The sequence below is a fragment of the Duganella flavida genome, assembly GCF_009857445.1.
Classification (GTDB): Bacteria; Pseudomonadota; Gammaproteobacteria; order Burkholderiales; family Burkholderiaceae_D; genus Rugamonas; species Rugamonas flavida.
Window position 1 is genome coordinate 55,196 of the sequence record NZ_WWCN01000006.1, and the last position, 227,466, is coordinate 282,661.

General features: G+C 57.6%; 215 protein-coding genes, 3 tRNA genes and 1 pseudogene (2 of these 219 only partly in view). 100 read left to right on the plus strand and 119 right to left on the minus strand.

The genetic code is table 11. The features are described from left to right. Positions 1-1,124 carry the 5' portion of an O-antigen ligase family protein gene (locus tag GTP46_RS10885; RefSeq protein ID WP_161006654.1) on the minus strand. It extends 106 nt beyond the left edge of the window, so only the first 1,124 of its 1,230 coding nucleotides appear in the window; the start codon lies at positions 1,122-1,124; its stop codon lies beyond the left edge, outside the window. 45 nt (positions 1,125-1,169) lie between these two features. On the opposite strand from GTP46_RS10885, the gene GTP46_RS10890 reads away from it, so the two are divergent. Both GTP46_RS10890 and GTP46_RS10895 read left to right on the plus strand, forming a co-directional pair. Further along, positions 1,170-1,982 carry a glycosyltransferase family 2 protein gene (locus tag GTP46_RS10890; RefSeq protein ID WP_161006655.1) on the plus strand — a complete coding sequence of 271 codons (813 nt, stop codon included), beginning with the start codon at positions 1,170-1,172 and terminating at the stop codon, positions 1,980-1,982. Continuing rightward, entirely contained in the window at positions 1,979-3,055 is a 1,077-nt protein-coding gene (locus tag GTP46_RS10895) for a glycosyltransferase family 2 protein (RefSeq protein WP_161006656.1), read from the plus strand. The genes GTP46_RS10890 and GTP46_RS10895 overlap by 4 nt, the downstream gene beginning before the upstream one ends. Before the next feature lie 93 nt (positions 3,056-3,148). On the opposite strand, the gene GTP46_RS10900 is transcribed toward GTP46_RS10895, so the two are convergent. Continuing rightward, the gene (locus GTP46_RS10900) at positions 3,149-3,757 is read right to left on the minus strand and encodes a response regulator transcription factor (protein WP_161006901.1); all 609 of its coding nucleotides are present in this window, start codon (positions 3,755-3,757) and stop codon (positions 3,149-3,151) included. Then, positions 3,747-5,375, minus strand: a complete 1,629-nt coding sequence (locus GTP46_RS10905) for a sensor histidine kinase (RefSeq protein WP_161006657.1) — start codon at positions 5,373-5,375, stop codon at positions 3,747-3,749. The genes GTP46_RS10900 and GTP46_RS10905 overlap by 11 nt, the downstream gene beginning before the upstream one ends. 233 nt (positions 5,376-5,608) lie before the next feature. Here GTP46_RS10905 and GTP46_RS10910 point away from each other — a divergent pair, with 233 nt between their 5' ends. Beyond that, positions 5,609-6,574, plus strand: a complete 966-nt coding sequence (locus GTP46_RS10910) for a VirK/YbjX family protein (protein WP_161006658.1) — start codon at positions 5,609-5,611, stop codon at positions 6,572-6,574. Positions 6,575-6,616: 42 nt separating this feature from the next. Then, the gene (locus tag GTP46_RS10915; protein ID WP_161006659.1) at positions 6,617-6,850 is read left to right on the plus strand and encodes a DUF6139 family protein; all 234 of its coding nucleotides are present in this window, start codon (positions 6,617-6,619) and stop codon (positions 6,848-6,850) included. A gap of 3 nt (positions 6,851-6,853) precedes the next feature. Here the strand turns inward: GTP46_RS10915 and dnaE are convergent, their stop codons facing one another. From dnaE to GTP46_RS10930, 3 genes are all read right to left on the minus strand, one after another. After that, positions 6,854-10,396, minus strand: a complete 3,543-nt coding sequence (gene dnaE, locus GTP46_RS10920; protein ID WP_161006660.1) for a DNA polymerase III subunit alpha — start codon at positions 10,394-10,396, stop codon at positions 6,854-6,856. A gap of 69 nt (positions 10,397-10,465) precedes the next feature. Continuing rightward, complete coding sequence (locus tag GTP46_RS10925) at positions 10,466-10,747, minus strand: type II toxin-antitoxin system RelE/ParE family toxin (protein ID WP_202414230.1); 282 nt, start codon at positions 10,745-10,747, stop codon at positions 10,466-10,468. Further along, complete coding sequence (locus GTP46_RS10930) at positions 10,747-10,983, minus strand: ParD-like family protein (RefSeq protein ID WP_161006661.1); 237 nt, start codon at positions 10,981-10,983, stop codon at positions 10,747-10,749. Before GTP46_RS10930 ends, GTP46_RS10925 begins: the two co-directional genes overlap by 1 nt. 90 nt (positions 10,984-11,073) lie before the next feature. Here GTP46_RS10930 and GTP46_RS10935 point away from each other — a divergent pair, with 90 nt between their 5' ends. Then, positions 11,074-11,955: a sulfurtransferase gene (locus tag GTP46_RS10935; protein ID WP_161006662.1), complete on the plus strand. Its 882-nt coding sequence runs from the start codon at positions 11,074-11,076 to the stop codon at positions 11,953-11,955. On the opposite strand, the gene GTP46_RS10940 is transcribed toward GTP46_RS10935, so the two are convergent. The 6 genes from GTP46_RS10940 to GTP46_RS10965 form a co-directional block, all read right to left on the minus strand. After that, entirely contained in the window at positions 11,952-13,040 is a 1,089-nt protein-coding gene (locus tag GTP46_RS10940) for an acyltransferase family protein (RefSeq protein WP_161006663.1), read from the minus strand. The genes GTP46_RS10935 and GTP46_RS10940 overlap by 4 nt on opposite strands. 72 nt (positions 13,041-13,112) lie before the next feature. Beyond that, positions 13,113-14,441 carry a TolC family outer membrane protein gene (locus GTP46_RS10945; protein ID WP_371869627.1) on the minus strand — a complete coding sequence of 443 codons (1,329 nt, stop codon included), beginning with the start codon at positions 14,439-14,441 and terminating at the stop codon, positions 13,113-13,115. After that, a complete protein-coding gene (locus GTP46_RS10950; RefSeq protein ID WP_161006664.1) occupies positions 14,442-15,809 on the minus strand; it encodes an HlyD family type I secretion periplasmic adaptor subunit in 1,368 nt (455 codons plus the stop codon). It lies immediately after the preceding gene. A gap of 3 nt (positions 15,810-15,812) precedes the next feature. Next, positions 15,813-17,624, minus strand: coding sequence for a type I secretion system permease/ATPase (locus tag GTP46_RS10955; RefSeq protein ID WP_161006665.1), 1,812 nt, complete (start codon positions 17,622-17,624; stop codon positions 15,813-15,815). 266 nt (positions 17,625-17,890) lie between these two features. Next, positions 17,891-21,436: a beta strand repeat-containing protein gene (locus GTP46_RS10960; protein ID WP_161006666.1), complete on the minus strand. Its 3,546-nt coding sequence runs from the start codon at positions 21,434-21,436 to the stop codon at positions 17,891-17,893. 332 nt (positions 21,437-21,768) lie between these two features. Next, positions 21,769-23,121 (minus strand): FecR family protein, encoded by a 1,353-nt coding sequence (locus GTP46_RS10965; protein WP_161006667.1) that lies wholly within the window; start codon positions 23,119-23,121, stop codon positions 21,769-21,771. A 197-nt stretch (positions 23,122-23,318) separates the two neighbouring features. Between GTP46_RS10965 and GTP46_RS10970 the strand changes: the two genes are divergently transcribed. From GTP46_RS10970 to GTP46_RS11010, 9 genes are all read left to right on the plus strand, one after another. Further along, a complete protein-coding gene (locus GTP46_RS10970; RefSeq protein WP_161006668.1) occupies positions 23,319-25,157 on the plus strand; it encodes a CHASE2 domain-containing protein in 1,839 nt (612 codons plus the stop codon). Next, positions 25,154-26,422 carry a tetratricopeptide repeat protein gene (locus GTP46_RS10975; protein ID WP_161006669.1) on the plus strand — a complete coding sequence of 423 codons (1,269 nt, stop codon included), beginning with the start codon at positions 25,154-25,156 and terminating at the stop codon, positions 26,420-26,422. The genes GTP46_RS10970 and GTP46_RS10975 overlap by 4 nt, the downstream gene beginning before the upstream one ends. A gap of 22 nt (positions 26,423-26,444) precedes the next feature. After that, positions 26,445-27,227 (plus strand): Crp/Fnr family transcriptional regulator, encoded by a 783-nt coding sequence (locus GTP46_RS10980; protein ID WP_161006670.1) that lies wholly within the window; start codon positions 26,445-26,447, stop codon positions 27,225-27,227. Between the two features lie 208 nt (positions 27,228-27,435). Further along, positions 27,436-28,236: an ABC transporter permease gene (locus GTP46_RS10985; protein WP_371869628.1), complete on the plus strand. Its 801-nt coding sequence runs from the start codon at positions 27,436-27,438 to the stop codon at positions 28,234-28,236. Beyond that, a complete protein-coding gene (locus GTP46_RS10990) occupies positions 28,236-29,456 on the plus strand; it encodes an ABC transporter ATP-binding protein (RefSeq protein ID WP_161006671.1) in 1,221 nt (406 codons plus the stop codon). The genes GTP46_RS10985 and GTP46_RS10990 overlap by 1 nt, the downstream gene beginning before the upstream one ends. Further along, on the plus strand, positions 29,453-30,769 hold the full coding sequence (locus GTP46_RS10995) for a class I SAM-dependent methyltransferase (RefSeq protein ID WP_161006672.1): 1,317 nt from the start codon (positions 29,453-29,455) through the stop codon (positions 30,767-30,769). The genes GTP46_RS10990 and GTP46_RS10995 overlap by 4 nt, the downstream gene beginning before the upstream one ends. Before the next feature lie 3 nt (positions 30,770-30,772). After that, positions 30,773-34,549 (plus strand): glycosyltransferase, encoded by a 3,777-nt coding sequence (locus GTP46_RS11000; RefSeq protein ID WP_161006673.1) that lies wholly within the window; start codon positions 30,773-30,775, stop codon positions 34,547-34,549. Then, complete coding sequence (locus GTP46_RS11005; protein ID WP_161006674.1) at positions 34,546-35,796, plus strand: alginate O-acetyltransferase AlgX-related protein; 1,251 nt, start codon at positions 34,546-34,548, stop codon at positions 35,794-35,796. Before GTP46_RS11000 ends, GTP46_RS11005 begins: the two co-directional genes overlap by 4 nt. Before the next feature lie 16 nt (positions 35,797-35,812). Further along, positions 35,813-37,225 carry an MBOAT family O-acyltransferase gene (locus GTP46_RS11010; RefSeq protein WP_161006675.1) on the plus strand — a complete coding sequence of 471 codons (1,413 nt, stop codon included), beginning with the start codon at positions 35,813-35,815 and terminating at the stop codon, positions 37,223-37,225. On the opposite strand, the gene GTP46_RS11015 is transcribed toward GTP46_RS11010, so the two are convergent. The 4 genes from GTP46_RS11015 to GTP46_RS11030 all read right to left on the minus strand — a co-directional run bounded on the left by GTP46_RS11015 (position 37,206) and on the right by GTP46_RS11030 (position 41,823). Further along, a complete protein-coding gene (locus GTP46_RS11015) occupies positions 37,206-38,864 on the minus strand; it encodes a glycosyltransferase 87 family protein (RefSeq protein ID WP_161006676.1) in 1,659 nt (552 codons plus the stop codon). The genes GTP46_RS11010 and GTP46_RS11015 overlap by 20 nt on opposite strands. A 7-nt stretch (positions 38,865-38,871) precedes the next feature. After that, the gene (locus GTP46_RS11020) at positions 38,872-39,270 is read right to left on the minus strand and encodes a GtrA family protein (protein ID WP_371869629.1); all 399 of its coding nucleotides are present in this window, start codon (positions 39,268-39,270) and stop codon (positions 38,872-38,874) included. Continuing rightward, a complete protein-coding gene (locus GTP46_RS11025) occupies positions 39,263-40,207 on the minus strand; it encodes a glycosyltransferase family 2 protein (RefSeq protein ID WP_371869630.1) in 945 nt (314 codons plus the stop codon). The genes GTP46_RS11020 and GTP46_RS11025 overlap by 8 nt, the downstream gene beginning before the upstream one ends. Positions 40,208-40,335: 128 nt before the next feature. Continuing rightward, entirely contained in the window at positions 40,336-41,823 is a 1,488-nt protein-coding gene (locus tag GTP46_RS11030; RefSeq protein ID WP_161006677.1) for a DEAD/DEAH box helicase, read from the minus strand. Positions 41,824-41,961: 138 nt separating this feature from the next. Between GTP46_RS11030 and GTP46_RS11035 the strand changes: the two genes are divergently transcribed. After that, positions 41,962-45,024 carry a ligand-binding sensor domain-containing diguanylate cyclase gene (locus tag GTP46_RS11035; protein WP_161006678.1) on the plus strand — a complete coding sequence of 1,021 codons (3,063 nt, stop codon included), beginning with the start codon at positions 41,962-41,964 and terminating at the stop codon, positions 45,022-45,024. A gap of 7 nt (positions 45,025-45,031) precedes the next feature. Then, entirely contained in the window at positions 45,032-45,190 is a 159-nt protein-coding gene (locus tag GTP46_RS11040) for an oxidoreductase-like domain-containing protein (protein ID WP_161006679.1), read from the plus strand. 73 nt (positions 45,191-45,263) lie between these two features. Here the strand turns inward: GTP46_RS11040 and GTP46_RS11045 are convergent, their stop codons facing one another. Both GTP46_RS11045 and GTP46_RS11050 read right to left on the minus strand, forming a co-directional pair. Then, positions 45,264-46,964, minus strand: coding sequence for a methyl-accepting chemotaxis protein (locus GTP46_RS11045; RefSeq protein WP_161006680.1), 1,701 nt, complete (start codon positions 46,962-46,964; stop codon positions 45,264-45,266). Positions 46,965-47,075: 111 nt separating this feature from the next. Next, positions 47,076-49,322 carry a TonB-dependent receptor gene (locus GTP46_RS11050; protein ID WP_161006681.1) on the minus strand — a complete coding sequence of 749 codons (2,247 nt, stop codon included), beginning with the start codon at positions 49,320-49,322 and terminating at the stop codon, positions 47,076-47,078. 194 nt (positions 49,323-49,516) lie between these two features. Between GTP46_RS11050 and GTP46_RS11055 the strand changes: the two genes are divergently transcribed. Both GTP46_RS11055 and GTP46_RS11060 read left to right on the plus strand, forming a co-directional pair. Continuing rightward, positions 49,517-50,764 (plus strand): NRAMP family divalent metal transporter, encoded by a 1,248-nt coding sequence (locus GTP46_RS11055; RefSeq protein WP_229258900.1) that lies wholly within the window; start codon positions 49,517-49,519, stop codon positions 50,762-50,764. 25 nt (positions 50,765-50,789) lie between these two features. Beyond that, entirely contained in the window at positions 50,790-51,107 is a 318-nt protein-coding gene (locus GTP46_RS11060) for a hypothetical protein (protein WP_161006683.1), read from the plus strand. Here the strand turns inward: GTP46_RS11060 and GTP46_RS11065 are convergent. Next, on the minus strand, positions 51,100-53,010 hold the full coding sequence (locus GTP46_RS11065) for a putative bifunctional diguanylate cyclase/phosphodiesterase (protein ID WP_229258901.1): 1,911 nt from the start codon (positions 53,008-53,010) through the stop codon (positions 51,100-51,102). The genes GTP46_RS11060 and GTP46_RS11065 overlap by 8 nt on opposite strands. A gap of 513 nt (positions 53,011-53,523) precedes the next feature. Beyond that, positions 53,524-54,129: a LysE/ArgO family amino acid transporter gene (locus GTP46_RS11070; RefSeq protein ID WP_161006684.1), complete on the minus strand. Its 606-nt coding sequence runs from the start codon at positions 54,127-54,129 to the stop codon at positions 53,524-53,526. Between the two features lie 87 nt (positions 54,130-54,216). Here GTP46_RS11070 and GTP46_RS11075 point away from each other — a divergent pair, with 87 nt between their 5' ends. Continuing rightward, a complete protein-coding gene (locus GTP46_RS11075) occupies positions 54,217-55,107 on the plus strand; it encodes a LysR family transcriptional regulator ArgP (protein WP_161006685.1) in 891 nt (296 codons plus the stop codon). On the opposite strand, the gene GTP46_RS11080 is transcribed toward GTP46_RS11075, so the two are convergent. From GTP46_RS11080 to GTP46_RS11090, 3 genes are read right to left on the minus strand one after another with little or no spacing between them, the layout of a single operon-like run. Beyond that, positions 55,076-55,732 (minus strand): lysoplasmalogenase, encoded by a 657-nt coding sequence (locus GTP46_RS11080; protein WP_161006686.1) that lies wholly within the window; start codon positions 55,730-55,732, stop codon positions 55,076-55,078. The genes GTP46_RS11075 and GTP46_RS11080 overlap by 32 nt on opposite strands. After that, the gene (locus GTP46_RS11085; RefSeq protein WP_161006687.1) at positions 55,729-56,823 is read right to left on the minus strand and encodes a class I SAM-dependent methyltransferase; all 1,095 of its coding nucleotides are present in this window, start codon (positions 56,821-56,823) and stop codon (positions 55,729-55,731) included. Before GTP46_RS11085 ends, GTP46_RS11080 begins: the two co-directional genes overlap by 4 nt. 21 nt (positions 56,824-56,844) lie before the next feature. Continuing rightward, complete coding sequence (locus GTP46_RS11090; RefSeq protein WP_161006688.1) at positions 56,845-57,210, minus strand: DUF5710 domain-containing protein; 366 nt, start codon at positions 57,208-57,210, stop codon at positions 56,845-56,847. 48 nt (positions 57,211-57,258) lie between these two features. Here GTP46_RS11090 and GTP46_RS11095 point away from each other — a divergent pair, with 48 nt between their 5' ends. Beyond that, complete coding sequence (locus tag GTP46_RS11095) at positions 57,259-57,891, plus strand: hypothetical protein (RefSeq protein ID WP_161006689.1); 633 nt, start codon at positions 57,259-57,261, stop codon at positions 57,889-57,891. Here the strand turns inward: GTP46_RS11095 and GTP46_RS11100 are convergent. Next, positions 57,888-58,994 (minus strand): Gfo/Idh/MocA family protein, encoded by a 1,107-nt coding sequence (locus GTP46_RS11100; protein ID WP_161006690.1) that lies wholly within the window; start codon positions 58,992-58,994, stop codon positions 57,888-57,890. The two genes, GTP46_RS11095 and GTP46_RS11100, sit on opposite strands and share 4 nt — an antisense overlap. Before the next feature lie 101 nt (positions 58,995-59,095). On the opposite strand from GTP46_RS11100, the gene GTP46_RS11105 reads away from it, so the two are divergent. Genes GTP46_RS11105 through GTP46_RS30335 form a run of 5 tightly spaced genes read left to right on the plus strand, consistent with a single transcriptional unit; the run spans position 59,096 to position 62,477 of the window. Beyond that, the gene (locus tag GTP46_RS11105) at positions 59,096-61,066 is read left to right on the plus strand and encodes a sensor histidine kinase (RefSeq protein WP_229258902.1); all 1,971 of its coding nucleotides are present in this window, start codon (positions 59,096-59,098) and stop codon (positions 61,064-61,066) included. A gap of 11 nt (positions 61,067-61,077) precedes the next feature. Continuing rightward, complete coding sequence (locus GTP46_RS11110; RefSeq protein ID WP_161006692.1) at positions 61,078-61,797, plus strand: substrate-binding periplasmic protein; 720 nt, start codon at positions 61,078-61,080, stop codon at positions 61,795-61,797. A 52-nt stretch (positions 61,798-61,849) separates the two neighbouring features. Next, complete coding sequence (locus GTP46_RS11115; protein WP_161006693.1) at positions 61,850-62,095, plus strand: type II toxin-antitoxin system Phd/YefM family antitoxin; 246 nt, start codon at positions 61,850-61,852, stop codon at positions 62,093-62,095. After that, positions 62,092-62,325 (plus strand): PIN domain-containing protein, encoded by a 234-nt coding sequence (locus GTP46_RS30180; protein WP_308495425.1) that lies wholly within the window; start codon positions 62,092-62,094, stop codon positions 62,323-62,325. Before GTP46_RS11115 ends, GTP46_RS30180 begins: the two co-directional genes overlap by 4 nt. Continuing rightward, positions 62,217-62,477 (plus strand): type II toxin-antitoxin system VapC family toxin, encoded by a 261-nt coding sequence (locus GTP46_RS30335; RefSeq protein WP_371869631.1) that lies wholly within the window; start codon positions 62,217-62,219, stop codon positions 62,475-62,477. The genes GTP46_RS30180 and GTP46_RS30335 overlap by 109 nt, the downstream gene beginning before the upstream one ends. Positions 62,478-63,626: 1,149 nt before the next feature. Here the strand turns inward: GTP46_RS30335 and GTP46_RS11125 are convergent. After that, on the minus strand, positions 63,627-64,910 hold the full coding sequence (locus tag GTP46_RS11125; protein ID WP_161006694.1) for a DNA primase family protein: 1,284 nt from the start codon (positions 64,908-64,910) through the stop codon (positions 63,627-63,629). A 507-nt stretch (positions 64,911-65,417) separates the two neighbouring features. Here GTP46_RS11125 and GTP46_RS11130 point away from each other — a divergent pair. Continuing rightward, positions 65,418-66,161 (plus strand): hypothetical protein, encoded by a 744-nt coding sequence (locus tag GTP46_RS11130; RefSeq protein ID WP_161006695.1) that lies wholly within the window; start codon positions 65,418-65,420, stop codon positions 66,159-66,161. A gap of 186 nt (positions 66,162-66,347) precedes the next feature. Here the strand turns inward: GTP46_RS11130 and chrA are convergent, their stop codons facing one another. From chrA to GTP46_RS11200, 14 genes and pseudogenes are all read right to left on the minus strand, one after another. Continuing rightward, the gene (gene chrA / locus GTP46_RS11135; RefSeq protein ID WP_229258903.1) at positions 66,348-67,583 is read right to left on the minus strand and encodes a chromate efflux transporter; all 1,236 of its coding nucleotides are present in this window, start codon (positions 67,581-67,583) and stop codon (positions 66,348-66,350) included. Between the two features lie 404 nt (positions 67,584-67,987). Continuing rightward, a complete protein-coding gene (locus GTP46_RS11140; protein ID WP_161006696.1) occupies positions 67,988-68,224 on the minus strand; it encodes a hypothetical protein in 237 nt (78 codons plus the stop codon). A 58-nt stretch (positions 68,225-68,282) separates the two neighbouring features. Beyond that, on the minus strand, positions 68,283-68,744 hold the full coding sequence (locus GTP46_RS11145) for a GNAT family N-acetyltransferase (RefSeq protein ID WP_161006697.1): 462 nt from the start codon (positions 68,742-68,744) through the stop codon (positions 68,283-68,285). Positions 68,745-68,811: 67 nt separating this feature from the next. Then, positions 68,812-69,300 carry an MgtC/SapB family protein gene (locus GTP46_RS11150; protein ID WP_161006698.1) on the minus strand — a complete coding sequence of 163 codons (489 nt, stop codon included), beginning with the start codon at positions 69,298-69,300 and terminating at the stop codon, positions 68,812-68,814. A 143-nt stretch (positions 69,301-69,443) separates the two neighbouring features. After that, entirely contained in the window at positions 69,444-69,920 is a 477-nt protein-coding gene (locus tag GTP46_RS11155; RefSeq protein ID WP_161006699.1) for a DUF4188 domain-containing protein, read from the minus strand. A 162-nt stretch (positions 69,921-70,082) separates the two neighbouring features. Further along, positions 70,083-70,847 carry a substrate-binding periplasmic protein gene (locus GTP46_RS11160; protein ID WP_161006700.1) on the minus strand — a complete coding sequence of 255 codons (765 nt, stop codon included), beginning with the start codon at positions 70,845-70,847 and terminating at the stop codon, positions 70,083-70,085. 358 nt (positions 70,848-71,205) lie between these two features. Then, positions 71,206-71,706 (minus strand): hypothetical protein, encoded by a 501-nt coding sequence (locus GTP46_RS11165; RefSeq protein WP_161006701.1) that lies wholly within the window; start codon positions 71,704-71,706, stop codon positions 71,206-71,208. 84 nt (positions 71,707-71,790) lie between these two features. Next, positions 71,791-72,333 (minus strand): annotated as a pseudogene (locus GTP46_RS11170) (GGDEF domain-containing protein); the annotation flags it as partial. Positions 72,334-72,569: 236 nt separating this feature from the next. Further along, entirely contained in the window at positions 72,570-72,959 is a 390-nt protein-coding gene (locus GTP46_RS11175) for a hypothetical protein (protein WP_161006703.1), read from the minus strand. Positions 72,960-73,152: 193 nt separating this feature from the next. After that, complete coding sequence (locus tag GTP46_RS30340) at positions 73,153-73,428, minus strand: GNAT family N-acetyltransferase (RefSeq protein ID WP_371869632.1); 276 nt, start codon at positions 73,426-73,428, stop codon at positions 73,153-73,155. A 12-nt stretch (positions 73,429-73,440) separates the two neighbouring features. Further along, the gene (locus tag GTP46_RS11185) at positions 73,441-73,611 is read right to left on the minus strand and encodes a hypothetical protein (RefSeq protein WP_161006705.1); all 171 of its coding nucleotides are present in this window, start codon (positions 73,609-73,611) and stop codon (positions 73,441-73,443) included. 176 nt (positions 73,612-73,787) lie between these two features. After that, positions 73,788-74,276 (minus strand): DUF1398 family protein, encoded by a 489-nt coding sequence (locus tag GTP46_RS11190; protein WP_371869644.1) that lies wholly within the window; start codon positions 74,274-74,276, stop codon positions 73,788-73,790. After that, positions 74,210-74,677, minus strand: coding sequence for a MarR family winged helix-turn-helix transcriptional regulator (locus GTP46_RS11195; RefSeq protein ID WP_161006707.1), 468 nt, complete (start codon positions 74,675-74,677; stop codon positions 74,210-74,212). The genes GTP46_RS11190 and GTP46_RS11195 overlap by 67 nt, the downstream gene beginning before the upstream one ends. Before the next feature lie 262 nt (positions 74,678-74,939). Further along, the gene (locus GTP46_RS11200; RefSeq protein WP_161006708.1) at positions 74,940-75,605 is read right to left on the minus strand and encodes a hypothetical protein; all 666 of its coding nucleotides are present in this window, start codon (positions 75,603-75,605) and stop codon (positions 74,940-74,942) included. A 1,116-nt stretch (positions 75,606-76,721) separates the two neighbouring features. Between GTP46_RS11200 and GTP46_RS11205 the strand changes: the two genes are divergently transcribed. The 3 genes from GTP46_RS11205 to GTP46_RS11215 all read left to right on the plus strand — a co-directional run bounded on the left by GTP46_RS11205 (position 76,722) and on the right by GTP46_RS11215 (position 78,753). Then, positions 76,722-77,807, plus strand: coding sequence for a hypothetical protein (locus GTP46_RS11205; protein WP_161006709.1), 1,086 nt, complete (start codon positions 76,722-76,724; stop codon positions 77,805-77,807). A 164-nt stretch (positions 77,808-77,971) separates the two neighbouring features. Further along, positions 77,972-78,322: a hypothetical protein gene (locus GTP46_RS11210; protein WP_161006710.1), complete on the plus strand. Its 351-nt coding sequence runs from the start codon at positions 77,972-77,974 to the stop codon at positions 78,320-78,322. A gap of 125 nt (positions 78,323-78,447) precedes the next feature. Then, the gene (locus GTP46_RS11215; RefSeq protein WP_161006711.1) at positions 78,448-78,753 is read left to right on the plus strand and encodes a hypothetical protein; all 306 of its coding nucleotides are present in this window, start codon (positions 78,448-78,450) and stop codon (positions 78,751-78,753) included. A gap of 1,309 nt (positions 78,754-80,062) precedes the next feature. Here the strand turns inward: GTP46_RS11215 and GTP46_RS11220 are convergent. Continuing rightward, positions 80,063-80,671 (minus strand): hypothetical protein, encoded by a 609-nt coding sequence (locus tag GTP46_RS11220; RefSeq protein WP_161006712.1) that lies wholly within the window; start codon positions 80,669-80,671, stop codon positions 80,063-80,065. Positions 80,672-81,168: 497 nt separating this feature from the next. Here GTP46_RS11220 and GTP46_RS11225 point away from each other — a divergent pair, with 497 nt between their 5' ends. Continuing rightward, the gene (locus tag GTP46_RS11225; protein ID WP_161006713.1) at positions 81,169-81,513 is read left to right on the plus strand and encodes a hypothetical protein; all 345 of its coding nucleotides are present in this window, start codon (positions 81,169-81,171) and stop codon (positions 81,511-81,513) included. Positions 81,514-81,914: 401 nt separating this feature from the next. Then, complete coding sequence (locus GTP46_RS11230) at positions 81,915-82,238, plus strand: single stranded DNA-binding domain-containing protein (RefSeq protein ID WP_161006714.1); 324 nt, start codon at positions 81,915-81,917, stop codon at positions 82,236-82,238. 302 nt (positions 82,239-82,540) lie between these two features. On the opposite strand, the gene GTP46_RS11235 is transcribed toward GTP46_RS11230, so the two are convergent. Beyond that, entirely contained in the window at positions 82,541-82,888 is a 348-nt protein-coding gene (locus GTP46_RS11235; RefSeq protein ID WP_161006715.1) for a hypothetical protein, read from the minus strand. 245 nt (positions 82,889-83,133) lie between these two features. Further along, entirely contained in the window at positions 83,134-84,054 is a 921-nt protein-coding gene (locus GTP46_RS11240; RefSeq protein WP_161006716.1) for a class I SAM-dependent methyltransferase, read from the minus strand. Positions 84,055-84,726: 672 nt separating this feature from the next. Between GTP46_RS11240 and GTP46_RS11245 the strand changes: the two genes are divergently transcribed. From GTP46_RS11245 to GTP46_RS11255, 3 genes are all read left to right on the plus strand, one after another. Then, positions 84,727-85,014: a hypothetical protein gene (locus GTP46_RS11245; protein ID WP_161006717.1), complete on the plus strand. Its 288-nt coding sequence runs from the start codon at positions 84,727-84,729 to the stop codon at positions 85,012-85,014. Between the two features lie 223 nt (positions 85,015-85,237). After that, positions 85,238-86,032, plus strand: coding sequence for a transporter substrate-binding domain-containing protein (locus tag GTP46_RS11250; RefSeq protein WP_161006718.1), 795 nt, complete (start codon positions 85,238-85,240; stop codon positions 86,030-86,032). Positions 86,033-86,299: 267 nt separating this feature from the next. Continuing rightward, positions 86,300-86,713, plus strand: a complete 414-nt coding sequence (locus GTP46_RS11255; protein ID WP_161006719.1) for a response regulator — start codon at positions 86,300-86,302, stop codon at positions 86,711-86,713. A 175-nt stretch (positions 86,714-86,888) separates the two neighbouring features. On the opposite strand, the gene GTP46_RS11260 is transcribed toward GTP46_RS11255, so the two are convergent. Further along, complete coding sequence (locus GTP46_RS11260; protein WP_161006720.1) at positions 86,889-87,092, minus strand: hypothetical protein; 204 nt, start codon at positions 87,090-87,092, stop codon at positions 86,889-86,891. 161 nt (positions 87,093-87,253) lie between these two features. On the opposite strand from GTP46_RS11260, the gene GTP46_RS11265 reads away from it, so the two are divergent. Next, positions 87,254-87,625 carry a hypothetical protein gene (locus GTP46_RS11265; RefSeq protein WP_161006721.1) on the plus strand — a complete coding sequence of 124 codons (372 nt, stop codon included), beginning with the start codon at positions 87,254-87,256 and terminating at the stop codon, positions 87,623-87,625. A gap of 65 nt (positions 87,626-87,690) precedes the next feature. Here the strand turns inward: GTP46_RS11265 and GTP46_RS11270 are convergent, their stop codons facing one another. Beyond that, a complete protein-coding gene (locus tag GTP46_RS11270; RefSeq protein WP_308495426.1) occupies positions 87,691-88,155 on the minus strand; it encodes a helix-turn-helix domain-containing protein in 465 nt (154 codons plus the stop codon). Positions 88,156-88,341: 186 nt separating this feature from the next. On the opposite strand from GTP46_RS11270, the gene GTP46_RS11275 reads away from it, so the two are divergent. Genes GTP46_RS11275 through GTP46_RS11310 form a run of 8 tightly spaced genes read left to right on the plus strand, consistent with a single transcriptional unit; the run spans position 88,342 to position 93,110 of the window. After that, the gene (locus tag GTP46_RS11275; protein WP_161006722.1) at positions 88,342-89,016 is read left to right on the plus strand and encodes a hypothetical protein; all 675 of its coding nucleotides are present in this window, start codon (positions 88,342-88,344) and stop codon (positions 89,014-89,016) included. Between the two features lie 7 nt (positions 89,017-89,023). Next, positions 89,024-89,542, plus strand: a complete 519-nt coding sequence (locus GTP46_RS11280) for a hypothetical protein (protein WP_161006723.1) — start codon at positions 89,024-89,026, stop codon at positions 89,540-89,542. Positions 89,543-89,548: 6 nt separating this feature from the next. After that, complete coding sequence (locus GTP46_RS11285; RefSeq protein ID WP_161006724.1) at positions 89,549-89,935, plus strand: hypothetical protein; 387 nt, start codon at positions 89,549-89,551, stop codon at positions 89,933-89,935. Continuing rightward, a complete protein-coding gene (locus GTP46_RS11290) occupies positions 89,932-90,477 on the plus strand; it encodes an HAD domain-containing protein (protein ID WP_161006725.1) in 546 nt (181 codons plus the stop codon). The genes GTP46_RS11285 and GTP46_RS11290 overlap by 4 nt, the downstream gene beginning before the upstream one ends. Next, positions 90,470-91,321 (plus strand): flagellin N-terminal helical domain-containing protein, encoded by an 852-nt coding sequence (locus tag GTP46_RS11295; protein ID WP_161006726.1) that lies wholly within the window; start codon positions 90,470-90,472, stop codon positions 91,319-91,321. The genes GTP46_RS11290 and GTP46_RS11295 overlap by 8 nt, the downstream gene beginning before the upstream one ends. 9 nt (positions 91,322-91,330) lie before the next feature. Continuing rightward, a complete protein-coding gene (locus GTP46_RS11300) occupies positions 91,331-91,906 on the plus strand; it encodes an HAD domain-containing protein (RefSeq protein ID WP_161006727.1) in 576 nt (191 codons plus the stop codon). 29 nt (positions 91,907-91,935) lie between these two features. Further along, the gene (locus GTP46_RS11305) at positions 91,936-92,496 is read left to right on the plus strand and encodes a hypothetical protein (protein WP_161006728.1); all 561 of its coding nucleotides are present in this window, start codon (positions 91,936-91,938) and stop codon (positions 92,494-92,496) included. Between the two features lie 41 nt (positions 92,497-92,537). Continuing rightward, the gene (locus GTP46_RS11310) at positions 92,538-93,110 is read left to right on the plus strand and encodes a hypothetical protein (protein WP_161006729.1); all 573 of its coding nucleotides are present in this window, start codon (positions 92,538-92,540) and stop codon (positions 93,108-93,110) included. Positions 93,111-95,389: 2,279 nt separating this feature from the next. Here GTP46_RS11310 and GTP46_RS11315 read toward each other — a convergent pair. The 3 genes from GTP46_RS11315 to GTP46_RS11325 form a co-directional block, all read right to left on the minus strand. Then, positions 95,390-95,575, minus strand: a complete 186-nt coding sequence (locus tag GTP46_RS11315) for a hypothetical protein (RefSeq protein ID WP_161006730.1) — start codon at positions 95,573-95,575, stop codon at positions 95,390-95,392. Positions 95,576-95,979: 404 nt separating this feature from the next. After that, entirely contained in the window at positions 95,980-96,219 is a 240-nt protein-coding gene (locus GTP46_RS11320) for a hypothetical protein (RefSeq protein ID WP_161006731.1), read from the minus strand. Beyond that, on the minus strand, positions 96,209-96,805 hold the full coding sequence (locus GTP46_RS11325) for a hypothetical protein (protein ID WP_161006732.1): 597 nt from the start codon (positions 96,803-96,805) through the stop codon (positions 96,209-96,211). The genes GTP46_RS11320 and GTP46_RS11325 overlap by 11 nt, the downstream gene beginning before the upstream one ends. A 350-nt stretch (positions 96,806-97,155) precedes the next feature. Here GTP46_RS11325 and GTP46_RS29765 point away from each other — a divergent pair, with 350 nt between their 5' ends. Next, positions 97,156-97,443 (plus strand): hypothetical protein, encoded by a 288-nt coding sequence (locus GTP46_RS29765; protein WP_229258906.1) that lies wholly within the window; start codon positions 97,156-97,158, stop codon positions 97,441-97,443. Between the two features lie 36 nt (positions 97,444-97,479). Here GTP46_RS29765 and GTP46_RS29770 read toward each other — a convergent pair whose 3' ends face one another. From GTP46_RS29770 to GTP46_RS11345, 4 genes are all read right to left on the minus strand, one after another. Beyond that, the gene (locus tag GTP46_RS29770) at positions 97,480-97,686 is read right to left on the minus strand and encodes a hypothetical protein (RefSeq protein WP_229258907.1); all 207 of its coding nucleotides are present in this window, start codon (positions 97,684-97,686) and stop codon (positions 97,480-97,482) included. 130 nt (positions 97,687-97,816) lie between these two features. Next, positions 97,817-100,903, minus strand: a complete 3,087-nt coding sequence (locus GTP46_RS11335) for an efflux RND transporter permease subunit (RefSeq protein WP_161006733.1) — start codon at positions 100,901-100,903, stop codon at positions 97,817-97,819. A 21-nt stretch (positions 100,904-100,924) separates the two neighbouring features. Continuing rightward, the gene (locus tag GTP46_RS11340) at positions 100,925-101,962 is read right to left on the minus strand and encodes an efflux RND transporter periplasmic adaptor subunit (protein WP_161006734.1); all 1,038 of its coding nucleotides are present in this window, start codon (positions 101,960-101,962) and stop codon (positions 100,925-100,927) included. Positions 101,963-101,988: 26 nt separating this feature from the next. After that, positions 101,989-103,431 (minus strand): TolC family protein, encoded by a 1,443-nt coding sequence (locus GTP46_RS11345; protein WP_161006735.1) that lies wholly within the window; start codon positions 103,429-103,431, stop codon positions 101,989-101,991. Positions 103,432-103,655: 224 nt separating this feature from the next. Here GTP46_RS11345 and GTP46_RS11350 point away from each other — a divergent pair, with 224 nt between their 5' ends. Together GTP46_RS11350 and GTP46_RS11355 are read left to right on the plus strand one after the other, a co-directional pair. Continuing rightward, entirely contained in the window at positions 103,656-104,318 is a 663-nt protein-coding gene (locus tag GTP46_RS11350; protein WP_161006736.1) for a response regulator transcription factor, read from the plus strand. Next, positions 104,294-105,655, plus strand: coding sequence for a sensor histidine kinase (locus GTP46_RS11355; RefSeq protein ID WP_161006737.1), 1,362 nt, complete (start codon positions 104,294-104,296; stop codon positions 105,653-105,655). The genes GTP46_RS11350 and GTP46_RS11355 overlap by 25 nt, the downstream gene beginning before the upstream one ends. 98 nt (positions 105,656-105,753) lie before the next feature. Here GTP46_RS11355 and GTP46_RS11360 read toward each other — a convergent pair whose 3' ends face one another. After that, positions 105,754-106,011: a hypothetical protein gene (locus tag GTP46_RS11360; RefSeq protein WP_161006738.1), complete on the minus strand. Its 258-nt coding sequence runs from the start codon at positions 106,009-106,011 to the stop codon at positions 105,754-105,756. A gap of 1,625 nt (positions 106,012-107,636) precedes the next feature. Between GTP46_RS11360 and GTP46_RS11365 the strand changes: the two genes are divergently transcribed. The 4 genes from GTP46_RS11365 to GTP46_RS11380 all read left to right on the plus strand — a co-directional run bounded on the left by GTP46_RS11365 (position 107,637) and on the right by GTP46_RS11380 (position 110,775). Beyond that, on the plus strand, positions 107,637-107,870 hold the full coding sequence (locus GTP46_RS11365; RefSeq protein ID WP_161006739.1) for a hypothetical protein: 234 nt from the start codon (positions 107,637-107,639) through the stop codon (positions 107,868-107,870). Between the two features lie 184 nt (positions 107,871-108,054). Further along, positions 108,055-108,711, plus strand: coding sequence for a type 2 periplasmic-binding domain-containing protein (locus GTP46_RS11370; protein ID WP_161006740.1), 657 nt, complete (start codon positions 108,055-108,057; stop codon positions 108,709-108,711). 180 nt (positions 108,712-108,891) lie between these two features. Beyond that, the gene (locus tag GTP46_RS11375) at positions 108,892-109,197 is read left to right on the plus strand and encodes a hypothetical protein (RefSeq protein WP_161006741.1); all 306 of its coding nucleotides are present in this window, start codon (positions 108,892-108,894) and stop codon (positions 109,195-109,197) included. A gap of 1,110 nt (positions 109,198-110,307) precedes the next feature. Next, a complete protein-coding gene (locus tag GTP46_RS11380; RefSeq protein ID WP_161006742.1) occupies positions 110,308-110,775 on the plus strand; it encodes a hypothetical protein in 468 nt (155 codons plus the stop codon). Positions 110,776-110,779: 4 nt separating this feature from the next. Here the strand turns inward: GTP46_RS11380 and GTP46_RS11385 are convergent, their stop codons facing one another. The 4 genes from GTP46_RS11385 to torT all read right to left on the minus strand — a co-directional run bounded on the left by GTP46_RS11385 (position 110,780) and on the right by torT (position 116,936). Further along, the gene (locus GTP46_RS11385; RefSeq protein WP_267877417.1) at positions 110,780-111,211 is read right to left on the minus strand and encodes a DUF5990 family protein; all 432 of its coding nucleotides are present in this window, start codon (positions 111,209-111,211) and stop codon (positions 110,780-110,782) included. Positions 111,212-111,332: 121 nt separating this feature from the next. Next, positions 111,333-113,027 carry a methyl-accepting chemotaxis protein gene (locus GTP46_RS30185; RefSeq protein WP_308495427.1) on the minus strand — a complete coding sequence of 565 codons (1,695 nt, stop codon included), beginning with the start codon at positions 113,025-113,027 and terminating at the stop codon, positions 111,333-111,335. Positions 113,028-115,001: 1,974 nt separating this feature from the next. Next, positions 115,002-115,523: a hypothetical protein gene (locus tag GTP46_RS11395; RefSeq protein ID WP_161006744.1), complete on the minus strand. Its 522-nt coding sequence runs from the start codon at positions 115,521-115,523 to the stop codon at positions 115,002-115,004. Between the two features lie 342 nt (positions 115,524-115,865). Beyond that, complete coding sequence (gene torT / locus GTP46_RS11400; RefSeq protein ID WP_161006745.1) at positions 115,866-116,936, minus strand: TMAO reductase system periplasmic protein TorT; 1,071 nt, start codon at positions 116,934-116,936, stop codon at positions 115,866-115,868. A gap of 635 nt (positions 116,937-117,571) precedes the next feature. Here torT and GTP46_RS11405 point away from each other — a divergent pair. From GTP46_RS11405 to GTP46_RS11430, 6 genes are all read left to right on the plus strand, one after another. Further along, the gene (locus GTP46_RS11405) at positions 117,572-117,985 is read left to right on the plus strand and encodes a hypothetical protein (protein WP_161006746.1); all 414 of its coding nucleotides are present in this window, start codon (positions 117,572-117,574) and stop codon (positions 117,983-117,985) included. 360 nt (positions 117,986-118,345) lie between these two features. Then, a complete protein-coding gene (locus GTP46_RS11410) occupies positions 118,346-118,789 on the plus strand; it encodes a hypothetical protein (RefSeq protein WP_161006747.1) in 444 nt (147 codons plus the stop codon). Between the two features lie 162 nt (positions 118,790-118,951). Continuing rightward, a complete protein-coding gene (locus GTP46_RS11415) occupies positions 118,952-119,470 on the plus strand; it encodes a hypothetical protein (protein ID WP_161006748.1) in 519 nt (172 codons plus the stop codon). Positions 119,471-119,664: 194 nt separating this feature from the next. Further along, positions 119,665-120,018: a hypothetical protein gene (locus GTP46_RS11420; RefSeq protein WP_161006749.1), complete on the plus strand. Its 354-nt coding sequence runs from the start codon at positions 119,665-119,667 to the stop codon at positions 120,016-120,018. A 191-nt stretch (positions 120,019-120,209) separates the two neighbouring features. Beyond that, positions 120,210-121,727, plus strand: a complete 1,518-nt coding sequence (locus GTP46_RS11425) for an Eco57I restriction-modification methylase domain-containing protein (RefSeq protein ID WP_161006750.1) — start codon at positions 120,210-120,212, stop codon at positions 121,725-121,727. Then, positions 121,724-122,791, plus strand: coding sequence for a BsuBI/PstI family type II restriction endonuclease (locus tag GTP46_RS11430; protein WP_161006751.1), 1,068 nt, complete (start codon positions 121,724-121,726; stop codon positions 122,789-122,791). Before GTP46_RS11425 ends, GTP46_RS11430 begins: the two co-directional genes overlap by 4 nt. Before the next feature lie 82 nt (positions 122,792-122,873). On the opposite strand, the gene GTP46_RS11435 is transcribed toward GTP46_RS11430, so the two are convergent. From GTP46_RS11435 to GTP46_RS11460, 7 genes are all read right to left on the minus strand, one after another. Then, positions 122,874-123,461 (minus strand): hypothetical protein, encoded by a 588-nt coding sequence (locus GTP46_RS11435; protein ID WP_161006752.1) that lies wholly within the window; start codon positions 123,459-123,461, stop codon positions 122,874-122,876. Between the two features lie 76 nt (positions 123,462-123,537). Then, on the minus strand, positions 123,538-123,990 hold the full coding sequence (locus GTP46_RS30345) for a hypothetical protein (RefSeq protein WP_371869645.1): 453 nt from the start codon (positions 123,988-123,990) through the stop codon (positions 123,538-123,540). 365 nt (positions 123,991-124,355) lie between these two features. Next, positions 124,356-126,149: a UvrD-helicase domain-containing protein gene (locus GTP46_RS11440; RefSeq protein ID WP_161006753.1), complete on the minus strand. Its 1,794-nt coding sequence runs from the start codon at positions 126,147-126,149 to the stop codon at positions 124,356-124,358. Continuing rightward, the gene (locus tag GTP46_RS11445; RefSeq protein WP_161006754.1) at positions 126,146-128,281 is read right to left on the minus strand and encodes an ATP-dependent nuclease; all 2,136 of its coding nucleotides are present in this window, start codon (positions 128,279-128,281) and stop codon (positions 126,146-126,148) included. Before GTP46_RS11445 ends, GTP46_RS11440 begins: the two co-directional genes overlap by 4 nt. Positions 128,282-128,610: 329 nt before the next feature. After that, the gene (locus GTP46_RS30350; RefSeq protein ID WP_161006755.1) at positions 128,611-128,841 is read right to left on the minus strand and encodes a helix-turn-helix transcriptional regulator; all 231 of its coding nucleotides are present in this window, start codon (positions 128,839-128,841) and stop codon (positions 128,611-128,613) included. 36 nt (positions 128,842-128,877) lie between these two features. Beyond that, positions 128,878-129,792, minus strand: coding sequence for a site-specific integrase (locus GTP46_RS11455; RefSeq protein ID WP_161006756.1), 915 nt, complete (start codon positions 129,790-129,792; stop codon positions 128,878-128,880). A 675-nt stretch (positions 129,793-130,467) separates the two neighbouring features. Further along, on the minus strand, positions 130,468-132,210 hold the full coding sequence (locus GTP46_RS11460) for a hypothetical protein (RefSeq protein WP_161006757.1): 1,743 nt from the start codon (positions 132,208-132,210) through the stop codon (positions 130,468-130,470). A 567-nt stretch (positions 132,211-132,777) separates the two neighbouring features. Here GTP46_RS11460 and GTP46_RS11465 point away from each other — a divergent pair. The 6 genes from GTP46_RS11465 (at position 132,778) to GTP46_RS11490 (ending at position 136,056) form a co-directional block, all read left to right on the plus strand. Beyond that, entirely contained in the window at positions 132,778-133,206 is a 429-nt protein-coding gene (locus GTP46_RS11465; RefSeq protein WP_161006758.1) for a hypothetical protein, read from the plus strand. An 89-nt stretch (positions 133,207-133,295) separates the two neighbouring features. Next, positions 133,296-133,718: a hypothetical protein gene (locus GTP46_RS11470; RefSeq protein ID WP_161006759.1), complete on the plus strand. Its 423-nt coding sequence runs from the start codon at positions 133,296-133,298 to the stop codon at positions 133,716-133,718. An 82-nt stretch (positions 133,719-133,800) separates the two neighbouring features. After that, positions 133,801-134,220, plus strand: coding sequence for a hypothetical protein (locus GTP46_RS11475; protein WP_161006760.1), 420 nt, complete (start codon positions 133,801-133,803; stop codon positions 134,218-134,220). A gap of 221 nt (positions 134,221-134,441) precedes the next feature. Further along, a complete protein-coding gene (locus GTP46_RS11480; RefSeq protein ID WP_161006761.1) occupies positions 134,442-134,945 on the plus strand; it encodes a hypothetical protein in 504 nt (167 codons plus the stop codon). 252 nt (positions 134,946-135,197) lie between these two features. Further along, positions 135,198-135,443, plus strand: coding sequence for a hypothetical protein (locus GTP46_RS11485; RefSeq protein WP_161006762.1), 246 nt, complete (start codon positions 135,198-135,200; stop codon positions 135,441-135,443). A 70-nt stretch (positions 135,444-135,513) separates the two neighbouring features. Further along, the gene (locus GTP46_RS11490; RefSeq protein ID WP_161006763.1) at positions 135,514-136,056 is read left to right on the plus strand and encodes a type II toxin-antitoxin system HicB family antitoxin; all 543 of its coding nucleotides are present in this window, start codon (positions 135,514-135,516) and stop codon (positions 136,054-136,056) included. Between the two features lie 299 nt (positions 136,057-136,355). Here the strand turns inward: GTP46_RS11490 and GTP46_RS11495 are convergent, their stop codons facing one another. The 9 genes from GTP46_RS11495 to ybiB form a co-directional block, all read right to left on the minus strand. Next, entirely contained in the window at positions 136,356-137,561 is a 1,206-nt protein-coding gene (locus tag GTP46_RS11495; protein WP_161006764.1) for a tyrosine-type recombinase/integrase, read from the minus strand. 102 nt (positions 137,562-137,663) lie between these two features. Further along, a tRNA-Ile gene (locus GTP46_RS11500) sits at positions 137,664-137,742 on the minus strand. 70 nt (positions 137,743-137,812) lie between these two features. Further along, entirely contained in the window at positions 137,813-140,056 is a 2,244-nt protein-coding gene (gene rpoD, locus GTP46_RS11505) for an RNA polymerase sigma factor RpoD (protein ID WP_161006765.1), read from the minus strand. A gap of 431 nt (positions 140,057-140,487) precedes the next feature. After that, on the minus strand, positions 140,488-142,284 hold the full coding sequence (gene dnaG / locus GTP46_RS11510; protein WP_161006766.1) for a DNA primase: 1,797 nt from the start codon (positions 142,282-142,284) through the stop codon (positions 140,488-140,490). An 88-nt stretch (positions 142,285-142,372) separates the two neighbouring features. Continuing rightward, positions 142,373-142,822, minus strand: coding sequence for a GatB/YqeY domain-containing protein (locus GTP46_RS11515; RefSeq protein ID WP_161006767.1), 450 nt, complete (start codon positions 142,820-142,822; stop codon positions 142,373-142,375). Positions 142,823-142,950: 128 nt separating this feature from the next. Further along, positions 142,951-143,163, minus strand: coding sequence for a 30S ribosomal protein S21 (rpsU, locus tag GTP46_RS11520; protein ID WP_008451879.1), 213 nt, complete (start codon positions 143,161-143,163; stop codon positions 142,951-142,953). Between the two features lie 129 nt (positions 143,164-143,292). Further along, positions 143,293-143,889, minus strand: coding sequence for an FxDxF family PEP-CTERM protein (locus GTP46_RS11525; RefSeq protein WP_161006768.1), 597 nt, complete (start codon positions 143,887-143,889; stop codon positions 143,293-143,295). A 135-nt stretch (positions 143,890-144,024) separates the two neighbouring features. Beyond that, complete coding sequence (locus GTP46_RS11530; protein WP_161006769.1) at positions 144,025-145,230, minus strand: BaiN/RdsA family NAD(P)/FAD-dependent oxidoreductase; 1,206 nt, start codon at positions 145,228-145,230, stop codon at positions 144,025-144,027. 34 nt (positions 145,231-145,264) lie between these two features. After that, the gene (gene ybiB / locus GTP46_RS11535) at positions 145,265-146,248 is read right to left on the minus strand and encodes a DNA-binding protein YbiB (RefSeq protein WP_161006770.1); all 984 of its coding nucleotides are present in this window, start codon (positions 146,246-146,248) and stop codon (positions 145,265-145,267) included. Positions 146,249-146,324: 76 nt separating this feature from the next. Here ybiB and GTP46_RS11540 point away from each other — a divergent pair, with 76 nt between their 5' ends. After that, on the plus strand, positions 146,325-147,383 hold the full coding sequence (locus GTP46_RS11540; RefSeq protein ID WP_161006771.1) for a 3-deoxy-7-phosphoheptulonate synthase: 1,059 nt from the start codon (positions 146,325-146,327) through the stop codon (positions 147,381-147,383). Between the two features lie 71 nt (positions 147,384-147,454). Here the strand turns inward: GTP46_RS11540 and GTP46_RS11545 are convergent, their stop codons facing one another. Next, positions 147,455-147,760: a Rieske (2Fe-2S) protein gene (locus GTP46_RS11545; RefSeq protein ID WP_229258908.1), complete on the minus strand. Its 306-nt coding sequence runs from the start codon at positions 147,758-147,760 to the stop codon at positions 147,455-147,457. Between the two features lie 172 nt (positions 147,761-147,932). Here GTP46_RS11545 and tsaD point away from each other — a divergent pair, with 172 nt between their 5' ends. Then, the gene (gene tsaD, locus GTP46_RS11550) at positions 147,933-148,973 is read left to right on the plus strand and encodes a tRNA (adenosine(37)-N6)-threonylcarbamoyltransferase complex transferase subunit TsaD (RefSeq protein ID WP_161006772.1); all 1,041 of its coding nucleotides are present in this window, start codon (positions 147,933-147,935) and stop codon (positions 148,971-148,973) included. On the opposite strand, the gene GTP46_RS11555 is transcribed toward tsaD, so the two are convergent. Then, entirely contained in the window at positions 148,970-149,155 is a 186-nt protein-coding gene (locus tag GTP46_RS11555; protein ID WP_161006773.1) for a hypothetical protein, read from the minus strand. The two genes, tsaD and GTP46_RS11555, sit on opposite strands and share 4 nt — an antisense overlap. Before the next feature lie 177 nt (positions 149,156-149,332). After that, entirely contained in the window at positions 149,333-150,259 is a 927-nt protein-coding gene (locus GTP46_RS11560; protein WP_161006774.1) for a LysR family transcriptional regulator, read from the minus strand. 108 nt (positions 150,260-150,367) lie between these two features. Here GTP46_RS11560 and GTP46_RS11565 point away from each other — a divergent pair, with 108 nt between their 5' ends. Next, positions 150,368-151,219: an oxidoreductase gene (locus tag GTP46_RS11565; RefSeq protein WP_161006775.1), complete on the plus strand. Its 852-nt coding sequence runs from the start codon at positions 150,368-150,370 to the stop codon at positions 151,217-151,219. Here the strand turns inward: GTP46_RS11565 and GTP46_RS11570 are convergent. The 6 genes from GTP46_RS11570 to ybaK all read right to left on the minus strand — a co-directional run bounded on the left by GTP46_RS11570 (position 151,216) and on the right by ybaK (position 155,644). Continuing rightward, complete coding sequence (locus tag GTP46_RS11570) at positions 151,216-152,391, minus strand: metal-dependent hydrolase (RefSeq protein ID WP_161006776.1); 1,176 nt, start codon at positions 152,389-152,391, stop codon at positions 151,216-151,218. The genes GTP46_RS11565 and GTP46_RS11570 overlap by 4 nt on opposite strands. Further along, positions 152,392-152,682, minus strand: coding sequence for a DUF427 domain-containing protein (locus GTP46_RS11575; RefSeq protein WP_161006777.1), 291 nt, complete (start codon positions 152,680-152,682; stop codon positions 152,392-152,394). It lies immediately after the preceding gene. A gap of 12 nt (positions 152,683-152,694) precedes the next feature. Continuing rightward, positions 152,695-153,747, minus strand: a complete 1,053-nt coding sequence (locus tag GTP46_RS11580; protein ID WP_161006778.1) for a sensor domain-containing diguanylate cyclase — start codon at positions 153,745-153,747, stop codon at positions 152,695-152,697. 83 nt (positions 153,748-153,830) lie between these two features. Beyond that, complete coding sequence (locus GTP46_RS11585; protein ID WP_161006779.1) at positions 153,831-154,478, minus strand: DsbA family oxidoreductase; 648 nt, start codon at positions 154,476-154,478, stop codon at positions 153,831-153,833. 3 nt (positions 154,479-154,481) lie between these two features. Then, entirely contained in the window at positions 154,482-155,093 is a 612-nt protein-coding gene (plsY, locus tag GTP46_RS11590) for a glycerol-3-phosphate 1-O-acyltransferase PlsY (RefSeq protein WP_161006780.1), read from the minus strand. A gap of 59 nt (positions 155,094-155,152) precedes the next feature. Further along, complete coding sequence (gene ybaK / locus GTP46_RS11595; RefSeq protein WP_161006781.1) at positions 155,153-155,644, minus strand: Cys-tRNA(Pro) deacylase; 492 nt, start codon at positions 155,642-155,644, stop codon at positions 155,153-155,155. 25 nt (positions 155,645-155,669) lie between these two features. Here ybaK and GTP46_RS11600 point away from each other — a divergent pair, with 25 nt between their 5' ends. The 3 genes from GTP46_RS11600 (at position 155,670) to GTP46_RS11610 (ending at position 161,121) form a co-directional block, all read left to right on the plus strand. Continuing rightward, positions 155,670-156,641, plus strand: a complete 972-nt coding sequence (locus tag GTP46_RS11600) for an endonuclease/exonuclease/phosphatase family protein (RefSeq protein ID WP_161006782.1) — start codon at positions 155,670-155,672, stop codon at positions 156,639-156,641. 125 nt (positions 156,642-156,766) lie between these two features. After that, positions 156,767-157,993 (plus strand): efflux RND transporter periplasmic adaptor subunit, encoded by a 1,227-nt coding sequence (locus GTP46_RS11605; protein ID WP_161006783.1) that lies wholly within the window; start codon positions 156,767-156,769, stop codon positions 157,991-157,993. A gap of 2 nt (positions 157,994-157,995) precedes the next feature. Beyond that, positions 157,996-161,121, plus strand: a complete 3,126-nt coding sequence (locus GTP46_RS11610; protein WP_161006784.1) for an efflux RND transporter permease subunit — start codon at positions 157,996-157,998, stop codon at positions 161,119-161,121. A gap of 10 nt (positions 161,122-161,131) precedes the next feature. On the opposite strand, the gene GTP46_RS11615 is transcribed toward GTP46_RS11610, so the two are convergent. From GTP46_RS11615 to GTP46_RS11625, 3 genes are read right to left on the minus strand one after another with little or no spacing between them, the layout of a single operon-like run. Beyond that, a complete protein-coding gene (locus GTP46_RS11615; RefSeq protein ID WP_161006785.1) occupies positions 161,132-161,311 on the minus strand; it encodes a hypothetical protein in 180 nt (59 codons plus the stop codon). Positions 161,312-161,366: 55 nt separating this feature from the next. Then, positions 161,367-162,269: a site-specific tyrosine recombinase XerD gene (gene xerD, locus GTP46_RS11620; RefSeq protein ID WP_161006786.1), complete on the minus strand. Its 903-nt coding sequence runs from the start codon at positions 162,267-162,269 to the stop codon at positions 161,367-161,369. Beyond that, positions 162,245-162,805, minus strand: coding sequence for a methylated-DNA--[protein]-cysteine S-methyltransferase (locus GTP46_RS11625; protein ID WP_161006787.1), 561 nt, complete (start codon positions 162,803-162,805; stop codon positions 162,245-162,247). The genes xerD and GTP46_RS11625 overlap by 25 nt, the downstream gene beginning before the upstream one ends. 531 nt (positions 162,806-163,336) lie before the next feature. Here GTP46_RS11625 and GTP46_RS11630 point away from each other — a divergent pair. Both GTP46_RS11630 and GTP46_RS11635 read left to right on the plus strand, forming a co-directional pair. After that, positions 163,337-163,993 carry a TRAP transporter small permease gene (locus GTP46_RS11630; RefSeq protein ID WP_161006788.1) on the plus strand — a complete coding sequence of 219 codons (657 nt, stop codon included), beginning with the start codon at positions 163,337-163,339 and terminating at the stop codon, positions 163,991-163,993. 143 nt (positions 163,994-164,136) lie between these two features. Further along, positions 164,137-165,381, plus strand: a complete 1,245-nt coding sequence (locus GTP46_RS11635) for a TRAP transporter large permease (protein WP_229258921.1) — start codon at positions 164,137-164,139, stop codon at positions 165,379-165,381. A gap of 81 nt (positions 165,382-165,462) precedes the next feature. On the opposite strand, the gene GTP46_RS11640 is transcribed toward GTP46_RS11635, so the two are convergent. Continuing rightward, positions 165,463-166,449 carry a TRAP transporter substrate-binding protein gene (locus GTP46_RS11640; RefSeq protein WP_161006789.1) on the minus strand — a complete coding sequence of 329 codons (987 nt, stop codon included), beginning with the start codon at positions 166,447-166,449 and terminating at the stop codon, positions 165,463-165,465. A gap of 129 nt (positions 166,450-166,578) precedes the next feature. Between GTP46_RS11640 and GTP46_RS11645 the strand changes: the two genes are divergently transcribed. The 4 genes from GTP46_RS11645 to GTP46_RS11660 all read left to right on the plus strand — a co-directional run bounded on the left by GTP46_RS11645 (position 166,579) and on the right by GTP46_RS11660 (position 170,655). Continuing rightward, positions 166,579-168,597 carry a two-component system sensor histidine kinase NtrB gene (locus GTP46_RS11645; protein ID WP_161006790.1) on the plus strand — a complete coding sequence of 673 codons (2,019 nt, stop codon included), beginning with the start codon at positions 166,579-166,581 and terminating at the stop codon, positions 168,595-168,597. 4 nt (positions 168,598-168,601) lie between these two features. Then, the gene (locus GTP46_RS11650) at positions 168,602-169,189 is read left to right on the plus strand and encodes a response regulator transcription factor (RefSeq protein ID WP_161006791.1); all 588 of its coding nucleotides are present in this window, start codon (positions 168,602-168,604) and stop codon (positions 169,187-169,189) included. 21 nt (positions 169,190-169,210) lie between these two features. Then, positions 169,211-170,053 (plus strand): CPBP family intramembrane glutamic endopeptidase, encoded by an 843-nt coding sequence (locus tag GTP46_RS11655; RefSeq protein WP_161006792.1) that lies wholly within the window; start codon positions 169,211-169,213, stop codon positions 170,051-170,053. Between the two features lie 89 nt (positions 170,054-170,142). Continuing rightward, positions 170,143-170,655 (plus strand): DUF4142 domain-containing protein, encoded by a 513-nt coding sequence (locus tag GTP46_RS11660; RefSeq protein WP_161006793.1) that lies wholly within the window; start codon positions 170,143-170,145, stop codon positions 170,653-170,655. A 16-nt stretch (positions 170,656-170,671) separates the two neighbouring features. Here GTP46_RS11660 and arr read toward each other — a convergent pair whose 3' ends face one another. From arr to queG, 4 genes are all read right to left on the minus strand, one after another. After that, positions 170,672-171,127, minus strand: coding sequence for an NAD(+)--rifampin ADP-ribosyltransferase (gene arr / locus GTP46_RS11665; RefSeq protein WP_161006794.1), 456 nt, complete (start codon positions 171,125-171,127; stop codon positions 170,672-170,674). A gap of 12 nt (positions 171,128-171,139) precedes the next feature. After that, complete coding sequence (locus GTP46_RS11670) at positions 171,140-172,876, minus strand: DUF885 domain-containing protein (protein ID WP_229258909.1); 1,737 nt, start codon at positions 172,874-172,876, stop codon at positions 171,140-171,142. 65 nt (positions 172,877-172,941) lie between these two features. Continuing rightward, complete coding sequence (locus tag GTP46_RS11675; RefSeq protein WP_202414232.1) at positions 172,942-174,360, minus strand: GGDEF domain-containing protein; 1,419 nt, start codon at positions 174,358-174,360, stop codon at positions 172,942-172,944. Between the two features lie 42 nt (positions 174,361-174,402). Then, complete coding sequence (gene queG, locus GTP46_RS11680; protein WP_161006796.1) at positions 174,403-175,506, minus strand: tRNA epoxyqueuosine(34) reductase QueG; 1,104 nt, start codon at positions 175,504-175,506, stop codon at positions 174,403-174,405. Positions 175,507-175,563: 57 nt separating this feature from the next. On the opposite strand from queG, the gene tsaE reads away from it, so the two are divergent. The 3 genes from tsaE to GTP46_RS11695 are packed head-to-tail and all read left to right on the plus strand — an operon-like array spanning position 175,564 to position 178,174. Beyond that, positions 175,564-176,049 carry a tRNA (adenosine(37)-N6)-threonylcarbamoyltransferase complex ATPase subunit type 1 TsaE gene (gene tsaE / locus GTP46_RS11685; protein ID WP_161006797.1) on the plus strand — a complete coding sequence of 162 codons (486 nt, stop codon included), beginning with the start codon at positions 175,564-175,566 and terminating at the stop codon, positions 176,047-176,049. After that, positions 176,013-177,320 (plus strand): N-acetylmuramoyl-L-alanine amidase, encoded by a 1,308-nt coding sequence (locus tag GTP46_RS11690; RefSeq protein ID WP_161006798.1) that lies wholly within the window; start codon positions 176,013-176,015, stop codon positions 177,318-177,320. Before tsaE ends, GTP46_RS11690 begins: the two co-directional genes overlap by 37 nt. Positions 177,321-177,334: 14 nt before the next feature. Further along, positions 177,335-178,174 (plus strand): D-hexose-6-phosphate mutarotase, encoded by an 840-nt coding sequence (locus GTP46_RS11695; RefSeq protein WP_161006799.1) that lies wholly within the window; start codon positions 177,335-177,337, stop codon positions 178,172-178,174. Positions 178,175-178,249: 75 nt separating this feature from the next. Here the strand turns inward: GTP46_RS11695 and GTP46_RS11700 are convergent, their stop codons facing one another. After that, on the minus strand, positions 178,250-179,266 hold the full coding sequence (locus GTP46_RS11700; RefSeq protein ID WP_161006800.1) for a carbonic anhydrase: 1,017 nt from the start codon (positions 179,264-179,266) through the stop codon (positions 178,250-178,252). 138 nt (positions 179,267-179,404) lie between these two features. Beyond that, positions 179,405-180,049 carry a VTT domain-containing protein gene (locus GTP46_RS11705; RefSeq protein WP_161006801.1) on the minus strand — a complete coding sequence of 215 codons (645 nt, stop codon included), beginning with the start codon at positions 180,047-180,049 and terminating at the stop codon, positions 179,405-179,407. A 113-nt stretch (positions 180,050-180,162) separates the two neighbouring features. Here GTP46_RS11705 and GTP46_RS11710 point away from each other — a divergent pair, with 113 nt between their 5' ends. Genes GTP46_RS11710 through miaA form a run of 3 tightly spaced genes read left to right on the plus strand, consistent with a single transcriptional unit; the run spans position 180,163 to position 183,996 of the window. Further along, the gene (locus GTP46_RS11710; protein ID WP_161006802.1) at positions 180,163-181,080 is read left to right on the plus strand and encodes a peptidylprolyl isomerase; all 918 of its coding nucleotides are present in this window, start codon (positions 180,163-180,165) and stop codon (positions 181,078-181,080) included. Between the two features lie 7 nt (positions 181,081-181,087). After that, a complete protein-coding gene (mutL, locus tag GTP46_RS11715; RefSeq protein WP_161006803.1) occupies positions 181,088-183,046 on the plus strand; it encodes a DNA mismatch repair endonuclease MutL in 1,959 nt (652 codons plus the stop codon). 2 nt (positions 183,047-183,048) lie between these two features. Then, the gene (gene miaA, locus GTP46_RS11720) at positions 183,049-183,996 is read left to right on the plus strand and encodes a tRNA (adenosine(37)-N6)-dimethylallyltransferase MiaA (RefSeq protein ID WP_371869646.1); all 948 of its coding nucleotides are present in this window, start codon (positions 183,049-183,051) and stop codon (positions 183,994-183,996) included. A 4-nt stretch (positions 183,997-184,000) separates the two neighbouring features. Here the strand turns inward: miaA and GTP46_RS11725 are convergent, their stop codons facing one another. Further along, the gene (locus GTP46_RS11725) at positions 184,001-184,405 is read right to left on the minus strand and encodes a VOC family protein (RefSeq protein ID WP_161006805.1); all 405 of its coding nucleotides are present in this window, start codon (positions 184,403-184,405) and stop codon (positions 184,001-184,003) included. Positions 184,406-184,555: 150 nt separating this feature from the next. Between GTP46_RS11725 and GTP46_RS11730 the strand changes: the two genes are divergently transcribed. From GTP46_RS11730 to GTP46_RS11740, 3 genes are all read left to right on the plus strand, one after another. Continuing rightward, positions 184,556-184,632, plus strand: a tRNA-Met gene (locus GTP46_RS11730). A 65-nt stretch (positions 184,633-184,697) separates the two neighbouring features. Further along, positions 184,698-184,774, plus strand: a tRNA-Met gene (locus GTP46_RS11735). A gap of 376 nt (positions 184,775-185,150) precedes the next feature. After that, positions 185,151-187,502 (plus strand): beta-galactosidase, encoded by a 2,352-nt coding sequence (locus GTP46_RS11740; protein ID WP_161006806.1) that lies wholly within the window; start codon positions 185,151-185,153, stop codon positions 187,500-187,502. Here GTP46_RS11740 and GTP46_RS11745 read toward each other — a convergent pair. Then, complete coding sequence (locus GTP46_RS11745) at positions 187,488-188,249, minus strand: AraC family transcriptional regulator (RefSeq protein WP_202414233.1); 762 nt, start codon at positions 188,247-188,249, stop codon at positions 187,488-187,490. The genes GTP46_RS11740 and GTP46_RS11745 overlap by 15 nt on opposite strands. Positions 188,250-188,337: 88 nt before the next feature. Here GTP46_RS11745 and GTP46_RS11750 point away from each other — a divergent pair, with 88 nt between their 5' ends. From GTP46_RS11750 to GTP46_RS11765, 4 genes are read left to right on the plus strand one after another with little or no spacing between them, the layout of a single operon-like run. Beyond that, on the plus strand, positions 188,338-189,270 hold the full coding sequence (locus GTP46_RS11750; protein WP_161006807.1) for a 4-hydroxyproline epimerase: 933 nt from the start codon (positions 188,338-188,340) through the stop codon (positions 189,268-189,270). Then, the gene (locus tag GTP46_RS11755) at positions 189,255-190,373 is read left to right on the plus strand and encodes an NAD(P)/FAD-dependent oxidoreductase (RefSeq protein WP_161006808.1); all 1,119 of its coding nucleotides are present in this window, start codon (positions 189,255-189,257) and stop codon (positions 190,371-190,373) included. The genes GTP46_RS11750 and GTP46_RS11755 overlap by 16 nt, the downstream gene beginning before the upstream one ends. Continuing rightward, positions 190,366-190,629, plus strand: coding sequence for a 2Fe-2S iron-sulfur cluster-binding protein (locus tag GTP46_RS11760; RefSeq protein ID WP_202414235.1), 264 nt, complete (start codon positions 190,366-190,368; stop codon positions 190,627-190,629). The genes GTP46_RS11755 and GTP46_RS11760 overlap by 8 nt, the downstream gene beginning before the upstream one ends. Next, positions 190,626-191,888 carry an NAD(P)/FAD-dependent oxidoreductase gene (locus GTP46_RS11765; protein WP_161006809.1) on the plus strand — a complete coding sequence of 421 codons (1,263 nt, stop codon included), beginning with the start codon at positions 190,626-190,628 and terminating at the stop codon, positions 191,886-191,888. The genes GTP46_RS11760 and GTP46_RS11765 overlap by 4 nt, the downstream gene beginning before the upstream one ends. On the opposite strand, the gene GTP46_RS11770 is transcribed toward GTP46_RS11765, so the two are convergent. The 6 genes from GTP46_RS11770 to GTP46_RS11795 form a co-directional block, all read right to left on the minus strand. Continuing rightward, on the minus strand, positions 191,885-192,877 hold the full coding sequence (locus GTP46_RS11770) for a LacI family DNA-binding transcriptional regulator (RefSeq protein WP_161006810.1): 993 nt from the start codon (positions 192,875-192,877) through the stop codon (positions 191,885-191,887). The genes GTP46_RS11765 and GTP46_RS11770 overlap by 4 nt on opposite strands. A 70-nt stretch (positions 192,878-192,947) precedes the next feature. After that, positions 192,948-194,021 carry an aldose epimerase family protein gene (locus GTP46_RS11775; RefSeq protein ID WP_161006811.1) on the minus strand — a complete coding sequence of 358 codons (1,074 nt, stop codon included), beginning with the start codon at positions 194,019-194,021 and terminating at the stop codon, positions 192,948-192,950. Beyond that, a complete protein-coding gene (locus GTP46_RS11780; protein WP_161006812.1) occupies positions 194,021-195,415 on the minus strand; it encodes an MFS transporter in 1,395 nt (464 codons plus the stop codon). Before GTP46_RS11780 ends, GTP46_RS11775 begins: the two co-directional genes overlap by 1 nt. Positions 195,416-195,565: 150 nt before the next feature. Next, the gene (locus GTP46_RS11785; protein WP_161006813.1) at positions 195,566-196,834 is read right to left on the minus strand and encodes an MFS transporter; all 1,269 of its coding nucleotides are present in this window, start codon (positions 196,832-196,834) and stop codon (positions 195,566-195,568) included. Between the two features lie 74 nt (positions 196,835-196,908). Next, positions 196,909-197,232 (minus strand): thioredoxin family protein, encoded by a 324-nt coding sequence (locus GTP46_RS11790; RefSeq protein ID WP_161006814.1) that lies wholly within the window; start codon positions 197,230-197,232, stop codon positions 196,909-196,911. Further along, entirely contained in the window at positions 197,229-198,047 is an 819-nt protein-coding gene (locus tag GTP46_RS11795; RefSeq protein ID WP_229258910.1) for a ChaN family lipoprotein, read from the minus strand. The genes GTP46_RS11790 and GTP46_RS11795 overlap by 4 nt, the downstream gene beginning before the upstream one ends. Positions 198,048-198,329: 282 nt before the next feature. Between GTP46_RS11795 and GTP46_RS11800 the strand changes: the two genes are divergently transcribed. After that, positions 198,330-198,683: a PEP-CTERM sorting domain-containing protein gene (locus tag GTP46_RS11800; RefSeq protein WP_371869637.1), complete on the plus strand. Its 354-nt coding sequence runs from the start codon at positions 198,330-198,332 to the stop codon at positions 198,681-198,683. A gap of 51 nt (positions 198,684-198,734) precedes the next feature. Here the strand turns inward: GTP46_RS11800 and GTP46_RS29455 are convergent, their stop codons facing one another. The 3 genes from GTP46_RS29455 to GTP46_RS11810 are packed head-to-tail and all read right to left on the minus strand — an operon-like array spanning position 198,735 to position 200,896. Beyond that, positions 198,735-198,902 carry a hypothetical protein gene (locus tag GTP46_RS29455; protein ID WP_202414236.1) on the minus strand — a complete coding sequence of 56 codons (168 nt, stop codon included), beginning with the start codon at positions 198,900-198,902 and terminating at the stop codon, positions 198,735-198,737. A gap of 9 nt (positions 198,903-198,911) precedes the next feature. Further along, positions 198,912-199,301 (minus strand): DUF3224 domain-containing protein, encoded by a 390-nt coding sequence (locus GTP46_RS11805; RefSeq protein WP_161006817.1) that lies wholly within the window; start codon positions 199,299-199,301, stop codon positions 198,912-198,914. Between the two features lie 14 nt (positions 199,302-199,315). Next, positions 199,316-200,896: a sensor histidine kinase gene (locus tag GTP46_RS11810; RefSeq protein ID WP_161006818.1), complete on the minus strand. Its 1,581-nt coding sequence runs from the start codon at positions 200,894-200,896 to the stop codon at positions 199,316-199,318. Between the two features lie 120 nt (positions 200,897-201,016). Here GTP46_RS11810 and GTP46_RS11815 point away from each other — a divergent pair, with 120 nt between their 5' ends. Together GTP46_RS11815 and GTP46_RS11820 are read left to right on the plus strand one after the other, a co-directional pair. Further along, positions 201,017-201,364 carry a hypothetical protein gene (locus tag GTP46_RS11815; protein WP_161006819.1) on the plus strand — a complete coding sequence of 116 codons (348 nt, stop codon included), beginning with the start codon at positions 201,017-201,019 and terminating at the stop codon, positions 201,362-201,364. After that, complete coding sequence (locus GTP46_RS11820; protein ID WP_161006820.1) at positions 201,357-202,205, plus strand: HDOD domain-containing protein; 849 nt, start codon at positions 201,357-201,359, stop codon at positions 202,203-202,205. The genes GTP46_RS11815 and GTP46_RS11820 overlap by 8 nt, the downstream gene beginning before the upstream one ends. Before the next feature lie 61 nt (positions 202,206-202,266). Here the strand turns inward: GTP46_RS11820 and GTP46_RS11825 are convergent, their stop codons facing one another. Beyond that, on the minus strand, positions 202,267-202,605 hold the full coding sequence (locus tag GTP46_RS11825; RefSeq protein ID WP_161006821.1) for a hypothetical protein: 339 nt from the start codon (positions 202,603-202,605) through the stop codon (positions 202,267-202,269). Between the two features lie 228 nt (positions 202,606-202,833). Then, complete coding sequence (locus GTP46_RS11830; protein WP_161006822.1) at positions 202,834-203,175, minus strand: hypothetical protein; 342 nt, start codon at positions 203,173-203,175, stop codon at positions 202,834-202,836. 75 nt (positions 203,176-203,250) lie between these two features. Between GTP46_RS11830 and GTP46_RS11835 the strand changes: the two genes are divergently transcribed. Both GTP46_RS11835 and ybeY read left to right on the plus strand, forming a co-directional pair. Beyond that, positions 203,251-204,351: a PhoH family protein gene (locus GTP46_RS11835; protein ID WP_161006823.1), complete on the plus strand. Its 1,101-nt coding sequence runs from the start codon at positions 203,251-203,253 to the stop codon at positions 204,349-204,351. After that, a complete protein-coding gene (gene ybeY, locus GTP46_RS11840; protein WP_161006824.1) occupies positions 204,335-204,802 on the plus strand; it encodes an rRNA maturation RNase YbeY in 468 nt (155 codons plus the stop codon). The genes GTP46_RS11835 and ybeY overlap by 17 nt, the downstream gene beginning before the upstream one ends. A 26-nt stretch (positions 204,803-204,828) precedes the next feature. On the opposite strand, the gene GTP46_RS11845 is transcribed toward ybeY, so the two are convergent. Further along, positions 204,829-205,578 carry a substrate-binding periplasmic protein gene (locus GTP46_RS11845; protein ID WP_161006825.1) on the minus strand — a complete coding sequence of 250 codons (750 nt, stop codon included), beginning with the start codon at positions 205,576-205,578 and terminating at the stop codon, positions 204,829-204,831. Positions 205,579-205,722: 144 nt separating this feature from the next. On the opposite strand from GTP46_RS11845, the gene GTP46_RS11850 reads away from it, so the two are divergent. The 7 genes from GTP46_RS11850 to GTP46_RS11880 all read left to right on the plus strand — a co-directional run bounded on the left by GTP46_RS11850 (position 205,723) and on the right by GTP46_RS11880 (position 213,593). Next, complete coding sequence (locus GTP46_RS11850) at positions 205,723-206,607, plus strand: CorC family transporter (protein WP_092275737.1); 885 nt, start codon at positions 205,723-205,725, stop codon at positions 206,605-206,607. Continuing rightward, the gene (lnt, locus tag GTP46_RS11855; protein ID WP_161006826.1) at positions 206,607-208,178 is read left to right on the plus strand and encodes an apolipoprotein N-acyltransferase; all 1,572 of its coding nucleotides are present in this window, start codon (positions 206,607-206,609) and stop codon (positions 208,176-208,178) included. Before GTP46_RS11850 ends, lnt begins: the two co-directional genes overlap by 1 nt. An 82-nt stretch (positions 208,179-208,260) precedes the next feature. After that, a complete protein-coding gene (gene glyQ / locus GTP46_RS11860; RefSeq protein WP_161006827.1) occupies positions 208,261-209,184 on the plus strand; it encodes a glycine--tRNA ligase subunit alpha in 924 nt (307 codons plus the stop codon). A 14-nt stretch (positions 209,185-209,198) separates the two neighbouring features. Next, a complete protein-coding gene (gene glyS / locus GTP46_RS11865; RefSeq protein ID WP_161006828.1) occupies positions 209,199-211,307 on the plus strand; it encodes a glycine--tRNA ligase subunit beta in 2,109 nt (702 codons plus the stop codon). 15 nt (positions 211,308-211,322) lie between these two features. Beyond that, positions 211,323-211,889, plus strand: a complete 567-nt coding sequence (gmhB, locus tag GTP46_RS11870; RefSeq protein WP_161006916.1) for a D-glycero-beta-D-manno-heptose 1,7-bisphosphate 7-phosphatase — start codon at positions 211,323-211,325, stop codon at positions 211,887-211,889. 67 nt (positions 211,890-211,956) lie between these two features. Further along, positions 211,957-212,649 carry a lysophospholipid acyltransferase family protein gene (locus tag GTP46_RS11875; protein ID WP_371869647.1) on the plus strand — a complete coding sequence of 231 codons (693 nt, stop codon included), beginning with the start codon at positions 211,957-211,959 and terminating at the stop codon, positions 212,647-212,649. A 5-nt stretch (positions 212,650-212,654) separates the two neighbouring features. Next, positions 212,655-213,593 carry a M48 family metallopeptidase gene (locus GTP46_RS11880; RefSeq protein WP_371869648.1) on the plus strand — a complete coding sequence of 313 codons (939 nt, stop codon included), beginning with the start codon at positions 212,655-212,657 and terminating at the stop codon, positions 213,591-213,593. Between the two features lie 189 nt (positions 213,594-213,782). Here the strand turns inward: GTP46_RS11880 and waaA are convergent, their stop codons facing one another. From waaA to rfbB, 8 genes are all read right to left on the minus strand, one after another. After that, positions 213,783-215,060 (minus strand): lipid IV(A) 3-deoxy-D-manno-octulosonic acid transferase, encoded by a 1,278-nt coding sequence (waaA, locus tag GTP46_RS11885; RefSeq protein ID WP_161006830.1) that lies wholly within the window; start codon positions 215,058-215,060, stop codon positions 213,783-213,785. Between the two features lie 2 nt (positions 215,061-215,062). Then, positions 215,063-216,049, minus strand: a complete 987-nt coding sequence (gene waaC, locus GTP46_RS11890; protein WP_161006831.1) for a lipopolysaccharide heptosyltransferase I — start codon at positions 216,047-216,049, stop codon at positions 215,063-215,065. A 4-nt stretch (positions 216,050-216,053) separates the two neighbouring features. Next, positions 216,054-217,436: a phosphomannomutase/phosphoglucomutase gene (locus tag GTP46_RS11895; protein ID WP_161006832.1), complete on the minus strand. Its 1,383-nt coding sequence runs from the start codon at positions 217,434-217,436 to the stop codon at positions 216,054-216,056. 36 nt (positions 217,437-217,472) lie between these two features. After that, positions 217,473-218,567 carry a glycosyltransferase family 4 protein gene (locus tag GTP46_RS11900; protein ID WP_161006833.1) on the minus strand — a complete coding sequence of 365 codons (1,095 nt, stop codon included), beginning with the start codon at positions 218,565-218,567 and terminating at the stop codon, positions 217,473-217,475. A gap of 203 nt (positions 218,568-218,770) precedes the next feature. Next, positions 218,771-219,628: a dTDP-4-dehydrorhamnose reductase gene (gene rfbD / locus GTP46_RS11905; protein ID WP_161006834.1), complete on the minus strand. Its 858-nt coding sequence runs from the start codon at positions 219,626-219,628 to the stop codon at positions 218,771-218,773. Beyond that, positions 219,625-220,173, minus strand: coding sequence for a dTDP-4-dehydrorhamnose 3,5-epimerase (gene rfbC, locus GTP46_RS11910; RefSeq protein ID WP_161006835.1), 549 nt, complete (start codon positions 220,171-220,173; stop codon positions 219,625-219,627). The genes rfbD and rfbC overlap by 4 nt, the downstream gene beginning before the upstream one ends. Then, entirely contained in the window at positions 220,170-221,063 is an 894-nt protein-coding gene (rfbA, locus tag GTP46_RS11915) for a glucose-1-phosphate thymidylyltransferase RfbA (protein ID WP_161006836.1), read from the minus strand. Before rfbA ends, rfbC begins: the two co-directional genes overlap by 4 nt. Next, complete coding sequence (gene rfbB, locus GTP46_RS11920; RefSeq protein ID WP_161006837.1) at positions 221,063-222,130, minus strand: dTDP-glucose 4,6-dehydratase; 1,068 nt, start codon at positions 222,128-222,130, stop codon at positions 221,063-221,065. Before rfbB ends, rfbA begins: the two co-directional genes overlap by 1 nt. A gap of 120 nt (positions 222,131-222,250) precedes the next feature. Here rfbB and GTP46_RS11925 point away from each other — a divergent pair, with 120 nt between their 5' ends. Continuing rightward, positions 222,251-223,108 (plus strand): symmetrical bis(5'-nucleosyl)-tetraphosphatase, encoded by an 858-nt coding sequence (locus GTP46_RS11925; RefSeq protein WP_161006838.1) that lies wholly within the window; start codon positions 222,251-222,253, stop codon positions 223,106-223,108. Here GTP46_RS11925 and GTP46_RS11930 read toward each other — a convergent pair. The 6 genes in view from GTP46_RS11930 to GTP46_RS11955 are tightly spaced (at most 9 nt apart) and all read right to left on the minus strand, a layout consistent with a single transcriptional unit that may run on beyond the window. Continuing rightward, complete coding sequence (locus GTP46_RS11930) at positions 223,105-223,845, minus strand: lysophospholipid acyltransferase family protein (RefSeq protein ID WP_161006839.1); 741 nt, start codon at positions 223,843-223,845, stop codon at positions 223,105-223,107. The two genes, GTP46_RS11925 and GTP46_RS11930, sit on opposite strands and share 4 nt — an antisense overlap. Before the next feature lie 9 nt (positions 223,846-223,854). Continuing rightward, the gene (locus GTP46_RS11935) at positions 223,855-225,171 is read right to left on the minus strand and encodes a dihydroorotase (RefSeq protein ID WP_161006840.1); all 1,317 of its coding nucleotides are present in this window, start codon (positions 225,169-225,171) and stop codon (positions 223,855-223,857) included. Further along, complete coding sequence (locus GTP46_RS11940) at positions 225,168-226,133, minus strand: aspartate carbamoyltransferase catalytic subunit (RefSeq protein WP_161006841.1); 966 nt, start codon at positions 226,131-226,133, stop codon at positions 225,168-225,170. Before GTP46_RS11940 ends, GTP46_RS11935 begins: the two co-directional genes overlap by 4 nt. A 4-nt stretch (positions 226,134-226,137) precedes the next feature. Then, on the minus strand, positions 226,138-226,647 hold the full coding sequence (pyrR, locus tag GTP46_RS11945) for a bifunctional pyr operon transcriptional regulator/uracil phosphoribosyltransferase PyrR (RefSeq protein WP_161006842.1): 510 nt from the start codon (positions 226,645-226,647) through the stop codon (positions 226,138-226,140). Between the two features lie 2 nt (positions 226,648-226,649). Further along, a complete protein-coding gene (ruvX, locus tag GTP46_RS11950) occupies positions 226,650-227,039 on the minus strand; it encodes a Holliday junction resolvase RuvX (RefSeq protein ID WP_202414237.1) in 390 nt (129 codons plus the stop codon). After that, positions 227,040-227,466: the 3' portion of a YqgE/AlgH family protein gene (locus tag GTP46_RS11955; protein ID WP_371869638.1), read on the minus strand. The gene runs 227 nt beyond the window's last position; the window shows 427 of its 654 coding nt (coding positions 228-654); its start codon lies beyond the right edge, outside the window — the gene reads right to left on this strand; it ends in the stop codon at positions 227,040-227,042.

The following is a 227,466-nucleotide window of genomic DNA, read 5'->3' on the forward strand; positions in this document are numbered from 1 at the left end:
CCAAAGCTAAAGTAACTCAACACCAGCAGCATGCCAGCCAGCGCCGGCGCATTCAGGTGGTCGCCCTGGCGCAGCTGGCGGCGGAAGAACATAAAGGGCACCACCAGCGTCGCCCCCCAGGCCAGTAGCCCGGCCACGCCGCCAAACACCAGCGCCTGCAAAATATCGTTGTGGAAGTGCTCGAACTCCAGCACGTAAGGGTGGACGCGCCCGGTGCGCACCAGCTCTTCCATCTCCTGCTTGACGGTCGGAATGGAGGCGCCCAGCAGCGGATGGCGCTCGATCAGCTGCAGCGCGCTGCGCCACAGTTCCAGCCGAATGCCGACGCTGGTGTAGGTCTGGCCGCCGTTGAAATACTGGTGCACATCGCTGAAACCTTCGTCGATGCGCTCGCGGGCGCCGGTCTGTGGAATAAAGTAGGTGCTCACCACCAGCGCCAGCGCCAGCAGCGCCAGGCCCTTGCGCAGGCGGCCGCGCAGCACGTGGCCGTAGCGCACCAGCAGCACCGCCGCAAACACGATGGCGACCCAGCCGCCGCGGGTACCGCTGGCGATCGAGCCGATCAGGCCGGCCAGCGCGCCGAGGCCAGGCCAGATGGCGCGGCGGCCGACAAAGTCCAGCGTCCCGGCCAGGCACATCAGGGCCATGCACAGCATGATGTCGCCAAAGGTAATCGAATTGATCAAGCCGCCCGGACGCTCCAGCCCCAGCCACCAGCGCTGGTAGACGATGAAAGAAGCGCCAGCCACGGCGCCGGCGATCAGGCCCCACCACAGGGCCTTGCGGCTGGGACGGCAGGCCAGCACGGTCAGCATCACGGTGGAGGCGGCCAGCATGCGGAACGGTTTTTCCAGATCGCGCAAGCGGCCGTCACCACTGAGCAAGCCCAGTACGATGGCCAGTAACAGCGTCGCGCCAAACGCTACCAACACGCCGCGAATCTCAGTAAGATGGCGCAACAGTTCAGGCCAGCCCCGGCGCCAGGTCAGCGCAGCCGTGATCAGGAAGGCGAAACTGCACAAGCCGAGCCCGGGACGGGTAATCAGCAGCAGGAACGGAAACGCGAAAATCAGGCTGTGGATAAAGACAGTGCTGGCAGGGGACTGGGCTGAGGTATTATTCATTCATATTATCGTTTATTGCAAAAAAGCAATCCGCTACAGCACGCTATGCCATTCGACCTTATTTCTGTCGTTATCACCACCTACAACCGGCCGGATGCCTTGAGCGCCGTGGTCGAAGCCTGCTTCGCCCAGGACGACCTCGGGTTCGAAATCATTATCGCTGATGACGGCTCCGGCCACAACACACAGCAGGCCGTGGCTGCGCTGCAAGCCCGTTCGCCGGTGCCGCTGCGCCACGTGTGGCAGGAAGACCTGGGTTTCCGGGCAGCGCGCGCGCGCAACCTCGGCACCCTCGACGCGCACGGAGAATACATCATCTTCCTCGACGGCGACTGCGTCCCGCAGCGCAATTTTATCAGCCAGCACCGCAAGCTGGCGCAGCGCGGCTACCTGGTGCAGGGCAGCCGCATCCTGCTCAACGAAGCCGCCACCGTGCGCGTGCTGAGCCAGCATCTTGACTTGCAGGCGCTGGGCGCGGCCGACAAGCTGGCGTGGCGCCGCGCGGGCGACCTCAACAAAGTGCTGCCGCTGCTGTTCACCCTGCCCGACGTGGGCCGCACCAGCCGCCGCTTCACCTGGCGCCGCATCAAGAGCTGCAACCTGGCCGTGTGGCGTTCCGACCTTGACCTCGTCAATGGTTTCGATGAAAGCTTCCTCGGCTGGGGCCATGAAGATTCCGACCTGGTGGTTCGCCTGTTCAATGCGGGGGTAATGCGCAAAGACGGCGCCTACGCCACCGAAGTGCTGCACCTGTGGCACCAGGAAAACGCGCGCGACCAGGAAACCAGCAACCGCGCCACTGTACTGCAGCGCGCCGCCGACCGTACCGTTTTGGCCGTGAAAGGATTGCGCGCATGAAGCCGCAACAAGCCGATGCCCCGCTACTGAGCATCCTCGTCCCCGGCTACAACGTCGGCCGCTTCATTACCGACTGCCTCGACCACATCGTCGCGCAGATGCACCATCGGCATGAGCTGATCATGGTGGACGACGGCTCTACCGACGACACCGTGGCGCGCGTGCAGGCGGTGCAGGAAGCCTATCCACGACTGCAGGTGCGGCTGGTGGTGCAGCCCAACCAGGGCATTTCCGACGCCCGCAACCGCGCCCTGCTGGAAGCGCGCGGCGAGTACATCCTGTTTGTCGACAGCGACGACCGCCTGCTGCCTCGTTCGCTGGAAGCGCTGGAACGGGTAATCGAGGACAAGCGTCCGGACGTGATCGCCACCGCGCTGCGCATGTGGCATCCGGATGCACCGGACAAAGACCGCGACGTCTACATGAGTTACGCGCCGGACCAGACCATCACCTGCCAGGATACCATCCTGACCTCCTTCCTCAACGACCGCCACATGTACGTGTGGTGCAAAGTATTCCGGCGTGAGATTTATGCGCAGGAGGCCATGCCGCTATTCCCGTCGCGCCGCCTGTTCGAGGACGTGGCGGTGGTGCCGCGCCTGCTGCAGCGCTGCCGCAGCCTGGTGTATCTGCCGCATGTGCTGCTGGCGTACCGGCAGCACCCGGTCAGCATCACGCGGGTGATCAGCGAGCAGTGGTGTGTGGATTTTGTGTCGGCGCTGGCGGCGGTCAAGCCGCATTTCGAGCGCGCCGGTGTGAGCGCGGCGGTACGCGCGCAGTTTGACGTGGCGGTGTGCCACTTCTACATCGGCATGGTGAAGAATTCCTACCAGCTGCCGGCCAAGACCGGCAACGCGGTGCGCGGCAAAGTGCGCGGGATCTTTTTGGACAGCCTGTTCGCGCCGCCGAAGGAAGTACTGGCCGACATGGCCGGCAACGGCGGCGACGCCCACACCGCGCGCCAGGTACAGCGGGCACTGGACGGCAACCGCTGGTTCCACTTCCAGCAAACAGCGGTGCGCAAGCTCAAGCTGTGGCAACGCCTGGAACGCACCCGCGCCGCCCAACGCTAACCCGGGGTCAGTTCTGCCAATCGGACACGAGCCCTGCCGTAGCGGCCGCTACGGCAGGGCTCGTGTCCGATTGGCAGAACTGACCCCGGGTTGTTATTCGCTTTCGAGCATGCTGATGCGGACCAGGTCGGCGACGTTGTCCACGCCCAGCTTGCTCATCAGGCGCGCCTTGTGCACTTCTACCGTGCGTACGCTGATGCCCAGCGCCGGGCCGATGTCGCGGTTGTGGCGGCCCAGCACCACCAAATCCATCACTTCGCGCTCGCGCGGCGTCAGCTCACTTAGCAGGTTAGCGCTGCGCGAGCGGCGCTGCTGCTCGCTGTGGTTGTTACGCGCCCGCGCCAGCGCTTCGTCGATGGCGGCAATCAGCTTGGCATCGTCAAACGGCTTTTCCAGGAAATCCACCGCGTCGGCCTTGAACGCCGCGCGCGCCGTGCTGACGTCGCCGTGGCCGCTCATCACCACCACCGGCATGGCGCTGCCGCGATTGATCAGCTCGCGCTGCAAGGCCAGCCCGTCCATGCCCGACATGCGGATGTCGACCAGCAGGCAACCGCTCCAGCCCTGCTGCCAGCCCTGCAGGAAAGCCTCGGCGCTGGAAAACACTGCCGTCCGGTAGCCGCGCACGCCCAGCAGCAAGCCCAGCGCATCGCGCACGGCTGGATCGTCATCGACGATGAATACGGTTAAATCATGCTGCAACATAGTTTTCCTGCCCTTCCACTACGCGGCGCGCCAACGGCAGCGCCATCTTGAATATGCCGTGATCGCCCACTTCGGCCCAGAGCGAGCCGCCGTGCGCTTCCATAATGGCCCGGCTCAGCACCAGGCCCAGTCCCATGCCAGTGGCCTTGGACGATACAAAAGGTTCAAACAAGCGCGCCGCCAGTTCGGCTGACACGCCTTTACCGCTGTCTTCCACGGTCAGCTGCAAACAACTGCCCTTGCCGCGGCGCTTGCTGTCCAGCACCTGCAGCGAGACCGTGATGCGGCGCTCCCCTTCTGGCTGCTCCTGCACCGCATCCAGCGCATTGGCCAGCAAGTTGCGCAGCACCAGCTCGATCTGCAGACGGTCGGCCAGCATCGCCAGCGGCGGCAAGTCCTCCACCTCCAGCGCCACGCCGTGCTCGCGCAGCTGGGCGAAGAATTGCTGGCTCACCGTGGACACCAGCTGCGCCGCATCTACCGGTTCCAGCTTCATGGCGCCGGTGCGGAAGAAATCGCGCAAGCGCCGTACCACATCCGCCGCCCGGCCCGACTCGGCAATCATGCGCTGGATGGCGTTTTTCAGCATCTCGCCATCCTTGCCGCCGCTGTCGTTGCGCTCGAGCAGGAACTCGCAAGCCTTGCCGTAGGCGCCCAGCGCCGTCAGCGGCTGGTTCAGTTCGTGCGCCAGCGCGGCTGCCATCTCGCCCGCCGCCGCCAGCCGCAAGGACTGCTTCAAATCGTTCGATACCTGGCGCAGCTCGTCGACCACAATGCCGATCGAAAAGCCCACCAGCGCCAGCATGGCGTCCAGCATCTGCAACTCCGGCACCTCGATGTTGATGGCGTTATTCCACTTCACCAAAGCGCCTATGCCCAGTTGCAGCACAAACACCATCAACGCCGTCCCGTACAAGCCCTGGCGCGACGCCGCCCAGATCACCGGCAGGAACAGGAAATAAAAATGCTTGAATTCCGAGGTGACGATGGTGCCGAACACCAGCGTCAGCACCACGATCGACAAGCCCAGGTAGCCCAGCGTCTCATAGCGCCACACCGTCACCCGCAAGCGCTGCCGCCCGTGCGCGCTGGACAGCATCCACACCAGGGGCATCGACACCAGCACCCCCACCATGTCGCCGATGCCAAAGCGCAGCACCACCGCGCCCCACTCGCCCGGCGGGATCAGCCCGGCCAGCGACAGCAGCGACATGTACACCATGTCATTCAGCAGCGCGCCGCTCACTACGATCAACACCCACTGGAACAGCCGGTTGCGGCTGTCGAACACGCCGCTGCTGCCGAAAGTCCGCTTCAGCACCACCCCGATCAAGCCATAGCCGAGGGTCAGCCACACCGACAACAGCAAGGTCAGCACCAGCCCGGCCGGCATGCCGCGCACCAAAATCTCGCCCAGCACCAGCGCAATAAACCAGGGCAGCGCCGCACGCCAGCCATACACCAGCCAGCACACCAGCCCCAGCGCCGGGTCCGGATTCCAAGGCGTGATATTCAATCCGTACAACGGATCGATATAGGTCGCCCAGTCAAATAACAGGTACAAGGCGATGAACGCCGGGAATACCAGATAGCGGGGCAAAGGGGATGCGGTCATACGGGCCAGGTTGTATCGCAATGTATCATTATGCGTTGCTACCGCACATCTTGCATTGCTTTTTGCTAGTACGTGTAACCCTTATCACAGCAGCATCCCCTCTATACAACAGTTCAATTATCGAAGCGGCAATTATTACGGGTATTCCGTAGTTCTTTACCCCAATTTACATTGCGTTACATGCCAGATACAATACTAAATCATTCACAAAGCTGTTCTTTTTGAAAGTTCCGATGCCGCAGTCCATCACCATCCGCTCCGGCGTTGCAGGCTTTACCGGCCTGAAGCAATTGCGTGAAACCCTGAAGCTCTCCGTCCGCGCTGCGCTGCACCGCCAGTCCACCTTTGGCTGGCTGGAACTGCTGAACTCTCACCCCCTGTTTATCGAGCTGGTCAAAGCCCGCCCGCGCCTGCTGTACAAGATTTACCGCCCTTACCTGAGCAACACCATTGCCTGCAGCGAGCGCGTCGCACTGCTGAGCGCGCACTACCGCCACGTATTCCGTCACGGCCTCGGCCCGCTGACGGTGCAGGCGGCGCGCGGCGCCGTCACGCTGGCCAGCGTGGAAGGCAAGAGCGGCCTGCCCTACCAGCTGCAACTGCGCGCCATCGAGCCGATGGAGCGTGAAGGCGAACTGGTGCTGCAACTGCTGCAAGGCGGCGACCTGGTCTACAGCTGCGCGTTTTCCTTCGTCCACAGCGAGCGCGGCATGCTGCTCGGCGTCGGCTGCATGCAAGGCCCGCGCGGCGAGCACGGCCTGCAACTGATTAAGGACGCTACCCGCGAATTGCACGGCCTGCGTCCAAAAAACCTGATGATCAAGCTGCTCAGCCAGTTTGCCCGCGACCATGGCTGCAGCGCCCTGCGCCTGGTCAGCAACGCCAACCGCGTGGTGCACAGCGCCACCCGCCAAGGCAAAGTGCACGCCGACTACGACGCCCTGTGGCAGGAGCTGGGCGCACAACCGCGCGCCGACGGCGACTACCAGCTGGATAGCGAAACCATCTGCGCCCCCGACCTGGCCGCCATCGCCTCCAAGAAACGCTCGGAAGCGCGCAAGCGCCACGAAACCCTGTGCGAACTGGCCCAGGCTATGAACGCCAGCCTGCGCGCGCCGCGCATGGAAGCCGTCCCTAGCACGCTGGAGCCGGTGTTCATTGCGGTGGACGACGACGAGGATAAGTACGCACTAGCGTAAAAAAATCCGGTAACATGGGCTTTTCGTCAAAGGAGAAATGCCATGCGCGTGGATATTTATTGCCGAGATGAAGCACAGGGCAAACACAGCTACCTCGCTGTCCCGGAAGGCAAGCCGATTCCGGAAGAAGCCACCAACACCGACTGGCATCCCGAAGCCAGCCACGTGGAAGTCGACGACGACCACGACGACCTCCCCAGATACCACATTGAACACGCACTGGCGCAGATCGGCGACAAAGGCTACGCCATCACTGGCGTAGCCCAGCAGTTCTAAACGCTAGTATTCGACCGCGACCTCTTTGGCGCCCAGCACCTGCTGGAGCGCCAGTTGCAGTTCGTCCGATGGCGCCACGCGCCACGCCTCGCCCAGCTGCAACACGCAGCTGACGCCTTGTGGCGTGATGCGCGCGGAAATCGGCAGGCCGTCGGCTTGGCGGAATGGCGCCAGCACTTCGGCCACCTTTTTCGCATCGACCGTGGTCGGCAGCGCCATACCCAGCTGCTTGCCGTGCTTGACGCGCGAGCTGATGATGTCGAACACCTTCTCGGCCGAAATGCGCAAGCCGCCATTGAAGCGGTCTTCCGACACCTTGCCGATCACCGCTAGGAATTCATCTTCCTTGAACATGTGCTTGTGCTCTTCGAACACCTCCGAGTACACCGTCACTTCCACCACCGCGCTCTTGTCGTCCAGCGTGACGATCAGGATCTTGCCGCGCTGGGTCATCTGCGGACGGATGCCGGTGATCACGCCACACAGCATGCGCGGATCGCGCGACGGCTCGAGGTCGGCCAGCTTGGTACGCGCAAAGCGGCGCGCTTCCGTGGCAAACGAATCGAACATGTGGCCGGACAGGTAAAAGCCCAGCGCGATCTTTTCTTCGGCCAGCTTCTGGCGGTCGGTGAACGGCTCGGCCTTCACATAATCCGGCGGCGGTTCAAGGTCGCTGTCATCACCACCAAACAGGCTGACCTGGTTGGCCGACTTGGCCTGCTGGTCAGCGTACTCCATCGCGAAGCTGACCGAGGCCAACAGCACCGCGCGGTCGACGCCGAAGCCATCAAACGCGCCGGCGCGTATCAGGGATTCGATGGTGCGGCGGTTGATCTGCTTCTTGTCCACACGCTTGCAGAAATCGAACAAGCTGGTGAACGGGCCATCGGCATTGCGCGACGCAATAATCGCCTCGATCGCATTCTGGCCAGCGCCCTTGCAAGCGCCCAGGCCGTAGCGGATCTGCGTGACTTTTTTTCCGGTGACCGACGGCGCCGGGCCGTCAGGCACAAAGCGGAAGTCGGACTTGTTGACGTCCGGCGGCAGGATGGTCAGGCCGCAGATGTCGATCGCATCTTCCACCAGGATCTTGACCTTCTCGGTGTCCTCCATCGCCAGCGACATATTGGCTGCCATGAACGCGGCCGGATGGTGGGCCTTCAGGTAGGCGGTGTGATACGACAGCAGCGCGTACGCAGCGGCGTGCGACTTGTTGAAGCCATAGCCCGCGAACTTTTCCATCAAGTCGAAAATCTCGTCGGCCTTTTGCGCGGTCAGGCCATCCTTGGCGGCGCCGGCGCGGAAGATTTCGCGGTGTTCGGCCATCTCCTCGGCTTTTTTCTTACCCATCGCGCGGCGCAACATGTCAGCGCCGCCCAGCGAGTAGCCGCCGACGATCTGCGCCATCTGCATCACCTGCTCCTGGTACACCATGATGCCGTAGGTTTCAGACAGAATCGATTCGGTGCGTGGATCCGGGTAGTCGAATTTTTCGCCGTGCTTACGTTTGCAGAAGTCCGGAATCAGGTCCATCGGGCCCGGACGGTACAGCGCCACCAGCGCGATAATGTCTTCAAAGCGGTCGGGACGCGCGTCTTTCAGCATGCCCTGCATGCCGCGCGACTCCAGCTGGAACACGGCCACGGTTTTGGCCTTGGTCAGCAGGTCGTACGAGGGACGGTCGTTCAGCGGCAGCTTGGCCAGGTCGAATTCCGACTCTTCCGGATCCAGCGCCTTGATGTAGCGCACTGCGCGGTCAAGAATGGTCAGGGTCGTCAGACCCAAGAAGTCGAACTTCACCAGGCCGACGGCTTCCACGTCGTCCTTGTCGTACTGCGACACCACGCCCGAATCACCGGACTGCGTGTACAGCGGGCAGAAATCGGTCAGCTTGCCCGGCGCGATCAGCACACCACCGGCGTGCATGCCGATGTTACGGGTGATACCTTCCACCTGCTGCGCCAGGTCCAGCAGCTGCGCCACTTCTTCCTCGTTTTGCTGGCGCTCTTTCAGCATCGGCTCTTCTTCGATCGCCTCGGCAATCGACACCGGCTTGCCCGGCTTGAACGGGATCAGTTTCGAGACGCCGTCGCAGAAGTTGTAGCCGAAGTCCATCACGCGGCCGACGTCGCGGATCGCGCCCTTCGCCGCCATGGTACCGAAGGTGGCGATCTGCGACACCGCATCGCGGCCGTACAGGTCTTTCACGTGCTGGATCACCAGCTCGCGTTTCTCCTGGCAGAAGTCAATATCGAAGTCGGGCATCGATACCCGTTCCGGATTCAGGAAACGTTCGAACAGCAGGTTGTACTTGAGCGGATCAAGGTCGGTAATCTTCAGCGCGTACGCCACCAGCGAGCCCGCACCGGAACCACGGCCCGGGCCGATCGGCACATCGTTATTCTTGCCCCACTGGATAAACTCCGCCACGATCAGGAAGTAACCCGGGAACTTCATGTTGATGATGGTGTCGTTCTCGAACTTCAGGCGGTCTTCATAGCGCTGGCGATTGGCTTCGCGCTTGACCGGATCCGGATACAGCTGGATCAAACGCTCTTCCAGGCCCTTCTGGGTTTCGGCACGCAGGAACTCATCGATGGTCATGCCCGGCGTTGGGAAGTTCGGCAACTGCGGCTTGCCCAGCACCAGCGTCAGGTTGCAGCGCTTGGCGATTTCCACCGAGTTTTGCAGCGCGGCCGGCAGGTCGTGGAACAGCTGGCCCATCTCGGCCTGCGTCAGGAAACGCATCTGCTCGTTGAACTTGCGCACGCGCTTGGCGTTGGCCAGCATCTCGCCCTCGGCGATACAGATCCGCGCCTCGTGCGCGATGAACTCGTCCTGCGACAGGAATTGCACTGGATGGGTGGCCACCACCGGCAAGCCCAGCTTGGACGCCAGCGCCACCGAGTGGCGCACCTGCATCTCCTGGTTGGCCTGGCCGGCGCGCTGGATCTCGATGTAGAAATGGCCGGGGAAAATGCTGGACCATTTTTGCGCATTGGCTTCGGCCAGCGCCGGGTTGCCGTTTTCGATGGCCGTGCCGATGTCGCCGAAATGGGCGCCGGACAGGGCGATCAGGCCGTTGGCCGGGGAATCATCTGGCAGCAGCGCGTAAGTCTTGGAGGTGAGCTCTTGCAGCCACTCGGTGCGGATCTCGGCGCGGCCCTTGTAGGTATTAGTGAGCCAGGCTTGCGACAGCAGTTCGCACAGCTGCAAATAGCCCATGCGGTTTTTCGCCAACAGCATCAGGCGCGACGGCTTCTCGCGGTTGTCATCGTTAGTGATCCAGACATCGACGCCGACCACCGGCTTGATACCCTTGCCGCGCGCTGCCTTGTAGAACTTCACCATGCCGAACATATTGGCCAGGTCGGTGACCGCCAGCGCGCCCTGCTTATCCTTGGCGGCCTGCTTGATCAGATCGTCGATGCGGACCAAGCCGTCGACGATGGAATATTCCGAGTGCACGCGCAAATGGACGAAAGACGGTCCCGCCGGCACCACTGCAGTACCGGTCATTTCTTGTTCGTTTGCTACCATGTTCATAGGGGCGGTCAATACTGGTTCAATAACCCCCTATTTTACCGCGCAGCGGCCAGAACCGATAAAACTGATTCAGCCTGAACGTTTGATATCACGATAAAAATTTTCGTGCGGGCCGACTGCTTCCAGATAGACCAGCCGTATGCCGTCATCGAGCGTGTAGCCCAACAGATAAAGCTGTCCCGAGCTACGAAACTTATGCACCCAGAGCGACGCCAGATCGCCTTTTTTGCGCTCGCCGCTGTGCGGATCCGCATGCACGGCAGCTACCGCGACATCCACATCGGCAGCGGTCTTATCCCGCAGTTTCTTGTACTGGCGGGCAAATCGCCTGGTCTGCCGCACCTCCCACATTATTTGCTCCGGCTGCTACGCGGCACGAACGGCTGGGCATCCTCGCGCGGTTCAGCCAGCGACGCCAGCGACTCTGCGATAAAACTGACCGGCAAATCCGGGTTATCCAGCGCCGCGCGCCCCACCCGGGCCCAGAACTCAATTTGACCCGCGATCGAGCGATGCTCTATGGCGGCGTCCTGTTTGGCTTGCTCGTACAACTCCTGATTGATACGAATTGAAGTGCTCCCCGCCATCGCAACCTCCATTTACTACAATTGTGGTAATAATCTTAGCACTGGAACGCGTATAATGTCGCCTTCCCCTTTTTTGATTACTTAACCATCATGCAAGCTAATACTGCTTTACAAGCTGAAGCGCATGCTGGCGCTGCGTCCCAGCACGTCAACATCGCCGCCTACAAATTCGTCACCTTCGACAACACCGAAGAGATGCGCCCACAGTACCAGGACATCTGCGCCCGCCTGGACCTGAAAGGCACCATCCTGCTGACCCCGGAGGGCATCAATATGTTCCTGTCCGGCCCGCGCGGCAATATTGACGAGTTCCTGGCCTGGGTCCGCAGCGACGCCCGTTTCGCCGACCTGGAAGTGAAGGAAAGCTTCTCGGCCGAGCAATCGCACAAGCGCATGCTGGTCAAGATCAAAAAAGAAATCATCACCATGCGCATGCCGCTGATTAAGCCGGAAGAAGGCCGCGCCCCGTTCGTCGAAGCCCACACGCTCAAGCGCTGGCTCGACAACGGCGTCGACGACCACGGCAAGCCGGTGGTGATGGTCGATACCCGCAATGATTTTGAAGTGGACGTCGGCACCTTCGACAACACCGTCGATTACCGCATCAAGAAGTTCACCGAATTCCCGGACCTGATCGCCGCCCACAAGGATGACTTCGAAGGCAAGACCGTGGTCACCTTCTGCACCGGCGGCATCCGCTGCGAAAAAGCCGCGATCCACATGCAGAACATCGGCTACGACAACGTCTACCAACTGGAAGGCGGCATCCTGAAATACTTCGAGGAAGTCGGCGGCGCCCACTACACGGGCGACTGCTTCGTGTTCGACTACCGTACCGCGCTCAACCCGAAACTGGAACCGACCGAGACCGTGCAATGCTTCGTCTGCCGCTCGGTCGTGACGCCGCGCCAGCAGCTGTCACCGGAATACGTGTACGAGAAATCGTGCCCGCATTGCTACGGCAAGAACTAAAGCAGGCGCCGGCGCACGCGCTGCTGCGCCGGCAATTCAAACCAGCGATACAGGAAGTAAGCCGCCACCATGCTGGCGGTGAGGAACAGCGCCAGGAAGCGCACGCTGTGATACGGAATCGCCACACCGCGCCAGTTGCACACCAGCGCCAGTGCCAGCTGAATCGGGAAGTGGATCAGATAGCTGGAATAGGTCATATTGCCGGCAGCCTCGACCCACTGCTGCCAGCGCGGCGACACATGCAGGTCGCGCGCCAGCAGAAACAATAGCACCGGCAAGTAGGCCAGCAGGAACATCGGCGCCACCTGGTCGTGCGGACGGTTGGACAGATACAAGCCCACCGGCGCCACCAGCGCCACACCCAGCAAGGCATAATTCAGCACCCGCGCAGACGACCAGCGGACATAGGCCAGCGCCGCCATACCGCCGGCAAAGAAATAGCCCACTGCGTCCACCACCGGCACCACCTGGTTGCCCCACTTCCACTTCGCCAGCGTGCACGCCAGCAGCACGGCAGCGCTCACCCAGACCGAACGGCCAAGCAGGCGCAGCACCAAAAAGAACAACAGGTACACCAGCACTTCCACCGAAATTGACCAGATCGGCGCGTTGAAACTGTAGCCATCCTGTAGCCCCCAATGACTGGCCATGAACAGGTTCAGGAGGAAATGCCAGGCATCGTTATGCTGATAAACGAAGTAGTAGCCGCGCTGGGCAAAATATACCAGTTGCAGTGCGCCCACCAGCAGCAGGGTGGCAAAATGCAGCGGATACAGGCGCGAGAAGCGCAGCACAAAAAAGCGGCGCGCGCCGATCCGGCCTTCGCCGATGGCCTCGCTGTATTTCCAGAAAAAGATGAAGCCGCTGATGCTCCAGAAGATCTGCACCCCATAAAAGCCGTAGCGGTAAAACAGGGCGAAGGCGTGGTACAGCGGCTGCTGTTCCGTCACAAAATCAACCGGCTTATCCGCCACGAAAGAGAAATGCTGGTAGTGCCAAAACAGCACGGCTATCGCGGAGAGAAACCGCAGGACTTCCAGTCCCAGAAATTTGCTATTCTTATCGTGCGAGGCTGGCGGGGACATGAACCGGAATAAAGAAAGAAAAAGGCATTCTACTGCCAGCGCTGGCGCTGTGCCATAGAATGCCCGATCGGATTACTCGAAGTGTGCCGACATCAGGCGCACATCTTCCGCCGATAAGGTGCCGGCCACGGCGCGCAGGCGCAGCGCCGAAATCATGTAGTTGTAACGCGCCTGTGCCAGATCGCGCTTGGCCGTGTACAACTGGCGTTGCGCGGACAGCAAATCGAGATTGATACGGACGCCGCCCCGGATGCTTTTCTGGGTCGCCGTGATCAACAGATTGGCCGACTCCTCCGCCTTCATCAGCGCATCGATACGCGACACGCTGCTGACAATCTGGTTGTAGTTGCGACGCAATTCCACCAGATTTTTATCCTGTTGGATTTCCAGATCCTGGCGCGCCTTTTCCTGGCCAGCTGCAGCCTGGCGGGCTGCCGCACTCACCGCGCCGCCCTGGTAGATCGGGATGGTCACCTGAAAACCGATGCTGCGCACCTTGAATTCATCATTGATGGTGGACGAGGTTTCCGACCCGGTCTTGCCGTAGGTGCCGGTCAGGTCCACGCGCGGGGCATGGCCGGCGCGCTGCTTGTTGTATTCCTGCCGGGCTACTTCCACGCCCTTGGCCAGCGCTTTGAGGTCCGGATTCTGTTCCAGCGCCGTCTTTTTCCATTCCTCAAACGGCTTCAGGTCGTCGTTCGCCACGCGGAAACCCGGCCGCAAATGATCCAGCGCCACCACCTCCTGGCCGACCAGGCTGGACAGCGTATCTTTGGCCGACATCAGCTCATCCTGCGCTTCCAGCACCTGCGCTTCGGCCAGATCCAGGCGGGAACGCGTTTCCAGCACATCGGTGCTGGTGCCCTCGCCCTTCTTGAACAGCAACTCGTTGACCTTGATCTGCTCGACATACATATCGCGCTCCGCGCGCGCCAGCGCCAGCTGGTCTTCCTTGAGCAGCGCTTCCATATAAGCCCCGGCCACGCGCAGGATCATTTCCTGCGTCGCCGCAGCAAACTGGTCTTCGGCCTGCGCGCTTTGCGCCGTGCCCTGCTTGTAGCGTGCCCAGGCGTCCAGGTTGAACAAGGTCTGGCGCACCTGCACCGTCGAATTCAGGGACTGGTAATCCTGGGCGCCGCTCTTGCCGAAGTAGGTTTCCGTATTGCGGTTTTGCGTCTTGCTATAGTTGCCGGTGACACTGGGCAGGAGGCCCGCGCGTCCCAGGATGCGGTTTTCCTTGCCGCCTTCAGCGTTGTAGTAAGCGGCCCGATAGGACGGGTCATGCTGCGCCGCCGCCTCATAAGCCTGCATCAGGCTCATCGCCGAGGCGTCTACTCCCAGCAACATTCCAGCCGCGCCCAGCGCCAGCGCCAGCTTGCGTACGATCAGTTTAGCGGCCACTTAATCCTCCGACATCGAAGTCTTGGCACGGTCGAAGATCGGCTTCATCAGATAATTCATCATGGTGCGCTCACCCGTCTTCACAAACAACTCCACCGGCATGCCCGGCACAACCGCCAGCTTATGCTCGGCAATCAGCTTGGCGCCTGCCGGCGTCACCCGCGCCCGCACCTTGTAGTATGGCTGGCCATTGCGTTCATCCACGGTACGGTCAGCCGCCACCTGGATCACCTCGCCTGGAATATGCGGCGTGCGGTTAGTGTTGAAGGCCGAGAAAATCAGCTCGGCTGGCAAGCCAGGGTGGACCTTGTCCACCAGATTGACCGCCAGTTGGCCTTCCACCACCAGCACGTCATCGGTCGGCACGATTTCCATCAGCTTGGAGCCGGGCGAAACCACGCCGCCCTTGGTAAACACGGTGCTACCGACCACCACGCCGTCCACCGGTGACTTGAGCTCGACGTTGGCCACGTCGTACCGTTGGCCTTGCAGACGGCCGGCCAGCGATTCGGCCTCTTTATGCACTTCAGACAGCTGGCTGCGGACCTCCTTCTGGTATTCCTGCTGGCGCTGGGCGCGGTGCAGGTTGGCCTCATTGACCTGACTGCGGTAGCGCGCCAGATTGCCAGTGTCCTCCGAAATAGTGCCGCTGATCTGTGCGTAGCTACGCTCCAGCTCCAGCAAATGACTGCGCGGAACGAACCCTTCTTTCACCAAGTCGCGGTTATTGTCGAGCTGTTCCTTGATATATGCCAGCTGCACCTTTTTGCTTTCGCGCGACTCTTCCAATCCATGAATCTGCGAAATCAAGCCAGACGCAGTCTCGCTCATTGCCTGCAACTCATTTTCGAGTGCCAGGCGGCGCGAGCTAAGCAACTGGCGTTGCAGATCCATACTTTCCTTGACACGCGGATCTGCCTGGTAAGACATGAGGTCCTTCGGCAAGAGTACATTGCTGCTGCCACCCAGTTCGGCCATCAGTCGGGCTTCGGCTGCACGGTCGACGATATATTGCGCCAGGGTTGCCTCCAGCGCCGAACTAACCTGAGTATCGTTCATGCGGACCAGCACCTGGCCAGCCTTGACGACATCGCCGTCACGCACCAGGATGTCCTGCACCGTACCAATGGTCGGATATTGAATCGCCTTGCGATTACCCTCCTTGGTCACAAAGCCCGACAGCGGAACGCCTTTGTCCAGCGGTGCAAAAGTGGCCCACAGCAGAAAACCCAGTACACCAGCCAGCACAACAATCCAGCCAACCTTGGCGTAAGCGCCCGAATCGGTGTTGACCGTCAGTGGGGTGACATCATGGGTAATGACTTCGGTTGCCGGCTCGGCCGGCTTCTTGATGAGATGGTTCGACATGGTTTACTCCTGTTCCGTCCCTGCTGCGGCGCCATGGGCGCCGGCCGCAGCGGCTTGCTGCGCCGCCTGTTGGGTTGCAGCTTGTTGCGCGGCTGCCTGTTGTGCCGCCTGTTGCGCAGCGACCTGCTTTTGCTGCTGCTCCTGCAAGCCGTTCAGCACGTCCTTGGTCGGGCCGAAGGCCGCCACGATCCCTTCACGCAACAGCAGAAGTTTATTGGTGGCGCTGATAATACTGGTACGGTGCGTGATCAGCACAATGGTCTTGCCGCGTTGGCGCATGTTCTGTACTGCCTGCAGCAGTGCAATTTCGCCAACGTCGTCCAGATTCGAATTAGGTTCATCCAGCACCAGCAGCGCAGGATCGCCATACATGGCGCGGGCCAGGCCCAGACGCTGTTTCTGCCCGCCGGACAAGCCGGCGCCGCCGTCACCCAGCAGGGTGTCGTAGCCCTTAGGCAGGTGCAGGATCATATCGTGCACGCCAGCCAGCTTGGCGGCCTCAACCACCTTTTCGGCGTCCAGATCGCCGAAACGGGCGATGTTCTCCGACACGGTGCCGCCAAACAGTTCAATATCCTGTGGCAGATAACCCAAGTGCGGGCCAAGCTCAGACTTGTTCCATTGGAAGATATCGGCGCCATCCAGGCGTACCTTGCCCACCAGGGCCGGCCACACACCCACCATCAGGCGCGCCAGGGTCGATTTGCCGGAACCGCTCGGGCCAATCACGCCCAGCACGTCACCAGCCTGAATGCCAAAACTTACGCCGCGCAGCACTGGCACCATCACGCCCGGTGGCGCGGCGCTCACGCCTTCCACCGCCAGCGTGCCAGCCGGCTTCGGCAATTCCATCCCTGAGGTGCGGACCGGATTCTTTTCCAGCAGCGTGCTCAAGCGCTCATAAGCACTGCGGGTATTGGCCCAGCTTTTCCACGTAGCAATAACCATCTGAACCGGCGCCAATGCCTTGCCGACCAGGATGGAGGCAGCGATCATCATGCCCGGGGTCATTTTATTGTCCAGCACCAGCAAGGCGCCGAAGCCCAGCACCAGCGACTGCTGCGACATTTGTACGAACTTGGTCAGGGCGTTGATGAGGCCCGCCTTCTCGCTGGCCTTGGCCTGCAAATGGAGGAAACGGGTATGCAATTTAAACCAGCGGTTCATCAGATTGGGCAACATCCCCATCGATTCGATCACTTCGGCGTTACGCAGGTTATTGCTGGCCAGATTGCTGGACATGACCGCCATCGAGTTGGCTTCGCCGAGCGGCTCCTTGGTCACGCGCTCATTCACATAAGCCAAAACGATCAGCACCAGCGTACCGCAAACGGAGAAGATACCGAGGCTAGGCTCAAAGATGAAGATCACCGCCAGATAAATCGGGAACCATGGCGCATCAAACAGCGCGAACAAGGCATTGCCGGTCAGGAATTGGCGCAGATTGGTCAGGTCGGACAAGGATTGGCCGGCATTGCCGCCGGCCTGCTTCAAATTTTGCTCAAAGGCGGCGGTATACACGCGCTTGTTGAGTTCCATGTCGAACTTGGCGCCGACGCGCACCAGCACGAAGCTGCGCACCAACTCCAGCACCGACATGAAGGCATAGCCGGCCATCATGATCAGGGTCAGCATCAGCAGGGTAATCTCATTACGGCTGCCCAGCACCCGGTCATAGACCTGCAACATATAGATGGATGGAACCAGCGCCAGCAGGTTGATGATGGCACTGAACACTCCCACGGTATAGAAGGTTCGTTTAAAAGATGACAAGATCGATTGGATCTCGTTCTTTGGGTTCAGAAGTTTTTTCATAGGCGGGATGGATGAGCCAGAAGGCAGCGCAAAATTCTTCTCTTTAAGAAAGACGAGACATTATCCCTCAAAATGAAAAGAAAATGTGATGCTCGTCACAAAATATTACGCAAACGACGTTTTTTACGCGCTTTCACTGAATGGGCATCGGCAGCTCGTGCCATAAAAAAACCCCGCAAGCTGTTAAACAGCTTGCGGGGTTTAGGTCCCTTACCGGGACGCTTTCTCAGCTAGACGGAATACCGGTTACCCGGTATTCCTGACTATTAGCCGATCAGCAGGGTAGGAGCACCGGTGGTGTTCACCGAGGTGTGGCTCAGATCAACCAGACCGGTCAGCTTCACAACGATATCGCCGGTGGAGGCGTTGTTGGTGAAGTTCAAGCCGGCGCCGGTTGCATTGTGCAGGCTTTCCACAACGTAGGTATCGCCACCGAACTGGAACCAGCCGATGTAACCGTTGGTCGAGGCATCGCCACCAGCGTTGACAACCGCGTTGGCGTAATCCTGGAACACGGCGGTAGCAGCCAGCGTTACTTTGGTTGCGTTGAACACTTCGGTACCCATGTTCACCAGTTGGATCTTGTCGCCGACGCTAGCATCGGTGACGGTCGAGTAGGTGTTGACGTTGGCAGTGTGGCCGATGACGAAGGTGTCAGCACCACCGCCGCCGGTCAGGGTGTTCAGGCCGCTGTTGGCGGTCAGAACGTCAGCCGATGCGCCACCGATCAGGGTGTCAGCGGTAACACCAGCACCTGCGGTCAGCAGGTTGACGCCAGCGCCGCCCTTGACGGTTTCAGCAACGGTACCAGCGGTGGTCACGGTCAGGCCGCCGGTCAGGCCGGAAGCGTCGATCGAGGTCACAGCGGTGTTACCGGTGTTGGTCAGTTGCAGGTTAGCATTGCCCAGTACCTTGATCGTGGTGGCCGAGGTGTCAACCAGGGTCAGCGAGTTGGTATTGGTGCCAGCCGAGTGGGTGGTGGTGGTGTCGGTCGAGGTGATGTTGACGGTTTCCACGTTCGCTGCGGTCAGGGAACCGGCGGCGACGCTTGCGGCGTTCGAAATCACAACGTTCAGCACGTCAGCGGTGCCGGTCGAAGCGTTCGATACGTTCACGATAGCGGCGGTATTCGCGCCGTCGAACACCAGGGTGCCATTGGAAGCCAGGTTGTTCAGCGTCAGCGAGGCGTTACCGTGCGAAGTAACGTAGTTGTAGTTGCCCAGTTGAGCCACGTCAACAACGTTGGTACCGCCACCGGTCAGGGTCAGGTGTTCGAAGCCGATTGCCTTGCCTGCGAAGGTAGCGCTGCCCGAAGCGGTAGCAGCACTAGTAGCATCCATCGACAGGGTATCGGTACCGGTGCCGCCGTCAATCAGAGCGCCCAGCGAGGTGGTGCCCGAAGCCAGCACAACGGTATCGTTGCCTGCACCCAGAACGATAGCCTTCGACACGGTGGTCGAAGTCAGGGTCACGGTGTCAACACCCGAGCCGCCTTCGTAGGTGGCTTTGCTCGAATCGATGGTGAAGGTGTTGGCGCCCGACGAAGCAGCTGCATTAACGTCGGTCACGGCCGTGCCGGACGCAACCAGGGTTACGCCAGCGGCACCGCTCACGGTCACGGTGGCCAGTGCGGCGAAGCTCGAACCGGTCAGATCGATTGCGTTGCTGCCGTTCACGGTCAGTGCGGTTACAGCAGCACCAGTCACGGCCAAGGTCGAATCAGCACCTGCAGTGGTCACGTTCAGCTTGGTGTACTTGGCAGCACCGCCGTCCAGGGTCAGAGCCGAAGAGGCACCCAGCTTGTTGACGGTCACGCCCAGGGTGGTAGCGGTGTTGTTCCATACCGCCACGGTGGCGCCAGCGCTGTTAGCCAGCGACAGGGTGGCCAGTGCGTCCGATTTAACGAAGCCCGAAGCGTAGCCGTTTTCGGTCACGGAGGTGATCTTGCCGGCGGTTGCGGTGCCGTAGTTCACGTCGGTGATGTTGACAGCGCCGTTGGCGATGCCGCCTACGCCGGCAACAGCTGCGGTCGCTGCTACACCGGTGGTTTCGGTGATAACAGGAGCAGTTGCGCCAGTTGCGCTGGTGACGGTCGACAGGTCAGCAACGTTGCCCGAAGCGGTGCTCGAGAACACAACGGTCGCGGTCGATGCAGCGCCGCTGGTCCAGCCCGACAGAACGCCCGAGTAGCTACCCAGGACCGAGTTACCTTGGGTTGCGCCTGCGGTCAGGTTAGCAAAGGCAGCTGCCGTTTGCGCTGCGGTCAGGGTGCCGCCAGCGGTAAAGGTCAGACCACCAATGGTGATGGTTTGGCCAACGGTCATGCCGGTGAACAGTGCGCTACCGGTTTCTACCACAGCAGCTACTGCAGTCACAGCAGCAACTGGTGCCACGGCGGCGGTCTGGGTGACGGAGACCGAGGTGGTCGCGGTCGAACCGTTGACGGCAACAGTGCCGATGGTGGTGGTGGTGTTGGCAGTTGCCTGGGTAGCGGCCACGGTCACGGTGTCAACGGTGCCACCGTTGATGGTGATGTTGCCAGCCAACAGCGCGCCGGTGCCCTTAACGTTCTGGGTCACGGAAACAGCGCCGGTTGGCAGGTGCGATGCGCCACCGACGGTGATGGTGCCGGTGCCCACGGTGGTGGTGGTCAGATTGACGCTGGTGCCATCAACGATGGTCGAGGCAACGCCGGCTTGAGCGGTGTCAACTACGGTGATCGCGCCGGTAGCGCCCGACAGAGCGTAGCCGCCAGCGGTGGTCACGTTCTGGGTCGAACCACCAGCCAGGGTCACGGTGCCAGCGGTGTTGGTGATGGCAACAGCTTGGCCAGCACCTGCAACCACGTTATCAGCGCCGTTCGAGGTGATGTTCAGGTTGGTCACGCCGGTGAAGCCGGTCGAGGTGTTTACAGCAGCTTCAGCAGCAGCGGTCACGTTGATGGTCTGAACGTTTTTCACGGTCAGGCCGGAAGGCAGGGATTGGCCGGTGCGCAGAATGCTGACATTCAGAACGTTGGCACCAGCGCCGCCGTCGATCGAATCCAGCGCGGTCAGGGTATCGGTGGCTTTGTCGGTAGCGGTAGCGGCAACGCCGGTACCGATAACGCCGTTGAAGACGTCGTTGCCCAGGCCGCCAACCAGGGTGTCAACGCCGGTGGTCAGTGCGGTGGTCACGGTTGGGATCGAGGTTGCAACCACGTTGCTCACAGCGGTCAGCACGGTCGACTGGTAAGCTGCTGGATCGGTGGTTGGGGTCACGCCTTGCAGCAGGCCGCTAGCGATAGCGACAGCAGCAGCGGTCGAGTAGGCGTTGATCTTGGTTGGGGTATCCAGAGCAGCGGTGAAGTTCACTGCCACGGCTTGCTTGTTGGTGATGGTCTGAGCATCCAGCAGGCCTTGGGCGGTGGTGTTGGTGGTAGCGCCTTCGGCGATGGCCAGCGCGGCGTTTGCGCGCGACAGGTTGCCCGATGCCAGAGCGTTGTACCAGAAGTCCCAACCTGGGCCCAGGTCAGGAGCGCGACCCAGCACGTTGGTGAACACGGCGACCAGGAACTTGGAAATGCCGATTGGGCTGTTGTCGGTGCCGTACAGGGCAACCGATTCCGACGAGGTAGCGAAGCTGTTGATCAGGGCGTTCAGCGCAGGGGTCTTACCGGCTTGCACAGCAGCGTTCAGGTCGGTCAGGTTCGTAGGGGCGCCAATTGCGTTCAATTGCGCTTCGAAGTTTTGCAGGCCAAAGTAGTCAGCTGGGCGACCGAAGTACGAAATGTACAGCTGTTGTACGATGCTTGCGTAGTCTTGTGCTGCCATGATAGTGAAATCCTTATATTGGTTTAAACCGGGTTGGTCTGCTGTCCAAGCAACAAACAGCGCTGTCTGCAACTTGGACACTTTTTTGCAGAGCTGCGAAGTATATTGCCACAGCAGGGATACGGTGTTGTGATCACCGTCACAAAATCCATATTTTTACTGCAGAAACTACGATTTTTTACACAATGTTGCACTTTACTTGCTCAAAATTGATGCAAACCGTTGCAAAAGGTGAATTTTGGTGAGAATTAAAAAACATTTGAAACTCGCTGCATTATAAAAAACGCAGGCTCGCGAGCCTGCGTTTTAATGGTGTATTTAATACAGCGGGATTATCTTTTCCAGCTGGTGCCACCCAGCAGCGTCACCCCGGGATAAGTCGTATTTTTAAATACATAACCCGCCTCTTCCACGTTCGGGCCAGACAGGTAGCCGCGAATCAGGGTAGAGGAGCCGGAGGAACTGCTCATCGTCCCTTTTAAATCGATCACGCCCTTGCCGGAAATGTCGTATTTTTCAGTCCCCGAAGACAAACCCAAATCGGTGGTGAAAGAGCGGTCGACAAAATTAATATTCAAGCGGCCAGAATCAACATTCGCGCGTGCTTCACCGCTGCTTTTCTGCACCACCGCCTCACTGCCGTTGAGCGTAAAACTAACCTTGCCCTCGGTCGGCATCACCAGCGTGGCGCCCTTGACGCGGGCCACTGCATATTCGCCAACAAATTGCGGTGAGTCGACGCTATTGCCCTGGATTGATGCCGGCATCACGGCCTGGCCGGCAACCGTGCTCCAGCGCCCCCAGAATACTTCCTGCGCCTTGGGCGGCAACTCTGGCGGCGGCGCGGGTGGTGTTGGCGGCGTTACCACCACCGGCGGCGTCACCAGCACCGGCGGCACGCTGACGCTATCACTACCAGACGGCGTGGAATTCGGCGTACTGGCCGGGCGGATCGCCTCCAGCGACAAGGCCGAGCGTTGCGGGTCCAGATTGACCTGGGTCGACGACAGCGCGCCGGCGCTGACCTTGCCCACCGGCTCATCCTGGCGCGGCTTTTCGTTCTGATCCGGCGTCAGGGCCGGATTGTTCAACAGTTGCGGCGTAGCCTGGCCGCGCTGCACTTGCAGCAGCATGCCGGCCTGGCCGGCAAACAGTTCGCGGCTGGCGCTGCCTTCGCACGGGCCAACGCCCTCCGCCGAGCAGCTGGCCGAAAACGCACTCATCACCACACCACCGGACACCACCTGCACGCGCGACGTCTGGTTATCGGTAAACACGATAAAGTCGGTGCCGCGCACGCCAATTGCCGCCACTGGAGTGTTGAACCGGAAATTCTGCCGAGCCTGTTTGACGCCCTGACCGGAAATGGCGCGCGCCACCCCCTGCTCCAGTTCTAGCTTGACATGGGTGTTGGACGGCTGGGCTGGGTCGACCTGGTAGGTTGCTATCCGTGCGCGGCTGTTCGGGCGCAGGATCAGAAAGCCCTGATCGACCGTCTTAACATAGACATACCCATCGGCTCCAGTGCTCAGTTGGTCGCCTTCCTGGACCACAGCGTCGAGCGCGGCCGGCCGGCCCGCCAGTTGCGCCTGGCCGGTGACAAACACCACATGCCCGGCCTCGCCGCCCCAGGCCAGCGAGGCGGCCAACGCCAGATGTGCACCGATGACAAAATTGCGTAACATAAATTTCTCCTTATGACGTATTCTCCGCTGAATTCGACTTAAATCTGTGATATACGTCACATATTACAAATATTACAGTCTGTTACACGTGTTGCGCCGGGAACTCCCTGCGGGCTGGCAGTGCGGTTATACTAGCAAGCTATCCATCACTGTATTCAGGCTGCAACAACGGCTCTGGCACACCGCCCGCCTTCTTCATGACGATACCGGTTAAATTTTCCACCCAGCTCAAACTGCTCCTATTACGCGTCCTGATCGCCGGCAGCGCCGTGCTGCTGTGCCTGGCGGCGCAGTTGCCGCAGGGGCCGGCATGGACCCAGCTGGGCGGCGAAGCGCTGCGCGACCAGATCCTGCGCCTGCAAGCGAGCGCCAGCCCGGAGCGGCGCATCCTGGTGGTCGATATCGACGAGGCCAGCCTGGCCCAGCACCCCTGGCCCTGGCCGCGCGCCCGCCTGGCCGACCTGATCGAACTGCTGCTGGCAGCCGGCGCCAAAGGCGTGGCGCTGGATATTTTGCAGGAAAAGCCGGCCGATGCGGAAGGCGACATGCGACTGGCCATGCTGGCGCGCCACGGCCCGCTGGTGCTGGCGCAAATGTTTGACTACGTGACGCGCCAGCCAGCCTTGACCGGTGGCCAGCTGGGCGGCGGGCTGGCCACCGCCGCGGCGGGCGCCGGCGTGCCGGCCACCGGCTATCTGGCCAACCATGCCGGCCTCGCCGGCGCGCGCTACTTCGGCAATATCGGCGTGGTGCCGGATCCGGACGGCGTGCTGCGCCGCGTACCGATGAGCACCTGGTACCACGGCCGCCTGTACCCGACCTTGTCGCGCGCCCTGCTCGACTGTTGCAGCGGCCATCCGCCCGCCGCCCTTGGTGAGCAGGGCATGGTGCGGCTGCCGTATCGCCGCAGCCGCGCCGCCTATGACGTCGCCAGCGCCCAGGATGTGCTGGGCAAGGCGCTGGATGCCAGCGACGTCGCCGGACGGCTGGTGCTGATCGGCTCCTCCTCGCTCAGCATCGGCGACCGCGTGGCCACCCCGCTCGATGAGTCGATGCCCGGGCTGGCGGTGCATGCCGAACTGCTCAGCGCCCAGCTCGACGCCCAGGCCGGGCTGGCGCCCGCGCCCTGGCCCGGTCGCCTGCTGGCAGTGCTGTTCACCGCAGGCGTGGTGCTGTGCGCCAGCTATACCTTGCCGCGCCGCTCGGCCGCCACCAATGCCGCTCTGCTGGCGAGCAGCGCGCTGGCCTGGTTGGGACTGGCGTATCTGATCGCGCCGCACGATCCGTGGTTCGCCCCGGCCGCACCGCTGCTGTCGATCCTGCTGCTGCTGGCGGTGGCGGTGCCGTTCCACTGGCAGCAGGCACAGCAGCGCTCACGCCAGCTGCTCGACACCCTGCGCCAATATGTGGCCAAGGCGGTGGTGGATGAACTGTTGCGCAGCGACCTGAAAGATCCGCTGGCGCCGCGCCTGCTGGAGGTCACCACCCTGATTGCCGACATGGAGGGCTACACCAGCCAGGTCGAATCATTGTCGCTGGACGACGCCGCGCGCCTGACCACCGATTTCCTCGATTGCCTGACGCGGCCCGTGCTGGAGATGCAGGGCACGCTGGACAAATACACCGGCGACGGCCTGGTGGCCTTCTGGGGCGCGCCGCTACCCAATGCCGACCACGCCGACCTGGCGCTGGAAGCGGCCGCCCGCATCCAGCGCGAAGTGGCGCAACTGAGCGCGCTGCGCGCGCGCCGCGGCCTGCCGCCGCTGCGGGTGCGGATCGGGATTGAAAGCGGCGCCGCCATGGCCGGCGACTACGGCACCAGCTTCCGCAGCATCTATACCGCCGTCGGCGACAGCGTCAACACCGCCTCGCGCCTGGAACAGGCGGCGCGCGACTACCCGCACGACGTGATCGTCGGCGAAGGCACGGCGCGCCGCGCCCGCCGCCACCGCCTGCTGGCGCTGGGCGAGCGCCAGCTGCGCGGCAAGGAAAAACCGATCCAGCTGTACACGCTGGCGCCGGAGCTGTCCGCATGAGCGCGCGCTGGCTATGGTGGGCCTGGCCCCTGCTGCTGGCGGCGTCTGGTGCCATAGCGGCCGCCGCCGCACCGGCCGCTACGGCGCCAGACGCCGTCAGCGCGGTCGAGGCCGAGGGCGATACGCCGGAGGCACTGTACCAGGCCGCGCTGCGGGCACTGGACGAGGGCCGCAGCACCGAGGCCGAGGCCATGCTGGCGCGCCTGATCAAGGACAATCCGCTGCACGCCGGCGCCTGGCTGGAACTGGCCATCACCGAATGCGGGCTGGGCAACGGGGTCGAAGCCGAACGTCTGTTCGGCGAAATCGAGCGGCGCTTCCAGCCGCCGCCCGGCATTCAGGATGTGATTGCCTCCTACCGCAGCGTCGGCTGCCAACGGACGGAAGACGCGCGGCGCGCCTCCTGGCTGCTCAGCGTCGGGCGCGGCTACGACAGCAACGTCAACCAGGGCGCCAGCAATCCCGCCTTCAGCATCGGTGGCATCCCCGGCGAGCTGGCGCCGGAATTCCTGGCCCACCCCGACCACTACCGCCTGCTCTCGGTCTCCTATGTGCGGCCGTTGCCGCTGGCCGACACGCTGGCCATCGTCCAGTTGTCGGACCGCCGCAACGACCGCGATCACGCGCAGGACAGCAGCACCTTGCTGCTGGGCCTGGAGCATGCCTGGTCGATCGGCCGCTGGCGCGCGCGTGCCACCGGCGTCTACAGCAACCTCACCCTCGATGGCAGGCTGTACCAGCGCCAGGAAGCGCTGCAACTGCGCGCCGCGCCGCCGCTGCCCCTGCCCGAACAGCTGGAGCTGGCGGCAATCACCAACTTCAGCCATGTCAGCTACCCTACCCGCACCAGCTATGACAGCAACACGGTCGAGCTTGGCGGCGTGCTGCACTACCGCAGCGGCCAGCACCAGGCGCAGCTGACGCTGAGCAAACTGCACGACAACGGCGCCGACAACCGGCCCGGCGGCAACCGCGACGGCTGGTTTGCCAGTGCCCAGTGGTACACCTTGCTGCGTTCCGGCCTGTATGGCGAGGCCGCGCTGACGCACCAGCACTGGGCCGGCAGCCAGGTGTATTCGCCCGGCCTGATCGACACCGTGCGGCAACAGGACACCAGCAATGCACGGGTGGCGGTGCAGTGGTATGTGCGCCCCAACGTCAGCCTGCACCTCGAAGGACGGCTGGTGCGCAATCGCGAAAATATTTCCCTGCTCGCATATAATAGTCGCGCGCTGCAACTGAGCTGGCGCTGGGACAATTTTTAAGCCGCCAGGGATGGGCTGAGTCATGACGCTAACAAAAAAGAAACAAGAGGAGGATGGCGCCCCGGCCCTGGTCACCAGCGGCGCGGCCAGCGCACCGCCCGGCCCGGACACGGCCACCGAGACCGGACCGGTCAATGTGCAGATTCACCTGCGCCGGATTCCCCTGCTCGCCGAGCTGAGCGAAGAGGACATGCTGCGCGTCAAGGGCGACCTGCGCATCCGCCAGTACGCCAAGCGCGACGTGGTGCTGCAAAAGGGCGCCACTGGCGACAGCCTGCTGTTCCTGCTGACCGGCTCGCTGCAAGTGGTGGACGTCACCGAAGACGGCCGCGCGATCGGCCTGCGCATGCTCAACCCGGGCGACTTCTTTGGCGAAATCGCCGTCATCAACGGCTCGATGCGCTCGGCCTCGGTGGTGGCGCTGACGCCGGTGCTGGTAGCGCTGCTGCCGCGTGCCACTGCGCTGCACCTGTTCTCGCACTCGCCCCCGGTGGCCAACCAGATGCTACGCTTCCTGGCGGCCAAGGTGCAGCGCGATTCGGAATTCCGCGCCCTGCTCAGTATCCACAACACCTCGCGCCGCATCTACACTTTCCTCGACCTGTTAAAGGAAAAGAAAGAAGGCGACGTGCACATGGTGGCCAACCTGCCGACCCACCAGGACATCGCCAACATGATCAACACCAGCCGCGAGACCGTCACCCGGGCCCTGATGGTGCTGACCCAGCAAGGCATCATCAAGAAGGGCGCGCACAGCCTGATCATCATCGATCCGGAGGCGCTGCAGAAACTGGCCCAGGCCTGAGGCCGCGCTCGCCACGCAGCTGTAACCAGATGTTGCCAGAGGGGCAAGCCCCCCGCCGCCGATGCTATAATCGCCGTTTTATTTTCAGGCCTGCCGGCGAGCGCACCAGGCCAGACGGCCGCGCGCGCCGTCGCCATATGCCGCCCAGGCCGCTTGTTGCCATGATCAAAGCTCAATACGTGTTCCGCACCGCCGGCGGAGGGCGCCTGTGATTTCACCTGACATGCTGCTCGGCGTGTGGCGCTACCGCGGCTTCATCGCCGGCAGCGTGCGCCGCGAGTTCCAGGGCCGCTACCGCAATTCCCTGCTGGGCGCGGCGTGGACCGTGCTCAATCCACTGGCCATGATTGTGGTCTACACGGTGATCTTTTCGCAAGTCATGCACAACCGCCTGCAAGGCGTGGACCTGCCGTTCGCCTACAGCATCTACCTGTGCGCGGGCGCGCTGACCTGGGGCTTGTTTGCCGAAATCACTTCACGCAGCCAGGGGGTGTTCATTGAAAACGCCAACCTGATCAAGAAGCTGCAATTCCCGCGCATCTGCCTGCCGATCATCGTGGTACTGAATGCCGGCGTCAATTTCGTCATCATCTTCGGCCTGTTCACCGTATTTCTGCTGCTGACCGGCACCTTCCCCGGCTGGATCTACCTGGCCCTGCTGCCGGTGCTGCTGGTGATGACGCTGTTCGCGGTCGGCATCGGCATGATCCTCGGCGTCTTCAACGTATTCTTCCGCGACGTCGGCCAGTTCTTCACCATCTTGCTGCAATTCTGGTTCTGGTTCACGCCCATCGTCTATCCGGCCAGCGCATTGCCGCCGGAAATACGCGAAATGCTGGGCTGGAATCCGATGGCGGCGGTGGTCGGCGCTTGCCAGGATATTTTGGTGGCCGGCCACGCGCCGCACTGGCGCAGCCTGCTGCCGGTGACCGCACTGGCGCTGCTGTGCTGCGCGCTGGGGATGCAACTGTTCCGCAAACGCGCCGGAGAAATGGTGGACGAACTGTAATGGGCAGCATACTGGTACACGGCCTGGGCAAGGCCTACAAACAATATCCGCACCGCTGGAGCCGGCTGGGCGAATGGCTGCTGCCGTGGCGTGGCCCGCGCCATGCGCTCAAGTGGGTGCTGCAGGACATCAGCTTCACGCTGGCGCCGGGCGAAGCGGTCGGCATCATCGGCATCAACGGCGCCGGCAAGAGCACCCTGCTCAAGCTGATCACCGGCACCACTCAGCCGACTACCGGCCGCGTCACCATCAGCGGCCGCGTGGCGGCGCTGCTGGAGCTGGGCATGGGCTTCCACCCCGACTTCACCGGCCGCCAGAACGTCTACATGGCGGGCCAGTTGCTGGGCCTAGGCGTGGACGAACTCAACACCCTGATGCCGGACATCGAAGCATTTGCCGAGATTGGCGATTACATCGACCAGCCGGTGCGGGTCTACTCGTCCGGCATGCAGATGCGGCTGGCCTTCAGCGTGGCCACCGCGCGCCGTCCCGACGTCTTGATCGTCGACGAAGCGCTGTCGGTGGGCGACGCTTATTTCCAGCACAAGAGCTTCGAGCGCATCCGCGCCTATCGCCAGCAGGGTACGACCCTGCTGATCGTCAGCCATGACCGCGCCGCCATGCAAGCGATCTGCGACCGTGCCATCCTGCTCGACCGCGGCCGCCTGGCGCTGCAAGGCACGCCGGAAGAAGTGATGGACTACTACAACGCCCTGATCGCCGAGCGTGAAGGTTCGACCGTCGCGCAGGTGCGCACCCCGGAAGGACGGGTCCAGACCACCTCCGGCAACGGCCAGGCCACCGTCACCGCCATCACGCTGGAAAACGAAGATGGCGCGCCGATGGAAGTGGTCAATGTCGGCGCCCCGGTTACGCTCAAAGTGCAGGTCAAGGTGCATGCACCGCTGCCGAAGCTGGTGCTGGGATACATGATCAAGGACCGCCTGGGCCAGCCGATGTACGGCACCAACACCCACCACATGCAGCAGGTGCTGGAAAACGTCGAAGCCGGCGCCAGCATCGAATACCGCTTCCGCTTCCCACTCAACCTGGGCGCCGGCAGCTATTCGATCACTACCGCGCTGACCAGCAGCGAGACCCATCTGGCCGACAACTATGAATGGCGCGACCTGGCGCACTTGTTTATCGTGATGAATATGAACCGGCGCGAGTTTGTCGGCAGCAGCTGGCTTGAGCCTGAAGTGGAGATCGTGCGATGACGTTTTACCGTGCTTTTGAAGACCGCTACCGCGGCTCGCGCGACACCATCACCCAGCGCCTGCGCGCTTACCAGCCGTTCGTGGCGCCGCTGCTGGACGACAGTCCGGCCACTGCGCTGGATCTCGGCTGCGGCCGCGGCGAGTGGCTGGAACTGCTGGGCGAATACGGCCTGGCCGCGCGCGGCATTGACCTCGACGACGGCATGCTGGCCGCTTGCCGCGAGCGCGGCCTGCAAGTTGAAACGATGGATGCACTGGCCGCGCTGCGCGCTGCGCCGGACGGCAGCCTGGCGCTGGTGTCGGCATTCCACTTGGTAGAGCACATCCCGTTCGACATGGTGCGCGAGCTGATCGACGAAGCGTTGCGCGCGCTGCGTCCGGGCGGCTTGCTGATCCTGGAAACGCCAAACCCGGAAAACCTGGTGGTGGGCGCGTCCAGCTTCTACATGGACCCGTCGCACCTGCGTCCGATCCCGCCGCTGCTGCTGGATTTCGCGGTGGAACACGCCGGTTTCGAACGCCACAAAATCGTCCGCCTGCAAGAAGAAGCACAGCTGCACACCGACGCCCGCATCGGCATGATCAACGTGTTGGAAGGCCCGAGCCCGGACTACAGCGTGGTAGCGCAAAAAGCCGCACCCGCCGCGACCATGTCCACGCTGGACGCCGCCTTCGGCGCCGACTACGGCATCGCATTGGCGCCACTGGCGCAGCGCTACGACCAGCAACTCGCGCAAGAAAACGGCGAGTTGCACCGCGCACTGGGACGCCACAGCACGCGCATCGATGAACAGCAAGCACGCGCCAAGGCCGACAACGCCGAGCACGCGCAACGCCTGCTGCAACTGGAGCAGCGCGTGCAGCAAACCGCCGAGCAGCTGCACGAAACCCAGCAACACCTGCACCACGCCTCGGTGCTGCTGCAGCAGACTACGCAAAAGGCCGAAGCGCTGGGCCAACTGGCCACCGACCTGCTGGCCAGCACCTCCTGGCGCATCACCGCGCCGCTGCGCGCCGCCGTCACCTTCGTCCACCGCGTGCGCGGCTGGGCCAAGCGCAAAGCCCGCAGTGCGGTGCTGGGTGGTGGCCGCTGGGTGCTGCGCCATCCGCGCATCAAACGCGGGCTGCGCGCGTTGCTGACGCGCCTTGCGCCGCGCCTGCAAGCGCGCCTGATGCGCAGCATGCTGCAAGCCAGCGCCGCCGTGCCGGCCCCGCTGCGCCAGGACGATGCGCCAGGCCAGCTGTCACCGCGCGCCGCGCGCGCCTACCATGAACTGACCAAGGCGGCACACCAGGCCGCCAGCAAGGAATAAGCTGTGCGTATCGTGATCGACCTGCAGGGCGCCCAATCGGAAAGCCGTTTCCGCGGCATAGGCCGCTACTCGCTGGCACTGGCGCTGGGCGTTGCCCGCAACGCCGGCCAGCATGACATCTGGCTGCTGCTGAACGGCGCGCTGGACGCTTCCATCGCCGACATCCGCCTCGCTTTCGAAGGCCTGGTGCCGCCCGAACGCATCCGCGTATTCGACGCGCCAACGCCGTGCGCCGAACACGCGCCGGTGCACGGCCCGCGCGCGCGCGCCGGCGAACTGCTGCGCGAATATGCGCTGGCCCAGCTGCAACCGGATGCAGTGCTGGTCACCAGCCTGTTCGAAGGTTATGTCGACGATGCGCTGGTGTCGGTCGGCCGTTTCGACCGTAGCAGTTTTACCGCCGTGGTGCAGTACGACCTGATCCCGTTCCTGAATCCGGCCGCCTATCTGGTGCAGCCGTCGCAGCGCGACTACTACGACCGCAAGATCGCCTCGCTGCGCAACGCCGGCCTGCTGCTGGCCATTTCCGACTACTCGCGCCAGGAAGCCATCGACGCGTTGCAGCTGGCGCCGCAGCAAGTGGTGTCGATCTCCACCGCCGTGGACGATATGTTCCAGCCGGCCGAAACCGACGCCACTGCGCTGGCCGCGCTGCGTGCCCGCTTCAGCGTCACGCGCGACATGCTGATGTACGCCCCCGGCGGCTTCGACGCCCGCAAAAACATCGACGGTCTGGTGACTGCCTTCAGCCTGCTGCCGGCCGACGTGCGCGCGCGCCATCAACTGCTGATCGCCAGCAAATTCGACCAGAACGAACGCCGCAAGCTGGAAGCCCACGCCCAGCAATGCGGATTAGGTGCGGATGAACTGATCCTCACCGGCTATGTCGACAACGATACCCTGATCGCCCTGTACCGCGCCGCCGCGCTGTTCATCTTCCCATCCAAGCACGAAGGCTTCGGCCTGCCGGCGCTGGAAGCGATGGCCTGCGGCGCGCTGGTGATCGGCGCCGACAACACCAGTATTCCGGAAGTGATCGGCTGCGAAGAAGCGCTGTTCAACGCCGCCGAGCCGGCCGCCATCGCCGCCAAGATCGCCGAAGTGCTGAGCGACGACGCGCTGCGCGCACGCCTGCGCGCACACGGCCGCGAGCAAGCCAAGAAATTCAGCTGGGACCACAGCGCCCAACGCGCCCTGCGCGCGCTCGAAGCCGAACATGCGGCACGCAGCACTGCAGCACAAGCCGCCGCGCCGCTCGCCACCAAACCGCGCATTGCGCTGGTGTCGCCGATGCCGCCGGAACAAACCGGCGTGGCCGACTACGCCAACCGTGTGCTGCCTACCCTGCTGCCCTACTTCGATGTCGACCTGATCGTCAACCAGCCGACCGTCACGCTGCCGCCGGAAACCAGCCACGTGCGCTGGTACGACGCCGCCTGGCTGCGCGCCCACGCCGACGACTACGCCCACATCATCTACCAGTTCGGCAACAGCCCGTTCCACAGCTATATGCTGCCGCTGCTGCAAGACCATCCGGGCGTGGTGGTGCTGCATGACTTTTTCCTGAGCAGCATGCTGGCCTACGAACAAATCAACGGCGCCATGCCGGGTGTCTGGAGCCAGGCGCTGCTGCACTCGCACGGCTACGCCGCACTGCGCGACGGCCTGCAGCCAGAAGGCATGGAAGCCGCACGCGACCTGTGGCCGTGCAACCTTGACATTCTGCAGCAAGCCAGCCACGTCATCGTCCACTCCGACTACGCGCGCCAGCTGGCCGCCGACTGGTACGGTCCGGAAGCAGGCCGCGACTGGAGCATGGCGCAGCTGCCGCGCGCCGTGCCGGCGGTGAACGACCGCGCCGCCGCACGCGCCGCGCTGGGCATCGCACCGGACGCTTTCGTGGTCTGCAATTTCGGCTTCATCGGCCCGAGCAAGCAATGCCTGGAGCTGCTGCAAGCGTGGCTGGCCTCCAGCCTGCACCAGGACCGCCAGTGCCAGCTGATTTTCGTCGGCGCCAACCACGGCGGCGACTATGGCATCAGCATCACCGACACCATCGCCAGCGCCAAGGCCGAAAAGCAAGTGCGCATCTCCGGCTGGATCTCGGACGAAGACTATCTGAACTACCTGCAGGCGGCCGACGTCGGCGTACAGCTGCGCACCACCTCGCGCGGCGAAACCTCGGGCACGGTACTGGACTGCCTGATCTACCAGCTGCCGACCATCATCAACGCCAACGGCGCGATGGCCGAATTCCCGCACGACGCGGTATGGATGCTGCCCGACCAGTTCGACCGCAGCGAGTTGATCGGCGCACTGGAAACCCTGCGCCATGACAGCGCCCGCCGCACCGAATTAAGCCGCGCCGGCTTTGAACTGATGGGCACCCGCAACAGTCCGGAACGCGTCGGCCGCATGTACTTCGAAGCGCTGCAACGCGACGGCCAGCGCCAGGAACGCAGCCGCTCGGCGCTGGTGCAAGGCTTGCTGGCTACGCCCGGCCTGCTGACCGGCGAAGAAACCAACGACGACACCATGCTGCAACAGCTGGCGCGCTGCATCGGCCAGGCGCCAGATCCGCTGGCGCCGCGCCAGTTGCTGGTCGACGTCACCACCATCGCGCGCCACGACCTGAAGACCGGCATCGAGCGCGTGGTGCGCAACCAGCTGCTGGAATTGCTGCCGCTGCGCGCCAGTGGCTGGCGCATCGAGCCGGTCTACCTCGACAACGCCGATGGCCGCTATCGCTATCGCTACGCGCGCAACTACGCCGCCAAGCTGCTGGGCATTGAAGCCACGCTGGAAGGTCCCGATCCGCTGCTGGACATGCAAGCGGGCGATGTCTTCTACAGCGCCGACCATTCGCCGCATGCGGTGATGGCGGCAGCACGCGACGGCGTCTACGCTGAGCTACGCGCACGCGGCGTGACGTTGAACTTCCTGGTGCATGACTTGCTGCCAGTACTGCGACCGGAATTCTTCCCAGCCGGCGCCGACGCCGTGCACGGCGCCTGGCTGCACTGCGCGGCTGGCATAGCCGACCGCATGATCTGCATTTCCGCCGCAGTGGCTGACGAACTGCAAGCATGGCTGCAAGCCGAAAACGCGCCGCGTATTCCGTCGCTGGCGGTGCTGCATCATGGCGCCGACCTGGTGGTCGGCGCCGCCCCTGCAACAACGGCCAGCGCCGAGCTGCCGCTGCTGCGCCAGCTGGAAGGCAAGCCGGTGTTCCTGATGGTCGGCACCATCGAGCCGCGCAAAGGCCATCTGCAAGCGCTGGATGCGTTTGAACAGCTGTGGCGCGACGGCGTCGAAGCCCACCTGGTCATCGTCGGCAACGAAGGCTGGAAAGGACTGGCCGCCAGCGAGCGCCGTACCATTCCAACCATCGTCAACCGCTTGAGCCGCCATCCACAACTGGGCCAGCGCCTGCACTGGCTGCAAGGCCTGGACGACGACGCGCTGCAACAGTTGTACCGCAATAGCAGCTGCCTGCTGCAACCGAGCGAAGGCGAAGGCTTCGGCCTGCCGCTGATCGAGGCAGCCAGCTACGGCCTGCCGCTGCTACTGCGCGACATCCCGGTGTGCCGTGAAGTGGCGGGCGACAACGCCAGCTATTTCAGCGGCATGGATGGCGCCGATCTGGCACGCGCGGTGCAAGACTGGCTGGTACTACACGCCGATGGCCGCCATCCCACCTCGCAAGCGATGCGCTGGATGAGCTGGCGCGACAATGCACAAGCCCTGCTGGCCATCATCGGCGGCAAGGACGCGGCATGAGCGAACCCCAGCGCCAGCCGGCTTCTGCCGCGCGCGCTGCCCGGCCGCCACGCCGCCTGCTGCGTACGACGCTGCGCGCCAGCCGCCTGCTGCTGCCGGCCGCGCTGCTGGTCCTGAGCGTGGCGCCGGCGCTACTGGCCTTCACCAGCGTCGCGCCGCAAGCCGACGCGTGGCTGGAGCTTCAACTTGCCGAGCACGAATGGGTCAAGACCTACCGTGCCGAAGTGTCGCCGGTGGAAGAACTGCGCCCGCTGGCGCCGCTACCCAACCTGAAGGACTGGTGGCCGGTCGAGCGTTCCTACAGCCGTTTCGAGCGCTGGTTCAGCGACCATCTCGGCTGGCGCAACCTCATGATCCGCGCCAAGAACGAACTCGACTATCGCCTGTTCAACTCATCGACCCGCGTGTATTTCGGCGCCGATGGCGAGCTGTATGGCCGCAACCTGATCGACAATGAAATGCCGGCTACCGAGCGCCTGCTGGCCGACCCGGCGCAAGCGCAAGCGGTGTACGACGGCGTGCAGGCCTTCAACGCGCAGTTGCGTGCGCAAGGTGTCACCATGCTGCTGCTGGCGCCGATCCAGAAGCAGTACTACACGCGCGAGCGCCTGCCATCGTTTGCGCCGCAAGTGCCGGACAATTCCCATTTCCTGGCCCTGTATCAGCGCCTGAAGACGGCACCAGGGCTGCACTTCATCGACGCCAAGCGCCACCTCGACGACAACCGCAGCAAGTTCCCGATCTACTACAAGCAGGATTTCCACTGGACCGACCTGAGCGCGATGGTGGTGGCGGCCGACGTCACCGACACGATCGCCGGCCTGGAAGGCAGCCCGCTGCGCTGGCGCCACCCGTTGGAAGCCGATTACCAGCCCTTCGTCGGTTCAGAAGCGCGCTTTGCCGCCCGCCTCAACCTGCAGGAAAAAGTCATCGAACCGCAACTCAAGCGTACCTGGACGCCGCGCCACCAAGACAAGCAAGCCGAGCCAGGCAGCGGCTGGGAATTTAGCACCGATGCGCTGGACGATGCAGCGCTGCTGCCGGCCACCTGCATGTACGGCAACAGCTTCAGCGATGGCATGCTGCGCGCCGGCCTGACCGAACACTTCCGCCAGTTCCACAAGCTGAGCCGCACACTGCCGCTGCCACAAGTGCCGGCCCTGCTGCACGGCCAGTGCCGCTACCTGATCGTGCAAGTCCTGGATATCCAGACCGGCCATTGGGCCTCGCTGGCTCCTCACCAATAACGCCACCGACGACATTATGGTCTTTTCCTCGCCAGGCTTTTTGTTCCTGTTCTTCCCGCTGTTCTACCTGCTGTACTTTGCGCTGCCGCGCGGCTGGCGCAACAGCTACATCCTGCTGGGCAGTTTCGTGTTTTACGTGCTGGGCGCCGGTGCGCTGACCGCCGTGGCGCTGGCGCTGCTGCTGGCCAACTGGCTGCTGGCCGGCGCGATCGGCGCGCGCCGCGCGCAGCAGCCCAGGCAGGCGCGCGCGCTGCTGGCGGGCGGCATTGCACTCAACCTGCTGCCGCTGGTGTTCTTCAAATACCTGCTGTTCCTGGCGCAACTGGTGCAGGACCTGAGCGGCTGGCAAGCCACCGTGCCGGTGCGCGAGCTGGGCATCGTGCTGCCGCTGGGGATTTCGTTCTACGTGTTCCACTTCCTGTCCTACCAGCTGGATGTGCACGCCGGCCGCATCGCGCCCGAGCGCAGCCTGCAGAAGTTTGCCATCTACATCTTCCTGTTCCCACACCTGATCGCCGGGCCGGTGGTGCGCTATGCCGAAGTGCGCGAGCAGCTGCACATCCGCCACCGTGTGGGCAGCAGCCGCCAGCTGTTCTGGGGCCTGCTGATCTTTATCGTCGGCCTGTCCAAGAAGCTGCTGATCGCGGACCCGCTGGGCGTGGTGGCGGACGGCATCTACCGTCCCGGCGCCGAGCTGAGTATGTACTCGGCCTGGCTCGGCGCGGCCTGTTATTCGTTCCAGATCTACTTCGATTTTTCCGGCTACACCGACATGGCGATCGGGCTGGCGCGCATCATGGGCTTCCGCTTCCCGCGCAACTTCAACCGTCCGTACGCGGCGATCAGCATCACTGAATTCTGGCAACGCTGGCACATGACGCTGTCGCGCTTTTTCCGTGACTACGTGTACATCCCGCTGGGCGGCAACCGTGGCAGCGCCTGGCGTACTTATCGCAACCTGATGGTGGTGTTTGTGCTGTGCGCGCTGTGGCACGGCGCCGCCTACACCTTCCTGCTGTGGGGCGTGGGCCATGGCTTGCTGCTGGTGCTGGAACGCGCCGGCTGGCTCAAGCTGGAGAAGCTGCGCCTTGGCAGCCTGCCGGTATTTGCGCTGGCGACGTTGCTGTGGGTGCCGTTCCGCGCGCCGACGCTGGCGCAGGCCGGCCAGGTGCTGCAGGCGATGTTCGGCGGCGCGCCGGCATGGCTGCCGCACGATCGCATGCTGGCCGATCCGAAAGTAGTGTTTGTGCTGGCGCTGGCGGTGCTGGTGTGCCTGCTGCCAGACCGTATCGCACAGCGCAGCTACCAGGCTAGCTTCCGCCTCGCTGCGACGCCGCTGATGACGGTCTACTGCCTGGCGCTGTACGGACTGTCCTGCATGGCCGTCGTCGAAGGCGGCTTCAACCCCTTTATTTACTTCCAGTTTTAGGCGGCTGCACCGGGCACAACTGATAAGGATGCTGGTTGCCGCCCACTGCGGCCGGGTATTTCACGCAACCTGCCTGATCGAACGTCATGCCGTAGCGGGCCAGCACTTCCTGCGCGGCCGGCCAGATCTGCTGGTTGTCGCCTTCGGCCTGCATCATCACGTAGAACGGGCCGCGGCGAGCGGCCATCATCGCCAGCGCCTTGGCCACATAGGCCGGCGATTCAGGAAAACTACCACCCAATGCAACAAACGCCAGGCGGTCCGGGAATGACGGCACCAGCCAGCTCATCGGCGGATCGCCGTGCACGGTGAAAATCACGTTTTGCTCAGGCTCAGGCAACGGCGGCAGCGCCACCGTGGTGGCCGTGCGGGTCCAGCTGCCGTGCCCCCACGAGGCGCCCGGCAAAGTCGCCACGGTCGCCAGCAGCAAGGCCCAAGCAGCCACGTGGCGGCCGATAGCGGCCGGCATCAGGCGCTGCAGCACCAGCCACAGGGCGAGTGGCGCCAGCAGTTCCAGCGGCACCAGGTAGCGGTAGATGCCGAACAGGTTCAGCCAGACCAGGTAAGACAGGCCGAAGAACAGCAACACATAGCCCGCCGGACGTTCCAGCCGGTCGGCCGGGCGGTGGTCGAGGATGACGTCGCGCAGCAGGCGTACGGTCAGCGCCACGCCGGCCAGGTATAGCATCGGCCAGATCAACTGGGTCAGCGCGATCTCGATCACGCGCTTCGAGTTGTAGCTGAAAATGAATGGCCACAGCAATTTTTCCGAGAACCCTTTCGGTATCCAACCGGTATCGCCGATACCGATCGTCCTCGCCAGCGGGCCCTTGAAGATGTTGTTAAATTGCGGGAACAGCGGATTGCCGAACACCTGCCACATGCGCCAGTACCAGTGGCCGGCGCTGACGGCTATGCCGGCCAGCGTGCCGACCCCGAACACCAGCGCCAGCCGGAAGCGCAGCCAGAACGCGGCCGGCACGCCCAATAGCGCCAGGCACAGCGCCAGCGCATACATGGCGTTGGTCAGCTTGAGGCCGGTGCCAAAACCGGCCAGCAAACCGGCCAGCGCGACCGAGCGCCAGGCCGGCGCGCCGCCCTGCAGCAGCTGCGGCCAGGCGCGCAGCACCAGCAGCAGCGCGCCCAGCACAGTCAGCGCGATCAGGTTGTCGCCCATGGTGTTGCCCAGCTCGGACAGGAAGCCGGGGCCGAGGCTGCCGGCCAGCGCCAGCAGCAGCGCCGCGCGGTGCGACTGCGGCGGCAGCAGGCGGCGCGCGATGGCGGCCAGCAGCACAAAGTTCAGGCCGTGCAGCCAGCCCATCACGAAGCCGACCAGCGGCGCCGGCAGCGCGGCGTTGAGGCCGTAGTACAGCAAGTCGATGGTGGGATTGAAATAGCTCTGCCACTGGCCCGGCGCCAGGTCGTAGCCTATCTTGCCATGTACCAGCGCATACGGGTTGTACAAGTGGTAGTTGTGCAAATCCCAGTTATCGTCCTGGCCATACACCAGGGACAGCAGGCCGAACAGCACAGGCACGAGCAGCAGCGCGCGCGCCAGCACGGCTGGGCGATCAAGGCCACGCCACAGCGAGGCGATGGCGCGCTCGAAGGCGATCAGGGGGCGTTGTAACAGGATCATGGAGAACTCAGGAACGTTTGAAGACCAGCAGGCGGGCGCTGATGAAGTTGAGCGCCATGCCGGCCAGCGAGCCGGCCGCCACCGCCAGCAGCGGCGTCATCGGCCAAGCCGGCAGCAGGTGCACCACCACCGCCGAGGTGGCATAGTTGACGGCGCCGCCACCCAGCATGGCGCCCAGATAGCGCCACCACTCCATCCAGCTGGCGGGCGGCACGGCGCCGGCGGCAAATGTCCAGCGGCGGTTGATTTGCCAGGTGAAGTAGACGGCAGCCAGGAAGGACAGCAGGCGCGCCTGGTAGAAATGCAGGCCAGCCGCCAGGCCGGCATAGCACACCAGCGTGTCGACCCCGAGCCCGCCTATCCCGGCCAGGGCAAACAAGGCCAGCGCGTGGTGTGTCTTACGCACCGTTCTCGGCCGGACCCGGCACCGCCAGGTAGGCAAAGCGCTTCTGCTCGATGCGGCCCTTGGTGACGGTATCGAGGATCAGGCCGCAGGACAGCAGCACCACGCCAAACAGCGACAGGCCGGTGCACAGCACGGCAGTCGGCAAGCGCGGCACCAGGCCGGTCTGCACGAAGGTTTCCACCAACGGCACCGCCAGCACGCCGGCAGCAATGGCGCACAGGCCGGCCAGCAGGGAGAAGAAGTGCAGCGGTTTTTCGTTCTTGAACAGCTTGGTGATCATCCACAGGATGCGGATGCCATCGCGGTAGGTATTGAGCTTGCTGAACGAGCCTTCCGGACGCGATTTGTAGATGGTCGACACTTCGGCCACCGGCATGCGCAATTCCAGCGCGTGCACGGTCAGTTCGGTTTCGGTTTCAAAGCCGGCCGCATGGGCGGCAAACGACTTGGCGTAACGGCGCGAGAAAATGCGGTAGCCCGACAGCATGTCGGTAAAGGTATTGCCGAACACCACGCTGACGCAGCCGGTCAGCAGCTTGTTGCCGAAACGGTGGCCGAAACGGTAGGCTTCCTGCTCTTCGGTGACGCGGGTGCCAACCACCATGTCCAGGCCTTCGCGCAGCAGCTTTTCCGCCAGTTGCGGCGCCACGCTGGCGTCGTAGGTATCGTCGCCGTCGACCATGATGTAGATATCGGCATCGACGTCGGCAAACATGCGGCGGATGACGTTGCCCTTGCCTTGCAGCGGTACGCTGCGCACGATGGCGCCGGCTTCCTTGGCCACGGCCATGGTGGCGTCGCTGGAATTGTTGTCGAACACGTAGACGGCAGCCTGCGGCAGGCAGGTGTTGAAGTCACGCACGATATTGCCGATGGTCAGGGCTTCGTTATAGCACGGCACGATGACCGCGATCCGCTGGTTGCTGAGTATGCTCACGTTGATATGGTCGCTTAGAACTGGATCATAAAAGGCGCGGCAGGGTCGCCGCGCCACCTCTTGCATAGTTTGCAAGGCGGCGCATTATACCGCTGAACCAACTGCTGACAAATACAGCTTACAGCTGGTTACAGCGCGCCGGTCTTGGGCGCGCCACCCAGCAGGAAGGCCAGCTTAGGCTTGGCCTTGGTGATCGAGCCGCCAGCGGCAGGCGCAGCCACAACGGGTGCGGCGGCCTTGGTTGGCTCGTACGGTTTGAGGAACCATGGGTCGACTTTTTCACGGCGTGGCGGACCACCGCCACCGAGGCTGCGCGGTGGGCGCTCGGCCGGGCGGCCGGCAGGTGCACGGCCGATGTCTTCGCTGCGGCGTGGACGGCGTTCGCCGCGTTCATCGGCAAAGGCCGGCGCCGGGTTGAAGCCTTCCGGTTCCACGCGCTTGATGGTTTGCTTGATCAATTTTTCGATGTCGACCAGCAGGCGCTCGTCCTTGTCCGAGAACAGCGAAATGGCGTCACCCGAGGCGCCGGCGCGGCCGGTACGGCCGATACGGTGCACATAGTCTTCCGCGTTATACGGCAGGTCGTAGTTGATCACGCATGGCAGGTCCGAGATGTCGAGGCCACGGGCGGCAACGTCGGTTGCCACCAGGATGTCAATCTCGTTTTTCTTGAAGGCGTCCAGCGCAGCCATGCGCTCTTGCTGAGTGCGGTCGCCGTGGATGGCGACGGCTTTCATGCCTTCGCGTTCCAGTTCACGCGCCAGGCGCGAGGCGCCGAGCTTGGTGTTGGAGAACACGATCACCTGCTTCAGCTCGCGCTGGCGCAGCAGGTGCGCGATCAGCGCGTGCTTCTGGTTCTCGGCAATCTTGTACACCACCTGGGTGACGGTGTCGGCGGTCTTGTTGGCGCGCGCCACTTCGATGGTCACCGGGTCGTTCAGGAAGGTGTTGGCCAGTTTTTTGATTTCCGGCGAGAAGGTGGCCGAGAACATCAGGTTCTGGCGCTTCTTCGGCAGCAGGTTGATGATGCGCTGCAGGTCCGGCAGGAAGCCCATGTCCAGCATGCGGTCGGCTTCGTCCATGACCAGCATTTGCACCTGGCTCAGGCTGATATTCTTTTGCTCCACGTGGTCCAGCAAACGGCCCGGGGTGGCGATGACGATTTCCACGCCAGCCTTCAGGATCACGGTTTGCGGCTTCATGTCCATGCCGCCGAATACTTCGGTGGCGCGCAGCGGCGTGTGCTTGCAATAGGCTTTGACGTTCTCGGCCACCTGCACCGCCAGTTCGCGGGTCGGCGCCAGGATCAGCGCACGCACCGGGTGGCGCGCCGGCGAGGTACTGGTGCTGGCGTGCTGCAGCAGCATCTGGATGATCGGCAGCGAGAAGCCCGCCGTCTTGCCGGTACCGGTCTGCGCCGCCCCCATCACATCGCGGCCTTGCAGCAGCACAGGAATGGCCTGAGCCTGGATCGGCGTCGGGTGCTCGTAGCCCTGGTCGTTCAACGCGCGCAGGATATCCGGCGACAGGCCGAAATCGGCGAAGCGAACTGGGACTGGAGCTTCGGCGGCTGCCTGCTCGGGAATGGTCGGGGTGGTGATCTCGGTATCGGACATAATGTGGACGGATGGTGAAGCGCCGTAAACTATACCCTAATTTCTGGCAACTGCGCTAAAAACCAGCAGCTTTTATCACGGAATCCTTGCATCAATGGCATGTATAATAGTTTTTTTGATTAGAAACTAGATTAATCCGTGCGCCGTTTTTTATTGCTATGCCTGCTGCTGGCGGTGAGCCTCGCCAACGCCGCCCCCGCCCCCTCGCTGCGCTTTAAAAAACTCGGCCCGCTGGGGGGCGACGAGCCGTCCATGCTATCGCTGATCCAGGACCGCAAGGGTTTTGTCTGGGTCGGCACCCACACCAATGGGCTGTACCGCTACAACGGCTACCAGTCGGTCAAGTACATCAACAACCCGTCCGATCCGAGCAGCCTGCCGCATGACCGCGTGTCGTCCATCTTCGAGGACAACAAAGGCCGCATCTGGGCCGCCACCCAGAACGGACTGGCGCGCTTCAATCCCGAGACCAATAACTTCACCACTTTCAGCACCGACAAGGCGCCCAAGAACCACCGCATCGTCAAGAACATCATCAGCGACGGCAAGGACGGCTTGTGGATCGGCACCTGGGGCGGCTTGCAGCACTTCGATCCGAACAGCGCCAAGTTCGACGCCATCTACGCCCATGACGATAACAATCCCGACAGCCTGGCCAGCAACGACCTGAACGCATTGGCACTGGACGCCAAAGGCGGCCTGTGGATTGGCACCTGGCCGGGCGGCATGGATTACCTGGCGCCGGGCGCAAAAGTGTTCAAGCACCACCAGGTTGATCCTGCCGCCAAGCCAGACGCCCGCGTCAACATTGTGCGCGCGCTGCAGTTCGACCAGAACGGCGCGCTGTGGATCGGTACCGAGTCCGGCATCATCCGCTGGGACGGCAAGGGCGACTGGGACACGCGCAAGGCGATTACTTCGCCGTACAGCCGCATCACCAACTTCGGCATCGACAACAAGGGCGTACTGTGGGCCACCACGCTGTCGGCCGGCCTGCTGCGCTGGAACGAAGCCAACGCCGAGTTCGAACAGTTCGTGCACGCCGCCGATGACCCGTATAGCCTGCCCGGCGACAACCTGCGCGCGGTGATGCAAGACCGTGGCGGCATGCTGTGGATTGCCTCCTTCACCGACGGCATCGCCATGGCCAACCTGAGCAGCGAAGGCTTCACGCGCCACGTGCCGTTCCGCATCGACACCCGCTCAGCGCCGGCCAGCAATGCGCTGCTGAGTCTGGCACGCGCGCCCAACGGCAAGATGTGGCTGGGCGGGAATGTGGGCATGAGCTTGTACGATCCGGTCACCAGCACCGTGCTGCGCAGCTACCGCGCCGACGACAAAACGCCGGGCAAGCTGTCGCACTCCATCGTCTACAGCATGTACCAGGATGAGGATGGCAAAGGCCCGCTGTGGCTGGGCACCTCGAACGGCCTGAACCGCCTCGACTCGCCCGACAGCCCATTCCAGACCATCCATTTCGGTAACACCGCCAGCGATTACATCAACGCGATTGCGCCAGGCGCGGGTGGCATGCTGTGGCTGGCCACCGGCAACAGCTTGATCCGCTACGAGATCAAGACCGATGCCCGCAAGATTTACTACAACGATCCGCAAGATCCGACCACGCGCGCGGTCAACGGCACCTCGGCAGTGCTGGAAGACCGCCAGGGCCGCGTGTGGGCCGGCTCGGAATGGAATGGCGGCGGGCTCGACCTCCTTGATACGGCGAGCGGCAAGTTCCGCCACTTCCGCCATTCGAGCAAAGCTACCGGCAGCCTGAGCGACGACAACATCGTCAGCCTGCATGAGGATGCGCAAGGCCGGATCTGGGTCGGTACGGCCAAGGGGCTGGATTTGGTGGTATTCGGGCCGGACGGTGCGATCGGCTTCAAGTCCTATGCTGCAGCGATGCGCGCGGCCAAGATCCTGTCCATCCAGCACGACAGCGACGGCAAGATCTGGAGCTCCACCATTGCCGGCCTGTACCGGCTTGATCCGGACAGCGGCAAGGTCACGCTGTTCACCGCCTCCGATGGCTTGACGGAAGGCTTCACCGTCAACTCGGCGGCGTTCGGCGCTGACGGCACGCTGTACTTCGGCGGCGTGCACGGAATGACGGCGGTAGTGCCGGCCAAGGTGCGCACCAGCTCGGTCGCGCCGCAAGTGGCGATCACCGACATCACCGTGTTCAACCACTCGCTGCAAGACGGCCAGCCAAGCGAAAACGTCAAGGCCGAAGGCCCGGTGACGGCGCCGACTGCGCTGACCTTGTCGTCGCAGGCATCCGTGTTTGCGCTGGAGTTCGCGGCGCTGCATTACACCGAGCCGTCCGGCAACCGCTACTCGTATCAACTGCAAGGCTTCGACCGTGACTGGGTGGAGACCGACGCCACGCACCGCACCGCCAGCTACACCAACCTGAATCCAGGCCAGTACGTATTCCGCGTGAAGGCGGCCAATCACCTCGGCGTATGGAATGAGCAGCCGGCCACCTTGCACATCACGATCACGCCGCCGTTCTGGCAGCGCTGGTGGTTCCGTTCCGGCCTGGCGGCGCTGGTGATCGGTTCGCTGGTGCTGGCGTACAAGATCCGCATCAACCGGCTGACCCGCCATCAGGCCGAGCTGGAACACACGGTGGCGGCGCGCACGGCAGAGCTGGAAGAATCCAACCGCAAGCTGGCCGCGCTCAGCACCACCGACGGCCTGACCGGCGTCAGCAACCGCCGTGGTTTCGACCTGGCGCTGGAAGCCGAATGGCGCCGCGCCGCGCGCACCGGCCAGACACTGGCCTTGTCGATGCTGGATGTGGACTACTTCAAGAAGTACAACGACCACTACGGCCACCTGGCCGGCGATGCGGTGCTGCGCACGGTGGCCGAGCTGATCACCACCCATGGCCGCCGCACCAGCGACATCGTGGCGCGCTACGGCGGCGAAGAGTTCGCGCTGCTGGCCGCAGCCACCGATGCGACCGATGCGTTTGGCGTGGCGGAAGAGATTTGCGCCGAGCTGGCGCGGCGGGCTTTGCCGCATGAACAGTCGCCGTTTGGTATCATGACGATCAGTATCGGTGTAGCAGTGATGGTGCCAACAGAGGACACGTCACCGCAAGACCTGGTGCAGCTGGCCGACCGGGCCCTGTACCGCGCCAAGGAAAAAGGGCGGAATATGGCGCTGCTGGCCATGCCGCCGATGTGAGAGTGAAATGAACGACGACAATCCAAAACCGCAACCGCCGGAACCGCCCGGTCCGGGCGATTGCTGCCATAGCGGCTGTACTTTTTGCGTAGACGATATGTACCAGGAAGAGCTGGACAAATACCGCGCCGCGCTCGCCGCCTGGCAAACCCGCAACCCGGAATGATTGTCGTCCCAGCGAATGCTGGGACCCATAGAACGCTTACTCAGCATGGATTCCCGCTTTCGCGGGAACGACGCTAAAAGGCTTCCCACTCGTCGCCGCCCACCGTCTCCTTAACCGGTTTCTTCACCCCGACGCGCGGGGCCGGCGCTTTCACGCTGGCCACCACTGCTTTCGGCACAGACGGTTTGCGCGCTGCGGCCGGACGTGGCGCCGGTGCTTGTGCGCTGGCCAGCAGCTTGAACACGCTCACCACCTGGCTTAGCTGCGCCGCCTGATCTTGCATCGATTCGGCCGCTGCCGCCGCCTCTTCCACCAGCGCCGCATTCTGCTGCGTCACCTGGTCCATCTGCACAATCGCCGTGTTGACTTGCTCGATGCCCTGGCTCTGCTCCACGCTGGCCGAGGTGATCTCGCTCATGATGTCAGTCACACGGGTAATGCTGGTGACGATTTCGTTCATGGTTTCGCCAGCCTGGTTGACCAGCGCCGAGCCAGTCTCCACCTTCTCCACCGAATCGCTGATCAGCTGCTTGATATCCTTGGCCGCCGCCGCCGAACGGTGCGCCAGATTGCGCACCTCGCTGGCCACCACCGCAAAGCCCCTGCCCTGCTCACCAGCGCGCGCCGCTTCCACCGCTGCATTCAGCGCCAGGATATTGGTCTGGAACGCAATCCCGTCAATCACGCTGATGATGTCCACAATCTTGCGCGACGATTCGTTAATCGAGGCCATGGTGCCCACCACCTGCCCCACCACATCACCGCCCTTGAGCGCGATGCCGGAAGCCGATTGTGCCAGCTGGTTGGCCTGCCGCGCATTGTCCGCATTCTGCTTGACGGTGCTGGTCAATTCTTCCATCGAGGACGCCGTTTCTTCCAGACTGGACGCCTGCTGCTCGGTGCGCGACGACAAATCCTGGTTGCCGCTGGCGATTTCCGACGACGCCGTCGCTATGGTATCCGTGCCATGCCGTACCTGGCTCACCAGGCTTTGCAGGTTGTTGGTCATGTCCTTGAGCGCCTGCATCAGCTGGCCGGTTTCACAAGCGCTTTTCACATCGATGGAGCGGGTCAAATCGCCGTCCGCCACATTGCGCGCCAGCGATACCGCCTCCTGCAGCGGCGCCGCCACAATCCGCGCCACCCACATTGCCAGCACCATGCCGATGCCGATGTTCAGCACCAGCAGCACGATAGACGTCATGCGCGCGCTCTCGAAGGTCCTGGTCGCATCCGCACTGGCTGCATCACCGCCATCGACATTGATCTTGACCAGCTTGTTGACGTTGTCGGTAATCAGGCCCAGGGTCTTGGCCGAGGTAGTGCTGGCCACATCGCGCGCTTCCACCTTTTTGTTGGCGCGCGACAGGTCGATCATCTTGGCGTGATCGATCATGAAAGTCGCGAGATTCTGGTCGAACTCGCTGGCGATGGTTTTTTCTTCCGGGCTGGAGATCAACTTTTCGTATTCGCTGCGGTGTTTTTTCAGCGTGACCAACGCATCATCCATGCGCTTTTCATAGTCGGCCATGGTGCTGACCTGGTCGTTGAGCAGGTGCGCCAGTTCCCAGCGCCGCAGCTCGCCCACGTCGGAGCGCAACTCCATCACCGCGCGCACACTGGGCATCCAGTCTTCCGCCAGGTCAGTCGAAGCTTGATTGACCCGGTTCATGGAGACAATGTTGCTCACCCCAAGAACCAGCGTCAACAACAATACGGCACCGAATGAAACGATCAATTTTGTGGCTATTTTCAGATCGTAAAACCATTTCATGGCTCATCTCCTGATAGCGGCGGCTGGTCGTCCAGTATGCAACTATCAGGAGCGCCATGCTAGCGCCACGCTGTTCCTGTGTTGTTCGAGCAACAGCGGGTGCTAACTCGCTTACAGCTTGCCGTTCAACGTGATAAACACCTGGCGCGGTGCGCCGGTCAGCAGGGTCTGGGCGGTACCGTTAGGATCGCTGGCCTGGAAGCCGTTGGTGCCGATCGAGCTGATGTACTGCTTGTCGAACAGGTTGGTGACGTTGACTTGCAGCGACAGGTCTTTCACGAAGCCCAGGTTCTTCAGCTTGTAGCCAGCCGACAGGTTAGCCAGCCAGAACGATGGCACGCCGCCGTCGTTCAGGTAGGTGTAGTAGCGCTTGCCGGTGTACTTGCCGCCCACGCGGGCGAACCAGGTGCCGCTTTCATACGACACTTCGGTGTTGAACAGCTGGCGCGGCGCGTCAACCACGGTCTTGCCGCTGACGGCCACCAGGGTGGTGCCGTCCATGTAGTTCGACTTGTACTTGGAATCGTTGAAGGTGTAGGAGTTGAACCAGCTGAACTCGCGGTTGAACTTCCACACGGCGATCGCTTCCAAGCCCTTGGTGTCCACTTTACCCACGTTGACCAGGGTCGATGGGCAGCCGACGATGCCGGCGCAGGTGGCCACGCTCAGCTGGCGGTCATCGAAGCGGGCGTTGTACACCGCCAGCGAACCTTGCAGGCTGTCGCGCTTGAAGCGGTAGCCGAGGTCGACGTTGACCGAGGTTTCCGGTTTCAGGTTGGCCACGCCGGCGGTGTAGGCCGCTTGGGTCTGCGAGAACGGACCGGTCACGCCCGGCTGGAAGGCACGCATGTTTTTCGAGGCCGAGGCAAACACTTCATCATCGCTGCTGACGGCGTAGTTAAAGCCTGCTTGCGGCAGGAAGCTCTTCTTGGCGGTCAGGCTGCCAGCGGCGCGGGTGCCGACCAGGTTGGTGGCGTTGATGTCCACTTCCAGCGCCTTGAAGCCGGCGTTCAGTTTCAGCTTGCCGTCCATCAGCGCCAGCGTGTCTTGCAGGTAGTACTGCGAGGTGGTGGTGATGAAGTTCTGCTTCCAGTCGGTGGCAAACGGCTTGGACAGGTAGTACATGGTGTCGGCCGGGCCGGTCACCGCGTAGTAATTGCGGCTGGCGGTGTGGTTGTTACGCTCGCCCCACAGGCCGGCGTTGATGGTGTGGTCGCCCAGCTCCCACGTCACGTCGCTGGTGACACCGTCGCGGCCGATGCTGTACTCGGTGGTGCGCAGCGAGATCGGGTTGTTGGCGTCGGTCTTGACGTATGGGGTGTACCAGTGGCCCTGGCCCTTGTTGTCGTGGTGGTAGATGGTGGTTTTCAGGTCGATGTTGCTGGCCAGGTGCAGGTCCAGCGTCAGGCCGCCCAGGGTGTCCTTGCGCAGGCCGCCGGCCGAGTAGTAAGCGTCGTCCAGGCTGTTGACGCCGCCGGTGAAGATGCCCTTGGCGGCGTTGACGGCGCGGTTCCAGTCCGGTGCGTAGTTGTCCCAGTTGTAGCCGAGGCGGTTGACCATTTCCAGCGATACGTCCTGGTAGTCGACTTCGCGGCGGTCGGAGTAGTTGACGAAACCGGTCAGGCTGTTGTCGCCGAAGTTGAATACGAAGCGCGAGTTCAGCTGGTCCTGGTTCTGGTCGCCTTCGCCCTTGGTTTTCTCGGTGCGCTGGCGGGTGCCGCTGATGTAGGCCTTGAACACGCCGTTGATCAGGCCGCTGTCGACGCGGGCAAAGGTGCGCGAAGTCGAATCGCTGCCGAAGGTTTGCGCGAAGGTCAGCGCGCGCTCGTCGCTCGGCGCCAGCGTGAAGAATTGCACCGTGCCGCCGAGGTTGCTCGACGAGGCCGTACCCAGTGCACCGGCGCCCTGCGACACCGACACGCTGCCGATGTTTTCCGAGGAAATCGCGCGGCTGATGTGCAGGCCGTTGTTGTTACCGTAGGTCATATCGCCGAGCGGAATGCCGTCCAGCGTGAAGCCCAGCTGGTTCTGGTTGAAACCACGGATGCTGAAGCGGGTCGACCATTCGTAGGCACCGAACGGGTCGGCCGACTGGAAGTTCACGCCTGGCAGCTTTTCCAGCAATTTCAGCGGGCTGGTGCCCGGCAAGGCTTCGGCCAGGTCGGTCTTGTTGATGTTTTGCACCTGGCGCGACTGGCCGCGTCCGGTGATTTCGATCGATTGCACAGGGCCAGCCATGGCGCCCATGGCGGCGCTGTCATCTGCTGCGGCATCGGCCGGGTCGGCCGCGTAAGCGTGGCAGGCCAGTGCTTGCAGGATCAGCAGGCACAAAGGTTTGAGAAGTGGACGCTGTGGCATGGTTGTTGTTCTTTCTTGCGAGGTTGTAGTTGGAAACAAAACTGGCAAGATTGTAGAAACAGCATGTGACCATGCCATGACGCCTGCGTGACATCTTGATGACACAGCAACACTTCTGAAACAAGTATGTGTACGCCGCCGAACAGTGGCGCGCGTGGGGACGCCCTACTATGAGACTCAAAACAGGAGACCTCATGAACAGCTGGCTCAGCAAGCTTGGTCCCGGCCTGATCACCGGCGCGGCGGACGACGATCCCAGCGGCATCGCCACCTATGCGCAGGCTGGCGCGCTATTTGGCTACGGCATGCTGTGGACGCTGCTGCTGACCTATCCGCTGATGGTCGGCATCCAGGCCATCAGCGCTCACATCGGCCGCGTCAGCGGACACGGGCTGGCGACCAATATCCGCCGCCACTTCCCGCCATGGCTGCTGTACGCGATTGTTATTCTGCTGCTGGCGGCGAACACCATCAATATCGCTGCCGACATTGCCGCCATGGGCCAGGCCGCCAGTCTGGTGATGGGCGGCGGCGCGCACTGGTATGCGGCGGCAGCCGGCGTGCTGTCGGCACTGGTGCAAGTGTGGCTGCCTTACCGCAGCTATGTGCGCGTGCTGAAATGGCTGACGCTGGCCCTGCTGGCCTACGTGGTCACGGCGCTGACGCTGCGGCTGCCGTGGCTGCACATCCTGCATGAGGCGCTGCTGCCGTCCTTGTCGTGGCAGCCCGAATACATTACCACCGTGGTGGCGATTTTCGGCACCACGATCAGCCCCTATCTGTTTTTCTGGCAGGCCTCGCAGGAAGTGGAAGAGCTGCGCGCCGATGAGGCGGCCCAGCCGCTCAAGCGGGCATACGCGCAGGCCGCCGTCCAGCTGCGGCGCATCCGCATCGACACCATGACCGGCATGGGATTTTCCAACCTGGTGGCAATGTTCATCATGCTGACCACCGCTGCCACGTTGGGCGCACACGGCGCGGTGCAGATCGGCTCGTCCGCGCAGGCGGCCGAGGCGCTGCGTCCGGTTGCGGGCAACTATGCATTCGTGCTGTTCAGCGCAGGCATTATCGGCACCGGGCTGCTGGCGGTGCCCGTGCTGGCTGGCTCGGCGGCGTATGCCATCGCCGGCGCCATGCGCTGGAAGAACAGCCTGGAGTTGCAGCTGGCCAGCGCCTGGAAGTTTTATGCCATCATCATCGCCTCCACCTTGGTGGGCACGGCACTGTGCTTCACCCAGATCGACCCGATGCGCGCGCTGTTCTGGAGCGCGGTGCTGAACGGCGTGATCGCGGTGCCGGTGATGGTGGTAGTGATGCTGCTGGCGGTGCGGCCGGCTGTGATGGGCAAGCTGGTGATTCCGCGCAGCCTGCGCGTGCTGGGCTGGCTGTGCACCGTGGTGATGGCGCTGGCAGTAGTGGCGATGTTTGCCACGCTGGGGTAAGCTGGCGCTTTCAACTGGAGGCCTGATGCCGCGACTGATTGCACTGCTGCTTGCCGCCGCGCTGGCCTTGCCCGCGCTGGCCATCGATCGTCCCTTCCCGGCCAACGTCTTGCGCGGCAAGTTCACGCCCGGCTATTTTCCTGACATCACGCTGAATGGCAAAGCGCGCCAATTATCGCCATCGGCGCGCATCTTCAATGAAGACAACCGCATCGAAATGCCGGCCGCCGTGCGCGGCACCGACCTGGTGGTGAATTACACGGTGGACAGCATGGGCTACATCGACCGCATCTGGATCCTGACGGCGGACGAGGTGGCGCAAAAAGTTCCGTCGGCTAAATAGCGTAGTCGCTGTAGGGCGCCGGCGCCTGCCCCACGCGCAGGTCGGCAAAGCGCAGCAAATCGTCCGGCGAGATCGGCCGTGCAATGTGGTAGCCCTGCAGGTAATGGCAGCCCATTTTTTCGAGGATGGCGGCCTGCCCTGCCGTCTCCACGCCTTCCGCCACCAGTTGCAAGCCGAGACTGTGTCCCATCGCGATAATGGCGTGTACCAGGTTGTTGCTGCGCTCGCTGTGCTCGATGTCCATCACGAAAGCGCGGTCGATTTTCAGGGTGTTGAGGTGGAACTGGGTCAGGTAGCTGAGCGAGGAATAGCCGGTGCCAAAGTCATCCAGCGAAATGCCTACGCCCAGCGCGCGCAACTGCGCCAGCACGGCTTGCACATTGGCCGCGTCTTCGATCAGCACGCGCTCGGTCAGCTCCAGTTCCAGCTGGTGCGGCGCCAGCCTGTTGCGAATCAGCGCCTGCGACACCAGCTCGACAAAACCGGGATCGGCCAGTTGCCAGGCCGAAACGTTGATGCTGATGGTGACGTCATCCAGCACGCTCTGCTTCCACGTCCCCATCTGGCGGCAAGCCTGCTCCAGCACCCACGTGCCGAGCTCGATGATTATGCCGCTGTCTTCCGCCACTGGGATGAAGCGGTCCGGCGACACCGGCCCCAGCAGCGAACTATTCCAGCGTAGCAGCGCCTCCACCTTGGTCAGCTTGCCCGTGTGGGAGTTGGTGATGGCCTGGTAGACCAAGTAGAACTCACCCGCCGCAATGGCGCCACGCAGGGCGCCGTCGATCACCAGCCCATCCTTGGCGGCGGCGTTCATGGCGTCGTTGAACACGCGCTGCTCGCCGCGGCCGGCTTTCTTGGCCTCATACATGGCGATGTCGGCGTTGCGGACCAGGCTTTCGCTATCGCTGCCGTGGGCTGGATAGCAAGCGATGCCGATGCCGGCCGTGACGCTGATGGCGTGGTACGACAGCTCAAAGCCCTTGCCCATGGCTTTGATGATCTCGGCGGCGCAGTCGGCCGCCATCTGCTCGGCGCTGCCGGGTGACAGCTGCGGAATAACAACGATGAACTCGTCCCCGCCGAAACGGGCCAGCACGTCGGCCGGGCGCAGCAACGTGTGCAAGCGGCCGGCAGCGGTGCGCAGCAGCTCGTCACCGGCGGCGTGGCCGAAGGAATCATTCACCCGCTTGAATTTGTCCAGGTCAATGAACAGCACCGCGCATTCGCGGCCGTCGGCAGCGGCTTTAGCCAATTCCTGCTCCAGCCGGGCCGACAGGGCGTGGCGGTTGAAGAAGCCAGTCACCGGATCGATACGGGCGGCCTGGTATAGCAAATCGTCCTTTTTCTTGCGCTCGCTGATGTCGAGCAGCTGGATCAGGCCGAACAGTTGGCCGCGCTCAACGTAAGGCGAACCGAGCATCTCGACCGGCAAACTATTGCCACCTCGCAATTTCACCACAGCAGTGTCGGTCAGAGGAAACTGCACGCCCTCGGCTTCGAAACGACGGAAATACTGGTCGGCCATGTCGCGCGTCAGATTCGGCAGCAAGTCGCAGACATGCAGGCCGATTAGCTCCTGGGCATTGTTAAAACCGAGCAATCTTGCACAACGTTCATTGGCGACTTGCACAAAACCGCGCCGGTCACGGATCAGGAATCCGTGACTGAGGCTGTCGATGGTGCGCCCGTAACGTTGCTGGATTTCATCAAGGACCGCGTACACCAGGCCCAGCATGGACATTACTTTCAAGAAGCTAGTTACGGTGAACCAGATTATGAACCAGTCCGGGCTGAAGTTGGCGGCGCTCAGCAAATTAAACCCGCCACGCAGCATCAAGGTGAATCCCAATACGCGATAGTGATTCTGCACGCACACCAGTTTCCAGCCAGCCCATAACATTATCAAACCTAAGGCGGTGGTGCTGCCGGGAATTAACCAGGCATTATCTACATTCCAGAGAAAACAAAATACGCCGCTAGCCAATAAAATACCGGGCGCTAACCAGCGGACTTGTATCATCCGTAGTTTTCCGATAAAGAACTGGGTACCGGACCAATAACCGGCCATGCCGATAGCAAGCGATAAGGCGCATAAATAAAGCCGCCACGACAGAGGGAAGTGATTTTCACCCAGCAGCCATAGAGCGCTGCCGCACATGACCGACAACTGGGCTATGCCCCAGCAAAGCGCATGCTTTTCCTTGCGCTGCATCAGCCAAAGAAAAATCAGTATGGTACTCAATATGGTATCGGCGGAAAACTCCACCACCATCGGTGTGAAATAGCCTGGGTCTGCGCTCATCGGCATCCGGCGCCGGGAGGCGCTGCTTCAAGGTGACTAGCGTCATTGTACGGCGATCCCGGCTTTTCATGCTAAAAATTGGCATGTACCTACCAGTTTTTAGCTTGTGCGCTACAGAAACAGTGAAATTGCCAGGGCCCACATGACCACAGCGATAATCGCATCGAGGATTTGCCACGCACGCGGCTTGGAGAATACCGGCGTCAAATAACGCGCACCGAGGCCCAAACTGCTAAACCATATGACCGATGCCAACATTGCGCCCAAGGCAAAATACAGCCGGCCATTTCCCGCCTGCTGGCCGCCGATCGATCCTAATAACACCACGGTATCCAGATAAACATGGGGATTTAATAAACTGAATGCCAACATGGCGGCAATCACGGTACGGCGATCTGGCGCAGTATTATTATCGCCTGCAGCCATTGCCGACGGATTCAATGCCGACCGCGCCGCGCGCAAGCCATACCAGAATAAAAATCCTGCCCCGGCAATTTTGATCCAGAATAACAAAGACGGTGCGCCAGTAATTAATTCGCCCATTCCGGCCACACCGGCGCCAATTAAAACCACGTCGCACAAAATACAAATCGCAATACACGTGATAACAAATTCACGCTTCAACGCCTGCCTCAGCAAATAAGCATTTTGTGAACCGATGGCAACGATCAAACTGCCGCCGAGGCCGATGCCCTTCAAAAAAGCGCTGACTTCCATGACCTTCTCCGTGCAAAAAGACGCCAGATTACGGCCTGCGCGAAGATAAGTATAATTAATCTTATTTTCCAAATATTAGGTGAGCTAATGAGCCGCGTGGACTACCGGGGACTGTCGGCGCTCGATGCCGTGATCGATTATGGCAGTTTTGACAAGGCCGCTGCGGCCTTGGCGATCACCCAATCGGCGGTGTCACAGCGCATCCGCATGCTGGAAAATAGTGCCGGAGAGCTACTTATTGTGCGCAGCCAGCCGCCCTCCCCGACTGAAGCCGGGCAGCGTTTGATCGCTCATTACCGGCAAGTGCGGCTGCTGGAATCGGCACTGGACAAGCGTCCCGGCGACGCCGAAGCGCGGCCGGAAATCGCCATTGCCGTGAACGCTGACAGCGCCGCCACCTGGCTGCAGGAAGCCGTCACCCCGCTGATGCAGAACGGCGACTGCATGTTGCACATCCGCCTGGATGACCAGGACCACACCCTGAGCATGCTGCGCGAAGGCCGCGTATTCGGCTGCGTGACCAGCGAAACAGCGCAAGTAGCCGGCACCACCGTTACGCCGCTGGGCGTGATGCGCTATTTATGTGTGGCCAGCCCGGCATTTGCGGCCCGCTGGTTCCCGGATGGCATGACCGCGCACACCGTCCAGCAGGCTCCGGCCATGAATTTCGACCGCAAGGATATGCTGCAAACCCGCTTCATCGCCCGCCACACCGGCTACACCGGACGCTATCCGCATCACGCTTTATCCAGTTCAGACGGTTATGTGCGTTTTATCGAGGCGGGATTGGGCTATGGCATGCTGCCGATCCAGCAATGCGAGCGGCAATTACAGGATGGCACGCTGGTCGATCTCGCACCCGGCGAGTGGCTGGATGTGCTGCTGGTGTGGCATATGTGGGACATCCAGACCCCGTTCACGCGCGCATTGTCTGATAATTTGATCACTACTGCGCGTAAGTGGCTGCTTTCTGCCTGACCGACAGTGCGATCAAATAGAGCGCCGCGTAATAAGTGCCCAGCACCAGCAGCGCCGAGGCAGGTACCGGCGCGTGGAATTTGTTGTAAGCCAGCGTGGTATCGGAAATCAAAAACGCGATGCCGCCGGCAGCCGCCAGCTTGCCATCCGCCGTGCCAAGACTGAGTCCGCGCGACACCGCCTGCGCCGTCATCGCGACCAGGCACAGCATGTAAGCCACGACCGGCAGTTGCAAGCCTTTACCCACACCCGGCCACAGTACCAGCAAGTTGGCCAAGCTCAGCGCCAAAAGCAGTATCAGCGGCAAACGCCTGCCGAACAGGGGTGCATCTCGCGTGAACGCCCGCAAAAAGAACAGATGCGCAATCAGAAAACTGGCCAGGCCCAGCTCGAACCCGAACTGCATCGGCAGCATCAGGAACACGTCCCCGAACAGGGACAGCAGCAGCGCTGCCAAAATGGCCTTGCGGTACAGAGATGCACCCTCGGCCGTGGCGCGCCAGACCATCGCCCACACCAGCATGGTGGTCAGCGGTTTGAAAATGTAGTGTAGCCAGATCGCTTCGCCACCCTGCGCGGAGCCCGTAATCGCCAGCAGCGCCGACGCCAGAATTGCCCAACTCATGTACCGCCTCCTGTCATATCCGCCAGATCTTCCCGCGCGCGGATTTCCCACGCGTCGGCGTCCGGCTGGTGTAAATAACGCGCTTCGGAAGCCGGCTGCGCCATCTCCGGTCCGATGCGCTGGTAAATCATCACGCTGGTCCACGACAGCGTGCCCGGCGCATGCGATTGCAGCAGCCGGAACGCCGGATGCTTGATCGGATACGTGGTGGTGCTGACCAGCGCGCCCTCCGGCAACTCGCGCGCCAGCTTGTCGCTGATGGCGTCCATCAGCGGGCCGAAGCAGGTGCTGTACAGGAACACCAAACTGGCGCCGCGCACATCGACCTTGAACATATCGTTTTCCAGGAACAGGATGCGCGAGCCGAGATCCAGCAAGTGGCGGCCGGTGGCCATCACGCCGGACGGCAGGCGCAGCGGGGTTTCCAAGGTCAGCGCACCGGGCAACGCTGCCAGCCCCTGGCGGGCCAGCGTCAGCAGGCGTACCAGCCGCTCCTGCGCCAGCCGGTGGCGGTAGTTCAGCAATTCCACGCCTATGCAACGGACGAAGGGCAAGGTCAGTGCGGCCGTCATCACCACCTTGCCAAGACCGCTGCCGAGGTCGACCATGACGCCGCCCGGCGGCAGGAACGGCTTGATGGCGTCAAAGTAGTTTTCCAGCTCGAAGCGCTGCATTTCGCCGTAGATCAGGCCACCTTCCTGAATCAGCCAGTGGTGAATTTCGTCATCGCTGATGTCTTCCAGCTCGCGGAAGCCGGGCAACGGCGCCAGCTTGGGCAGCATGCCCATCGGCAGGATGCTGGCCGGCAGCGTGCCGATCATCACGCTCAGGTGCGGACGCAGGCGTTGCAGCAGGTAGTCGTGGTGTTCCGGCTTTTCCATTCGGGCGCGCAGGGCAAAGCCGATTTCAAGAAAGGGCAGGAAAGGCGATTCGGGCGCCAGCTCCAGTGTCGGCCGCGCATGCGCCTCACCGCCCTGCACGCTCTGGAACAGTGCTTCGAAAATATCGGCGGGCTGGCGGAAGCGCTGCACCGCGACGGTGGGGCGATTCTCGGTGCGAAAGGTGGTGGGCTGCAGGGTCGTGCTATCCATCTGCACGAGGATAATAGAAGCCTATGCAGGCCGCAATGGCTTTAGCATCTTTGCAACATCATCGTAGTGATCCTGCCAGCCAGAGCTGGCCAACTTGGGGGCGCACACCGCGCAGGCCACGAATGGATCGCAGTCGTGCTGCAGCTCGACGTAGTAGCGGCCGATGACCGGCTTGCCGGCGTAGGAATCGGTCATCACCGGGCGCGACTTGAGCGACGGCTTGGCCACCGCCGGCACAAAATCCGCACCACCCGGCGGCAGCCAGCGTTCGAAGGCCTCAACCGGCTTCCCCTCCGGCACGTACCAGGACTTGCGCTCATTGTTCCAGCGCGCGCCCAGCGCCTTGGCTTCGTCTTTTTCCGCGAACGGCACTTTTAAAAACATCATCTTGTATCACTCCTTGCTGCGAGAGTGCCATTATCGGACAATATCGCCATGCCTACCATAGAACCACTGACCCTTACGCTGGCCGAACTGGCCAAGCGCTGGCACATGAGCCCGCAGCAAGTGCTGGAATCCCCGCGCGCGCTGCCCATGTATTTTTACTTTGACGGACTGGTGTTCGACTTCAACGACAAATGGCACCGCGCCAATGGCGACGCCAGCGTGCTGCAAACGCTGGAGCAGCACAAGACGCGCCTGTCCACGCTGGAAATCGACCTGCAGCGCCAGACCATGCACAAGCGCGGCCTGCTGAAACTGACCCAGTGGGAAGAAGCCCTGAGCGATGAAGAATTGCAAGAGCAGCAAGCAGAAGCGGACCGCCTGACGGAAGAAATTCCACAGCTGACCGAGCAGCTCAAGCAGCGCCGCGAAGAACGCCAGCGCCGCGTGCGCAACGGCCTGCTGCGCGCCGCGCCGCGCACCGTGGCCGACATCGCCAAACGCGGTGAAACCCGTTTTCCGCAATTCGCCTACATGCCGCATCCTTCCGAAGGCGAGCAAGCCATTGTGGCCGGCGCCGTGGTGGCGCTGGAAGATGGCTTCCCGCTGAAAGAATTCCTCGGCGAGGCCGACCTGGTCGCCTCGATGGCCGATGTCCGCCTGGCCGAGGACAGCGCTTCCTAAACCAGCGCGATGCGCTTCTGCTCGCGTGCCGAGCGGTAGACCGCTTCGATAATGCGGATATCGCGCAAGCCCTCTTCGCCCGCCACGATAGGCTCTTTGTTGTTGATGATGCACAGCGACAGGTGGTCAAGCTGGCCGGCCCACTGGGTGGCGCCCGGTCCCGGCGGCGGCGTGATGGGATTGCTGCGATCCTGTCCCACCCACAGCTTGTTGCCGTCGTAGCGCGTGCCCGGCTCCATATCGATGCGACCCTTGTCGCCCACCAGCAGCACGTGGTTTTGGTTAGCGCTGTACATCGACATGCAGGAACCGATCACGCCGGACGGAAACTCCAGCTGGAACTCAATCATGTCCTCCACTTCGCGGAAGCGCGGATCGTTGCGGTCGGTGGTTTCCTTGGCGTAGACCGCGATCGGCTCCTCGCCCGTCATGTAGCGCGCCGCGTTGAGCGCGTAGATGCCGATATCCATCAGCGAACCACCACCGGACATGGCCTTCTTCAAACGCCACGCATTCGGATTGCCGGTGGTGAAACCATGCTCGGAGCGGAAATAGCGCAGCTTGCCGATCTCGCCGGCGCGGGCGCGGCGCACGGCTTCCAGATTGTAGGCTTCGAAGTGGCAGCGGTAGCCGATCATCAGCTTCTTGCCGGCTTTTTTGCAGGCGGCGATCATGGCTTCGCACTCGGCCGATGAAACCGCCATCGGCTTTTCGCACATCACATGCTTGCCGGCCGCAGCGGCGCGGATGGTGTACTCAGCGTGCATGGAAACGGGCAGGCAGACGTAGACGATATCGATATCCGGATTGTCCTTGATGCTGTCGAAATTCTTGTAATCGTAGATGCTGCGCTCCGGCACGCCGTACTCGGCCGCCACGCGTTTGGCCTTGACCGGATCGCCGCTGACCAGCGCTACCAGCTTGCTGTGCTGACAGTTCTTAAACTGCGGAATAATCACGCCCAGTCCGTAGCCGCCCAGCCCGACAATCGCATAGCCCAGCTTGCGGCCCGGCGTTGCCGCCAGTACTGGTAGTCCTACGGCCGAGATCGTGATAGCGCTACCAGCAGCAAACACAAGACCGCGTCGATTCAAATCAATCATCTCCTGCTCCTCTTCTAGTGGGTGTGTTGCCAATTTTAGTCCAAGTCCGGATGTTTTTTATGGGATACTGAACAGGCAGCCGTATGCTGTGGAGGCAGCCTATGTCCGAGTCCGAAGTCCAGGTTGATGATGCAGAAGCCCAGCTGCAAACGCTGCGCGAATGCTTGATGGCGCACGAACTCGTCCACTTCACCAGCACGCTCCAGCAGCTGTCTACCTGCGAGCTCAACGCTTCGCAGGCGCTGGAGCTGTCCGCGTTCCAGCTCCTGCAGCGCGCGGCCGATGTGAACCAGCCCGCCGACGACATCCTGATCGCCGCACGCGACCTGCAAGTACAAGCCCAGACCGCCCAGCATCCGCTGGCCCAAGCCGCCGCCCTGCGCGCGCTGCACTGGGTGCAGATGCGCATCCGCCTGCATCACGCGGCGCTGGACAGCCTGGCCAAGGCCGCCGAATTGTACGAGCGCTGCGCCCTGCCCGCGCTGGCCGTGCAGACGCGGGCGGCGCGCTGCCGTGTGATGCTCAGCGCGGAAATGCACGAGGAACTGCACGCTTTCTGCGACGACATGTTGTCGCAGCCGGAAACGCTGTCGCCGGCCATCCACACCATGCTGCTCGATTATTCGGCCTCGTCTTCCTACTATCTCGCGCTGGAAAATATCGACCGTCCCGAAGCCGAGCCGCACTGGCGCGATTGCCTGCTGCGGCGCGAGCAAGTACTGCGCATGGCGCGCGACCACCAGCTGCGCTCGCAGGAATGTCTGGCGCTACTCAACTTGACCATCGTCTGCGCCACGCGCGAGCAAGCCGATGACTGCCGCCACTACATGCAGCAACTGCACGCCGAGTTCGGCCACGAGGGCTACTGGGAACCGTGGCTGCAACTGTGCACGGTGCTGATGCAATGCGTGGAAGGCGAGCGCGAGACGGCGTGGCAAGCCCTGCTCGACTACGATGTCTGGCTGGAAAAGGATGCGCTCAACAGCTCGCGCCTGCGCGACATCAGCCTGATGGCAATCCGCCGCTACGGCCGCCGCTGGGGCCATCTCGAACAGGCGCTGCAAGCGTGCATGGCACAGGTGGCCAACGAACGCCGCCATAAACGCGAGCTGACCAATTCGCTGGGCGCCACGCTGAGCGCCGTCATGGAACGGCCGCAGCTGCTGTATCAAAACGCCCTGCTGGCCCAGCACGGCACGGTGCTGGAAAACTCGCTGATGCAGCGCAACCAGGAACTGCGCCAGGCACACGACCAGCTGGAACAGAAAGTGCGCGAACGCAGCGCCGAACTGGCGCAAGCGCTGCAATCGCTGATGCGGCAGGAGAAGCAGCTGGGCTTGTCGCGGCTGGTGGTGGGTATGGCGCATGAACTCAACACGCCGCTGGGCAATGCACGCGTGGCAGCCAGCGCCATCACGGAACGGGCGGCCGAATTGCAGCACAGTCTGGCCGACAATACGCTGCGGCGCAGCCAGCTGGCCGGCTTGCTGGACAGCGTCACCCAAGGCGGCGATCTGGTCGAGCGGGCGCTGGTGCACATCAGCGAACTGGTGGAGCGCTTCAAGGGCTTGTCCGTACATCCTTCGCAGGAGAGCAGTGCCTATTTCGACCTTAGCGAACGGCTGCACTTCTTCCGCAACAGCTGGGCACGCACATTAAAATCCCGCAGCATTCGCATGACGCTGGTAACGCCGGATGTGCTGTGGCTGAACGGCTATCCGGGCGCATGCCAGATCGTGTTCCAGCATCTGCTCGACAACTGCATGCAGCATGCATTCAAAGAGCGCCATCAGGGGGCGATCATGGTGTCGGTCGAGACGGTGGAAGGCGCCGTGCTGGTGCGCTGGGAAGATGATGGCTGCGGCATTGAAGCCGACCAGCTGGCGCAAGTATTCGATCCGTTCTACACCACCCAGCTGGGCCAGACCGGCATGGGGCTGGGATTGGCAAGCGTGCACAGCATCATCGTCAACCTGATGCGCGGCGAGGTCACGCTGGAAAGCACTCCCGGCCACAGCACGCGCGTGCTGCTGCGCCTGCCCATACAAGGAGGTCCGACAGGATGCAATTGAAGCGACGACTGATGTTGATTCTGTTCTATGCGCTGTCTGCGGGAGCTGTGGCCGCCGAACCGGCGCCGCTGAAGCTGGTGGTAGGCGACATGGCGCCGTATTCGATGGCGGCGGGGCCGGCCGGGCCAGGATCGCTGGTGGAAATCACACAAGCGCTGGGACAGCGCATGGGGACGCCAGTGGACGTACAATTTTATCCATGGCCGCGCGCGCTGGCGATGGTCTCGCTAGCACCACGCACCCTGATCCTGCCGCTGACGCGCAACGACGAGCGCGAAAACAAATACCGCTGGCTGCTGAAACTCTACCGGCAAAAACTCATCTTCGTCGGCCTGCACGACAACCACAACCTCAGCGATCCGGCCCTGCTGCGGTCCGCACGCCTCACAGTCCTGCGCGGCACCCCGCACAAGCGGTTGCTGCTGGATGCCGGCTACACCAATGTCTCCGAATGCGCGACCATCCGGGAATGCATCCGCATGGTCAAAAAAGGCATCGCCGACGCCAGCTTCGGCGCCGAAGACACCCACCGCAGCGCCGCCAGCATGGACGGCAACAAAGCCACCGAATTCAGCTACAGCCCAGCCTTCCGCCAAAACGACGTCTGGCTAGCCGGCTCGCTCGACTTCACCGAAGAAGACACCCGCAAATGGCGCGCCACCATGGACGGCCTCCGCGCCGACGGCACCGTTGCCCGCATCCTGCACAAGTATGGCGCTACGGGTAATTGACATGTACTGGAAGAGGACTAGACTAAGGTGACTTAGTTCACCGAGGCGCGTCATGAAGACCATCAACATCCATGACGCCAAAACACACCTTTCGCGTCTTGTTGAGCAAGCCGCAAAAGGAGAATCCTTCATCATCGCCAAGGCCGGAAAACCTTTAGTGAAAGTAACCGCGCTCGATGTCCCTATCGGCAATCAAACCCGACGCCTTGGCTTCTTGGCTGGACAAATCTCCGTCCCGGACGATTTCGACCAGATGGGAAGTGATGAAATCGAGCGAATGTTCAATGATGACGTATGAAACTGCTGCTGGACACGCATCTACTACTTTGGGTTGCTGGGCATCCTGAAAAACTGTCAGTATCAGCTCGTTCGCTATTGAATGATTCAAATAACGAACTCCTGTTCAGTGACGCCAGCCTGTGGGAAATGCAATCAAAAGAGGGCTCAGGCGTCGCGACTTCCATGTTGATCCGCGCCTTTTACGTCGCTCCCTGCTGGACAATGGATATGTCGAGCTGCCAGTTATAAGCGAGCACGCGGTGGCTATTGATAATCTCCCTCCTATTCACAAAGATCCTTTTGACCGAATTCTAGTCGCACAGGCCATGGTTGAAGGAATTACGCTGCTTACTTCCGATCATCAACTAGCGCAGTACCCGGGGCCGGTACGAAGTGTCTAAGCTCATTGGAACAAAAAAGGACTTAGGTTTGCACCTAAGTCCTTGATTTGTATTGGTAGGCCCTCGCGGAGTCGAACCGCGCACCAAAGGATTATGAGTTAGTTTTCTGGGTATTTTTGCTAGTGTTTTTCGTTTAAAATCAATGACTTATCGTTTTAAAAATTGCACATAAACGTTGCACACGACCTCCATGTGCAATCTATTGCACACGAAAATAGCCTAAAATTGGCGTTGCGCGCGCACCACATGGTATTGCAATAAAAACACTAAAATTACTCACTCCATTATGCCAGCTTATCTCCATAAGGACTGCAAAATTGGGGCAAGCCTCATCACTCATACCCATCCTAAATGGCTGTACTACTCATCCCAGATTCACGGTAGGCCAACCATCCACACTACTTTCGATAGCACCGACAAGGCCTCTTAAGCCCATCATGTTATCGCTATCTTGATAGGCAGAACTTCCCTGCCTCCGTCCACGCTCCGCAAGCAGCGACGCCCTAAATAGGCACAGGTAGTCTGGCATATAGCGTCCTCAGACCCAATCTCGAGCTTCTCCTGCACATTCGTTCACGAGGTCACTCAGTAGCAGCACGGTCTGGCCATGTTTATCGACGTCCAGCGCACGGTGCAAAAAATCACCAGTGAAACCGTTTTGGTCCTTCAACGCGACCTCTCAGTTTAGCGTTGGCATATCCTGACAAGTAGTATAGGTACTGACACTTGCGTTGCAGCGACGTGCCGAGACGTCGCTAGTTCAACGGTCGGGAAGCATTGACAGTTGGGGCCGCGCATCACTAAAACACTACTCGCTAGTTCAAGTTTGAAGAGTTCCTATCTAGCCCAGGTGAGTCGGGTGAGTTGGGTGCGTACGGCTGGTCGACTCACATTTTTTCTATAGTTTCTTTGGCTTTTCTAGACTGAGTTGGGTGAGTTGGGTGATTTCGGAAAGTGGTTGTATAAGGATGAATGGAGAAGGAAAGTAAGTTTCGGCTTTTGCCCGACTCACCCGACTCAGCGAGGAAGTCCTTTTAAAATATAGCTTTTTGATGAGCCAGGTAGTTGAGGCTTCAACTCTGAGGCAGACTCAACGACTCAAACAAAAAGCGCGCAAAAAGCGCGCTCATCAATGCCAGAAAAAGACGGTCAATACCCCCACACTTCCACGCCAGGAACACAAACATTGCAAGCTCTCGTCTGTCCACCGACAGCATTTCGAGGTCTCGTCAACGTCCACGGTAACACCCCACTTAAGACAGTCCAGAACCTAGGCGAGGTCATCGCGACAAAGCCGTTACGCTTACACCATAGAGCGTAGGCACCATATACCGCGCTCTTTTCACGAACTTCCTCGTCTTCTGCCAAGTGTACCGATGCATCATCAACCCACGCAACGACCGAATTGGTTTCCGCTTTCGCTCTGGTCAGCATCTTTACCATAACCTCTGGTATTTTAGGGTCGAATCTTCCACGTTTGCGTAAGCGCAGCAGCCCTTCCAGAGCCCAGTTCAAAACCCCTCCAAGCTCATTCACGATGATGAAATTTGCCAGTTGCGGGTCTCGGTCTTCCTCCGGAATCGACACATCGAATGGCACGATGTCCCAACGTCGCAGGAACCCATCTGAGTGGTCTGTGATGCGAGGAAGGTGGTTTCCTAGCACCAGAAACTTACCCGTAATCCTTGCACTAATAAGGTCTTTATTCTTTCTATCGATTGATACGGACTCACCTGCAATTAACGACTTCAGCAGACCTTCATTGATGTGACGCTCGGGAACTTCATCTGCGCAAATCAAGCTAGAGTCAACGTGCTGGGACAGTGCGAATTTACTGTCTCGCAGCTCGTCCAGATTGATTGACCTAGGACTTCCATGCAACGCTTGAACGATGTTACAGAGTACCCCTTTTCCATTAGCACCATTGCCAATCCATAACTGCGCACGTTGATGACTCGTGTCTGCCGTAAGCGTATATCCGATGTACTCTTGCAATCTGTTCTGGACCTCGCGGTCAGGAAGCACTTGGTTAAGGAATGCGAGAAATTTCTCTGGCCTCTGGCACTGAGGGTCATAGGTACAGTTTAGAGCGTGCCGTAAGCCAGCCGCTTGCGAAGGCTCCTCAAGTACTAGCTCGCCATCGATGTATCTTACATAGCCGTTCTGGCACGGGATGACCAAATCCGGACTTATTTTCAACATCTTCGGACAGTGGAGTATTGCGGCTTGAACTGCAACTGATGCGCTTCCTGGAGCGGCGAATTCAGGTTGATACTGGACTAACCAGGCATATGCTGCCGCTTTTGCCTCATCGACCTGAAGGGCCTTCCAATACAACGTGTTCCAGTGAAATAGCAATCCGCCCTCAGTGGCATAGTTGCCACTCTGCGCGAGGTGACTGGCGTAGGAATGCGGCTGGAATGAAATACTCATTATTTCCCTCCTACTACGTAGTCTGCCAGCCAGGCATCTACATCGGCAGGCCGCCAACGCAGTAGCCTTGTGCCAGGTAGGTGAACTCGCGGCGGCACTGCCATTGGATTTCGTTTGAGGTCTTTCTTTATTGTCTCCGCACTTCTTCCCAGTACTTCTGCTAATTCGAATACATCTAAAAGCTTATTCATTTCACTTCCTAAAAATTTTTCAATACGACGCCACCAGACGCCACGCAGTGCCACACGAAGTAGCTAGTTATGTAGAACCCGCTTTTAGACTTTTCTTATGTCGGGCACATCAAAGTTCGAAAAAGAACTTTTTCCTAGTCGCTCACATCAATAGGCAGCGGTGCAAATCGCGATTGGTGAAAAATTTCGAGAACGAATAAAAAATTCGAAGGCAGGTGTGTATACGAATCACAGCAATACAGCTGACACTTTGCGATGAGCGGAGCAGGAGCTCCCTCTTGGCAAAGGCAACCCTTCATCAAAAGAGAACTCTTACATGAACATAAATGAGCACTATGTGGTTATCGATGGCGCCGACACCTTCCATATCGAGCTACCAGACTCTGTCCTTGATTTGCTGCCCGCGTTAGCTGACATGATTCAAGAAGCGGCACTTACAAAAAGAAGTTTTACAGAGACCGCCAAGACACTACGTTTTTCTTGGCTAGACGAAGAGACCAAAGCTCGTATTCAAGCCTTCATGCAGCAAGTGACCATAGCTGAGCTCGCGAAGCGGACAGAGCTAGTTCGCCAACGCCAAGAAAATAGAGAAAAATTCTTAGCCCTCACCGATAGCGAGTTCGGAGATTTGCTAGACTCTGCGGCGCAGGGAAAGCTGTGCAAAATTCTGGTCGACAGGTCCACTCTTCGATTTTCAGCATCTGAGTTGATGCCTGTTACTCATTTCAAAAAGCTAGCCCGCCTAGGCCACTGGAATGCCAAGGCCGAGCAGTTTGAATATTCGCTGCCCATGAATGCGCCTGTAAAGGACAAGTTATTCGATGCGGTCTTAGCGCTATCGCGCTCGACAAAAAAGGTCACTAAAAAAGATATAGCGGAGCGACGCGAGCTGCGTATCGCTCGCGAACGAGACGAGCAATCAGTCTTCAACATTGAAGAGATGGATTTTGACGACTACGCTGGAAATTTCGGGACTCACGCAGCCTTAGTTCGGCAAGCGGATGGCGGGTTCAAAAAATTCGAACGCGCTCGCGAAGGTGCTCGAGAGGACACGTTTTAAAAAAACGTCGGAATTTGAGCATGGCGGTGCCATACTTCTATCAGTCGGCCTAGCGCAGATTTGACTTGATACTCCGAATTGGACAACCGGCAGCTTCTGAGAGGATGCTGCCTTTTTTATGGTGTACGCTAACTGTAAAATTACCCCACCAAAATTGAAACGTATGGCGTAGACACGATTCAGTTCTCACGCTCCGAGGAGCATGCCTGCGATAGCAGAAAAAACGACCACTACTACTGGCGAGACCTTGCCAATCACTAGAGCGCCAAACGCCCCTAACGCTAAACAGAAGTCTGCTTTCGAGCGGATGGCACTCATCCACGTCGGGTCATAAAGTGCGGCCCCGAGAACCCCAACGACAGCTGCGTTGATGCCGCCTATCGCTCGCTGAATTCCGCTCCGCTGACGCACACTTTCCCAATAAGGTAAAACCCCGGCAACCAACAGGAACGATGGAAGAAAGATGGCCAACAGCAGAGTAATGCCTCCTACCCATCCACCAAAAGGCGAGGCCATCGCAGCACCAAGGAATGCAGCGAACGTGAACAGGGGGCCTGGTACCGCTTGTGCTGCGCCGTAACCGGCCAGGAAGGTATCGTTGCTAATCCAGGCGTTCGGAACGACATTCGCTTGCAACAACGGCAGAACGACATGTCCACCGCCGAAAACCAGCGCGCCGGTCTGATAGAAATGCGAAATGGCCGAAATAGTCTTGGAATCGGAAAAAGTAGCCAGTATCGGCAACCCAAGCAACAGCAAACAAAACAGGGACAAAAGCACTGCACCAGTTATTCGACTCACACCGTAGTCACGATGCTCCAATATCGACAGATGTTCAAGCCTCAGTAGGCGCCATCCGACCAACCCGCCGAGCACAAGCGCTACAATCGAACTGAACACTGACGATAAAGTCAGTACAAGCAGGGCCGCGCAGATTGCGATACCACCACGTAAACGGTCCGGGCAGAGCGTTTTAGACATCCCCCATACAGCTTGCGCCACCACGGCGACCGCCATAACCTTCAATCCATGCACCACTCCGGATTGCGCCAATCCAGTACAGGTAGTCACACCAAACGCAAACAGTATCAGCGCAATGGCTGATGGTAAAGTAAAGCCTATCCAAGCCGCCAACGCACCGAGCCAGCCTGCACGTCCAAGCCCCAAGACCATACCTACCTGACTACTCGCGGGCCCCGGCAGGAACTGACACAAAGCCACTAAATCCGAATAGCTATTGTCGTCGAGCCATTTACGGCGCAAGACGAATTCAGAGCGAAAATATCCGAGATGAGCTACCGGGCCACCAAAAGAAGTCAGCCCAAGCTTGAGAAAGGCAAGCAACACTTCAAGAGGAGTTCCTTTTGGGGGCGCTTCCGGCGCCATAACCGACTTAATCTTGTTCAGCTTAGTTAGTGTCATTGAATAGCATTATGTTTCTCATTAAGACCATCTAGGACTGCGCAATCATCATACCGACAAGGGCGATGCATGCACCAAGCACATCTCCACCTGTCAATGCAGCACCCTTAACAAGACGTCACCGTAGGCAATGGCTGCTAGCGTCACTCATACGGCTTTGGGTTTGTTGACCAGATAGAAAAAACGCAGCTACCAAAATCGTGAACAGAGTTATGAAACCGACCTTGAACCAATCCACTCCCGCCCAACTCTTGTTGTAGCACTCCCAGATGATTGTCCCAGCACCACTGCCAATGCCGCCTGCGATAAACTTCTTAAGCCTCATTTTTATCCTGTCTTTCAGTGCAATGTAGCCCGTTTCCGGCCAGTTACGGCTACGATTCCAATATGCTACAACGCACTTATCAGCCTAATCGAATAAGGCCAGCTGTGGTCCCCAGTATCACAGCACCAAAACCAACGTTCGTAAGGTCGAATAAATACTCCGAGCTGGTTGCGCTCACGAACTCTTGACCTCTACGCCCCCGCACTGCTGAGACATACAGCAAGGGCTCATCGAAACCGCCGTCATAGGCTTCAACAAGAATGACCTGGTCATCATCGTACTGTTCCAAAGCTTTAAGCAAATCGATTTTCTTCACAATATTACCTTCGGTAAAAATAGACTACTCTTGGCCAAATTTAGCCTAATTGACCATGTCACAGCAATTTGTGATAAATGACAAATCCGGGCTTTTCAGCGACCTTGTCATACAACCGCATAGCGGTGACATTGGTCTCGTGCGTTTGCCAGTAAACCCGAGAGACTCCAGCTGCTCTAGCCTGTTCGTATACCGCATTGATAAGCGCTCTCCCTACACCCAGGCCCCTAGCCTCATCGGCGGTGAATAAATCCTGTAGGTAGCATGTCGGTGCAATGCGCGTGGTGCTTCTGTGATAGAGGAAATGGACTAGCCCCAGCAGCTTTCCAGAACACTCCGCGACCATTGCATGCACTGGCTCATAGGTATCGAAGAAGCGAGACCAAGTCATTTGGGTAATTTCGGGCGCCAGAGCTGTCTCTCCCGACCTCCCGTAGAAGGCGTTGTAGCCATCCCAAAGCGGAGTCCATCCTGCTAAATCTTTCTTTTCTACAGCTCGAATTACAAACTGCTCACTCATGGTTTCCTTATCTGCTATTTCGAGACCAAGGGCCACTCTTGGCGGTGCTCGAACAGCTCACAATTCGCTATTCTTCGTGCAAATCAATTTCTGCACGCTCTTTCTCACTTTTCCCCAGCCATCGCCGATGTAGCATACGCTCAAGTGGATGGCCCAGAAAGAACAGCAGCATCACAAAAATCAAGCCTATGCCTGCTACTCGCCATGCGCCCATTCCACACACAATGCCGATGCCAGCCGTCACCCAAATAGAGGCAGCTGTTGTGAGGCCCCTAACTTTCGACGACTCATTATTAAAAACAATTACGCCTGCTCCAAGAAAACCAATCCCGGTGATTACCCCCTGAATCGCACGGCTCAACGCATCGTGGCTATACTGGCCATCGAGCGGAGCAAATTCCATGCTCGCCATGGTGACCAAGGCTGAACCAAGAGCAACCAAACCCAGCGTCTTCATACCGGTTGGCTTTCCATGTAAATTTCGCTCTATCCCGATAACGCAGCCGAGCAGCAACGCAATGACGAGGCGACCGGCTATATCCCAATAATCAACCATCTTTCGATACCTTAAAATAAACCAGCCGCCATTGGCTGAACGCGGCCGACTGCGGTCAAGATAGCATCCTGCTCATGCGAAAGTCTCTATGCTTGTCACCTCGAACGAAGTCGCCCCTCATAGGACGCTGCCAGTTGCGCCACTCAGTCTTTGTGGCTCCGCCCGAGCCGGTCCGCCGCTGATTGCTTGCGCCCAGTCGCCGCTTCCAGACTACCGGCACGGCCCAGCCCAAAAGCAGGCATGTTGACATATACACTCTCATGCGCCCCAGCAGCTACGGCGTAGGTTTCGTGCCAGATGCCAACTGTTCCATCAGTACCGACGGACTGATTAAACGCCTTCCAAGCAGGTAGATGAACCGCCTGCTTGTTAGTGGCATAGGCCATCAATTGGTCCATCGAACGCCAGTACTGAACCATGATAAGCGTCCTTGAAAACCACATCTCAGCATGCAGCAAACCCAATTCGGGCTGGCGCTGTAGCTCGCTAATCATGCGTGGCATAGCGGCGGCAACTGGCCACCATTTGTGTACCTTCCAGGGCTGATTAAGACGCATGCCGATGAGGAAAACGACAAAGTCGCCTTCAATTGTTGCGGTGAGCCGTTCACGGTGAATCATGCTGCTCCTTACAAACGAGTTGAATGGTCAGTTCCTGTATCAACAGAATGAGCGCGCCAACCTCCTTCACTTTGGCGTGATGTTAGGCTGATTTCTTCATGGTGACTTCATTTTTTCAAATGCAGGGGTCCCCCTCAAATCCGGCACGATTCACCGAAGCTACTACCGCGAATGAAGGTATTTCCGTTCTATTTTTGCGAATGTACCGTCCTGATGCATTGAGATGAGTGCCGAATCGAATTTTTGAACAAGTTCGTGCGACACAGTCTGTTGGTTAAACATCACATAACTGGGGGCTTTATGGACTGCGGGCCCTGTAATCCTCGCTAAGTGACTGGCATTCAGCTTCTTAAGTATGGCCATGCCTACGACGCGGCTGCAAATAACAGCGTCCATTCGGTTACCTAGCAATTTAATGAAATTTTTTTCATGACTATTGGCAATTTCCACTCGTTTGAACATTCGATTTTCAAGTGCTTGCTCAAGCTCCGGCCCATAATAGGCTTTGTTAAGAATGCCAATTGAGAGGCCAGCCAATTCCCGGATGTCACCAGTGAATCGGAAATCAAAATCATTTCGAACAAATATCACATAATCTTGGGTCAGAATCTCTTGTGAAGAGAACAGAAATTTAACCTCTCGTTCCTTATTTTTCTTGAGGGTAAATAGACCATCAGCTTTCTGGGCGCTCAGCATTGCCAACGCTCGCGCTAACGGATAAAACTGCACGCTAATTGGTACTTTTATTCGCCGGAATGCCTCTTCGACAATTTCTATCGCATACCCAGAGTGTCCGCTTAGTTCAGAATCCTGCTCCATAAGCGGGGGGTATTCATAGGTCAGAAGTACAAGAGCCTTTTGCTCACCCTCTGCTCTAGGAGAGCCAAAAATTGAAAGTAGAAGCAGTAGAAAAAGCCATTTTTTCATATGGGTAGCACTTCTAACCTTATAGACCAATGTATGTTGAATACTGCCTCAGGAGCGCAAAGCTTGCACTACATTGCGTCGATAACGTTATGGACGCCATTGAAGAAAAGGCTGTCCTTGTACCTAGAAATTGATGCGAGGCCAACTGCATAGGTATTCCTGTGAGCTAATTTCTGCGAAACCGAGCTGCAACAGAAACGCTGAAGCTTCAGCAATACCGCGTTCAAAAATGCACTAAGCCAAGTCCAACTCGCCTGATGTAAGTGTTTATGGCCTGCTACAGGCCTTTCTAAAAATCCTGGTGTGCCGATACGTTTGTGGCCGGTCACCGTCGATTGTACCTAAACGTAGAAGCGCCTCATTCTGCCGGAACGTAGGTAACGATTTGCGGCTTGAGGTTGATAGTTATGCGGCGATACGGCGTCAGATTGAACGGCACCTGGCCACCTTGGCCGATGTAGTTGACATAGCTGTAAACAGCAATGGCGTTTTTGTGCCGAGCCGGTAGTTCCACATCGAGTACCATCGACGGCGGTAGCTGTAGTGCCACCACGTCGACATCGGTCGCCAGCCCATTAATAAACTCTTCCTTATTGGCGAACCACTCCGGCCCGCTTTTCGGCAGCATGACGGTGGCTGTTGTGCTGTAGGCAAAGACGATGTCGATGGCGGTTGCGGTGTTCTGGTTGGCTCCAGGTTCGGCAACGATTCGCACCTCCGTGACGGCGTTTGGAAGGGCGCCACACGCAGCCAACATCAAGCAGAACGCCACACTCGACACAACACGGCGCGACGAATCTGCCATAACCTTGGGCCCGAAATCGCCCACACACAACATAGAAGTGATGACACGCATCATACGTAGCTCCTCGATAGCGCTCAACGATAAATAGACAGCGTCTGGTTTTGGCCTGTTCCGGCCTCCAGCAGCCACCTGCCAGATTCACTGTAGCGTTGATGGCGTTGCCAGTGCGCTACCGAATACCTCAAGTAATTTCACTTTACCTTCGTTGTGGTTTGTACGGAGGCCATGCGCCATTTCAGCTGACGTTACACTCAATGCATCGACAATTCCGTACGCCTTGTTTCGACCGTTCCGTTTAGCAAGATACAAAGATTGGTCGGCAATATGGACGACCTCTTGCCAGCTCATACCTCTGTCCTTGAGCTCCAATTTCATGCTACAGACTCCAATCGAAATAGTCACATGTAAGGTGAGGTTATCGATAACGATGGGAGCGGCCGAAACGGCATCAAGAACTCGCGCAGCAATGCTGCTAGCATCACTAATTTCGGTGGTAGGGAGAAGTGCCAAAAATTCCTCACTGCCCCAACGAGCGACGATATCGTCGTTGCGAAAAAGCGCTGATAATCTTGCTGCGGTCACCTGAAGGACTTGGTCACCAACAGCATGTCCATAGGTATCGTTGACCTGCTTAAATTTATCGATATCCATTAATAAGACCAACCCACACTTGGGTAAATGCGTTGACCTGGACTTGAAATCGCCCTCAAGAAATTTTGACGCATATGGGTCAACTCTTCAACGAAGGTATATCACTGCAAGGGCGACCGCTGGTACGGGAAGACCAAGAGCGGCGAGTACATGAGCGAAGCGGATGCTAAAACCAAAGGCTTCTACGCAGACCACGGAAAAGCCTGCACGAAATAAAGGATGAGATGTCAGCATCGCAAAGCGATGCTGACATAAGCGAGGCCTAATCAGGCAAGCTTTTCTTTGAGGAATGCTGCGATATACGGCGTGGCTGCGGCCGCAACGGTAGAGGCAGTGCCTGGGTCAATACCCATACGCTCGGCCAAGGCCGAAGTCACCTTGCCAGTCAGAATGCCCTCGCCGCCATCAAGCAACGATTTGAAGAAACCATCGCCACGAACAAGTCCGGCCGCAAAACCAGCAAAAAAATTTCGGCCAGTATGTTCCTCTCCCGAGGCTTCGGATTGCTCCTGAACGTGGGCATGCGTCACATCAACCGCTTGGCTTAGCATTTGCTGAGCGTCGTCCGCATTGATACCTTGAGCCGCTAGTGCCTGAGTAGCTTGTGCACCATGGTCAGACGACAGAAATTCCGAAATCAGTTGCTGCGCATCCATTTGAACACCCTTTCGTGTAAGAGCTACTGTTGGAAAACTCGGCAAATTGCCAGTCCAGAATATCCATCTTTGATACGCCGTGTCAATGCGTGCACAATTACACCGAACACTTACCAACTACAACGGTCGCACAACAAGTTACCACCACCTTATGGCTCCCAGGTACATGTTGTGACTGTCGGGTTTTGGCCGACTACAGCCGCGTATTCGCGGCAAGTGAAGTGGGCTTCATCTGAATGTACGTCACCGAAGTTTCACGGTACATCCGGCTATTCTCCCCAGTAGCCACAAATCCGTTGCGGGCATAAAACCTTATAGCCCCAACGTTTGATTTTGCAACGTTAAGAACCAATTCCGTGTTCTCCGAGCGCGCGGCATCCAGCAGAGCTTGGCCCACACCTTTTCCTCGAGCATCTCTCCGAACGAACATGGCGCGCAATTGATTTCCATATAAGGCCGCGAACCCCAAGACTTCTTTTTCTTAAAAAACCACGACAGCCGATTCTTTGAATGCGGCCAAAATTGCTGCATCCTGGGTCAACGGAACGATATGAAACTCGCCGCTCTCGAATTGCAGCTCGTCGTGCTTTGCATCGAGGTATATGCTGCATACAACTGGGAAGTCCGATTCAGTATATTCGCGCACCGTCATGGGGCAATTCCTCAAATTTTTTCAGCGTCGGCTTCTGGTCGAACGCGGCCAACAGGGTTCAGGACAACAGCTCACTTACTAGGAAAACTTACGAATTCTCACACAAGGTCGAGAGCCCAGAAACGCGGAAGTAGGACGGATTCAGGGGCACGGCAGGAATCTGAAGTACGTTTCAATTAATCGGGAAAACACTCGACGTGTGCTTCGCCTTTTCGCCCGTGATAGGTGACGTGTCGACCTGCAAGCCAGACCGAGTAGCCGACACAACCTGCTGCCTGCGATAGTTGTTTGAATTGAGGATACATAACTTCACCACGCTGAGCTCCGAGAATGGCCTCTTTTACAGCTAAACCAGAGAACTCGACAGCGATTTCGTTATTGGCCGATGCCTGCTCAAGCGTGAGAGTTTCACCACATGGCATGTAGTAAGTCACTCGGCCAGTACGGTAATCAACGGCGTACGATTCAACGCCAGCATTAACAAGAGCTCCGACAACTTGGCCAAAGTGAATGCTCCCTTGGTTCGACGCGTTCAATGTCTCCCGGATGAGAGATTCGATAGCGTTTTCCATTATGTGTTTTCCTGTTCGGTTGGTGGTTATCGGGTGGGGACTTGTTTTAGCTGGTGATGGACAACCAGTTCTTTCATCAGCGTAGCAAGAGATTGGCGCTGCGAATCGGTCAGGTGGCCAAAAAAATGGGCGTCGTTTTTGTCAGCGATGGCCGCCAACTTCGGCACCAATACATGTCCGGATTCAGTCAAACTCAGCACCTGTTCTCGTTGGCTACCCTCGGATAGCTGTCGCCCGGCCAATCCTTTTGCTTCAAGCTTAGAAATGACCTTCGAGGCTGCCCCCTTGGTCATGCCGAGAGCACTAATAAGCTCAGCGTGGGTTGCATCTATTCGGCCATACAGTGAGCGCATCGCTACCCACTCTGTCACGGAGATGTCGTGCTCCGCCAGCATGTCTTCAAAACGGCTTGAGATTTGGTTCGATACAAAGCGCAACCAGAATCCAATGTGAGATTCAAGCGCGCTAGCTTTAGGTATTTGATTTTTTCTCATAATTAGGTTCTCATAGAAACATTTTTATGCTAATTTCCACGGAAACCTAAGTCAAGAGATTTTTAAGAGGCCAGCCGTATCAGACCCTAATTGGATTTGTCGATAATGACAGCTTGGGGGGCGGGTGCCGCCGTTCGTCACTCGGACGTGGAGTGTCAGGTCAAGTGTGGGCTAGCACATGTAAATCATTCAAGAGGAGGTCAAGCAAATTGCTCGACCTCTTTCATCCCAGCCCGCTGTCTCGACACACTCAGCTTACTTTTTACTTCACAACTTTCGTGCTCTCGCCGCTACGAGTCTGTACGTAACGCTTTTTTTGCATTGCAGTTTGCAGCGCCTGCCTGGCAGCACCAATCTCCATCCAAGCCTTGTACATCGAGCTTTCCTTTATGTTGCCGTCACCGGCCAAAGGGAATCCCTCGGCCTCAATCTTTTGTGCAACCTCAGCAATTGACTCAGCCAAAAGCATCATTAATTGTGCTGTACGCTCCGATACTCCAGGAGTAGGTAGGGCTTCAACTAACCCTATTTGCGTACACAGCGTAAAAAGGTTAGCGAGGCGCCCAAAGTCAAGACTTGGCCCTTCCACATCAACGACCTTCAAGACGTCATCTAAAGACTCAATCGCTGCCTGTAGCCTCCAATTCGGGTCGACGGCATGCATTGCTTCTGCCTCGCGGGTGGCAGCTTCCATTTCAATGCGCTGCACCGCCCTTTCACGAGCAGGAATTATCGCCTTACGCATAATTTTTCCCACGTCATCATCATTAAGAGTCACCGGCAAATCTGAGGGCATCTCTGTTAGCTCGGCGCTGAATTTCGCGACCGTTTTCGGAATATTTCGACCGCCTTTTCCCGTCAATTTGTCCAGCGGCTCGTACTTTGAGACGACCAGGTACACAACATTTCCTCTAACTCGTACTTGCATTTCACGTCTCCATCCAAGGTTAAAGAAACGTATAGCAACTTCTGATGAGCACCTGCTGTCTCAGCTCTCTACGCAACGCTAACCTGTGCTGCCGAAGCTCGCAGATGGAGATACCCTCACCATCGCTTAGTACGCATGCGAAGCACTGACACGCCCGGCCTGATGGCACAATTCATTCAGCCCGATGGATGTAGCAGGCGGTGCTGCACGACGTTCAGGAGTGTGCTTCGTGAGTCGGTTATCCGCGTGTATGGGTCGCTGACGTTCATCGAATCACGGCAACGAGGAGGCAGTTGCTCGCGACTGGGTACGGCTGAGGCGGGGCGCAACCCCGCCGACGCAGTAGCGCATGACCGACATTGATAGACTCGAGCACGAGTGCGAGAGGTGCTGGCGCGGGGCCACAAATTGCGACGAAGAGACAGTTGAATTCGCAATTTGGGGTAGCCAGGAAGAGACGGCATGGGACGACACAGCTGCGTGCCGACGAGCCCAAGGTAACAGGGTGGCTTAGAGAGAACAGTAAGGGGCCGTCGGCGGGGTTGCGCCCCGGCGAAGCCGGACGAAAGCACAGTCTCTTTGGTGAACGTCGCGACGAATACACAGATGATGCACGCGCAAGCGTGCAAGGCGGGATAAGGGGGAAACACATTTGCTCCCTGCCCGCATCCGGCCGTGCATCGATTCCTTGGTGGCACAAACAATACGGCGCGTGTGAAGGGTGCTAGTTATCACACTATGGTTTCACGGTTGCTATACGAGAGAAGACATGGAAACGCGCGGAAGCACTCCGACGGCCCCCTCCCCTCGAAAACAATTTACATCGGAAAAACCACGATGAAACACATAGCATCGAAAACGGACCTCATCACAGGTCAACACTATTTAACGCGGAACGAACTCACCAGCAAACTAGGCAGTTCATACGTGGACGCCCGCGCTGCCCGCTCAACCAAGCCGACGACAATCGCCTCTGTGTCACTAGACGCTACGCCCTCGGCGATTAGCGACACATCACCCACAACGAAAACACGACAGACAGCTCGCTCGAACGAAGGACGCATTGACGTGAGGCGCCGAGCAGTACCAAGAGGAATAACTGAACGTATTCATCCAATGAAATTGCACGAGCAAATCGAACTGGAAGCACTATTTTGCTTCAACCGTTTTCGTTTCGTACGCACTATAGATATCGCAGCCCACTGCTTTTCCGAGCGTGCGTTCAATCCAGCACAACAAGCGGCGTGGCGAGCTATAAATAATCTCCTTGAGCGCAAATATGTATTGAAATACCTGAGCGAACATAAGCAGACCTTCTACGCAATGACTGACGCCGGTGCCAGACATCTCAGGCTCTACGACTTAGATGCTATCGGGTCCGCCCGCCGAGCTGCTGCGTTGACGAATCCGACTCACACCCTATGGATTAACTTCGTTGTGCTCACTTGCTTTTCCAGAGGCTTACAAGCGTTCTCTGAGCGAGACATCATGCGGGAACTCAGCGCAGGTAAAGGCGATGTCACAAACCACCAGAATCGCGGTTTGCTTGAAGTGACTCCGGTCCCAATGAAAGCGATGAGCAGTGTTAACCACAACGAGTCGGAAAAAATTAGCGAGGTGACGACAGACAAAGTCTCCTTGCTCCCCGACGCAATCGCAACTGAAGATGATGGAATCACCTGGTTCGAAATTGATGCGAGCATGCGTGGTTCTGCGCGGATTGCCCGCTTGGTTGGTCTTGTTAGAAAGGTGGGGGAAGTAATTCCTTCGCTCGCAAAAATTCACCAAATACCTAAAGAAGAATCCCGCTTGAAGCGTGTCTCTGTTCACACAACAAACCCAGCGTATCTACGACGTATTCGCACGAGACTAATGGAAGTTGTAAAGACGACGAAGGATGAAGTGCTGACTGAGAGCGCCCAAAATTTTAGAGTGCTTTTCATTGGCAACGATACATTCGAAGTCCATCGTGCTGGGGACACGCCGACTGGCCAGGCCGACTTTTGCGTAGGTCACATAATTCTTCAGATGCTGCCCACGAACCTAACCAATTACAAGCACGTCAAAGGGACAGAGCCAGAATCTCTAGGGTGGTTTCAAGGGAATCACCTTCCATACCGGCGGCCTGCATGCTTTGGGACTTGGGTACCTTGCTCCCCAATCTTCCCACTTAAGTTGACGGAGAAAAGTAGCTCTCGCTAAGTTTCTATACGAATATGGGCGCAGCTTTTGCTGCTTCTTTTCCAGAAAAAGACATAGCCACTCAAGAGCTTGGAAGGTGCCGAATCTCTGAGGCCCAGTTACAACGCACTTGGTAGTGCCTATACGGCTTGTAGGAATGTCCTACGCAACGTGGATGAGGACACATGAAGGAAGAATACATTTTAGGACTTGAAGGCGACATGCTTCGCAATACATTTTTAAAAGCAGCGTTCCCATTAATAATCAACGAAGAGCCAGGTCCCTTGGCATCCGTTCTCAACAGTGGTCAGGCAGTCGTTTTTAACGATGCGATAGAGTTCAAGGTGATGAGCATCTTTGAACAGCAGGTAACAGCGCTGCTGTTTCTACAGAAGCACAATCCGTCATTTGAAGTTACTGAAAATGGTAAAGGAGTCTACTGCACCGTTCGCGGAGCACAGGCTCATGGGTGCGATTTTTTTGAAGCTGGTATGAGAGCATATTTGCTGTATTTGGCACGGCAACGAAAGCACTAGTTAGGATGATTTTTATGGCGGGCCCAAGGCTCGCCATTTTTCCATTAGACCTAAGCGTTCCCGGCAAAATCCACAGAGCGGATTCGATGGTATTCTAAAAAGATTATTTAAGAAAAAAGACTGGAATGAACGACGACCAAGAACTGTTCGGGGTGCCCTCTGCAAATATTGAAGCAGCAAAAAAGTGGGCAAACTTGCATCGTAAGCGATATGAGTACCACACCAAGGTACCGACGCGAAAGGAAGTGCTGTCTTTACCGGTAGAAATATTAGCGCCACTTTTAGTAGGTTGGATGGAGCACAGCCCCATCGAAATAGTTCCGAGTCGAATTCAAATCGAACAGGTGGTTGAGCTATTAAATACTCGGCCAGATAGCGCTAGCCTGGAGCGGTTACTCACTATGTGCCAGCATTACATCCGCAATCAGTAGCTCAACGAAGCTCTCAAATTGATGTCATTAGCCAGTAACGTGGAAGAGATACGATTACCAATGTGTCTTGGTTCAACTCTCGATGGATTTACTGCCTCCCAACCGAGGCAGTTTTTTTATGGGACTTGACAGCATTGTTCACTCTCTCAAAAAAAAGCGTTTCCTGTCATAGACTGCGTCATCGTTTACGACGCAGTGTTCGGCCCACTCCTAGAAGCTTTTCGAAAGTGCTTGCATAGGAAATTCTGAGGCATGATATGGCCAAAATTGAAATCCCGTACTACCTAACCCCGAAGCTCGGCGTCGAGATGTGCAATGGACGCCATTTAGTCAGTGTCGAGTTACGCGACGGTAGGTTGATTACCAACCTGGTTGTGAAGGATGGACGCTTTATCACTGGCAGGCTTGATGACCCAGATGGCGAGGGAACACTGCTGTTCACGAGTTTGGATATATGTGATATCCAGAGGCATGCATTCGTTTATGGACGCACTCTTAGCACTTAAATCCTCCGCAGAATGGGCTAAGTGTGGGGGCAAGCTAAGCGCCATCAAGATGGCTTCAGACGCATCCGGAACACCATCACGCGACTTTGAACAAATGCGGTGCTTCGACGTAATTTAGAGGTCTTTTTTTGTCGACCATACTGACGCCGTACTCGCTCAAACGCGACCTTTGCAGCCTGTATGAATTTCTTCGATGCAGGACTAGGACCGGACTGCGGTCCCGCCTTTGACCATTTGCGGGCAGCTGTCGCGAATAAGGGAATTAAGCATTTACCCGCGATAAGGACGTGAAGGCCTAAGCTGGAAAAACCGGGTAGGCTTGTTTTGTGGCCACATGTAGGGCACACGAACACCTCGCGCGCGCCTATCTGTATAGGCGGTATAAATAGGCGATTCACGCGATGGCCACAGCGCTTACATATGCACTTGTACATACGTTCTTTTCATGGCTGGGAATTTAGAACCCCGAGTTAGCTGCACTCGTTATGGTGGGCAGTCGGAAAGAGTAACACCCCTTTGTGACAAGGGTTTGACAACCGGCACAATGCATGAAGGCCGTTAAGGTGAAGCTATACGTCATTGAATCCGCTTGTCACTCAAATGACATCGACATGCTGACGCTGACGGCGCGCTAGGTCACTTCCCTCGCAAAAATCCGCTACTGTCGGAAACGAATGTAGGCATCATCGACGCGCAAGCAGTATTAGGTTTCGCATCCACGTCAAAGTACCAGAGCTACGTATGAGCGACTTCCGAAGGGAAGGTTAAGTTCTGGCGGCAAACCAGATAGTCAACCGGTAAGGCTAAAAGGGCATGTTAGCTCGTTCAACTGAACGAACAAATTTTATGGTTTGGTAGTGAAGCTGCTCAACTGCGGAAAGTGCCTCTAAAGCCGTGACCGTGTTACCACGCGCCAATTCCAACATGGACCGAACATCTACCAAGACTTGCGCCATCTCGTTTGAGTTAGGCATATTCGCAGCAGAGGCTACGCACAACTGTACAACCATTTTAGAGAGACTCTCTTCGATATTTGTAAGCGTAGTGGCTGACGCTTCCGCAGCCCCAAAATAGTAAGATTTCGGACTCCGCTCACCACCAATCAGTTTCCTAATTTCGAGCTCAGAATTTGCGGCCTGCCGGGCAGTTCGACGCGCGACGGAAACCGCAGAAACCAACATATCGGTAACGGTCCTATCAACTGGCTGCGCAGACGCCTCCAGCTCCAAGTATCGCTTGAGCGACGTAACAGCTTCCTTTATCTGAAGGCCGACACCACGCCCTGCCGCACCGATTTCTATTACGCGCTTCATCAAGAGACAGCTGTTGAGGAGAAGCTCACCAGCAAGCACCGCGCTATCGTGGACTTCACTCAACAATTTTGTCGAGTTCAGCGAATCGGCTTCAGTCATGCCAGGTATGGAATGCATCGGCTACCCTTTAGCAAATAGATTTCTATCCTAAAACTTATCATGCAGCTGCCTTAGTGTCTATTACACAGACCAAACAGCAACAAATCTCGGGCTTCCAGTTTTCGTATGGATTCGATTGCAAGCTTCCCAAGGACTGCCCTTCTGCTGGTAAGCATCATAGATACGCGCTATACGACATAAAGTCGCAACTATGGCCCCCTTCAATATGCGACTGTGTCCATAAATAAATCGTTATGCTCCATAAGGACCTATCTATGACCTGAGCAAATCATGCCCAAGAGGCTTTCCAAACCTGAAAGCTGGCCAACACTAGTGCAACATGGGGCAAGCAGACAAGCTTCCAGTGACCACAATGGACACCAGGTCAACGGAGCTGAAATCTGGTATGGTCACCCTAGTTGCATCCTTCTAGCTGCTCGATGCGAGGCCACCGCCTTCCCGCCAACTTCAAGAACGAATTATCCGAAAGGGCATTTATGAAGTCCGCCAATGTTTTCTTTTCGCGAGCGCAAGGTCATGTCGAAATGGTTTTGGAAATCGATTGTGAGACCGTTGCACGTACTTCGAGCCCTGAGTCGATAGTGATGGAACTGCAAATAAGAGAAGTGCGCGAATTGCACATTGAAGGGAAATTTTCGACATACTTGCCAACTTCTGAAAAAGCACTGACGGCAGCGGCTGAAATTCCTTTTACAGAAATGCTGTCAGTACTCAGGCTGTTAGCCGCATGTTCGTACATGGGTGAGTTTCCATCCATCGCCCAGCCTGAGCGGCGCAAAAAACCTAAAGCGGACGGCTGCTCTCCTTCATCAACCGACTAATCTTCCTGCTAGCCCAACTTCACGCTTACGGAAGCTCGTACATCTGAAGCTATCTGCCGTGCCGCGTCGCCCAGCAGCGTCGCTACCTTATCGCGAGGAATACGGTGGTACGACAAATAAACCCACGCTCGAGCTGTTCCGTGAGTTAAGTTGATTGCGAGGCCCTCTGCGATAACATCCTGAAGAGCCAGCTTGTTAGACAGGTGCATTCAACACTCCTGAATTCTCAAAAAAACCGCTCAATGTTCGCCCAATCTCATCCACCTCCAATATACAGAACGATGGAGCAGGCGTGTATGAAAGTCCCCTCTAAATCTGACAATCAATCCCGATTCTGAAAGTTGCTATACGAATTGGAGCGCAGTTTTCGCTGCCTCTTTTTCTAGAAAAAGGACATCACTATGCAGTCATTTGGTAACGTCGCCACGGCGCCAGAACGTAAAGTTGGCAAAGTAAGCGGTAAAGGATATTACGAGTTTCGGATGTGTGAGAGCCAACGTGGCAAAGATGATTCGCCAACCTGGTACACCTGCCGCATCATGAAGAACGAGGACCCTGGCCTACTGAAAGGGGACTTTGTTAAGGTCACGGGAAAACTGAAAGCCGACTTCTATCTTTCGCGTGAGGGCAAGCCCACGGGGACGCTTCTTATCATTGCATTCGAAGCGGCAAAAATAACGAAGCAAGTAGCTGCTAGCGAAGCTGAAGAGTCATCGCCAGCGTGAGTCGAATCGATTTAGCCACCCCGCGAGGGGTGGTTTTTTATTTAGAAATACTCGTCCCACAAACTATACGCGAGCGTACCAAGCCCGACAACTGCGCCAGCGGCTAGAGCAACCGGTACAGATACCTCGGCCTATGCACTTCATTTCGCCCCTCCACTTGCCATAACAGCCCAGGTTGTTTCCGGACCTTGCTAGTGATGACCATCCCTTACATCGTGTGTTTGAGTCGCACTAGCACTTCTTTACATGTTGATAGAATAAAAAAAAGCCTGCTAAGCGAGCGGGCTTTAAGTGAGCTTCAGTTAAGCCTGTTGACGGTCTACCAAGGAAGGCAAGCTCACGCCACGTTCGTCCCAGGACTGGAGGGATTCCGCAGCTATTGCTGGATTGAACGGGGTCATCGCATCCATCTTTCCGGAAACCGCTTTCAACGCTTTTTCCAGACTCTGCTCAGCTTTGAAGTCGCCAGCGGCGGCTAGCTTGTCTTCCAATGCATCCAATATTGAGCGCTGAATTTGCAGGTATTCCACCACACGCATTTCCTGTCCAGAAAGCAAGTTCCCCCCAATGTCCTTGCTAAGGTTGTTCACAGTCTTTACGGCTTCGGTAATCAGCTTTTTGTTCAAGTCGCCCCCGATAAAAATCTCCACGGCAATGTTTCCGCAAGAAAATTTTATCACGTGGGAACTAAGTTACGATAGTTATTTGCCACCTATGGTTGGTCGAAAGAGAGCCCTAGAATCGCTGATAACCTTTGTCTTAGATGACCCTCGTTAGGGCTCCCCCACCCTTCCCCCTTGACTGGCGTTATTCTCATCGGGACGTACACCATTTCCGACGCCGCTATCCCTCCTGCTCATACGACTTTTGAGGGCGCCTAACATAACGCGTCGATTTAAGTAGCTCTTCGCGCCGTCAGATACGCGTTACGCGTGGTGCTTATCGAGCTACCAGCCTCAACTATCGGTCGGAATTTTTCCTGGAAATATTCACGCTCATTTTCTGATAAGTGCTCAGTTACTATTTGCGTAACAGTAGGAGCCATCGGATGCGGAGAGCTTCCAAGAAATGTTTCCCAATTAGTCTGGCGCGTCGGTTTTGAGTCTATGTGCAACTCCATGTGTACGTCTGAAAAACCAGCACCTCGCGCGAAGTGAATTAGGTCTCGCTCTGTGAAGTTGGTTGTAGGATTTTGCGAGATAGCCTCTAATGTACTTGGATACTGGGCAGCCATGATTCGGCATTGCATTTCGAGGAATCTGTCCTTACTAGCCAACGAGTCTTCTTCGACTAATTTTTTCATCATATAAATGCCAAGCGCTTCGTCACGCATGATGGGCTCACAAAGCGAAATTACGCCACCTGGCTTTAGCACTCGGAAAAACTCACTGAACGCGGCCGCTTTATCAGAGACATATGCCAATACCGCGCGCGTAACTATAATGTCGACGGAGGAATCGCCAACGCTTGTCAACTTGTCCGCTGGACACTCATGAAACACGCATTGACTCTCAAAACCTTTCACAAATGCAATATTTTGCGTATGTGTAAGCAACGGTTTAGAGATATCAGTAAGAATAACCTTCAACGTTGGACCTACACGACCAATAGCACGAAACGCCACTAAGCCGTCGCCAGTGCCGACATCTAATAGCGTCATGCCTGGTTTCACATCTACAGCACTCAATACGCGGTCAGCAAAGCATTCCGTTTCCTCAAGCATGACTTGCGCCGCTGCCGAATCGCCTCCATGCCGAGTGTGCATTAGCCAAGTGGACCAAATATCAGGCGGCGATACATCTTTATGGTCATTCAAATTAATTTCTCCTCGTTAATGATGTGTTTCGCACGCGGCACACAGAGCTCAATGAAGCTGAATTCGCAGATAAATTACCAAATTGCAACTTAATAAATCATTAAATTGATACCGTGGTAGCGAAAATATTGTTGTTATTTTGAAATTTTTATCTGACTAAAATTAATAGCTAGCTCTAAGAAAGCTAGATGCAATGGGCCTCGAAGGTTGCTATTGGTTAGCGAGACCTCTGGGGTCAGACTCAGGAAGTCTGCTTGCACTTGTCGGCAAGGCATTGATTGGGATTTTCAAGTAAGAAAAACCATTACTCTCTAGTGGGGGCATCTCCCCAGCGCGAACATGCCAACGAACCAGTAGTAGACATGATAGCGGCAGGTCTCATTGAGGCCGCTCCGTCGAACAATCCAGTACTACAGGCGCGCGTTGCATTTGACTTGGCCATTAGAGCACTGGAGCACAAGAAGCATTCATTCGATGTAAAAGTAATCTCTGAAATGGTCGACAACAAGAACGTTGGGTCTTTTCAGAGTGAAAAGCTGTTTGCTCCGCGTGGAACCTGGATGATTAAACGAGAGCTTCCAAAATAGCACTGGAAAAGAGGAAAGACTCGGCTGTCAATTGTTGCGTTTCCTGAGAAAATATATACTTAAACCGACATTCTGCTGAAAAAAAATGAACTACACAGTCTTCCTGAAGCATATTGATATAGATACCATGGGCGAAAAACTAACGACCAAGCGACTCGTCCACGCATATGACACTCTAGATGGAATGTTTGCCCTGCGCGCCGGGAGAATTTGGGACGTGGAAACGACGCTAAAAGATGACTACGTGGTGTTAGATATTCAAGGAGACGGTTCGAAAGACGAAGCCTTGAAGATGGTGGCTAAAGTGATTGCGGAACAGAACTGGGCAATTCGCGGCTTGCGCCTGGATTTTTACCAACCGAACACGCACTAGCTGATGCTACCAAGCTGCCTAACCGAGGTAAGTGAATACTAAAGGTCGGCTGCAAAACCTGAAGGAGAAGCAAAGGGGCACGAGGTAAAGTCGACACCGATTTGGCTACTCCTCGAGCGAATCGAAGCTGAGCAGCTCCGAAAAATCGACATCTGGCAACGAGTACTTTAGATTTAACAAATCTACGAAATATGTGACATCTAGCCTAATACATGCTCAAAAAATGTATCGCCTTTACCTAAAAATTGCACTCCTCCTAGCTGCGACGCAAAGTGGTGCCGTAGAAGGCTGCGAGCCGATTTCCTTCGGGTACCTCGACCAAGAAAGACCTCCATACTGGCTTGGCGTAGGGACAGCGGTGCCCGAACGGCCTGGCGCCTCAGTCGAGTTAGTTCAGCGAGTCGCGGCAAGCGTAAAATGCGCGGTCAAATTGAAGCGGATTCCGGTATTGCGTATCCGAGCAGCACTTGCATCAGGAGAGGTTGACTTTGCTCCGATGGACTCAAGTTCAGAGCATGTTTCAGGCATCGAATTCCCTCGCGACAAGAACCACGAACTGGATATCACCCGTGGCCTTCCTCAACGTATTGTCGTCTATGTCAGAGCATCCGACCAAATACCAGCCAACACTCGTCCGATAACGTATTTTAAGCAACGTAGACTCGGTATCACGTTGGGCTCCAGTTACAAAACACGAATGGAGAAAGTAGGATTACAGGTCGACAGTGGCGCTATGGACATCTCTAGAAATCTGGAAAAACTAAGGCTAAATCGCATTGACGGATTCGCCGTATCCGTCGTCTTCCCTGAAGATATGGACAGCTATGTCGCAAAAAGGTACGGCAGAAGCATCGTCCGAATGCAGAACCCCTTGTTTGTAGACCACATTTGGCTGGCTGTGAATCAAAGCTACTACTCAGCCCATCAAGGCCAGGTTGAGAAGATGTGGACATGGCTCGGCTCAACGGGGCGCAAGCAGTTTGCAGAATTGCTGAAAGAGTACTCAGCGGCGAACTAAGCGACAACGCCCGAAACCTATGACGAAGAGGCGAAAAAGCCCAACTCAAGCCCAGTAAAATATTAAAAATTGAATAAACGGTAAGAATTATTATAACTATTATTTAAGACCACCTCCCCATGCCCTTCAAAGAAATTTCGTCTTAAAAATGTACTCAGTACGCAGAACTCAAACAGGAAACCAAGAACTAACAAAGCGAGTTACAATCTGCTTTAGAAAGACGCGAGTCGTCGTTCAGAGCATATCAATGAACGACAAGGACGCAAGATGCAAAACGAACCTACTCCAACTGGACTCACTGGCCAGCGTCCAATAAGGGTCTTAATCGTCGACGATAACATTGACGCGGGCGAAATTCTTTGCGAATTACTAAGCGCCTTAGGTTACATCACTCTCTTCCATGAAAGTGCCGCTGCGGCACTATCGTGTTTGGAAGTATTTCAACCGGACGTATGCCTCTCCGACATCTGTATGCCAGAAATGGACGGCTACAAGTTCGCGATAGCGCTCCGTGCACATCCTCAGTACGCGCACCTAAAACTTGTAGCACTGACCGCGTATGCTTTACCTAAAGACCGAGCGGCGGCATTAGATGCCGGATTTAATGACCACTTGTCAAAAACTGCCGGAATTGAAAAAATTCTGCAAGTACTAGGCCCTTCAGGTGCTGCTGTCAACTAAACACGAGACGCCTCACGTCAGTGTTTATACAAAGTTGATAACAGGGTAAAAAGAGGTCATTTCAGTCGCCTAGAACCATCCATTACTGGTGTGATGATGCCTTCGGGATGGTTGCGGATTCCTACTTGATAGGCCAATCGACGAGTGCTGGCGCCGATGCTGACAATATCGGCTCTCATTTTTTTCCGATACTCTTGTACACGCCCAGTGCACCACCAACTGTTGCGCCGGTATCCAAAGGAAGTTCGCCATATCGCACAACCAGCGCACCTGCTGCACGAAATGATTCAGCCATATAGGCCAGAATTGCAAACCACCTTGCCTCGCCGACCTTGGCGAAAAGAGTCTCAGCCAGATGCTTTCGCTCAATCGCTTCCACGCAATGTCTCATCATATTAAATTACTTTGCTGATTGCCAAAAAAGCAAATGATGGCACTTTTGCTTCGGATGAATGCATGCGGCAATCATGATTTAAAGAAAAATCATTCATTTGCTATACATCTTCGTAGGGATTTCCTACGAACACACAAAAGGTCAAAATGAATGAAATTGACATTAAGCTGATGGTCGGAAAACTGCTAGTTCGAGCCTTCCAGAAAGCTGTATATCCGAACGCAATTGGAGAGAACTCAGGGCCACTTGTAGCCGTAGACGACGATGGCGAAATCGTAGTGTTCTTAGATGAGGAGAGCACGAAGCCCGAAATCCTAGTGATGAATTCTGCTGAGCAAATGGTTGGGGCGATGTATTTCCTACAAACTTTGAAGGCCAAATTCGAAACTACCGAGGACCGAGAAAAAGTGTGCTGCACTATTGGCAATGTGCAGTCTCTAGGAAGAGATTACTTTGAAGCTGGAATGAGAGCATATCTGCTATTCAAATCACGCAACAAAGAATTCAAGTCTATGTAATTAAAACGGCGAGCAAGTTGCTCGCCGTTCTTCCCTCTAACAAGGGAGCGCGCCCCCTTACTGGCCTACTCCGGAGTACTCATACCAACAAGTTCTTCTTCGGTTACACCGAGAGATGCCGCTAATTTTTCAATGCTATCCAAAGAGATGCTCACCACACGCCGCTCAGCTTGACTGACATAAGTGCGATGCACACCGGCGAGCTCTGCCAACTTCTCCTGCGACAGACCGCTTTCCAATCTGACACGGCGGAGGTTGGTAGCGAACCTATCAAGAGCCGACAGCGTGGAATCTTTACTCAGCATACCCAAGGCAACCATCAGCTTTTCTACATTTTCCAAGGACATGTTTTGCACTGCACGCTCAATATGGCTTACATACGAGCGATGAAATCCGGCCAACACAGCTAACTCTTCCTGGCTCATGTTTTGCCGCTCGCGCTCTGAGCGCAGTAAACGCGCGCATCGCTCTCGAAATGTGGGGCTAGCGATTGGGGGATGGGGCATGTTCATAGCCCAACTTTCTTGCATTACTCGTTTTATATCTACAGTCCATCATTCGACTCTATTTACTTCTACTCGTTTTAAATCTACAATAAAGTTTCCATGACGAAATCTTTGAGGCATTTTGCATCTAAGTCCTAACAGCGCCGCACTCTTCGCTAAGGCCAAAAGGGCACGTTCTCGATAGACCTCACATAATAGGAACTTGATTAAATGAAACATTTGAACTCCATCGCAGTCCTCGCAGCTGGTATCGCTCTTACAGCATGTTCTACTGTGAATACCACCCTCGCAGAACGCCATGAGGTCATCGAGATGTACCACGTGTTCGACATCAAGACCAAGGCTGATACTGCAACTATCGCTAAAGCCACCTCGGATGGTCTCAGCGCGAACACCAATAACATCCAGACCGCCATGCCACTTCAGCTTGGCAAAACCATCCCTGCCACTCCTGGCCGATTCAGCATCGATGACGTGGCGGCCGGAATGAACGGCCAAAACTCCGCAATGTTGAAAATGCTGGCGAATCAAAGTGGCGGCCTCGGTCTTAAAGTTGCCAACTGCGAGGGCGCCGTTTGGACGTCCAAGGCAGTTCGCAATATCACCGGCTCGAACAATCTGACTTTGTATTCCTGCCTCTACAAATATCGCGATGGCTACAACCTGGATATGTACGCCGTATTCACTAAAGAGTCAGGAGGGCTTTATCAAGTCATCCGCGAAGGCGCAAACGCAATTGCGGGAACTCCTGAGGCGTGGGTCAACAAAACCATCGTGGACGCCGTACGGTCCATTGAACGTGCAGCCGGAGCTCGTGCTGTTCATGTAGAAGGCCAGCCGGAGCTAGGTCCTCTTCCAGCAGTAGACCAGCTCAGCGCGAAGTGAGGCCAACGTGAATATGGAGATGTCTCAGGTCAGCACTTGGCTCGTCCAACGCATGACGACCGCCGCTTCTGCTTTGGCTGTCGGGCTGGCAGTCTGCATAGCACCAGCTGCACATGCGGCTCCCTCGGTGGGGTACTGGTTCGACTATACCCCGGGAACCGGGCAGACCGACATGGTGCTGATACCTGATGCAATCTCGGATGCTGTACGTCAGGGCTTGCGCGCTGGTGGCATCGCCACGACCACAACCGCTGGCAATGTCGATGCGTTGATAAGTGTCGAAATGGTTGAATCCTATGAGCCACAGTTCAACTCTCTACGCATCGTGTCGGGCACCATGTTACTCAAGGCGCCGCGCCCTGGTGCCGGTAATTTTGAGCGTCCCATTCTGCTCTGCGTAACTAGCGTTCAGGCCTGGAGGACCAGCTCCAACACACAAGAGGCAGCACGTAAAGTCCGCGATGGAATAGTGCAAAAAGCTGCGGACTTCGCGAGAGAGTGCCGCCCTCAGCTCAACAACCTCTAGACCTAAATGAAGATGAATATCCCCGACGATTTTCCCCGCACCCCGTCCATAACGTCTCTGCCTGGCTCGCAGCCGAAGGTGTCTGTTCGGCTCAATGCAACGAGCGGGAAATATGTCGGGTCATTCAACGAGGATGCGATTGGCGAACGCTATGCAGTTTGCATCGACCTTGTTGAGCAGCTCGTAGCTAAATGTCGGCGCAATCGAAGCACTAAATACGCCGAGCTGTCGGAAGTGCAGATTCTAGAGCGCCTGCTTGCGCAACTACTCGGGACAGATTGGGGAACTGCGCCCGAGATGGCCTGGGTCATCCGAAAGACCGCTGCCGAATTGGAATGGGAAATTTCAGATAGTGCTGTGGTCCTGAATACGCTGCTTGGAAATTCGAAATGAGCCCTCTCCTCTTTTTGGACTTTGACGATGTTCTTGCGATTAGCCGCCAGCATCCCTCGGGGCAGGTTTTGTCCGCCCTTCTAAGCGGCAAACTCGACGAAGTACCCGAGCTGTGGGAGAACCTGTTCGATAAGCTTGCGCGTCAAAATTTGCTCATGTTGCATGAAGAATTTTTCCCCAACTACGTCATAAGCTCTTCGTGGGCAGGGATGCTGTCTCGCGAACAAATATGCGAAGTGTTGCGTCGCACGAAAATGCACTTCGTTGTCAGCAACCTGCACCAGGAATGGAAGCTGCCGCACCTGAAGGCTCCCGAGCGAGCGGTGGACATTGAGGCGTGGCTCTATCTCCACAATCAGATAGCACCTCGGCCTTTTGTGATACTCGACGACGTCATAAGCGGTCATCCCATTCGCAATACGAAACTCGAGGAATACACCGTTCTATGTGACGCATGGGGCGGTCTCACCGATAAAAAGCTCGAAAACGCGCAGATGATTCTGCGCGCCCAAATGAACCCGACTTCGCCAAATAATGCTTAGCCTAAGAACAAACTCCTCGGCGATGTCTGCCACCCGTGCCGCTGATTCAGCCAGCCGCACAGCAAGTACTTCGATGACCCGGTTATCTACCGGGTACCGCGTCAACTCAGCCATGGACGACGCGGCTGGTCTTCAAATTGCCACGCGCTTAAATTCGCAAACCAGTGGCATGGCGGTAGCGATACGTAATACCCAAAACGACATTTCGCTAATGCAGACGGCGAGCAGCGCTGTCGACAACATCATCTCGATTTTTGGCCGAATGCACGACTTGGCAATTCAAGCAGCGGACGCCTCTGCTACTCAGGCTGATAAGCAAGCGCTTCAAACGGAGTTCGTGGAGCTATTCCAGGAAGTCTGGAATGAGGTTGGGACTCGCTATAACGGAGAGGACCTCTTCATCAGCCAACCTCCAAATAACCACGCCAAGCTGTTCTTCCCCGTGCAGATGCAAATTGGTGAGAGCTCCGACAATGTGATGACCGTGAACTTGCAGCCGCAGCTTCTCGGGACATTCGATTCTCTCAAATACGACAATACCGCGCTAGAAACCATTCTGACTCAAAATGCCAACGCGGCTATCGATGACACCGTCAACGCGATAAACAGTTGGGCCGCGCTAGGCAGCGCTATGGGCGCCGTATCTAATCGCCTGGAGCACGTGTACCAAAACCTCGCCAACATCTCAGCAAATGCCAAGGCGGCTACTGGTCGCATCATGGACACCGACTATGCTGCCGAATCTGCCGCGACTACGAGTGCACAGATGCTCGAGCAGGCATCCACATCGATGCTCAAACAATCCAACTCAACGTCCCAACTAGCGATGACCCTCATCACGTAAGGACCAATCATGTCTAGCGCCACACAGCACCAAAACTTCAAACAGGTGAAGCCAGTTGTCTTTCTGGATATCGATGATGTACTGTGCGTGCATCGCACGCTCAACACGCGTCAAGTACTTGCTGCCTTGGCGGGCGATGAAACCGTAAATGCCGATGAGGTTTGGCAGCAGATTTTTCATCCAGCAGCGCGTGAGAATCTCCGGGTACTGGACGAAGAGTTCAGCCCGACATACGTCATTAGTTCCTCGTGGACTTTGCACCTTGACAAGCAACAGTTGCGCGAGACTTTCTGGCGTACCGGTATCGGCTTTGTGGCCGACAATCTTCACCAGGTGCCGTTTACTCCGCGCGACGAAGATTCATATCGCTTGGTAGAAATCGACGCATGGTTAGATACCTATCTCGCGCCTGCGCTTTCTCAAGCTAGTTCGACGACGTATCTGATTATCGATGACGTCATTAGCGGCCAATCCCTGCTTGGTTCTCACCTGGAGGACCGTACAGTCTTCTGCGACGCATGGACCGGCTTTACATACCCCAAATTGGTGACTGCACAAAAAATTCTGCGCCGTGGCCTGCTCTAGTCCTATTGACCTTTCTTTGATAAAAATCCATGCACATCACTTTTAAAAAACTGGTTTTGGTGAGCGCTACGTTGAGCTCTATAGCGCTACAGGGCTGCACTACCCCTCATCGCAATGAGACCGTCGTCAACCACATAACAAACAATGTGGTTCGAATGGAGGTGAATTGGGGAGAGTACCCGGACAAAGCTTGGTCACCTGCCTCATACAACGTCATGGCGAAATATCACCATTGGGACGAGAACTCAATTCAATATCGATGGATATGGCCTCAAGCAACCATGCGGCGAGACCTCTACGCACAGGTGAATGAGATTGCTATCGTTGCAGATGGAGTTCCATTCTTGAGCCACGGCGACCTAGTCGACGTTTTTGTGCCGCCCTTTGAAACCTATAACTACGGTCAGTTGAAAGCTCCCGTCGTAATCCGATTGGTTTGCAAAGCCGATGATAGCGACTGCAAAGCAAAGTCGAAAAAAGAACTTGGTGGATGGAACGAGGTGGTCAGCAAAGGTAGTCCAGATTTGAGCCGCGTCACCTTTACCAAGACGTTTGACAAGAACGGTAAGAGGCTAGCAGTACCGCACTAACTTGGGCTCATTCGCATCAACAACCCAGTTTATGGAGAAATATGAAGAACGGCTTAGACAATTTGATAGCGTTGACTATCTTGGCAAGTGCATTGGCATTACAGGGATGCACCTCAGTCCCATACGACGGCAAGCCAGGCATGAATGAAGAAATCAACGCAATGACCGACAACACGGTAGTCCGCATGACCGTGACATGGACTGAACGTCCAGACCACGCCTACATGCTCCCCGATTACAACGTGATGGGGAAGTATTTTCATTGGTCAGAAAATTCTAACCAGTATCGTTGGACACGCGTGACTGCAACGCTACGGCGGGACAAGTACGGCTCCATCGTTCGCCATGCAATGATTCCGGACGGGATGCAACTACTGACTCCCGGAGATGTTGTCGATGTTTATGTCCCGGCTTGGGAAACGATGAATTACGGGACCTTGGACACTGCAAAAATTATCAAGTTAGTCTGTCAGGCCAAGGATGCCGAATGCATCCGTTCTAACGGCTCCTCCGTGGGTGGAAAAGGTACAGAGATTATATCTAGAGGTCGGCCTGACATGACGGGGATTTCGTACTCTAAGAAGTTCGACATCAAAGGCCAATTACTCAAATAGAAGAGCCTTTTGCGCAAAGGGTCACCAACAAATAGGGCACCTCGGGCAGGATGTATTGTAGTGCGCTTTTCGTACTTCCCGAGCGGTGCTTGGTCAGCCGCTGGCCCATCACCTCTGGAGTCGCACCGCGTCCTGCATCGGCAACATTGGATTTACAGACGACCTTCTAAAGGAAGCGAGCCAGTTCTTCTCAGGGTGACCACTTTCAGCGCTGAAAGTGCGAGAGGGATTAGGCCGCCGCCGTCCAAAGCGCTATCATCAATATCAGCACGACCGCACATGCCGCAATCGTGGCGAATACGATGACACGTCTATATTTCTCATAGCCTGTCACGTCATTATCGCGTGAGAAGAACTGGTCGAATAGACGCATACTCACCCCGATAGGCCATATTAATGTAAATAGTATAAATCATTTCGCAAATTCATTCCAACCTCGCACGCATCACCGCTAAGTAGCTATAATTCAGTGTCGTTGAAGAAGAAGTGTCCGCCGTAGCAGCAGGAAGGCGAGACATACTTAGCAAGAGTGGGGCTGCGCGACACACTCACTCGAACGTGGTGTTGAAGGTGATTTCAACTCAGGATTCTCGGAGATATGTCTGAGATACTGCTGGCGCCGTTCCGACAAACTATGTATCAATCTACGTTATCGCCCTTGCCTTCTTTAAGCTAAAAAGCAGCGTTCATCTAGTGAGCGTGGGCAAATAAGGCACGACCACTTTCAGCGCTGAAACTGAAGTGGAAGATGGCGAGTATTTTCAGCCCGGAGTCGCTGTTCGAGCTCCGAGTACGAATGAAAGTGGCGGATAGACGACCCCACGTTAACAACATAAGAATCTGAAATACGAAAGAGAACAGTCCTCGTAATTCTGGCTTTAGCTTCCGCTGAACTCATGCGACTGATTCAGACTGGGTTGCTCGGCTCGTGAGAGCTCACTAGCCTAGAGTTGATGAATCGAGGAAATAGGCCCTTACGGAATACCTAGACGAGTCAGTTTCAGCGCTGAAAGTGGACACAAAAGTCCATCGGAGTGGTGTCCAATAGCGACTGGCGCTTTCCTAAGCCGAGGTTACCTTGGCAAAGCAGCGAGCACTTCGACCACTCCACTTTCAGCGCTGAAACTGAACACCGCCCTCAACGAAGTTTCGCACTGATTCTTTAATTTATACTGTTTTGGAAATCATGGTCTGGAAAAAAATTGTATTTGAGAGGCAGAGTCTGTTTGACGAAGTTTGGGAACAGCCAATGCGTAACTTGGCCGCGCGCTACAAACTCGCGGCTACTGGGCGAGTGCAGAAGCAAGAAGACCGGATAACAAGCCGCAGCTTCCAACATGCATTGGCAGAACAAGCGATGAACATCGGAGAGAGGAATCCCTACGGAGCTCTTTGATGGACTAGTTTCAGTGCTGAAACTGGAGTCTTAGACAGCCCCATAATTTCTTATACAATGCAGGAGAAACGCTTATTCAACCAAGATTTTCAGGTGACACTATGGCTGTATGGCAGTTCGACCTTTACCTTGCTCCACGTGGTTCAATCCTACAAGATACCTCCACGCCTGGATGGGAGCCAATCTTGCCCAACAAAACGGCTTATGCACTTCAAGAGGATATGGCCCACTACTTCGGGCCACCGTGGCTAATGTTGGACGACTGGATTGTGTTTGGCCCCGAGAATGGTAATCGCGTTGACCTACTGTTCGATGAGAGTTCCTGCACCAGTATTTATATTCGCATCGACACCAGAAATGAAGCCCCGCAGTTTCTAGTTCTCATCACTGACCTAGCACGTCTTCACAACTGCAAATTTTTCAGCGCCGGGCTGGCTGAATTTATTGAGCCAGACTCACACCATGTCTTAGATGCCATAACCCGATGGCACGCTCGCAATACTGGACAGCAGTGAAATAGAAGGAAACAGTATTCTTCGGCTGGTCCAATTTCAGCGCTGAAACTGGCGCACTTAACTCCCTGTAGCCTTTACCTAAGAGTCGAGCGACTGTTCTAAGCAGCACAGCGAGGGGTCGCGGTTAAGGCATCACTAGCTTGACCTACTAGCCACCGACAACGTCGTTGCACAGGTCACAGCGGCACCGGGGATGGATGAATCCAAGCCAAAGACGAAGTGAGTGTACTGATTTTGAGTGACCAAACAGACGACTGCTTTCATTGAGCTTGTGCTAGCTCGCAATACGGCGATGTAACCCTACGTTCTCCGCAACATAGGGAGAACTAGACAATGCATCGACTCATGTATGCGAGCACCCGAGCAACTCAAGCAGTTGTGTTAATAATAGTACCAACCGGACCTGACGTGGCCTTTGGTTTTTCAATCTCACCAACTTTGCTACCGTCGTTATCGCCATCGCTGTCCGTACCACCAACTTTCGCTGGCTGAGCACCCGTTTGGACTGGTGGGACATATGCTGCTTTTGTCGAACTGCCAATTGCTGAGGTCATTTTCTTCTCCGAAAATATTTCGATTTCAGGAACTACATACTCCATAACGACAATACTCAGTAGAACTTGATTACAAAGTGTATGGCGACTCCGCGATGTACTAAACGACATTCCCCATATTGCGCGGGCCCTTCATCGAGATAGGTACTTCAGAGCGTGACGTACAAGATACATTTCTAAAATCTGCGCGCCCCGCTCTCATCGTTAGAAAAAATAGGATGGCAATGGCCACAAACGGAACCTGGCAGTTCGATAGTAAAAGCATCACCACCGACGGCAGCCGCTTAGCGTCAGCAATAACCCACCACGCACCACTAGTGCTGTTGCCGAACTAGACCAGCATTGCCCCGGCTGAAGCGACTGCTAAAGCTCTTCACTACCGGCCGGAACCTTCTATCGAATTCTCAACTCACCTGAATTGGCTCTACAGAGAGCACCTTGACTTTAGCACTTGGATTTTCAATGCGATTAGGGCTGGCTTGGTAGTTGCAATAGGCTTCATACGCAGCTTCGACCTCTTGGAGACTATTGCAGCCATCAAAGGCTCGAGACTTTTGGGTATCAATCACGTCGGTACGAGCCTCACTGAATGTCGGAGGGTCGTCAAGCAAATTGACTACCACTGTGACAAATTTATATTTCATTGAAATTACTCTCTGATGAGAGCAGCTCATGACTAAAGAGGGTCAGCGCCTCCGCAGTAAGAACGACAAAAGCGTTTTGATGGTCAAGTAGCTGCTGCGTCATCCACGCTGCGCCCGCATCGGTCTCTGATAGCCAAACTCGGCCTTCGGGGAAGTTCTTGGGAAGGCGCTCAAGCGTCGCATCTAACACAATATTGCTCCGGAGCCCCCATAGAAATGCAGGAGGTGGCGCAAGGGTCCATGCAAAGCCGTTTTTTTCAGCGTACGTATGATTGTGCCGAAATGTAAGGTCAACAATTTGACGTTCAGAATCTGCATCATCGACCGACTCAATCCAGCAATGAAAAGCTCCACCTTCTTTGCACGAGAACGCGGAGTTATCAGCCATCAACATCAACTGGCCATCGCCACAGTCAACCGCTGCCAACCCCGCCACAGGACGAAAATTGTGACCGTTAACGATGCTAATCAAGTTAGAGCCGACAATCGCATAGACGTGGCAAAGCGAATAATATTGCCCCGGGTAATGCTTCCTAACTACAGCATTAACACATTCGGCAATCAAAGCTTTAACCGATAGTCGCATAATTCATCTTAAAAATTAGACCTTGCGGCTGCAAGGGAACCCAATGTATCAGCTTGTAACTTAATGCATCATTAAAGTTTCAATTAAAAAAGGGGGAACTATTCCGCCAGGACAGTTCTTCGGTGCATTTTTTAAAACTATTCGGCTGCGTTCATTTCGAAGGTTAAACAGTTGCGCTTTCACAAGCTTGGTTCATACACGTCGTAAAAGAGGGAGAGGTGCACTTTGCACTGAAGACGGAAATCACGGCCTACAAATGCTTACCTAGGAAATGTCTTCTATACAACCCGCTCGAGGCGACGGCCGTTATAGGTCTAAGCGCCACCTTCGCCCCATATCGGAGACCCAAAATGGAAACCACCTCGACATCGAACCGCATCCATCCACTCATGGCCGCCGCCGCTGTTTCGCTGACCGTGGTGAGCTTGATGGGTGCGGCAGCGATTGCTGGCCTTATGCCCAATTCACATGGCGCTGCCGTAGCAACTCCAACAGAGAAAATGATAAGCAACGGAAGCGCTTCCGTAGCCAAGCTGACTATCTCGGCACCAGTTGTACATGAAGTTGTTCGATACAAGACGGCCGTTCGTCATGACCATCCTAGTCATAGCCGGACCGCAGATGATGGCGACCGCTAACAAATAACACAAGAAGCTCAAGCCCGCGACGACCGTTCACTCACCTCTTATCGGCAGCCTGCTCGTCTTGCTCAGAACAGTCCGTTTGGCATCAGCATTGGCGCCCTGCTTGGCGGCGTAGTGGAAAGTCACGTTGGTGGTGGTAATGGTCGCACTTTGGCAGTAATCGCAGGCGCCGTCGGTGGCCGCTACGTCGGCAATGAAATTGCAAAGCATAATCAGTCCATTGGCCAACAATGACATCAGTCCAGATTCGAAACTGAATCACCACAAGTTTGCTAGACACTCTTGGCAATTTATTCTGCCCCAAAAACATCGCGCAGAATACTGGAAAAAAGTTAGCCCCCAGTTTTGGTCAGACCAAATTCGCAACCTAGCGACGTTCAAACTTTCCAAAGCGGAGAGCGAGAGCTGGCAAAATGAGTAAATTCAACATAGTTGAAGTAAGCAGCCCCCCTAAGATGACAATTGCCATAGGGCCTTCAATTTCATTACCTGGCTCCCCACTCAAAACCGTCAGAGGCAAAAGACCAATTCCCGTAACCAACGCGGTCATGAGAATCGGCGCGAGCCGCTGCGTTGCGCCCAAGGTAGCTGTCTGTAAATTCCAAGGCAGCCCATCCTTGCGGACGAGGTGCTGAAAATGAGAGATGAGCATGATAGAGTTTCGAAGCGTAATTCCGAGTAAGGTAACGAACCCGACCATCGAACCAAGTGATAGTAGACCACCAGTGGCAAATACTGTCAGCACCCCTCCAATAAGCGCGAACGGCAGATTGCTCATAACTAGAATCGTCGCTCGCGAATCACGCAGAGCCAAAAATATGAGAATGCAAATGACGACGAACGCAATCGCAAAGTGAACTAACAAGTCACGCTGCGCCTGCGCCTGCGCCTGCGCTTCACCCGCAACGGCATAGTAGTAGCCTTTCGGGAATTTCACGCTCTCATCGATTTTCTTTTTCGCGTTATTGACAAAATCACTTACCGATATTTCCTTGACCTGCGATGTAACGGTTTGCAAGCGTTGCCCCAAACTATGAAGCACAAGATAGCGCCCATCGACTTGTGCGATATCTGCTAGTTGGCTGAGCATGACAACGGTACCGTCCGTGCTTCGTAACGGCAGTCCACCAATTTGCAATGGACTCTGTCTGGCCTCTGGCGCTAACGTCACACTTAAATTGACCGTCGAGGTACCGTCATAGATTTGAGCTACCTGCATCCCTTGGTAAGCGACCTGAACAGCCTCCATCACATCGACTGGCGAAAATCCCAAACGGGCCAGTTGCTCGTGCCGAAGTCGTATTGAAAGCTGGGGTAAAGCAGCTGGAGCTTGCAACGTAACTCCGGCAGCGCCGGATGTTGAGTTGAGCGACTTCACGACTTTTCCTGCCAAATTATCGAGTACATCCAGGTCCGGTCCAAAAATATTGACGATGACTGGAGCGGTGTACCCGGAAATCGTTTCTTGAACTCGCTCAGTTAAAAACGTCTCGGCAGTGAATATGAGACCCGGGAAATTCGCTAGCTTACTACGAATGGCTGCCATCGCTTGCTCTTGCGATTCTCCGTCCAGACCAGGTTTAAGGTCGACCTCAAACTCACTGTACTGGGGCCCATACACATCTACGCCGCGTGCTGTCCTGCCTACACGTTGCGCGACCGACCGAATAGCAGGCAGCTGGAGTAAGGCCTGACTGACTCTCTGGCCAACTCGCATAGATTCCTTAAGAGACGTTCCTGGGACTGCCTGCATATGTACGATGAAATGTCCCTCCCGAAGCTCGGGCAGATATGCTGTTCTGAAAAACGGCATAGTCGCCAAGGTCGCAACGAACATAGCGCCGAATGCCACCAGCGCCCAAAGCCAGTGTAACTCCACAACTTTCAGAATGGACGTATATTTTCCTGTCAACCAAACATAAAGACGAGGTTCTTTTATATCTTCGGCGCCACCAACCAATAGCGTATAGCTAAGCGCTGGCGTAAGCGTGAGTGCCACCAGCAAAGACGAAATGACGGCCAAAATATATGCCATTCCGAGCGGGGCAAACAGCTTGCCAGCTACGCCGGAAAGTGAGAGAACGGGAAGAAATATTGCAGCGACAGTAAAGGTGGCATAAATCACGGCTCCACGAACCTCAGTCGACGCATCGATAACCACTTGGATGGAGGACCTCGGATTCTCAAGCATTCGGTTTTCGCGAAGCCGACGGAAGATGTTCTCAACATCAATGATGGCATCATCAACGACTTCGCCCAATGCTATGGCAAGCCCGCCAAGGGTCATTGTGTTAAGTGGCACATCGAAGTGATACAGCACGATAATCCCAGCCAGCAGCGAAAGTGGGATTGCAGTTACTGAGATAATCGCGGCGCGGATATTGAACAGGAATAGAAAAAGCACGAGGACCACAAGTGCGCCTCCCGTCAAAAGAGCAACGCGCAAATGGTCGGTCGACGCCTTGATAAAATTGGCAGGTCGGAATAAGTCGCCGTGCAATTCAATGCCGTTTTTCTCCAGCTCTGGTCGGAGTTCAGCTAATGCGGCTTCGACAGACTTCGTCACGGATACGATGTCTGCACCGTATTGGTTGCTGACCATAACGACGACGCCAGGCTTACCTTGTATGTTGGCTCCGCTTACGGGAAGTTCATTACCGACCAACACTTTGCCAACGTCTGCCAGCGTCAGTACCGAGCCATTTTTTTGCAGCAGAACGACTTTCCCTAACTGCGCCGCACTTGTCGACTGGCCTATGGTATTTAGCACGATACGCTGGTTTGGGGTTTCTAAAACACCGGCCCCACGTATGCCTGTGGACCGTTGAGCAGCGGCCACCACGTCTTGAATCGAGAGCCCTAATTTGACCAGCTTCTGTGGGTCGACAAGAATTTGAAACTGCTTAATGTCGCCGCCAAATATGCCGATGTCAGACACGCCTTTGCTACTCAAGATTTTAGGCTTTAGTGTCCACTCGGCGAACGTACGTAACTCCATGAGGGAACGGCTTTTTGACGTCAGTCCGATTCCTAACGCGACATTAGCCGATGAACTAAGAGGCGTCATCTTCGGCATACCAACTCCCGCAGGCAGTTCCCCACTAAGACCTGTGAGCTGCTCTGTGACCATCTGGCGAGCACGGTGAATATTGGTACGCTCGTTGAAAATTAGCGTTATCACCGAAACACCTTGAATCGACTGTGAGCGCATAGATTCAAGGCCGATAGAACCACCCAACGCATTCTCAATTTTTTGTGTTACCAGTTGCTCGACCTGCTCTGACGACAAGCCCGGCGATTCTGTTTGAATCGTCACGAGTGGCGGTGTAAACTCGGGAAATACATCTAATCTACTTTGGTTGAGGGCAAAAGTTCCATAGCCGAGTAAAAGACAGGCTAGTGCGAATATCACTCCACGAAGTCGCACAGAAAATTCTATGATAGATGTCAACATATTTTGTCAGTGTCGCGTCTGTTATTCTTTGCTACTCAACAGTGAGCGGCCCTCTTCTGACAAGAGTAACTGTGCTCCTTTCGTTACTACCTGTTCGTCGGTTCTGAAACCATCAGCAGTGAAGTAGCCTCCCTCCACTGGTGTTCCGGTAGTAAGTGCAAGACGCTCAAAGTGAGTAGGACCTATTTTTTTATAGGCCCATGGCTGACCGCCGTACCACACGACAGCTGAGGCTGGAACGATGACACCGTTATACTTCTCTGCCAGAGCGTGTCCAGTCACACGCATAGCGCTCGGCATGTGGCCCACCGCACGATAAAGATAGGCTTGTGCCTGAGTAGTAGGGTCCACTTGAGGAACGCGGGAAACGAATTGCGCTAAGAGGGGCAATGGTCCACCGTCTACCAGTAACGAACTCGGTGGCGATGTATCATGGTCTTGTAAAACCACCAGGAACAGGGTTTCTCTTCCCGCAAGAAACGGCGCCAGTCCGTCAATGCCAGCTCGCATTACCAAGTCACCTAACTTCTCGCCATATTGCTGACGAATCGATGTAGATGAGGAATCCAAGGCGGCCTGCGCCAATTTCATTTTTGCTTGCGCGGCAGCGTCGGCCGCTCGTGCAGCCTCCACTACTTTCAACGAGATATTGTTCTCGTCAGCATTTAAGATTTGCAGTCTAGAAAACTCAGCGCGAAGTGCGCCCTGTTCGACTTGCGCTGCATTCACATCCTCTTTTGCTGACCTATACTTTCCCGACAAGTCCACTAATGGCTGCACGTCCAGGACCGTGCCGTAGATACTCAGCTGGGTGTCACGACCATGGGCCAATTTCAATTTCTCAGCCAGGATGCCGCTGCGTTCCTGGGATATCAAATCGACCTTCAGCACCGTTACCCCGTCCTTTACCTCGATACTGACCAGGCTGCGTACAGGTGTCTCGCGTTCGGCCTCACCTTGTAGCTCAGCCTTACTAAGCCAATAGCCGGATAAAAGCGATAGCGCAATAATCGTTGGAGAAAGAAGTAGAGCCGCCTTGATAATAGATTTTCTGTGCATGGTCAGTCGTCAATTAGGTATGTGGATTACTGAGCCGATAGCTCGGAAGTCGGAAGCTGCATTGCATCCTCAATTTGGCCGATTGCTTGTTGCATTTGAAGAGTGGCATCCAGCAAATTTAATTCACTCTCAATTTCATTCTTCTCCATGCCCGCCAAAGTTACTTGGTCGTCCTCACCCGCCAACAAGAAGGCACGCGTTGCGGCTAGTCGTCGTTGTGCAAGACGCGACTGCGTCAGTGCGCTGGATAACTTGTTACGACTAGCGTCATAGGCTGCCATCGCTAGGTCGGCTTCTGCAAATGCCTTCGCCACGATTTTCTTCACCTTCATCTCAGCTTCAAAGCGGCGCGCCCTAGCCTCGGCAATCGCTCCCTGATTCCGATTAAATAACGGTAGCTCCAGCCCGGAGAAGGTCAGACCGACTTTTCGCGCCCCTTGGTCAAGGGTGTAGCCAGGTCCTAAATTAAGGTCTGGGTACTGCTTTACTAGCTCGAGCTGTAAAACTGCCTGGCTGGCTTCGTATTCAACAAGACCTGAAAGTACATCACCACGGTTGCGTAGAGCATTCTTTCGAACGCCGTCATCCAACACCAGCGAGCTATGAGTACTGAACTCCCTCACATCAATGACAATAGGTTCGAGAGCAGTCTGTCTAACGCCTACCAGCGATGCGATTTTGAGCTTCGCGTCGCCAACCTCCTGCAATGCCGCAACAGCATTTGTTATCGCCTGAGCTAATAGATGCCGTTGCAGATTGAGTTCCAGCGTCGATGTGTAACCATTGGCCACACGTCGCTCTATCAATCGTTCAAGACGTTCATCAAGCGCAACCTGTTTTTGTAGAAGCCTTGCCCGCTCAGAGGAAAACCACAGCATCAGCAATAACGAACGTAGTTGGCTTCTTACCCCCCAGGCCACGCTCGCAACATTCAGGCGTGCAGCCATCACATCGACGTTGGCGATGGCTATCCGCAAGTCGCGCTTGCCTGCTGTCTGTACAGGAAGGTCCAAAGCGAATCCTAAAGTCCAAGGACTCTGACCATCAGCTGGATTTAGTGTTTTTTGTAGTGGCAACTGCAAGACTGGATTTGGCCGCTGGGTCGCGGTAGTCACCGCAGCAGTGGTGGTGTCGAGCTTTAGGCGAGCCGCTTCGATGTCAGTATTCGAACAAAATGCTGCTATCGTCAGCGATTTCAAATTCCACTCTTTCGGTGGCCAGTCTACTGAACTGTCGCTGGCGCGTTTTATTGCGCAATCACGTATGTCACCGGTGGTCAACGACTTAACCGCAAATTTATTGGAGACTTCATCAATTGAGATGGGCCGGGCATCGTAATGGTCCGTCGCACATCCCACCATTGCAAGGAAAAAAATCAATACTCCAAGGTACCGCGTCCCCTGGAGACTATGCGAAGCGAGCCGTGGAGAGGGGCTAAGGTCTCCAATTTTTTTATCGATAGCTTGCACGTGTCGTGCCCTTTGATGTTCTGATGAGCCAGCGAAACCTTAACGCTGTTGGTGAAGGTATGATTGGCGGCCAGAATAGAAAGTAAGACTTAGCAAACACTTAGCACGGATGATGGACTGATGCGCGCGGCAAGCCCCTCCTTCTCAACTGGGCTCTATGCGTAATCTAAGTTTTGAATGAGAGCCTGTCCGATAGAATGTCGGATGTCACGTAGAACTGGAAAATGAGAACACTATTAGTTGAAGACGACCCATTCATCGGTGAGGCTCTATGTCAAAGTCTACGAGATGCGAGCTATGCGGTAGATTGGGTAAAGGACGGTAATCAAGCCGTTATCGCTGCTGACGTCGAGAGCTATTCGCTCATTTTGCTTGACTTGGGTCTTCCTGGAATGGATGGACTGGATGTACTCCGCCATTTGCGAGCTCGTAAAAACTTGACCCCAGTACTAGTTCTTACGGCACGAGACGGATTTGAGGACCGCATCGTGGGTTTAGATTTAGGAGCCGATGACTATCTTATAAAACCATTTCACGCAGGGGAACTGCTAGCCCGAGTAAGAGCCTTGGTACGCCGTCAAGGCAGTATCCGTCCGCCTATTTTGAAATGTGGCGAACTCACCTTGAATCCAGCCACTCGCGAAGTCTGGTACCAAGGCACTCAGCGAAAGCTTTCTGCTCGCGAATTTTCTCTCCTGTCCGAATTTCTTCAGTCACCAGGCACTGTACTTTCACGCAACCAGTTAGAGGAAAGACTGTATGGTTGGAACGAAGAGGTAGAGAGCAATGCCATAGAATTTCTAATTCACAGCGTACGTAAGAAGCTCGATAGCAGCATCATCAAAAATATAAGAGGCATGGGATGGCTCATTCCAAAAGACCAGTGAATCGCTCGCTTCTGTGGGTGCTATCGGCATCTATCTGCGGAACCATTCTGCTGGTTGGCGTTATTGCAGTGCTGTCTTCGTTTTGGTTCTCGTTTGCTGAAGCTCAGGATTTGCAGGACGACGAACTACGAGAAATCGCGCGTCTCGTGAGGCTAGGGAATGAACAGGTTCTATCTCCCGCATCCCCACCTTGGCAGGACGATGAACCCGAAATGCGTATCTGGGTTATTAAGGTTTCGAAGACGCAGACCGACATCACAACACCGGAGCTCTCCTTGAGCCTTCCGGGTTCAATGTCGGAGGGGTATCACTCCCTTGAATCAAAAGGCGAGTCATGGCGAATCTATGTACGCAATCTCAACGCGGAATACGGCTTAGCTGTCGCACAAAGAACGTCAGCCAGAGATGAGATTGCCCGCGACAGCGCTCTGCGTACGCTGGTGCCACTTTTGGTGGTCATCCCCATACTTATATTCCTTACCGCTTTCCTTATCAGAATCCTGCTTCGAAAAATTCAGGAGGTGTCAACGGAAGTGGACAAAAAAGGGGAGGCAGACCTCACTCCCGTTGACACGTCCAATCTGCCCGCAGAGCTTCTGCCCTTCGCCAATTCTACGAACAAGCTACTAGGGAGAATTCAGACATCCATTCGGCAACAGAGCTTACTCGTTGCCGATGCGGCGCACGAGCTACGCTCACCGGTGACCGCTATGACTCTGCAACTAGAAAACGCGATGAGTTTGGATTCCATGCCCTCGCAGGTTGCTTTACGGCTTGGGCCTCTCGGAGCAAGTCTAGTTAGAATGACGAAACTGGTAGAGCAATTGCTGGTACTAGCAAAGTTGGATGCCGCCGAGGCCACGCATCCAATTCTTTTTGACGCTAAAGCAGTGGTTGTTGAGACCGTTGAGGAGCTTTATTCCAAAGCAAACGCCAAGAATATCGATTTAGGCGTTGAGGTTCGCAACAACTTTACAATACACGGCAGCGAGCATGACTTCCGCGCGATAGTCCGCAATGCGCTAGAGAACGCTATTCTCTATACTCCACCAGACGGCAAGGTCGATGTCCGAGGCTATCAAGAAACAGGCGAGATTATCTTCGAAGTTGAGGACAGCGGGCCAGGAATTTCTAAACAAGAAATAGCCCGCGTTTTTGACCCATTCTACCGGGTTCCAGGCAGTGCTCAACCAGGAAGCGGACTTGGACTAGCTATAGTCCAGAGTGCTGCATCGCGCCTTGGCGGGAGTATCGAGTTAAAGAACGCATCTTCCAAGGGAAGCGCCGGTCTAAGATTCACCTACAGACAGAAGGCCACCTCGAGTTGCAGATATTAGATGAACCTAGACTTCGTTTTCGGGGACATTTCCAGGAAATGTCCCTTCTTGAAACTGACCAGGAGCGCCCTATCAAAAGAGCTTGGCTATTGACCTCGCTATTCCTTGCGGAGCTTTGGCTCCATTGAATCGGCAGCTAACGAGGTACAGTACATTTCGTAATCGAGCGTGCTGCGCTCGAACGGTATCAACTGCGAAAAGCGTTTCGGTTTTGCGTTAGTGGGCGACGCAAGTTTTGGTATGCCATCGGCCATCAGAGCTCCACTCAACTGACCTTTTGCAGCCATGGCCTGTAAGCTCTCCAAAGTCTCAATGACTGATTTTTCCTTGGCTTTTACTTTGTTCGATTTCATCATCCCTCACCTCGTCAGTTCTACTGAATAGCTTGCCAGTGTTAGAGTTGCCAGCGGATAGCAACACTTCAGCTGAAACTCAATGCACAGTTTGTCGTCACATCTATTTGGGGGGAGACATCCTGCCTAAAGACGAATTGTGCGCTCTCCTTGAGAAATGTCAGTTTGATTTCATCACGAGTAATTTCCACAAGCACTAGAAGGTTCCGTTCGATGATTGGGCGTTCAAACGTGAGGAAATCGATGACTGGCTTCGTCTTTACCGGAGAAGAATTGCACCGTTCATCATCTTAGATGACGACCAAAAAAGGCAATACCATACGCTTGCCCCTCACCTCTGGAGCCGCACCGTGTCCTGCATCGGCAACATTGGATTTACAGGCGCCCCTCTAAAGGAAGCGAGCCAACTCTTCGCGGGGTGACCACTTTCAGCGCTGAAAGTGCGAGAGAAATTAGACTATCGTCATCCAAAGCACTATCACCAATGTCAGTACGACCGCAGATGCTGCAATCGTGGTAAATACGATGGCGCGCCTATATTTCTCATAGCCGGTCACATCATCTTCGCGAGCGAAAACTGGTCGAATAGTCGTATGCTCACCCCGACAGAACCATATTGACCTAAACAGTATAAATCAATTTAGAAAGTCATTCCAACCTCACACGCATTTGCACCAAATGGCGATTATTCAGTGTCGTTGAAGACGAAGTATCCTCCGAGCAGCTGTAAGGCGAGGCACTCTTAGCAAGAGTGGGGCTGCGAGTCTCGTCTATTCGAACGTGGTGTTGAAAGTGAGTTCAACTCAGAATTCTCAGGGAGATGTCTGAGATACGGCGGGCGCCGCTCCGACAATTTCGATATCAATCTGCGTTATCACTTGGGTCTTCTTTAAAGTGGAAAGCAGTATTCAATAGCGAAGATAACCAAGCAATGCATGCTCACTTTCAGCGCTGAAACTGGGGTTAGCAATAGCTTTCTCAAGATTCGACTACATTTATTATTCAGTGAAAGAGGTCAAGAAGGTGCCCGCGCGACGAAGTTCAGTTTCAGCGTTGAAACTGCTGAAGGTTGTCAGTCAGGACATGTATCTAGGATAGGACAGCGTCTGCTCAAAGCGGCCGTTGCAGCCAGGACCCTCTTAGGTCTATAAACACACAGCGCCTACCTAAGCGTGTGGCTGTCGCTGATTTGTCTGCCCGGGTTGTCATTTCCCAAACGACACTTCTACGACTCAATAAAGGGGACCCAGGTGCATGCGCAGGAGCGCATTTAACCTCACTTCTCGCACTAGGCACCTTCGACCAAGCTGTGCCAGCGCTTACCGGCGGGCTTTGGTAAGGTAACTTCGGTCAGCGCGTAATCTGCGCATGCAGGAAAAGAGGGCTGATGATGAGTATTTCTAAACCGGCCCCGCCACTCGTCACAATGCAAAGAAACCTCTTTGTTCGTCCATTGCCATAAGTTTCGTTGTTTCAAAGCATCTGGCTTGCAAGTCGCACTTGAACGGACCGTTCATCGTGCTATATTTCTCAAAGAACACATCAATAGCGCCCAACCATTGCGCCCAATCTGTATGCCACCAAGCCCCGTGAGCAAATCCTGAATCGCTCATTTGTTGGAGGCTGATATGGAAGGTCATTCTCGCAAGAATTTAAAACTGGCGCAGATAGTTGAAGTCGGCGTGGCGCTGAGTTACACCGATAGCACGGCGGTTGGCTGGGCATATTTAGAGCATCATGGAGTTCCATCGAAAATGATATTGCGTGTTTTGACAGATAGTCTCTCACGCCGTTATTCAGACACCCCACTTGAAATGCGTAAGTTCCCAGAAGACTTGGCCAATGCATCAACGGCTAAGTAAGCCCAATGAACAGCTCCCGTAAAATGTACGTGCTAGCTTTTTACATAGGACTGTCGCCCGAATAGTGATACGCAGTTGAGGACGGAGCATTAGCGACCTAAATACACTTTCTACACGCCCCCCCCATCGCATTTCCCAAACATTGAAGGTATCCTTCAATATTCACCGTTTGCGGGAGAGTGCAGTGATAAAAGTCTCAGCTTGCATACTGACAGCTTTATTTTTCTCTTCTAGCTCAAACGCCGAACAACCAATTGTGGCATCACTGGCGCAGATGCCTGTCCACGCACCGAATGCCACTGAAGGCGTGCAAGTGGCTCTTGTAAAAGCTATTGCTCGGGTTTCAGGAACAGAAATTTCATATGACGTTTTTCCTTTTTCCCGTTCGATAAGCAACGTAGTGTCGGGGAAAGAAGATATGCATATCCCGCTTATCGAGAGCAAAGCAACACCGGAAAGTCGACTGAAATTCGTCTACTCCAAGGAGACCATTTTTCGTGTCAATTTTGTACTATATACTCGCAAAGGGAGCGGCGTCACAGCATCAAACTTGACGCATTTCACCATCGCCACTGACCGAGCTCATGTCAATTTTTTCCCCTTCCCGATACTAGACTCGGGCAGTATTTCCTCGAGTTTAAAGATGCTAAGTATGGGAAGAATCGATGGTTATATTTTTGCGGATACCTCGACTGACCCAGTGCTTCAATCTCTGAGGCTGTCGAACATTCAAAGAAGTCTATACCAACGCTTCGACGTCAAAATAATCTCCCCCCCGCACGGAACGCGGGCGTCAGATTTCAGAGATGGTGTCCAGGGCACTGGAAAAGCTAAAGGCTAGCGGCGAACTGGCACGAATCGAGAAGCCCGTGGACAGACCTTATGACAATTGGCAGCCTTAGTAGCTCGTTCCTTCCTCCCACACACAGACAAGTGCCTGCTCAAGACATATTCAATTACGAGAGCTCCAGATAGTTCTCCAATGCTACCCTAAGCGAGTTACGTGAATAGAAAGATTGCCATGGCTGAGGAGAACGAGCGCTTCGGTGTGCCAGTAGAGAATATTTTGGCAGCGCAAAAATGGGCCAACCTGCACCGAAAACGCCATAACTACCACACCAAGGTGCCTACAAGGAAGGAAGTTCAATCACTTCCTGTCGAAGTGCTAACACCGCTACTTATTGGCTGGATGGAGCACAGTCCCATCGAAATCGTGCCAAGCCGCATACAAATTGAACAGGTGATTGCGCTGCTCAACGGCCGAGGCGACTCCGGCAACCTGAAACGGCTGCTTACCATGTGCCAGCACTATGTGAACAATCAGTGAGTCTAGGGGTCATGTCATTACACGGTAACGTTGAAGAGATACGATAGCTGTATGTCTATTGATTCAACTCCCGACGGATTCGCTGCCTCCTAATCGAGGCAGTTTTTTTATGTAAAAGCGCGATAACTCTTTTCGCCCTCTCGACGAAAATCCTCCTTTCCGCCTACGGTGTCACCGCTTCTGAAGTAGTGCATATTGATTCCGACAGTGCTGCTTTGCAAAGTTCCGAGGTCCGATATGGCCAGAATTGAAATTCCCTACTACCTTACCCCAAAGCTCGGTGTCGAAATGAACGCTGGACATTATTTAGTCAGCGTTGAGCTACGCGATGGCTGATTGCTTACCAATCTGATTGTCAAAGAAGGACGCTTCATTACAGGACGGCGCGATGCCCCAAACGGCGAGGGAACGCTGCTATTCACAAGTATGGACATCTGCGACATCCAGCGGCACGCTTTTGTTTATGGACGCGCTTTAACTTCGTAGAGATTTCTCTGCGTGTGATGGCGGTAGGGCGAACAAAGTCGCTCAAGCGGGCTTCAGGCGCATCCGAAGAATCACGAGACGGCTTGGGGCGAGGGCGGCACATCGGCGCGATTTCGAAGATTTTTTTAGCCAACCGTGATGGTGCCGTATTCGTTCCAACGCGACTTTGGCGACCAGCATAATTTTCTTTGATGTAGGATTGGTGTTCTGTTGCAGCTTAGCAGTCGGCCATTTGCGGGCGGCCGTCGCTAAAAGTGTAACCAAGCATTTTCCCGCTTTGAGTACGTGAAGACCTAAATTGGAAAAGTCTGGAAGGTTGGTTTTGTGCCCGCACTCAGGACATGCAAACACCTCACGCTCCCCTATCTGTAAAGGGGCAAGAAGAGGCGGTTAACGCAATGACCACAGCGCTTACATACGCATTTGAACATACGTTATCTGGGGATGTTTGCAGACGGGTTTAGCTGCATTGATTCTGGTGAGTGAACGAAGAGGCTAACCCTCGTTTGTGACAAGAGTTTGACAAGCTGTATAGCGCACGGATGCCACGTTGCTGACGTTGCACTTGATTGAATCCGTTGGTAAATTCTCTGCCAGCCGATGAATTTTGAAGGTAATACTTGAATGGCACCTTGGCAGTTAGATTTGTACCTATTCCGGAACACCGAAACACTACCCGATGTATCATCAGATGGATGGCTACCCCCAGCACTAAACGGCTCAGCATTACTTGAAGCACAAAAAATTCTGCGTACCTACCTGGGAAAACCATGGCCTATCGCAGAGCGGTGGTTCGTATTCGGTCCCGAAGAAGGTAGCCGCGCTGACGTAATTTTTGAGAACGAAACAAGTGCTGCGGTCGTCGTCCGATTAGATATGCGGAATGACAGCGTGCAGTTCGGCGCTTTGGCATGCCGGTTGGCGAATGAATTGGGCTGCCATTTTTTCCTTCCCACCCTTGAAGCAGTCATTCAACCACATCCCCATGCGCTACGTTTCGCCATGGCGGATGCTACCTCAGTTCGCTCCGAAGAACTGAGCGAGGATAGTTCCGCCTTGACCTGGCATGTAGAACCTAAAAATGGCAAGTAGCGTGTTAGAGCACCCGCCAAGAAACTAGACGACTGCCGCCAATGTTCGCTCCCGTCGAAGTCACTCGCGGATGGTGGTCGACTAATAAGCCCACCACCGGCTTCTGCTGTTCGATAGAATCGCGTACATCGTTCCAGTTGATGCCACCCAGTGGAATTTTTAAGCGCTGGGCCAGCGTTCCGTTTTCTTCCGCCCACGCCAAGTACAAAAAACGTCCGCCGGGGGGCCCGTGTGCGAATGAGCCGAGCAATACGAGCTCTTCAGATTTTCCTGCCTTCACCTGGAGCGTCACATCAAATACAGCTTCCCCAGCTTCTCCCTGCAATCCTAGTTGAAGGCGCCCATCCTTGTCCTGCATACCGAAAGTACCAGGCGCCCTTCCCCACTTCAATGGCCCTTCGCCATCGTAAATTAGTCTCAATCGCACAGAGTCCATTTTGTGATTTCGTCCTCAATTTTTCAAATATGAGCCATGTACTCAATACTGACCCAACGAGGACTTTAGCTCTCTAAGATGCGCTCATCAATTGAAATGTGCTGCTTGCGCTTCGCAAAATTTAGGTAGCAGCAAGAAGCCGGTTTTGTCGGCGAACAGGTTTGACTTTTGAGTGAACGAAAGCGCTGGCAACACCTTCGCCTCCATCAACTTTGAAGAACGCAACCAGTTGAGTCAGGTTGTTCGCCTCTTTGTGCATTGCCTCAGCGGTCGCAGCAGCCTCCTCAACCAAAGCGGCGTTCTGTTGAGTCACCGTATCCATATCGCTGATTGCGGTGTTTACCTCATGAATGCCAGATTCTTGTTCTGCATTCGCAGAGCTTATCTCGCCCATAATGCTTGTCACCCTTGCGATGCTGGCTACGATTTCCGACATAGTGTCACCCGCAGCATGCGCCAAGGTTGTGCCAACTTCGATTCTGCTTGTGGAGTCATTAATCAGTGTTTTGATTTCGCGTGCGGCAGTGGCAGAACGTTGAGCAAGATTACGAACTTCGGATGCGACAACAGCAAAGCCACGACCTTGCTCGCCAGCTCGCGCAGCCTCGACAGCTGCGTTCAGCGCCAAGATGTTCGTCTGAAATGCGATGCCATCAATGACTCCGATGATGTCCACGATTTTTTTAGCTGACGCGCTAATTTCGTCCATTGTGACAACCACCTCACCAACCATATCACCACCTTTGCTCGCCACGTTCGACGCTGAGACCGCAAGCTCGTTAGCCGTGCGCGCGCTAGTGGAATTGTGCCTTACTGCGGAGGTTAGCTCTTCCATAGAAGATGCAGTCTCCTCCAACGCTCCTGCTTGATGTTCAGTCCGGCGCGAAAGGTCGAGATTTCCGGAGGCCAGTTCTTTTGATGCGTCATCGATAGTGTGAGCACCATCCCGAACTTGTTTCACCGTGGTGGCCAGGCGCGTGGTCATGTTGTGAAGTGCGTCTAGCAGTTGACCGATTTCGTCTACGCGCTGTGGACGTTCAAACGTCCGCAAATCTCCTTCAGATACACGTGTAGCGAGGTCAACTGCGTGCTGCAACGGGGAGACAATACTGCGCGTGATAACCCAGGCGAACGCTGCGCCCAGTGCCAATGCGAGAACCCCAAAGGCGAGCAGCGTTGCTCTGCTGCTTTGGTATTGCGTAGATGATTGGGAGGCAAGCATTTTCGCTTGCCCACTCTGGTATCCGAGCAGTTGCTCAAGTGCATTCGTATAGCTGGCAAAGGTGGCTTTGAATGTGGTGTCGGCTAGCTGTTCTACCTCTTGGGTCTTGCCTAATTCTTTGAATCCGAAAATTTCTTTTCGCACGGCCAGATAAGCTTTTTCTTTCTCGATGGCGGTACGAATTAAAGCATCTTCCTCAGGTGCATGGGCTTGCTTTGACAATTGGCTACCCGCAGCAAAGACCTGTTTGTCACCTTCCGCTAGTTGCGCCTGAAAGAATTCTCCAACCTCTAGGCTGTCACTCTTCGCAATGGACAAAGCGCGCACACCGTTAATTTTTGCGGCCCCAAGCCAATCGGACGCCAACAGCTGCTTGGCCAATTTATCGTTCACCAAGTACTCAGTCGTATCGTTTGCAGCGTCCAATCGCCACAACGCCACTCCAGTGATGCAGGCCATGACAAACAGGACGATGGCGAACGCCGATAGGACCCGTGGGCCCGTTTTGAGGTTGAGTGATTTCATGATTTTTGACGAAAGGTGTGAACTGCGGGGATTGGCAAGCAGAATACTCACCAATTGTTTCACCATCATTACACTGTGAAAATTTCTATTGATGAATATAAAATCATTGCAAAACAATCATATTCATCAAGCGACGCTCATGCAGCCCAAGTTCCGCCGAAAACAAACCGTCCGTGCTCGTCAGCTTCCGGCTGTACAAAAATGTCCGCCTCACCATCACCGCCCGCGTTAACTAGTTTCGATTTGTGAGAACAGACCGGGCAGACGAATGCCCATCCATGCGCGTCGCAAATAGGCTCAATAGCGACTAGCGGAAGTCGTCGACCACAGTACTTGTACATGCACTTGAACTGCCCTTCCCTTGGTGCGTGCAGACTCATCTTGACTCTCCTTCTTTAAACTCATTGACCTGATGCCGCAGCTTTCCAAGCTTGGGTGCGGCCCAAAAAAAATTGCGAGGTGCAGTAAGAAATCGGACAGCATTTGTCCGATGTATGAATTTGGTGTCGGTATATTTCCCGACCGCCGACGCCGGTAGAGCAGCCATCGAAGGGTGCTTATGGTGGCTCTTAGGAACAAGCCGGTCTGCATCTTAACGACGGTTTGTGACAGGCGTTTGACTCACACCTTGTTGTGCAGTGACGTTTCTGGTTGGCCGAGCGGCCGATGCAAGCGGCCTTACAGGTGCGAGGTCATCACGAAGAAAGACGAGCCGTCAGCAGGTCAGCTCAGTGGAAATCTGGTATGGTGATTCCATTTGCTCAAGCCTTGCTCACCCTTAGGCGACTAAACGCTTGTCTCTCACCAACGTGATTTTCGAATACCTGAAAGGTTATTTATGGGCTCTGCCAATGTTTCGTTCACACGGATACAAGGACACGTGGAGATGCTGCTAGAAATCGATGGCGCAACCGTTGCACGGACTTCTAGCGCAGAGTCAATGGTACTGGAACTGCAAATACGACAGGTCCGCGAACTTCAGATTGAAGGCAAATTTTCGACCATATTGCCTACGTCTGAAAAAACCCTCGTGGCAGCGGCTGAGATTCCATTTACAGAAGTGATGCCTGCACTGAGGTTGTTGGCCGCGTGCTCATTTATGGGAGAGTTTCCAACGCTGTCGTATCCTGAACGTCGTAAGAAACCTAGGGCAGAGACCTATACGCCCAAGTCCCCTGCTTAGGCTTCTTGCTGAGGCATCGCTGCTGCGGTCGTAGGCGTCCTCGAGCTTGTTAGGCTCGCGGCTTCGCCCAACACAGCCAACACGGTATCGCGAGGAATCTGATGGTGCAATAGATAGACCCAAGCGCGAGCTGTGCCATGAGCCGCATTGATTGCGAGACCCTTCGCAACGATTTCCTGAATTGCCTGGTCACGCTCATGCATTTGTTAAGTCCCTGTTATCAAAAAAGATGGAGAGGTGTTTACACTCACTGTCTTCGCAATGGATTCTACAAATTCATTGTGACAAGGTATTGAAATTAGGAAATTTTTGTAACCTCAAGTCTGGCGTACATGATGTAGTAGAGGCAAAGGCTACGAGCGAGTCGCAACTATGAGACGATGCGCTGATGTACATCAAGAAATGGCCTGAAGCTCAAGACCGATACCTCCTGAAACCCGAGTATTTCGAACAGTTCAGCAAAACACCTACATAATCTTCAACCCAACGCGTCCGCCCCTACGCGGAAAAGGCATGGAGCTAAAATGTGTAGTCAAGATAGGCGAATGTTCCGAGGTAAAGCAATTTCCGTGGATACCGCACTTCGTATTGTCGCTACCGAGGGAGTGTCCGCAGCAGTCCAATACATGTACGAGAATGGCATCTCACCTAGTACGGCCAGGCGCGTGTTGAGCGGGCCGGAATTTTGTCGGCAACACCGAGAGCGCAGAAAGAGTCCCAGGCTGTTGGTGCGTTAAAGTAGTTTGTGATTATAGTAACGAGCTTGGCACTCCAGTAGAGGGCATCCTCAAGGTGATACCTACCCATTGTTCGAGAGGCGCTGTAAATCACCAAGCTGCGCGATTTCAGTTTCCTAAATCTCACTTCTTTTTAATGGCTGCCTGCTGTCGCATGTTCTTCCAAAACAGGGGTACATAGTCAGGATAGGTTTGAAAAAAATGTTTGCTTACCGGGGCATATCGGTCAACTTTAGCGACGGCTGGTTCAAGCCTACGTACTTCTCCCTTAATACCTGGAGTTGTGGCTAAATACGTGTCAAACAACATCTCCGACTCTAGAATAGCGTCAATGCGATGTGCTTTTAATTTCGTCAAATTTCCCAAGGGGTTTCTTGCGACATCTACAGACCACCCTTTCTTTGTGGCCTCTTGCTGCCCAGCGGCACTTCCTGCGGACAGTCCTATACGTGGACTAGATAGGTTGAGGTTCTGGCCATCCCATTTGGTGCTGGTATCGGCGACAAGTACGTAGAGGGACAAGCGGTCGCGAATTATCGCGAGCTGCGTATCTACTACTTTGCCTCGCATAGGGAAAACCAGTTCAGTCAAGTTTTCTGCCGCCAACGACAGACCGGGCGCGACATCAATTTTATTCGCGCCCATTTCGGCTTGCAGTCGCTTAACTGGTAAACGCCGAATTGACACTTTGGGTTTGCAGTTCCCCGCGTTTGCCGCATTACGCGTCCAGACGACTATATCGCCAGGAGTTTCATCTATCGTAGTGGTGCCGTAAAGAAGTGGCGGTACGGGAAAATCAGGTAAGCCAACCCGGACTTCCGTCGGGCAAGAGGAAAACGACGGACTGCAATGGCTGACGGCGACTAGCACTACAATAAGTCTAAATAGTCTAAGCATAGAAAGAGCCGAAGAAAAAATGCAAGGCGAATCAAGGACGTTGACTTGAAGGGAAGTCTAACGGTAATCCTATCAACGTCAGAAATTAAATTACTTTGGCGGTAGTTCCTGCAACAAGATGCGCTGACTATCGGGAGGGAATATTTTTCGGTAGTCGTAACTCTTCACGGATTTCGCATCAATGATATCAATGATAGGACTGACACGACGTGCATATGACTGCTTTTCTAAGACCCGCAATGCCAAGTCTATCGAAATCCTAGCCTGTAGGACCGGCGAATCGCTTGCAGCAGCCACGACTCTACCCTCTCCAATCAAATTTATCACGGGCTCGGTGGCATAGAAGGCTATCGAATGTCCTTTTACCTCAGAGAAGTAGCGTTGAAAATTGCTCACAGCTTCGATGGCAACAGCATTTCCAAAGAAATAATCAGGTTGCTTTTCTGGAGACTTTAGAATTGCACGCACGAGTCCCATCTGTGCGGTCAAATCAGGAGGAGCGAACCCGGCATGAATAAGTGAAATGGGCGCATCTCGAAAGGCCAATCTCATACCAGCTTCAGCATCCCGGACCCACGCAGCGTCTTGTGGGCCAGGGAACCAAGCCACAGAGATACGCTGCTTCCCTGACATAGCTAGCAAGTAGTTCCCCATCGTTTTTGCCATGTCTACAAAACTGACCAATGACCGGGCTGCAACCAATTTGCTGCTAACGCCATTAACAAGGTCAACCACCGGCACGCCCAATCGAGAAGCTTCCTCAATATCAGCGTTCAAGCCATCACTCGAAATAGCTGCGAGCACAATGACATCGGCACGCTTCGCAAGACACTCATGGAACTGCTTGCGCTGTGTCTCTAAGTATTCATAGCCCCCAGCCTGATAGATGCCCAGCCTAACCCCACGCCGATTAGCCTCCTGCCTGAGCCCCCACGAGACTCCCCACCAATACTTATCCCGTCCATGCGGCAGTAAGGCACAAATTCTCCAGGCTCTCCTCACTTGAGTCAATGGTTCATAAACGCGCACAACACCATCACTTACCACGGACACGGGATACCAAGGCTCCTCCGGTTGAGCCAACCCAGACAACGGGGCCAACAGAAATCCATATGCCATTAACGAAAAACTGGCATGAATAATTATGAAAATTAATTTCAACAATTTCTCCTACCGCGTAAAGGATTTTACATATCAAACCAATACTTCCATTTCAGGTGCGCCTTAGCTAAAACGAGATTTCCAATCACTGATTTCCGAAAAACGAAGGAATCCGCAGTTGATAACTTTACGCTTCCTTCCGATTTCACCTCGCCGCTTTACCTTACGTATCGCCTCCGGCGCGGTCTTTAGTTGTATGGTGACGTCACCGATTTCCAGCACTGATTTGGTCAAAGGCTGAACATAACTACCTGCTGCAATCACGCCCCTTTCATCGCAAAGCACACTTGGTCAGGCTGACAGCAAATCATTGTTTGTACGCGCTTTAGTAAAGTTCGTAATTCATGCATATCCAAATTATCGTCACTAGTGAGGGCTACCAAACCACTCAGTGTCGACCAGCCGGATACCATCACGCTTTGTTGCGATGACTCAATCCAATCTAACGCCAACTGTTACCCATGTAATCACTGCGCGGCCACCTAAGGAAAATGCCATGTCGGTCTCCTCACATAGCTCCTTATAGCTAAATGTAGCATGCAGAAGCAGTCCGATTGGACAACTGATTGGAGTATGGCGTTGCGTTTTCGGGTGATACACTAACCTCAGGCAAAACATAGTCGGAGGACATCCTCATGGCAGTCTGGCAATTTGACCTACTTTTGATTCCACGGGATATGGCGGTGCCTTACACTGGAAAGCCTAATTGGGAACCCTTTCTTCCGCAGAGAGTGGCATACGCGGTTCAGGAGGACCTCTGTCACTATTTCGGCCCGCCTTGGTTTATGTTGAAAAACTGGCTCGTCTTCGGACCGGAAAACGGAAGCCGCATCGATGTTCTATTCGAGGCAGATGGGAGCGCGAACTTTTCCGCCAGAGTGGACATGCGGAACGAATCTCCCCAGTTCCTCGTGCTACTGACTGACCTCGCTCGGCTGCATGGCTGTGTCTTCTTTAGCCCTGATACTGCGGAGCTTGTGAAGCCGGAGGTCCATCAAATTGTAGCGGCAATTACACGCTACGATTCCCGCAACCTTGACTTGCTCTAGCAATCCCATAGCTAAGCTTATTCTTTGTCAGTCCGTTCACGCTCCAGAAATTCCCATGCTGAGTGTCTCAGCATCTCCTAAGCTTCAGCTAAATTCATTGGGTATCCGGCTGAACTTATGCGTGCCCGACCGGTGCCTAATTAACCAAAAGAAAAGAACGTGCCAGATACGTCTTACACTCCAACACCTCTGTTAGGCAAGCTGACGTATTCTGAACCAATCTCATGGCAACTCAAAAGGATGCGCTAGTCGTAGGAGATGCCTGTCAGTTTCAGCGCTGAAACTGAGCCCCAATTTGATGATGCATACCTTGACAGAAATATTTCCAGAAAGCATTATCGCAAAACGACGAGAGCGCCAGTGTCAGATTTGACCAGTGCCGTAGTCGAGCACCACGCCAACTCAAAAAATCAAGGAACAGCTGTGCCTATCATCAAGCCGTACGCTCCAAAATTGCAAGAAATCAACCCAATGGCCCGAGGAATGGGCTTTGACAAAACAAGCAACAGCTTCACCAAGTTCAAATCTGGTTTTGAGCATTACGAAGTGCTCGACGCTTTGACGGCCGCAGTCGAAGCTGGAATCATCGACAGCGAGAATTGGATTGCTGCGGTATTTGAGGACACCTCACTCTTCGAAGAATTCTTAGACTCGCTACCAACTGATGGCATTTATCGCCTGCACGACCGCTGGTGCTTGGCGCTTCAAGAAATCACCGGTGACGTCGACGACGAGTATTGGGTAGGTTTCCATGAAGCCGCCGATACCTTGCGGAACCACGCTGAAGACACCAGTCAGATTTAAAGCGACCACCAGAGACGCAGCAACGATTAAGCTTGCTGCGTCGAGACTCCACGCAGATGTGTACGTATTTCAAGTCAAACTAGGCCCAATACACCTACCATGACAACCGCTATAGCAATCGACCTACTCACTCAAATAATTCAGCTTCCGGCATGCGGCAAGATGAACCAGTCGAATGTCAAAGGCTACCTAGGGGAGCTGTTTGTAAAAGAACGCCTCGAAAGCGAAGGACAGGTCGTCGAGCATGTAGGTAATCAAAGTGGGTATGACCTGCGGTACACAGAGGGGGAAGTTGACATCCGCATCGACGTGAAGATGTCACTACTTAAAAACGAATTTAAGTGGGACTTCCAATATTGGGGATGGGCGCTCAAGCAGGAGAGCAAAAAGAAGCCAATAACGGCCACTCACTTTGTATGCGTGGGATGCGACGAGAACCTAGCACTTAAAGCGCTCTTTGTAGTGCGAGCAGCCGACGTAGCGCAATTCCCGCAAGGCGAGAAACAGTTCAGCAAGGTCCAGCATGGATTGATTTTGCCACCTCACCCGGTTGCGGCAGAGCTGTGTCCCCGAAACTCGGACACATATCAACGAAGCCAAGCGTTGCTGACCCAAGGCGCCGTTCTGGAGATTGGCCCAGGCTCTACGCTTTCAGAAGTGCTACTCAACACCCGCACTTGAAGCACAGCTGGTCATCTAAACCGACGGCCATCAAGAAGAGCAGACCGAGGTTTTCACCATTATGCAGATAATGGTGAAAAATTTAGGCTTCAACTTCGACGTAAAATAATTCCAGGGCGGCAACACCTAAAGCGAAATACTCAAAACACTATACGTATTGCAGGGACTTCCTGCTTATATGATTTGAGGAAACTATGAATGAATTTGATATTAAAAACCTCACGGGTAGCGAACTAAGGAGAGCGTTTCTAAGAGCCGTGCACATATCCGCCGGTGACATCAATCCGCAGAACGACACCGACACATGCGAAGAACAGACGCATGGTGTTTTGACAACCACTTTATCCGCTCCAGTAGATTTAACCACGATGGCTAAAGAGGCGTTGGCTACTATGCTACTTCTCGAGAGCTTAGGGGCAGTGTTCGAAGATATTAGAGGGACCTCAGTGGTTTTTTGCACGCTTGGAAAGATAACGGCATCAGGCTGGGATTGTCTCGAAGCAGGCATGAGGGCATATTTGCTGCGTGAAAAAATACTTCCTGATTAACGATAAGCGGGCGAGAGCTCGCTGGTCTATCTAAGGTGTGGCCGCAGGGCAGATATTGACATGTCCATAGCACACGATGGTGCCCTCAGTCGAGATAGCACGAGCCTCTCAGCATAAGGCCTTGTGGTAACATACATTCCTGTAGAGGCCTTCCAATGTGGAGGGCTTTTTTTGTAGATAGCACCAATTTAATGACCACCCTTGTAGACATCGCGAATGCTAGCGGCCGTAGCTTTACAACCACGCTGACTCGTGCTGAACAACGCGAGATGGGGCAATTCATGACGCCACCTACAATCGCGCGGTTCATGGCCGAACGCCTTGTTGCAGGCCCCAGTCAGTACCATGTTCGCGTACTTGAACCGGCCGCTGGCGGCGGCATACTTGCAGCGGCCGTCGTTGAGGCGCTCTTGGCAAAGGCTCCTGCGGACAGACCTGGCCGCATCGAATTGATGCTGTACGAGCTCGATACTCGCCTCATCCCAAACCTCCGTGACCTATGTCTGTTGATGAGTCAGAGTAGCGTGCTGGCGGGAGTTGAATTTGACTTTGTGATTGAGAATGTGGACTTTCTAATGTCCCCACTTGCCCTGAGCGGTGAACAATTACCTGGACTTGTGACGATTTCAAACCCGCCATTCTTAAAATTAAATAAGACTACTGATGCTCGTGCTAGATTGCATGCGTATGCCGTCCACGGTCAGCCCAACATCTATGCGTTGTTCATGGCAGCGACGGCCCGCCTCACCGCACCTGGCGGTAGATGGTGCTTCATCACACCTCGCTCATGGATGGCGGGTGAGTACTTTAAAGCAGCACGCCACACACTGCTTCGCCACCTAAACATCGATAGTCTCCATGCCTTTGAAAGCCGTACCGAAGGGTTTGAAGAAGACGCTGTCTTGCAGGAGACGGTCATTGCTTGGGCAAGTGGGCGAGCGACCGTAGAGCATGGTGCCAACATTATGGTGACACGAAGCCAAGGAGGTGCTGACTTAGCGACCGCAGGTGTGCAAGCACTTCCAGTGGAGCGTGTTGTGGGCGACGACGAACATGCAATGTTTTCTCTACCTCGAGACGCTACCAACCCATTCGAAGGGTGGACTGCGACGCTCAAGACCCATGGCTTTGAGGTTTCTACTGGCCGTGTCGTTGCATTCCGTGCTTCCGAGTACATCCGTGAATACAGCGGCGTCGGCACAGTTCCACTTCTGTGGTTACAGCATGTACGTCAACAACAGATTCTTTGGCCAGTGCAAAAGAAACGTGAACATATTCTCGCGAGTGCGCAAAGCGCTTGGATGTTGGTACCGAATGCGCCGATGGTAGTCATGCGACGGTTCTCTCCTAAGGAGGACGAACGAAGAGTGACTTGTGCGGCATACCTAGGTCAATTGCCAGGGGATGCAATAGGCCTGGAGAATCACTTGAATTACATCTACCGCCCTGGTGGTCATATGACGCCAGCTGAAGCTCGTGGTCTCGCAGCATTCCTAGCAAGCAGTGTCGTTGACGCACACTTCCGTGCGTTAGCTGGAAGCACTCAGGTCAACGCTACGGAGCTTCGGAAACTGCCTTTTCCACCGCTTGCCGTGCTCGTGCACATCGGGGAAATCGTCGGCGATTTTCCTTCTCTAAATCGGATTGACCAAGTTGTGAACGTCGCCCTGACTGCGCAACGCCCAATAGAGGAAGCAACTACTGCATGAGCCTCCCGACACTCATCCCTCTTGCGGACATCCAGGAACGACTTCAGGCTATATTTCCGGAAGGCCTTGCTACACGTGGAGCGCTAGTTCGCGAAATGGCCGCGAAAACCGTCTTTGTCTTCCTGTACGGGGGGATGGTAGAAGGCACACAGCGGCTGCTACGCCCAAGCCATATCTATTTCTTCACCGAAGACCAAGCCAAGTTGAGTAGCGAAGAGTGCCGCTTAAATTGGCTGATTAACTCGATGAAGAAGGGATTCAGGCCATCAGGAATTCGCTGGTACGCAGACAACACTCGTGAACCCATCCGTGACGAAACTCTTCGATATGGACTAGTCGATATTGGCGCCGTAAGCAAAATCGCTGGGGTGGCTACTACATCAAGCAATCCGATTTATTTCTTACGGTCCGACTTTGCAGCTCTATTCGACCCGACGTTGTCGGGTGTCGACTTAGAAGGCGCTATTGAAGCTTGGCAGAAGAGGCACCTGAGCAGCGCAGCACGTGCTCGAATGTTCATGCTTGCCGCAGGCAAAGTGAAACGCGCCGATGAGGTCAAAGTAGCATGCCCAGACGGTACCGTAGCGAAGCTAGAGCCGGGACCCTCGTCACAAATCACAAAAGGGGTGGTCGAGGACTTTGCGGAGAATTTTCTACCCGCGCCAGCGCTCCTCTGGATGTCGGAAAGCGGAAACAAAGTGCGCTACCACGACGATGAAACCGCGAAAAAAATCGGGCTGAACATAGACCCGAGTCGCGTGCTACCGGACGTAATCTTAGTGAACGTAGGTGAGTCCGGAGAAGACACTCGTTTGGTATTTATTGAAGTCGTTAACTCCGACGGAGCCATGACGCAGCAGCGAAAAGAAGTCTTTTTGGAAATGGCCCGCAGTGCTGGCTTTCCCGAAGACCAGTGCCTTTTCGGAACGGCATTCGAGGACAGGGTCCATAAAGGTTTCACTAAGACTTGGCCTCAGCTTGCATGGGGGTCGTTTGCTTGGTTCCGCTCCGAGCCAGAACGAATTATGTGGATGTTCGAGCATAAGTTCGACATTACGAAATAGCAGTGTTCGCTAGACGACTCCGCTATGGGCGTCTAGTCAGCCGGAAATCTCACCGTTTATCCTGTTGAAACGAGGCTGAAACTTAAGGTTCCAATTGCACTAAATTCAATTCCTCTCGAATTTCTTTGCGTATTTTGTACAAACTGGGAGTAATTTGCAATCTAACGATTTCCGCTTGTGCCTGCCAAACACCCACCGCTCGCGGGTCGCCAATGTTTAATAAGTGGTTTAAGCTCCCTTGCAATTCTCCAAGTGCAGTCATTATTTGAGACCTATCGCTAAAATAAATTGACTTACACATGCAATAACGATAGAGGTCCTCAAACTCTTTTGTCGCCCGCAAAATTGTTTCGCCATCTTTTGTCTCCGAGTGAATAAACTGCGGAACGACATAACTCTCAGTTATTACCAGAATACTCGAAAACCTCTCGTATACCTCGGCCAGAACCTCTGCACGCTTCGTAAAATTGGCATTTTGAACATGGGTGAGACGGTCTAACTCTGTCTTCATGCCCGTAATTCGTTCCTGGGTGTCTTCATTCATCACATGCAGTGTTGAAGAAAATTTCTCCGTTCGCTCTCTATTAAACTTAGCACCAAAAAAAACAATGACAGCTCCTGTGACGCTAGCAGCTGCTGATAAATAGGCCGCAAACTCAGCTGTTTCCATGCTAAACAAAATCCCTTCGTCAATAAATTATGGGCTTCTTTTCAAACCCGGTAAGGAACCTCAGAGCTACGTACCTCTATATTTGCGTATCCTTTTGACCTGAAAAAGAGCTCCACGCTTTTTTTGTTAGCTCAGCATCATGTCCAGGACAAACGGTCAAAAATTTAATAGGGAGCTTAGCATCACCCAATGGCAGCACAATGTACGGAACCACTATACTCCCTTTTGCTCGGAATTTAACTGCTGTCGCATCGGCTCCATGTACAACGAACCTGAATTCTCGTTCGTCTCGAAATCCATTATGCTTGAACCTGGGTAATAGTTTTGCTACGATTTTTCTCGCATCAGCTTTTAGTTCCGCTGCCGTATACTCACCCGCGACATCTTCCCACTCTGATAAATCCTTTATCTCAGCCCTAAGGGTCTCCCTAAATTTCTTTACCGTAGTCACAAGCGCGTAGATAACCTCGACTGGCAATGAGTTCGCTGTCTTGAGACGCCTGGCAATCTTCGGCCCATCAAACGTAATTGCCCCCCCTGTTCAACTCCACCGTATCCGCGCCAAAGGCTCAGAACATCATGCCGCTCGCAGAAACAAGTTATGAACACGTCACTCAGACCATCACTTTCGATAATACCAATCTCGTCGATTACGGCATTTATCCATTTATGTTCAGCAAGAGCAGTCTTTCCCTTTACAGCCATTTTCGCGGCTTCGAATCCGTGCAGTAATTCAGATTTATCATTTAGAAATGCCGCGTGTGAAGCCCACGATGTATTCGATTCCACTATTCCCAACAATCCACTCAAAGTTGTATAGTGCGTCAATTCAGTGGGTGTTATATTAGCCATCGGAAATCCGATTCAAATAAATTATTTCAGTAAGTCGTCAATTTAAAAATTATCGTAGCGGAAGTTGCAGTCAATAAGCTTTCGTGTGGGACCATAAAATTCGTTTCCGTAGCGTTTTCGTCCGACTTCCGAAATTAGAAAAAGATTTTTCCGTGCTCTAGAAGCTACGACATACAACATTTTTTGAGCGCTCTCTTGTCCATTGGCATCGCTGAAGTGCGGCACCATTCCTTCCAACAAGCCATACGCTATGACGGCGTCAAATTCAGCACCTTTTACGCCATGAATCGTAGAGACCGTGATTCCAGTACGGTTTTCGAATAACTTTCTAAAATATTTGATATCTGAAGCCTCTGCTATGCCTTCCTTCGCAAGCTGAGCAACTCGTTTTTCAGAACTTTCAAAAAAAGTCTGGTGATGCTGCATTAGTGTTGGATAGCATTCCAGGTCAATGCTCATTTCGGCAATTAGTGCAGCAAAAAAATCCCGCAAGTACGATATCCCATCGTGCTCATCGAGCTTTATCGAATTACAAGTTCTGAGAAAATCTTTGTTGTTAAAGTTATCCAAATGCATTCCAAGATTTTCAAAATCGACCAGTATTTCTTTCGCCCACCTCATTCGCCGAATATACATCCCAGGAGAAGGTTCAGTTAAAGCAATACGAGATATTTTATACCATATATTTTCAACATCACGCGCGAACGGAACCATGCCTGGACCATCAAAAGTATACTCCGGCAGTTCAGCACTTAGTTTTCTACACATGGAGGCTAAATGCACCCACCAAGGAGCGATGATGCAAATTTGGCGCGGAACAATAGCCAGTTCAACAATATTATGTTTCACAATCCGAGCTATCTCTAACACCAATTTATCCTTGCTAACTTCCCTATCATAAGAAACGATGCTTTGATAGCCTTTATCTTTACCACAAGCTTCAATATTGGTTTTATATAAATTGAAATTTCCAAAATAGGAGACGACCCTCTCCGAAGAGCGATAATTCTTAGATAGTTCCATTTGATGAAAATCTAGGCCCGTTTTTATTTTCAAATCGTCCAAGCCAATGGGATACCCCCCCAAAGAATCATATATTGCTTGGTTTGGGTCTCCAACAATAAAAAAATTAGTTGCTGAACTTTTACGTAAAATATATGAAACTATCTCATATTGAAGTTCTTTAGTATCTTGATACTCGTCGACCAATATATTACGAAATATTCCGGCTAAATTTTTTGCTGCTATTTGATTATTTTTCAAAATATCAAACGCATACCAAAGTATCAACTCAAAGTCTATCAAACGATGTTTTTTAAGATACTTAAAATACTCAGTCAGTACAACTTTTACTGCGTTTACTTTGGAACCGTTTTTACAAGCCAGGTGCAATCCATCTGGTGTGAAATAAAAATCACAATCATGAAAAGTGACCTTTAGCAATTTATAAGGAAGACACAATTCCTCAAGTAGCTTTTCTCTATCATACAAATCAATTAGCGAATACCCCTGCGCTAAATCCGGCTCGTAAATATAGTATGGCTTTATAATCCACTCTAAACAGAATGAATGGATAGTTCCAATCCATAATTGACTCGCATCGACGCCCATGTCTTCCACGCGTTCCCGAATTTCATCTGCGGCTCGGTTAGTATAAGTTATGGCTAAAACAAAATCTCTGTGCGTAGTTATTTTTGAAAGTTCATATGCTATCTTATAAGTTAACGTTCTAGTTTTCCCGCTACCAGGGCAAGCAATTAGAAAAACATTTCCGTTTTGGATAACTGCTGCGGACTGTTCGGGATTTAGTTCATCATCATCCCATGCAAAATTCATTGCCACACCGCTAAAAAGTCATTAAAGATATCGCCTGGCAAAATTGCCAAATAGTGCTTCCGTATATCAGTCAATTCAATTTTCCCGAGCACAAATTCGTCCACGTAGCTCAGCAAAAGAGCGATGTCTGCTGGTGGCGCGGGTTCCATGGAATGCAGTCCTGCCCGGTATCTTATAATATTAGCTAATACTTCACGCGAAAATTGATAATGAGTAAGAACGATAGCGTTAATCAGATATTTTGGAATTTTGGTTTTCCAATCAACATGGGCACCTATTTTAATGGCGAACCATCCTTTACCTTCCTGAGTAGCCATCGTCAGTACTCGCTTTCCATATAAAGCTTTATTTCCAGACGAGATTTCAGCTTTTGCAGTTGCTATTGTTGCCCCATCCTTGTAAACTTCGTCAACAAGTTTGGCCATTATTGCGGAATTGCCACATTCAATAAAATCCACCTCAAATGTATGTGCAGCATAGTACGTCCCCAACCATTTATTTCCTGTTGCAAACTTGTCTAATATTACTTTTCTTTCTGCGCCAGCTTTTTGCGAAGCCGCACATTTTTCTTTATATGAAGTGCGCGCTGCTGTATCTCCGACTTCAGCCGCAACATTTAAAAAGGCTGCGTCTAAATCGGTAACAATAGCGCATCGTTTTTTAATTCTATCATCATGAAAAAGAAGAGCAACATTTTGAAAGCCCGTGCTGCGAATGTTAATCAGACTTATTCCAAGTTCATCTAGGCTAATCCCAAAAACCTTTTTAACTAAAATTGGAACAAGTATCTCTTCAGCATCGCCCTCAATAAGAATTACGCTACGTGCGAATAATAAATTGCTTCTAATCGCGTCAAGATATCGTTGAACACTTCCGATTTCTGCCGGTGTCAATCCGTTGGAAGGTTGATATACCTCACAGAATGTTCCATCTCTCCCGATAATATTAACGCTTTCAACCGCGCTAACTTCGGATATGTGCGTAGAATGAGTTGAATAAATAACCTGCGTCTCACTATATTGCATACGGTCAAATAGCGTTTTCTGTATATGCGTATGTATGTGTGCTTCAGGCTCTTCAACAACCAGAAAATTTGCAAGTACCCTTTTTTCTTTTTGGTACTTAAATTCCAAAATCTTAAGGGTCAGGTAAATGAGGTTTGCTCCACCCAAGCTAAGCTCATTTATTCCACCTTCATAACTGTCGTGAGACTCGCCAACGAAAAGTCGTAAAGATTGGAACAATTCTTCTGCCTCGCTAGGTAAATTCGAGCGAATTGAAAGCGTTGCCGGTGAATAAGTTTCACCAGCCGTCTCTTTAATAGTTTTGTGGATATCTCCGCGAATTAACTTCACATCATCCAATTGTTCGATTGAAGTGTTCAAGTCCCCGACCATTTTAACAATAGGCGCGAGCGCAGCCGGATTGATATCTCCGCTTTTACTTTTCAATAAATTAAAAAGAGGATTGGTCCTATTATTATGAAATTCTGAAACGACATCCCTTAGGGCTTGAATATAGGTAAAACATACTTCTTTGGTAAGCGATAGGTATATAGGCGTCTTCGAACCGATTTGCGGGAATTCGGTTTCTTTTGGAAAGATAACGTTATCGAAGTCTCCGACGATGCTGGCGTATGTCTTTAAATCAGAAAAATCACAAGTACTACGCCCGGTAAATATAGTTTCGTAATCAGAAATAGTTAGCTTATCAAATATTTCCGCGAGAGCAGGTTTGTCTCCCACCTTCAATTTGGAAAGTTTTTGCCGTATGTCTTTTTTAGGTCGAAAAATTAAGTTATAAGTTGCTTTCCCTACGGGAGCGGCACCAATTACAGATGTACCATGCAGAAAAAGCGCTTGTATAGACTCGTCATGAGAAATATCTTCAAATTCGAGGCTAATTATAATCCAGTGCCCTTTCCAAGAGCCGATTCCGCGATTGAAATCTTCTTCAGCAAGCCGGAAAGCTGCTCTCACCATATTTTCGTCCAACAAAAGACGAATAGCGCGAAATAAATTCGATTTCCCTGAGCCGTTCTCGCCGATAATTGTATTAATCCCTTTTTTGAAAATCAGAGTGGCATTTCTAAAATTTCGAAAATTGACTAGGGTTAGTTTAGATATGTGCATGGGTGGCAGGCCGTAGATGTTGGATTAGCAACATACTACGCCGTTCCGCCCACATGGGAAACTTTTTTTCCTAGTGGAATTAACTATCTTTCTAATAGTTAGGTCTACCCTCGGTCGTACACGATTAGGGGAAACGATTGCACAAAATACCTAAATTTTTAGTGTATTTCTAGCAAATTTCCTGTCACCTTGTGTGATAGCGAAGCTGCATAGAACATGCTCTGAATGCCGCATTTTCGGGGCGAGGGGGAGAGCGGGTGATGGAACCCATCCCCCAGTTAAGGCAACTGGGGGATACGGCTAACCTACGCTTACCCCGCATATCGCCTCTACAGAATCACCTTTCTAGGGCGTCCAGGGCGTCTAACAGGCGTAACAACCACAGATACCACGCTCATTTTCTCTGAAATTTGCGCGTCTAATTCGGTCTCTAACCATAAGAGGCGTCTGCCAAGCTGGCGAGGGGGCGGAAGTAGCCCATTTTTTGTGTAACTCGTAATTGTTCGAACAGTCACACGTAATTTTTCAGCGACTTCCTGTTTCGTCATGTATTTCATCATTGGCTCCGTAGTTGAGCCAATGTATATTCACGAGTTTTATTCAAGGCTACCTGGGATTTTCGGTTGCTGAGAAGCAGGTCGGGAAGCAAACTTCGCCGCTAGGACCGTAGGTTCCAAGCGAATGTAGTGCTTTTGAAGAGTTGCGATGTCTTTGTGGCCCGACAACAAAATCGTCTCTGACAAGCTCACACCCCACTGTTCTACAAGCCGACTAAGCGCCTCTCTACGGACATCGTGGAGCCTTGCGTCGAACGCACCTACTTTATCAGCAGCACGTCTCCAAATCTGAGAAACGCTCCCTGGGCAAAAATCAAAGATAATTCCCTCTTTCTTGGCACCTTGCATGTCTAGCAATAATTTCACCGCGCCGGGAAGCAGTGGTACATCTCGCTCAACCACTTTAGTTTTCGAACGTTTCGCATATCCTGGATTATTCAGGCGAATGATGGCCCGCTCAGGAGAGAAATCTTCCCAACGCAGGGAAATAATTTCCGACCGACGGAGCCCTTGCAGTAGCGCAAAAACAATGACGTCTCGGCCATCGACTGGTAATTCCGCAATAATTTTGTTGAGTTCTTCATCACCCATGCGGCGGGTTCTGGCTTCTGCTGCACTAGGCAATTCCATGCGCATTACGTACTGGCCAGACAGCCAACCGCTATGATTCTGGGTCAGCGAACGAGCCTCAAAATAGAATTTCAAAGACCGCCGTACCAACATCAACTCGTGCCGAACCGTCTGCGACGTGACCGGAAATACCTGCTCAGGCGCGCAGCCAACACCTTTTTTCTTGAGAGAGTGCTTTTGCTGCTTGGTAAGGACTTTGGAGATACCCTCATCGTCCGCCAGTTTTTCATGAGAGTTCAGCTGACGAACTTTGCCATCCGTCCCCACAACTGAAGGGGTAGCGGATTCTTTGGGAAATGGTGCGACTTGGACTATGTACCTCAAGGAACCATCACGGTTCTCAAGATAAATATTTTTTCGACTGTTCTTGACTTAGAAGGCATAACGTAACTCCAAAGGTTGAGGAGTTACGTGTTGCAATCGGGGTTTAGATTTCTTCCCCAAATAGGTCAAAAATCTTCCCCAAATCATGTAGCAGAAATAATGAGCAGTTTTAACTCATTGATTTAGCTCATGTTTTTGGTGCGGCTGGCTGGAATCGAACCAGCGACCCTTGGCTTCGGAGAACAACGGTTTATTGGCGTCGTCCCGCTGAGCTAGATAGTGGGCCATGCACAGCCTGGTGAAAGAGTTAGCAAGGGTAACCTGTAATTCAGCGCGTGTTCAGTGCTGAAAATATCCCCATCGCATCGCCTCGTTTTCACCATTATGCAAATAATGGTGAAAAATCTTCTCCAAGAACCGTTGCCCCACAATAACGATTTCTCAGCAGGCTCGATTCGATTGTCAGCGGCAACAGCAGCTAGTGCTCGGATACCGGCTCTTTGCCAGTTGCTGTCGTCCAGCACTCTAGTCCATTTGACAGTTGGTGTCCGCCCCAAGTCGAGGCTTGTACAGCTAATCCATGCACAGACTCGACACGGCGCCATCTCACGAAGCCCCCACGGTTTTCACCATAGCGTAGAAATGGCTAATAGTTCTGAAGAAAATTGGGATAGATTAGTCCACTTCAGAACGCTTCATCGGATTATTCCGACCTCGAATGCACATTCCTCCAAAAGTAAAGTTAAAACCAGCCGCAGTCATCTTTGCCACACTCTGGTCACTGTCAGACCACCACACCTGAGCCGCGAGCTCTTTCATCTTTAAATTTTTAGCGCATTCGGTCCTACAATTGTCGCCCCAATCGTCTAAATTCTTCGCGATATGCTCGATTGTCCAATCCCCATAAGGTTGCGAAAGAGCACCATTGAAGCCCAGGGAATCCAATTTATCGTAAAAGATGTCGCTGGCATTCTTCCCATATGTCCTCGCCTCTCTATGGGCCTCATCAGCAGCAAGGTAGACAGCGACGCGAACTCGAACTAGTGCTTCATACTTTAAATAAACATTCGGTATTCCGACCTCCACGCCCCCAAGAAAATCAGAATTTTTGAAGCTCCAAGCACCGTCCATTTCATCCATTGGCGTGGAGGTCCTAGTAAGCCCACAAAACAAGTCAATAGTATCTAGGATAAGTAAGAGCTTGCAGACTTCTTCAAGCAACAGAAGCGATTTCACTGCCTTGATTTTTGCTCCGTGCCTCTTTGCCGGAGGGTCTACGGCAAGCACCTCCAAAACTTCGTTCGCATCAACGCTAGTATGGACACACACTGCGCTTTTAGTCGGTTTTAAACTCGTCAGCGTCCATCCAATCTCAAGCTCCTGAGAGAGCTGCTCCAATCCTTGAAGTATTCTGGTTGGGCGGTCATTTTTCGCGCCGCCTTTGCTCTCAAAGACATGCCATCCCGTTGCCTTTCCATTGACTAAATAATCTGGCGATTTTGCACCAATTGAAGGAACGAGGGCTTTAGTATAAAGACTTTTATGTAGGACAAATTTCAGCTTGTCACCTCCAACGTGAAGCCATTTTTGAGCTACTAAAAATGTTCCTATTCCCCCAAAGATAAACGAACATACTTGCTTATCGGAAGGCTCTAAATGCTCGTAAAATTTACTTACTTTCCAATCTTTTTTACCATTATCTTCGACGCAGCTAACGACCATCTCCAATCGAGAAATGAGAAATCTTTTAAGGGCAGCGCCCTCCCCCGCACTCATCGCAAGGCGAGGTGTCCAAAAATCTTCAGGCCCATACCCGCACTGTATCGCGGCAATTCTCACTTCTGCCGGAAAGATGACGCAGTGCCCATCCAAAGTGCGACGTGAACGAGCTTTGGTAAATGGTGCCTTTACGGTCTTTGTAAAGTTCTTGTCCAGAAAATCTTGCGGAGCCTTGTACCCGCCGTTTTTCCTTCTCTTCTTAAATGTAGCTGACTTCGCCGTCGCAGGAACAAAGTAAGTAAATGGATTTCCGATGCTAGTTATGGAGACGGAACCCGGAGCAGTAGCGGAGGCCTTCGACAACGTTGTTGCCGTCTTAGGCTTCGAAGAAGTCGCGGCTTTTGCTGCAACCGCCTTCGGCCTTGCAGGGACAGCTTTAACCGGAATCGGAGCTCCAGCCTTAGCCTTCGTCGCAATCGGTTTTGACTTCGCAGAAGCAGCAACCTTGGCTGTTGTCGCGACCGCCTTCAACTTCGCAGAAGAGACTGCTCTAACTTTAGCCACAACCGGCTTTGACTTCACAGAAGCAGCAATCTTAGTTCCCGTCGCAATCGGATGCGACTTTACTGGAGCTCGAGCACTCGGTTTCGCTCCAACAATAGCGATAGTTGCAGAGACTTTCGTTTTAGGATTTTTCATAGAAGAAAAAAATCTAAGTTAATGTGAAGGGCAAAGACGATGAAAGACTTGCTGAAGTCTTGACTTTATTTATCTGCAAAAGCTAGTCTCCCGAGCGGATACTCGACGGGTAACTAAAGGTTATTGTTGACGATACGCTAAAGATGAAAAAAATACAACTCATCAACTAGTCTTTCTGGTCAAACAAACAGTGTTGACATCGAAATTTCCGTATGGCATCATTGATTCCTCAGTGCAGTTCTGAGAATGTAGTAAGCAGTAAAGCAGTACCGGCAGGATTGGTGGTGCTAGTAGGTTTAGTAGTATTGGTAGTATTGCGTCACAAAATTCACCCTCCGGAGAGTCTCTCTTTCCGCGACATTCGAGCCTTTTTTAGTGAGAGCCTACGCGCTCCCACTTGGCTTAAAAACTAATCCAATCATTGCTTCTTTAACAATTCGCTCGTAACGCCCACCGCATGCCAACTCGGCACGCGTTACAACCAATGCTTCGCGTTCGCCTTCCAAATGGCCAACGCCTGAGGCCCCCATTACCTAAAAATTTAAGAACAAACAGAGGAACAAAAATATGAACGCAAACGAAATCAAACTGAGCATGTCCCGTAACTCTTCGCGGGCTTTGGTCGCGAACGTGTACGTCAATGAAGAAGAAGTATTTGCCACCTCGAAGGGATATCAGCTGGGCTGTGCCCTGCATGCGATGGGCGTTGATGCGCTCAACCAGTCGGGAGGCGGATTTACCCTGGCAGTCGACGAACTGGGAACCTTCTTAGGCTACAAGTTCGGTGAGAAAGCGGATGAACGAGTGTTCCATGGCAACTTGATTGGCGGCTTGATGTTGGCCAGTGTCACAGGTGGCAAGAATGACCCGGAATATCACTTGGTCCGCAGCCTGCTTCCGGAGCACCTGGTAACCGGGCCAGCGACCGCAGCCCCCGAATGCCCAGAGGAATCCATTGAGCATTTCAAGAAATTCATCTACTACCCGTTCGTATGAGTAGTACAGCACTCAAATTCCTGGCCGCAGAAAGCGGCTTTTTTTACGCCCGAACCTCGCAAACAAAACATCGAAACGGTATAAATAATATGAATCAAATTAAACTGAGCATGTCCCGCAACTCTTCCCACGCACTGGTCGCCAACTTGCACATCAACGGCGAAGTAGTTTTTGCCACTTCGAAAGGCTATCAACTTGGCTGCGCCTTGCATGCGCTGGGTATTTCTGGACTCAAAACTTCAGGAGCGGCATTCACACTGGCAGTCAATGAAAACGGAGCCTTCTTAGGTCACAAATTCGAGATAAGTGCGAAAGAGAGTGTCTTCGTCGGGAGCCTGACAGGCGGGCTGATGGTGGCGATGCTTTCGGGTGGAAGAAACGACCCTGAATATCATCTGGTTAGAAATCTACTGCCCAAAAATCTGGTGACCTGCCCAGAGCCTGAAGCCATCGAATGCACCGAGGAAGACATCGAATACTTCAAACAGTTCATCTACCACCCAATCGTCTGAGTAGTACATCACGCAAACCGACGGCCGCAGATAGCGGCTTTTTTTACGTCCATAGCTGGCAAACAAAAACAGAATAAACAATATGAATCAAATCAAACTGAATCCTTCTCGAAAAACTTCTGGCGCCCTGCTTGTCAACGTGCTCGTGAACGACAAACTGGTCTTCGCGACTGCCAGCGGTCAACAGCTAGCATGTGCTGTACACGAAATCGGTATCAAGAGCTTCGTGCAGCTCAGTGACGAAATCCTGGGAGCGAAAAGCAATCAAGACAATCCACGTCAAACAATAGAAGACCAAATCTTCTGGCATGACGTGTTAGTGGGATTCGTTGACTTGCAATCCCGACCGGATACGAAGAACAGCGCTGAGTACCAATTTGTAGCAAGCATCTTGCCGAGCTATCTCGTAAGCAGCGAGCTACGCGCAACGCCATCCTGCTCGGAAACTGCCCAAACATACTTTAGGCAGTTCGTTACATATCCGCCGCTTAACACGCATTAGCCTTTTTCGGACTCAGCCAGGCTGTGCTGGATATCGCTCGCGGCGCCTGACGTCGACAAATAAGCATGGAACATGAGCCTCCAAAATAACAGTTTTTTGGAGAATTAATAATTTGACATCTAAGTTGCCTTGAAGTATTGTTACTACCCCTCGGCTCCAAAACGCGCGCCTGGGACTGAAAGCTAAACAAACTTCACGAACCACAAATTAAACGGAAAACAATGAACACTATCAACCAAATCAACACCCAACATCACTGCGCAAAAAGCACCACTCCGTATAACGATGAAGCTTTCCAAAATATGCTCAATCTAGACTACGTGTTGCGAGTGCTCACGTCAGTATTTCCACACTCTATGTTTTCCACACAGGTTGTAAACGCGCAATATCTGCACTTTAATGAATTCTATCGAGTGAATAACCACAGAATTCATATGGGTCGCCTAAGCGACAGCGACGCAGCCGTAACACACTTCGTTGAGTGGTTCGTTATCTGCCATATCCAATACAAACTCAACGCCCCAGACAATCAACCGTACGACGAATTAGCAGTGCTAGTCCAGCAGTTGGTACGAGAAAATTTCACACGGATTAAAGGTCTGTTGGCCACGTTCCTCCCTGAAGAACTCAACGACATAATTCAGCGCCATAACTACGCAAAGGATATGAATACTCTGCAAAAGCTGCTCAGCGCATCAAGCGCACTCGTCAAGAAGCCCCACTGATAGCCAGAAAGTAAGCTTAGTGGGGAAGGCTGCAACGAAACGAGTGAGTGCATAGAGAAAAGCAAACCAAGACCGCCCTGTGCGGTCTTTTTTTATGCCAGGAAGCGCCGTGCTTTCCCAGCAAAGCAATGGCAATAAGGCCCCGTTTAAAACGAATGCCTACACTTTACAGGTCAGTAGACGCCACACGATTCCATTTGACGTTCTGCTGCCTAACCCAACTTCAAATTCACACTGACAACCGGAGAAGAAATGAGCTTTATCGCTCCCACCCCATGCAACATCGATACCGTCAATGCTGCGCTCGTAGCCGCAGGTTATGACGACGTCGATATTTTCTATGACCCATACAACTCAAACAACGTAAGCGTTAGCTATCGAAACGACGAACATAGTCCATCCATTTATCAAAAGCAAACGACTCGATATTCAACCGCAAAGCAATGGGCGGAGGATTTGGAAGCGGGACACTTCCGACTCAAGCGCGAAACCGAGTGAGGCCCTCCGTAAGCACAAGCGAATCGAGCTGCGGCATCGTAGCTCATCAACCAATCTCTGAAAGACAAACATGAAGCAAACAAAAAAAGACGAATTTGGCAATGACATTTATTGGTACGTTTTAGGCGACGAAATTAACGAATGGGTTGAGTCTCTGCGAGACGTCTTTGACCCAGTCCCCTTAGAGCACTTCGCTGCATCAGTGAAATGCGACCTAGATACACAATACGACTTCGCGAGGTCGCAACTTGATTTCGTATCAGAGCAACTTGCTGATGTAGACGTCGTCACGGTCCTCTTTGAACAGTATATGGACCGACTCCCGAAATTCTCTGGCAAGTACATTGCGTCCTGTCCTGAGTTGATTTGGGGCGCCGGAAATACAGAAGAGGAATGCATCGCTGACGCTAAACACTGGTTGGAGGGTAACAATGGTGCACCCATGAGTTTATCCGAAGCCGAGATAGAACTTCACGAGGCTACTGACCGCGCCTACCTCGCGGTCAAAGAATACGGTGCAGACGCCGAGCGTCACATCGTTAAGCTCTTCGGTGGCTGGACCGTGAAATCGAAATACTTCCACGTCTCGGAGTTGCCAGGGACCGTTGACTAATTAAAGCTAAAGCCATTGATGCCGCACTTTCAGCGCTGAAAGTGCGGCTCATACTTTAAGTGCCTTCCTCTACTCCCCCCACCAATGCTGGCGTAACACGAGCCCGGCAATTCCACATTGCGTGTTGAGCGAGCCCTCCGCCTTGCTCGTACCATCCATTGTGAACTCCCCTAGTCCTCCAGGCGGAAGCAGAATCGCATATCATCCGCATGTCCTAGTTCGTTGGCAAGCATATCAACGGCATCCTACCGTCCAACAAAGCACCGCTACACGCGGCGTTAAAACGGACTGGAACACCATCAAGCATCCAGCAGTGGCACCGTCACGGCGCTAGTGCGCTCACCCTTTGCAGCTTTCTTAACCGCTTCAATCTGCTCACGCGACGCCCCCAACCGCTGCATCGTTCCATAGAGCTCATCGTCGGTAATAACACTCGCGTGTTTGTCGAGCACCTGACGAATTTCGTCGGCCGTAGACAGCCCCTCATCATAGATTTCGATGGCCTGCGTGCTATGGTGGCCTGTCTGTTTTCGAATTGTCGAATACTCCAGGCCAGTTTCGATTGCGCGGGAGATGAACTCTCGCCGCATGGCTTGGGAGTGATAAGACTTCTCAATCACGCCCAGCTTCCGCAGGGCATTTACACCAGACGTGTAGTTGTAACGGACGTAGACCTTTTTACCTTCCGACTCTGCCCGACTGAGAGTGGAAAAAACGAATTCAGATTCAATCCCCGCCGTTTTGTAATAGCGAATCTGCGAATTAAATAGGCTAACAGCATCCCGGACCAAGTGAATTAAACGGTCCTCAGCTTTGTATTTGGTATTGCGGAAGGTGAGCTCACTACGATGCAAATTCAAATCCGCGCGTTTAAGCCCTGCAAGCTCTCCTGGTCTACAGCCCAGGAAGCGCAAAATTAAAGCAAATCGCGCAGCTTCTGAAAGACGTGGGTCATCGCCGCGAGTTACTGAGCGAAGCCCAGCGACTTCGATACCTGGCACCCTGCGCTTTCGCTTAGCTTGGGCAGGCCGGTCAATCTGTCGAATAAAGTTCGCCTGAACGATTTTGCGCTGTTTTGCGAATGCGACTGCCGCCGACAACGCGGCGACCTCTAAACGTACGCTGGTGCTCGATAACTTCTTCTTTGTCCTGGACGAAATAGTGGTGCTTCGTTTATCGATGTAGTCGTAGACCAGCGAGGTGGAATTTTGTAGATTGAGCAGCGAGTACTCTCCCAACTCGGCGAGGACGGGCTTAATGCGGCTTGCCTCAGTATTTTGGGTTTTTTCGGCTTTCTGAAGGAAGGACTGCGACTGGCTGTAGCGCTCCCAGACATCCGACAACGTCAGGTTTGCCGCTTGGTCCACAGGCTTATGCTCACCTTTGACTTTCGCCTCAGCGCCTTCAGCGGCCGACCGATTTGGAAAGACTTTGTCGAACTTGGGAAATCCCTTGCGGCGGACTTGAACGCGAAATTTGCCGTTTGGTAAAGCAACAATTGACATGGATAAACCCGGTAGTTTTGGTCATGTGCAAAGAATTGCACACCGGATTGCACATGGTCAAGGAAAAAGGACTTAGGTTTTCACCTAAGTCCTTGATTTTATTGGTAGGCCCTCGCGGAGTCGAACCGCGCACCAAAGGATTATGAGTCCTCTGCTCTAACCAGGCATGAGCTAAGGGCCCGAAGGGTGTTGCTTGTACGGCGCTGCGCCGAGGCCGCGAGCATAAGCCCCGCCTCGGCCCGCGTCAAGTCTTAGTTACCTTCCAGGAAGCTCTTCAGCTTGTCCGAACGGCTCGGGTGACGCAGCTTGCGTAAGGCTTTGGCTTCGATCTGGCGGATGCGCTCGCGCGTCACGTCAAACTGTTTGCCCACCTCTTCCAACGTGTGGTCGGTTGACATTTCGATACCAAAACGCATGCGCAGCACTTTGGCTTCGCGCGGCGTCAGGGAATCGAGCACGTCTTTAACCACGCCGCGCATCGAGGCGTGCAGGGCCGCGTCGGACGGCGCCAGAGTGTTGTTGTCCTCAATGAAATCGCCCAGATGCGAATCGTCGTCGTCGCCGATCGGCGTCTCCATCGAAATCGGCTCTTTGGCGATCTTCATGATCTTGCGGATCTTGTCCTCTGGCATCTCCATCTTGATGGCCAGCGTGGCTGGATCCGGCTCCGCGCCCGTTTCTTGGAGGATCTGGCGCGAGATGCGGTTCATCTTGTTGATGGTTTCGATCATGTGCACCGGAATACGGATGGTGCGCGCCTGGTCGGCGATCGAGCGGGTGATGGCTTGGCGGATCCACCACGTTGCATAGGTCGAGAACTTGTAGCCGCGACGGTATTCAAACTTGTCCACCGCCTTCATCAGGCCGATGTTGCCTTCCTGGATCAGATCGAGGAATTGCAGGCCGCGGTTGGTGTATTTCTTCGCAATCGAAATAACCAAGCGCAAGTTGGCCTCGGTCATTTCGCGCTTGGCCTTGCGCGCCTTCATTTCACCAGCCGCCATTTGACGGTTGATGTTGCGCAAATCCGGCAGCGGCAGCACCACGCGCGCTTGCAGGTCGATCAGGCGCTGCTGCAGTTCCTTGATCGTTGGAATGTTACGGCCCAGGATAGCGCTGTAGGCGTGACCGGCAGCCACTTCACCATCCACCCAGTCCAGATTGGTTTCATTGCCCGGGAACACTTTGATGAAGTGGGCGCGCGGCATGCCGCACTTGTTGACGGCCACATCCAGAATCTGCTTCTCGATGTGACGCACTTCGTCCACCTGGCCACGCAGGGTGTCACACAGCTTCTCGACCACTTTGGCGGTGAAGCGGATGCCCAGCAGTTCTGCCGAGATCGCTTCCTGCGCTTTGACGTAGGCCTTGGAGTTGTAGCCTTCCTTCTCGAAGGCGCGGCGCATTTTGTCGAATTGCAGGGAGATGACGTCGAATTTCCCCAGCGAGGCGTTTTTCAACGCTTCCAGCTGTTCCGCCGAGTAGCCCGCCGCAGCGCCTGATGGGCTGGCATCTTCCTCTTCCTCTTCTTCCTCTTCTTCCTCTTCCTCTTCGTCATCGTCGTCATCGGAAGACGCGGCGGCTGCAGCCGGTGGGGCGTCTTCGTTGTCGTCGACCAAGCCGTCGACGATTTCGTCGATCTTGATTTCGTCGGCGCGGATGCGGTCAGAGGCGGCGATGATTTCTGCAATCGTCACCGGGCAGGCGGAAATCGCCTGGATCATGTCTTTCAGGCCGTCTTCGATGCGCTTGGCGATTTCGATTTCGCCCTCGCGGGTCAGCAGTTCAACCGAGCCCATTTCACGCATATACATGCGGACCGGGTCGGTGGTACGGCCGAAATCGGAATCGACGGTGGACAGCGCCGCTTCGGCAGCCGCCTCGGCTTCGTCATCGCTGGTGACGGTGGCAACATTGTCAGACAGCAGCAGCGTCTCGGCATCAGGTGCGTGCTCGTAGACGGCAATGCCCATGTCGTTGAAGGTGCCGATGATGCCTTCGATCGCTTCCGGATCAACAATGTTGTCCGGCAAGTGGTCGTTGATCTCGGCGTAGGTCAGGAAGCCACGTTCCTTACCGAACTTGATCAGGGTCTTGAGTTTCTGGCGGCGGCGCTCGAGCTCTTCCTCGGTCGCTTCCGTATCCGACGAGAAAGCGTCCTTGAGCAGGGCCTTTTCCTTGGCCTTGCGGTCCTTGGCCTTGGCCTTGTCGACCGCCTTCAGCTCGGCGCGTTCGACCGCGTTGAGCGCGGCGACTTCGTCGTTTTCAGGCTGGAATTCTTTGGGTTTACGTCCGCGCCGGCCCGGCACTTTGACCGAAGGCAGCACATAACCCGAGGTATCGATCGCGGCCAATGCAGCGGCGTCTGTGGTCTGGCTGACCGCAGGCGGTTGGCTGGCTACGCGCGTCTCCGGCTTGTCCGCAGTTTTCGCGGATTTTGCGCTTACTTTAGTCGGCTTTACAGCCGCTTTGGATTCAGGTTTCTTGATTGGCACAGGCGCTTTCGATTACGGATAAAGTTTCGATCCTTCTGGGATCACTACGTCTTCGAACTTGCCGACTACACAAGTCCGACAATACTACGACTTACTTACACCTGGGTCAGGCCGACCGAGTCTTATAGAATTCCAAAGAATTCTACTGCATCAGACACGTGCGTGGGGGCAAGAAACCGTGACTCGGTTAGGGAGCAAACAGACTCGTTGCTCAACCGAAGCTGGCCCTGGCCGCCGACGCCCGTCCATCTGCGTCGATCAAGAGCCTAACTCACTGAAAACAAACACACTCTGAACAGAAAAACGATGCCAAAAATTACAACACTTAGCGTTTTATTATAGCACGTCACTTTTCAATTTCCAGAGGGAAGACCGGTGTCTCTCCCTGTGGAATAGTGACAGAAACATTACGACACAAACATCCTACAACTTTAGCGGGCTGGCAACTCTGCCTGGGCCTCGCGCAACAGCTGATCTTGCTGAGCAGTTAACTCGCGGTAGCGCACGCCAATCTCATCCGACGTCAGCCCGGCCGAGAATAGCTGACTGAGCTCCTGCTTGAGCGCGTCGGTCTTGACTTGGCGAATAGCGGCCCGCAGCACCAGACGCTCGGTGTCGCGCTCGGACTCCGGCTCCTTGACGATTTCGCCGATGATGCGGTCGTACTCCTCGCCTTGCGACTTCAAATGCTGCGCAAATGCCGCGAAATTGCCACTTTCGCCCAGCATCTGCGCCGAAGCGACCAGCTGCGCTAGGCGCTCGCCCGATTCCGCCCCGAAGAACTGGAACGCAGTCAGCGCGGCCTCATCGACTTCCAGCGCCAGCGCCGGGTGCGCGACCAGCAGGCGCACGATCTGCAATTCCAGCCCTTTCGGTTGCGGCCGGCCGCTTTTCGGCGGTGCGATCTTGGCCGGCGCCGTCGGTTTTGACAGCTCGAACAGCGACTCAATCTCGTAAGTCGAGGTCATGCTGACCTGCGCCAGCGCGTGCACGATTTGCAAGCGCAGTGCCGTTGGCGTCATCGCCTGCAGCATCGGCTTGGCGTCGAACTGCGCGCGCGCCCGGCCTTCCGGGGTACTCATATCATGCTCGCCTATCGCTTCCTTGATCAGGAATTGCGACAGCGGCATGGCTTCGTGTATCTCTTGCTCGAAGGCTTCATTACCGTATTCACGCACATAGCTGTCCGGGTCGTGCTCGGTCGGCAGGAACAGGAACTTGATGGTCTTGTTGTCCGTAACGTGCGGCAGACAAGCTTCCAGCGCGCGCCGTGCGGCGCGACGGCCGGCCTTGTCGCCGTCGAAACTGAAGATCACTGTGTCGGTCTGGCGCAACAGCTTTTGCACGTGGTTGGTGGTGCAAGCCGTGCCCAGCGTGGCGACTGCCTGCGGGAAACCCATCTGCGCCAGCGCCACCACGTCCATATAGCCTTCCGTCACCAGCACGTAGCCCGCATCGCGGATCGCCTGGCGCGCTTCGAACAAGCCATACAGCTCGTGACCCTTTGAAAATAAAGGCGTTTCCGGGGAATTCAAGTATTTCGGTTCGCCGTGGTCCAACACCCGGCCGCCGAAAGCAATCACCTGCCCCTTGGTATTTTTGATCGGGAACATGACGCGCTCGCGGAAGCGGTCGTAGCGTTTCTTGTTGCTGCCGTCTTCATCCACCTTGTCGATCACCAGGCCGGACTCGGCCAGCACTACGGCATCGTATTCCGGGAACACGGAACGCAGGTTGTCCCAGCCGGTTGGCGCGTAGCCAAGGCCAAAGCGAGCGGCGATTTCGCCTGTCAGGCCGCGGTTTTTCAGGTAGGCGATGGCGTTGGGCGCGCTACGCAATTGCAGCTTGAAGAAGTCGCTGGCGCGGGTCATGGCCTCGGTCAGCGCCATGGTCTGGGCCTGCATCTGAGCGCGCTGCGCCGGCGGAATCTTGTCGTCCTGCTCAGGCACCACCATGCCGACGCCTTGCGCCAGCTCTTTGACGGCATCGACAAAACCCATGCCGGAGTATTCGATCATGAAGCCGATCGAGGTGCCATGCGCGCCGCAACCGAAGCAGTGGTAGAACTGCTTGGTCGGACTCACCGTGAAGCTGGGCGATTTTTCGCTATGAAACGGGCACAGCCCCATGAAATTCGCGCCGCCTTTTTTCAGCTGCACATAACGTCCGACAACGTCGACGATATCGACGCGGTTCAACAAATCGGCGATAAAAGATTGTGGGATCACAGGGCTGGACGGTCTTTGTTATGGATCAGACTATACCGCCGCCGTTGACGCGACCTTGAGGTGCATCAAACGGCGGCGGCGAACTACTTTAGGCTGGGGTCAGCGCTTTTTTCACCAGGGCGGACACCACGGTCATGTCGGCGCGGCCAGCCAGCTTCGGCTTGACGATACCCATGACTTTGCCCATATCCTGCGGACCAGCGGCGCCCAAAGCGGCCACGGCAGCAGCAACTTCAGCAGCGATTTCTTCGTCCGACAGGCCGGCAGGCATGTAGGCGCTCAGCACCACCAGTTCGGCTTTTTCGATATCAGCCAGGTCAGCACGACCACCAGCTTCGAACTGGGTGATCGAATCCTTGCGCTGCTTGATCATTTTTTCAATGATGGTAACGGTTTGCTCATCGCTGACTTCGATCCGCTCGTCCACTTCCTTGCGCTTGATTTCCGCCAGGATCAGGCGGATGGTCGCCAGGCGACCGGCTTCCTTGGCGCGCATGGCGTTTTTCATGTCTTCGGTGATTTGTGCTTTCAAGCCCATGAGTTTCTTTCGGAAAATAGTGGAGTAAAAATGCGAAAACCCGCGCAGGCTCGAAAGCCGGAGCGGGTATTCTCTTAGATGCCGCTAAACACAACCGGCATAGGCCAGGTTGGCTTGCGTAAGCAATCTTAGAAGAGTTTTTTCGGCAGCTGTTGGCTGCGGATGCGCTTGTAGTGACGCTTAACAGCAGCAGCCAGCTTACGCTTGCGTTCTGCGGTTGGCTTTTCGTAGAACTCGCGTGCGCGCAGTTCGGTCAGCAGGCCGGTTTTTTCGATGGTGCGCTTGAAGCGACGCATTGCGACTTCGAACGGCTCGTTTTCTTTAAGGCGAATAGTGGTCATGTAAATTCAAACCGTTGGAGGTTATAGGAAGAAAGAGATCATAGCACCATTTTTAAGCAAATGGAAGCCCCCGTTTGGTTTGCAGGACGGGGGCTGTTGCCAAAATGCCGGCGCCAGAGGCGCGCAAACTCAGGCTTTGCGGCGACGTGCGACGAAACCTACCAGACCCAGGCCAGCCATCAGCATGCCGTAGGTTGCTGGCTCAGGTACAGCCGATACGTTCAGGCTGACGTTGTCGATGAAGGCCGAGGTGTCGCCGTGATCCTGGGTCAGGCCCTGGAAGCTCAGCGTGTGCGCGCCAGCGCCCAGCGTGATCGACGAGGTGGAGAAGTTACCCCAGGCGGTAGAAGCAGCTGGGAAGGTGCCCAGATTATTGCCATCCAGAGTCACGCTGACCACTTGGCCGGCGTTGTAGCCCGAACGCAAGGCCATATCGAAGTTGATGCTGTACACGCCGCCAACGTCGCTGGTGAAGGTTTGCGAGATCGATGCGGCGGTCTGCAGCACGGCGAAATAATCGCCGCTGGCGGTCACGCCATTCCATGCGGTGTAGTTATGCGATACCGCACCACCACCGGTAAAGCTCCAGCCCGACGCGACATTGCCATAGGCATAGCCGTTACCGACGGTGTTGTCTTCAAAGCTGGCGTTGGTCAGCGATGGGACGGCAGCAAAGGCGCTGGTGCTCAGCAGGCCAACAACCGCAGCGGCGATTAGTTTTTTCATGTTATCTCCAGGGGATCAAGGGTAGAAACTCAACCACTTGATCTTGTTGAAATAACATGTCAAGTGTCTTAAGCGCAATCTAAGTATTCATAATGCAAGATCAATGAATTCATGTCAAGAAAATTATTATAATTTCTATACGGCAAGACCGGCCGCCACGCCCGATGCCCATGCCCACTGGAAGTTGTAACCGCCCAGCCAGCCTGTCACATCCACCGCTTCGCCGATGAAATACAGGCCCGGGACTTTGGTCGCCATCATGGTTTGCTGCGACAGTTCGCGGGTGTCGATGCCGCCGCGCGTGACTTCGGCCTTCTTGTAACCCTCGGAGCCATTCGGGGTGAGCGACCATTGATTGATGGCGGCGCCCAGCTTGCGCAGCTGCGCATCCGGCATATCGGCCAGGCGGGCGTCCAGCGCGAAACCATGGGCCAACAGCAAGCCCTCCGCCAGTCGCGCCGGTAGCCATTGCGACAGCACATTGCCCAGCTGCTTCTTGATGGTGCCCTTGCCTTCGATCAGGGTGGCCGCCAGGTCCAGCTCCGGCAACAGGTTGATCACAATCGGCGTGCCCGGCTGCCAGTAGGAGGAGATTTGCAGGATCGCCGGGCCAGACAGGCCGCGGTGGGTGAACAGAAGATCTTCGCGGAAGCGCCCGCCGGTCGGGTTACGGCCTTTCAGCGAGCCGGTTTCCACATCCACTTCCAGCGCGATGCCGGACATTTCTACGAACGGCGCCCATTGCTCGGCGTCGAAGGTCAGCGGCACCAGTGCCGGGCGCGGCTCGACCATGCGCAGGTCGAACTGGGCGGCGATGCGGTAGCCGAAGTCGGTTGCGCCGATTTTCGGGATCGACAGGCCGCCAGTGGCAATCACCACGCTTGGCGCTTCGATGCTGCCGCTGTCGGTTTCCAGCACAAAGCCTTCTGCCGTTTGCTCCAGCGACTCAACCTTGCACGGCATGCGCCAGTGGACGTCGCCGCCGGCGCATTCGTCTTTCAGCATCTCGATAATCTGCTCGGCGGAATCATCGCAGAACAACTGGCCGCGATGTTTCTCGTGGTAGCCGATGCGGTGTTTCTTCACCAGCGCGACGAAATCGGCCGGCGTGTAGCGCGACAAGGCGCTCTTGCAGAAGTGCGGATTCTCCGACAGGAAGTTGGCCGGGCCGGCGTTCACGTTGGTGAAGTTGCAGCGGCCACCGCCCGAGATGCGAATCTTCTCGGCCAGCTTGGTAGCATGGTCGATCAGCACCACGCGCAGTCCACGCTGGGCTGCCGTCGCTGCGCACATCATTCCGGCCGCGCCCGCGCCGATTACCGCTACATCAAACTTTGCCATGATTTTCCCGTCGTTTCAGTGAAGGGGCGAGATTTTACGCTATTGGCTCACTCACATGCTGGCGCGAGGCCACGGTGCGCGAAACCAGCAGGCACTGGGCTACCTGTTCTGCGATCGGCGGCGGCACCGCTACGTCGCCATCCAGCACCGACTTGATCCATGCAGCGGTAGTGGCTGCGTCCTTATTTTCCGGCAGCAGCGGCAGCTCGCCGACCAGCGTCTGCTTGGGCACCAGCGTCGTGCGCAGGGTGCCGTGGAACCAATCGATCTGCTGCGCCTTGTTGGCGTTGGCCACGGTCTCGCCTTCGGTGCCGCGCATCAGGAAAGCATCTCCACGATCGTGCGGGGCGGCAGTGGTGAAGTATTCGCCCAGCATTTCCAGATATTCCGGGTGGGTGTACGACACCAGCCGCAGCGCCGGTCCTGCAAACGGCTGCATGATCTTGACCAGCGTATGCGTCGAGTTGCGCACACCCAGTTTGCGCCGCAGCGACAGCAGATAAGCCAGCTTCGGCGCCATGGTCTCAATAGTGATGAAGGCCGGCTTGCGCTGCGACATGGCCTCCTCCGCCTCCGAACGGTGACGCGCAGCCGGCACGCCCAGCTCGGCAAACACTTCCGCCGTGGCCACGCGACCAAGATCAGTCGCCACGCCGTGCACCAGCACCGGCACACCCTCGCGCGCCAGCAGCATGGCCAGCAGCGGCGTCAGGTTGGCCATCTTGCGAGCGCCGTTGTAAGTCGGGATGACCACCGGCGCGAACTGGCCGGGTGGCCCATTGAACGGTTCAAACGCTGCTTCCGCCGCATCGAGGAAACCGGCAATCTCCTCCACCGACTCGCCCTTGATGCGCATCGACAGCAAGATGCCGCCCAGCTCCAGATCGGAAACGCGGCCGTCCAGCATGGCTTGGTACAGGTCATGGGCATCCGCACGGGTCATGCTGCGGGCGCCGTTCTTGCCGCGACCAATTTCTTTGATGAAACGTGCGGCTGGGAAAGGTTCAAATGTGGTCATGGCAGCAAGCTTAAACCACCAAGGCGCATTTCGGCTACACTATCTGGCTCCCGAAAATGAAACTAATGTAGAGATCATGATTTCCCCAGATATTGAAAACGTCAACGTCACCTCGTTTGCTCCGATGCCGTCGCCGGAAGCCTTGCACAGCAAGCTGCCGCTGACCGATCTGGCTTCCGAGACCGTGATGCAAGGCCGCGAAGCCCTGCGCAACATCATCGACCGCAAAGACAAGCGCCTGTTCGTGGTGGTCGGCCCATGCTCGATCCACGACCCGGTCGCCGGCCTGGATTACGCCCGCCGCCTGAAAGCACTGCAAGCCGAAGTGGCCGACACCATGCTGCTGGTCATGCGCGTGTATTTCGAAAAGCCGCGCACCACCACCGGCTGGAAGGGTTATATCAACGACCCGGACATGGACGATTCCTTCCGCGTCAACGTCGGCATGGAAAAAGCCCGCCAGTTCCTGCTGGACGTGTGCGAACTGGGCCTGCCTACCGCCACCGAAGCGCTGGACCCGATCTCGCCGCAATACCTGGGCGACCTGATCGCCTGGACCGCCATCGGCGCCCGCACCACCGAATCGCAGACCCACCGCGAGATGTCGTCCGGCCTGTCGACCCCGGTCGGCTTCAAGAACGGCACCGACGGCGATATCAGCATTGCCATCAACGCCATCCTGTCGTCGGCGCACCCGCACTCCTTCCTGGGCATCAACGCACAGGGCAATGTGTCGATCGTGCGTACCCGTGGCAACGCCTACGGCCACGTGGTGCTGCGCGGCGGCGATGGTCGTCCGAACTACGATTCGGTGTCGATCGCGATTGCCGAACAGTCGCTGGCCAAGGCCAAGTTGCCGGCCAACCTGGTAGTCGACTGCTCGCACGCCAACAGCTACAAGAAGCCGGAACTGCAACCGCTGGTGATGGCCGACGTCATCCACCAGATCGTGCAGGGCAACAAGTCGCTGGTGGGCGTGATGATTGAATCGAACATCGTCGGCGGCAACCAGAAGATTCCGGCGGACCTGAGCCAGCTGGTCTACGGCTGCTCGGTCACCGACGGCTGCATCGATTGGGACACCACCGAAAAGATGCTGCGCGACGCGCACCAGCAGCTGAAGAACCGCCCCTGAGCCCGTCGCTCCCGCGCAGGCGGGAGCCCATGCTGAGTATGGATTCCCGCGTACGCGGGAATGACGTTGCGCTAGTAGCAGTACGCTACAAGACTGGTGGCCACGCCAAATTGCCCCGCCAGCGCCGCTTCGGCCTTGCTGGCGGGCGCACTCAGTTCATCGAGGTCGAGATAGACCTTCACGCCCTCCACCTTCACCGAATAACGCCGCGAGCGATCGCAGTCGAGCACGGCATGCACGCTTTCTTCGCCGGTGCGGAACAAAGCCACGCCCGGTAACTCCTGCCACGCCAGCCCGCGCGGCACCAGGCGCACGCCACCGCCCAGCGGTACATCCTTCAATTTGCAGATCAGTTTCCAGTGTCTGTCCATCGCCATGCCCTCCCCTTGCCTGCATGAAGCAAAAGCGATGCCATTCAAAACAACATGAAATCCTGTCCATTTGGCAAAATTGCGCACCCGGCCAGTGCGGCCCGGTCCTGCGCTGGTGCATGCTTGCACGCCATTTCCATTACAATGGCGGATTCCCCTTTTGATTTCTGCTGCTTCCATGATCGTTCTTGGCGTTGAATCCTCCTGTGACGAAACCGGCCTTGCGCTGTACGACACGCAATCAGGCCTGCTTTCCCACGCCCTGCATTCGCAGGTCGCCATGCACGAGGAATACGGTGGCGTGGTGCCGGAACTCGCCTCGCGCGACCACATCCGCCGCGCCATCCCGCTGCTGACGCAGACGCTGGAACAAGCCGGCAAATCGCTCAACGATATCGACGCCATCGCCTACACCCAAGGTCCTGGCCTGGCTGGCGCGCTGCTGGTCGGTTCGTCGGTGGCATGCAGCCTCGGTCTGGCATTGGATAAGCCCGTGCTGGGCGTGCACCACCTCGAAGGCCACTTGCTGTCGCCGCTGCTAGCCTCGGAGCCGCCGGAGTTTCCGTTTATCGCCCTACTGGTCTCGGGCGGCCACACCCAGCTGATGCGGGTAGATGGCGTCGGCCAGTACACCCTGCTGGGCGAAACGCTGGATGACGCGGCTGGCGAAGCCTTCGACAAATCGGCCAAGCTGCTGGGCCTCGGCTATCCGGGCGGTCCGGCGATTTCGCGTCTGGCTGAATTCGGCGATCCGCTGGCCTACAAGTTGCCGCGCCCGATGATGCACACCAAGGATTTCAACTTCAGCTTCTCCGGCCTGAAAACGGCGGTGCTAACGGTGGTGAAGAACCATGAGGAAAAGATCGTCGCCAATATCTGCGAGCAGGACAAGGCCAACATCGCGCGCGGCTTCGTCGATGCGATTGTGGAAGTGCTGACGGCGAAATGCGTGTCCGCACTCAAGCACACCGGCCTGAAGCGGCTGGTGATTGCGGGCGGCGTGGGCGCGAATTCACAGCTGCGCGCTTCGTTGAACGCGGCGGCAGCCAAGAAGAAGTTCAAGGTCTACTACCCAGAACTGGAATTTTGCACCGATAACGGCGCGATGATCGCCTTCGCCGGGGCCATGCGTTTGATGATTAACCCGGACGCAGCAAAGAAAGACTACTCATTCAACGTGCGGCCGCGCTGGCCGCTCGATGAACTCAGAGTTATTTAACTCTGGGCGAACGCCATCCCGGCGAGGACGGCCAAGCCGACCAGCGGGATCAGGTATTTAGCTTTGCCGCTCCCCAGGCTAACGCCTTGGGCGGCAATGCGTTCGCTGCGCAGGCGATGATCATCGGCCGGCGATTCGTGTTGCACTACGGTTTTGTTGTCTTTTTCAGTTACGGTATTCATAACAGCCTCCATAGTCGTCGATCTTCTTCCTTTCTGGAGGGCAATGCAATTGTTGTGCCAACCAAATAGGCGGAAAGTGGCCTATACAGCTTGATTTTAGGTGCTTTTGTGGTGAAGCAGCCACACAGTACAACGCATCAGGCACCATTTCCGTGCACACGCGCGCATTCAAGCAATTCAGCGTCCTTTGACCGCGCGCCGCTGCGCCTGCAGCCGCAACGGCGCCTGCCCGGCCACAAAATCGATGAAGTGCCGCACCCGCAGCGGCATCTGAGTTCGCTGCGGGTAGTACATGAACACGCCGTTGTTGGCGGTGATGGTAGAAGTCAGCAACGGGACCAGCGCGCCGCTGGCCAGTTCGCGCTCGATCATAAAAATCGGCATCTGGCCGATACCCATGCCGTTCATCACCGCCGTCAACTCCCCTTCCACCGTATTGAAACTGGCGACGATCGGTACATCCTGATAGACCGTGGCGCCATCGACGTGGAATTCCCACGGCAGCAAGCGGCCCGTATTCGGCTGGCGGAAGCCGGTGCAGCGATGAGCGGCCAGGTCGGCCATCTTCTTGGGCGTGCCGTGCTGTTTGAGGTAAGACGGCGCGGCGCAAGTCAGCAGCGTCATCTCGCCCAGCTTGCGCGAAATGAGATTACGCTCGGGCGGACTGCCGGCGCGGAAGCCGACATCGATCTTGCTTTCCACCAGATCGGTGAAATGGTCGTCCAGCTGCATGTCGAAATGGGCGCCGGGGTAGCGCTGCTGGAATTCGTGCAGCAGCGGCACGATGATGGCCGTGCCGATCGACATGGGCGCCGCAATGCGGATCAAGCCTTCTACATCGAGACGGCTGCTCTGGATCTGCTCCAGCGCATCATCCAGCAGGCGCAGGCCGGGATTGGCCAGCTCGAACAGCCGCGCGCCCTCGTCGGTGAGGCTGAGGCTGCGCGTGGTGCGATGGAACAGGCGCACGCCGAGATGCTCTTCCAGCTGCCGCACCGCCTTGCTGACGGCTTGCGGCGTCAGGCCGGCATCCACCGCCGCCTGGCTGAAACTCTTGGCGCGCACCACGCCTATAAACAAACTGATGACCCGCGCTTTATCCATGATATTTACAACCAAAAGGTGAAAATCAAACAGCTTTCCTATGGCTAGTGTAGCAGGTGACGGAAGCCTAAACTGGGCTCCATCAACTCACATCGAAAGGAAAACATCATGAACAAAGTATGGTTTATTACCGGTGCATCGCGCGGCTTCGGCGTACTGACGGCACAAAAAGCACTTGAACGCGGCGACTTCGTAGTGGCTACCGCACGCGATCCGCAAACCGTCATCGCCGCGCTGGGCGAGCATCCCAACCTGCTGGCACTGCGTCTGGATGTGAAACTGGAAGCGCAAGCCATCACCGCCGCGCAGCAAGCGGTGGCGCGCTTCGGCCGCATCGACGTGTTGGTCAACAACGCCGGCTACGGCTTGCTGGGTGCAGTGGAGGAAGCCAACGCCGAGGAAGTGCGTGCGCTGTACGAGACCAACGTCTTCGGCCTGCTCAACGTCAGCCGCGCCGTGCTGCCGGTGATGCGCAAACAAGGCAGCGGCCATGTGATGAACATCTCGTCGGTGGGCGGCTACTCATCGTATGCCGGCTGGGGCGTGTACGGTTCGACCAAGTTTGCGGTGGAAGGTTTGAGCGAGGCGATGACGATGGAACTGGAACCGCTGGGCATCAAAGTGACGGTGGTGGAGCCGGGCTTCTTCCGCACTGACTTCCTCGATGCGACCTCGCTGGTGTCCACGCGTGAGCGCATCGAATCCTACGCCGCCACGGTTGGCGCGATGCGTGACTTCGCGGCCGGTGCCAATCACGCGCAGCCGGGCGATCCGCTCAAGCTGGCCGGCGCCCTGCTGCAACTGGCCGACAGCGACACGCCGCCGACTCGTTTGCAATTGGGCTCGGACACGGTGGCACGCGTGCGCGCCAAAAACCAGCACGTGGAAAAAGAGATGGCCGAATGGCTGGACGTCGCCCTCTCCACCGACCATGACGACGTGCAGAAAAAATCCGCCTAAAACAGGTCAGCACGCGGATAGCTCCATGCCGGCACGCCTTGCGGGCATGGAGCTTTTTCGTTCACTTGTAGCGAAGTGAAATTCCCGCGCGGCGTGGTGGCAAAGCGGTAATCGGACAGCACGCCGTCAGCCAGGATCGGCATGCGGCCGAAGCGCAGCCAGGCATCGACATGGCAGCTGCTCGCCTTCAATGCGCGCAGCTCCTGCAGGCTGCCGCTCACCGTCTGCACCGGCTCGCGCAGGCCGGCGGGACACGCATCCGCAGCCAGCCAGTCAGGCGCCACGCTGGTGACACCGCGCCGCAAGCGATACTGCGCGCCATTGCTGGCGATTCTGACATAGGCCCAGCACAGCGGCTGCGACGGGAACGCCGTCATCGCCACATCCAGCACGCGCGACGAAGGATCGGCGCGCTGCAACTCCGCCTCAATCTGCGCCCGGCCCGCGTGTGACGCCGCGCCTTGCACCGCGATGAACGCCACGCTGACACCCAGCGCCAGCAGCAAACCACCACGTCCCTGCTCGCCCGCACGCCACTGTGCAAAGCCGCAAGCAGCAGCAATCACCAGCAGCGCCGCAAACGACATCCACCCGATATAAGCACGCGCCGCAAAGAACACCAGCACCGCGAACAAAGCCAGCAAGCCAGCCACGCGCAGCCAGCGCCAGCGCATGATGAGCGCCATCGGCACACCAATCGCCACCCAGAACAACGGCTCAATAATGAACACCATATCGCCGTAGAACCAGCGCCCATCGAACGGATACCACGGATGCACACCATACGAATTGGTGAAGTCCATCAGCAAATGCAGCGCCAAACCGATGCCCACACTGAGCGCCAACCCAAGTCGCGCCGGCCTGCTAGCACGCAGCAGCGCACGCGCCGACGGCCAGCAAAGCCACAGCAACGCCGCCAGCAGCAACGCCTGCGGCACGGCCGACAACACCGTATGCGTATGCCCGCGATGATTGAGCAGATAGCCCAAAGGATCGGGCAATAGCTTGGTCAGGAAAAGATCGAGATCCGGAAAATTACTGGCCAGCGCACACGCCACCAACAACAGCCGATGGCGCACGCGCTGCGCCATCGAGTCCGCCTCCGCAGGCAGACTGCGATGCACTACCTCGCCCACGCCAAAGCCGATAATGCTGTGGGTGATGTTATCCAACTAGCGCTGCACCTCAACGCCACGCCAGAAAGCCACGTGGTCCTTGATCTGCGCCGCCTTCTCGGAAGGCTCCGGGTAGTACCACGCGGCGTTCTCGTTGATCTTGCCGTCCACGTTCAACGAGTAGTAGCTGGCCAAGCCTTTCCACGGACAACGCGAGGTGTGGCTGCTGGCCTGCAGGTATTCCCGCTTCACACTGGAAGGCGGGAAGTAGACATTGTTCTCCACGATTTGAACCTGGTCGTCGCTCGCCTGCGCGATGACGACACCATTCCAGCTTGCAGTAGGCATGACCACTCTCCTTTATTCGGCGCCGCACTCCACGCGATTACGGCCGCTACGCTTGGCGCGGTACAGCGCAGCGTCGGCCTGTTGCAACAGGCCGTCCGCATCATTGATGTCCATGTGATTGAACGTTCCCACGCCGATGCTGGCGGTGACCTGGAACTGGCGCGCACCAGCGGTATGCAGCTGCGCTTCGATTTTCAGACGCAGCGTGTCCGCCAGCTTGCACGCGCCTTCCACCGGCGTATTCGGCAGCACGACGCACAGTTCCTCGCCACCGTAGCGGCTCGGCAGGTCGATCACGCGCAAGCTCTCGCGCAGCAGGCGGCCGACATTAGCCAGCACCTGGTCACCCACCAGATGGCCATATTCATCGTTGATCTGTTTGAAGTGATCGAGATCGATCATCAGCGCCGACAGCGGCGAACGGAAACGGCGCGAGCGCGCCACTTCAAATTTCAGGCGATCCTGCAGCGAGCGGCGGTTGTGCAGGCCGGTCAGCTCGTCGGTAGTGGCCAGCAGTTCCAGCTCGCGCACCGCAGCGTTCAGGCTACGCTCATTGGCGCGCAGCTCAATCAGCGCCATCACCTGCCGCGCCAGTTTGGCCAGCGTGGTGCGCTGCTCGGCGCTCAGGCGGCCCGGCTGCGTGTTCATCACGCACAGCGTGCCGATGGCGTGACCGTCCGACGACGCCAGCGCCACGCTGCTGTACATGCGCATATAAGGCTCGCCGACCGTCAGCGCCATGTAGGCGGTGCGTGGGTCTTCGGTTAAATCGGCAATTTCAGTGACAGCGTCGCCCAGCACAGCCAGCGAGCAGTAGCTCTCGCCGCGCGGCAGTTCGCCGATCTGCATGCCGGTGCAGGATTTGATCCAGACGCGCTCTGCGTCAACCAGGGAAATGAAGGCGTACGGCACCTCGCAGACTTTGGCGGCCAGCTCGGTGAGGAAGCTGAAATCTTCGCAGGCGGGAGTATCCAGGATGTGATAACGATGCAGCGCGGCTAAACGGAACTGGTCAGCCTGCGGACGAGCGGTAATCAGCGTGTGTACTTTTTCTACGGCCAGCATGGGCCTCCCTGAGTAATTGACAAGATTCTTATCATTTTTACCCAAGGAGTGTATAGCAAAACAAGATCCAGCAAGGTGACTTTTTATGCCTTGCTCATAATCTCACGCAGCGCGCGTTCGAACACTTCGGCCGGCTGGCCGCCCGAAATCAGGTGGCGCTCGTTGATGATCACGGCCGGCACCGAATTGATGCCGTGGCGCTGGAAGAACTGCTCCGCCTCGCGCACTTCCGGACCGTACTCGCCCGAATGCAGCACCTGGCGCGCGGCGTCCTTGTCGAGACCCACTTCGCCGGCCAGGTAGATCAGCACTTCATGCGCGCTCGGGTCCAGGCCCTGCGTGAAGTAAGCCTTGAACAGCGCCTGCTTCAACTCCTTCTGCTTGCCTTGCAAACCGGCCCAATGCAGCAGGCGGTGGGCGTCGAAGGTGTTGTAGATGCGGCCGCGCTTGTCCATCGCGAACTCGAAACCGACTTCGGCGCCGCGCGCGCGGATCATCTCGCGTGCTTGCTGTTGCTGCTCGGCCGACGAACCGTATTTCTCGCTCAGGTGTTCGGTGATGTCCTGGCCTTCCGGCGGCATGTTGGCGTTCAGCTCGAACGGCTGGAAGTGGATGCTCACTTCGGCGTCAGGGCCGATGGCGGCCAGCGCCGTGTTCAGCGAACCGAGGCCGATGGCGCACCATGGGCAGGAAACGTCGGAGACGAAATCGATTTTGATAGGAGTTGCCATTTTTTACTTGCCTTTCGCTTTGCCGCCGATGCGGCTCTCCTTACCTGCGATCAGGTTGGAGATATTCTTCGAATGGCGGAACAGCAGCAGCGCGCTCATGGCAAACACGGCAAACAGCTGCGGCTCAACGCCAAACAATAAACCATAATAGAACGGCGCAAACACTGCCGCCACCAACGCTGCCAGCGACGAATAACGGAATGCAAACGCCACTGCCAGCCAAGTCACCAAGGTGGCGACGCCCAGCCAAGGATTCAAGCCCAACAGCACACCGGCGGCCGTCGCCACACCTTTGCCGCCCACAAAGCGGAAGAACACCGGCCACAAATGCCCCAGGAATACGGCAATCGCCACCAGCGCGATGGTTGCATCGCCGATATTCAGCTGGTCCTGGAAATGAATCGCCAGCCACACGGCCAGCCAGCCTTTAACCGCATCACCGATCAGCGTAGCGATGGCCGCGCCCTTGTTGCCACTTCGCAACACATTGGTAGCGCCGGGATTTTTCGAGCCGTAGGTGCGCGGGTCGGCCAGGCCGAACAACTTGCTGCTGACCACGGCAAACGAGATCGAGCCGATCAGATAGGCGGCTACGGTCATCCAAACAGTATTCATCTTTTCCTCAATTATTGTTATGGCCACAAAGGCAGCCGAAGAATATACACTGCCGCGCCTTACTCGGCCAGAGCGCAGTGTACTGCCTTCGCGTTGAGCAGCTCGACCAGCACCTGTGGCTTGATGCCCACGAGGTAGCCGCGCCGCCCACCATTGATATAAATCGTTTCCAGCGCAAGAATGCTATCCTCCACATACACTGGCATGCTCTTCCTGGTGCCGAACGGCGAAGTCCCGCCAATCATGTAGCCGCTGTGGCGCGTTGCCACGTCCGGCTTGCACGGTTCGACGGACTTGCAGCCGATGTTGCGCGCGAGATTTTTGGTCGAGACCTTGCAATCACCGTGCATGAGCACAATTAAAGGTTTAGCGGCCTCGTCTTGCATCACCAGGGTCTTGACCACGTGATGCTCGTCGACGCCCAGCGCGCGCGAAGACACGCCGGTGCCGCCGTGCTCCTCGTAATCGTAGGGGTGCTCGGAGAAGGCAACCTTGTGCTTGCGCAGCAGCTGGGTAGCCGGGGTTTCGGAGATATGCTCTTTTTTCGCCATGATCGGATCGGGGGAGTTGTCCATTATGCAGCAGGAAATTCGCTTTGCCACTTTCAATGTATGCAATCTTTCCCAGCCTGGGGCGAAATTGTACGACAATCTGGCGCCCCTGACCGAGGCCGAGTACGAAGCGAAAGTCGCCTGGACCGCGCAACAGCTCGATGAACTGGATGCCGACGTGATCGGCTTGCAGGAGATTTTCTCCCTGCCCGCCCTGCGCGACGTGCTGGCCAAAACCACCCGCTACCGCGACGCTACGCTGGCCGGCTTCGCGCCACCGCCCGATCCCGTCACCGGCGCACCGCGCCTGACGCCGGAAGTGGCGCTGGTCACGCGCTTGCCGCTGGCCGCGCCACCCACCGCCTACATCATGTTCCCCGACGGCGTGGCCCTGCCCGAAGGCAGCCGCGATGCCGACCGCTTCGCGCGCGCGCCACTACACGTGCAAGTGGTACTGCCGAACCAGCAAATTGCCGACGTGATCGTGGTCCACCTCAAATCCAAGCGCCCCGACTACCGCAACGGCGACGTCGGCGACGATCCCATGCTGCACGCGCAAGCCAACCTGCGCTCGCTGATCCGGCGCGGCACCGAGGCGGTGGCGCTGCGCGCCCTGCTCAGCGCAATGGACAAGGAGCAACGCCGCCCGCGCGTGGTGCTGGGCGATTTCAATGACACGGTGGACGCCGTCACCACCCACATCGTGATGGGTGCTGGCAAAGCCTGCGAGCCGGGCGAAGAACTGCGCGGCCAGCTGTTCGACTGCCGCCAGATCCAGTCCGGCCGCGAAAGCCACCGCGACGGCGGCTATACCATCACCCACGACGGCCGCCTGATGACTATCGACCATGTGCTGGTATCGGAGGAATTCCATCCCGCCTCGCCGCATGCGGTGGGCGAGGTGCTGCGGGTCGGCTACCTGAACGCCCACCTGCAGCCGCAGCGGCCAGAAGCGTCCGACCACGGCCAGGTACTGGTGCAGCTTATCCTGTATTAACTTCCAGCTAATCTCGTTTTTCTGCATTTCAGGCGTGTTTTTACACCGCCTATCGCATTCTGCTGGCTGCCGCACTTGCAACATCCTAAAGTGGCACCATGCGCAATCCACATTAGAAAAACGATATGAAACTTGAAACCCTTCCTCCGTACACCCAGCCTACCGTGCGCAGCAAACGCTGGCGCAAGCCGGTGGCTATTCTCATTGTGGTTGCGCTGGCCGGCGGCGGTTGGACCGTCTGGCATAGCAAACAAGCTGCGCCAGCACAGGCTACTGCCGCCGCCCCTGCGGCCAAAGAGAAAAAAGACATCTTCGAATTGTCGAGCGGCGACATCGCCGCCGTCGACGCCCGTTCATTGGCGGTCAGCTTGCCCTTATCCGGCTCGCTGGCGCCCCTGAGTTCCGCCACCATCAAGTCCAAGGTCTCGGGCGTGGTGGAAGCGACCACACTGCAGGAAGGCATGGCGGTGCACGCCGGCCAGGTGCTGGCCCGCATCGACCAGGCCGACCTGCGCGCGCGCCTGCAACAGCAGCAAGCCATGCTCGATGAAGCGCAGGCCAAGCTGGCGATGGCGACCAAGAACGAAACCAACAGCCAGGCGCTGCTCTCGCAAAAATACATCTCGCAAAACGCCTTCGACTCGACCCAGAACTCGGTCGATTTGGCGCGCGCGTCCGTGAAATCGGCAGCGGCGATGGTAGAAATTGCCCGCATCGCTTTGAACGATGGCGTGATCAAAGCACCGATCGACGGCGTGATCAGCAAACGTCACGTGCAGGCCGGCGAAAAGCTGGCGCTCGATATGCCGGTGTACAGCATCGTCAACCTGTCCGAGCTCACGCTGGAAGCGCAAGTGCCGGCCTCCGAAATCCCGCGCGTAAAAGTCGGCCAGGATGTGAAATTCCGCGTCGACGGCTACGCCCAGCGCGACTTCCACGGCAAAGTGGCGCGCATCAATCCGGCCACCGAAACCGGCTCGCGCTCGATGCTGGTCTACATCGCCGTCAAGAACGACGACAGCGCCCTGCGCGCCGGCATGTTCGCCAAGGGCAGCATCGTCACCGACCGTTCGACGGTAGCACCTATCGTACCGCTGGCCGCGCTGCGCAGCGACAAAAACGGCCAGCCTATCGTCTACAAAGTGGAAGGCGGCAAGCTGCTGTCGCAGCCGGTCAAACTGGGCCTGCGCAACGAGGATGAAGGTTACGCCGAAGTGCTGGAAGGTTTGCAGCAAGGCGCGCATGTAATCGTTTCGCGTCTCGACAGCCTGAAGCCGGGTACAGCCGTCAAGCTGCCTTCGGCTCCACCGCCGTCGGCACAAGCCATGAACGCTGAACCGGCGAAAGGCTGATCATGTGGATCACTAAAATCAGTATCCGCAATCCGGTCTTTGCCACCATGGTGATGGTGGCGCTGATGGTACTGGGCCTGTTCTCTTACCGGGGCTTGGGGCTGGAAGCCATGCCCAACGTCGACATCCCCGGCGCCGCCATCGAGGTGCAGTATCCGGGCGCCTCGCCGGAAGCGGTGGAGAACGACATCACCCGCCCGATCGAGGAAGCAGTCAACACCGTCAGCGGTATCAAGACCTTGCGCGCCAACTCGTGGGAAGGCCGCGCCGGCGTCTACATCGACTTCGAAATCTCGACCGACATGGACCGCGCCATGCAGGACTTGCGCGACAAGGTAGCGCAAGTGCGGCCGCGCTTCCCGCGCGAGGCCAAAGATCCGTTCATCATCCGCTTTGAGGGCGAGAACGCGCAACCGATCGCGCAGATCGGCCTGACCGCCAGCGAACACTCGCTGCGTGAACTGTCGACCATGGCCGACCAGATCATCGCCAAGCGCTTCCAGGGCGTGGCCGGCGTCGGCAAGGTACGCGTCAACGGCATGGCGGCACGCCAGATCCTGATCCAGCTGCGTCCCAATGACCTGAGCGCGCAAGCGGTCGGCGTCGACGAAGTGTTGAACGCGATCCAGAACACCAACACCAATCTGCCGACCGGCTTCATCAGCTACGGCGCCAGCGAGCGCCTGGTGCGCGTCGAAGGCAAGATGAAGGACCCGCGCGAATTCAACAAGATCATCGTGGCGCGCCGCGCCAACGGTCCGGTCTATCTTGAACAGGTGGCGACGGTGGAAGACGGCGCGCAGGAAGAGCTGTCGATCTCGCGCATCAACGGCCAGCGTTCGGTCACGCTCGACATCACCAAGGTGCAGGACGCCAACGTGGTGGAAGTGGGCAACCGTATCCAGAAAGTGGCCGCCGAACTGCAGAAATCCCTGCCAGCCGATATCAAGCTGGAAGTGCTGAACGATGAATCGCTCAAAGTGCAAAGCCAGCTCGACAACGTGAAAGAAACCATCATCGAAGGCGCAGTGCTGACCATGGTGATCGTGTTCTTCTTCCTGCACTCGTGGCGCTCGACCATCATCACCGGCCTGACTTTGCCGATTGCGGTGCTGGCCAGCTTTATCGCCATGAAGGCGTTCGGCTTCACCCTCAACTTCCTGACGTTGATGGCGCTGTCGCTGTGTATCGGCCTGCTGATTGACGATGCCATCGTGGTGCGCGAAAACATCGTGCGCCACCTCGGCATGGGCAAGAACCACCGCAAGGCGGCGGAAGACGGCACCAATGAAATCGGCCTGGCCGTGATGGCCACCACTTTTGCGATTGTAGCCGTGTTCATTCCGGTCGCCTTTATGCAGGGCATCATCGGCCGCTTCTTCCTGCAGTTCGGGATTACGGTGGCGGTGGCGGTGCTGGTGTCGCTGTTCGTCAGCTTCACGCTGGACCCGATGCTGTCGTCGGTGTGGCCGGATCCGGTCAAGGACCGCTTCAAATACCTGCCATGGCTGGGCCGCTTCATGCACTGGCTGGAAGGCGGCGTGGAATGGCTGCACGTGGTGTACGGCAAAGTGCTGGCACTCGCGCTGCGCTGGAAAAAACTGACGCTGGCCTCGGCCTTTGCACTGTTCGCCGGCTCCATCATGCTGGTGCCAATGATCGGCGGCGAGATGATGCCGGAGCAGGATAACGGCTGGGTCAACTTCATGATCAAGACCCCGGTCGGCTCCAGCCTGGACTACACCGACAACAAAATCCATCAGGTGGAAGCGGCGCTGAAAGAGTTCCCGGAAATCGACAAGGTGATCGCTGTAGTCGGCACCTGGGACGGCCGCAACACCGCCCAGCTGGATATGAAGCTGGCCGACCGCAAGCTGCACAAACGCCGCACCCAGCAAGAGATGGAAGCGGCCATCCGCGCGCGCCTGAACAAGATCGCTGGCATCACGCTGACGATGGGCCAGAAGCCGATCTTCATTGCCATCCTCGGCACCGATGAAGCCAAGCTGGACGACGTGGCCCACCGCTTGATGGACAAGATGCGCAAGATCAAGGGCATCGCCGACCTGGAATACAGCCAGGAAGGCGCCAACCCATCGACCAACATCAAGATCAACAACGAACTGGCCAGCGACCTTGGCCTGACCACGCAGCAGATTGGTGCCGCCCTGCGTCCATTCGTGGCGGGCGACACCAATTCGCACTTCCTCGCACCGGATGGCCAGAACTACGAGGTCAACGTGCAGCTGCCAAAATCGGGCCGCCAGAAAGTGGCCGACCTCGCCGACCTGATGCTGGCCTCCAGCAAACTCGGTGCAGACGGCCGTCCGATCATGGTGCCGCTGCGCCAGGTGGTGGACTTCGTGCCGGCCTTCAGCCCGCAAGTGCTGAAACGCCAGGCGCTGCAACGCCGCGTGGCAGTGTACGCCAGTACCGAAGGCCGTCCGGGCGGCGACGTCGACAGCGACGTCAAGAAAGCCATGAAGGAAATCGAACTGCCATCCGGCGTGCGCTTCGACGTCGGCGGCAATGCGCAGAATATGGAAGAGAGCATGAACTCGGCGCTGGTCGCGCTGGGCATTGCGGTGATCTTCATCTACCTGGTGCTGGCCTCGCAGTTCGGCAGCTTCCTGCAGCCGATTGCCATCATGATGTCGCTGCCGCTGTCGCTGATCGGCGTGCTGGTGGCGCTGCTGGTGACGCACACCACGCTCAACATCTTCTCGGTGATCGGCTTCATCATGCTGATGGGTCTGGTGACCAAGAACGCGATCTTGCTGGTGGACTTTACCAACCACGCGCAGAAGGAAGGCCTGAGCCAGCATGAAGCGCTGATGAGCGCCGGCCAGGTGCGGCTGCGTCCTATCGTGATGACCACGCTGGCGATGGTGTTCGGTATGCTGCCGATGGCGATCGGCATGGGTGATGGCGGCGAGACGCAAGCGCCCATGGGCCGCGCAGTGATCGGCGGCGTGCTGACCTCAACCCTGCTGACCCTGGTGGTGGTGCCGGTGGCTTACACCTACCTCGACAGCCTCGGCAAACGCTGCGCGCGCTTCTTCAAGGGGAACCACGAAGAAGAACACGCGCTGCATGAGGTTGAGAAAGAAGAAGCCGAGGTCGCTTAATTACGCGTCGTTACTCTTCGTCGCTGGGGGCGAGGCCGGAGGTCTCACCCTCAGCGAGATCCTCCTCGCCCTCCTGTGCCAACCCCGGATTGTTCTTCAACTCGGCCTTGCGCCGGTTCTTCTCTTCCTGCTTTTTCTTCTTTTCCAACTCCCGCTGCCGCTTTTCATATGCGAAGTTTGTCTTTGCCATTTGCTGCTCCTTCTAAAAGCGTTGCCCTGCGAACCCTCATTATGACCGAAGTTGCTCAACCACGAGGATGATGTTGCGCATGCAAATGCTTCAAACGCTCGCGCGCGACGTGGGTATAGATTTGTGTGGTCGAAATATCTGAATGTCCTAACAACAATTGCACAACCCGCAAGTCGGCGCCGTGGTTGAGCAAATGGGTGGCAAACGCATGCCGCAGGGTGTGCGGCGACAGCGGCGCGGTGATGCCAGCCTTCAGTGCATGCTTTTTAATTAAGACCCAGAACATCTGCCGCGTCATGGCCGAACCGCGCCCGGTGACAAATAGGGCGTCGTCCTGCTGGCCGTTGAGAATCACGCCACGCGCTTCCTTCAGGTAGCGCTCGATCCACACCCGCGCCTGCTGGCCAAACGGCACCAGCCGCGTCTTGGCGCCCTTGCCGGTGACGCGCAGCACGCCATCGTTCAGGCTCAGCTCCAGCAGCTTGAGGTCGACCAGCTCGGACACCCGCAAGCCGCTGGCATACATCAATTCCAGCATGGTGCGCTCGCGCAGGCCCAGCGGCGTGGTCAGGTCGGGGGCGGCCAGCAAGGCCTCCACCTGCGTTTCGCTCAGCGTGTGCACAAAACGCTGCGGCTGCTTGGCCGACGCCAGTTTCAAGCTGGGATCGACCTCGATACGCCGCTGCCGCAGCAGCATCTGGTAAAAGCGCTTGATCACCGACAGGCGGCGGTTGGAGGACGTGGCTTTGCCCTGCTCATGACGCGCCGAGATATAGCTTTCGATATCGTGCGCCTGCACCGCCAGCAAGCCGTTGACCTGCGTACGCTTCTGCTCCAGCCACTGGGTGAACAAACGCATATCGCGCCGGTAGGCTTCCAGCGTGTTCTTGGACAGCCCGTCCTCCAGCCACAGGCTGTCGCAGAACTCATCGATCAGAGCAAGGTTGTCTGCTGCCATGCGTATTCTTTCGAGCCTTCATGCGCCAGCAGCCAGCGCTTGATGCCCAGCAGGTAGCCGTTGGGATCATCGCTGTTGGAAAAGCCGCCCAAACCGCTGGCAGCCGTCACCCGATGACAAGGCACCACCACCGGGAACCAGTTGGCGCCGCAGGCCTGCCCCACCGCGCGCGGCGCCGAGCCAATGTGCTTGGCCAGTTCGCCATAGGTGCGCATGCCGCCACGCGGGATCGAGCTGATCGCCGTCCACACCTTATGCTGGAACTCCGTGCCCACCCGCGCCAGTGGCAGCGTGAACGGGTAATCGGCATCGGCGCAGTATTTCTCCATCTGGAAAGCCGCCAGTTCGGCGGTCGCGTCCTGGGGCGCTTTTGCCTCAAAATGGGGCGGCAGGTAGCACAGCTCAGTTATCACCGCGCCGGCGGTTCGTATCCCTAGCTTCCCGAAAGGCAGTACCAGTACGGCGGAAAACAGCTCACTGCCTTGTTGTATTTTGTTCACAGTTGCTTGCACCAAAAAGTTGTCTTTATGCACCATTATGTTGCATCCCTGCTACAGCAAATATGCTACATGGTTTGTATTGTAATTGGCGCGGGCAAAAAAAAACGCACCGTCTGGTGCGTTTTCAAATCCTGCTTCACGTTCCCGGTCACTTGCCTGGTTCCGTAGCACGCTTGTGGCGGCCTGCAGACCCTATAACAGCGACATTCTGTAAAACGTGTGTCTCCTCAATCTAGTGCCGGTATTAGTTACCGTTTCTATACACACTCCCCACTTACAATTCTGTGCTCTTAATTCTGTGCTCTTACTACCGGGCTGCATATCGATATGCACGTATCCCTGAGAGCGACGCCATCATAACGCAACCCCTGCGGTTTTTCGCAAATTTTTTGTGTTCGACGATCGAACCATTTGAGACATAAACAAAAAATCCGCAAACCAAAAAAGTTGTGGTATGCCCCTTTTATATGACTTAGTAATACCCCTTATTGCCACATTGACTACCCGAAGATAAGTTACCAACATACTGGATTTCCCAGTGCCAATAAAACCAGAGACACACACAATATGCTCACAAAAATCCTGGATCATCTGGAGGAGTGGATCATCACCTTCCTGATGGGCGGCGCAACGCTCATCATCTTCCTGTCCGTGGTGCACCGCTACGGCACCGGCCTGCCTATCCCATACGTGCAAGACTACCTGCTGCAACTGCACTTTGAGTGGGCGCAGGAACTAGCCATCATCATGTTCGTGTGGATGGCCAAGTTCGGCGCGGCCTACGGCGTACGCAAAGGCGTGCACGTCGGCGTCGACGTGCTGGTCAACCGCATGCCGCCGGAATGGCGCCGTTTCACGGTGCTGCTGGCGATCGGCTGCGGCATGCTGTTCACCGGCATCGTCGGCACGCTAGGCCTGACCTTCGTCTGGGAGAACGGCCTGCACCACGCGGCCTACACCCTGCTCGGCTGGGACGCCAGCGACGTGCCGGAAGGCCCGACCACGCCGGACCTGGAATGGCCGACCTGGTTCATCTACTCCGCCGTACCGCTGGGCTCCTACCTGATGTGCTTCCGCTTCATCCAAGTCGGCTGGACCTTCCTGCGTCACGGCGAGCTGCCGCACCACGATGAATCGCACGTGGAAGGCCTCGATGACGACGATGACGACGAGCTGTTCGCAGCCGCTCCACACCCAACGCCAGCCCATGGAGGTGCACGATGAGCGGCGCAGTCGCAATGCAGGGCATCGAGCCCTGGAGCAAAAAGAAAGCCGGCACCATCCTCGCGGTCATCGCCGGCATCCTGCTCAGTGTGTGCATCCTCGGCGGCAAAGTTGGCATCGTGTTTGCGCTGCTGATTTTGCTGATGCTAACCGGGATCCCGGTCTCCATCGCGCTCGGTCTGACGGTGCTGATGTTTATGTACCTGCTCACGCAAGTGCCGGTGGAGGCGGTGGCGCTGAAGCTGTTCAGCGGTATCGAGAAGTTCGAGATCATGGCCATCCCGCTGTTTATTTTGGCCGGTAACTTCCTGACCCACGGCGGCGTCGCCAAGCGCATGATCGCCTTTGCCACCAGCTTGATCGGCCACTGGCACGGCGGCCTGGCGCTGGCCGGCATCATCGCCTGCGCCATGTTTGCGCTGGTGTGCGGTTCGTCGGTGGCGACGGTGGTGGCAATCGGCTCCATCATCCTGCCGGCGATGGTCAAACAGGGCTACCCGAAGGCGTTTGGTGCGGGCGTGATCATCACGGCCGGTTCGCTGGGCATCCTGATGCTGCCGTCGATTCCGAAAGTGATCTACGCGATTTCGACCAACACCTCGATCGGCGCGCTGTTCCTGGCCGGCCTGTTCCCCGGCATCCTGCTGACCGTAATGCTGTGCGGGACCACCTGGGTACTGGCCAAGAAGAACGGCTACCCGCGCATGCGCAAAGCCAGCTGGAAGCAACGCTGGACTGCCTTCCGCAAGAGCGTGTGGGGCCTGATGCTGGTGGTGATTATCATTGGTGGTATCACCAAGGGCATCTTCACCCCGACCGAAGCGGCGGCCATGAGCGCGGTGTATGCGTTTCTGATTTCGGTGTTCGTCTACAAAGACATGCCGCTGTCGAAAACGCCGGAAGTGTTGAAGAAATCAGCGGCGCTGTCGGCCATGCTGTTGTACATCATCACCAACGCCGTGCTGTTCTCCTTCCTGATGGCGCACGAGAACATCCCGCAGGCGATGGCGGACTGGATTTTGAATAAGGACCTCGGCCAGGCTGGCTTCCTGTTCTTCACCAACATCCTGCTGCTGTTGGCTGGTAACGTGATGGAGCCGTCGTCGATCATCCTGGTGATGGCGCCGATCCTGCACCCTGCTGCGATTCGTTTGGGGATTGACGCCGTCCACTTCGGCATCATGATTGACGCGAACATGGAAGTGGGCCTGTGCCATCCACCAGTGGGCCTGAACCTGTACGTGGCAAGCGGCATTTCGAAGATGAGCATCTCGGAACTGACCGTGGCAGTGATGCCTTGGCTGATTACGATGCTGGTGTTCCTGGTGATTGTGACCTACTGGCCAGGATTGTCGCTCTGGCTACCGAAAGCGATGGGACTGATGTAGCATGCGTCGCTCCCGCGAAAGCGGGAGCCCATGCTGAGTTGGCGTTCTATAGGTTCCCGCTTTCGCGGGAACGACAGCAGATTACTTCGCAGCTTCCTTGTTAATCGCCGAGATCAGGTCCTTACCAATCCGGCCTTCCATTTGCTGCTGCACCGGCAGCAGCGCCTTGCGCCAGTCGGCTTGCTCTTTCACGCTGAGGGTGTAGATCTCAGTCTTGCCGGCCTTCTTGATCGCTTCCAGCGCCAGGTCGTTATCGCGTTGAGCAATCGCCTTCTCGAAAGTGGTGGCATCCTTCATCGCCTTATCCAGCGCGACGCGAATGTCGGCCGGCAGGCCGTCCCAGAACTTCTTGTTCACGATAACTGCATAGCCCAGGTAACCGTGATTCGACACGGTCACATACTTCTGCACCTCATGCATCTTCTGGGTGTACATATTCGACGGCGGATTCTCGGTGCCATCCACCACGCCGGTTTGCAGCGCCTGATACACCTCGGAGAACGCCAGCACCTGCGGGTTCGCGCCCAGTGCGCGCATCTGCGCGTCCAGCACTTTGGACGACTGGATACGCATCTTCAGGCCTTTGAAATCGGCCGGTGCGCGCAGCGGCTTATTGGCCGACATCACCTTGAAGCCGTTATCCCAGAACGCCAGGCCGGTAATGCCCTTCGGCTCCAGCTTCTTCAGCAGCGACTTGCCGATTTCGCCTTCGGTCACGTTGTACAACGCCGTCTTCGACGGGAAGATGTACGGCAGGTCGAAGGCTTCAAACTCCTTCACGCCCAGCGGACCGAATTTGGCCAGCGACGGCGCCAGCATCTGCACAGCGCCCAGCTGCAGTGCTTCCAGTTCTTCCTTGTCCTTGTACAGCTGACTATTCGGATACACCTCAACCTTCACGCGGCCATTGGTGGCCTTTTCCGCCAACTGCTTGAAACGCTCTGCGGCCTGGCCTTTCGGCGTGTCGGTAGCAACCACGTGGCTGAATTTAATGACGATAGGTGCTTGCGCGTATGCGTTGAAGCTCAGGGCCGCGCTCAGGACGAGCAGGACGGGTTTCAGTTTCATGAAGTCTCCTGGTGGGTTTAAAGTTACACTATTCTTCTATTCTGACTGATTGTTATAAATAGCAGCAAGCGTGGCAAGTGTGGATAACCACAATGGCCGCCCCACCACGACCAGCTAACCTGATCGCCCATGACGCCAGCCCACACTCCAGCGCCTACTGCGCGCCGCCGAACCCACTCCAGCACCTCGCTGCGCTGGCTGCTGCCTATCGTGCTGGTGTTGTTTTTCCTGGCGATCCTGATCTGGTTACCGTGGCAAGCGCGCCAGATGGAGAGCAATGAGCGCCAGGAGCAGCTGATTGCCGATACGCTGTGGGTCGAACAAACCATCCGCTTCCAGCTGGGGCGCGACGAAGAAAGCCTGCGCACGCTGGGCGTCGAAATCACCGCCGGCCACCTGTCGCCGGCGCAGCTGCACGAGCGCATGACACGGCTGCTGAAGAACGGCCACGAACTGCTGCGCGTGGTCTGGCTCAAGCCGGACGGACAACTGGGCGGCAGCAGCGATCCGCTGGCCGCACAGGTGGAACTCTCGCCCGCCTCCAAAAACACCGCCGACATCACGCGCAAAACGCGCCGCCCGATGTACACCCAGCCGGAGGCGCAGACGCATATCTCATCCGCCGCACCGGCCGCAGTGCTGATGGATTACCACGTGCCGCTATTCCATGGCGACGAATACCTCGGTGACCTGGTCGCAACGTATCAAACCAGCGCCCTGCTCGATGAAATGGTGCCGTGGTGGTTCGCCCAGGATAACCAGGTGTCGCTGGTGGACCGCGACGACAAAGTACTAGCACGGCGCGCGGCCGCTGGTCCGGGGCACGGCGTCTACACCCACAAGCGCGCACTGGATCTGCCGGGCGCCTCGGTCACGCTGGTGACGGACAGCGTGAAGAGCGAGCCGCAGCTGCTGCCTAACCTGCTGGTCGGCTCAGTGATCGTGCTGTCGCTTGGCCTGTTATGGAGCTTGCTCGCGCTGTGGGGCCACATCTCGAAACGCCTTGCGGCAGAAGGCGCGCTGCGTCAGCAAATGACGTTCCGCACAGCGATGGAAAACTCGCTGGTGACCGGCTTGCGCGCACGCGATCTGGAAGGCCGCATCACCTATGTCAATCCGGCGTTCTGCCAGATCGTCGGTTATCCGGCGGAGGAAATCGTCGGCAAGCTGCCACCCATGCCCTACTGGGCGCCGGAAGCGATGGCGGAATACCAGACGCGCTTTGCCTCCGTATTGGCCGGCAAAGTCACGCCGCAGTTCGAGACCTTCTTCCAGCGTCCCGACGGCGAACGCGTGCCGGTGCTGATCTTCGAAGCGCCGCTGGTGGATAACGATGGCAAGCAAACCGGCTGGATGGGCTCCATCCTCGACATCTCCGACCGCAAGCGCGTCGAAGAACTGAATCGCCAGCAACAGGAAAAGCTGCAGGCCTCCGCGCGCATGGCGACCATGGGCGAAATCGCCTCCATGCTGGCGCATGAACTGAACCAGCCGCTGGCCGCGATTTCGAGCTACACCACTGGCGCCTTGAACGTGCTGGATCGCGAAGGCGCGGTCGACTGCACCATCCTCAAACCGGCAATGGAACAGGCGCGCGCACAAGCGCAACGTGCCGGCCAGATTATCCGCAGCGTGCACGAATTTGTGAAGAAGCGCGAACCACTGCGACAGGAAGTGGAGATTACCTCGCTGCTGGACAGCATCCGTACGCTGATCGAACTGCAAGCGCGCCAAAGCTATGTCTCGTTCCGCACCGAGATTCCGGCCGACCTGCCGCCAGTACGCGCGGACCGCGTGATGATCGAGCAGGTGCTGCTCAACCTTACTCGCAACGGCATCGAAGCGATGCAGCACGTGCAGCCGCAGCGGCGCGTCCTCAATGTAGTGGCGGCGTATGACGAAGCGAGCGCGCAAGTCAGCGTGGCAGTGATCGACCACGGGCACGGCATACCGGAGGAAGTGGCACAGCGATTATTCTCGCCGTTCTTCTCGACCAAGGCGGAAGGCATGGGCATGGGTCTCAACATCTGCCGGACTGCGATAGAATTCCACGGTGGCGCACTGACCTTCCGCGCCAATCCCGAGGGCGGGACCATATTTACGTTCGTGCTGCCGGCCGTGCCGGTCGCCACGGAACAGGAGACATAACAAGATGCTGCATATCGTCGACGATGAAGCGGTCGTGCGCGACTCGCTTAGCTGGCTGGCCACTTCGCGATCCATTCCTGCACGCGCCTACGAATCGGGCGTGCACTTCCTCGCGCAAATCGGCAGCGGCGCGTTCGACGCCGGCGGCGACTGCGTGCTGCTCGACGTGCGTATGCCGGACATGAACGGCGTCGCCGTGTTCGACCAGTTGCTAGCACGCGGCGTGGCGCAGCGCATGCCGGTGATCTTCCTCACCGGCCACGGCGACGTGCCGATGGCGGTAGATACTTTGAAGCGCGGCGCTTTCGACTTTTTCGAGAAACCATTCAACGACAACCAGCTGATGGACCGCGTGCAGGAAGCGCTGGCCACCTCGCGCGGCGCCGGCGCCACCGCCGCCGTGCACGCGCGCTTGGCCACGCTGTCGGTACGCGAACGCGAAGTGCTGGACCTGATCCTGGCCGGCAAAATGAACAAAGTCGTGGCGGATCAACTGGGCATCAGCATGCGTACGGTAGAAGTCCACCGTGCCCATATCTTCGACAAAATGCAGGTCAAAACCGCCGTGGAGCTTGCCGGTTTGCTAAAATAACAAAAAACAACCGGAGAGAGCATGAGCACTACGCAGCAAGTCATCCCGTCTGTTCCAAGCTTCCGCAACCGCTTCTTCTCGCATCCCATCACACGCATGGTGCTTGGTGTGATCGCCACGCTGGGGCCGATCACGATCACCATGATCTTGGCCAATATCCTCATTCCCAAACAGCTGCGTGCGGGCGGCTGGACCTTCCTGCTGGCGGCGGCCATGAGCCTGTTGAGCTATCGCTGGTTCGTGCGCCGCACCGAACAGCGGCACACACTGGCGGAACTGGCGTTGCCCGGCGCGGCGCGTGAAGCCGGCGCCGGCATCGCGCTTGGTGCGATCCTTGGACTGATCGTCGCCGGCCTGCTGGCACTGGCCGGCGCGTTCAGCATCACCAGCAGCAACGACTGGACCATCGTGCTCAAGACTTTGCCCGAGCAAGTGATGGTCGCCATCTTCGAAGAACTGATCTTCCGCGCCGTGCTGTTCCGCATCACCGAACAACGCTGGGGCACGCGTGCAGCGCTGGTCTCCTCATTCATCCTGTTCGCGCTAGCGCATATGCCGAACGAAGGCATCAGCGTGCTGGCAGTGGTGATCACCGGCGTGGCCGGCGTAACCCTGAGCGCCGCCTACCTGCTGACGCGCCGCCTGTGGTTGCCGATCGGCCTGCACTTCGGCTGGAACTACCTGTTCGACGGCGTGTTCGCGGTCCCCGTCTCCGGCCATGCAGCACGCGGCTGGCTGCAAGTCAGCATGCCCGGCCCCGACTGGCTCAGCGGCGGCCACTACGGCGTAGAAGCCTCCGCCGCCACGCTGATCGTCTGGGCCACCACCACCCTCATCCTCCTCCACCGCGCCCGCCAAAAATAAATCAAAGGAATCGGTACGCTGGCACACAGTGCAGCTAGCGCGCCAGCGCTACAGTCGGTGCAGTCATCACGCCAACTGGAGATAACGAAATGAAGACTGCACGCTTTGCAACTGCATTTATCGCTTGCGCCGCAACCGCGCAATTCGCTTTCGCCCAGACGCCGATCAGCAAGGCTGATGCAGATCGTTTGGTCGCCATTGCTCAGGCCAATATCGCCGAAATCGCTGCGGGGAAGTTGGCGGTTGAGAAAAGCGCCAATGGAGAAATCAAACAGTTCGCCCAGATGATGATCGACGATCATAGCAAAGGACTCGCCGATACCCAAAAACTGGCCGCAGCCAAGAACGTCATCCTGCCGACTGAACCGGATGACGCCCACCAGAAAATGGCTACGGAGCTGAAGCAGCTCTCAGGAGCGGCTTTTGATAAAGCCTATGTCAGCAAGGCTGGTGTGCAAGACCACGTCAAAGTTCACGCAGCCCTGAAAAACGACATTGCCAGCGCCAAAGACACCGATGTCAAAGCCTTGGCCAGCAAACTAGAACCCATCGTCGGCCACCATGAAGCAATGGCAAAGAAACTGGACACCGCTACGCGCTAATCGGCAAGCTTGACGATTAGTCCTCAATCGCGGCCAAACCGTTGCGCATTTTTTCTTTGAGACTGTCGAGCATCAGTTGCAGCACTTCTGGCGGATGCCCCTGCCAATCCTCCACTTTACCCACAATTTTTAACGGGTGACGTGTGCGATAGGATTGGGTAGGGTTACCGGCAAAACGCTTGTTTGTCAGATTGGGATCATCCTCAAAGCTGCCTGTGGCTTCGACAATGTAGATGTAGCCGCGCCCCTCTGCTCCGGCAAGCGAGGTAGCCAATTCCGCGCCCCAGATAGCCGGCTCCATCAGGGCGCTGAAATACACGTTGTTTGAGATCCTCCCCGCATCGAAATTGGAGGCGAATCCAGGTACTAACAGGTCCCCTGTTTCGAGCTCGTATTTAGTACCGTGATAAAAAGGCCCTTTCACGCTACCACAACTCTCATGCGTAACAGGCGTCCAATCTGGATTGCTCATGTGCTCCTCCCTTCAACCCTTCTGCTGAACGATCCATTCGTCGACGACTTTTTCCAGCACCGACAGCGGGACGTTGCCGGTTTCGAGGACGGTGTTGTGAAAGGCTTTGATATTGAACTTGTCGCCCAAGGCCTTCTGCGCTTTGGCGCGCAGATCGAGGATACGGATCATGCCGATTTTGTAAGCGCAGGCCTGGCCAGGCATCACCACGTAACGATCCACTTCCGCCGGCGGAATGCCGTAGTCGATGCCTTGCTGGCGCGTCCACTTCATCGCGTGCACGCCGGTGTCCACCACCAGTCGACGCGCGCGGAACAGTTCTGCATCCAGCTGCCCCAGTTTGCCCACCACGTCATCGCCATACCAGCCGTTCTCCGACGCCAGCTGCTCGGCATACAGCGCCCAGCCTTCACCATACGCAGAACCGACACCGAACACACGGTCGCGGCGATAGCGCGGCAGACCAGTGTTCTCCTGCTGCAGCGCGACCTGGAAGTGGTGGCCCGGCACACCTTCGTGATAGACCAGCGTGCGCATGCCGACGATGCGGAAGTCAGGCCCCGGCAGCGGCGCCCAGAAGATGCCTGGGCGCGTGCCATCCTTGGCCGGACCAGTGTAATGCGCCGCCGCCGTCTTCTCGGTAAACAAAGGCTCGCGCTTTACCACCACCGGCGCTTTCGGCACTTTGTCGAACAAGTCCTTTGCGCGCGCTTCGGCATCGCGCAGAATCTCGTCATAGTGCGCCAGCAGTTGCGGACGCGGATCCGCTTCTTTCGGCTGCTGGTCTTTTTCCAGCTTGGTCATGCGCTCCTTGATGCTGCCCTCGGTGTAGCCGATCGACCCCAGCAAGCCATTCATCTCCTTCTCGATGCGCGCCACTTCCAGCTGGCCGATTTCATGAATCTGCTGTGGCGTGTAATCGGTGGTGGTCATCTGGCGCAGCACCACGGCATAAGCCTTGTCGCCATTCGGCAGGCGCCACAAGCCCGCGTCGTTGTTCGTGTTCGGCAGCTGTTCCTGCAGCAGCGTGCGCGTACGGTGGAACACTGGAATGATGGATTGCTTGACGATGGCCGTCGCCTCTTCCGTGAACTTGGCCTGGTCTTGCGCCGATACTTCCTTCACATTGGCCATGCGCTGCACCAGCGACGCCACAAACACATTGCTCTCCGGCGGACCATCGAGGAAACGATCCAGCTGACCAATCGACGCCTGCGTGATAAAGGTCGGCATCAGGATGCCGCGTCCCGCCGCGCCGCGCGCTTGCACAATGCCGGTATCCATCTTGCTCGCCACTGCTTTCAAACGCACCAGGTAATTTTCGATATCACGGCGATTGCGGATCGGGTGCTGCTGCGACAGGAAGTTCACCAGCTGCACATGCAAACCGGTGAACTGGTTGAACACAAAGTTATAGTCGCGATAGTTGTACGCATCGACTGTACCCTGCAAACTCCAGGCGATGGTGGCAGCACTGGCGCGTTGCTGCGGCGTCAGTTTCGACTGGTCGATCTTCGCCAGTTCCGCCAGCGACTTGCGCGCCGTCGCCACTTCCGCTGCGCGGAACACCACCGTGTTCGGCGTCAGCTTGCGGTCCAGCGCATCTTGCTCTTTGGCGTCGAAGTACTGCTTCTGCGTCGCTTGTTCCGGATCGCTGCGCACCTTGGCATTGGCGACCTTGTCGGCCCAATCGTCAAAGGAAACGGCATGCGCAGCGAAGGTGAACGATGCGCTAACCAGCAGCGACATGAATCTAATTGAAGTTTGCATTTCATGGGCCTTTGTAAGGAAAGAACCCAGCGAGTGTAGCCCACTCAGGCCAGCTTCTCAACCGTCGGCTGATCAAGCTCGGTGCGATTGCGGCCGCCCTGTTTGGCGCGGTACAGCGCGCGGTCGGCGCGCGAAATCCAGCGCTCGTAACTGGCATCGTCTTCATGCACGGTCGCCACGCCAAGGCTCACTTGCATCTGGAAGCTGCGCTCTTCATGCTTCACCAGCGACGCCGCCACTTCCTCGCGCAGGCGCTCCGCAAACGCATGGGCGCCGCGCAAGCTGGTATCGGGCAGCACGATCAGGAATTCCTCGCCGCCGTAGCGCGCTGCGAAATCGACCGTGCGCATCTCAGAAAAAATTACGCCGGCCAGACGGCGCAACGCTGCATCGCCAGCCGGATGGCCATACTGGTCGTTGACCTGCTTGAAGTGATCGATATCGAGCAGCACCATCGCCGTGCTGTGTCCAGAGCGGCGCGTGCGTTGCCACTCCGCCGCCATGCGGCGATCGGCTTCGCGCCGATTGAGCAAACCAGTAAGCGCGTCGGTGGTGGCCAGCTTTTCCATCTCGACCAACAGCGCGTCCTGCGACTTTTGCCAATGCAGGAACAGCTGATAACCAAAGAAGGCAATGAACAGCACAATGACTGCAAACACCCAGTAAAACACCCACATGGTCTGGCGCAGCGCGTCGAGGTTCACCTGGCTGTCGGCCAAGCCGGTGGTCGCATAGCCGTAGACCAGCACACCCAGCGTCACGGATGCCAGCAAACCAAGCAGGGTTTTGCGCGAACGGATATGGCCATCGCGCATCAGGCGCGGATGGGCAGATTGCCAGCGCTGCACCCACGGCCACAGCATCGCCATCAACGGCCCGACCAACAGTACGCTTTGCACGAAAGCGCCCAGCCACCAGCCCTGCCACACCGGCAGCAAGGCTGTGCGGTCGAAGTCATTGGTGTAGCTCCAGATCAGCGCACCGCTGGAACTGAACACGCAGGCCACAAACGACTGCTGCACGTAGAACAGCAAATCGGTCACGCCGCGCAAATCACGCCGCATATTGGTGGCGCGATAGCCGATCACCATCACCGCAAAGCCCAGCGGATTGGATAGTCCGAACAGCATGGCCCACTGCAAGGGCATGCCGGCATAGAGCGCGAGACACAGTGTGGCGCAGTAAGCGGGAATGGCGCCCCACCACCAACCCAGCGTGAGTGTCAGCAGCAGGCAAATCAGCAGTGGAGGATAAACGGTGAGGTAGACGGCGACGCCGCCAAATTCAAACGGGATGCCGGACCAGCCCCATTTCACCATGCCCACACCCAGCCAGGCGCATAGGACAAGCAGCATGAGCCAGCCACCGAACAGGAAGGTTTTCTGTAAGGGGCCGCCGTGACGCCACAAGCGCGAAGGCGACAGTTCCCGGTACGGCGGCGGTTGCACGGCAGGTTTGGACAAAGTGATTCCCCTTGATGTCCTGACAATTATACCGCCGCTGTCCTAGACGGAATGACAGGCCAGCGCCCACTCCACATGTTCGCGCACCAGCGGCGATGGATCGTCGCGCCGCGCCAACAGTGCAGCGACGATAGCTTCATCGCCCTGCGCGCCGGCCGCCGCCGCATTCCCCAGGCCGACGGCGATATTGCGCAGCCAGCGCTCATGGCCGATGCGGCGTATCGGACTGCCTTCCATCTTGCGGTTGAACTCATCCTCGCTCCACGCGAACAGCTCCACCATGGAGGCGTGGCCCAGGCCATGCCGTTCGTCGAAGTCCGGCAGCACGGCGCGCTGGGCGAATTTATTCCACGGGCAGGCGGTCTGGCAGTCATCGCAGCCGTAGATGCGGTTGCCGATCAGCGGACGCAGTTCCAGCGGAATCGCGTTTTTCAGTTCTATCGTCAGGTAGGAAATGCAGCGCCGCGCATCCAGCTTGCCCGGCCCGAGGATGGCTTGCGTCGGGCAAGCCGTGATGCACGCCGAGCACTGGCCGCAGTGAGCGCCGGTCGGTTCATCGATTGGCAGCGGCAGGTCGACCAGGAATTCTCCCATGAAGAACATCGAGCCAGCAGTACGCGACAGCAGCAAGGTATGCTTGCCGCGCCAGCCCAAACCGGCCTTCTCGGCCAGCGGCAGTTCCATCACCGGCGCCGAGTCGGTAAACACGCGGTAGCCGAAATCGCCGATCTGCGCTTTCACCTTGTCGGCCAGCTGCTGCAGGCGCGCGCGCAGTACTTTGTGATAGTCGCGGCCACGCGCGTAGACCGAGATGACGGCCGCGCCGGGATCGGCCAGCCGCGCCAGTTCGCGTTCGCGCCAGTTATGTTCACCACTCGTTTCAGTCTCCCTCGGCAGGTAGTCCATGCGGGCGCTGATCACGCGGATGGTGCCCGGCACCAGCTCTGCAGGGCGGGCGCGCTTCATGCCATGGGCCGCCATGTAGTCCATTTCGCCGTGCATGCCCGCGTCCAGCCAGGCCTGCAGGCCGGCTTCGGCGTGACTGAGGTCGACGTCGGTGATGCGGATTTCGGCAAAGCCCAGCTCTACACCCCAGCGCTTGATGCTGAGGGCTAGTTCGGCTAAATTGGTTTCAGACAGGGACATCGGCTTTAGGCTAACGGGTACAATGGCTGGCGATCCAACCAACCGGTATTTTAATTGATGCAGCACTTTACAGCCCATCTCCACGACGAAGAAGGCACCGCCGCCTTAGGCGCGGCCCTGGCGCGCGCGCTTGCGCCCGGCCTGTCGGTCCACCTGCACGGCGACCTTGGCGCCGGCAAAACTGCCCTCACGCGCGCGCTGCTGCACGCGGCAGGCCATACCGGCACCGTAAAAAGCCCGACCTACACGCTGTCCGAACCGTACAGCATTCAGCTCGACGGCCGTGCCGTCAGCGTGATCCACTTCGACTTGTACCGCATGGCCAGCGCCGAGGAATTCCTCGATGCCGGCTTCCGCGAAGACTTCAACGGCGACAATATCTGCATCGTTGAATGGCCTGAGAAGGCCGAAGGCGTGCTGCCGCCGCCTGACCTGAACCTGTTTTTGAATGTGGCCGGACACGGTCGTGATGTAGAATTGCAGGCGTCCACCGCCTTGGGTAACTCATGCCTTCAACGCCTCAAATTCGCGCCCAACATGTGAGCCGCCGCACCGTCCTGAAAGCCGGCGCCACCCTGCTGCTTTCCGTGACCGTTCCACTGCGCGCCAATGCCGCGCAAATTCTCGCCGTCCGCGTCTGGCCGGCGGACGACTATACCCGCGTCACGCTGGAGAACGACAGCGACCTCAAAGCCACGCACTTCATCGTCAAGGACCCGGAGCGCATGGTGGTCGACATTGAAGGCCTGGAGCTGAATCCGACGCTGAAAGGCCTGGTCGCCAAGATCCAATCGAATGACCCGTACATCAAGCAGGTACGCGTGGGCCAGAACCGCCCGAACGTGGTGCGGCTGGTGTTCGACCTGAAAGAAGAAGTCAAGCCGCAGGTGTTCACGCTGCCGCCTGCCGGCAATTACAAGCACCGGTTGATCTTCGACCTGTATCCGGTGAAGGCAGTCGATCCTATCGCCGCCATGATCGAAAAAGGCGACTGGTCCGATCCTGCTCCTGTGCCGGAACCGCCGACCGCGCCCAAGCTGGAGCCGCGCGAAGAACCTAAGCTCGCCGAGGCACTGCCTAAAGTCGACAAGCAAGGCAAGATGGTGCGCATGCTGACCATCGCGCTCGATCCGGGCCACGGCGGCGAAGATCCCGGCGCCTCCGGCAAGAATGGCAGCCGCGAAAAAGATATCGTACTGGCCATCGCCAAGCGCCTGAAGTCCAAGCTGGAAGACATTCCGAACATGCGCGTGATGCTCACGCGCGATGGCGACTACTTCGTCCCACTCGGCACCCGCGTCGAAAAAGCGCGCAAGGTGCAGGCCGATTTGTTCGTCTCGATCCACGCCGACGCTTTCGTGCAGCCGACTGCGCGCGGTTCGTCGGTGTTCGTGCTGTCGGAAAAAGGCGCCACTTCGTCGGCGGCGCGCTGGCTGGCGGACAAGGAAAATCTCGCCGACACCATCGGCGGCGTCAACGTCAAGAGCCATGACAAGCAGCTGGCCAGCGTGTTGTTCGATCTGTCCACCACGGCGCAGATCAACGACAGCATGAAGCTGGGCCGCTCCGTGCTGGGCGAAATCGGCGGCATCAACCGCCTGCACAAAGGCTCGGTCGAACAGGCTGGCTTCGCGGTGCTGAAGGCGCCGGATATTCCCTCCATCCTGATCGAGACGGCCTTCATCTCCAATCCGGAAGAAGAAGCCAAGCTGCTGGACGAGGCGTACCAGAACAAACTGGCCGACGCCATCGTCACCGGCATCCGCAGTTACTTCGCAAAGAATCCACCGCTGGCAAAGAACCGGCTTACCTGAGTTAAGAGAGACACATGGCTGCAGTTACGACCACCGAATACGGCGCCCTGCCGGCAGTACACATTACCGCAGCCGATGGCGCACAAGCGACGGTATCCTTGTTTGGTGCACACCTGCTGTCGTGGAAAACCGCCGATGGCAAGGAGCGCCTGTTCGTCAGCTCGCAAACGCCGTTGGACGGCAGCAAAGCAATCCGCGGCGGCGTGCCGGTGATCTTCCCGCAGTTTAATGTGCGCGGTCCCGGCCTGCGCCACGGCTTCGCGCGCGTCAGCACCTGGCGCTTGACCGGCCAGGGTGGCGACGGTGGCAGCTCCTTCATTGAATTCAGCCTGAATCAGGGCGACCTGTCGATGGAACACGCGCAAGCATGGCCGCACGCGTTTGAACTCACGCTGCGCTTCACGCTGCACGGCGACGCGTTGAATGTCGACTACACGGTCCACAACAGCGGCGCGCAGGAATTCCCGTTCGGCGTGGCGCTGCACACCTACTACGATGTCGGCCATCTCGACGCCACCAGCATCAGCGGCCTGCAGCACCAGCAGTACACCGACCACCACCTCAACACCCGCACGCAGGAATATCCGGCGCTGCATTTCACCGAGAAGCACGACCGCCTGTACCAGTCAACGCCGGCGCTGACGCTGAACACGGCCGATGCCACGCTGCGTTTAGAGCAGCAAGGCTTTAGCGAATGGGTGGTGTGGAATCCGGGCCAGGAAGATGCCAAAGCCCTGGTGGACCTGGCGGATGATGAGTACCAGCGCTTCGTCTGCATCGAACCGGCGCGCATCGACCAGCAGCCGCTGGCCGCCGGCGCCACGTGGACCGGCAAGCACGCCATCAGCGCTTGACCGTCGCTCCCGCGCATGCGGGAGCCCATGCTGAGCATGCGTTCTATGGATCCCGGCTTTCGCCGGGACGACGTGCTAGTTGGATTCCTTGATGATGCGGCCGGAACTCGGCTGCACCGGGCGCGCGTTCAGCGGATACAGGCGGCTGAACAGCGCCATCTGCTGCGGCGAGGCCTGCACCGGTTCCTTCATCACGATCCACAGCACGCCTTCCTGGCATGGCGGCGTGGTCATGGAACCCATGAAAGTGAAGTAGTCGCGGCGCGCCGGCAGCAGCTCCAGCGGATCGAGCACGGTTGACGGCGCGGCGGTGTCGAATTTTTCCAGCGGCAGGTTATTCCACACATTCTGGATCACCGGCTGCGGCCTGCCGCGTTCCAGCAGCACCGCCAGCATGGCGATATGGCCTTCCGCATCCTTGTGCACCATGTGCACCACCATCTCATAACCCTTGCCGTTGATACGCTCTTCCGACGGACGATGGAAGTGGAACTGAATCAGTTCATACATGCGGTTGCCGATGTTGAGGAAGTTACCGCCGCCGACCATCACCTGCACCGTCTTGCCGTTGTCCGTCACGTTGAATGAGGACGGATGATAGTCGAAGCCAATCTGCTCCAGCTCCACCTTCATGCCGTCGCGGATATCGATCGGCGACTGGCGATTGCCGGCGCCGCACTTGGCCCACGCCGGGTTGATGGAGGCCCAGTTGGCCGGGCCGCTCTCGCCTTCATACGACCACACATTGCTGTACACCTTGGGCTTGGCCGCTTCCACCGCCACCTTGGCTGCGGCTTCCTTCTTGGCCTTGGCCGCAGCGGCCACGCGCGCGGCCTGATTGGCGCGCATGATGGCCAGCCGCTCCTGGATCTTGGCCGACAGGTCGGCCTCGGCCTGCGCTTCCTGCTCGCGCTGGCTCAATTTACGCGTCGGGCCGGACGATGAAGAACTCGAAGACGACGACGCACCACTGCCCGCCGCGCCGCCCGCCGCCGTCTTGGTCGACGGCGAAATCAGCGGGTCGCTGGCCGCCGTGCTGGCTGCGCAAACGACGCAGCAAGAGGCAATCAGGGGAAGGACGAGAGAGCGCATGGGTATCCAGAATGAACAATTACACTCTGGTATACGGATGCTTTGGGGAAAAACTTGAGAGGAGATGGCCGCACAGGGTGAAAATTCTTTGCAAAACAACACGCTGCGGCGGCCGCGCAGCGTGGCTACATGCGGGTTTCAGCGGCGTTGCAGACGGCGCGACAACTTGTACACACCACCCAGCGCCATCGGCACTACGGCCACGCCAACGCCCACCAGCACGATCTCGGTCAGGTGGTCGCGCACGATAGGGATGTTGCCGAAGAAGTAGCCGGCGGTCGTCAGCAGCACCACCCACAGGATAGCGCCGGTGAAGTTATACATCTGGAAGCGGGCATGGGTCATGTCCGACACGCCGGCCACAAACGGCGCGAAAGTACGCACCACCGGCACGAAACGCGCCAGCACGATGGTCTTGCCGCCGTGTTTTTCAAAGAAATCATGGGTGCGCTTGAGGGCTTCTTTATTGAGCCAGCGGTAGTCGTGCGTGAACACGCGCTGCCCGACCTTTTCGCCGATCCAGTAATTGACGGTATTGCCGGTGATGGCGGCGGTACTGAGCAAGAACATCAGCAGCGGCAAATTCATTTCACCCACCGCGCACAGGGCGCCGGCGATGAACAACAGGGTGTCGCCGGGGAAGAAGAACAGGACCACCAGGCCGGTTTCGCAGAAAATGATGGCGAACAGCACGGCGTAAATCAGCGTCCCGTATTGTTGGATCAGCACTTCGAGAGTTTTGTCGACATGCAGGAGCATGCCAAAAAATTGCATAAAATCCATATTCTTCCTATAAAGTGTGGCGGAATCATACACCACCTGACATGCGGCGCAGGTAGTTTACAATCGCCGCAGCCCCCGCAGCAAGCGGCTTTGATCCCACAAGGAGACTTTGCATGGCTTTATCCCGTACGTTCCGCGTTTTATCCCTGCCTTTGCTGGCCTTGAGCGTGACTGCCAGCGCCGCCGATCTGCCGGTGCGCAAAAGCGCCGGCGAGATTATCAAGACGTCCCAGCCGTCCGACTGGCGTCCGCTGGACCCGGCCAACACGCTGTACATGGAGCTGCCGGGCGGCCGCGTAGTGATCGAGCTGGCGCCGGATTTTGCGCCGCTGGCCATCGCCAATATCAAGACGCTGGCCAAGGAACACTACTACGACGGGCTGGCCGTGAACCGCTCGCAGGATAACTACGTGGCGCAATGGGGCGATCCGAACGCCGAGACCACGCCAAAGTCGCTGGGCAGCGCCAAGGCCAAGGTGCCGGGCGAGTTCTCGGTGCCGATGTCGAACGATAAGCGCTTCGTGCGGCAAAAGGATTTTGACGGCTACGCGCCGCAAATCGGTCACTCGAACGGCTTCCCGGTCGGCCGCGACCCGAAAGCCAAGACCACCTGGCTGGCGCATTGCTACGGCATGGTCGGCGTGGGCCGCGACAACAATACCGATAGCGGCAGCGGCGCTGAGCTGTATGCGGTGAACGGCCACGCGCCGCGTCACCTCGACCGCAACATCACCGTGGTAGGCCGCGTGGTGGCCGGCATGCCGCTGCTGGCGACCTTGCCGCGCGGCGGCGAGACCATGGGTTTCTACGGCGCGAAAGAGGCGCGTACGCCGATTATCTCGGTGCGGCTGGCAGCCGATGTGCCGGAGGCGGAACGCAGCCATCTGGAGGTGATGCGCAGCGAAGCGCCGATTTATCAGGCAGTGATCGAAGCGCAGCGCAATCGCGGCGGTCCGTGGAATAAATACGCGGCCAACTACGTAGAGCTGTGCAACGCCACAATCCCGGTGCGGGAAGCGCCCAAGTTATAATCTCAGGATGAACGCCCCCGATACCTCCGCCCGCACGCCACGCCCTATCCAGGCCCTGCCCGACCAGCTGATTTCACAGATCGCCGCCGGCGAGGTGGTGGAGCGGCCGTCCGCCGTGGTCAAGGAGCTGCTGGAGAACGCGCTGGACGCGGGCGCCACGCAGGTCACCGTGCGGCTAGAGGAAGGCGGCGTAAAACGCATCGCCATCACCGACAATGGCCGTGGCATTCCGCCGGAGCAGATGCCTTTGGCGCTGGCACGCCACGCCACTTCCAAGATCGCTTCCCTGAACGATCTGGAAAACGTCGGCACGCTAGGCTTCCGTGGCGAGGCGCTGGCTTCCATCGCCTCGGTGGCGCAGGTGACCATCACATCGCGCACCGCCGACGTGGCGCATGCCTGGGAAATCGAAGGTTCGCATCTGGCCACGCCAACACCGTCGTCGGGCGCGCTGGGCACCACCATCGATGTCAAAGACCTGTACTACAACACGCCGGCGCGCCGCAAATTCCTCAAGTCCGAGCAGACCGAGTACGGCCACTGCGCGGAAGTGGTACGCCGCATTGCGCTGGCGCGGCCGGACGTGTCGTTCTCGCTGACCCACAACGGCCGCACGGTCGATCACTGGAACACCAGTGAAATCGCGCGCCGCAGTGCGCAGATCCTGGGCGACGGCTTTGCCGAGGCACGCCTGCCGGTTGATGAAACGATTGGCCCGCTGCGTTTGCACGGCTTTATCGGTCTGCCGACTGCCTCCAAAGCGCGTGCCGACGGCCAGTTCTTCTACGTGAACGGCCGCTTCGTGCGCGACAAGGTGCTGGTGCACGCCGTGAAAGCGGCCTATCAGGACGTGCTGCATGGCGACCGTTTCCCGTCCTACGTGCTGTCGCTGGATATGGATCCGGCACTGGTGGACGTCAACGTGCACCCGTCGAAAATTGAAGTGCGCTTCCGCGATGGACGCGCGGTGCACCAGTGCGTATTCCACGCCGTGCAGCGCGCGCTGGCGCAAACCTCGGCCACCTCGCACGGCAGCGTGCCGTCGCCGCTGCCGGCCGCTGATAGCCTGAGCACCACGCCGGTATGGCGCGGCGAACAAACCTCGTTCGGCCCACTGCTGGCGCCCGACTACGCACCAACCTTCTCGCCATCGCCGTTCGGATCGCGCAGCGCCGACACGGGTAGCGTCAGCACCTCCTACGCGCCGCCACGCTTCACCGCCGAAGGTGGTGTCGCCCAGAGCCTCGAAAATTACGGCGCCATGTTCCGTGGCGATGAACGCCCTGTCCCGCTCGCGCGCAACGAATCCGACATGACGCTGCCGCAGGCCAGCAGCTTCACCGTCTCCGCCGCCGCGATGGCACAGGAAGAATTCCCGCTCGGCTTCGCGCTGGCGCAACTGCACGGCATCTACATCCTGGCGCAGAACGCCAAGGGCCTGGTGCTGGTCGACATGCACGCCGCGCACGAACGCATCCTGTACGAACAACTGAAGAACGCCTTGAACAGCCGCGTGGCCGGCGAAGAAATGCAAGTGCAGCCGCTGCTCATCCCGATCACCTTCTATGCAGACGCAGTGGAAGTCGGCACCGCCGAAGAGCATCAGGAAACGCTGCAAGCCCTCGGCTTCGACATCGCCGTCCTCTCGCCCACCACGCTGGCCGTACGCTCCGTGCCGGTGCTACTGAAAAACGCCGATGCCCAAACGCTGGCCCGCGACGTCCTGCGCGACGTGCGCGAATTCGGCGGCTCGCGCGTGCTGATCGAGCGCCAGAACGAATTGCTCGGCACCCTCGCCTGCCACACCGCAGTGCGCGCCAACCGCATCCTGTCGCTGCAGGAGATGAATGCCCTGCTGCGCCAGATGGAAGTCACCGAGCGCGCCGACCAGTGCAACCACGGCCGCCCGACTTGGGTGCAGGTCGAAATCAGCGCCCTTGATAAGCTCTTCCTGCGCGGTCAATAATGATGAGTATCAAACCACTGGCCGTCGCCATCATGGGCCCGACGGCATCGGGCAAAACCGCCTCCGCACTGGCGATTGCAGAACGCATCCCATCCGAAATCATCTCGGTCGATTCCGCGCTCGTGTATCGCGGCATGGACATCGGCACTGCCAAGCCGACCAAGGAAGAACTGGCGGCCGTGCCGCATCACCTGATCGACATCATCGATCCGCTGGATTCGTACTCGGTGGCCCAGTTTCGCAAGGACACGCTGCGCCTGGTGGACGAGATCAACGCCCGCGGCAAACTGCCGCTGCTGGTCGGCGGCACCATGCTGTACTTCAAAGGCTTGGCAGATGGACTGGACGACCTGCCCGGCGCTGATCCGGAAGTGCGTGCCGCGCTGGATGAAGAAGCGGCCCGTCTCGGCTGGCCCGCCATGCACGCGCGCCTTGCCGCCGTCGATCCTGAAACGGCCGCGCGCCTTGCGCCAGCCGACGCGCAACGCATCCAGCGCGCACTGGAGATCTACACCCTGAGCGGCAAGCCGATGTCCGAACTGCTGGCACTACGCGAGAAAACCGAACTGCCGTTTGACCTGTTGTCGTTTGCGCTGGAACCGTCGGACCGCGCCGTGCTACACCAGCGCATCGTGCGCCGCTTCGACATCATGCTGGAAGAAACGCCGCAAGGTAATCTGATCACCGAAGTGGAAGCCCTGCGCAAGCGCGGCGACCTGCACCTCGGCCTGCCGTCGATCCGCTGCGTGGGTTATCGGCAGGCGTGGGAATACCTCGACGGCACCATCGGCTACGCGGCGATGCGCGAAACCGGCATCATCGCCACCCGCCAACTGGCCAAGCGCCAGCTGACGTGGCTGCGCTCCATGCCGGAGCGCGTGGTGCTCGACTGCCTCGGCCCGAACCCGGCCGGCGCCATGCTGGCGCAAATCGCCGAACGCCTTGGCTAAACCATCACTGCTTGGGCGGTTCGCCGCTCATGTACACCAGCTCCCACAGGTGGCCGTCGAGGTCCTGGTAGCCGTGGCCATACATGAAACCGTGATCCTGCGGCTCCTTGTAAGCGCTGCCGCCGGCTTCGATGGCCTTGGCAACCATCGCCGCCACCGCCTCGCGCGATGACAGCGTCAGGCACACCAGCACCTCGGTCGAAGTGTGCGCGTCGCTGATAGGTTTCGGCGTAAACTCCTTGAAGCGGGCCTCGGTCAGCAGCATCACATAGATATTCTCGGCCACGATCATGCAGGTGGCGCTCTCGTCCGTGTAGTTCTTGTTGAAGCTGTAGCCCAGGTGTGAGAAAAACTTGATCGATGCCTGCAAGTCGCGTACCGGCAGGTTCACAAAGATATTGGTTGCCATATCGTCTCCGTTGAAAAAATGCCCACTTCGCAGAATACCAATATGTTAAGGTTTTGACGACGGGGGCACGATAGCGCGCATTTTTTGAGAAAAAGTAGCTCGGGTTCCTTGACAGTGCAGGCCCCAACCCCGATAATGCTGGGCGTTGCAGGTGATATAGCTCAGTTGGTTAGAGCACAGCATTCATAATGCTGGGGTCGGTGGTTCAAGTCCACCTATCACCACCACAGAATTCATGACAAAATGGCCTCACCGGCAACGGCGCAGGCCATTTTGTTTCAGCGACAGTTTCGGTGATATAGCTCAGTTGGTTAGAGCACAGCATTCATAATGCTGGGGTCGGTGGTTCAAGTCCACCTATCACCACCAAATTCCGGAAGCCGTAAATCACGTGTGTGATTTACGGCTTTTTCGTTATTGGATCATGCACTCACATCCTGATTAACGCCCCCATGAGCTCGTCGGTTTTTTTCCACAAGCCGATATAGAAAATTTGCGTTGGTCTATATGAAGTCGGTATGCCTGACACGGCAAATAATCACCATATTGATTATTTTCACTTTATATACATCGTCAAAGACACCCTCTTCATCGATAAACCGCTTTACGCACCGTGTTGCTAGCGGCTTCCGAATTGTTTAGTCTTGGTCTTGGCAAGCCATCATGCAATCCAGCGCAATACTGGACGCAGCAGAAAGCCATCGCCGGCGCATGCTTCCCCAAAGACTACCCAGTGAATTATTCAATGACGATTACCTCAGCATCCCGCCGCCGCATACTGCGCGGCGCTGGCGCGGCAGCAGCTGCGAGCACCATCGGCAGCCTGCTGCTACCGCTGTCCGCACAAGCGGCCACCCGCTTCAGCATCGGCGAAACCGACTTCCTGCTGGATGGCCAGCGCCTGCAAATCCGCTGCGGCGAAATGCACTTCGCCCGCGTGCCGCGCGAATACTGGCAGCACCGCCTCAAAGCCATCAAGGCGATGGGCCTCAACACCGTATGCGCCTACCTGTTCTGGAACTATCACGAATGGCGCGAGGGACGCTTTGACTGGCAGGGCCAACGCGACGCGGCGGAGTTCTGCAAGCTCGCGCAGCAGGAAGGCTTGTGGGTCATCCTGCGTCCCGGCCCGTATGCCTGCGCCGAGTGGGAGATGGGCGGTCTTCCCTGGTGGCTGCTGAAGCAACCGGGCGACAGCTTCCTGCGCACGCGCGACGCCAATTTCGTGCAGCCTGCGCGGCGCTACATGAAGGAAGTGGGCCGCGTGCTCGGTCCACAGCAAATCACCCACGGCGGCCCGATACTGATGGTGCAAGTCGAGAATGAATATGGCTTCTTCGGCGAAGACCTGTCCTACATGCGCGAGATGCGCAGCATGCTGCAGGACGCAGGTTTTGATGTGCCGCTGTTCCAGTGCAATCCGACCAATGCAGTGGTCAAGTCGCATGTAGACGGCTTGTTCAACGTGGCCAATTTCGGCAGCGACCCCGTGGCCGGCTTCAAGGTGCTGGACCAGGTGCAGAAAGGCCCGCGCATGTGTGGCGAATACTATTCCGGCTGGTTCGATACATGGGGCGCACCGCATCGTCGCGGCTCGGCCAACGGCGCAGTGGCCGACATCCAGACCATGTTGAAGGCCAACGGCTCCTTTAGCTTGTACATGGCGCACGGCGGCACCAGCTTCGGCCTGTGGGGCGGCTGCGATCGTCCCTTCCGGCCCGATACCAGCAGCTACGACTACGATGCGCCAATCAGCGAAGCCGGATGGATCGGCGAAAAATTTGCTGCTTACCGCGACGGCATCAAACCTTTCCTGCCAGCCGGTGAAACGCTGCCGCCACCGCCACCGCAAAATCCCGTCATCGCCATCGCACCGTTTGCGTTGAAGGAGTCGTGTGCAGTGAGCGCCGCGCTACCGGCAAACGGCATCCGCGCGGTGTCGCCGCTGCCAATCGAGCAGTACGACATTAGCCGCGGCTTGGTGTCATATCGCGTCACACTGCCGGCCGGACCGGCGGGCACGCTGGAAGCAGCCCAGGTGCGCGACCTGGCCTGGGTCAGCATCGACGGCAAGCAAGTCGGCACCATGGATACCCGCTATCGCCGCTTCCGCGTCGACCTGCCCGCGCGCAGCAAGCCGGTGACGCTGGAAATCCTGCTGTACACCATCGCCCGCGTGAACTTTGGCGTCGAAATCCACGACCGCAAAGGCCTGCATGGGCCGGTGAGCTTCAACGGCCAACCACTGGAGAACTGGAATATCCGCGCCATCGACTTCGACGCGGATGGCGTGCTGCCGCCGCTGACGTGGAAGACCGGCCGTACGCAAGGCGCAGCCTTCTGGCGCGGCAGCTTTGATGTTGCACACAGCGGCGACACCTTCCTCGACATGTCCGGCTGGGGCATGGGTATTGTGTGGGTCAATGGCCGCTGCCTCGGGCGCTACTGGAGTATCGGCCCGACGCAAACCATGTACCTGCCCGGCCCGTGGATCAAACCAGGCCGCAACGAAGTGGTGGTGCTGGACCTCACCGGCCCACGCAGTGCACGTATCGCCGGATTGAAAGCGCCTATCCTCGACCAATTGCATCCGGAACTGGATCTCGCCCGCCCACCAAACAAAATGAAGCCCGCACTGGACGGCGTAACGCCAGTCCACGAAGGCGAATTCGCACGCGGTGCAGCAGTGCAGGATGTGATCTTTGCGCAGCCGGTGAAAGGCCGCCAGTTCTGCCTCGAAGCGCTGGATGCTTTCGACGGCAAGCAGTTTGCCGCCGTCGCCGAACTGGCCCTGTTGGGCAGCGATGGCAAGCCGCTCAACCAATCCAATTGGACCATCGCCTACGCCAGCAGCGAAGAAGCTACCAAGGAAGACGGCAGCGCCCTCAATGCCATCAACGGCCAGGCCACGGACCACTGGCACACAGCCTACAGCGGCAAGAACGCTGGCAAGCATCCGCATCAGATCATCATCGACCTTGGTAAGGAGGAGGTGATCATCGGCTTGCGCTATACGCCGCGCCAGGGCCCGGAAGCGGTCACTGGCCGCATCAAGCACTATCGCGCCTACGTCGGCCAGCAGCTAGCGCGCGGGTAGCATCTGGCGGTACTGGCTCGGCGTCAGGCCGGTGGTGGCTTTGAATTGGCGGGTGAAGGCGGAGTGGTCGCCGTAGCCGCAGGCTTGGGCGATTTCGGCGACGCTGGCATCGCCGCCCAGCATGCGCGAGGCGGCGTCGACGCGGGTCTGGATGATCATCTGGCGCGGCGTCAGGTGGAAGATGCGCAGGAAGTAGCGTTCGATCTGCGCCACCGACATATTCGCAATGCGCGCCAGCTCCGGCAGCTGCAAGGGCTGGCCGTACTGCTCGTGAATCACACTCACGGCCGCCGCTACTTTGCGGTAGGCCGGATTCTTCTTGTCCGCCATCGCCAGGTCGCGCGAGATGCCGGTCAGGCCAATGATGCGGCCATGGGCATCGCGCAGTGCCGTCTTGCGCGTCAGGCACCAGCCGGGATCGCGGTTGGGATAGAGATGCAGTTCCAGCTGGTCTTCGATGTCGGCATCACCGGCCAGCACCGCCATGTCCTGTGCCAGATAGGTCTGGCCGAACGGATGAGCAAATACCTCCGCCGGCGTGCGCCCGATCAGCGCCGACTTGTGCCGCTGGCCGCAACGCTGGACCAAGGTTTGGTTGACCACCACGTAGCGCCCTTCGAGATCCTTCACAAAAAACACCACGTCCGGCAAAGCATCGAACAGTCCCTCCGCAAAAAAGGGATCGGCAATATGTGCGCCCACAGAGCGGCGCAGGCTGTCATTGTTGATTGGCTCGGCGTGCATCATCCCATTGTGCACCTTTATGCAGATTTCGTCATCCATCGTGCGTAGACGGTGCAAGACAGGCAGCTTCACCCAGCCTAAGATTTATGGCATGAAAACCATCTCCATCATCGATTCCCACACCGGCGGCGAACCTACCCGCCTGGTGACCGCCGGCGGTCCGGAACTGGGCAACGGCCCGCTCAGCGAGCGCGTCGCCCTGCTGCGCGCCGCCCATGACAACTTCCGCTCCGCCGTGGTGTGCGAGCCGCGCGGTTCGGACGTGCTGGTGGGCGCCCTGCTGTGCGAACCGCACGCCGCGGATTGCGTGGCCGGCGTTATCTTCTTCAACAACGTTGGCTACCTTGGCATGTGCGGCCACGGCACCATTGGCCTCGTAGCATCGCTGGCTTTCATGGGCCGCATCGGGCCGGGACGCCACCGCATCGATACGCCGGTGGGCGTGGTGGAGGCGGAGCTGCACGCCGACGGCAGCGTCACCGTGGACAACGTGGCCTCCTACCGCAGCCGCGCCGCTGTCACGGTCGAAGTGCCGGGCCACGGCCCTGCCACCGGCGACATCGCCTACGGCGGCAACTGGTTCTTCCTGATTGCCGATCATGGCTTCGAACTGGGCGTGCACAATGTGGAAGCGCTGACCAACTACACAGTGGCCGTCGCTCAGGCACTGGCCGATCAAGGCATCACCGGCGACAACGGCGCCGTGATCGACCACATCGAACTGTTTGCCAATTCGCGCACCGGCGCGGACAGCCAGAGCTTCGTGCTCTGCCCCGGCAAAGCCTACGACCGTTCGCCATGCGGCACCGGCACCAGCGCCAAGCTGGCCTGCCTGGCTGCCGACGGCAAACTGGCCGAAGGCGAATTGTGGAAGCAGGAAAGCGTGATCGGCAGCGTGTTCGAAGCCTCCTACCGCGTGCGTGACGGCCAACTGCTGCCTAGCATCCGTGGCAAGGCGTGGGTCAACGCACAAGCGCAGCTGATCCTCGATCCAAGCGATCCATTCGTATGGGGCATCCGTTGAATAATGCCGACGTGATCGTCGTTGGCGCCGGCATCGTCGGCGCGGCGTGTGCGGATGCGCTCAGTGAGCGCGGCGTGCGCGTGGCGGTCATCGAGCAGGATATCGCCGGCGGCGGCGCGACGGCGGCCGGCATGGGCCACCTGGTGGTCATGGACGATAATTCGGCCGAACTGGCGCTATCGGCGTACTCGCTGTCGCTGTGGAAGGACTTGGTCGGCGACCGCCCGCAGCGCCACGAATACAGCGGCTGCGGCACCATCTGGGTCGCTGCCGATGAAGAAGAAATGCAAGCCGCAATGGAAAAGGCGCAAAACCTGTCCGGCCACGGCCTGCTGTGCGAAATGCTGACGCCTGCCGCGCTGTACGCGCGCGAGCCGCAGCTGCGCGCAGGCCTGGCCGGCGGTTTGCTGGTGCGCGGCGATGGGCTGGTGTATCCGCCCAAGACCACCCGCATCCTGCTGGACCGCGCCATGCGCCGCGGCGCCGTTACCAAGCGCGCCACCGTCACGGCGATCGAAGACAACTGCGTGGTGCTGGCCGACGGCACACGCCATCTGGCGCAGCACATCGTACTGGCAGCCGGCGCGCGTTCCAGCGCGCTGCTGCCCGAGCTGCCGATCCAGCCGAAGAAAGGACACCTGGCCATCACCGACCGCTATCCCGGCTTTGTGAAGCACCAGCTAGTGGAGCTGGGCTACATCAAGAGCGCGCACGCCGCCAGCGGCGATTCGGTGGCTTTCAATTTGCAGCCCCGCCCTACAGGGCAGATATTGATCGGCTCCTCCCGCCAGTTCGACACAATCGATCCGGCGGTGGAGCCGGCCATGCTGCAACGTATGCTGCGCCATGCCGCCAGCTTTACACCGCAACTGGCAGAACTGAATATCGTACGCACCTGGACCGGCTTCCGCGCCGCCACGCCGGACGGCCTGCCGCTGATCGGCCCTTGCACCGCAAGGCGCGGTTTGTGGCTGGCCACCGGCCACGAAGGGCTGGGCATCACCACCTCGCTGGCCACGGCGCAGCTGCTGGCCGCACAGATACAGAACGAAAACTCGCGCATCCCGTTTGCGCCGTACCTGCCGGGACGCTTCCATGACTGAGCAACTGATCACCCTCTGCATCGACGCGCGCAACATCAGCGTTGAAGCCGGCGTCACCGTGGCCGCCGCCGTCGCCATGAACGGCAGCGGCATCACTCGCCTGTCAGTCGGCGGTGCGGCACGCGCGCCCTTGTGCGGTATGGGCATCTGCCAGGAATGCCGCGTCACCATCAATGGCCGGCCGCACCAGCTATCGTGTCAGACCTTGTGCGCCGACGGCATGCACGTGGTCACCGCCGGCGAGGTGGCGGCATGAAGCACTTCGATGTATTGATCGTTGGCGCCGGTCCTGCGGGGCTGGCGGCAGCGCATGCGGCAGCAGCCAAGGGGGCGCAAGTCGGCGTTATCGACGACAATCCGCTGGCTGGCGGCCAGATATGGCGCGGCGGTCCTGAAAAACAAAGCGACGCGCGCGCACCGCAGCTATGGCATGCCTTGCACCGCGCCGACAATGTCGAGTTCCTGCAGCAGACGCGCGTGATGTATGCACCGCAGCCGAACCATCTGCTGGTGCAAACGCCGGATGCTGCGCACACCGTGCACTACAAAAAACTGATACTCGCCACCGGTGCGCGCGAACGCCTGCTGCCCTTCCCCGGCTGGACGCTGCCCGGCGTGACCGGTGCGGGCGGCCTGCAAGCGCTGTCCAAAGGCGGCTATCCGCTGGCGGGCAAGCGCGTAGTGGTGGCGGGCAGCGGCCCTCTGCTGCTCGCTGCCGCCGCAACGCTGAAGAACAAGGGTGCGCACATCGTCGCCATCATCGAGCAGGCCAACACGCCGGCGCTGGTGCGTTTCGCATTCGGCCTGCTGGCCACGCCGTCGAAGATTTCACAAGCGCTGCAACTGGCGTCGCAATTACGCGGCGTGCCTTACCTGCGCAATAGCTATGTCCATTCGGCGCATGGCGACGGCACGCTGCAATCAATACAAGTGCAGCGCGGTGCAGAACGCGACCAGGAAACCCTGCAATGCGACTACCTCGCCTGCGGCTACGGCCTGCTGCCCAACGTGGAGCTGGCGCAGGCGCTGGGCTGTGACACCATCAAGCGCGATGGACAAACGGCAGTCGCCGTCGACGAATGGCAGCAGACCTCCGTGGAAGACGTCTACTGCGCCGGCGAAGGCACGGGCGTAGGCGGTGTCGATCTGGCGCTGGCAGAAGGCCGCATCGCCGGCCTGGCCGCTGTCGGCGACAAGGCCCAAGCAAAGCAGTCGTTCGCTGGCCGCGCATACTGGCAGCGCTTCGCCGCCCGCCTTGCGCGCGCATTCGCGTTACGGCCGGAGTTGCGCACGCTGGCTGGCGATGACACCATCGTCTGCCGCTGCGAAGACGTCTGCCACGGCGAGCTGCGCACGCACACCGCATGGCGCAGCGCCAAGCTGCAAACGCGCTGTGGCATGGGCCCATGCCAGGGCCGCATCTGCGGCGGCGCCACCGAAATCCTCTACGGCTGGCGGCCGGACGCGGTACGCATGCCGATCTCGCCGACACGCATTTCCAGCATCATCGACTAATTGCGCTTGACGGTGGAGCCGCGCAGGATCAGCTGCGGCTCGATCATAGTGGTGGATGGCGGCGATTTGCCGTCGATGGTGGCGATCAGCTTCTCCATCGCCACCGCGCCCATACGCTCGCTCTGCAGATCGACCGTGGTTAAAGGCGGAGAAGTGTATAAACCGTATTGAATATTATCGAAGCCGGCCACCGAAATATTTTCCGGCAGCTTGAAGCCCAGCGTCTGCGCGGCTTTCATGAAACCCAGCGCCATCAGGTCGTTGTAGCAGATCAGCGCATCCGGGTGCTCGGCGCCCAGCATGATGGAGGAAGCCACGCGCTCACCCTCGGCCGATGTCGGCGTTTCGCCTTCGTATATCGTCAGCTCCAGCCCTTGCGACGCAAGGCATTCGCGGATACCGCCCAAGCGTTCCTCGTCGCGGCGCGAGCGCGGGAAGCTCAGGTAGGCGATGCGCTTGTGACCCAGCGAGACCAGATGGCGCGTCAGCATGTAGGCACCGCGATGGTCGTCGCTGATCACCCACGGAATTTCAAGGCGATTCAGGCGGCCAAAGAATACCAGCGGCTTGCCCAGTTCCGTCATCCAGTCCATTTCCGTTTCCAGCATGCGCGAGAACACGATCATGCCGTCCACGCGGCGGCTCAACGCTTCCAGCAGCGGACGTTCACGGCCCGGGTTTTCTTCCGTGTCGACCAGCAGCAGCGTGTAGCCGTGCGCCAGCGCCACGCGGTTGGCGCCCTTGACGATGCTGGTGAAATGCGGATTGCTGACGTCCAGCACCGACAGGCCAATGCTCTTGGTGCGGCCGGTGATCATGGAAGCCGCCAAGGGGTTGGAACGGTAGTCCAGTTTCGCAATCACTTCCGTGATGGTCGCTTCCACGGCGGGCGAGAACCGCTGCGCGCCGTTGACGAACTTGGAAACGGTGGCGGTCGACACGCCGGCAGCGGCGGCCACGTCACGGATGGTTGCTACGGTTTTTTTCATGTTGGGACGGTCGAATGCAAAGGCGTTTACAGCGCCAAAGCGGCCATCTTATCATGAGGACATCACTACGCTAGTCAGCCTTGAAGCGGAAGCTGGTCATGGAACGGAACACCTGACCTGGATACAAGGCCGTGCTGGGGAAGTTGGCGTGGTTAGGACTGTCTGGCAGGTGCTGGGTTTCAAACGCAAATGCGCCGTGGCGCTGGTAGGCCACGCCCTCGCTACCGGTCTCGCTGCCGTCAAAGCCGTTGACGGTGTACAGCTGCACCGATGGCTCGTTGGTGCTGACCTCCATGCGGATGCCGCCGCCCTGTACCACTGCCACTGGCGCATACACGCCCAGCGTCTTGGAGAACAGCAGGCTGTGGTCATAGCCGCCCGCCACGGACGGCAGGCGCGCATGCACGCTAGCGGCGCGGCGGAAATCGAACGGCGTACCGCTCACGTCCAGCATCGCGCCGGTGGGCACGCGCGCGGCGTCGGTTTCCAGATAGCGATCGGCCGCGATCTGGAAGCGGTGGCCTTCCAGCGTGTTGGCCGCTGCGCCGGCGAGGTTGAAGTAGACGTGGTTGGTCAGATTGAGTACTGTTGGCGCGCTGGTCGTCGCTTGGTATTCGATGCGGAATTCGTCACGCTTGCGCAGCAATCGGTAGGTCACGCTGATGTCCATCGCGCCGGGGAAGCTCTGGTCGCCGTCGGGACTGTGCAAGCGGTAGATGGAGCCGATCGATTCCTTGTCGGCGAAGTCCTGGCGCTGCCATACGCGCTTGTCGTACGGCGCAGGGTCGCCATGCATGGCGATGCCTCGATTGTTGGGCGCCAGCTGCACGGTCTTGCTGTCCAGCGTGTAGCGTGCGCCTGCAATGCGGCCGGCATAACGGCCGATGATGGCGCCGTAGCGGCCGCGCGTGCGTTCAAATGCGGGAAGATTGGGCAGCGAAAGGATGACGTTGCGGCCGGCTACCTGCGCCTGTACCAGCGTGGCGCCGTAGTCGATGTAGGCCAGCCGCATGCCGCGCTCATTTTCGAGCACGACTTTCTCCACCGGCTGGCCGGCTTGCGTGACGCCGTACGCTTCCACGCGGATGCCCGCGTGGGCGGCAGCGAAGGCCGCCAGTAGCGCGGCTGCAAGCACGAGACGCATCACAAGTCGGTGATTTCCTTATGGCGCGGCACCAGCGCCTTCATCACCACCCATGCGCACAGATAGGCCAATGCGCAAATGCCGAACATGATCATGTAGCCGGTGTGGATATCGTTGACCGATTTGTAGTAGTCGAACACCCAGCCGCCCAATTTGGTCAGCAGCACGCCACCAAGGCCGCCGGCCATGCCGCCGATGCCGATTACCGACGCCACCGATTTTTGCGGGAACATGTCGGACACGGTGGTGAAGATATTCGCCGACCATGCCTGGTGCGCCGAGGCGCCGACGCCGATCAGCAGCACCGGGATCCAGTAGCTGATCGCGCCCAGCGGTTGCGCCAGCAGCACCACCAGCGGGAAGAAGGCGATCATCAGCATGGCTTTCATGCGGCCGTCGTACGGCGCGTAGCCGCGTGCCATGAAGTAGCTCGGGAACCAGCCGCCACCGATGGAGCCGATCATGGTCATGCTGTACAACACGGCCAGCGGAATCACGATGGCTTCGCCCTTCATGCCGTACTGTGCGGACAAATAAGTCGGTAGCCAGAACAGGAAGAACCACCACACACCGTCGGTCATGAATTTGCCGAAGGCGAAGGCCCAGGTCTGGCGATACTTCAGCAGCTGGAACCACGATACTTTCTTGGCCGGTGCGTCAACGCTGGCGGCCACCGGCGCAACGGAATCGCTGCGGATGTAAGCCAGTTCGCCGGCAGACAGGCGCGGCTGCTTTTCCGGTTTTTCGTACAGCCACAGCCACACACTCATCCAGATGAAGCCGAGCATGCCAATCATGATGAAGGCTGCTTGCCAGCCCCAGAGCGAAGCCAGCACCGGCACCGAGATCGGCGCCAGGATAGCGCCGACGTTGGCGCCGGAATTAAAGATGCCGGTCGCGAAGGAACGTTCTTTCTTCGGGAAATATTCCGCCGTAGCCTTGATGGCGGCTGGGAAGTTGCCGGCCTCGCCCACCGCCAGCACGGCGCGCGAAATCATGAAGCCGGCGATGGATGGCGCCGCCGCCACGCCAAACACGCCCAGCACGGCAACCGCCGCCGCGCCCACCGGCACCGAAGCCGCGTGCAGCAGCGCCCCCAGCGACCAGATGGTAATCGCCACCACGTAGGCGGACTTGGTGCCAATCTTATCGACCACGCGGCCAGCAAACAGCATCGAGATCGCGTACACGAACTGGAATGCGGCGGCGATGTTGGCGTAATCGGTATTACTCCAGCCGAACTCCACCGACAAAGCGGGTGCCAGCAGGCTCAGGACCTGGCGGTCGAGGTAGTTGACGGTGGTAGCAAAAAACAACAGGGCGCAGATGGTCCAGCGGTATTTACCGACGGATAGTCCCACCGCTTGCGCATTGACAGGCTCGCTCAGGTTCATGGCATCACTTATTGTGTGTTATTGGTGATGATCTCTCGGTCTCCACGAGATCATGCTTTAGTCGTATGTCATCGTACAACCATAAATGGGGTGAAGCAAGCAGAATCAGCGACTTGCCTCACCTATGTTGTATGATGACTGGAGCTGAGCTCACTTTGTTTTAACCAAGAGCAATGCAATCAGGCTGATCAGGGCGGCGCCCGACAGGTAGTAACCCACGTATTGCAGGCCGAGATTGGTGGCCAGCCAGGTGGCCGCGTACGGCGCCAGCGAGGCACCAAGGATGCCGGCCAGATTGAAAGTCAGCGAGGCGCCGGTGTAGCGCACCTCGGCCGGGAACAGCTCGGACAAAATGGTGCCCAGCGGGCCGTACGTCAGGCCCATCAGGCCCAGGCCCAGTGACAGGAAGATGGTCACTTGCGTAGCGTCGCCGGAGCCGAACAGCGGTGCCATCGTCAGGCCGAACACGGCAATCGCGGCCGAGACCCAGATCAGGGTCGAGCGGCGGCCCTTGCGGTCGGCCCACACGGCCGAGAACGGAATCGTCAGCGCGAAGAACAGCACCGCGAACAGTTGCTGGATCAGGAAGTCCTTGCGGGTGAATTTGAGCGCACTGGTGCCCCAGCTCAGCGCAAACACCGTCATCAGGTAGAACAGGACAAAGGTGGCCAGCGCGATCAGGGTGCCCAGCACCAGCACGCGGCGGTGGTCACGCCACACCGTCAACACCGGCACTTTGACGCGCTCGTTCTTGTCCAGCACTTTCTGGAAGTCCGGCGTTTCATGGATTTTCAAACGGATGTACAGACCGACGATCACCAGCAGCGAGCTGGCCAGGAATGGGATACGCCAGCCGTAGCTGAAGAATTCAGCGTCCGTCAGCACTTGGCTCAACAGCAGGAAGATACCGCCCGACAGGAAGAAGCCGATCGGCGCACCCAGCTGCGGAAACATGCCGTACCAGGCGCGCTTGCCCGGTGGCGCATTCTCAGTGGCCAGCAGCACCGCACCGCCCCACTCGCCGCCGAGGCCCAGACCCTGGCCAAAGCGGCACAGCGCCAGCAGCGCCGGCGCCAGCGTGCCGATCGAGGCGTAGGTCGGCAGCGCGCCGATCACCACGGTGGAGACACCCATCGTCAGCAGTGCCGCGACCAGCGTAGCCTTGCGGCCGATGCGGTCGCCGAAGTGGCCGAACACGGCCGACCCAACCGGACGCGCAAAGAAGGCGATGGCGAAGGTGGCGAGCGATTGCAAGGTGGCGGCAGCGGGATCGCTGGCAGGGAAAAACAGCTTGGGGAACACCAGCACGGCGGCGGTGGCGTAGATGTAGAAGTCGAAGAATTCGATGGTGGTGCCGATCAGGCTGGCAAACAACACGGTAGCCGCTGAATTGGTCTTGGGCGATCCTGGTTGACTCATGCTCGACGCTCCTCCAAGTAGTGTGCGGGCCATCATACACACCACATTGCTGGAATGCCAAGCATGACTAGCGGTCAATGGCCGTCAAGTTGCGTAAAGGCAGTGGAAATGTCGTCTGCTTTCAACGGCCGCACCAGCCGCGCCACTTCCTGGCCGTCGCGCAGGAAAATCAGCGTCGGCCACAGCTTGACGCGGAAGGAGCGGCCCAGCGGACGGCCAGGGCCATCCTCCACTTTGTAGTGAGTCACGCCCTCATGGCCGGCAAACGCTGCCTCCAACGGCGCTTGCGCGGCCATGCAGTGGCCGCACCAGTTGGCGCCAAACTCCAGCAGCACCGCGCCCTGCAAGGCGTCGATCTCGGCGCGCGGCGGCGCTTCGGGAATATAGCGTGTCTTCATTTCTTCACTTGCTTGCACGGGTCGTCGCGGGTTTGCGGCGCCAACGTCTGGATAGTATCGTAAAGGCCGCCGTTGTCGCGGCTCTCGATGAAACCGATGCTGCGCATGGTCAGCGCCGGCGCCGTCTGTTTCAGCCAATAGCCGACGCCAATGTCCTTGCGCACATGGCCGTTACCGGCGATCAGCACCACATCTTTCGGCTGCTGGTCGCGGATGATCTTGGCCATCCAGATATCGCGCGCCACCTGGGCGTTGACCATGCCGCCCACCATCATCTCGGGCAGCATATTGCAATGGCCGCTGACGATTTCCTGCTGCTGGGCGCCGGTCAGCGCGGCCGGTAGCGGCTGGTCCAGCTTGTAGTCCTTGATGCTTTGCGGGTCGAAAGTGGCGGTGATACCGTCACGCACCACGCGCGAGGCGTCGGCACGCGACAAGTTGCCCGCCACCAGCGGCAACTGGTAAGTTAGCGCCAGCTGGATCACTGGGTAGTACAGTTGCCAATCCCAGCGCCCACCACCCGCTACGCGGATCACGCACTGTGCATCGAGGCAACCTTTTTGCGCTTTGTTCAGAACATCCTGGTTTTCGCGGTCGAACTGCTCCATCACGATGGCCGGACGCCAACCCGCCTCGACCCGCTGGCGCAACAACTCGTAGCGCAGCTTGTGGCCTTGGGCGTTATCGTGCACCTCGCCCAACAGCAAGACCTGCAGGTTGCCCGTTTGCAACACATCAGGAGACGGCGCCACGGCCGGTTTGCCGCTGCTGGCGCAGCCGGACGCCAGCGCTGCTGCGGCGAGTGCAAAAGTCAATCGAATTGTAGGCTTATATTTTGAAATCATCTGATTAGCGCGAGTGTGCATAGAATTTAGTCGTTGGCGTGTTATAAATCTTCTGCGCCACTGGCAATCTGCCGGCGGGTGTTGTTGCGACGCAAAATTCCGTTGTCACGAAAGAAAAAGAGATGGCAAATTACTACGGGCTGTGATTTAATATCAGAACGGTAGCAAGTGCCATGCATCCGCGCCGTGAATTTACAGTCTTTGCTTTAAAGTGGTCTTAACATCCTGTTCAAAACAATGCAGGAGTGTATCGTGAAAGTTGTGTCCTTGATCTCGACAGCAATACTTGCTCTAAGCCTCGCCGGCGCCGTACAGGCTAAGCCTGCCGCACCGGCTAACAATGTTGCGCCTGCGACAATTGTACTCGCACATTGTGAGGCGAACGACCCTGCGCCATGCGGTATCAGCAGCAGTGCACCTGCCGTGAAATCCAGCGAAGCGGATCAAAACGCTTTGCCGCCGGCAGATTCGAAACAGCAATCTTCAACCGATCCGGCAACCCCGGTACCGGAACCACAAACCTTTGTCATGCTGATGTTGGGTTTGGTTGTACTCGGCTTCGCCTCGCGCCGCCGCCAAGGCTCGGAAAAATTCACAGACGAATAAACTTTCCCGGCTGTTTAGAAAAAAATCCCGCTTCAATGAGCGGGATTTTTTTTACATACAGATCGCGCGAATATTACTCAACGCTACCCCATGCGTGATGGCGCGCATCACGCAGCCCAGCTTGTGCCAGCCATCATCGGTTCCCACCACTGCCATCACCGCCAACACAGCACCTACGGCCAGCAAAATCAGCAGGCCTTTGATCGATTCTTTATCCATGCCGCCATTTTATAGCGTGTAATCGAAGTCGTAGTAGTGCTTCCCGTCCTCGATCCGGATATTTACATTGCCGCGCAGGCCGGTGAGTTCGCCGCTGCCGGAATCGGGCACCACCGCCACCGTCAGGCCCGGTGCACCGCGCGTCATGATACCGGTGTGATGCAGCAGGAAGCTGCCGCTGCGGCCTTCCACCGAACCGGTCACGCGCTCGACGGCGACGTAGACGCCTGAGCCAATCGCGCGGTCCATATACGCCAGCATTTCGCCCTTGCCTTCGGCCTGCAACGCGCCCTGGTAATGCTTGTTGAGCGACATGCGGCCGACGCCGCTATCGGCCGCTACAGCGGACATGGCTTCCGGTTGCATGGCAACGGTGAATTCTCCGGTAATGATGGGCATGAAGTCTTTCGTCGTTATGCGTGCAGGCGGGCGTCCGCGTGCAGGATGTGGTCATCGGTCGGCGTCACGCACGGCATGCGCAGCACGAAGCTGGCTCCCTGGCCCAGCACGCTGGACACGGTGATGCTGCCGCCGAACTGCTTGGCAATCAGGTTGAATACGATGTTCAGACCGAGACCAGTGCCGCCCTGGCCGCGCCGGGTGGTGACGAACGGGTCGAACACCTTATCCAGCATATCCGGCGGGATGCCTTTGCCGTTGTCGGTCACCTGCATTTCAATCCAGTCGCTCTGCTGCGCCACGCCGATCACGATGCGGCCTTCGTCGTCCGGACCGAAAGCATGCTCGACGCAGTTGAGCGTCAGGTTGGTGATCACCTGCGCCAGCGCGCCCGGGTAGCTGTCGAGCATGATGTCTGGTGGGCAGGCGATGCTGACGGTGATGCGCGTCTTCTTCAGCTTGGGCTGCAGGCTGGACACCACTTCGTTGATATAGTCGCGCAGCTCGAAGCGGCGGCGCGCCTCGCTCACCTGATCGACCGCGATCTGCTTGAAGCTGTGGATCAGGTGCGCCGCGCGGTAGGCATTGTTCATGATCAGGCGCGTGCTTTCAGATGCCGTTTCAAGGTAGCGCGTGATGTCAGATTTCTTGATGTTGCCATCCTGGACCGCGGCCTGCACTTTCTCGGTGGCCTCCATCAGCACCGAGGCGCTGGTCAGGGCGATGCCAACCGGCGTATTGATCTCGTGCGCCACGCCAGCCACCAGACCGCCCAGCGAGGCCAGGCGCTCGGCCTGCAGCAGCGATTCCTGGGTGCGGCGCAAATCGTCCATCGCCTTGGCGGTGGCTTGCGCCGATTTGCGCGCCTCGTCCTCGGCTTCGCGGATACGCTGGATGTTGGACTTCACCTTGCGCTGGATGGCGTTAAAGCCGCGGATCACTTCACCCAACTCGTCGTGGCGGCTGTCGGGCAGCTCTTCCACCTCGTCGCTGCCGCGCGTGGCGAGGTCGAACAAACCATCACGCAAGCGCTTCAGAGGATCGAACACAATCCGCAGCGACAGCGCCAGCGCTGCCACCAAAATCAGGTCCAGCAGCAGCACTTCAGTGACTTTGCGGCGCACCTCGGCCGCCAGCGTGGCGTCGATTTGCGCGCGGCTGAAGTTGACCACCACGCGGCCTACTATCACCGGCTTGAGCGAAGCGCCGGCCGCGCCGGAATCGCGGTAGGCCAGATCGGCCACCACCGGTGTGCCGCCGACGGCAGCGTCGTTTTCAATGGAAGCAATGGTGCCGTTCTCGTTGCGCAGTTTGCCGGAAAACAGGCCGACCGACGTATCGTAGACGCGGATGGAGACCAGCTCCGGCGGCATCATTTCAGCCGCGACGATGTTGTCGACTTTGGCTTTGTCCAGGTCCCACAGCGCCGATGGCAAGCTGGTTTGCAAGCGCGTCAGCACGCCCTGACGCAGGCGCTGGCTGCTGACCTCGAGTTCATGGCCTAGACTGTATTGGGCATAGGTTCCGGAGATCCCCAGCACCAGGGTGACAATCACCACAAAAAGCAGCGTCAAGCGGCCTTGAATACCAAACATCTAGCAATCTCCCGACTACATGGATTTGACGGCAACGCCCCAATGTACGGTATGGGCTGCGTCTTGGCAAGACAATGGTAAGATCGCAAAATATAGTTCAGGATGCAACCGGGAGGCAGCATGGCAGGTAATTATCATCAACTGGCACTGGCGGAGGTGCGGCCGGGCATGGTCTTATCCGACGTGCTGCTCGATGTGCAGGGCAATGTGCTGCTGCCGCAAGGCACGGTGCTGACCGACGCCATGCTGGCGCTGATGCCGCGCCACGGCATCGCCATGCTGCCCATCGTCACCGAGGAAGTAGCGCCGGAAGCGGTGGCGGCCACGCTGCAGCACCACGAGGCGCGTATCGCCCAGCTGTTCCGCAAGAACGATCCGGACAGCGACAGCGACTGGGCCACCGCCACGCTGCGCCGCTTCGTCACCGATTTCCGCCTGGGTGTAGAGGAGACACCGGAACATGAGTAACGCCACCCTCAGCTACGACGACGTGGTCCGCACGCTGGACGACCTGCCATCGCTGCCGGCAGTAGTGATGGAACTGCTCAACAGCATTGACCAGGACGATGTTGATATTTCCGTGCTGGCCAAGAAGGTCTCGTACGACCAGGCGCTGACGGCCAAGACCCTGCGTCTGGCCAACTCGTCGCTGTACGGTTTGCAGGTCAAGGTCACCACCATCCAGCAGGCGATTACCTTCCTCGGCTTCCAGACCACGCGCAACCTGATCACGGCCGCCGCCGTCACCGGCTGCTTTGCCGAGGGCCATTGCCCTGGCTTTGACCACAAGGCTTTCTGGCGCCACTCGATCGCCACCGCCGCCTGCTCCAAAGTGCTGGCGCGGCAGATGCGTTTCAACCAGGATTACGCCTTCACGGCCGGGCTGCTGCACGACATCGGGCGGCTGGTGCTGGTGTCCTGCTTCCCGGAGCAGTACGCCGCCACGCTGGCCTACCGCGCCGAGCACGACTGTTATTTGCTGGAAGCGGAGCGCACCGTACTGGGCGTCGATCACGTCGACGCCGGCCTGGCACTGGCAGAACACTGGAATTTTTCCGACACCATGCGGCTGGCCATCGGCGGCCATCACGACCCGGAAGCGCCGGGCGCTGGCTTCTTGGCGGCCATCATTCACGTGGCCGATGCGATTGTGCATGCGCTCGATCTGGCGCAGGCGCAGGACGACTTAGTCCCGCCGGTCTCTACCGTGGCCTGGACTGCATTGGGCCTCGATGAGGAAATTTATCTGCAATTATTCCGCGAGACGGAGCTGCAGTATGAAGAAATCTCTATGGTGCTGCTAACCTGAAGTGGCGGCCTGCCGGACCGGATTTAGCTTCGATACGGCAGGCGCGTGCGCAGGGCGCGCATCAATGATGAGCCGCGTTTCCGGCCAAGGCCTTGTCAGCTGCTGCACGGTCTTCCGGTTTCGGGCGGCCTTGGGCGTCGGACAGACGATATTTGGTACGGCGGTCGCCCATCAGGTCGCGCAGGTCGCGGATGCTCATGCCGGTCACTTCGTGCATGCGGATCAGCAGCGAAGCGCCGACCGGCAAGCGATGGTGGCGAATCTTGCTGATGACTGGTGGCGCGACTTCGAGCAGGCGCGACAGCGCGGCGTCATTTTTCAGCTGCATCTTGCCGAGCAAGATATCAAGCAGGTGGTTAGGGTTATAGCTTTCCTGGGATGCGAGTGCATGATGTGCCATGATTTTCCTCATTGGTTGGGGTGAACAGATAGTGCTGGCTTGAACTTAAGCAAAACTTAGCGAGTCAGATTGCCATTCATGCAAGATACCAGCGCGCACCGCGCTAAGATTGTTCGGCATCAATCAGAGGCTAGAAACCTTAGCAACAATGCTATTTCATCACACGGAACAAGAGTACGGCGCACGTCAGGGCCGTGAGGAAACAAACGGGGCAAACTCGGCGGGAAATCAGGCGGTAGTGTCGATGTTGCGGCCTAGCGTTTTTTCATTCGCACGGCGCTCGGTATCGGCTTTTTTGTCGGCTTGCTGGGCAGCGCGACGATCGGCGGCGGCCGCTTCGTCATTGGAGCGGGCCTCGCTGCGGGATGCTTCGGTGTTTTCTTTGACGCGCTGCTTGATAACGGCGCCATCCTTGTCCGAGCGACTGGTTTGCTCAGTGCGACGCGTCTCCACCGACTGCGCTTGACGCTGCTCGGTACGGTTAGCGCGGGTCTCACGCAGGTTCTGTTGCGCCGGGTCGGGACGCGGCACGTTGGTGATGTTGATGGCCATACCTGTAATGTAGAGCAAAGGCGCTACCGGCGGCAAATTACGATAAACTATCGCCTGTGCCGGTCACCGGCCCTCTCTCCTAAAAGCATCCCATTGAAAACCAAGACCCCAGTCCAGCCGCACTACTTCGTCCCCGAGCCGCTCGATAACGCGCGGCTGGCCCATTTGTGCGGCCCGCTCGACGAAAACCTGCGCCAGATTTCTGCCGCGCTGGACGTCACCATTTTCCGCCGCGGCGAAAAGTTTATCGTCAGCGGCCACAACGCCGAACGCGCGGTCGAGATCCTCGACCACTTCTACGCCATCGCCAACAAGATCGTGCCGATCGAGGAAGTGCAACTGGCGCTGGTCGAACAGCGCGCCAGCATGCATGCCGGGAATATCGCTGCACTGGCGCCTGAGCCAGCTGCCGATGACGCACCAGCCAGCAAGCCGCGCAAGATCGAACCCGTGCCGGCCGTCGAGATCGACATCAACAGTCCGATCTTGAAAACCCGCCGCGCCGACCTGCGCGGCCGCACGCCGCACCAGATCCGCTACCTGCGCAACATCCTCGAGCACGACATCAGCTTCGGCGTTGGTCCAGCCGGCACCGGCAAGACTTACCTGGCCGTGGCCTGCGCAGTCGATGCGCTGGAACGCGACGCCGTCAAGCGCATCATCCTGACCCGCCCTGCGGTGGAAGCGGGCGAGCGCCTTGGCTTCCTGCCGGGCGACCTGTCGCAAAAGGTCGATCCATATCTGCGTCCTTTGTACGATGCCCTGTACGACTTGCTCGGCTTCGACCGCACGCAGAAAATGTTCGAGAAGCAGGTGATTGAAATCGCCCCGCTGGCCTACATGCGCGGCCGCACCCTGAACCACGCTTTCGTGATCCTGGACGAGGCGCAGAACACCACGGTCGAGCAGATGAAGATGTTCCTGACCCGCATCGGCTTCGGCAGCAAGGCCGTAGTGACGGGCGACGTTACGCAAGTCGACCTGCACAAGAGCCAGAAAAGCGGCCTGGTGGATGCCATCCAGGTGCTGAAAGAAGTGCGCGGCATCGCCTTCAGCCACTTCAACAGCGAAGACGTGGTGCGCCATCCACTGGTGGCGCGCATCGTCGACGCCTACGAAACCGCTCACAACCACGAAGCGGAAATAGCTCCACTCCTCAAAGCCACGGCTCTCAAAAATGTCCGCAAAAAATAAATTGACGCTGTCGGTGCAATACGCCGATCCACGCCTGCAAGAAAGCATCACCCGCCCGATGATACGCAAATGGGTGCAAGCCGCGCTGTTCGCACCGGCCGAACTGACCATCCGCTTCGTCAATGCTGAGGAAGGCCAAACCCTGAACCGCGACTACCGCGGCAAAGACTACGCCACCAACGTGCTGACCTTCGCCTACAACGAAGGCGAAGAAGAACTGCCGGAAGACGCGCCGACGCAAGCCGACATCATCCTCTGCACCGACGTGCTGGAGAAGGAAGCGGCCGAGCAAAAGAAAACGGTAGAGGAACACACTGCCCACCTGATCGTCCACGGCGTGCTGCACGCCCAGGGTTACGACCACATGGACGACGAAGAAGCGGAAGAGATGGAAGGCATCGAAACCGAAATCCTCGCCGAACTCGGCTACGCCGATCCCTACGCTAGCTAAGCTTACTTGCTCACTTAGTTGTTCACTTATTTGCGCACATAGCGCGCAACGATGGCGGCAATACTGCCGCCGTCCCGCATCCGCCGCATGGCCCCCGCCAGCTTGTCCGCCGTCGCCGCGTCATAACTGCTGTTCGCATAATGCAGCCACGCTTCCCGGCTGGTAAGCGGTAGAAAATCCCCGATACGCTCAGGCGCGATGCCTTCTCCCTGGAACGCGTAATACAGCGATTCGCGCACACCGATCACCGCATCCACCCGCCCTAACGCCAGCATTTTCACCATCTGTGTCATGGTATTGGTGTTGTACTTCAAACTCGCGCTGTCCTGCTCGAACGGCGCAAAGTAATCGGCACTGCGCAGCTGGCCGACAGTCTTGCCGTGCAGATCGCTCAGCGCGCGCAAACGGATGCCGGACCGGGCTACGATGCCGACATCAAAACTGGCCACCAGCGCCACATGCCGCGCGCACGCTTGCAGTTCGGCACTGTCGAAGCCGATCATCAGGTCCGCCTCGCCAGCCTTGAGCAAGGCCTGGCCGCGCACCTTGGGCACCATGGCATTGGTGATCTGCACGCCGCTGGCGCGCGACAATTCGCTCATCACATCAACGAAAATGCCGCTGGGCGCGCCCTGCCCCTCCATGCCGAACAGCGGCGCCGTCAGCGTCACCGCGCGCAAGCCGGCTGGCGCGGCCATGACGCTGGCCGCCGGCAACGCCAAGCATAGCGCAGCGTCAATCAGCAGCGAACGTCTACCGGGCGAGAGCTTGCTCATGGAAGGCCTTTATGTGCGACGTGTTCATCAGCCACAAGCTTATAATAAAGGCAGCCTTCCTTGCTGTTTTTTTGACAAAAACGGCCTCACCTTCCCATTTGGTGTATCCTATGCCTCTTCGAAACAACCGGCTCTACGCCAGCTATGCAAGAGCACTCTAGTAGCGTCAAGACTGACGCTAAACCCCACAGGTCATTGTTTGAACGACTGACCGCCCTGATTTCCCCAGAGCCCGAGAACCGCTCGGAGCTGCTCGAAGTTCTGCACGACGCCCACGAACGCAACCTGATCGACGCCGACGCCTTGTCGATGATCGAGGGCGTGTTCCAGGTGTCCGACCTGTCCGCCCGCGATATCATGATCCCGCGCTCTCAGATGGACGTGATCGACATCTCCAAGCCGATAGAAGAATGGCTGCCCTTGGTGCTGCAAACCGCCCACTCGCGCTTCCCTGCCATTGAAGGCGAACGCGACAAGGTGATCGGCATCCTGCTGGCCAAGGACCTGCTGCGCTACTACGCCGAAGAATCGTTCGACGTGCGCGACATGCTGCGCCCAGCCATCTTCATCCCGGAATCGAAACGCCTGAACGTGCTGCTGCGCGATTTCCGCGCCAACCACAACCACATGGCCATCGTGGTGGATGAGTACAGCGGCGTCGCCGGCCTGATCACCATCGAAGACGTGCTGGAACAAATCGTCGGCGATATCGAGGACGAATACGATTTCGACGAGGAAGAGGACAATATCCTGTCGATCCGCGAAGGCCAGCACGGCCCGCGCTGGCGCATCAAGGCACTGACCGAGATCGAGCAATTCAACGACGAGCTGGACACCGCCCTGCCCGACGACGACGTCGACACCATCGGCGGCCTGGTCTCCAAGCACCTCGGCCGCATGGCCCACAAAGGCGACGTGTTCGACTTTGAAGGCCTGCGCTTTGAAGTGCTGCGCGCCGACGCCCGCCAGATCCACGTGCTGACGGTGGAAAAGCTGCCGCCGGCCCCTGATCACGGCGACGACGCATAATGCGTTTTCGCCGCGCCAAACCTGACGATCCTCCCAAGCCGCAACGCTCGACCCGAGGCCGCATGCTCATCACCGGCCTCGCCGGTGCGCTGTGCGTGTTAGCGTTCGCGCCGTTCGGCTGGTGGCCGCTGGAGATCCTCGGCCTGGCCACGCTGTTCTACCAGGTCCTGCGCAGCACCAGCGTTAAAGCCGCCGCGCTGATCGGCTGGGCCTTCGTGACCGGCTGGACTGCCGCTGGCGTGCACTGGCTGTATGTCTCCATGCACACCTACGGCGGCATGCCTGCGCCATTGGCGGCGCTGGCCGTGCTGCTGCTGGGCGCCGCCATGGGCTTGTACGGCGCCGGCGCGATGGGCACCGCATGGTGGCTGCGCAAGCGCTGGACATTGCCGCTGCCGGCTGCCAACTTGCTGGTATTCCCGGCGGTCTGGGCGCTGTTTGAATGGGTACGCGGCTGGCTGTTTACGGGTTTTCCGTGGCTGTCCTCCGGCTACGCCCACAACCACAGCCCGCTGGCCGGCTTCGCGCCGATCATCGGCATGTACGGCCTCGGCTGGCTGGCCGCCGTGATTGCTGGTGCCCTGCTGTTGCTACTGCACCGCACCCGCCTGCGCGCGGCCGGTCTGGCAATCGGCATCTGCGTGGCCGGCGTCGGCCTGAGCTTCCTGCAATGGACCTACCCGGAAGGCAAGCCAATCAGCGTGCGCCTGCTGCAAGGGAATATCCCGCAGGACGAAAAGTTCAACGGCGCCAAGATTGTGTCGAACATGAAGCTGTACCAGGAGGCCATCACCGCCGCACCGGCCGACCTGATCGCTACGCCGGAAACTGCCATCATCACGCTGCAACAGCAACTGCCGCCGGACTACCTGCCGAGCATTGCCCAATTCCTGAACAAAACGAATAGCAACCTGATCCTCGGCATCTTCACCGCCGACAGCCAGACTGCCTATTTCAACAGCGTGATCGGCATTCCGGCCAAACTGGGTTCGAGCTACTACCGCTACGACAAGCACCACCTGGTGCCGTACGGCGAGTTCATCCCCTACGGCTTCCGCTGGTTCGTCAACCTGATGTCGATCCCGCTGGGCGATATGACCAGCGGCCACGACATCCAGCCGGCGTTCCCGATCAAGGACCAGCGCGTGCTGCCCAACATCTGCTATGAAGACTTGTTCGGCGAAGAGATCGCGGCCCAGCTGAATCACCCGGCACAAGACCAGAAACCGGCGACCCTGCTGCTGAACACCTCCAACCTGGCCTGGTTTGGCGACACCATCGCCATCCCACAGCATTTGCAAATCTCGCAGATGCGCACGCTGGAAACCGGCCGCCCCATGCTGCGGGCGACCAATACCGGGGCCACTGCCATCATCAATGGCGCTGGCAAGGTGGTGCAGCAACTGCCGGTGAACACCTTCGGCACGTTGGCCGCCAACGTGCAGGGCATGGGCGGTAGCACCCCGTTCATCATCTGGGGCAACAAGCTGTTCCTCGCTTTGACCACCCTGTCCCTCGCAGGGGCGTGGTTTTGGGCAAAGCGCTCAAAAAACCAGCCAAAAGCCGCTTAACCCGCTAAAATCATCGCTTTAGCGAAACTGCAACCGCATGCCCGCCGGCGCTAGCCCGGGCATTGCCACCGACTGACAAAAGATGCTGACATTTCAACAAATTATCCTGACCTTGCAAACCTACTGGGACAAGCAAGGCTGCGCCCTGCTCCAGCCATACGACATGGAAGTCGGCGCCGGCACCTTCCACACTGGTACTTTCCTGCGCGCGATCGGCCCTGAGCCTTGGCGCGCTGCCTACGTCCAGCCGTCGCGCCGTCCGAAAGATGGCCGCTATGGCGAAAACCCGAATCGCGGCCAGCACTACTACCAATACCAGGTAGTGATGAAGCCTGCGCCGGAAAATATCCTCGACCTGTATCTGGGTTCGCTGGAAGCGCTGGGCCTGGACCTGAAGCAGAACGACGTCCGTTTCGTGGAAGATGACTGGGAATCGCCAACGCTGGGCGCGTGGGGCCTCGGTTGGGAAGTTTGGCTGAACGGCATGGAAGTGACGCAGTTCACCTACTTCCAGCAAGTCGGCGGCCTGGATTGCAAGCCGGTGCTGGGTGAAATCACCTACGGCGTTGAGCGTCTGGCCATGTACCTGCAGGGCGTCGAGAATATGTACGACCTGGTGTGGACCACCTGGGAAGAAAACGGCGAGACCAAAACGCTGAAATACGGCGACGTATTCCACCAAAACGAAGTAGAGCAATCGGCCTACAACTTCGAGCACTCCAACACCGAGCTGCTGTTCTCGCAGTTTAACAACCACGAATCGGAAGCCAAGCGCCTGATCGAAGCGCAACTGACGTTGCCAGCCTACGAGCAAATCATGAAGGCTTCGCACAGCTTCAACCTGCTGGATGCACGCGGCGCCATCTCCGTGACCGAGCGCGCCGCCTACATCGGCCGTGTGCGCGCCCTGTCGCGCCTTGTGGCCCAAGCCTACTACGACTCGCGTGAGCGCCTCGGTTTCCCGATGGCCCCGAAGACTGACGCCGCTGACGCAGTTGCAAAATAAACGATATAAACGATATGACTCAAACTCTGCTCATCGAACTGCTGACCGAAGAACTGCCGCCGAAGGCGCTCGCCAAACTGGGCAAGGCTTTCGCGGACGGCATCGTCAACGGCCTGAAATCGCGCGACTTCCTGGAAGCCGACAGCACCGCTACCGCCTACGCCACGCCGCGCCGCCTGGCCGTCTCCATCACCAAAGTGCGCGCCGTGTCGCCGGATAAATCGATCCGCGAAAAAGTGCTGCCGGTATCGGTCGCGCTGGACGCGAACGGCAACGGCACCGCGCCGCTGGCTAAAAAGCTGGCCGCACTGGGCTTCCCTGACCTGAGCGTAGCCGATCTGGAACGCGCGCAGGACGGCAAGGCCGAAAGCTTCTTCTACACCTACACCGCAGCCGGTAGCGCGCTGCAAGCGGGCCTGCAAGCCGCGCTGGAAGATTCGGTCGCCAAGCTGCCGATTCCAAAAGTAATGAGCTACCAGCGTCCGGACGGCGCCACCGTGCAATTCGTGCGTCCAGCCCACGCGCTGATCGCGCTGCATGGCGACGCCGTGCTGCCACTGACCTTGCTCGGCCTGACCGGTTCCAACGTCACCGAAGGCCACCGCTTCCTGACCGCACCGGGCCAGCGCGCCGTCACCATCGCCAACGCCGATGCTTACGCCGCCACCCTGAAAGCCGACGGCAAAGTACTGGCTTCGGTGGAAGAGCGCAAAGAACAAATCCGCGCCGAACTGCTGGCCAAAGCCGGTGCCGACACGGTGCTGATGCCGGAAGCCCTGCTGGACGAGGTGTCCGCGCTGGTCGAATGGCCAGTGGTCTACGAATGCAAATTCGAAGACGAATTCCTGGCCGTGCCACAGGAATGCCTGATCCTGACCATGCAGACCAATCAGAAATACTTCGCGCTGACCGACACCAACGGCAAGCTGCGTTCGCGCTTCCTGATCGTCTCCAACATCGCCACCGACACGCCGGCCGCCATCATCGGCGGTAACGAGCGCGTGGTGCGTCCGCGCCTGTCCGACGCCAAATTCTTCTTCGAGCAAGACAAGAAGAAAACCCTGGAATCGCGCCTGCCGCTGCTGAAGAACGTCGTCTACCACAACAAACTGGGCACGCAAGCAGAACGCAGCGACCGCGTGACCGCGCTGGCCGGCGCCATCGCCGCCAAGCTGGGCGCCGACGTGGCCCTGACCGAACGCGCGGCGCGCCTGTCGAAGGCCGACCTGCTGACCGACATGGTGGGCGAATTCCCTGAGCTGCAAGGCATCATGGGCACCTACTACGCCCGCAACGACGGCGAAAAAGAAGACGTCGCGCTGGCCGCATCGGAACACTACCAGCCGCGCTTCGCTGGCGACGCCCTGCCGTCGACCGTGACCGGCACCGCCGTCGCACTGGCCGACAAGCTGGAAACCCTGGTCGGCATCTGGGCCATCGGCCTGCAGCCTACCGGCGACAAAGATCCGTTCGCGCTGCGCCGCCACGCACTGGGCGTGCTGCGCATGCTGATCGAAAAGCGCCTGTCGCTGTCGATCTCCGGCCTGCTGGCTGATGCTGCAAAACAGTTCTCCACCGTAGCCGGCTTCAAAGATCCAACCGCCGACGTGGCAGCCTTCATGCTGGACCGCCTGCGCGGCATCCTGCGTGAGCGCGGTTTCTCGGTCAACGAAATCGAAGCCGTGGTCGCACAGAACCCGGACCGTCTGGACGATATCGTGCAGCGCCTGGAAGCCGTACAAGCCTTCGCCGCGCTGCCAGAATCGGCATCGCTGGCAGCTGCCAACAAGCGCATCACCAACATCCTGAAGAAGAACGAAGAAGCCCTCGCTGCCGCAGGTGGTGTTGGTGTGAATGTCACGCTGCTGCAAGACACCGCCGAGAAAAACCTGCACACCGCCGTAGTGCGCGTGCTGCCGGAAATCGATGCTGCCTTCAACCAGGGCGACTTCGCCGGCACGCTGAAAACGCTGGCCCAGCTGAAGGAAGAAGTGGATGCCTTCTTCAACGACGTCATGGTCATGGCCGAAGATGTCGCGCTGCGTAACAACCGTCTGGCCCTGCTGTCGTCCCTGCACGGGATGCTGAACCGCGTGGCCGACATCTCCAAGCTGGCGGTGTAAATGGGTACGCCGTCCATGAAGCTGGTCATCCTGGATCGGGACGGCGTCATCAACCACGATTCGCCGGACTTCATCAAATCGCCCGCGGAGTGGATTCCGGTGGCCGGTTCGCTGGAAGCCATCGCCCGTTTGAACCAGGCAGGTTATCGCGTGGTCGTGGCGTCGAACCAGTCGGGCATCGCCCGCGAGTTCTTCGACATGACCATCCTGAACGCGATCCACCAGAAGATGCACACGCTGGCGCAGCAAGTGGGCGCCAGCATCGACGCGGTGTTTTTCTGCCCGCACGCGGCGGCCGACAACTGCGACTGCCGCAAACCCAAACCGGGCATGTTCACAGAAATCTCGCAGCGCTATAAAATTAGTTTAAAAGGCGTGCCTGTCGTCGGCGATTCGCTGCGCGACCTGCAAGCGGGCTATGTGAGCGGCTGCGTGCCTTTTCTGGTCCTCACCGGCAAAGGCGAGAAAACCCAGGCCACCGGCGGTCTCCCGCCTGGCACCCTGGTATTCCCGGATTTGGCCGCGATGGTCACTCACCTGCTGAAAACCAGCACCGCGTCGGCGCTGCACGTCGTCAGTTAAACAGTTTTTGGAGTCTGCATTGGGTCATCCCGTCTTGTTTCTGCGTTCCCTGATTTTCACCCTCGTGATGGTGGTGTCGACCGTTATCTGGTCGCTGGTGTGCTTTGCAGCGGCGCCGCTGCCGTATCGACAGCGCTTCTTCATCACGTCGCGCTGGAACGTGTTCATGATCTGGTGCCTCAAAGTGATCTGCGGGATTCGTTATGAAATCCGCGGCATGGACAACCTGCCGGACGCACCGGCCATCCTGCTGTCCAAGCACCAATCGGCGTGGGAGACCATCTTCCTGCTGCCGCTGATGCCGCGTCCACTGGTGTTCGTGTTCAAAAAAGAGATCCTCTACATTCCGTTCTTCGGCTGGGCGATGGCGCTGCTGCGCATGATCCCGATCGACCGCAAGCAAGGCAAGAACGCCTTCAAGGAAGTGGTCCGCCACGGCAAGCGCCGCCTGGCGCAAGGCCTGTGGATCATCATGTTCCCGGAAGGGACCCGCATCCCGGTTGGCAAAGCGGGTAAGTACAAAAGCGGCGGCACGCGTCTTGCAATCGATACCGGTGCAGTGGTGGTGCCGATTGCGCACAACTCCGGCGAGTGCTGGCCAAAAAATTCCTTCATCAAACGTCCCGGCCTTGTTACAGTATCGATAGGTAAGCCAATTTCGTCCGAAGGCCAAACGCCCGACGACATGATGCAACAGGTGGAAAATTGGATCGAATCAGAAATGCGCGTCATTTCGCCCCACGCTTACAACGCTGGTTAGACGACCTGGCGACGCTGGTCAAACCAACGTCGCCTGATCCGAACCAGCCGGACCTGTTTAGCGGAGAGGGCCAGAAACCGGTGTACACAGCACCGGTATGGTCCATTCCACCTGCACCGAAAAAACCGCCTCCAGTCTCTCCTTACGTCGCTCCGCCGGAAACGGCAGTCCCAGTCAAGACACGTCCTTTAGTCGCGCCGCCGTCGGACCTGCCGCCGCGTCGCCAACTGCTGGTGGGAGAGTTCATCCTCGAATACGAATTGCGCCGCTCCACGCGCCGCTCGATCGGTTTCATGATCGACGACGACGGCTTGCGCGTGACCGCGCCCAAGCGCATCAGCATCGCAGAGATTGACGAAGCAATCCGCACCAAGCAGCACTGGATTTTGAGCAAACTGAAAGAGCGGCGCGAACGCCGCGCGGCACGGCTGCAAAAGCCGCCGGTGGAATGGATCGACGGCGCGCAGCTGCCGTACATGGGAGCCGACATCACCTTGCGCTTGCTGGTGGGTGGCCGCAATCGCAGCATCTACAACCCGAACACGCGCGAACTGTGGATGACGCTTTTGCCCGGCGCGAGTGAAGAAACGCTGAAGAACCGCGTGCAGACGTGGTATCAGCAGCAGGCAAAGACTTTATTCGAAGAGCGTCTGGATTCGTACGCGGAGCGATTGGGCGTGCAGTACCACTCGTTTGGCTTATCGTCAGCCGGCACCCGCTGGGGCTCATGCACAGCGGACCGCAAGATCCGCCTGAACTGGAAACTGATCCACTTCTCCCTGCCCCTGATCGACTACGTAGTAGCACACGAACTGTCGCACATCCTGGAAATGAACCACAGCCAGCAATTCTGGGACACCGTCGGCCTGATCTACCCCGAATACGAAGAAGCCAAAAACCTCCTCCGCAAACGCTCGCAAGAGCTGCCCGTACTGTTCCCGTAACTCAATTCAGGGTCAGCTCTGTCATTTGGACACGGGCAGTTCATGTTTGAGAAATATCAATGTGACATACCGCTGATGTGCTTTTAATTCGCACACCTAAAAAAATTATGCCCTCACAGACAAAATCTCTGCATTGATATTTATCAAACATCATGCGTGCATGTCCAAATGACAGAGCTGACCCCGAATTTAGATTAGGGGCTTCAGCAGGGCCAGCGTGCGGCGGGTGGCGCCGCGGTGTTGGTTGGCGAAGGTTTGGGCGTTTTGGCCCATGGTTTCGCGGGCGCTGGTGTCGTTCAGCAGGCTAGCGGCAGTGACCATTAAGTCGGCAGCGTCGGTGATGCGTTGGGCACCGCCGGCGGCTAGTGCATCTTCAGTGACTAGCTCGAAGTTGAAGGTGTGTTGGCCGATAAGGATAGGTTTGCCCAAGGCGGCTGGTTCGATCAGGTTCTGACCGCCCAGCGGCATCAGGCTGCCGCCGACGAAGGCGATGTCGCACGCGGCGTAGTAGGCGAACATTTCGCCCATTGAGTCGCCTAGCAGGACGTCGGCTTGCAGCACGCTGCCGTCGAGTGGCAACGCACTGCGGCGCTGTACTGTCAGACCGCGCGCGGCGATCATTTTTTCTACTTCGTCGAAGCGCTGTGGGTGGCGAGGGACGATCAACAGCAGCACATCCGCCAGCAATGCGATGCGCGCGCTTTCGAAGGCTTGCAGGATAAGGTCTTCTTCGCCTTCACGGGTGGAGGCGCACAGTAGAACAGGACGAGGGCCGATGGCGGTGCGCAGCTTGGCGCCGATGGCCAGTGCTGCTTCCGGCACCACGACGTCAAACTTGATGCTGCCGGTGATTTCTACGCGCTGCACACCCAGCGAGCGCACGCGCTGTGCATCGGCTTCGGTTTGGGCGGCGACTAGCGTGATGCCACGCGCGGCGTTCAACAGCAGCGAGCCAAGGCGCGTGGCTTTGCGCAGCGAGCGTTCGGACAGGCGCGCGTTAGCCAGCGCCACTGGCACGTTGCGCGCGTTGCAGACAGCGATCAGGTTGGGCCAGACTTCGGTCTCCATCAGGATGCAGACGCTGGGCTGGAAATGATGGATGAAACGCGAGACCATGCTGCCGGTATCGTATGGCAGGTAGGATTGCACCAGGCGCTCGCCGTGTTTGGCGAAGAGGGCTTTGCCGGTAGCGCGGCCGGTTGGCGTCATGTGGGTGAGGATGATGCGGCTTTGCGGGTAGTCGGCCAGCAAGGCGTCTACCAGAGGTTCGGCAGCGCGCGTTTCGCCAACGGAGACGGCGTGGACCCACACCACCGGCGCCGCAGCAGACGCCGTGGCGCGAGGATAGAAGCCGAGGCGCTCGGCCCAGTGTTGGCGGTAGCCCGGCTCTTTGCGGCCGCGCAGCCACAGGCGCGTGAGCACCAGCGGCAATGCGAGCCACCACATCAAGGAATAAAACAGTCGCATGATCAGCCCAGTAAACTCCGGGCCGCCGTCAGCACTTCCGCTACTGATGGCGGCGTGCCTTGGTCACCCAAGTTGATAATGCGCGGCGACCAGTTACCCTCAGTCTTCCAGCGCGGCGAATCCGCATAAATCTCCACCGTCGGCCGCACGAAGGCTGCCGCGATGTGTACCAGTCCCGTATCAACACCAATCACCAGCGACGCACGGCGCGCCACCATGATCGCATCGGCCATCGACAATTTCGGCAGCACGCGCGCATTGGGCAGGCCTGCTGCGATCTGCTCTGCTTCCGCTTTTTCTTTCGGCGAGCCCCAAGGCAGCAGGATAGGCATCGGCGCCAACTCGTGGCCAAGTGCAATCCAGTTCTCGGTCGCCCACTTCTTGGCATCGCGCGCGGTGCCGTGGAAGTAGACTGCGTACGACTCCGGCATCCATTCAGGACGCGGCGTGTCGTCCGACACTGCAGGCAAACCAAAGTCCGCCGGCGCATCGACCGCATAGCCCAGCGCCGCACCAGCAACGATACGCCCGCGCGCCACCGCGTGCGTACGCGGATCGGTTGGAATGCTCAGGTTATGGAAAATGCGCGAGATACCCTCGTAGCCAGAGCCCTCGCTGCCATTGGCCAGGCCCACTTTGCGGCCGCCCTTCACCATACGCGCAGCGCCCATGATGATGCCGGTCTTGAGCAAGCCTTGGGTGTCAAACACGTAGTCGTACTCCTGCTGGCGCAGGGTACGGAAAAACGATTTGATCTCGGCCCGCGTCTCCGCCTTGCCGAGGCTCTTGCGCCAACGCCGCAGCGCAAACGGAATCACATTGCGCACGCGCGCATTCATGCGCACCAAGCTAACAAAGCCCTCTTCCACCACCCAGTCGATATTCGCGTCGGGGAAGTGGCGGGCGATGTCGGCTACCATCGGCATGTTATGCAGCACGTCTCCCAGCGAGGAGACGCGTACCAGCAGAATGTTCAGGGGCCGCGTCATGAACTTAGAACGGCAATTCCGCGTCCGGCTTGGCCGCGAGGATCACATCACGGAACTGGCCTTGAATGCGTGCCAGCGCTTCCGGCGTTTCCGCTTCAAAGCGCATCACGATCACGGGCGTGGTGTTGGACGAACGCGCCAGGCCGAAGCCGTCCGCGTACTCCACACGCAAGCCGTCGATGGTGATGATGCGCTCATTGCCAGGGAACTTGGCGTCCGCGCGCAGCTTGTCCATCACGATGAAGTTCTCGCCCTCTTTCAGGTGCAGGTGCAGTTCCGGCGTGCTGTCCGACTGCGGCAGTGCGTTCAGCAGCGCGGATGGGTCCTGTTCCTTGGTCAGGATTTCCAGCATGCGCGCGCCGGCGTACAAGCCGTCGTCGAAGCCGTACCAGCGGTCCTTGAAGAAGATATGGCCGCTCATTTCGCCGCCCAGTGGCGAACCGGTTTCTTTCAGCTTGGCCTTCACCAGCGAGTGGCCGGTCTTGTACATCAGCGGCTTGCCGCCCGACTTCTCGATATACGGAGCCAGATGGCGGGTGCACTTCACGTCGTACAGGATTTCCGCGCCCGGATTGCGCGACAGGACATCCGCTGCGAACAGCATCATCTGGCGGTCCGGATAAATGATCTGGCCATCTTTGGTCACGAGGCCGAGGCGGTCGCCGTCGCCGTCGAAGGCCAGGCCGATTTCAGCGTCGGTTTCTTGCAGCGCGCGGATCAGGTCTTGCAGGTTTTCCGGATGCGCAGGATCAGGATGGTGGTTAGGGAAAGTGCCATCCACTTCGCAGAACAGTTCAATCACTTCGCAGCCCATGCCGCGATACAGGTCACCCGCGAATGCGCCGGCAACGCCGTTGCCGCAATCGACAGCGATCTTGATCGGACGCGAAACTTTCACGTCGCCGATGATGCGCTGCAGGTATTGCTCGCGGATGTCATGGGTGCTGTAGGCACCCGGCGTCGCCGAAGACGAACCGTCGTGCGCGAGGATGCTGTCATACAGGCCGGTGATCGCTTCGCCGTGAATCGCTTCGCCGGCCAGCACCATCTTGAAGCCGTTGTAGTCCGGCGGATTGTGGCTGCCGGTGACCATGATGCCCGACGCAGCGCCCAGCACATTGGTGCCAAAATAAACCATCGGCGTAGCCACCACGCCCAGGTCGATCACGTCCACGCCAGCCGATTGCAGGCCTTCCGCCAGCGCCTTGATCAGCGATGGACCGGACAGGCGGCCATCACGACCGATCACGACTTTCTTCTCGCCCTTGGCCAATGCAGCGCGGCCGAAAGCGGCGCCGATCTGGAACGCCACGCCGGCATCGAGCGTCTTGTCGATAATGCCGCGAATGTCGTAAGCCTTGAAAATCGTCTTGGATAAATTAACCATAGTGGGAACCTGCAAAAATAGAGGGAATAGTGTACATCAGTGCTTCTTATGCCGGATCATCCAGCGCGGCGCCTTGAAGCGCACGATACGCACGTAGATCCAGATGTAGCTGCCGATGAAGAGAATACAGGACAGCATCAGCACCCAGGTGTGGCGCCAGAACACGGTGGCCGGAATCACCGCCATCAGCGAGAACAGCCAAAGATACGGGGACGTCAGCGAATTACGGCGAATCAGCGCGCGCGCTTCCTTGCGGCCCACCGCCCACTGCACCACGCGGCGGAAAATCAGGCTATGCAAGTGAATCCCGTCCGGCATGGCCGGCGACTTCCCGCGCACGAACATGCGGCGATATACAGAGAACAAAGTCTCAAACGCCGGATAAATCAGCAGCAGCAGCGCATACCAGGTCGACACCTGCGGATTGCGCATCACCAGCAGCAGCGCCAGTTCGCCCAGCATGAAGCCGATGAAGTAGGCGCCGCCATCGCCAAGGAAAATCAGGCCCACCGGATAATTCCAGATCAGGAAACCAGCCGTGGCGCCGGCCACCATCAGCGCGGCGATCAGCACGAACATATCGTTGACCTGCAGCGCCACGTAACCGAGCGACAGCAGCATGCAGATGCACACCACGCTGGCCAGGCCATTGAATCCGTCGATGATATTTACCGCGTTGGCGATGCCGGCCACGGCCAGCACCGTCAGCGGCAGCGTGATCCACATATACGGCAGCGCCCACGCCGAAAACGCCCAGTCCAGGCGGTCGATGCGGGCGTCCAGCAGGAAGTAGCCGAGAGTGGCGGCCGCCATGGTCAGCAGCAGGCGGCGCAGCGGGCTGACGCGGCCGGTATAGTCTTCAACGATGCCGCCGACGAAAGCCACGGCTGAGCAGGCCAGCAGCGACAGCAGCCACTGACTCATCACCGGCACGCGCCAGATGGAAATAGCTGAGCTCAGCGCGACTGCCAGAAAAATCGACAGGCCGCCAATACGGGCCACATTATGGGAGTGCACTTTTTGCACGCCGTCGAAATTGGAGTCCAGCGCCGGACCGTGCAGTCTCGCTTCTTTAATCACCAACAGGGTAAGCAGCGCGGAAGCGATAAAGCTCAGTAGGAAGGAAAACATATTATTTTAAGTTCTGCGTTGTATCGCAACACGAAGCATTATCAGCATGCCAACTGCCGATTGTACCAGCACCGGCTGGCCCTAGTGGCAATGCTTACCAATCGATACAAACTCCGGGGTCAGGTCCTCCATTTCTACACGAGCCCTGCCGTAGCGAAGACAACGGCAGGGCTCGTGTAGAAATGGAGGACCTGACCCCGGAGTTAGCGCATACAAAGATGCAACGCTTCTTTCCAGTCTGGTAAGTGGCAAAAGCGCGCCATCAGGCGTTCCGACGACATCACGGAATACTGCGGCCGCTGGGCTGGCGTCGGGTATTCAGCCGTGGCAATCGGCAGCACTTTGCACGACAGCCCGGCCTCGGCGATGATGGCTTCGGTGAATTCATGCCAGGTGGTCTGGCCTTGCGCACTCAGGTGGTAGACGCCGCTGTTCTGCACCCACCATTCGCGTCCGCCCGCATGCGCTTGCGACAGCACTTGCGCCGTGGTGTCGGCGATGGTGCGGCTCCAGGTCGGCGCGCCGTGCTGGTCGGCCACCACGCGCAGCTCGGCGCGCTCTTTGGCCAGCCGCAGCATGGTCAGCAGGAAGTTCTTGCCGCGCATGCCGTACACCCAGCTGGTGCGGAAAATCAGGTGCGGAATGCCGGCTGCCGCAATCGCCTGCTCGCCAGCCAGCTTGCTGGCGCCGTAAACGTTGAGCGGGCCCAGCGGATCGTCTTCCACGCGCGGCGTGGCTTGCGAACCGTCGAATACATAATCGGTGGAGTAATGCACCAGCGCTGCGCCCAGCGCCTTGGCTTCCTCGGCCATCACGCCCGGTGCTTCGGCGTTGATGCGGAACGCCAGCTCGGGCTCGCTCTCGGCCTTGTCGACCGCCGTGTAGGCCGCCGGATTGACGATCAGCTTGGGCTGGACGCGGCGGATGACGTCGCGCACCTGGTCGAGGTTGGACAGGTCCATCTCGCTGCGGTCCACCGCCACCACTTCACCCACGCCCTGCAGACTGCGCGCCAGTTCGTAGCCGACCTGGCCGGTGCTGCCGGTCAGCAGAACCTTCATGCAAACACCTCGGCGTCGGCCAGCAGCTTCGCGGCCTGGTCCTTGCCCGACAACAGCGGCGCAGTGTCCAGCGCCGGCCACTGGATGCCGATGGCCGGGTCGTTCCACAGGATCGAGCGCTCGTGCTCTGGCGCCCAGTAGTCGGTGGTTTTGTACAGGAACTCAGCGCCGTCGGTCAGGGTCACGAAGCCGTGCGCGAAGCCGGCCGGTATCCACAACTGGCGCTTGTTCTCGGCCGACAGTTCGCAGCCATACCACTGGCCGAAGGTCGGCGAGTTCTTGCGAATATCCACCGCCACGTCAAACACCGCACCAGCGCTGGCGCGCACCAGCTTGCCCTGCGCTTGCTGGATCTGGTAGTGCAAGCCGCGCAGCACGCCTTTCGACGAGCGCGAATGGTTATCCTGCACGAACTCGGCAGTGACACCGGTCAGTTCGGCAAAGCGCTTGGCGTTGAAGCTTTCAAAGAAAAAACCGCGGTCGTCGCCGAACACGCGCGGCTCCAGTACCAGCAAGCCTTCCAGCGGCGTTTGAATAACGTTCATCGTGGCACAACCTTATCTTCCAAAATTTGCAGCAGGTATTGGCCGTACTGGTTTTTCTTCAGCGGCTCGGCCAGCTTGCGCAGCTGCTCGGCGTTGATGTAGCCCTTGCGGTAAGCGATCTCTTCCGGGCACGCGACTTTCAGGCCCTGGCGTTTTTCAATCGTGGCGATAAATTGGCCCGCTTCCAGCAGCGACTCGTGGGTGCCGGTGTCCAGCCAGGCCATGCCGCGACCCATCACTTCAACGTTGAGCTGGCCCTTGTCCAGGTAGACCTTGTTGACGTCGGTGATCTCCAGCTCGCCGCGCGCGGACGGCTTGATGCTGGCGGCGATGTCGCACACCTGCTTGTCGTAGAAGTACAGGCCGGTGACGGCGTAGTTCGATTTCGGCTGCTGCGGCTTTTCTTCGATCGATACGGCGGTGCGGTCCGCATCAAACTCAACCACGCCGTAACGCTCAGGGTCTTGTACGTGGTAGGCGAACACGGTGGCGCCATCGGTCTGCTCGGTAGCGTGGCGCAGCAGCGCGTCGAGGTCATTGCCGTAGTAGATGTTATCGCCAAGGATCAGCGCCGACGGCGAATCGCCGACGAATTCCTTGCCGATGATGAAGGCTTGCGCCAGACCGTCCGGCGAAGGCTGCACCGCGTAGCTGATGTTGATGCCCCACTGGCTACCATCGCCCAGCAAGTCCTTGAAGCGCGGCGTGTCTTGCGGCGTCGAGATCAGCAGGATGTCGGTCATCCCGGCCAGCATCAGCACGGTCAGCGGATGGTAGATCATCGGCTTGTCGTAGATCGGCAGCAGCTGCTTGGAGACGCTCATCGTGACCGGATACAAACGGGTGCCGGAGCCGCCCGCGAGAATAATGCCTTTGCGCTTATTGCTCATTACTGTCCCTCGCGATTGAAGTAATTGGTTTCCACCCACTTGGCGTAGCTGCCCGACTGCACGTCGGCCACCCAAGCCTGGTTATCCAGATACCACTGCACGGTCTTGGCGATGCCAGTCTGGAAGGTCTCGGCCGGTTTCCAGCCCAGTTCGCGCTCCAGCTTGCGCGCATCGATGGCGTAGCGGCGGTCGTGGCCCGGACGATCTTTGACGAAGGTGATCTGGTCGCGATAGCTGCCGGCCGCTTTCGGCTTCAGCTGGTCCAGCATGTCGCACAGGGTGTGCACCACGTCGAGGTTGGCCATTTCGTTCCAGCCGCCGACGTTGTAAGTCTCGCCGAGACGGCCCGCTTCCAGCACACGGCGGATAGCGGCGCAGTGGTCGCTGACGTACAGCCAGTCGCGCACTTGCTGGCCGTCGCCGTAGATCGGCAGCGGCTTGCCGGCTTGCGCATTGGCGATGATCAGCGGGATCAGTTTTTCAGGGAAGTGATACGGGCCGTAGTTGTTGGAGCAGTTGGTGGTCACCACCGGCAGGCCGTAGGTGTGGAAGTACGAACGCACCAGATGGTCGGACGCGGCTTTCGATGCCGAGTACGGGCTGTTCGGCGCGAACGCGGTGGTTTCGCTGAACGGCGCATCATCAGGACCGAGCGTGCCGTACACTTCATCGGTGGACACGTGCAGGAAACGGAAGGCGGCCTTCTCGTCATCCGGCAAGCCGGACCAGTAGGCTCGCGCCGCTTCCAGCAGGCTGAAGGTGCCGTTGATGTTGGTGTTGATGAATTCGCCCGGACCGAGGATGGAACGGTCAACGTGGCTTTCGGCCGCGAAGTGCACCACGGCGCGCGGCTTGTGCTGTTGGAACAGCGCCAGCACCTGGGCCTGGTCGCAGATGTCGCCGCGCACGAAGCTGTGGCGACCATCGTTCTTCAGCGAGGCCAGGTTGTTGAGATTGCCGGCGTAGGTCAGCTTGTCGTAGTTGAGGACAGGCTCATCCGACTGAGCCAGCCAGTCGAGGACAAAATTTGAGCCGATAAAACCAGCACCACCTGTTACAAAAATCATTTAGTATCCCGCAGCAAGAGTCAAATTAGTCGTATGCATGATTTTATGTGATGTGCCCCGTAACGGGGCAAAAATTCAGGGTAATTCAGCCCCTAAAGCAACGAACAAGTGAGTATCCATATGAAAACCTATGTAATCGGGGATTTGCAGGGCTGCCATGAGCAGACGCTGGCCATCCTCGACCGCATACGTGCGCACGCGGCGGCGGATGGCGTGGCCGAGCCTGCCATCTTGTTTGCAGGCGACCTGATCAACCGTGGCCCGGATTCACTGGCCACGCTGCGCCACGTGCGCAAGCTGGCGATGGCCAGCGGCGGGCTGATCGACAGCGTGCTGGGCAATCATGACTTGCATTTGCTGGCGGTGGCGTATGGCATCCGGCCAGAGCACAAGTCCGACACGCTGGCCGAGATCCTGCATGCGCCGGACCGCGCGGAGCTGATCGACTGGATACGGCACCGGCCGCTGGCGATTCATGTGCAAGGCCACGTGCTGGTGCATGCGGGCCTGCTGCCGCAATGGACTCCATCACAAGCGATGTCGCTGGCAGGCGAGGTGCAGGACATGCTGCGCAGCGACGGCATCGCCGAGTTTTTGGCTGAAATGTATGGCAACCATCCGGACCAGTGGTCGGATCAACTGGAAGGTGCGGAGCGGCTGCGCTGCATCATCAACGCCATGACGCGGCTGCGCTTCTGCAGCGCTGATGGCGTGATGGATTTCAAAATGAAGGAAAGCGGGACGGCAGATCCGGCCAGCGGCTTGATGCCATGGTTTGAGGTGCCGGGCCGGCGCAGCGCCAAAGAGACAGTGGTGTTTGGCCACTGGTCGGCCCTGGGCTTGACCCTGAAGCCAAATTTGATCGGCCTGGACAGCGGCTGCGTGTGGGGCGGCCAGCTATCCGCCGTGTGCCTGGAAGACCGCAGCCTGCTACAAGTGCAGTGTCCGCAGTTCCAGGCGCCCGGCAAGAAAGCTTAAACCGTCACACCCAATGCGGCGGCGACGACTTTGTGCGACGCTTCCGCCAGGTCGCGGCGATGCGCCCCAATGGTGTCCATCGGCGGCAGAATCATCAGCTTGGCTTTGACCGGCGGGCCGTTCAGGATCAGGATGATGCTTTCAGCGAAACTGGTCTCGCCGATGAAGTCCACTGACGGATGCGATGCGCCTGACGCATCTTCATAGGTCAGCGCATAAGGCTGCACTGGCACCTTGGCGTCAATCGCCGCTTCAAACAGATTCGCGTGGAACGGCAGCAAGCTACCCTGCGGCGCCGTGGTCCCCTCCGGAAAGAAGGCCACGCGCTCCCCCTTCTCCAGGCTGGTCACCAGCCCTTTGAAAATATGGCGCAGATCGCGCCGGTTGCCGCGTGCAATGAACACGGTACCGGCCTTCTCCGCCAGCCAGCCAGCCAGCGGCCAGGAACGGATCTCGGCCTTGGCCACGAAATGGCTAGGATGCAGGCTGTGCACCACGAAGATGTCCAGCCACGACACGTGGTTAGCCACCACCGCGCAATGTTCCAGCACAGGCGCGCTGCCGGCCGCCTGCTCCACTGTTACATTGCAGATGCGCAGCAGCCTGGTAGACCAGCGGCGGATATGGCCGTTACGCTTCTCCAGCCCGATCCACGGAAACACCACGGCACAAATCGCCATGCCCTTGAACACATGCAGCATCACCCGCGCGAGGCGGAATATCGTCGACAGTTTCATGCAAGCGTATCAGCGTTGGTAAGCGACGTGGCCAGCCACGATGGTGGTTTGTACTTGACCAGCGAGGTTGTAGCCGATGAATGGCGTGTGCTTGCCCTGGCTGGCCAGCGCCGACGCTTCCACCGTCCAGTGCGCACCAGCGTCGAACAGCACCACGTCCGCCGTGGCGCCGACCGACAGCGTGCCAGCGTCGAGGCCAGCGACACGCGCCGCTTCCGAGGTGATGCGGGACAGCGCGCGCGACAGCGGACGCATTGCATCTTTACCTGCGCCAGTGTCTTGCATCTTGGCGTAGTCTTCCGCCCACTTCAGGGTCAGCGACAGCAGCAGCTCCAGACCGGTGGCGCCCGGCGAAGCTTCGCCGAACGGCAGCAGTTTTTCATCATCATCGACCGGCGTATGGTCCGAGCACAGCGCATCGACGGTGCCATCCAGCAGGCCGAGGCGGATCGCATCGCGGTCGCGCTGGCTGCGGAATGGCGGGTCCATGCGCGCGTTCGAATCGAAGAAGCCGATGTCGGCGTCAGTCAGGTGTACGTGGTGCACGCCAACGTCGCAGGTCAGCGGCAGGCCTTCTTCCTTGGCCTTGCGGATCAGGTCCAGGCTGGCAGCGGCCGAGATGCGGCACAGGTGCACGCGTGCGCCGGAAGCACGCATCAGTTCGAAGATGGTGTGCAGGGCGATGGTTTCCGACATGACCGGCACGCCGGACAGGCCAAGGCGCGAAGCCAGCGGGCCCGAAGCGGCCACGCCGCCACGGCCGATGTGCGCATCCTGCGGACGCAGCCACACGGTGTAGCCGAAGGTTTTGGCGTACTGCATGGCGCGCAGCAGCACGTTGGTGTCTTCGATAGGCTGCTCGGCGTGCGAGAAGCCGATGCAGCCCGATGCGGTCAGCGCCGACATCTCGGTCAGCGCGTGGCCTTTCAGGCCCACGGTCAGCGCGCCCAGCGGGTGCACGTGCGCTTGATTGAGTTTTTGCGCGCGGTGTTTCAGCATCTCCACCAGGCCCGGTTCGTCCAGCACCGGATCGGTATCCGGCGGGCACACCAGGCTGGTGACGCCGCCTTGCATCGCGGCTTGCATTTCCGATTCCAGCGTGGCCTTGTATTCAAAGCCCGGCTCGCGCAGGCGTGCCGACAAATCGACAAAGCCCGGCGCCACGATCAGGCCGATGGCGTCGATGGTTTCGTCAGCGGTGAAGCCCGCAGGCGCGGCACCGATAGCCAGCACTTTGCCGTCAGCGATGTATAGGTCGTTGAGGCCGTCGATGCCGTTGGCTGGGTCGATGACGTGGCCGTTTTTAATGTGAATATTCTTCTTCATGCTTGCGTTCCTGCCACGATACTCATCACCGCCATGCGGACTGCGATACCAAACGTCACCTGCGGCAGGATCACTGCCTGCGCGCCGTCCGCCACGGCGGAGTCGATCTCGACGCCGCGGTTCATCGGGCCCGGGTGCATCACGATGGCGTCCGGCTTGGCCAGTGCCAAACGTTCAGGCGTCAGGCCATAACTCTTGAAGTATTCGCCAGCCGACGGCAACAGCGCGCCGCTCATGCGTTCGTTCTGCAGGCGCAGCATGATGATCACGTCGACGTCCTTCAGGCCTTCATCCATATTGGTGAAGGTGCGCACGCCCATCTGCTCCAGGCCGCCAGGCAGCAGGGTGTGCGGGCCGATGGCGCGCACTTCGGGCACGCCCAGCGTGGTCAGCGCGTGAATGTCGGAACGGGCCACGCGGCTGTGCAGAATGTCACCGACAATCGCCACGCGCAGGTTGGTGAAGTACTTCTTGTAGTGGCGGATGGTGTACATGTCCAGCAGGCCCTGCGTCGGGTGCGCGTGGCGGCCATCGCCCGCGTTCACCACGTGCACGTGGTTCTGCTTGGTCTCCATCAGGTGCTTGGCGATCAAATACGGTGCGCCCGATTGCGCGTGGCGCACCACGAACATGTCGGCGTGCATCGCCGCCAGGTTGTCGATGGTGTCCAGCAGCGATTCACCTTTGCTGGTCGAGGAAGCCTGGATGTTCAGATTGATCACGTCGGCCGACAAACGCTTGGCGGCGATTTCAAACGTGGTACGGGTGCGGGTCGAGTTCTCGAAGAACAGGTTGAACACCGATTTGCCGCGCATCAGCGGCACTTTCTTCACATCGCGGTCGGAGATGCCGACGAACGACGAGGCGGTGTCCAGGATGTGATTGAGGATGCCCTTCGGCAGGCCCTCGATCGACAGCAAGTGCTGGAGTTCGCCGTGTTTATTCAGTTGCGGATTAAGCATGGTCTTATTCAATGGTTAGCGTAAATTTTCCATCATCGGCGCGTTTCAGCACCAGCGCCTGCCCTTTCGGCACAGCCACGTGGCCGGCAACGAAGTCCGCTGCCACCGGCAGCTGGCGTTCGCCACGATCCACCAGCGCGGCCAGCATGATGCGCGCCGGACGGCCGTAATCGAACAACTCATTGATGGCGGCGCGCGTGGTGCGGCCGGTGTACAGCACGTCATCCACCAGCAGAATGTTGGCGGCCGCCACCTCGAAGGTGATGTTGGTCGGCTTGACGTCGGCTGGCAGGCCTTTCTTGGCGTAGTCGTCGCGGTAGAAGGACACGTCCAACACACCGCAGCGGGCTGACAGGCCGAGGTCGGCCGCGAGGCGCTCAGCGATCCAGGCGCCACCGGAGTGGATGCCGACAATCGCGACATCCGGCACGCCGGCCAGGCCGGCTTTTACATCGGCCAGCAGCGTTGCGTACAGCGCTTCGGCATCGAGTTGGTTGGGATTCAGGGTAGACATGGTCAGAGGGAGTCGAAATATTGTTGCAGGATGATGGCGGCGGCGCGATCGTCGATGATCTCACCGCGCTTGGCCGAAATCACGGCCGAGGAATAGCGTTCGTCCACCAGCTCGATCGGCAGGCCGAAGCGGCCGGTCAACTGATTGGCGAAGCGGCGCGCGCGCGCCGTCATGTCGTGTTCATTGCCGTCAGGGTGCATGGGCAGGCCGACCACCAGTTTGGCCGGCTTCCATTCGTCCAGTAGCTTCTGGATATCGGCAAAACGGGTGGCATTGTCTTCCGCCTTGATGACCTTCAGGGGTTCCGCCTGCAGCAGCATGGTGTTCCCCATCGCCACACCGATTCTCTTCACGCCGAAATCGAAAGCAAGGATGGTGTCGATACTGCTCATTTAAGCGTGGCCCGCCTCGGAAGTCAGCATCAGCGGATCGATGCCCAACAGCCGCATGGCGGCGGTGTAGCGTTCTTCGATCGGCAGGTTGAACAGAATCTCCGGATCGGCGCCGACGGTCAGCCAGCCGTTGCGGCTGATCTCTTCTTCCAACTGGCCCGGGCTCCAGCCCGAGTAGCCGATCGACACCAGCATGCGCGGCGGACCGTCACCGGCAGCCACGGCTTCCAGTACGTCGATGGAGGTGGTGAAAGCGATGTCCTTGGTCACCGTCAGCGAGGACGAATAGCGCTGGCCAGGCGTGTGCAGCACAAAGCCGCGGTCGTCCTGAACCGGGCCGCCAAACATGATAGGCTCGTCGTCATGCCCTTCGAGGCCGTGGTCGACCTTGAGGTCGATACGCTCGAACAGGGTGTGCATGGTCATG

What these genes read in the sequence shown, in the direction of transcription:
- GTP46_RS11575 (WP_161006777.1), bottom strand. Translation starts at nt 152,682, where the DNA reads ATGCCTACTGCAAGCTGGAATGGTGTCGTCATCGCGCAGGCGAGCGAC.
- GTP46_RS11290 (WP_161006725.1), top strand. Translation starts at nt 89,932, where the DNA reads ATGAGCCCTCTCCTCTTTTTGGACTTTGACGATGTTCTTGCGATTAGC.
- GTP46_RS11395 (WP_161006744.1), bottom strand. Translation starts at nt 115,523, where the DNA reads ATGGGCGCGAATAAAATTGATGTCGCGCCCGGTCTGTCGTTGGCGGCA.
- arr (WP_161006794.1), bottom strand. Translation starts at nt 171,127, where the DNA reads ATGAGCAATCCAGATTGGACGCCTGTTACGCATGAGAGTTGTGGTAGC.
- rfbC (WP_161006835.1), bottom strand. Translation starts at nt 220,173, where the DNA reads ATGAACGTTATTCAAACGCCGCTGGAAGGCTTGCTGGTACTGGAGCCG.
- GTP46_RS11895 (WP_161006832.1), bottom strand. Translation starts at nt 217,436, where the DNA reads ATGGTTAATTTATCCAAGACGATTTTCAAGGCTTACGACATTCGCGGC.
- GTP46_RS11600 (WP_161006782.1), top strand. Translation starts at nt 155,670, where the DNA reads ATGCAGCAGGAAATTCGCTTTGCCACTTTCAATGTATGCAATCTTTCC.
- GTP46_RS30350 (WP_161006755.1), bottom strand. Translation starts at nt 128,841, where the DNA reads ATGATGAAATACATGACGAAACAGGAAGTCGCTGAAAAATTACGTGTG.
- GTP46_RS11850 (WP_092275737.1), top strand. Translation starts at nt 205,723, where the DNA reads ATGCAAGAGCACTCTAGTAGCGTCAAGACTGACGCTAAACCCCACAGG.
- GTP46_RS11485 (WP_161006762.1), top strand. Translation starts at nt 135,198, where the DNA reads ATGAGCTTTATCGCTCCCACCCCATGCAACATCGATACCGTCAATGCT.
- GTP46_RS10930 (WP_161006661.1), bottom strand. Translation starts at nt 10,983, where the DNA reads ATGGCGGGGAGCACTTCAATTCGTATCAATCAGGAGTTGTACGAGCAA.
- GTP46_RS11695 (WP_161006799.1), top strand. Translation starts at nt 177,335, where the DNA reads ATGGCTGCAGTTACGACCACCGAATACGGCGCCCTGCCGGCAGTACAC.
- GTP46_RS11285 (WP_161006724.1), top strand. Translation starts at nt 89,549, where the DNA reads ATGAAGATGAATATCCCCGACGATTTTCCCCGCACCCCGTCCATAACG.
- GTP46_RS11230 (WP_161006714.1), top strand. Translation starts at nt 81,915, where the DNA reads ATGCAGTCATTTGGTAACGTCGCCACGGCGCCAGAACGTAAAGTTGGC.
- GTP46_RS10905 (WP_161006657.1), bottom strand. Translation starts at nt 5,375, where the DNA reads ATGACCGCATCCCCTTTGCCCCGCTATCTGGTATTCCCGGCGTTCATC.
- GTP46_RS11360 (WP_161006738.1), bottom strand. Translation starts at nt 106,011, where the DNA reads ATGATGAAATCGAACAAAGTAAAAGCCAAGGAAAAATCAGTCATTGAG.
- waaC (WP_161006831.1), bottom strand. Translation starts at nt 216,049, where the DNA reads ATGACGCGGCCCCTGAACATTCTGCTGGTACGCGTCTCCTCGCTGGGA.
- GTP46_RS11440 (WP_161006753.1), bottom strand. Translation starts at nt 126,149, where the DNA reads ATGAATTTTGCATGGGATGATGATGAACTAAATCCCGAACAGTCCGCA.
- GTP46_RS11015 (WP_161006676.1), bottom strand. Translation starts at nt 38,864, where the DNA reads ATGATCCTGTTACAACGCCCCCTGATCGCCTTCGAGCGCGCCATCGCC.
- GTP46_RS11090 (WP_161006688.1), bottom strand. Translation starts at nt 57,210, where the DNA reads ATGATGTTTTTAAAAGTGCCGTTCGCGGAAAAAGACGAAGCCAAGGCG.
- GTP46_RS11585 (WP_161006779.1), bottom strand. Translation starts at nt 154,478, where the DNA reads ATGGCAACTCCTATCAAAATCGATTTCGTCTCCGACGTTTCCTGCCCA.
- GTP46_RS11540 (WP_161006771.1), top strand. Translation starts at nt 146,325, where the DNA reads ATGATTTCCCCAGATATTGAAAACGTCAACGTCACCTCGTTTGCTCCG.
- GTP46_RS11405 (WP_161006746.1), top strand. Translation starts at nt 117,572, where the DNA reads ATGGCAGTCTGGCAATTTGACCTACTTTTGATTCCACGGGATATGGCG.
- GTP46_RS11070 (WP_161006684.1), bottom strand. Translation starts at nt 54,129, where the DNA reads ATGGAAGTCAGCGCTTTTTTGAAGGGCATCGGCCTCGGCGGCAGTTTG.
- GTP46_RS11205 (WP_161006709.1), top strand. Translation starts at nt 76,722, where the DNA reads ATGAAATTGCACGAGCAAATCGAACTGGAAGCACTATTTTGCTTCAAC.
- GTP46_RS11475 (WP_161006760.1), top strand. Translation starts at nt 133,801, where the DNA reads ATGAATCAAATCAAACTGAATCCTTCTCGAAAAACTTCTGGCGCCCTG.
- GTP46_RS11145 (WP_161006697.1), bottom strand. Translation starts at nt 68,744, where the DNA reads ATGAGTGAGCAGTTTGTAATTCGAGCTGTAGAAAAGAAAGATTTAGCA.
- GTP46_RS11815 (WP_161006819.1), top strand. Translation starts at nt 201,017, where the DNA reads ATGGCAGGTAATTATCATCAACTGGCACTGGCGGAGGTGCGGCCGGGC.
- GTP46_RS11530 (WP_161006769.1), bottom strand. Translation starts at nt 145,230, where the DNA reads ATGGCAAAGTTTGATGTAGCGGTAATCGGCGCGGGCGCGGCCGGAATG.
- GTP46_RS11615 (WP_161006785.1), bottom strand. Translation starts at nt 161,311, where the DNA reads ATGGCAAAGACAAACTTCGCATATGAAAAGCGGCAGCGGGAGTTGGAA.
- GTP46_RS11745 (WP_202414233.1), bottom strand. Translation starts at nt 188,249, where the DNA reads ATGATGCACGCCGAGCCAATCAACAATGACAGCCTGCGCCGCTCTGTG.
- GTP46_RS11320 (WP_161006731.1), bottom strand. Translation starts at nt 96,219, where the DNA reads ATGAAATATAAATTTGTCACAGTGGTAGTCAATTTGCTTGACGACCCT.
- chrA (WP_229258903.1), bottom strand. Translation starts at nt 67,583, where the DNA reads ATGACACTAACTAAGCTGAACAAGATTAAGTCGGTTATGGCGCCGGAA.
- GTP46_RS10925 (WP_202414230.1), bottom strand. Translation starts at nt 10,747, where the DNA reads ATGTGGGAGGTGCGGCAGACCAGGCGATTTGCCCGCCAGTACAAGAAA.
- GTP46_RS11650 (WP_161006791.1), top strand. Translation starts at nt 168,602, where the DNA reads ATGCTGCATATCGTCGACGATGAAGCGGTCGTGCGCGACTCGCTTAGC.
- GTP46_RS11480 (WP_161006761.1), top strand. Translation starts at nt 134,442, where the DNA reads ATGAACACTATCAACCAAATCAACACCCAACATCACTGCGCAAAAAGC.
- GTP46_RS11185 (WP_161006705.1), bottom strand. Translation starts at nt 73,611, where the DNA reads ATGACGGTGCGCGAATATACTGAATCGGACTTCCCAGTTGTATGCAGC.
- GTP46_RS11825 (WP_161006821.1), bottom strand. Translation starts at nt 202,605, where the DNA reads ATGGCACATCATGCACTCGCATCCCAGGAAAGCTATAACCCTAACCAC.
- GTP46_RS11005 (WP_161006674.1), top strand. Translation starts at nt 34,546, where the DNA reads ATGAGCGAACCCCAGCGCCAGCCGGCTTCTGCCGCGCGCGCTGCCCGG.
- GTP46_RS10895 (WP_161006656.1), top strand. Translation starts at nt 1,979, where the DNA reads ATGAAGCCGCAACAAGCCGATGCCCCGCTACTGAGCATCCTCGTCCCC.
- GTP46_RS11380 (WP_161006742.1), top strand. Translation starts at nt 110,308, where the DNA reads ATGGCACCTTGGCAGTTAGATTTGTACCTATTCCGGAACACCGAAACA.
- GTP46_RS11565 (WP_161006775.1), top strand. Translation starts at nt 150,368, where the DNA reads ATGAACAAAGTATGGTTTATTACCGGTGCATCGCGCGGCTTCGGCGTA.
- GTP46_RS11220 (WP_161006712.1), bottom strand. Translation starts at nt 80,671, where the DNA reads ATGACTGAAGCCGATTCGCTGAACTCGACAAAATTGTTGAGTGAAGTC.
- GTP46_RS10940 (WP_161006663.1), bottom strand. Translation starts at nt 13,040, where the DNA reads ATGTCCCCGCCAGCCTCGCACGATAAGAATAGCAAATTTCTGGGACTG.
- GTP46_RS10975 (WP_161006669.1), top strand. Translation starts at nt 25,154, where the DNA reads ATGAGCGCGCGCTGGCTATGGTGGGCCTGGCCCCTGCTGCTGGCGGCG.
- GTP46_RS11775 (WP_161006811.1), bottom strand. Translation starts at nt 194,021, where the DNA reads ATGCGTCTCGTGCTTGCAGCCGCGCTACTGGCGGCCTTCGCTGCCGCC.
- GTP46_RS11295 (WP_161006726.1), top strand. Translation starts at nt 90,470, where the DNA reads ATGCTTAGCCTAAGAACAAACTCCTCGGCGATGTCTGCCACCCGTGCC.
- GTP46_RS11780 (WP_161006812.1), bottom strand. Translation starts at nt 195,415, where the DNA reads ATGAACCTGAGCGAGCCTGTCAATGCGCAAGCGGTGGGACTATCCGTC.
- GTP46_RS10960 (WP_161006666.1), bottom strand. Translation starts at nt 21,436, where the DNA reads ATGGCAGCACAAGACTACGCAAGCATCGTACAACAGCTGTACATTTCG.
- GTP46_RS11060 (WP_161006683.1), top strand. Translation starts at nt 50,790, where the DNA reads ATGCCGCGACTGATTGCACTGCTGCTTGCCGCCGCGCTGGCCTTGCCC.
- GTP46_RS11225 (WP_161006713.1), top strand. Translation starts at nt 81,169, where the DNA reads ATGAAGTCCGCCAATGTTTTCTTTTCGCGAGCGCAAGGTCATGTCGAA.
- GTP46_RS11655 (WP_161006792.1), top strand. Translation starts at nt 169,211, where the DNA reads ATGAGCACTACGCAGCAAGTCATCCCGTCTGTTCCAAGCTTCCGCAAC.
- GTP46_RS11270 (WP_308495426.1), bottom strand. Translation starts at nt 88,155, where the DNA reads ATGCAAGAAAGTTGGGCTATGAACATGCCCCATCCCCCAATCGCTAGC.
- GTP46_RS11495 (WP_161006764.1), bottom strand. Translation starts at nt 137,561, where the DNA reads ATGTCAATTGTTGCTTTACCAAACGGCAAATTTCGCGTTCAAGTCCGC.
- GTP46_RS11555 (WP_161006773.1), bottom strand. Translation starts at nt 149,155, where the DNA reads ATGAATACCGTAACTGAAAAAGACAACAAAACCGTAGTGCAACACGAA.
- GTP46_RS10935 (WP_161006662.1), top strand. Translation starts at nt 11,074, where the DNA reads ATGCAAGCTAATACTGCTTTACAAGCTGAAGCGCATGCTGGCGCTGCG.
- GTP46_RS11460 (WP_161006757.1), bottom strand. Translation starts at nt 132,210, where the DNA reads ATGAAAAATCCTAAAACGAAAGTCTCTGCAACTATCGCTATTGTTGGA.
- miaA (WP_371869646.1), top strand. Translation starts at nt 183,049, where the DNA reads ATGAGTATCAAACCACTGGCCGTCGCCATCATGGGCCCGACGGCATCG.
- GTP46_RS29765 (WP_229258906.1), top strand. Translation starts at nt 97,156, where the DNA reads ATGGAAACCACCTCGACATCGAACCGCATCCATCCACTCATGGCCGCC.
- GTP46_RS11640 (WP_161006789.1), bottom strand. Translation starts at nt 166,449, where the DNA reads ATGAAACTGAAACCCGTCCTGCTCGTCCTGAGCGCGGCCCTGAGCTTC.
- GTP46_RS10955 (WP_161006665.1), bottom strand. Translation starts at nt 17,624, where the DNA reads ATGAAAAAACTTCTGAACCCAAAGAACGAGATCCAATCGATCTTGTCA.
- GTP46_RS11275 (WP_161006722.1), top strand. Translation starts at nt 88,342, where the DNA reads ATGAAACATTTGAACTCCATCGCAGTCCTCGCAGCTGGTATCGCTCTT.
- GTP46_RS11445 (WP_161006754.1), bottom strand. Translation starts at nt 128,281, where the DNA reads ATGCACATATCTAAACTAACCCTAGTCAATTTTCGAAATTTTAGAAAT.
- GTP46_RS11415 (WP_161006748.1), top strand. Translation starts at nt 118,952, where the DNA reads ATGAACCAGTCGAATGTCAAAGGCTACCTAGGGGAGCTGTTTGTAAAA.
- ruvX (WP_202414237.1), bottom strand. Translation starts at nt 227,039, where the DNA reads ATGAGCAGTATCGACACCATCCTTGCTTTCGATTTCGGCGTGAAGAGA.
- GTP46_RS11670 (WP_229258909.1), bottom strand. Translation starts at nt 172,876, where the DNA reads ATGTCGCTGCTGGTTAGCGCATCGTTCACCTTCGCTGCGCATGCCGTT.
- GTP46_RS11375 (WP_161006741.1), top strand. Translation starts at nt 108,892, where the DNA reads ATGGCTGAGGAGAACGAGCGCTTCGGTGTGCCAGTAGAGAATATTTTG.
- GTP46_RS11325 (WP_161006732.1), bottom strand. Translation starts at nt 96,805, where the DNA reads ATGCGACTATCGGTTAAAGCTTTGATTGCCGAATGTGTTAATGCTGTA.
- GTP46_RS11165 (WP_161006701.1), bottom strand. Translation starts at nt 71,706, where the DNA reads ATGATGCGTGTCATCACTTCTATGTTGTGTGTGGGCGATTTCGGGCCC.
- GTP46_RS11580 (WP_161006778.1), bottom strand. Translation starts at nt 153,747, where the DNA reads ATGCTGGCCGTAGAAAAAGTACACACGCTGATTACCGCTCGTCCGCAG.
- GTP46_RS11030 (WP_161006677.1), bottom strand. Translation starts at nt 41,823, where the DNA reads ATGTCCGATACCGAGATCACCACCCCGACCATTCCCGAGCAGGCAGCC.
- GTP46_RS11385 (WP_267877417.1), bottom strand. Translation starts at nt 111,211, where the DNA reads ATGGACTCTGTGCGATTGAGACTAATTTACGATGGCGAAGGGCCATTG.
- lnt (WP_161006826.1), top strand. Translation starts at nt 206,607, where the DNA reads ATGCGTTTTCGCCGCGCCAAACCTGACGATCCTCCCAAGCCGCAACGC.
- GTP46_RS11105 (WP_229258902.1), top strand. Translation starts at nt 59,096, where the DNA reads ATGTCCGAGTCCGAAGTCCAGGTTGATGATGCAGAAGCCCAGCTGCAA.
- GTP46_RS10990 (WP_161006671.1), top strand. Translation starts at nt 28,236, where the DNA reads ATGGGCAGCATACTGGTACACGGCCTGGGCAAGGCCTACAAACAATAT.
- GTP46_RS11255 (WP_161006719.1), top strand. Translation starts at nt 86,300, where the DNA reads ATGCAAAACGAACCTACTCCAACTGGACTCACTGGCCAGCGTCCAATA.
- rfbA (WP_161006836.1), bottom strand. Translation starts at nt 221,063, where the DNA reads ATGAGCAATAAGCGCAAAGGCATTATTCTCGCGGGCGGCTCCGGCACC.
- GTP46_RS11705 (WP_161006801.1), bottom strand. Translation starts at nt 180,049, where the DNA reads ATGGATTTTATGCAATTTTTTGGCATGCTCCTGCATGTCGACAAAACT.
- GTP46_RS10915 (WP_161006659.1), top strand. Translation starts at nt 6,617, where the DNA reads ATGCGCGTGGATATTTATTGCCGAGATGAAGCACAGGGCAAACACAGC.
- GTP46_RS11085 (WP_161006687.1), bottom strand. Translation starts at nt 56,823, where the DNA reads ATGGATAGCACGACCCTGCAGCCCACCACCTTTCGCACCGAGAATCGC.
- GTP46_RS30185 (WP_308495427.1), bottom strand. Translation starts at nt 113,027, where the DNA reads ATGATGGTGAAACAATTGGTGAGTATTCTGCTTGCCAATCCCCGCAGT.
- GTP46_RS10950 (WP_161006664.1), bottom strand. Translation starts at nt 15,809, where the DNA reads ATGTCGAACCATCTCATCAAGAAGCCGGCCGAGCCGGCAACCGAAGTC.
- GTP46_RS10910 (WP_161006658.1), top strand. Translation starts at nt 5,609, where the DNA reads ATGCCGCAGTCCATCACCATCCGCTCCGGCGTTGCAGGCTTTACCGGC.
- GTP46_RS11740 (WP_161006806.1), top strand. Translation starts at nt 185,151, where the DNA reads ATGACGATTACCTCAGCATCCCGCCGCCGCATACTGCGCGGCGCTGGC.
- GTP46_RS11045 (WP_161006680.1), bottom strand. Translation starts at nt 46,964, where the DNA reads ATGAAATGGTTTTACGATCTGAAAATAGCCACAAAATTGATCGTTTCA.
- GTP46_RS29455 (WP_202414236.1), bottom strand. Translation starts at nt 198,902, where the DNA reads ATGGATAAAGAATCGATCAAAGGCCTGCTGATTTTGCTGGCCGTAGGT.
- GTP46_RS11055 (WP_229258900.1), top strand. Translation starts at nt 49,517, where the DNA reads ATGAACAGCTGGCTCAGCAAGCTTGGTCCCGGCCTGATCACCGGCGCG.
- GTP46_RS11310 (WP_161006729.1), top strand. Translation starts at nt 92,538, where the DNA reads ATGAAGAACGGCTTAGACAATTTGATAGCGTTGACTATCTTGGCAAGT.
- GTP46_RS11770 (WP_161006810.1), bottom strand. Translation starts at nt 192,877, where the DNA reads ATGAAAAAAACCGTAGCAACCATCCGTGACGTGGCCGCCGCTGCCGGC.
- dnaE (WP_161006660.1), bottom strand. Translation starts at nt 10,396, where the DNA reads ATGAACATGGTAGCAAACGAACAAGAAATGACCGGTACTGCAGTGGTG.
- GTP46_RS11300 (WP_161006727.1), top strand. Translation starts at nt 91,331, where the DNA reads ATGTCTAGCGCCACACAGCACCAAAACTTCAAACAGGTGAAGCCAGTT.
- ybiB (WP_161006770.1), bottom strand. Translation starts at nt 146,248, where the DNA reads ATGACCACATTTGAACCTTTCCCAGCCGCACGTTTCATCAAAGAAATT.
- GTP46_RS11215 (WP_161006711.1), top strand. Translation starts at nt 78,448, where the DNA reads ATGAACGACGACCAAGAACTGTTCGGGGTGCCCTCTGCAAATATTGAA.
- GTP46_RS10965 (WP_161006667.1), bottom strand. Translation starts at nt 23,121, where the DNA reads ATGTTACGCAATTTTGTCATCGGTGCACATCTGGCGTTGGCCGCCTCG.
- GTP46_RS11525 (WP_161006768.1), bottom strand. Translation starts at nt 143,889, where the DNA reads ATGAAAAAACTAATCGCCGCTGCGGTTGTTGGCCTGCTGAGCACCAGC.
- GTP46_RS11425 (WP_161006750.1), top strand. Translation starts at nt 120,210, where the DNA reads ATGACCACCCTTGTAGACATCGCGAATGCTAGCGGCCGTAGCTTTACA.
- GTP46_RS11710 (WP_161006802.1), top strand. Translation starts at nt 180,163, where the DNA reads ATGGCTTTATCCCGTACGTTCCGCGTTTTATCCCTGCCTTTGCTGGCC.
- GTP46_RS11335 (WP_161006733.1), bottom strand. Translation starts at nt 100,903, where the DNA reads ATGTTGACATCTATCATAGAATTTTCTGTGCGACTTCGTGGAGTGATA.
- ybaK (WP_161006781.1), bottom strand. Translation starts at nt 155,644, where the DNA reads ATGGCGAAAAAAGAGCATATCTCCGAAACCCCGGCTACCCAGCTGCTG.
- GTP46_RS11305 (WP_161006728.1), top strand. Translation starts at nt 91,936, where the DNA reads ATGCACATCACTTTTAAAAAACTGGTTTTGGTGAGCGCTACGTTGAGC.
- GTP46_RS11065 (WP_229258901.1), bottom strand. Translation starts at nt 53,010, where the DNA reads ATGTTATGGGCTGGCTGGAAACTGGTGTGCGTGCAGAATCACTATCGC.
- waaA (WP_161006830.1), bottom strand. Translation starts at nt 215,060, where the DNA reads ATGCGACTGTTTTATTCCTTGATGTGGTGGCTCGCATTGCCGCTGGTG.
- GTP46_RS11625 (WP_161006787.1), bottom strand. Translation starts at nt 162,805, where the DNA reads ATGGTGCATAAAGACAACTTTTTGGTGCAAGCAACTGTGAACAAAATA.
- mutL (WP_161006803.1), top strand. Translation starts at nt 181,088, where the DNA reads ATGAACGCCCCCGATACCTCCGCCCGCACGCCACGCCCTATCCAGGCC.
- GTP46_RS11130 (WP_161006695.1), top strand. Translation starts at nt 65,418, where the DNA reads ATGAACATAAATGAGCACTATGTGGTTATCGATGGCGCCGACACCTTC.
- GTP46_RS11820 (WP_161006820.1), top strand. Translation starts at nt 201,357, where the DNA reads ATGAGTAACGCCACCCTCAGCTACGACGACGTGGTCCGCACGCTGGAC.
- GTP46_RS11315 (WP_161006730.1), bottom strand. Translation starts at nt 95,575, where the DNA reads ATGACCTCAGCAATTGGCAGTTCGACAAAAGCAGCATATGTCCCACCA.
- GTP46_RS11940 (WP_161006841.1), bottom strand. Translation starts at nt 226,133, where the DNA reads ATGCTTAATCCGCAACTGAATAAACACGGCGAACTCCAGCACTTGCTG.
- pyrR (WP_161006842.1), bottom strand. Translation starts at nt 226,647, where the DNA reads ATGTCTACCCTGAATCCCAACCAACTCGATGCCGAAGCGCTGTACGCA.
- GTP46_RS11250 (WP_161006718.1), top strand. Translation starts at nt 85,238, where the DNA reads ATGTATCGCCTTTACCTAAAAATTGCACTCCTCCTAGCTGCGACGCAA.
- GTP46_RS11125 (WP_161006694.1), bottom strand. Translation starts at nt 64,910, where the DNA reads ATGAGTATTTCATTCCAGCCGCATTCCTACGCCAGTCACCTCGCGCAG.
- GTP46_RS11610 (WP_161006784.1), top strand. Translation starts at nt 157,996, where the DNA reads ATGTGGATCACTAAAATCAGTATCCGCAATCCGGTCTTTGCCACCATG.
- GTP46_RS11150 (WP_161006698.1), bottom strand. Translation starts at nt 69,300, where the DNA reads ATGGTTGATTATTGGGATATAGCCGGTCGCCTCGTCATTGCGTTGCTG.
- rfbB (WP_161006837.1), bottom strand. Translation starts at nt 222,130, where the DNA reads ATGATTTTTGTAACAGGTGGTGCTGGTTTTATCGGCTCAAATTTTGTC.
- GTP46_RS11245 (WP_161006717.1), top strand. Translation starts at nt 84,727, where the DNA reads ATGAACTACACAGTCTTCCTGAAGCATATTGATATAGATACCATGGGC.
- GTP46_RS11100 (WP_161006690.1), bottom strand. Translation starts at nt 58,994, where the DNA reads ATGATTGATTTGAATCGACGCGGTCTTGTGTTTGCTGCTGGTAGCGCT.
- rfbD (WP_161006834.1), bottom strand. Translation starts at nt 219,628, where the DNA reads ATGAAGGTTCTGCTGACCGGCAGCACCGGCCAGGTCGGCTACGAACTG.
- plsY (WP_161006780.1), bottom strand. Translation starts at nt 155,093, where the DNA reads ATGAATACTGTTTGGATGACCGTAGCCGCCTATCTGATCGGCTCGATC.
- GTP46_RS10970 (WP_161006668.1), top strand. Translation starts at nt 23,319, where the DNA reads ATGACGATACCGGTTAAATTTTCCACCCAGCTCAAACTGCTCCTATTA.
- GTP46_RS11195 (WP_161006707.1), bottom strand. Translation starts at nt 74,677, where the DNA reads ATGAGAAAAAATCAAATACCTAAAGCTAGCGCGCTTGAATCTCACATT.
- GTP46_RS11875 (WP_371869647.1), top strand. Translation starts at nt 211,957, where the DNA reads ATGGTGGTGTCGACCGTTATCTGGTCGCTGGTGTGCTTTGCAGCGGCG.
- GTP46_RS11900 (WP_161006833.1), bottom strand. Translation starts at nt 218,567, where the DNA reads ATGTTTTCCTTCCTACTGAGCTTTATCGCTTCCGCGCTGCTTACCCTG.
- GTP46_RS11660 (WP_161006793.1), top strand. Translation starts at nt 170,143, where the DNA reads ATGAAGACTGCACGCTTTGCAACTGCATTTATCGCTTGCGCCGCAACC.
- GTP46_RS11545 (WP_229258908.1), bottom strand. Translation starts at nt 147,760, where the DNA reads ATGGCGATGGACAGACACTGGAAACTGATCTGCAAATTGAAGGATGTA.
- GTP46_RS11340 (WP_161006734.1), bottom strand. Translation starts at nt 101,962, where the DNA reads ATGCACAGAAAATCTATTATCAAGGCGGCTCTACTTCTTTCTCCAACG.
- GTP46_RS11935 (WP_161006840.1), bottom strand. Translation starts at nt 225,171, where the DNA reads ATGAAGAAGAATATTCACATTAAAAACGGCCACGTCATCGACCCAGCC.
- tsaE (WP_161006797.1), top strand. Translation starts at nt 175,564, where the DNA reads ATGCAGCACTTTACAGCCCATCTCCACGACGAAGAAGGCACCGCCGCC.
- GTP46_RS11630 (WP_161006788.1), top strand. Translation starts at nt 163,337, where the DNA reads ATGCTCACAAAAATCCTGGATCATCTGGAGGAGTGGATCATCACCTTC.
- tsaD (WP_161006772.1), top strand. Translation starts at nt 147,933, where the DNA reads ATGATCGTTCTTGGCGTTGAATCCTCCTGTGACGAAACCGGCCTTGCG.
- GTP46_RS11785 (WP_161006813.1), bottom strand. Translation starts at nt 196,834, where the DNA reads ATGAGTCAACCAGGATCGCCCAAGACCAATTCAGCGGCTACCGTGTTG.
- rpsU (WP_008451879.1), bottom strand. Translation starts at nt 143,163, where the DNA reads ATGACCACTATTCGCCTTAAAGAAAACGAGCCGTTCGAAGTCGCAATG.
- GTP46_RS11040 (WP_161006679.1), top strand. Translation starts at nt 45,032, where the DNA reads ATGAACGACGACAATCCAAAACCGCAACCGCCGGAACCGCCCGGTCCG.
- GTP46_RS11095 (WP_161006689.1), top strand. Translation starts at nt 57,259, where the DNA reads ATGCCTACCATAGAACCACTGACCCTTACGCTGGCCGAACTGGCCAAG.
- GTP46_RS11925 (WP_161006838.1), top strand. Translation starts at nt 222,251, where the DNA reads ATGAAAACCTATGTAATCGGGGATTTGCAGGGCTGCCATGAGCAGACG.
- GTP46_RS11700 (WP_161006800.1), bottom strand. Translation starts at nt 179,266, where the DNA reads ATGCGCTCTCTCGTCCTTCCCCTGATTGCCTCTTGCTGCGTCGTTTGC.
- GTP46_RS11355 (WP_161006737.1), top strand. Translation starts at nt 104,294, where the DNA reads ATGGCTCATTCCAAAAGACCAGTGAATCGCTCGCTTCTGTGGGTGCTA.
- GTP46_RS11435 (WP_161006752.1), bottom strand. Translation starts at nt 123,461, where the DNA reads ATGGAAACAGCTGAGTTTGCGGCCTATTTATCAGCAGCTGCTAGCGTC.
- GTP46_RS11365 (WP_161006739.1), top strand. Translation starts at nt 107,637, where the DNA reads ATGGAAGGTCATTCTCGCAAGAATTTAAAACTGGCGCAGATAGTTGAA.
- GTP46_RS11605 (WP_161006783.1), top strand. Translation starts at nt 156,767, where the DNA reads ATGAAACTTGAAACCCTTCCTCCGTACACCCAGCCTACCGTGCGCAGC.
- GTP46_RS11115 (WP_161006693.1), top strand. Translation starts at nt 61,850, where the DNA reads ATGAAGACCATCAACATCCATGACGCCAAAACACACCTTTCGCGTCTT.
- GTP46_RS11930 (WP_161006839.1), bottom strand. Translation starts at nt 223,845, where the DNA reads ATGAAACTGTCGACGATATTCCGCCTCGCGCGGGTGATGCTGCATGTG.
- gmhB (WP_161006916.1), top strand. Translation starts at nt 211,323, where the DNA reads ATGAAGCTGGTCATCCTGGATCGGGACGGCGTCATCAACCACGATTCG.
- GTP46_RS10890 (WP_161006655.1), top strand. Translation starts at nt 1,170, where the DNA reads ATGCCATTCGACCTTATTTCTGTCGTTATCACCACCTACAACCGGCCG.
- GTP46_RS11725 (WP_161006805.1), bottom strand. Translation starts at nt 184,405, where the DNA reads ATGGCAACCAATATCTTTGTGAACCTGCCGGTACGCGACTTGCAGGCA.
- GTP46_RS11760 (WP_202414235.1), top strand. Translation starts at nt 190,366, where the DNA reads ATGACTGAGCAACTGATCACCCTCTGCATCGACGCGCGCAACATCAGC.
- GTP46_RS11810 (WP_161006818.1), bottom strand. Translation starts at nt 200,896, where the DNA reads ATGTTTGGTATTCAAGGCCGCTTGACGCTGCTTTTTGTGGTGATTGTC.
- GTP46_RS11635 (WP_229258921.1), top strand. Translation starts at nt 164,137, where the DNA reads ATGCTAACCGGGATCCCGGTCTCCATCGCGCTCGGTCTGACGGTGCTG.
- GTP46_RS10980 (WP_161006670.1), top strand. Translation starts at nt 26,445, where the DNA reads ATGACGCTAACAAAAAAGAAACAAGAGGAGGATGGCGCCCCGGCCCTG.
- GTP46_RS11420 (WP_161006749.1), top strand. Translation starts at nt 119,665, where the DNA reads ATGAATGAATTTGATATTAAAAACCTCACGGGTAGCGAACTAAGGAGA.
- GTP46_RS11265 (WP_161006721.1), top strand. Translation starts at nt 87,254, where the DNA reads ATGAATGAAATTGACATTAAGCTGATGGTCGGAAAACTGCTAGTTCGA.
- ybeY (WP_161006824.1), top strand. Translation starts at nt 204,335, where the DNA reads ATGTCCGCAAAAAATAAATTGACGCTGTCGGTGCAATACGCCGATCCA.
- GTP46_RS11790 (WP_161006814.1), bottom strand. Translation starts at nt 197,232, where the DNA reads ATGAAGACACGCTATATTCCCGAAGCGCCGCCGCGCGCCGAGATCGAC.
- GTP46_RS11175 (WP_161006703.1), bottom strand. Translation starts at nt 72,959, where the DNA reads ATGGATGCGCAGCAACTGATTTCGGAATTTCTGTCGTCTGACCATGGT.
- GTP46_RS11350 (WP_161006736.1), top strand. Translation starts at nt 103,656, where the DNA reads ATGAGAACACTATTAGTTGAAGACGACCCATTCATCGGTGAGGCTCTA.
- glyQ (WP_161006827.1), top strand. Translation starts at nt 208,261, where the DNA reads ATGCTGACATTTCAACAAATTATCCTGACCTTGCAAACCTACTGGGAC.
- glyS (WP_161006828.1), top strand. Translation starts at nt 209,199, where the DNA reads ATGACTCAAACTCTGCTCATCGAACTGCTGACCGAAGAACTGCCGCCG.
- GTP46_RS11515 (WP_161006767.1), bottom strand. Translation starts at nt 142,822, where the DNA reads ATGGGCTTGAAAGCACAAATCACCGAAGACATGAAAAACGCCATGCGC.
- GTP46_RS11050 (WP_161006681.1), bottom strand. Translation starts at nt 49,322, where the DNA reads ATGCCACAGCGTCCACTTCTCAAACCTTTGTGCCTGCTGATCCTGCAA.
- queG (WP_161006796.1), bottom strand. Translation starts at nt 175,506, where the DNA reads ATGTCCCTGTCTGAAACCAATTTAGCCGAACTAGCCCTCAGCATCAAG.
- GTP46_RS11465 (WP_161006758.1), top strand. Translation starts at nt 132,778, where the DNA reads ATGAACGCAAACGAAATCAAACTGAGCATGTCCCGTAACTCTTCGCGG.
- GTP46_RS11010 (WP_161006675.1), top strand. Translation starts at nt 35,813, where the DNA reads ATGGTCTTTTCCTCGCCAGGCTTTTTGTTCCTGTTCTTCCCGCTGTTC.
- GTP46_RS11845 (WP_161006825.1), bottom strand. Translation starts at nt 205,578, where the DNA reads ATGAGCAAGCTCTCGCCCGGTAGACGTTCGCTGCTGATTGACGCTGCG.
- GTP46_RS11490 (WP_161006763.1), top strand. Translation starts at nt 135,514, where the DNA reads ATGAAGCAAACAAAAAAAGACGAATTTGGCAATGACATTTATTGGTAC.
- GTP46_RS11160 (WP_161006700.1), bottom strand. Translation starts at nt 70,847, where the DNA reads ATGAAAAAATGGCTTTTTCTACTGCTTCTACTTTCAATTTTTGGCTCT.
- GTP46_RS11075 (WP_161006685.1), top strand. Translation starts at nt 54,217, where the DNA reads ATGAGCCGCGTGGACTACCGGGGACTGTCGGCGCTCGATGCCGTGATC.
- GTP46_RS11200 (WP_161006708.1), bottom strand. Translation starts at nt 75,605, where the DNA reads ATGCAAGTACGAGTTAGAGGAAATGTTGTGTACCTGGTCGTCTCAAAG.
- GTP46_RS11155 (WP_161006699.1), bottom strand. Translation starts at nt 69,920, where the DNA reads ATGATTCACCGTGAACGGCTCACCGCAACAATTGAAGGCGACTTTGTC.
- GTP46_RS11560 (WP_161006774.1), bottom strand. Translation starts at nt 150,259, where the DNA reads ATGGATAAAGCGCGGGTCATCAGTTTGTTTATAGGCGTGGTGCGCGCC.
- xerD (WP_161006786.1), bottom strand. Translation starts at nt 162,269, where the DNA reads ATGGCAGCAGACAACCTTGCTCTGATCGATGAGTTCTGCGACAGCCTG.
- GTP46_RS29770 (WP_229258907.1), bottom strand. Translation starts at nt 97,686, where the DNA reads ATGTCATTGTTGGCCAATGGACTGATTATGCTTTGCAATTTCATTGCC.
- GTP46_RS11755 (WP_161006808.1), top strand. Translation starts at nt 189,255, where the DNA reads ATGGGGCATCCGTTGAATAATGCCGACGTGATCGTCGTTGGCGCCGGC.
- GTP46_RS11080 (WP_161006686.1), bottom strand. Translation starts at nt 55,732, where the DNA reads ATGAGTTGGGCAATTCTGGCGTCGGCGCTGCTGGCGATTACGGGCTCC.
- GTP46_RS30180 (WP_308495425.1), top strand. Translation starts at nt 62,092, where the DNA reads ATGAAACTGCTGCTGGACACGCATCTACTACTTTGGGTTGCTGGGCAT.
- GTP46_RS11645 (WP_161006790.1), top strand. Translation starts at nt 166,579, where the DNA reads ATGACGCCAGCCCACACTCCAGCGCCTACTGCGCGCCGCCGAACCCAC.
- GTP46_RS11470 (WP_161006759.1), top strand. Translation starts at nt 133,296, where the DNA reads ATGAATCAAATTAAACTGAGCATGTCCCGCAACTCTTCCCACGCACTG.
- GTP46_RS10995 (WP_161006672.1), top strand. Translation starts at nt 29,453, where the DNA reads ATGACGTTTTACCGTGCTTTTGAAGACCGCTACCGCGGCTCGCGCGAC.
- GTP46_RS11750 (WP_161006807.1), top strand. Translation starts at nt 188,338, where the DNA reads ATGAAAACCATCTCCATCATCGATTCCCACACCGGCGGCGAACCTACC.
- GTP46_RS11805 (WP_161006817.1), bottom strand. Translation starts at nt 199,301, where the DNA reads ATGCCCATCATTACCGGAGAATTCACCGTTGCCATGCAACCGGAAGCC.
- GTP46_RS11430 (WP_161006751.1), top strand. Translation starts at nt 121,724, where the DNA reads ATGAGCCTCCCGACACTCATCCCTCTTGCGGACATCCAGGAACGACTT.
- GTP46_RS11765 (WP_161006809.1), top strand. Translation starts at nt 190,626, where the DNA reads ATGAAGCACTTCGATGTATTGATCGTTGGCGCCGGTCCTGCGGGGCTG.
- GTP46_RS11110 (WP_161006692.1), top strand. Translation starts at nt 61,078, where the DNA reads ATGTTGATTCTGTTCTATGCGCTGTCTGCGGGAGCTGTGGCCGCCGAA.
- GTP46_RS11210 (WP_161006710.1), top strand. Translation starts at nt 77,972, where the DNA reads ATGAAGGAAGAATACATTTTAGGACTTGAAGGCGACATGCTTCGCAAT.
- GTP46_RS11690 (WP_161006798.1), top strand. Translation starts at nt 176,013, where the DNA reads ATGCCTTCAACGCCTCAAATTCGCGCCCAACATGTGAGCCGCCGCACC.